The following is a 227,064-nucleotide window of genomic DNA, read 5'->3' as shown; positions in this document are numbered from 1 at the left end:
CGCGACTCGTTTTTGCTGCTTGTTTGCCCCTTGTTTATATCTTGAGTGGCCGTTTTAGAGGGGGGATAGCCGTTCGCTCCAGTGCCTGCCGCAGCCGATAGCCCTAACACTTTGCTCGGTTTTGCCTTATGGTAATGGCATGGTTTAATAGATCGACAATCTGAATTGGATGTATCTGATGAAAACAAAAGTTCTTGCAGGTGGACTAGTGTGCTTGGCATCGCTTTCCGGGTGCGCGTCTCACAATGTTATTTCCCGCGAAGTTGAAACGGCTCCCGGCGTTAACGTTGTAAGCACCGACAACGGTGTCTTTATTGGCTCCATTGCTGTTCGTCGCGCGCTCACCTCCAATGAGCCCGGGCAAGTACAGAGCTGTCTGTCGTCCAATATTGAGCGCAGTGCCAGCACGCAGAGCGCGGCTTCTGGCCCCGAGCAGCAGGCGGCAGCTGACACTGATGCGTCATCGAATTCTACCGAGCCGCTTACCGAGCACGTTAGTGGCTGGACCGAACTGGCAACGACCGACGAAACCGGAAGAACGCTTGCCTATCGTCTTGAGCTGCAGACCATCGGTAGCAGCAACTATTACTACTTCGATCAGTTGGGCGTAGCATCTTCGCGCAGCCACAACGTGCACGATTACTCGCCGATTGGGGCCTGGGACAGCGCCACGCCGAAGGCTGCCTATGCCGCACTTGGCAAGGTGACCGACAGCATCCAGAACTGCCTGTCTGGGCAGACTAATGGTGCGCAGCCCGCTAACGCCGCCGCATCACAGCAGCAGCCACAGCAAGCAGCTCAGCAACAGCCTCAGCAGGCGGCACCACAGCAAGCTGCTCAGCAGCAACAGTCGGCCAACACTAGCGTCGAGTAAGCGTGACGTTAGCTGGCAGCGGGGAGCCTTTTGGCTCCCTTTTTTTGGGCGAATAGCGCTCGTAGCGATAGGCAGGGGCGGTTAGCACAGTCCGTTGGCGGCTGCCCGAAGGTGCGGTAGGCAGGCGCTGGCATCGAACTTGGATTTGCTGGTTGTGTAGTTTACCGGGGCAGTATCATGTCGCTGGCGCGGTATCGATAATCGCGTCCAATACAGGCACCTGACTGCAGCTGTCGCGTAGCGATGTCTCCACCGCATCGGCCAGGCGGTCGATCTGCTGTTCTCGCACCGCGCGGTAATCGAAGGGAGCGGGGCTTTCGAGACCGGCCCAAGCGAGCAATGCCGCTAGCGCCTGCGGGTGATCGAAGATGCCGTGCAGATAGGTGCCCAGCACCTGACCATCCTGACTAAGTAAGCCTTCCGGTCGGCCTTCATCCAGCAGGAAGGGGGCGTTGTTTTCATCGCTTATAGCGCTGCTGCCAAGATGAATTTCGTAGCCCTCCAACTCGGCATCGGTCTCTCCTAGCAAACATTTTCCGTATACCCTGCGCAGCTGCTTTTCGGGCGTTAGGCGGGTAGTCATGGCCAGCAGTGAAAATCCTTCGCTGCTGCCGGCGTCGTCCTCGACACCTTCGCTATCGTCGATGGTGTTGCCGAGCATCTGAAAACCGCCGCAAATGCCCATTACCTTGCCGCCGTAGCGAAGGTGGCGGTTAAGCGCCTGCGCCCAGCCGCGCGCTTTCAGCCACTTAAGATCGGCACGGGTGTTTTTACTGCCGGGCAGAATAATCAGATCGGCGTGGGCGGCCTCACTGCCATCGCGCGCAAAGTGCAGCGACACATCGGCATGCAGCCGCAGTGGGTCGAGGTCGGTGTGGTTGCTGATGCGCGGTGGGCAAGCGACTACCACCTTGAAACTGCCCGCGTGCGTATCGCCGCCGCGCGATAGGCCATCTTCTGCCTCAAGGTGAAAATCGGCCAGATAGGGCACCACCGCGAGCACCGGTTTACCGGTGTGCTGCTCCAGCCACTCGATGCCTGGCTCGAGCAGCGCGGGATCACCGCGAAAACGGTTGATCACAAATCCTTGCACGCGCTGCTGCTCGGAGGGGGAAAGCAGCGCCAGGGTGCCCACCAGGTGCGCAAATACGCCGCCTCGATCGATATCAGCGATCAATACCACTGGGCAATCGATATCTTCGGCGAAGCCCATATTGGCGATATCGTTGGCGCGCAGGTTAATTTCGGCGGGGCTACCTGCGCCCTCAACCACCACGTAATCGAACTGTTGGCTGAGCGTATGGTGTTGCGTTATCACCTCGCGCAATAGCGAGGGCTTCAGAGCGTGATATTCACTGGCGGGGAAGTGCCCGATAGCGCGTCCGCGTACGATCACCTGAGCGCCAAGATCCGAGTTGGGCTTCAACAGCACCGGATTAAACGCCGTCAGCACCGGTACTCGGGCGGCCTGCGCCTGAACGGCCTGGGCGCGGCCTATTTCGCCGCCGTCTTCGGCGACAGCGCTGTTGAGCGCCATGTTTTGCGGCTTGAAGGGCGCTACCCGATACTGCCGACGTGCCAGTAGCCGGCACAGTGCAGTAACAAAGGCACTCTTGCCGGCATCAGAGGTGGTGCCTTGCACCATGAGAGTGGTGCTGGCATTGAAGTGGGAGATATTCATGCTGAATGTACAGCAGATAAACGGATTCCGAGCGGCAATCCCTTATGCATCAGGCGATACCCAATCGCTGTTTGCTGACTACCAGCACGTCGCAGGGCGCCGAGCGGGTAATCTTGCTGGTGCCAGCGCCTTTGAACAAACGCGCCAGCGAGGTACGTGATTCCGCGCCGATCATCAGTAAGTCGATGTCGCGTTGGCCGATTTCGTCAACGATGGTGGCGTCGATAGCGCCGCTACGCACGCTGAGCTGCTGCTCTTCAAGAGGGCTTTCAAGCTGGCTGTTCAGCTGTTGGTACCAGTGTTGCGCCGCGTGATGCGACGCAGCCTGGTCTTTTGCGGTCTCGTTGACGTAAAGCACCGCCAGCGAATCGCCCATCGCAGTGGCGAAGGCTTGTGCGTAGCGAATCAGCGTGACCGCAAAGCGGGCGTTAAGATCGACAGCGACCAATATATGGCGAGAAGGCATAGCGGTCTTCCTTCAGTGGTAATAGCGGTAGTCTAAATCAGTTGCGCCCTTGGCACAGCGTGCGTTGTCGAGAGCGTGTGAAGCCAATTGCCTTCATACACTAAAGGCTGTGGCTAACCAGCGCCTTCCTCGCGAGCATCGAGCGCCAACAGCAGCTCGCTCAACTCCTGACGCTGCACCTCATCGGCTTGCCACAGCCCGCGCTGGCTTGCTTCCAACAATCGCTCGGCAATATCGCGCTGAGCGCCCGGGTTGTGCGCGGCGAAGAAGTCAGCATTGATCGGATCATCCAGCAATGAGCGCTTTACGTCACGGTATTGGTAGTCATCGACAATTCCGGTGGTGGCGTCGAAGGCGAACAGATTATCGATACTGGCGGCCATTTCGAAGGCGCCCTTATAGCCGTGCTGGCGCATGGCATGCTGCCATTTGGGGTTAAGCAAGCGCGAGCGCAGCACCCGATTGAATTCTTCCTTGAGCGTATTGATGCGCGGGCTGGCGGGGTTCGAATGATCGCCGAAGTAAAGTGTTGGAGAGCGGCCTGAAAGTGCTTCGCTGGCGCTCGCCATGCCGCCCTGAAAGTGGCTGTAATCAGCGGAATCGAGAATGTCGTGCTCGCGGGTGTCCTGATTATGCAGCACCACCTCCAGCGCGCCCAAGCGCGCCTCGAACGCTGCAAATTCAGCTTGTCCCTGCTGGCTGCCGTCGAGATCCTGCCCGTACGCGTAGCCTCCCCACTGCACGTAGGCGGCTCCCAGATCGCGCTTGGATTGCCAGGCACCATTGTCCAAAACGCCCTGTACGCCAGCGCCGTAGGCGCCCGGTCGCGCGCCAAAAATGCGGTAGCTGGCGCGGCGCAGCGCTTGCTGCTCGTCAAGGCCCTGCCGCCGCCAGGCGGCCGCGTCGGCCTGAACCGCATCGCGAATCGGATTGCCGTCGCCGGGCTCATGATAATCAGCCAACTGGCGCACTGCCGCGTCGAGCAGCGCGATTACGTTGGGGAAGGCATCGCGGAACAGCCCCGATACGCGCAGGGTAACGTCAACGCGCGGTCGGCCAAGTTGGAAGGCGGGAATAATGCGGTAGTCGATCAAGCGCTGGCTACCTTCCGCCCATACTGGCGCAATGCCCATCAGCGCCATTGCCTGTGCGATGTCATCGCCGCCGGTGCGCATGGTGGCGGTGCCCCACACTGATAGGCCGAGAGTGCGCGGGAAATCGCCGTGCTCTTGCAGATAGCGCTCGATCATCTCCTCGGCGGCCTGCTGGCCCAGCGTCCACGCGGTTTTCGATGGAATAGCGCGACTATCGACGGCATAGAAATTACGTCCGGTCGGCAGTACATCCCAGCGCCCCCGTGTTGGGGCACCGCTAGGGCCGGCGCTAACGTAGCGACCGCGCAGTGCCGCCAGTAACGCCCCGCGCTCTTGCTCGGCGCTGCGGCGAAGGGCGGGCAGCAGCCACTGGCGGGCATTTTCGAGTACCGCTGAGGTGGCTGGGAAGGCAGGCATTGCGCTGGCGTTCGTCCGCAGTAGGGTATCGACCAACTGGCCGGCCAGCAGTTCGAGTCGCTCTCTGGTGTCGCCCTGACTTACCCAGGGCGCGTCGCTGGCGGCCGCAAGCGCCGATGGTTTGGGGCCATTCCAGGCGCCTTTGTTGAGCGCCAGCGGATCGTAGTCGTCGGGCAGCTCAAGGTCGCGGGCCAAGGCGTGCAAGATACCTGCCTGCTGGGCTTTGGCACCGCGTGGGAGGCGCAGCAGTGAGACCAGGGTGTCACTAAGCTGTGGCCCGTCAGGGCATTCTCCCAGCACGTGCAGCCCGTCCCTGATGGACGCCTCCTTGATATCGCACAGCCACGCATCGAGGCTATCGAGCAGGGTTTGTTCGTCGGCGTTGCTGGCGACGCCCAGTTCGTGAATCAGCTCGGTATCGCGCAGCTTGTCGGCAATCAGGGTGCGCAAGCGCCTCTCGCGTCGCGGATCAACCCCGAGTGCTTGATAGTATTCGTCGGCCAGCTCTTCCAGTGCGGCAAGATCACCGTAAAGCTCAGCGCGCGCCATCGGTGGCATTAGGTGATCGATAATCACCGCCTGCGCACGTCGTTTGGCCTGTGCGCCTTCGCCGGGGTCGTTGACGATGAAGGGATAGAGGTGCGGTAGCGGGCCAAGCAGCGCATCGGGCCAGCATTCACGCGATAGAGCGCTGCCTTTGCCGGGCAGCCACTCAAGATTGCCGTGTTTGCCAACGTCGACCACCGCATCGATGCCGATGTGATGGCGCAGCCACAGGTAAAACGCCAGATAGCCGTGCGGAGGCACCAGGTCAGGGTCGTGATAGAGCGCCTGCTGATCAATCTCGAAGCCGCGCGCGGGTTGAACGCCCATTATGATGTTGCCGAAGCGCAACGCACTGATGCGAAAAGCGCCGCGCTGGCGATCAAACAGTGGGTCGTGCTGCGGTGGCCCCCAGCGCTCAATCACGGCGTGTTGATTGGCGGTGGGCAGGGTGGCGAAGGCGGCAAGGTAGTCGCCTTCAGAGAGCCATTCGCTGGCGTTTGGCTGAGTGGGATTCAGCGCGGCGCGCAGTGCTTGCATGAGCTGGCCGCTGGAGTGAGGAAACGCACACTGCGGTGCATCGCTTAGGAAGTAGCCATCTGCTTTCAGCCAGTGAAGAATATTCAGTGCCGAGTGTGGGGTATCCAGCCCAACACCGTTACCGATGCGCGAATCGCTGGCGGGGTAATTGGCCAGCACTAGCGCAATACGTTTTTCGGCATTGTCGATGCGGGAAAGCCGAATCCACGCGCTCGCCAGTTTTGCCACAAAATCGGCGCGTTCTGGGTCGAGGCCAAAGCGCACGCTATCCATTTGGCTGCGCGTGTGGTGCTGGGCCTGCTGCTTGAAGGCTACCGCGCGGGTGATAATACGCCCGTCGATCTCGGGCAGGCTGATGTGCATCGCGATATCGCGTGCCATAAGCCCACGCGGCTGCGCAAGCCACTGTTCTCGCGTCGTACTGGCCAGAATTAGCTGCAGCACCGGTACCGCACGCGACAGCGGCGCTGGCGACTGCTCGGGAACCCCCGCATCGTTGTCGTTGACGCCTGCGCTGATGGCAAAACCGGTGGTGTTCAGCACAATGGCTGCGTCGCTGGCGTCCAGCAGCTGATTGAGGCGTTTGAGACAGCCGGGTTCCTTCAGTGAGGCGACCGCGAACGGTAATACGTTAAGCGACTGCTGTTCGATACGTTCGATCAGTTGCTCGAACATCGCGGTATCCGCCGCCTGCAAATGGCTCCGGTAAAGCGTTAGGATCGCGCAGGGGTAGTCGCTACGACCGCGCCGCTGCCACTCTCGCTGGTAGGCCGCCAACGTTAGCTCGCCGTGGCGAGGATGATAAAGCAGGCTCCTCGGTAGCACCTGCGGCTCGCGAGGCTGCGCGGCCAAGTCGCCGTTGAGCATTAGCTGCAGCCAATCAAACAGCGAATCAGCATTGTGCTGGCCGCCTTCGCGCAATAGCCGCCACACCAGCGTGGCCTGCTGTTCGCTCACGGTACCGGCGGTTAGCAGCGCGGGATCGGCGTAGTCTTCGCCGGGTACTACTACCAGCTGGCGATTGCTGCTGCGCGCCCATTGGGTAAGTTGCTCAAGGCCGTAGCGCCAATAGCTCTCGCCGCCCAGCAGTGACAGCACCACGATTTCCGCGCCGTTAGGGGCCTCACTACTGGTGCTATCGAGCACCTTGTGGGCATAAAGATCGAAGGCGGCCGGCTTGGTCAGGTTGAGCCAATTGGCCAGCCGCAGCGATGGGTAATGAGCCGGCAGGCCGTCGGCGCAGTGTGCCAACAGGCTTAGCACGCTGTCGGCGGCCGACAGTACGACAATACGCGCAGGCTGCTGATCGAGATCGATGATGCCTTCGTCGTTACTGAAGCCGCCGGGCTGAGCCGCAAAAAGATGCATGAAGCGCTAATCCTCGAGCTTAACGTTCAGCGCGCTTCAACGCGTCTTCAATCAGACCACGGTCGAGCGCGCGCCCGATAATCACTAATCGGGTGGCGGGTGTTTCCTGCGCTTGCCAGCGGCGATCGAAATAGTGATCAATGCGTGCACCAACAGCATGAATCACCTGACGCATGGGCTTGCCGCTATCGATGAAGCCCTTGACGCGATAAATCTGCTGCTCGCGAATGAGTTGTGCCAGTTGGCGGCTTAGGGTGTCGGGATCGACTTCCTTCAGGTGAACAACCAGGTTATCGAAATCATCGTGGGCGTGATGATGATCGCGGCCCTCCGCGTGATGGTCATCGTGGTGCGAATGAATGGCCTCAATGCGTGCTTCGGTTTCAAGCCCCAGCCCCGTTAGTGCTGCGGGGTCGCACTCTCCCTGCGAGACAAACATTACCTTGACGCTGTCGGCCAGGCGCGCTTCCAGCTGCGCTTCTACCTGCTGGCGCTGCGGCGCATCGAGCAAATCGCTTTTGGTAATGACCACCAGATCGGCGGCGCCCAACTGGTCGTCGAGCAACTCTTCCAGTGAAGGATCGTGGTCAAGCGAGGTGTCAGCGGCGCGCTGCGCGGCAATGCGCTCTTCGCTGGTTGCCACCTTGCCAGCCGCGAAGGCGGCGCCGTCGACCACGGTAATGACCGAATCGACGGTACAAAAGCGTTTGATTTCCGGCCAATTGAACGCTTGCACCAGCGGTTTGGGCAGCGCCAGGCCCGAGGTTTCGATCAGGATATGATCGATGCTGTCACGCCGCTGTACCAGCTCGAGCATAACGGGCAAAAACTCTTCTTCGACGGTGCAGCAGATGCAGCCGTTGGCAAGCTCGTAAATGCTGCCTTGTTCGGGCTGACCGGCTTCGCACTGCTCGTTTTGGCAGCAGCGCAGTAGCTCGGCGTCGACGTCCAGCTCACCAAATTCGTTAACGATCACAGCGATGCGCTTATCCGGCGACTGGCGAATCAGATGGGAGAGCAGGGTGGTTTTGCCGCTGCCCAGAAAACCGGTAACGACGGTGGCGGGTATGCGGGCGAGTGATGCTGGCGTGGTCATGATGAACTCCAAAGGTGTTATTAGGAGGTGTAATAGACACCTGCTCAACGAAGTGAATAAGCTGAATCAAAAGTGAAGCAGCCGGCCAATCTTGCCCGCTGCGATTTTTTCGGCGTAATCTGAGTTGTTTTCCGCTTCGCCCACCGCTGTGGTGAGCGTTCTTTCCCTTTTCCATGAGATGCGCAGTGAATCATCGTCGTTTAGCTCCCAACGCTTCCGCTTGCGGCACAGAACCCCAGCCTGATGCTGATGAATCGCCGGCATCGCAGCAGGATAATCGCACCAGCGTCGAAGCCGCTGCTGGAAGCATGCTTGAAGATGAAGTAGCCGCCCTGACAGGGTATGGCGGGCGCTATATCGAGAAGGGCTCCCGTGAGTACAGGTTCACGATGCTGGCGCTGTTCTCGGCGGGCTTCGCTACCTTCGCGCTGCTTTATTGCGTACAGCCGCTGATGCCACTGCTGTCTTCTGCTTTCGCTATCGATGCGGCGCAATCTAGCCTGGTGCTGTCGGTATCGACTGCCACTCTGGCATTGGGGCTGCTGGTAACCGGGTCGCTCTCCGATGCGCTGGGGCGCAAGAACATCATGTCGCTGGCGCTTTTGAGCGCCGCCTTGTTCACGCTGCTGACCGCGCTGATGCCCAATTGGTCGCTGATTCTGCTGTCGCGGGCGCTGGTGGGCTTGTCGCTGTCGGGGCTGGCCGCTGTCGCGATGACCTATCTGAGCGAAGAGCTGTCGCCGCGCGCGCTGGGGGTGTCGATGGGCATCTATATTGCGGGCAACGCCATCGGCGGCATGAGCGGTCGGGTGATTAGCGGGGTGCTGGTCGACGTGCTGCCCTGGCGCGCCGTGATGCTGATACTGGGCGGTCTGGCGCTGCTCGCGGCGTTGGCCTTCATGCGTTGGCTGCCTGCGTCGCGTAATTTCGAACCGCGCGCCTTCAGCCTGCAGGGGCTGCTGAGCGGCATCAGGCTGCACGTTAAAGACCCAGGCTTGCCTTGGCTGTTTGCCGAAGGTTTCCTGCTGATGGGTGCCTTCGTCACCCTGTTTAACTACATCGGCTATCGCCTGCTTGAGGCACCGTACTTCTACAGTCAGGCGCTGGTGGGGCTGATTTCGGTGGTCTATCTGAGCGGCATCTATAGCTCGACGTGGGGCGGAGCAATGGCGGATAAATACGGTCATCGCAATGTCTTTTGGGGCTTCGTGCTGCTGCTGATGGCAGGCGCACTGCTGACGCTGTTCCAGCCAATTGTGCTGGTTATCGCGGGAGTAACGCTGCTGACCTTTGGTTTCTTTGCCGCCCATGCCACCGCTTCCAGCTGGGTTGGACGACGCGCCAGCGTGGCGCGCGGTCAAGCTGCCTCGCTGTATCTGTTCTTTTACTATCTGGGCTCGTCGGTCGCCGGTACCAGCGGCGGCATTTTTTGGCATTTGGCGGGCTGGCCCGGGGTGGTGGGCTTTATCGTGGTGCTGTTGATTGCCGCGCTGGCAATTGCCTGGTTCCGACTGCATCGGCTGGTGCCGTTGCATCGCTAGCCAGCATCGCGCGCTGTCGCGGCCGACAGGCGTGGAGGTGGCCGCTATAAAGCGGCGTGCATGCGTTGGAAGGCTAGGTGCTAAGCGTTGGGGCAGCATGGTCAGGCCTCGGCAATGGCAAGCGTGGCATTAGCCGAACGCTGCTTGGCGAGCACTAAGCGGGCGCTGCGATAGCCGGCTTCGTGTAGTGCCGCCAGCGCGGCAGCTTCGGCGACGCTTGCGGTGCCTAATCGCTGCTCGACGGCGTGTGAAGGGCGAGTAACGCCATCCTGAGCAGCCAACTGCTGGCTATCGAAGGTGATGCGCTGGCAGCCAAACCGCTGGGCTGCTTCCGCTAATAGTGGATCGTCCCGTTTGGTGTGATGGCTGGCTATCCAGCTGACATCCGCACCCAGCAGTTGGCTGCGCTGCAGGGCGCTTTCGATCAGCGCCATCAGCTCATAGGCTGCGCACTGATGCCTGAAGCCAATCCCGATGGCGAGCTGTCGAGCGCTCACGAGGCGTCCACCTTGTCGGGAGTAAACAGCGCCGCCGTGGCAGTGGGGTTCGACGGGAAGAACAGATGAATATAGCTGGCGGTTAGCCGGCCCTGACGAAACACCGCCTCGCCGGGCGCGGGGTGGCTTGGGCGAATACCGTAAGCAATCGGCTCAGGTGTGCCGCTTGCCACCGAGCGATGGTGGGCATGACCGCGCAACTGACCTTCGGGAAGCGGGGCGCTTTGCATACCCTGACAGCCCGAGCGCTCGCGCATCGCAGCGCTGCCCGACATGAGGCCTGCCATTGGGTGGCACTGTCCTTCGATATCGATCAATTCCTCAAGCACATACAGAAGTCCGCCGCATTCGGCCAGGATAGGCCTGCCTGATTGATAATGATCGTTCAGCGCCGCCAGCATGGGGGCATTGTCGGCGAGTGTGCCAGCGTACAGCTCGGGATAGCCGCCGGGCAGCCACAGCGCATCGACGCGGGGCAACTGCTGGTCGTGCAGGGGTGAGAAAAAGTGCAGCTCAGCGCCCATTGCTTCAAGCAAGCGCAGATTGGCGGGATAGATAAAGCTAAAAGCTTGATCACGCGCAATGCCAATGCGAACGCCCGCTAACTGCTGCGGTAAAACATCAGCCTGCTGTGGAATTGGAAAGCTGACTGATCGCGGAAGCTGCGCAAGCGCAGTGCCTTCGAGCTCATCGGCAACGCGCTCAATAATCGCCTCCAGATCGTTGTGCTGATCGGGCGGAATCAGTCCCAGGTGGCGGCTGGGCAGTGCATTGCTGGGATTGCGCTTGATAGAGGCCAGCAGCGGCAGCTGGGCAGGCAATGCGGTCTCGATCAAATCGTGGTGGCGAGCGCTGCCGATCTGATTGGCAACAATGCCGGTCAGCGTCAAGCGAGGGTGGTAGCTCGCCAGGCCATGGGCAAGCGCGGCGATGCTCTGCGCCATGCCGCGCGCGTTAAATACCGCAACAACGTCGATGCCGAAGGCGATCGCAAGGTCAGCGCTGCTTGGGGTGCCGTCGTAAAGCCCCATTGCGCCTTCAATCAGAATAAGGTCCGCCTGTTGAGCTGCCAGCGCCAGCGCTTCTCGGCAGCCTGCTTCCCCGGTCATCCACAAATCCAACGGCTCGGCGATAGCGCCCGATGCCTGCTGTAACACCAGCGGATCGAGATAATCAGGGCCGGTCTTGAAGATGCGCACGGTTCTGCCGTGGCGCTGATGCAGGCGCGCCAGTGCAGCGGTGACGGTGGTCTTGCCTTGCCCTGAGGCGGGGGCCGAGATAAACAGCGCAGGGCAGTTGGGAGACGCCATTAGTATTCGATTCCCGGCTGTGCTTTTACCCCAAGGCGGAACGCGTGCTTTTCGTCATCGATGCGGCTAATGGTATCGGCAATCGCGACCAGGGCGTTGTCCATGGTGCGGCCGGTAATCATCACGTTTTGATGATGAGGTCGTGCGCTGAGCGCACCGGCGACCTGCTGCGGATCGAGATGGCCGTACTTCAGCATGTAAGAGAGCTCGTCGAGGATGACAATATGGTAGCGCTTGTCCTCCAGTAGCTGGCGCGCTTGTTGCCAGGCCGCCTGAGCTGCGTTGCGATCGCGCTCAAGATCCTGGGATTCCCAACTGAAGCCATGTCCCATGACGTGAAAGTCAACGCGTGGATGATCGGCGAAAAAAAGATGTTCGCCCGTCTCGCGGCGGCCCTTGATGAACTGAACCACTCCCGCGCGTTGCCCGTGACCAAGTGCGCGGGCCATGGTGCCGAACGCCGAACTGCTTTTGCCCTTGCCGTTGCCTTTTAACAGAATCAGCACGCCGCGCTCGGTTTGGGCATGGGCAATGCGCTCATCAACAACGCGTTTCTTTGCCGCCATGCGCTGCTGATGGCGCTGCTGGTCAGAATGACTCATGTGAGAAGGTTTCCCTGTGCTGCGAAAGGTGCGTGTAGCGACCGCCAAGCCGCTCGGCGATGGCGCTGGCGCGCCCCAGCCGCACGCGACCTGCTTCGGTATCGATCACCTGCAGTTGCCCAGGCCAGGGGTGTGGTTCTGGAAGCTGCGTTACGCGGCCATCGCTAAATAGCCAACTGGTGAGGCGAGCATCAGACGATTGGCGCTGTCGTTTAAGCAGTAGTTGGCGGCCCTTGTGCAGTGCCTCCAGCAACGGTGTGGCGCCTCCAATCTGCTGGGTCGCTAACCGTGCCTCGGGGCGGTTGGGGGCGCGGCGGCCCTGATGAATCCAGCCAATACCCTGTGCACCGAAGCCGAGTAGCGCGAAGCGCTGGCGCTGGCGGCGCGCCAGGCGGGCAAGTCTTACTACGTCGGCGGCAGCTGCATTGGCTGCGTTTCCGCGTAGGGTAGAAGCGGACAAATCGAGGATAATCAATTGCTGATGATCACAGCGCTGCTGGCGCGGCCGGCGCACCAGATGGTGCAGTGTCTGCTGACCAAGGTTGTCGCGATGGCACAAGGTACTGGCCCAATCGATCGCGCCGTGGCGGTCGCTCAACTGAGCCTGCTGGCGCTGACCGTCGCTTAGGTGGCGACGATATTCACGGCGCTGGTAATGAAATGCGCGCGGCAGTTCCTGAAAGTGCAGCTGGCTGCCACGCTCGCCGGCCGTTTGACTGCCTTCCTGCTGCGGCGACTCTATAGTTGTGGCACTGCCAAGCAACGAGCTTTGCGACGACGAATCACCATAGCGATTAGCGGCGGGCGAAGAGCCATCGCTGCTACCGCTACCGTTTGTCTGAGAGGGCGGCGGATTACTGGGAGGCGTAGCGGGGTTGGTCGCAGTGCGGTGTCCCAGCACCAGTGTTGCTACGGCGTCTATATCCGTCTGAATAACGGCATCGCGCTGTTCCAGCGCAGCATGCGCCAATGCTGCTCGACGCCAGGCCAGATCAGCGCGAATACCTTCAACGCCTGCATTCACGCAGCGCTCAGCGATGTTGATTTCGAGTGCTTCTGGGATGGTAATGCTGGGCAAGCGTTTACGTGCCGTTTCTAGCTTCTGTCGAAGTGCATCGGTTTGGCGCTGATGGCGCTGTATGAAGTGCTCGGGATCGCTATCGAAGGCACTGCGTGCACGCACCGCGGCGATGCGATCCCGTGCAGCGAGCTGCTCGGATAGCTGCACCCCAAGACCAAAGCGATCGGCAAGCTGCGGGCGCAAATCGCCTTCCTCGGGATTCATGGTACCGATGAGTAAAAAGCGCGCCGAATGGGCATGGCTGAGACCATCGCGCTCAACGCGATTGATACCGGATGCGGCCACATCGAGGAGAAGGTCGACCAGTGCGTCGTCGAGCAGATTGACTTCATCGCTATAAAGAATGCCTTGATCGGCCTTGGCGAATAGTCCGGCCTGGAAGCCGACATCGTGGTGCTTGAGCGCACGCTCAATGTCGAGCGAACCGGTCAGGCGATCGCTGGAGGCGCCCAGCGGCAGCTCAACGAAGCGTCCTGACTCGGGCAGAAAGTCGCTCAAGCCGCGGGCAAGCGTCGACTTGGCGACACCGCGCGGCCCCTCGATGAGCACCCCACCCAGTTTTGGCTCGATAAGCGCCAATAGTAGGGCGCGTTTCAATGCTGTTTGACCAATCACCGCGACAAAGGGGAAGGGAAACTGACTGGGGGAGCGCATGGTATCGCTCATTAGCGCGTCGCCTATAAAGTCGAAACGCCAGCGTAGGGAATTGCGCTCGCTGCTATCGTAACCAAATAATCGGCGGCAGTGCGCTGCCGCCCATGATAGCGAGGATGAGCGCTGCGTATCTCCCCGTACGCAGGCTGATAGTAGGTTGGCAAGGCCGGTCTCCGGGCTAACGAGGCGGCTCAAAGGCCCATCGCTACGCCTTCCCACCCAATCAGGCAGTGGCCTTGTAGCGTTACTCGATTACCGTTGCGGGGACAGCAGCGAATTTTCATCGCTTTCCCGATTATCCCAACTTTAAGAGTAAAGCAGGGCACCTTACCGCAGTGTTGCTATCCTATTTAACGTTCGTTACGCGCGTCAATGAATAGCGCTTTGCGCAGGCCGTGTTGAATTTTGACGTACAGCGCATATATACGCTTGAGCACCGCTGCGGCGGTTGCTATCTTTTAGCGCCGCCCTTCTTGCTGGATCCTCGACCATGCCTACTGCGACTTTTCTAAATACCTTATCTATCGATATTCCTTGGCTTGAACAAGTTGTGCCCAAGGATAAGCGCCAGGCCATTCAGCGCCGTATCGATCATCAGCTCAAACCTCCGGGTGCGTTGGGCGCACTGGAGACCATTATGCGGCAGTGGGCGAGCTGTGCTTACTTGCAAGGAAAGTCAGGGCCGCTGCAGGTTAGCTCGCCACGACTGATTATCTTTGCCGCTGATCACGGGGTTGCGGCGGAGCGGGTGTCGCTGGCTGGGAGCGAGGTCACTCCGGTGATGGTTGAGCGCTTTCTGGCCGGCGATGCGGCGGTAAGTGTCGCAGCGCGGCAGTCGGGCGTTGAGCTGGAAATTGTGGATTGCGGCGTTGAGCAGCCTATTCCCGCCCATCCGCGCGTGACAGCCTGTCGGCTGGGAGCGGGTACCGGTGCCATCCACAAAGAACCGGCAATGTCGCTCGAAACCGCAGCAGAGGGCATGAACAAAGGCATTGAGGTGGCGCGCGAGCGCTGTGCGGCAGGCATGGATCTAATGTGCGTGGGCGAAATGGGCATCGCTAATACCACCGCTGCCGCAGCACTGATGGCGGGCTTGACCGGCTATGCGCCAGCGGCCTGTACCGGCATCGGCACGGGCATAGACGCTGATACCCTGGCGCATAAGCGCACTTTGGTCGATAAAGCACTGGTGCTGCATCTTCCTTCAGCCAAGAACGATCCGCTGTCGCTGGCGGCGCGCTTGGGCGGCTTTGAAATTGTGGTGATGGCCGGGGCGCTACTGGGAGCGGCAGAGCAAGGTGTTATTAGCGTTATCGATGGTTTTGTGGCGGGCGTTGCCGCCTGTTTGGCATGCGCTCTGGTACCTTCGGTCAAGGACTACCTGATCTTCGCTCACAGCGGCGGCGAGCAGGGCCACTCAGCGCTGCTCGAGTACCTTGAGGTGAAAGCGCTAATGGGCCTGCGATTGCGCATTGGTGAAGGGGTAGGCAGTGCGCTACTGGTGCCCACTATCCGCACCGCGTTGGCCTGCTATAACGATATGGCCAGCATTACGGAAGTAGGTTTGTCTTCATGACCGATGTGCTCAAGCGCCAGCTGTATCTTATGCGGCTGGCGCTGGCATTTCTGACACGCATCCCCGTATCACCCAACGCTCCCAGTAACACCGATCTACAGCATTCGCGCCGCTATTTCAGCCTGATCGGGGCTGCAGTCGGCAGCTTTTGCGTTCTATTTTATACCGTTATCTCAATCTGGTTTCCGGCGATCTTGGCAGCGCCTCTAACCATCGCTCTAATGTTGGTCATCACCGGCGGTCTGCACGAAGACGGCCTGGCCGACACGCTAGACGCGATGGGGGGCGGAAGTACGCCAGAGCAGCGTCTGGCCATCATGAAGGATTCCCGAATCGGCAGTTTTGGGGCATTGGCGCTCATTGCATCATTGCTCATTAAAACCGCCGCTGTTGTGGCGCTCGATCAGCACCCCGGGCTGCTGATAGGTACGCTGATCGCAGCCGGCGCTATTAGTCGAGCCGCGGCGGTTATCATGATGACGCTGCTTCCCTATGCGCGTCTTCACGATAGCAAGGTGGTGACGCTTAGTGATTCTCCTCAAGCCACCGAGCTATGGCTTAACATCCTGGTTGCCGTGGCTATCAGTGTGGTGGCGTTAGGGAACTGGGCCACAATAGTGAGCCTAGTGGCTATTGCGTTGGTCGTGTGGTTGTTGCGAAGGTGGTTTTGGCGTCGCTTGGGCGGCTTCACCGGCGATTGCCTGGGAGCGGTACAGGTGATGGTTGAACTGGTGGTATATCTCATTGTGATCGCTAACGCTGGCTAGAAAAGAGGTGCAGGGTGCTGGAACTAGTGCTGGGCGGGGCCCGTTCGGGCAAGAGCCGTTACGCTGAACAACTTGCCAGCGATAGCGGGCGGGAGGTGCATTACCTCGCCACCGCCGAGGCGTGGGACGATGAAATGGCCGCGCGCATTGCGTCACACCGCCACCAGCGCCCTGCTAGCTGGACGACCCATGAGGTGCCGCGAGCGCTTGCAGAAGCCATCGGCATGCACGCACGTACTGATCGCGTGCTTTTAATCGATTGCCTGACGCTGTGGCTGACCAATCAACTGCTGGCCGAGCCCGATCAACTGTCTGAAAGCAGCGAAGCACTGGTAAATGCGCTGGGCGATGCTCCGGGCCGAGTGATCGCCGTGTCCAATGAAACCGGGCTAGGGGTGGTTCCCAATGATGCCTTGTCGCGACGCTTCGTCGACCATAGCGGGTGGCTACATCAGCGATTGGCGGCTCGTGCGGATCGAGTATGGTGGGTGGTGGCAGGGCTTCCTCAATGCCTGAAGGGTGCGGCTGATGGGGAATAGCCGAATCATTATCGATTGCTTGCGGCACGGCGCATGTGAGGGGCCTTCTAGTCTGCGCGGGCGCTCTGATGTGGCCCTCAATGAAAGCGGAGTGGCGCAGATGGAGCGCGCCTTTGAATATCTTCAGCGCCCCCAGCGGCTGATAACGTCACCACTGCGGCGCTGTCGTGATAGTGCTGCGCAGTTCGCGGCGGGCTGGCAGCTCTCGCTTGAGGAAGATCCGCGCGTAGCGGAAATGAATTTCGGCGACTGGGACGGCGTGGCGCTAGCCACTCTTCATCAGCGTTTCCCTGAACAACTCGCGCGTTTTTGGCAAGATCCTTACGCCAATCCTCCACCCAATGCAGAGTCAGTAGACTCCTTCAGCGCGCGCTGCCGTGACGCATGGCGTGGGCTAATCGATTTCGCGCATCCGCACACGTTAGTCGTCACTCATGGCGGTGTTATCAAACGTTGGATCGCGGATGTACTGGGCATCGATGCCTTGTCGAGCGCCTTTCTGGCAGCGCTAGGAGTTAATTACGCCGATCTGGTCAGGTTCGAAGTCAATCGCGACAGCGAAGGGCAACACTGGACACGGCTGGTTTATCTCGGCCCTCCGGGAGGCGCGCCATGATGTCGATGGCAGTGCCGCTGCTGCTGGGATGTTTATTGGATTGGTGGTGGGGTGAGCCGCGCCGTTTTCACCCATTGGTCGGCTGGGCTCGCTGGGCGCAGCGGCTAGAACAAGCGCTGCATGGCCAGCGTTTTGGCATCCTGCGGGGGGGTGTGGCCTGGGCGCTGGCGGTGCTGCCCGCTGTTGCGGTAGCCGCTGCATTGCAGCTATGGCTTGGGCATAGCTACTGGATGTGGCTGCCAGCGGCCTTGGGGGTGTATCTTTCGATCGGCTGGGAAAGCCTGACCGAGCACGGTCAGCGGGTGGCCACGCCGCTGTTGGCAGGTAATATCCACAGCGCCCGCGAAGCGCTTGGCATGATCGTCAGCCGCGACGTCGATGCGCTGGATGAGCAGGGCATTGCCAATGCTGCCTGCGAATCAATGCTTGAAAATGGCGCGGACGCCGTGTTCGCGGCGCTCTTCTGGTTTGCGCTGCTGGGGCTGCCTGGGGTGATGTTGTATCGCTTAAGCAACACGCTGGATGCGATGTGGGGCTACAAAAACGAGCGTTATCTCACCTTTGGCAGAGTGGCTGCGCGGGCTGACGACATCCTTAATTGGTTGCCAGCGCGCTTGACGGTGCTCGCTTATGCGGCGGTAAGCGGTAGTATAGCGTCTGGCCGTGCCAGCCTTCGCTGCGCACGCACTTACGGTGCGCGGTGGAAGAGCCCCAACGCCGGTCCGGTAATGGCCGCGGGGGCGGGGGCGCTGGGCTGTCAGCTAGGCGGATGGAGCAGCTATCACGGGGTACGCCAATGGCGTGGCCAATTGGGTGAAGGCGCGGTAGCCGCGCCAGCGGACATCATCCGAGCCATCGCGCTAGTCAACCGCGCCGGTGTGCTATGGGTCGCAGTAACGCTAGCCGTTATTGCTATTATCAGTGTATTTAGCTGAGTCTTTTATATTAACCACTTGGTGTGAGTAATGTTTATGGACTGGGCATTCCCTGCCGCCCAGAAAGAGGGCGTCTATCGCGCTATTTACGAAAGGCGCGACGTGCGGCATTTTGTGGCCGGCTCAATTCCTGAAGAGGTGTTGAGCGGAATTATCGACGCAGGGCTTGCCGCGCCCAGCGTTGGGTATATGCAGCCGTGGCGTTTCGTGCGCATTCAGAATCCTGCACTGCGCGAAAGTATCTTCCAATTGGCACAGCACGAGCGCCAGCAAACGGCGGCAGCTTTGGGCGAGCGCGACGAGGAATTTCTGCGCATCAAGACCGACGGTATTCGCGAATGTGCAGAAGTTATCGTGGTGTTGCTATGTAACCACCGTGAGCGCTATATCTTCGGCCGTCGCACCATGCCGCACATGGACCTCGCATCGGCAAGCTGCGCCATTCAAAACATGTGGCTGGCGGCGCGCGCCGAGGGAATCGGGCTCGGCTGGGTGTCACTGTTCGATCCCGACGAGCTGCGAGTGTTGCTGAATGCGCCCGACGACGCAGAGCCTATCGCGGTGCTTTGTCTTGGTCATGTAGAGCGTTTCAATGAACGTCCGTTGTTGGAAACGGCGGGCTGGGACTCGCCGCGCGAGAGATCCGATGTTCTAATGACAGATCAATGGAGTACCGCTGTGGCGAGTCATTCTGAAAAAGATTCGCTATAGTAAGGGCGGTGACTTGAAGCGTTGATCGTACGATCAGCGTAGAAATGACCGATTCACGTGCTCGAGCACGAATCATGCAGGAGGTTCAAAATGAAAATCAGTAATCTCATGATCGCGGCTACCATGGCCGGTTCTGTCGCACTTCTCGCTGGTTGCGGTGGCCCCGAGGTGGTTAACGATCCTACTGGTCAGGGAATCGATCAAACTCAAACCATTACCGCGTACAAAAATACCACCGAGGGTTATACGCTCAACTATCCCGACGTATGGCATAGCCACGTATCTCCTGAAGATACGCTCGACTGGGGGGGCAGCGATTTGCCAGCGGAAAACGTAGTAGTGTTCAACTACACTCCCGCCAAACCCGGTGCCAAGCCTGAGCCGTTGGTCGCTCTGGCAGTGTACGATCAAAGTCAGCTGAGCCAACTCGAGAAGAGCGGTGGCGACGGCTATCACAAGCCCGACGTGATCGCGACCAAGGATGGCAAAGCACTGGTAGCCTACAACCGTGGCGCTAACCCGTACGAGCTTACTTCCGAAGATGGTCAGCAGTTCTCCGCTCGCGCCATTTCCACTGATCAGCTGAAAAACGCTATCAGTTGGTAAGCAGTCGTCGCGAATGTGATGCAAGGCGCCCTGTGAATGCAGGGCGTTTTTTTATGGGCAGGAGTTACTTTTTGTGGGTAACAAGCACGTGATATCCCTAACAGAATGGACGTCCCGCTACTTCCATGAGCTGCCTAGGGAAACTCTGTATGCGCTGCTTAAGCTGCGCTGCGAAGTATTTGTGGTCGAACAGCAGTGTCCCTATGGCGACATCGATGGGATTGATTGCCGCGACGACGTTCTGCATTTGATCGGTGGCTCATCAGCGACTGAACTAGCCTGCTATGCGCGCCTGATGGGGCCAAGCACTACCGCCTATCTGTGCAATGAAGAGGCAGTATCCATCGGGCGCGTGGTGTGCAACCCGCGAGTTCGCGGCGCTGGAATGGGGCGACAGCTAATGAACCAAGCCATCGCGTTGTGTGAAGACGTTTGGCCTAACCACGCAATTCGGCTCTCGGCTCAGGCGCACCTAAGGGATTTTTACGCCTCGTTCGGGTTTGTTGAGCAGGGCGATGTGTTTCTTGAAGATGGAATCCCGCATATCGCGATGCGGCGCGCTGTCGGGTCGCGTTAGCATGCAGTGTGGCACCAGGGTGGTTCGGGCTGACGCGCATCCCCAACGCTGTAGTATGCTATTGATAACGCCCTCGAAATTAGCTCGCCGAGAAGGAAATCGCTATGGCTACTGATAGCAGTGATGATGTTCGCCCCGCCTATCAGCTTCTTACTTCCGTCAATAAGGATGAACTGAGCCGCAAGGTAAGCAAGGCGCTCGATGACGGCTACCGGCTGGCAGGCTCGCCGGTTATCAATCTATCCAGCAATAAAAACGTTTATTTCGCGCAGGCCGTCGTGCTGCCTGAGTTCGCTTGATTGCCCGAACACACAGCCTGAGTGATTGGTGATTTACTGAATTTGCTGACGGCTATGCTGTCCAACGTGCACGTATGCTCAGAAGCGCGCGGTTGCATTTTGAGTATTGCCACCCATATCGGCTATGTTGGTAAAGCGCTGCCCAAGGCGGCGCTATTTGCCGCACAGTCTCCCGAACATAATGCCCCTAAAGGAGCGTTACACATGACGAGTCGCAACCCCGATAACAGCCGTCCGCTCGATGAAGAAACACGGGTAACCGCCAACGTGGATGGCGGGCTGGATGAGCTTGATGGTGATATTCAGCCGGGCAGCTATTCCAGTGAGGCGGCGTCCGACATCGAGGACGAAAACGAGCTTTATTCAGACCTTGCCGAGTCCGGAGTCGAGGACGAACTGACCGACGAATTATCGCGGGACGAGCGTGTGCTGGAAAATAGCGCCGGCAGCACTGATCTCGATGAAGAAGCGCTTGAAAATGATGTGACATCGCTCGACTTCGACGACCAGCGCGACCTTGAGAAAGATCCCTAAGCGCTTGAGCGAGTGATCGCGTGCATCGCTATGGCTGGCTGGCGTCGATAGTGCCGTTAGCCCAGCAACATGCCAGCCACGATGATAATTACGCCACACAGCACCAAACCGGCCGCCTTCCATCCGCGATGCACTAATTCGTCGTCGCGGCGCTGGAGGGCATTTTTATTGACCTCTCGCACAATCCCAACACTTTCGATAGCGGCTCCTATGAAAAGGGCGAAGGCCAATAGGGCGCACACTAGCAAGATCATGTTGGATTCCTCATTGAAACAGGCGGCAGGTTATCATCGCGACGGTACGGATAGGACCGCGCGGGCAGAGACATTAGCGCTCGAGGACGCTGTCTGTCGAGCGACTTTTTTTCGCGCACTGTACCGAGAGGCGTACACCATCGGGCGGGCATCGTACCGAGCGCCGATGCCCCTGCTAAGCGACGACCCGACGAATTCCGTAAGCCTAGCGTCGGGCCCTGGGTATTAGCATCCGCTGGCGAGATAGGTATAGCCTTGCAAGCCTGCGGCGAGCGTTTCCATGAACTGTTCGCGCTCCTGATCGGTGAGATCGCTGTGTTGGTCCAATTGAGATTGGTAGCGCTGGTGGAATTCGGCGATATCGAAGTTCACGTATTCGAGCACACCAGCGACGCTATCGCCGCGAATTGGCGAACTGAGTTGCCAATGGCCGAGCGCATCGACGCTAACATCGACTGAATCGGTATCGCCAAACAGGTTGTGCAGATCACCGAGAATCTCCTGATAAGCACCGACCAAAAACATCCCCAGCAGGTGATCCTCACCCTCGGCCCATTCCGGCAGTGGCAGCGAAGTATCAACACTTTCGCCATCGATATAGTGATCGAAGCGGCCGTCGGAGTCGCAGGTGATGTCCTGAATAATCCCGCGTCGAGTAGCGGGGCGCTGCAAACCGCTTAGCGGCATGACGGGAAATACCTGGTCAATGCCCCAGGCATCGGGAAGCGATTGAAACAGCGAGAAGTTAACGAATAGCTTATCCGCCAGTTTTTCGGCGAGCTCATCGAGAATTTCGCGATGGGCGCGGTTGCGTGGATCAAGATGATGGCGCAGCGAATGGCACGCCGCGATATACACCGCCTCACCCTCGGCACGCTGCTCCAAAGAGATGTCGCCCAATACAAACCGGTACTGCAGGTCACTGAAGGATTGGGTCAGATCGTGGTAATACTCGGCCAGCATCAAAGGAGGCTGGCGTTGATTGAGCGCGTTATGGGTGTCCCACAGTGTCTCCAGCAGCGGCTCGCCTTGGCTACGCTTGGGCATGGTGGCGGGCAGCTGTTTCTCTTCATCAATAACGTTGGTGATCAATACGGCATGGTGAGCGGTGAGGGCGCGCCCTGATTCGGAAATGATGTCCGGATGCGGAAGCCCCTCCTGCTGACACAGCTGGTGGAAGGTGCCGACCACGTTATTGGCGTACTCGCCCAACGAGTAGTTGATTGAGCAATGGCTGCGTGAGCGGGTGCCCTCGTAGTCGATACCTAGTCCGCCGCCGACATCGACCACTTTGATAACGGCACCCTGGGCGTGCAGGCTATGGAAGAAGCGCGCGCACTCGGTCAGGCCGCGCTTGATATCGTGAATGTTGGCGATCTGAGAGCCGAGATGGAAATGGATAAGATCGAGGCAATCGAGCATTTGCTCGCTGCGCAGCCGCTCAATCACGTCGAGCACCTGCTGCGCAGTTAGCCCGAACTTGGATTTGGCACCGCCGGAGCTTTCCCACTTGCCTTTGCCCACCGACATCAAGCGTGCCCGCAGCCCGATGCGAGGTTTGACGCCCAGCGCACGGGCCTCTTCGATAATCAGCGACAGCTCGGATTCCTTCTCGACCACCAGATAGACGCGGTGCCCCAGCTTTTCGCCCATCAGTGCTAGCCTGATGTATTCGCGATCCTTGTAGCCGTTGCAGACAATGGTCGAGGCCCCTTCAGAAGAAAGCGCCAGCACTGCCAGCAGCTCCGGTTTACTGCCGGCTTCCAAACCCACTCTGCCAGCGCTGCGCTGTGGTGTTGCCAGCAGCTCTTCGACCACGCGGCGCTGTTGATTGACCTTGATCGGATAGACCGCGGTGTAGCCGCCCTGATAGCCATAGTCCTCAATGGCACTGTCGAACGCTTCGCACAGCAGAGCGACCCGCGAGTGAAGAATATTGCTGAAACGCATTAACAGCGGTAGTCGCAGTCCGCTTTGCTTGGCCTGCTGGAGTAGCTCGGTCAGTTTGATTTGCGACGCCTTGGCGCCATCACCCAGCGTCGGGGTGACCACTACATCTCCCTGTGCATCGAGGTCGTAATAGCCGCCGCCCCAATGATCGATATTGTAGACGCGCCGCGCATCGTTGATGGAGTAGGTGCTGTTATCGTTATTCATGGTCATCCTTGGTAGGCCGGCTGGCCGCGTAGTGCTTATTGGCGGGCAGCATTGTGCGCCTTGGCGGCGGGTATCTGCTGAGTAATGCAATGAATATTGCCGCCGCCAAGTAGAATTTCTCGACTCTGAATGGGCGTAATCACATAGTCGGGGTACATCTCGTGGAAGATGGCCAGCGCTTCAGCGTCGGTGCGTTCATCCAGCAGCGGTACGATAATCTGGCGATTGGTGATCAGGTAGTTAACGTAAGAGGCTGCCAATCGCTCCCCAACTGAGCGTTCCACCGCATCGCCGTGGTCTACACCTGCGCGCTCCTGCTCGGAGGCGTAAAGCGGTCCCGGCATCGGCAGTTTCCATATCTTCAACGGTCGTCCACGCGCATCGACGCTGTTATTAAGTGCTTCGAGCGCCGCCTGGGATCTCGGGTATTGCGGATCGCTGGTGTCGTCGGTCCAGCTCAGTGCCACTTCACCGGGACGAACAAAGCAGCACAGGTTGTCGATGTGGCCGTCGGTTTCATCGTTGTAGACCCCGAAAGGCAGCCACACTATCGTTTCGACGCCCAGCAGCGCACGCAATTGTGCTTCGATATCCGCTTGGGTAAGCGATGGATTGCGGTTGGGCGACAGCAGGCACTCGCGGGTGACCAGCAGAGTACCTTCGCCATCGGTGTGAATAGCGCCGCCTTCCATGACTAATCCAATAGCGTGACAGGGAAGGCCATGATAAGCGGCAATCTGTGAGGCGACCGCCTGGTCGCGCTCCCAACTGGGATAGAGGCCTCCCAACTCGCCACCCCAGGCATTGAAACGCCAGTCGATGGCACAGCGCTGGCCGTCCTGATCGAACACGATGGTGGGGCCTATATCACGCGCCCAGGCGTCGTCACTTTCGATCTCGACCAGGGTGACGTTATCGCCAAGCAGTGCCTCGGCTGCTGCTCGGTACTTTTTGCCAACTGCCATCATTACCGGCGTTGTAGTCGCGATTGCTGCGGCTACTTTGGCGAACACCTGTTGGGCAGGGCTGGCCTGATCGCGCCAGTTGTCGTGACGGTAGGGCCATACCATCCACACGGCCTGCTGAGCCGTCCATTCAGCAGGCATGTAAAAGTGGGGCGTTGCGCATTGGTGGGTCATTACTGCTTTCCTGCTTGCCCATCGAAGCCAGCGATCGCGCTGTAAAGCTCGGGGCGGCGGTCGCGGAACAGCCCCCAGGCGCTGCGCTCCTGTGCGATCTGGTCAAGATCAAAGGTGTGCACCAGCACGCCTTCATCAGTGCGGTTGGCTTGCTGCACCAGCGCCCCGGTATGGTCGGCAATAAAGCAGCTGCCGTAGAAGGTCATTTCCAGACCTTCGACATGTTCGCTGGCTTCGGTACCAATGCGATTGGCGGTAACCACCGGCGTTAGATTGGCGGCTGCGTGGCCTTGCTGAGTGCGGGTCCAGTGCGGTTGGCTGTCAATCTCGGGGAACGCCGGTTCGCTACCGATGGCTGAGGGATAGAACAGCAGCTCGGCACCCTGTAGCGCCATACAGCGCGCAGCTTCGGGAAACCACTGGTCCCAGCAAATTCCCACCCCGATGCGCGCATAGCGGGTGTTCCATACCTTGAAGCCGGTGTCGCCCGGGCTGAAAAACTGCTTCTCCTGATAGGCGGGGCCATTGGGGATATGTGACTTACGGTATTTGCCCAGTACGCTGCCGTCGGCATCAATGACGACCAGCGCATTGAAAAAAGCATTTTGCGCCTTCTCAAAAAAGCTGATGGGTAGTACTACCTCGAGTTCACGCGCGAGATCAGCAAAGTGCTTGATCAACCGACTGTTATCAGCGCTTTCGGCCAGCGCGAAGTGATCCGGGTGCTGATCGATACAGAAGTAGGGGCCAGCGAACAATTCCTGAATCAGAATGATGTGGGCGCCTTTCGCGTGGGCGCTGCGAATCAAGCGCTCAGCGGTGCGAATATTGGTGTCGATATCTTTGCTACAGGCCATTTGGGAGGTGGCAACGGTGACCTTTCTCATTGGCATTGTCCATTGGTAGGGGGCAGGCAGCGCCGTCGCGCGTTGTGCAGATTAGGGGGCTGATAGCACGCGCGCATGCTAGCACAAGGGTGTGGATACAAGCTTAAGCCCGCATACACAGGGTTATATCGTTATGGTCAATGTGCTCTTTCAATTGATAGCGGTTTCTCACCGAGCGATCAAGGTGTAGCATCAAGGAAAAGGCGTTACCGGTCGCTTATAAAGCGAGCGATTTTATTGTTAGCGGTAGTAAAAGGTTCACGTTAGGGCGGCACACTGAAAACCGTAAATCCTGCTGAGGCGGGCAACGCATTTACAGTGACTCACCAAAGGAGTAACGCCATGCTTGACGCACTGTTTACCTCCGACGTGCTTTATCACGCAGCCAGAGAGTGTGCCATCGAGGCCGTAGAAGAGGGCGCTGACGCCTACACCGCTGCGCTTAAATTGATTACTGAAGTGAGTGGCAACAGCAATTTGCCGATGACTTCAGGCGAAGTGGTCAGCCTTGCTGAAAAAGCGTCGCAAGGTGTTCAAGCCGAACTGCTTGATCTCGCTTCCTGATCGACAGGTTGTCCGCTCGCTGGCCGTCACTGTCAGAGCTCCAGCGCCGCTCTAGATAGCGGTGCTGCATACTAAAATGCCCGTCCTGATGTGTTCAGGCGGGCATTTTTTGTGCGACAGCGTTGGTTGCGTTAGCAAACAGCGGTTGCCACGTGTTCGAACAAGGCTAAGAAGATAGCGTCCCTGTGCGCTAGCTTCGCGAAAGAGCCAGAGTGTCGTCGCGCAATATCAAGGCTTCCAGCAGACTGGTCAAGAACGCCGCCACCAAGGAGCCCGACATGGTCAGGGTAATGCGCAGAGCGATGGAGCCTAGCGCTGCGTTGCTGAACAAAGAGCTCATTACCAGCGCGATCGTAACCGAGCAGGCAAATTGGTACACCATTGGAGCGTGCCGGCCTTCCATCATATTGTAGCCAAGGTAAAGCGCTGCCATCGCCATCAAAATCATCAGTATCAGCGGATGAGCGCAGAGGAAAAACAGCGCCAGAATGATGATCGTCATCACCGCTCCCACTACGGTGGCGTATGTTCTCTCGATGGCCTCGGAAAACAGCTTTTTGCGCGTAGGGAACACGGTCACGAACATCGCGGCCATAATTAGCATGATGTTGGATGGATCGAGCACTGAGTAAAGCCATAGCATCAGCATGACCATTACAACGCCGCGAATAATCGCACGGGTCCACAGTTGACCGCCGGGCGCTCTTCGGTAATCAGGCTTGTCCTGTTCGGTACTGCGGGCGGGAAACACCAGATAAAGTAGCGGAATGAGAATCGCACCAGCGATGCCCGTTTCGATGAAAGCGTCCTTCAGCACAGCGGCCGCGGCAAGCGAATTCATGCCCATCACCGACATCATCGAAGCGCCCATCAGAATGATCATACCGATCGGGTTGCCCGTGCCTAAAATCAGGTAGTAGGCAAGGGTGGAGATAACGCCAATCACGAGTACCAGCACGACGGGCATCGGGATCAGAAAGCTGACCAAGGTATAGAACAGCACCATGATGAGCGCCATGATCAGCGGTCCACCAATCGCCTTGCCTGGATTGAAGGCCTTGCGCATGCCTGCCAATAGCGAGAACACGATGGCAGGTAGCAAGGTGGGCATCGATGCCTTGATCATCAATGCCGTTAAAAGTGCGAGCGCGAGCCCTGCCGCCAACCTGACGGCAAACAGCGGATCGTCTTCAAGCTTAGGTCTAGGTGCGACATACATCAGCAGCGTTCCTGTGTTGGCGATGCGCTCTTAATAGAGGTACGAGACCCACGAGCTAAGTCGAATCAATCCAGCCGATAGCCATCCGATGGGGTGTTTACCTCCGCCAGCGTACACCACAACGTTGACACGACCGCCGACTCTAGCGGCTTCAGGCCAAGGCATTTCGCTTTCATCGAGCTCAATACGCACCGGCATCCGACGAGCCGGCTCAAACCAGTCCTGTTCCGGCTGTGACTGCATCAAACCGTTGGCGGTGGGGCGGGCAGCGTCAATGCCCCAGGCGATACTCTGCACGCGCCCTTTAAACACCTTGCCGGGTATCGAATCGAACAGAATATCTGCGCTATCACCCTGATTGATGTGTCCCAACTGATTCTCGCGTAGATCGGCGCTTACCCAATTGCCGCGCACATCGATAAAGGTCATCGCTGGCTGAGTGCTCGCCGCATAGCGCCCCTCGCCAAGCTTGAGGTTGGTTACAACGCCGTCGGTAGGCGCGCGCACCGTGGCATAGTTAAGGTTGAGCTGCGCGTTCTCCAACTGTGCCTGCGCACGCTTGACGTCAGGATTGTCCATGCCCTTGGGCCCCAACGCTTCTATGTTGCTACGCAATTGCGCACGCGCGCTGGAAAGATTGGCTTCGGCATCGCGCAAGTCAGCGCGCGCATCGTCGCCCTGCTGGCGTGACAGGGCGCCCCGGTCAACCAATACGAAGGTGCGCTGGGAGGTGATGCGGGTATTCTCAAGACGGCTTTCGGCCGAGACCACATTCGCCTGCGAAGCCGAAATATTAGCCACTGAAGAACTATTGGTCTGAAGTGCTGATTTCAGCTGCGATTCGGCTTCGCTGACCGCTATTTCATACGGGCGCGGATCAATCTGAAACAGCGGTTGTCCCGCTACTACATGTTGCCCATCCGCTACCATGATATCGACCACGTTGCCGTCGACACGCGGCGCTAGCTGGGTGATATACCCATCTACGGCACCACGAGAAGAATAGGGAGCCCAGCGATCGGACATCACGTACCAGCTAATAAGCAGCAACATGATGATGGTCAGGATGATCGTCACCTTCTTGGCCGGATTTTTCCGTGGTGGGGACTTCTCCTCGGCGCTATTTGCCTGCGAAGCATCTTCGCTATGAGGGGAGCTCTCCTCGCTCATGGTGTTTTCTCTGTTGGCGTTAAAAAGGAAGGCACTATATAGAGATAGCTTGCGGCAGACATTAAGGAATTATTCGTCGTTGTTTTGGCTGCTCGTAAGTGTCGGAGCGTCGGCGCGCTGCATTATTTGCCTGATGGAGGGAGTGAAAATGCTGTTTGCGACCCTTTCTGTCAAGTTTGCACGGTAAAACGGGTAAGGTTGCGTCGGCGCTTCCATTTCTACGCTGACGTATGCACAACTGTTCATGAAGTGTGGAGATTGGGAGAGAACGCATCTTGGCAACCTCACCTGATCATTATAGGCGATACCATGGTAGGGGTTGCGCTTGGCGATCAGTGGCAGGCCGGCATGCGAAAGAGTACCTCTTTGGCATTAGCTCGATACTGCCGGCAGGTGCTAATGAGAGGGAATGGTGAGGGTTACCAACAATTGGCGAAGAACATAACAACGACAACTCACAAGGAGTAAGTGGGTGTTTTCTACGATAATCGGTGCGCTCTTGCCCGTTGTTATTACGTTGGCGCTAGGCTTTGTTGCGGGATGGCATCAGGACTTCGACAGTAAACAGGCGGCCGTCCTTAACCGAATGGTAATGCTCTACGCGCTTCCTCTTAGTCTTTTCGCGGGAATGGTTCAAACCAGCCGAGCTGAACTGATGGCGAGCATGAGCCTGTTTGCCCTGATTGGCGTGGCGATGGTGGCGGGGTACATCGTGATGTATGGCATCTCTCGCTACCTGTTCAAGCGGAGCATGAGCTGTGCAGCTTTACAGGCCCTAGCAATCGCTGGCCCGGCAGTGCCCTTCATAGGTTCGTCAGTACTGGGCTTCATGTTTAACAATGAAAGCGCGATGCCGATTGCGGTAGGCGGAATCCTGATGAATATCTTTCAGGTACCGGTAACGCTAGTGTTGTTATCTCTGGATGCTCAGTCAAATGCTCAGCCTGACGGTGCGCCTTCCCAGCGCGCTACCGAGATTCTGCTACGTCACGTGCTAACGTCGTTGAAAGAGCCCGTTATCTGGGCACCGCTGTTGGCCTTGGCGTTCATATTGCTCGGCATCTCGCTACCCTCCGCCCTCAATAGCTCCTTCGAACTACTGGGAAGGGCCACCGGCGGTGTCGCTCTATTTGCTTCCGGTATCATTCTGTTTTCCCAGAAAGTCATGTTGAACGCTGCCGTTACGGTTTCCGTTGTCGCACGCAACCTGATTATTCCGCTGGGAATATGGCTATTGGCGCGTAGTGTGGGCGCGGACGCCACTACTATCTCGGAAGCCGTACTCACCGTTGCCATCCCAAGCGCCTCTATCTGCGTTATCCTGGCCGTTCAGTACCAGGTGGCGGAACGCGAAATGGCTTCGACGCTGTTTTTAAGCACGATCGGCTCGGTGGTCACCATGGGGGGATTTATCGTTGCGCTGCCGGGATAGCAGGTTAGGCAGGAGGCCGCCTGTTCGCTAATCCAGCAGGCTGGCGGGAAGGGTAGTTTGGTCGACATTCAGCGCCGTGAATTGTTTTCTCGCTTTAGCCTGAAAGGGCCTGCGGTCTGCACAATCAAACACAAAAAAGCCAGCTGGGCGTTAACCTAACTGGCTGATTTTTGTGCTATTTGGTCGGAGCGACAGGATTCGAACCTGCGACCTTTGCAACCCCATTGCAACGCGCTACCAAGCTGCGCCACGCTCCGAGCCGTTCAGGACATCTGTCCCGAGAACGCAGCGCATACTACACGCTTGTTCTGAAAAAGAAAAGTGCTTTGTTAGCGCTTGGCGATAATCCAGATGGCATGAATGATGCCGGGAATATAGCCGAAGAGCGTCAGCAGGATGTTGATCCAGAACTGCAGACCAAGACCCACCTGTAGAAATACGCCGACGGGCGGAAGAATAATCGCGAAGATGATCCGAATCAGGTCCATGAGGAGAATTCCTTTTCGAGCCTATGGCTATCGTTGGTTTTATGAGTGACACCCTGTACTCAGCAGTGCCTGCGCTCGGCTATAAATAGGGGAGAAGTGGCCATTATTCAAGGGAAATGAACAACTTGGTGGGTTTATACGGCGTTTTTTTGATGTTTTGTATCGAAAAGCAGTTTTTGATATTTTTATGATATCAATTTTTCTGCCATTCATACGCTATCAACTTGGAGAATACTGCACATGCCACTGCTCGTCGGGATGGCTATTTTGCTGGGGTGCCAACTGATCGGTGAGAGTGCCGCTCGTTTTTTCCATCTGCCCATACCGGGGCCCGTTATCGGCATGATCATCCTGTTGCTTGGCTTAATGCTGCTGGGGCGGGTACCCGAAGGGCTGCGCGTGACCACCAATGGCCTGACCAAGCATCTAGCCTTTTTGTTTGTTCCGGCGGGCGTCGGGGTGATGGCCAACTGGTCGGCGATCGAATCGCACCTTGTCAGCATTGCCATCATCGTGCTGCTGTCGACGGCGGGATTGCAGCTGTTCATGGTGTTATTCATGCGTCGCACGCTTGGCAGCGCGCTGAAGAATCACGACGAAGATCCCGTGCTCAAGGAGCAGCGGCGATGAAAGTAACGTCGATCGATTCGCTGTGGGTGTACCTGTCGGCGTCGCCATTGCTATCGCTGTTTTTAACGGCGGCGGCGTATCTCGGCAGCTACTACTTGATCAAACACTTCAAACTGCTAAGCAAACTTAATTTGCAGCCCGCAGTGCTGGCGATCGCTGCGCTGATTGCAGTGCTTGCTTTGACGCATACCTCCTATGACGACTATTTCGCTGGGGCCCAGTTCATTCACTTTCTATTGGGTCCTGCCACGGTCATGCTGGCGGTGCCGATCTACGACAATCTGGCGCGCATTCGCATGATGATGGCTCCCATGCTGCTGGGAATTGCAGGCGCCGTACTGGCTTCTGCGTTTCTGACGATTGGGCTGTCAATGCTGTTCCATTTGCCTGCCCAGATGGTGGCCTCGTTTGCGCCAAAATCGGTTACGACGCCGATTGCCATGGGCGTCTCTCAATCGATTGGCGGAATTCCCGCGCTAACGGCGGCTCTTAGCCTGATTACCGGCATTGTCGGTTGCTTTACCGGGCCGCTGGTATTCAAGCTGACAGGAGCGCATGATCATATTGTGAAAGGGTTCACCATGGGGTCGTCGTGTCACGGCTTCGGTACCGCGCAAAGTTTTGCCAGTATCAGTGTGCTGGCCGGCGCTTTTTCAGGATTGGCGATGGGCTGCGTAGGGCTTGCCACCGCACTGATTCTGCCGTTTTTACAGGTATTCATGCGTTAGCGTATTGCCCAGCAATAGCGCAACAGAAAGGATGTCGCTGTCATGTCAGAGCTTGTTGTTACGTTGGTTCAGGCTGATCTTCGCTGGGAAGCACCGCAGGCGAACCACCAGTTGTTTGATCGGTTGCTAGAGGGAGTGTCCGGCAGCGACCTGGTGGTATTGCCCGAGATGTTTGCCACTGGCTTCACCATGCAGGTAGAGGAAGCGGCAGAGCCCGCTGAAGGCAGCGATACTTTGGCCTGGATGAAACGCAAGGCGAGCGAGCTTGGCGCGGTAATCACCGGCAGTCTCTCGATCAATAGCGGCGGTCACTACGTTAACCGCATGTACTGGGTAACGCCGGAAGGTGAGGTTAGCTATTACGACAAGCGTCACCTGTTTCGCATGGGCGAAGAGGCGAATCACTACAGCGCTGGAGATCAGCGCGTGATTAAAGAGCTGAAGGGTGTGCGGGTGCTGCTGAGCGTTTGCTACGATTTGCGTTTTCCGGTGTGGCTGCGCAATCGTGCCAATGAATATGATCTGCTGGTGTGTGTTGCTAACTGGCCTTCCAGTCGTCGCAAGGTATGGCGCACGCTGTTGCAGGCGCGCGCTCTGGAGAATCAAAGCTACGTGGTCGGCGTTAACCGCTGCGGCAAGGACGGCAACGAATTGCACTATAGCGGCGACTCCATGCTGGTTGATTACCTCGGCGAAACATTAATCGATGAGCCTGAGAACGTGCCTTTTGTGCGTACGGGCGTGATTGGGCTTGAGAGCCTGAACCGCTTCCGCGAAAAATTCCCTGCCTGGAAAGATGCCGACGACTTCACCCTGACTCGCTAAGGGATATCGTTACCTCACTCTGGCAGCACTCAGTGCCTGTGGCTAGTGGCCATGGTGAGAGTTTCGGGGATGCAGTCTTGGGCGTACAATATTCGGGCAGGTAGCACCCTGTGGGGTCGATAGCAGAGGGCGACCGTGGCTAATAATGAATAACGCGTGGAGCGTTAACGTACCGTCTCGTCAGCACCCTATCGGCGGCGAGCCATTGCCAAAAGCGAGAGCGAATGTGTTTTTTTACTTCTGGGGAATAGCAGCACTGGCGTTGATTTCGACCATCGTCAATTTCTTTGTATTCAGTAACACCCGAAAACGTGGCTTCGCCAAGGCCAGCAAAATTTCACTGGTCATCACGGCTGTTAGTGCGGTGCTATCAGTCGCATCGATCTTTCTACATCTTTGAACGCAGGCTTACGTAAGGAAAAGCCGGCGCTGCGAATAGCAGCGCCGGCTTTGTTTTGGGCATGTACCAGCGTACAGGTGTGCGCAGCGGCAGTGGCTCAGTGTGAGCCAATCTGGCGGCTGCAGGTGCCGGCCAATTCCTTCTGAAGGCGCAGTCGGTTTTCCTTGTTGCCAAGCCGTTTACGCTGGCGGTAAGCAACGTCTGACGAATAATGCAGCGAGTTCAGCAGGAAGATCTTGCGCTGGTTAGACTGACCGGCCAGCAGGTCAGAGTTGAGCAAATGCTTCATGACATCGCGATAGAATCCGCTGAACCCGGCATTCTTGCCAGGTTTGTAGCGGTCCAGGCGCTCCATGACCAATAGCGTTTGCAGTACGCAGATATCGCCATTGCTATAGCGGGGCGCTGCCATCGCGCGCTGCGCAGCAGGTGGCGAAAGCAACGTTAGCGACGCTACCAGCACAGCAAATAGAGAATAGGAAAGACGCTGCAGCATAAAGGATTATATCGGGGCGTGGAAAAAGCACAGCATCCCGATCATTGACGAATAAATCAAGCGCCAGCCAATAGTAGCGTTTGGCCGATTTTTAGCGGCTTGTCCTTCAGCTTGTTATCACGCTGAATCTGATCGACGGGAATGCCGGAGTGGTGACTAATGACGCTGAGCGTGTCGCCCTGTGCCACCACGTACTCAAGCTGCTGGCTGCCGCTACGCAGTGTCGCGAGCTGCTGCTTGAAGTGCTGTTCGGCGTTACTTGGAATTAACAGCGACTTGTCTACCCAATTGCCCACGTAAGCAGGGTTCAGGCGTTTGATCTCGTCCAGCGAAACTCCCGCTAGCTTTGCTGCGGATGCAATATCGAGCGAGTGATCCAGACTGACTTCCACCACCGACGGAGCATCGTCGATATGGGGCAGCTCGATACCGTAGCGTTCAGGATTGGAAACGATGGTCGCCAATGCCAGCAGCTTGGGCACATAGTTACGCGTTTCCTGCGGTAGGCGGGTTTTCCAGAAATCCTTGGTACCGCTTTCCACACGAGCCAGATTCACTCGCCCGGGGCCCGCGTTGTAAGCTGCTAACGTGGACTCCCAATCACCGTGATACCACTGGCGATGGAGCAATTCCAGATAGTCGAGCGCAGCCGCGGTGGAGGCTTTCACGTCCTGCCGCGCCGCATAGCCGAGCGTATTACGCAGCCCTAGATCGTCCGCCGTTGCTGAGGCCAACTGCCAGATGCCGGTGGGGCCTTTGGGGCTGCGCGCCAGCGGGTTGTAGCCGCTTTCAACGAAGGGTAGCAGCGCTAATTCGCCGGGAAGATCACGCTTTTCGACTTCACGAGCGACGTAGTGCATCCAGGGAGCGGCCTGGGTGGCATAGTCGGTGAACATGGCGGGATGAGCCTGATACCACGAGATCCACTGCTGTACGCGTGGATCGTCGCTGTGGTGATCGAGGGTAAAGTCGGCGGAGACGCGCTGCCATGCGGAATCGTAGGAGGTAGCGTCTTCGACGCTAACACCATAGAAACTGACATTGCCCTGTTCAGAGAGCACTAGCCAACTACCGACACCCAGGGTGAGCGTTATTATCCCCCCGGCCAGCATGCCCTTGCGTCGCTTGATGCGATTTTCAATTAAGCCTGTTAAAGACACAGCACATTACCTTGCGAATTTGCCGCATCGCCCGGTGATCCTTCCTGGATCCCGGCGACCGAGAAGTAAACGCATACATAGGCCTTGTGTAGAGCAATCTTCATTGACGGCCTTCAAGCGTTATCTTTCCAACTGCGCAAGAGCGCGAATGCCTCGGTTTCATCGGCAGGAGTTTGTCCAGAATGAGCTTCCAATGCCTGGACGACTGCGGAATTCTGATACCGCATGAACGGATTTACGCGCTGCTCGAGCTCAATGCTGCTGGGCAACGACGGACGCTGCTGCTGACGGAGCTGCTCTACGCGCTCGATGTCAGCGGCAATGTCTGAGTTGTCAGGTTCGACCTGACGAGCAAATTCAAGATTCGCCTGCGTGTACTCGTGGGCTCCATAGACCAACGTATTGCCAGGGAGTTCCGCGAGCCGCGCGAAGTTTGCTTGCATCTGCGCGGCGCTGCCTTCGAATAAGCGCCCGCAGCCCGCATGAAACAGCGTATCGCCACAAAACAGCAGCGGTGTGGCGGTGTCTACTAGATAGACGATGTGATCGAGCGTGTGCCCCGGGGTTTCCCAGATATGGGTGGTAATACCAAAGAGCTCAATTGTGTCGCCTTCACGCAGCGGACGATCGACGCTAACGCTTTTGCAGTGGGCGGGAGCGCTTACGCGAGCGCCATAGCGCTCGACCAGTTCAGCCACGCCGCCCGTATGGTCATGATGATGATGAGTGATGAGAATATCGGTCAACTGATAGGCGCTGCCTTCATCGCTTTCAAGCCACTCGATGACCGGCGCCGCTTCGCCGGGATCGACCGCAATGACCTCGTGCTGTCCCGCGCGCCGGATCAACCAAATATAGTTATCCGAGAATGCGTTGAGTGCAGATACCTGCAGCTCCGCCGACGCTTTGGATGAATGGGACATGCAAAACTCCTGACAAATCTGGTGTAGCAACGCTTTAGCCAAGCCGCCCGTCAAACAGCGATTTACTGTATAGTCGATGCATTGAAAGAAGCAGGCGAACAACAGTAATTACGACGTTTAGCGAGCGCGAAAATGAGTGACGTCTGAAAAATTGAAAACACACCAATTAGCGTAATGTGCCAATGGCGTTGATCGGCTGGAAGCCACTCGGTTGCCCCTGATGACGCGTTGCATAGGGCGTTGGCTCAATGTGAGCTACAAAGTATAACACAAAGTGTGGAGATGTTATCCATGTGTGCAGCGGGCACCAATGGAGTGGCTTCATCGGCCCGATTACTCCAACAAGCACGTGCCTTTTGGCAGGGTGAGCGCGGCAAGGCGATGTGGCAATGTCAGCGTGCCTGCGTGGGGCCGCTTATCGACGTAGTGCGGGGCCAGCACGGGCTCGAGTTTACTGCGGCCGCGCCGCTGCTGCCGCTTAGCCGTCTGCGGCATCAGGTGCAATGGGTGCCCAGCGCCAGCTATGCCGAATCCGCCTCTTCACTGCTCTGCGACCCCGCTCAACTGCCGTTGCCCGACGAATCGATGTCGTTGGTGGTTATTCATCATTTGCTGGATATTTTGCACGAGCCTCACCATTTGCTGAGTGAAGCTGCGCGCGTTACCGATGATAACGGCAAACTGATCATTCTTGGCTGGCATCCAATGGGGCCGGGGCGGTTGAGCCGCATCGGGCCGAGCCGCCATAAGCGTTTTCCCCATCAGCTCAAGTGGCACTCAACGTCGCAATTACGTGATTGGCTGGCGTTTGTTGATTTCGAGATTGAGCGGGTAGACTACTGCGCTTATTCAGTGTCGCGCTATCGGCCGCGTTGGGAATCCTGCTGGCGCCGCTACAATGTGCCGTTTGCCCATGGTTATGTTGTTACTGCCAAGCGGCGTCTTGAGCGGGTTATCCCGGTGGGGCGGCGGCGTTGGCCGCCGCTGGCGCTGCCTGCTCGCCATGCGGGATTAAGCGCGTGCCGCAATAAGCTGCCAACAAACTCCCGGCGCTGATCGTGAGCAATCGCCGCGAGCGTGCCGGTAACCAGGTTGGAACGCTACCTGTACTGCCACGCGCCTTTATAATGTACCGCTTTGATGAATCATTCTGATCGAGTTGCCCATGTCTTCTGAAGCATCCGCACCACTCCCGACCGTGACGCTCTACACCGATGGCGGCTGTCGCGGCAATCCAGGCCCGGGCGGGTGGGGAGCGGTGTTGCAAAGCGGACCGCACGAAAAAGAGCTGAAAGGCGGCGAGCAGCAGACCACCAATAATCGCATGGAGCTAACGGCCGCGATTATGGGACTGCGTGCGTTAACGCGGCGTTGCGACGTGGCGCTTTATACCGATTCCGAATATGTCAGAAACGGCATTACCAAGTGGATTCACAACTGGCGTCGGCGGGGCTGGAAAACGGCCTCCAAGGCACCCGTGAAAAACGCGGAGCTGTGGCAGCAATTGCTGGTCGAAACCGAACGCCACCAGGTGGCCTGGCATTGGGTCAAGGGCCACGCAGGGCATCCCGGCAACGAGCGCGCAGATGCGCTTGCCAATCTCGCCATGGACGACATCATGGGCAAATAGCGCTGCCAATAGCGATCGCGGCCGCCCGCGCAGGCAAGCAGCGATTACATGCAGCGCTATCGACGACTTTTCCATAACGGGCGGTCAGGAGTACATGCAGCCTTTATGAATACTGCACATAACGAACGTCAGATTGTTCTGGATACCGAGACCACGGGTCTTGAAACCAGTGAAGGGCACCGCCTGATCGAAATTGGCGGGGTAGAGGTGATCAATCGCCGCCTCACGGGTCGCCACTATCATCAGTACATCAATCCCGAGCGCGCGATTGATCCTGAAGCGATGGAAATTCACGGCATTACCGACGAGCGCGTCGCCGAGGAGCCGGTATTCGCTCAGGTAGCCGATGAGTTCTGGGAATTCATCAAGGGCGCGGAGCTCGTCATCCATAATGCCTCGTTCGACGTGGGCTTCATCGATCACGAATTCAAGCTGCTCAATCAAGTTCGTCGTGAGCCAGTGCTGGGCCCGGTAGCGGCTGGCTGCGGCGTGCTCGATACGCTGGCGTTAGCGCGTGAGATGCATCCTGGGCAGCGCAATAATCTGGATGCGTTGTGCAAGCGCTACGGTATCGATAACGGCCATCGAACGCTGCACGGCGCCCTGTTGGATGCTGAAATTCTGGCCGAGGTCTATCTGGCGATGACCGGCGGCCAAACGGCGCTTTCGTTGGGTGGCGACAGCACTGCCAATGGCCAGCAGAAGGGCGGTCCTGCGGGTCGCCGTGCGGTTGCGATAGACCCCTCACTGCTGCGCGTGGTGAGCCCTAGCGCTGAGGAGCTGGAAGCTCATCAGGCCAAGCTTGAGCAGTTGCGTGGCAAGGCCGGCGGCGAATGCCTGTGGGATAAGCTGAATGGTTGATCAGCCACGGCTTGAACGCACACTCAAGCACGCTCGCCATCTGGAAAAAGCCCGTCATATTCGGGTGGATGCAGCGGGGGGCATTGTCGCGGGTGAGGTCGACGGCATTCTCGGCGAACTGCGCTATCCATTACCCCACGCCATCGCGTTAGGGCAGTGGCGGGGCGAACCAGTGCTGCTATCGCTGGATGAAGCCACTCACCCTGAGTGGCCTAGCGGCCGCGAGTGGCTGAATCAGCTTCCAGAGTATGCTTTTGAGCTGATTTCGACCGCGCTTCAGGTCAGTCACTGGCGTCGCGACCACCGCTTCTGCGGCCGCTGTGGCAAGCCAACCCAGCAGCATCGCAATGAATTGGCGATGGTGTGCAGCAACTGTCGGCTGCGTGCCTATCCCCGCCAATCGCCGTGCATCATTACCCTGGTTAGTCACGGCAGGCAGCTGCTGCTGGCGCGTAGCCCGCGCTTCAAGCAGGGGCGCTTTAGCACCCTGGCGGGCTTCATCGAGCCGGGCGAATCCGCCGAACAGGCGCTGCGCCGCGAGGTAATGGAAGAAGTGGGGGTAGAAATAGGACGAGTGCGTTATTTCAAGAGCCAGTCATGGCCGTTTCCGCATTCGTTCATGCTGGCATTCTTCGCCGAAGCCGTCAGTCGCGATATTCATATCGACGGCGTCGAGATCGAAGCGGCCGACTGGTTCGAACCGGAACAGCTGCCCGCGTTGCCCGCCGTCGGGGCGATTTCCCGTCAGTTGATCGACACCTTCGTCAACGGCATTGCGATACAAGACTAACGTCATCACGGTTTACCAAGGTTCGAGTTTTCAAGGAGAACGTCATGCTCGAATGGCTCTATCATTTTGGGCTTTTTGTCGCCGAAGCGGCCATCATTGTGGTGGCGATCGGCATTGTTATTGGCATGATCGCGCGCCAGAAAGCGCAGCGCGGCGAACGTGAAGCCACGCTGGTGATACGCGATCGCGGCGAGCACTTTCGTCAGCGTCAGCAGCGTTTGGCATTGGCACGTCTTTCTCCTGCTCAGGCAGGCAAGGCGCAGAAGTTATTGGGCAAGGAAGAGAAGAAGAAAGCCAAACAGCAGAAGAAACAGCCGCCCGAAGACCAAAAGGCGGTTTGGGTTGTCGACTTCAACGGTGATATGCGCGCCAGTGCAACACCCGAGCTAAGCGAGCAGATCAGCGCTCTTTTGCTAGCGGCCAAAGCCGGTGATGAGGTGGTCGTGCGGCTCGAATCCGGCGGCGGTCTAGTGCACGCCTACGGGCTTGCTTCTTCCCAGCTTGACCGTTTGCGCAACGCCGAGCTCAAGCTCACCGTGTGCGTCGATAAGGTAGCGGCAAGCGGCGGCTACATGATGGCGTGCTGCGCCGATCATTTGGTCGCAGCCCCCTTCGCCGTTGTCGGTTCGATTGGCGTGGTGGCACAGATTCCCAATGTGCATCGCCTGCTGAAGAAAAACGACGTCGATGTGGAAGTACTAACGGCGGGTAAGCACAAGCGCACCTTGACCATGCTGGGCGAAAATACCGAAGAGGGCCGTGACAAGTTCCTTGAGGATTTGGCAGATACCCATGGGCTGTTCAAGCGGTTCGTTAGCGACCGTCGCCCTCAACTTGCCATCGACGACATTGCCACGGGTGACACCTGGTACGGCAGCGAAGCCGTTAGCAATGGGCTGATCGACGAAGTGGGCACTAGCGAAGACTATCTTCAGCGGGCGGCCCAGCACGCCAAGGTGCTGGAAATTTCCCTGAAGAAACCGCGCAGCCTGGCGCAGCGTCTTGGCAAGCAATCAAGCGCGGCCGTTGAGCGCGGCGTTGATCGCGCGTTCGAACGGCTGGCACGCTTGAGCTGGGAGAAACACTAATGGGGGCGGCGGTTGATTCGAAAGCGACAGCGGCTAGCGATGCTGGCGGGCTGCGCCGATGAACCTTGCCCTCGAACACTCACGCCAGCGCGGCAGGGCGTTGGCGGTACTGGTCATACTGCACACGCTGATTATTTGCGTAAGTAACTACCTGGTTCAGCTTCCCATTCAGATCGCCGGTTTTCACACCACCTGGGGGGCGTTCAGTTTCCCGCTTATTTTTGTGACTACCGATCTGACCGTGCGGCTAATGGGCAAACGTTCGGCGCGCAAACTGATTGCGCAGGTAATGCTGCCAGCACTGGTTCTTTCCTACGTTATCTCGGTAGTGTGGCAGCAAGGTGAGTACCGCGGCGTTGCGGCTCTGCTGGAATGGAATACCTTCGTTGCGCGCATTGCATTGGCCAGCTTCTCTGCTTACGTACTCGGGCAGCTATTGGATATTCAGGTGTTTGATCGCCTGCGACGGCTGCCGCAGTGGTGGATTGCTCCCACCGCCTCGACCATTTTCGGGATGCTGATTGATACGCTGGCGTTTTTTGCGGTGGCCTTTTATCGCGGCCCGGATCCCTTTATGGCGGCTCACTGGCTGGAAATTGGCATCGTCGATTACGTGATCAAGCTGATTATTGGGCTGTTGCTGTTTGTGCCGTTGTACGGCGCACTGCTGAACCTGCTGCTGCGGGCGCTGGGGCGTTTGGATAATAGCTCTCAGCAACAACAAGGCTAACTCTGTGAAGGCGGCACCAGGCGAGTCGAGATAATTGGCCAGCCAGTGTGAGGAAGTGGGCATTACCGCATTAGTTCGGTGATGCCTTTTTTACAGGCAGTCAGTCACTTCTTTTTTCACCCGATGGCAAGTTTGATCAGCTTTCCCTCTAGGGTTAGCATTGTTCCGTTTGAAGGAGGACGGCCTCCCCCAATTCTGGGAAGTAACGATCAGGACGACCTGGCTCCGTTATATTCCGGAGAGGCCAATGCCTTGGATCTATCTTTTCATTGCCGGTGCACTCGAGATCTTGTGGGCTTACTCGATGAAGCTCTCGCGTGGCTTCAGCCTGCTTATTCCATCAACCATAACGATTTTAGCAGTGGTGGCCAGCTTCTGGTTGCTGTCTATTGCCATGCGTACTATCCCGCTCGGTACGGCTTACACGATCTGGACAGGGATAGGCGCGATAGGTGCTTTTGTTATCGGAATTGTATTTTTGGCTGAGCCGGTTAATACGGCAAGAATCATTGCAGCACTGCTGATTATTTCAGGACTGCTGCTGATGAAGCTGTCCAGCACCTGACATAGGGAGCTTAATGGTGGGGGCGTTAAATCTTCATTACATCGAGCAGGGCACGCCGAGCGATCACGAGCGACCGCTGGTGATTCTGCATGGGCTGCTCGGTAGCGCTGATAATTGGCGCAGCGCGCTCAAGGCCTTTGGTCGCGACCGCCGTGTGATGGCGCTCGACTTGCGCAACCACGGTGCTTCGCCGCACGCGCAAGACGTCGGCTATGAAGCGCTGGCAGAAGATGTGGTCGCTACCCTGGCATCCTTGAACATTCAGCGCTTCGACCTGCTGGGACACTCGATGGGCGGCAAGACCGCAATGCTGCTGGCGCAGCGCTATCCGCAGTGTGTGGCACGCTTGATCGTGGTCGATATTGCACCGGTTGCCTATCAGCATGGTCACCGTCGGGAGTTCGAGGCGATGCAGGCAGTGGCGAGCGTCGCCATCGAAAGCCGGCAGCAGGCCGACGAGATTATGCAGCGCCATATTGATGACCTGGCAACGCGCCAGTTCCTCGCGACCAACCTGAAACGCGATGGCGATAGCGGCCAGTTACGCTGGCGAGTTGGGCTTAACGAACTCATCGATGGCTATGCCGAGATTGCCGCTGCGCCGGAGGCGGGCGGTAATGCCGAGGTGCCGACGCTGCTGATTCGTGGGCGCGACTCAGACTATGTTTCGCCGCAGGGTGTTGAGGCAATGCGTGCGCTGTTCCCAAAACTGGAAGTTGTTGCGCTGAACACCGGACACTGGGTGCACGCGCAGGACTTCAAGGCGTTCAAAGCGACCGTGGATCAGTTTCTGGAAGGCGCCTGACCCAGGCAGGCAATCGCCGAGAAGGGCGTCGCTCGCGCAGGATGAGTCAAGCGATAAGGTGTTAGTGGGCAGGCGTTAATGGCGTTCGCTAGCAATAGCGGCTGGATGCGGCCCTCTTATTGAGGGCCGTATGGCTACTTGCCTTTCAGGAAGCGCTTCATGGCGGCAACGGTTTCGTCGCTGCAGTGATGCTCGATTCCTTCAGAGTCGGCGCGGGCGGTTTCCTCTGGTACGCCAAACTGTCGCAGCACTTCCAGCACGACTTCATGACGAGCGGCTACCTTTTCGGCCAGCGTTTCGCCTTCTTCGGTTAGGAAGATACCCCGATAAGGGCGTGCGTTGACCAGGCCGTCGCGCTTGAGCTTGCTAACAACCTTGGAAACAGCCGCAGGACTGACACCAAAGCGCTCGGCGAGGTCGCTAGCGCGCGCTTCCCCGAGCTGATGATGCAGATGGGCAATTTCCTCTACATAGTCTTCGACCAACTCGCGCTGGTGATCTTGGCGAACGCGGTCAAAGTGTTCGTGGTGAGGAAGCGATTCCATGAGGTTAGCAATTCTCTTCAATCATAAAGTGATGAAACTACCACAAGGACCTGTTCTTCGATAGGCAACGGGCCTAATCTGCGCAATAACATCAAATTTTCCATGGCAGGTGGGCCACTGGCTGTATCGCTGTTGGTTCACCACCACACCCGCACAGGATCCTTTGTCGTAATGACAGCACCTTCGTCGACACCCAGCAAAACCCGCACCAGCTTCTACCGCAGGCTATATGTTGCTTGGCTGATTGAGCAAGCGGTGGCCAGCGTGCCCGCCATTACGTCACATAGCGGCATGCCGCGTCGTACGGCTCAGGACACGATCAGTGCGCTGCACGAGCTGGATATCGAGTGCCGCTTCCAACAAACCGAGGGCGGACGTCAGAACCAGGGAACTTACGTGATAGAGAACTGGGGCGCGATTAATCGAGACTGGGTTCAGCAGCACATCAAGCAGATTGCCGCGCTGTTGGGCTATCCGCTACCAACATCACCCTAACGCATTCCCCAGCCGACGATGCAAACGGTGACACAGCAGTGCACCCAGTGCAGCAACGACCGCGGCCACCAAGTAGATCGAGCGATAGCCAGCGCCGTCGATTACCAGCCCCAGCAGCGGGCTTGATAGCGCAATGCCGAGATCCTGAAACAGTGAGAAGCTGCCAATCGCCAGCGCTCGATTGGCTGGGCCCGCACGCTCGACCGCCAAAGTGCCCAGCGCCGGGAAGATCAGCGAGAAGCCAGCACCGCATAGGGCCGCCCCGAGCATGGCGGCAAGCGGCGAATAGAACAGCACGATCAGTGCCATGCCTACCGCTTCCACAATCAACGAGACCAGCGTGACGGTGAAACCGCCGTAGCGATTGATCTGGTCGGAACCGAAAATTCTTACACCAATAAAGAATAGCCCGAACAGCAGCAGCGCAACAGGTGTTCCAGCCCAGCTATTGGCGGCAAACGCCAGTGCCATGAATGACCACACCGCAGAAAATCCTACCGAGCCGGTAATCAGCACATTACCGAACGGCAGCACCTGCTTAAACACCTCACGAAATCCTGAAGGAGCAGCGTTCTCATGCCGCTCAGGGCGCACGGGCGAATAGGTCTTGCACAAACACCAGCACGCCAGCGGCATTGCTAGCGATAGCAAACCGATAGTGGTCAGCCCGCCGAAAGCGCCCGGTAGGTGATACAGCATCAGCCCCACTGCAGCGCCAACAGCGATACCGCCATAAGAGCACACGCCATTCCAGGAGATCGCAAACGGCGTGTTGATAGCGCCGAGTCGATGAATGTTCCACGCAATAACGCCGGTGGTTCCCCAGCTCTCTGCCCAGCCCAGCGCCAGTCGTGATATTGCTAACACCGCCAATGCCAGCCAAGGAGCGGCACTGAAAACATCGGCAATAAACAAAAGCGCTCCTGATATCCCCGCCACCAGCAAGCCTCGTAACACCGACGTTCGAGGGCCGCGTCGATCAATACGGCGACCGGCGGAAGGTCGCGACGCGAAGGTCGCGATGTATTGCAGCGATACTGCAAACCCCGCAATTACGGCGCCGAACTTCAATTCGTGACTGACAAAGAGTGGGATCGCTGCCATGGGCAGCCCGATGTTGAGATAAAGCGCCAGATTAAAGATCAACACCGGGAATATGCGAGTAAAGGATGTTGCCTGAGTCAGTCGTTGCGAGGATTGCACCTTCGAGCTCCCGTGGTCGTCACGCTGTTGTGATTATGCCGGCAGCATATAACGTGACGCTGGTCAGGGGAAAACCCAACGCGAACGCGAAGCTGCTAAACCAGCCCTGAGGTTTGGCTGCCAAGCATCGATGGAGGATGAGCAAGGTTCATCTGTTGCAGGGTGTTCAAGCGCTCCCCGATAGCGGCTGAAACCTGCGCCGCAGCGCTAGTTCAGGGGCTTTTTCTGGCCGCACTGAGCTCAGTTTCGGTGAATCCATCTTCCCGTAGGCGAAGCCGTTAGCGCCATTGTGCGACGAAGTTTCGCCATATACCTGCTACGACACGCCATTAGTTTTAGAAACTAAAGTCCAGTTGTTAGTATTGATCACAAAGTCACAGAATTAATCAAATAAGTTGTTACTTTTTGATCGTCAACGATGTCGGTATGGGAGCGCGATGCAATGTCTCAGCCAAATTATCGGGTATTAGTCGTGGGCTTAGGTTCCATGGGGGCCGGAGTCGCCCAGTCTTGCGTGGCAGCTGGCCTTGATACCTATGGCCTCGATCTTGATCAGCAGCGCTGCGAGGCGTTAAAGGCGGCGGGAGCCGTTAGTGCGGGTCCCAAGATAAACGATGAAGCTGCCGCACAGCTCGATGCGGTGGTGATGCTGTTGGTGAACGCCGACCAGTGCCGTGCGGTGCTGTTTGGGGAAGGTGGATTAGCGGAGCGGCTCGCCGCTGGCGCCGCGGTAATGCTGTCGTCGACCATGGCAGCCGACGATGCGATGAGCATTGCGGCACAGCTTGAGCAGCGCGGCCTACGCGTACTGGATGCGCCGGTATCTGGCGGGGCAGTCAAGGCGGCAAGCGGCGATCTTTCCATCATGGCGGCGGGGCAGGCTCAGGTATTCGAGCAGCTTGCGCCGGTGCTAAACGCAGTCGCGGCTCACGTCCATCGCGTCGGCGACACCATTGGGCAGGGCGCTACGGTGAAGATTATCCACCAACTGCTGGCCGGGGTGCACATCGCGGCAGCGGCGGAAGCGATGGCTCTTGCTAGCCGCGCAAAGGTGTCGATGGAGGCGCTGTATCAAGTCGTCACCAGTTCAGCGGGCAATAGCTGGATGTTTGAAAATCGCATGCGTCATGTCCTTGACGGTGATTACACACCCCATTCGGCGGTAAATATCTTCGTCAAGGATTTGGGCCTGGTGAATGAAACCGGGCTAGGTCTGCGCTTTCCGCTGCCGCTGGCCAGTACCGCCTATGCGATGTTCGCCAATGCCGCTAATGCGGGCTTTGGTGAAGAAGACGACGCTGCCGTGATCAAGACCTTCGCTGGTATCTCGCTGCCCACCAAGGGAGGCGAGTCATCATGTATCTAGGGGTTATTGCCGACGACTTCACCGGAGCGACTGATGTTGCTGGCTTTCTGGTGAGTAACGGGTTGCGCACGCTACAGCTCAATGGCGTGCCCGATTCGCCTATCGAGGTCGACACCGACGCTGTCGTTATCAGTCTGAAAAGCCGCTCCTGTGCCGCTGAGTCTGCCATCAAGCAAAGCCTCGCGGCACTGAAGTGGCTGCAAGGCAACGGCTGTCAGCGCTTTTTCTTCAAGTATTGCTCTACCTTCGACAGTACCGCCGCCGGCAATATCGGGCCGGTCACCGATGCGCTGCTCGACGCGCTGGATGAGTCATTTACGGTGGTGTGTCCCGCACTGCCGGTCAACGGTCGCACTACCTATCAGGGCTATCTATTCGTTAACGGCGTGCCGCTTAATGAGTCGGGCATGCGCCATCATCCGGTGACGCCGATGACGGACGCCAATCTGATGCGGGTAATGGAAGCTCAGGCGCAAGGCACGGCAGGCAATGTCGCGGTAGCGCAGGTCGAGCAGGGCGTTGACGCGGTACGCGACCAGTTCGCCACGCTCCGTCAGCGGGGCAACCGCTATGCGGTATTGGATGCCCTGAACGATCAGCATTTGCAGGTGTTGGGCAAGGCGGTTGAGGGCCTCAAGCTGGTTACCGGCGGCTCTGGGCTTGCCGATGGCATGACGCGCCATTGGCAGGGGCGGTCTAACGCCGCACAGGCCGGTGCCCCAAGCGATGGCAGAACAGCCGTGCTGGCAGGCTCATGCTCCGAAATGACCAACCGACAGGTAGACGCGTATCGGCGTCAAGCGCCTGCGTTGGCAATCGCGCCCGAGCGCGCGATAGCGGGTGAGCTAGCGGACTACGTCACCGAGTTGGTCGACTGGTTCGCGATACAGCCCAATGCACCATATGCGCCGCTGATCTACGCCACCATGCCTCCTGCAGAGCTACAGCAGATACAAGCGCGCTACGGTGCCCAGCATGCCAGCGAGCGCATCGAGGCGCTGTTCAGTGCCTTGGCGGTAGCGCTATCCGATGCTGGTGTCAGCCGCTTTATTGTCGCGGGCGGTGAAACCTCAGGAGCGGTCACTCAGGCGCTCGGTATCGATGGCTTCATTATCGGGCCGCAAATAGCGCCCGGGGTGCCATGGGTCAAAGCGCTCGACCATAGTAAATCGCTCGCGCTGAAATCGGGAAATTTCGGCGCGGATACCTTCTTTTTCGATGCGCAGCGCATCGCCAATCAGGGAACGGATTGATATGCCACGTTTTGCTGCCAATCTCTCGATGATGTTTACCGACGTGCCCTTTATGGAGCGCTTCGAGCGTGCCGCTGCGGCCGGTTTTAGCGCTGTCGAGTACCTGTTTCCCTATGCCTACGAGGCCGAGGATATTGCTCGCGAGCTTGATCGCCACCAGTTGACGCAAGTGCTGTTCAACATGCCGCCGGGAGACTGGGACGCCGGCGAGCGCGGTATGGCGGCCATTCCCGGCCGAGAGCAGGAGTTCAGAGCGAACGTCGACAAGGCGCTACATTACGCACGTGCGCTGGGCTGCCAGCAGCTGCACGCCATGTCGGGCATTACCGGCGAGCTGCACGCGGCACAGTGCCAGCGTACCTTCATCGATAATTTCCGCTATGCCGCTGACAAGCTCGCGCCGCACGGGATCACGCTGCTGGTCGAGCCGATCAATCAGCGCGACATGCCTGGCTATTTCATTTCTCACCAGCGCGAAGCCGTACGCCTATTGGAAATGGTAGATCGCACTAATGTGGCGGTTCAGTTTGACCTTTATCACGCCCAGATCATGGAGGGTGACCTGACGCGCCTGATGGAGCAAATGCGCGGCGAATTCAGCCATGTGCAGGTGGCTTCAGTGCCCGATCGCCATGAGCCCGATGAAGGCGAACTGAATGTCGAATGGCTGTTCCAGCAGCTCGACCGGCAGGGCTATCGCGGCTGGATCGGCTGTGAATATCACCCGCGCGGTCGCACCGAAGACGGTCTGGGATGGTTTTCTGCTTATCGGGGGCAACCATCATGATTCCTGCCAAGCGCCAGACTGAAATCATCAACTTGCTGTTACAGCGCGGCATTGTGACCACGATTGAGCTAGCGTCACTGCTGGACGTGTCGCCGATGACCATTCGTCGCGATATTCGCGTGCTGGAAGAGCAGGGCCGAGTGGTCGCGGTAAGCGGCGGCGCGCAGTTGGCGGGGCGGTTATTCAAGGAGCCTTCTCACCTCGATAAAAGTGCCCTTCATACGCCAGAAAAGAGTGCCATTGGCGCGCTCGCGGCCAGCATGATCAGCCCGAACATGGTGGTGTATCTGGATGCGGGCACCACAGTGCTGGAAATTGCCCATCATCTGGTGAATCGCAGCGATCTGACCATTGTGACCAACGATTTTGTCACCGCAGCCTTCATCGCCAAGGAGACTCGTTGCCAGCTGTGGCACACCGGCGGCATGGTCGAACGCGAGAACCAGTCGTGCATTGGCAGCGCTGCCGCCGATATTATCCGCCGCTTTAATTTCGATCTTGCCTTTATCTCCACCTCATCCTTTGACCAGCGCGGTGTATCGACGCCTAGTGAATCCAAGGTAGCGGTCAAGCAGGCCATTGCTGACAGCGCACAGCGCCGCGTGCTGGTGTCCGACAGCAGCAAATACGGCATGTTTTCGACGTTCTGTGCGCTGCCGCTCGGTCGTTTGACCGATGTGGTTAGCGACAGCGCGCTTGCGCAAAACGCCCGCGATGTCATTACTCAGCAGGGTGTTCAGCTGCACCTCAGTACCAGTATCGAATCCAATGAACGTGAGGTATCCCCATGAATATCGTCGTGACCGGCGGGGCCGGATTTTTAGGCCGTCGACTCATCCAGGCGCTGCTCGAAGCAAGTGACAAGGACGTCATCCCGCCGCTTGATCGGATCGTGTCGGTCGATCTGGTGGCGTGTTCGCTCGACGATACGCGCGTGCAGTCGATTACCGGCGACATCGCCGATCCTGAATTTGCGCGTAGCGTTATTAGCCGCGACACCATCGCGGTCTATCACATGGCGGCGGCCTTGAGCGGTCAGTCCGAGGCCGAATTCGATACCGGCATGCGCATCAATCTCGACGGCACTCGGGCGCTGCTGGAAGCCGCTCGCGAAACGGGCACTTCACCTCGTTTCATCTTTACCTCATCGCTGGCGGTCTTTGGCGGCACCATGCCCGAAGTTGTGCCGGAAACGCTCGCGCTGATGCCGCAGTCGTCCTACGGCGCAGAAAAGGCGCTGGGTGAAATATTGGTCAACGATTACTCGCGCAAAGGGTTTATCGATGGCTTGGTGTGTCGCCTGCCTACTATTGTGGTACGCCCCGGCAAGCCCAACTCGGCGGCGTCATCGTTTGCCAGCGGCATTATTCGGGAGCCGGTGGCGGGGCAGCCGTCCAATGCCCCTGTGCCGCTTGATACCCGAATGTGGCTCTCTTCGCCCGATGCAGCGGTCGCTAATCTCGCCCACGCGATAACGCTAAAGGCTTCTTCACTCGGTATTTGGCGAGTGCTCAACCTGCCAGGCTTGTGCGTCACCGTTAACGAGATGCTGAACGGCCTTGAGCGGGTGGTCGGCCGTGAGGCTCGCGCATTGGTCAGCAACGATATCGAGCAGCGGGTGGTGGATATTGTCTGCTCCTGGCCGGGCGATTTCGATGTGGTTCGCCCGCTTGGATTGGGGTTCTCGGCGGATGCCCACATCGATGATGTGATTCGTCAGTACGTTAACGAATTTGGACCGGGAGCCTAAGCATGAGCGAAAACGAACAGCGCGAGATGTTGGTAGCACTTGGCAAAAGCTTGTTTGATCGCGGCTACTCGGTGGGTACCGCGGGCAATATCAGTGTGCGGCTTGAGGATGGCTTTCTGATGACGCCGACCAATTCGTCGCTGGGCCGGCTAAAAGCCGACAGAATCAGCAAGCTTGACCGCAATTGGCAGCACATTAGCGGCGACAAGCCGACCAAGGAAGTATTTCTGCATCGCGCCGTGCTGGAGGCCAGGCCGCAAGAGGGTGCGGTGGTGCACCTTCATTCCACCTACGCCACCGCGCTGAGCTGCCTTGCTCGCTCTGATGAGGGACAGGCGGCAATGCCAGCGCTCACGCCGTATTTCATTATGCGGGTAGGACGTGCGTTGCCGGTCGTACCCTATTTTCGCCCGGGCGATCCCGCGATGGAGGAGAGCATTCGTGGCGCGGCAAAGGAACACCGGGCCTTGCTGTTGGCCAATCACGGCCCGGTGATCGCCAGCGCGACGCTTGAAAGTGCGGTGAATGCCGCAGAGGAACTCGAGGAGAGTGCCAAGCTGGCACTGCTATTGAAAAATCTGCCCGTCAACGAGCTGTCCGAACACGATATCACCGACCTGCTTGATACGTTCGGCTAGCAACAGCCGCAGAGGATTACCATGAACGACTCAATGATACCGCCGAGCGCCGATGGCTCGGCGCGGGACAGTGTGTTCAAAAAAGTGGCTTGGCGCATTATGCCGATCCTGTTAATTGGCTACATTATTGCCTATTTGGATCGCGTTAATATCAGCTTTGCCAAACTGCAGATGAGCCACGATATTGGCCTGAGCGATACTGCTTATGGGCTAGGTGCGGGGCTCTTCTTTATTGGTTATTTCTTCTTCGAAGTGCCCAGTAACATGATGATGCACCGCATTGGCGCCAAGGCATGGATTGCTCGCATCATGATCAGCTGGGGCGTTATCTCGGCATTATTCGCCTTCGTACAGAACGATTGGCAGTTCTATACGCTGCGCTTCTTATTGGGTGTGGCCGAAGCCGGATTTTATCCGGGCATTATTCTTTATTTGACCTATTGGTTTCCTTCCCAGCATCGCGCCAAGATGTTTGCGCTGTTCCAGATTGGTAGCCCGATCGCCGGTATTATTGGTAATCCCATTTCCGGTGCCATCATGTATCAGTTTGCCGATTGGGGATCGTTTGCCAACTGGCAGTGGCTGTTTTTGATCGAAGCCGTGCCGGCCTTTGTATTGGGCGTCATTATTATTCGCGTGCTCGACAATTCGGTGAAAGATGCCAAGTGGTTGTCGGCTCAAGAACGCACCATTGTTGAAGAAGAAATCGAGCAGGATCGTCAGCATACCATTGGCCACAGCGGTTTCCTTAAACTTCTGAAAAATCCGGATATCTGGCTAATGTCGCTGATCTATTTCAGCTTCGTGATGGGGCAGTACGGGCTAACGCTGTGGATGCCCTCGCTGATTCAGCGCTCCGGCGTCGAAAGTAACCTGGCCATCGGGTTATTGAGCGCCATCCCCTTTATTTGCGCGGTGATCATGATGTATTTCACCGGCCGCAGCGCAGATAAGCATCGCGAGCGACGTTGGCATTTGATCGGTGCTGCAATGGTGGCAGCCGTTGGCTTTGTGGTAGCAGCGTCGGCCTCGAGTGTGGTTATCTCGATCATCGCACTATCGTTGGCAATGGCAGGTGTGCTCTCCTGCGCACCGATGTTCTGGTCACTGCCCACGGCGGTGCTGAGCAGTGCCAGTGCGGCGGCCGGTCTTGCGATGATCAACTCGCTCGCCAATCTGGCAGGATTTGTCAGCCCTTATATGATTGGCGCGTTGCAGGACTGGACGCAGTCTTCCGCCATCGGCATGTATATGCTGGCTGCCTTTATGGTGTTCGGTGCCATTCTGGTGTTCACCGTGCCGCCCCAAAAGGTCAACCGCTAGCACAGCAGCGGGGCGGTAGTGATGCGAGTAACGTCCAAACAGTAGCGGGGCGCCTAGACAGGTGGCCCCGCTTTTTGTTGGGGGGAAAACATCGCAATAGACCGCCGACGGGACTCTTGCCGCAAGATTATTCGCGTGCAGATATTATCCGCTATTGCGCTGTTCATTGGCGGACGGGGGCTGTCGGAGCGTCAGGCTGCGAATTCCGGCGCGATTGGTACACAGTAATAGAAGCGGGCGTGGCATCCAGCCATCCATCCAACGAAAACTTACCGGCATCCACGTAAGCAGTGCTGCCAAAGACCACCAGAATCAGCAGCACATATTCCCAGCCGCCATTTGGCGTGTTCCAACGGTAGCCGCTGCTCCATTCACCTCCAAACACCACCGTGGCAATCAGGAAATAGATGACGCCGAGCAATCCGCCTGCGCGGGTCAACAGCCTCAGCCCGACGCTGATCGCAAGCGAAAACTCGACGATACCCGCCGCGATCATCATAACGGCCGCCAGCGTTGGATCCATTATTCTCAAGCCCATGAATACCGACTGATGTGGTGGAATGAATCCAGACCGGCAAAAATTTTCTCATCGGCGTGACCAATCTCAGTAATTCCAAATACCAGCCGTACAAACGTCATTTGTCATCGCAGCGTTGTAAACCAGTCCAGTGATGACCTGGCGTTCTCCTTAGGATCGTTGATCACGCAGCTAATAAACTGCAATGTCTGCGCAATAGCGAAGAAAGCCGCTAATAGACAGAAGATCGGCGAGAGGTAAGCGTTCGAAGGAGAGGGATAAGGTGCAGAGGAACGTCACGATAACGATGTTGCGATCAATCGAGGGCCGTGAGCGTTCGTGTTCCACATATTGTATTTAACATAATATATATTATGCGAAGTGCGGATATGGCGCGTTTTAGCGAGATCAGCGAGCCATCCTTGGCGATATCGCCAGGATTGGTCTTCACCGTAAGCCAAAATCGTTTATCGACGATCCCTGTACCAACGCTCAGCGTTGCCAACCCACTGTGGACGTTAGCGTTGTGGATGATGCCAGCGCCACAGCATAGGCAGCACCATGAATACTACCAGCTGCACGGTTACCATCATCAGCACCGTAATGATCGGATGGCCCCAGTAATTGAACGTCACAGCGATCGCGATCATCACGAAGGGAAATATTCGCCCAGCGCGTTGCAAAAAACGCTGACGCGTCAGGTAATCAAGATCCAGATAGCGTGGTTTTTTTCCAGTTCGCATCGTCGGCATCCAGCCAGATAGCCAAGGTATCGTGGTTTGGCAGCTTGTCTTTGATGTTAGGCGCTGGCGTGTGCTGGTGTCGAAGAAAACCAGCACACGCCAGCGTTCCTATAGCGCCATTTTATGCATAAATTCACGCGAACAGCTGTAATTTAGCGTTCGACGCGAAAAAATGAATGATTGGAAAGATAACTGGGGCCACGATGCGCCGAGCGCTTCATAGCATCGATAAGCATCCATTGGCAGGCCCCAGCGCCCCGCTTTCTCTCAATCCAGCGGCTTACCTGCGGTTTCTTTCATAAATAACAGCGGCACCATTGAAATCAAACCGCACCCAATCAAATACCATGAAGGCGCGAAGTCGTTGCCGCTAATTTTAATCAGCAGTGTCGCGAAAAATGGTGCGAAGCCGCCGAATATCGAGGCGCCTATGCAGTAAACGACCGACATGCCGGTGACACGTACTTCGCGCGGGAAGAGCTCGGGCTGCATCACCAAGGCTGACACGCTGGTGAAGGTAACCAGCATCGCCAGCAGCGAACTAACGATAATAAGAACGCCGATCGTTGGTAGCGCGTTGATCAGTACGAAGGCGGGATAAATCCCGATAATCAGTAGAATTCTGGAGATGCCCATCACTGGCTTACGTCCGTAGCGATCGGCACAAATGCCCGCCAAAGGCGCGCTTAGTACCATCACCGCGGAGCTGACTACGGGGGCCCACAGCGATAGCGCGATGGGGAAATGCAGCACTTCGACCGCATAGCTCGATAGATAATAAAACACGATATACGTCGCCGAACTGCTGCCAATGGCGGTCAGGATGCCAATAACGAGGCTGCGGTAGTGCTGAGTAAACAGGCGTGCGATGGGTTTGCCCAAATCGCTGGTATGCGACGACTTGGTGGTGGTGAGCGTTTCGCGAAGGTTGCGGCGAATGTAGATGGCGATCGCGCCAACGACGGTGCCAATAATAAAGGGTGTTCGCCAGCCCCACGCTTCCAGTGCGTGTGTCGATAACCACGAGGTTAACGCGAGCCCTAATAGAGCGCCGCAGATCGAATTTAGTCCTTGGCTAAGAATTTGCAGACTGCAATAAAAGCCGCGTGAGTGGTTGCTGCCCATTTCGATCAACAGCGTGGTCGACGCTCCAACTTCGCCGCCCAGGGCAAATCCTTGCAGCATCCGTGCGGCAATCAGCAACATCGGCGCCCATATTCCCAACTGCGCATAGGTGGGCGTGCAGGCGATCACGGCCGAGCCGACGGCCATCATGAGTAGCGTCAGGCTCATCGCGGCCTTGCGCCCTGCTCTATCGGCGTAGGCGCCAAGAATCAGGCCGCCTAGAGGGCGCGTAATAAAGCCTATGGCGAATGACGCTGCTGCCAGCAGCCATTGGGTCATCGCATCGCCAGAAGGAAAAAATAGCTTGCCTATTATTGGTGCGAAAAAGGCGTAGCTGGTGAAGTCGAAAAACTCGAGGCCATTACCGATGGTAATCGCCGCAATCGACTTCGCTCTTCCTACGCGCGTGTTTTCGCGACCTGCGCTGCTGGCATCGTTAGCTGTCATACGTTGACCTTCTTCGTGGCTCGTTATTGTCATTGTGCCGCTGCAACGGTAAAGGTTAGACCAAAAAGCGCTCCGCAAGCTTTATCCAGTAATAAGCACCGTACGCCAGCCCCTCATCGTTGAAGTCGTAGTACGGGCTGTGTAGTGAAATCTTGCCATCACCGCCGTTCCCCATGAAAACATAAGCCCCCTCGCAGGCCTCGAGCATGAAGGCAAAATCTTCGCTGCCGGTCACCGGTGCCATCGGGTAATTAAGGTTCTCCTCTCCGAAGTGGTCGAATATTACGTCACGCGCAAATTCGGTGGATGCCGGGTCATTCACCAGCACCGGATAGCTGGAGCGGGTCTCAATCGTGGCAGTGCATCGATACGCCTGGGCCTCAGCCGTTACCAGTTCGCGGATTCGCTGCACTAACAGGTCCCGTACTTCCGGTTTAAGGGCGCGCACCGATAGCCGCAGCTCGGCGGTTCCCGGTATCACATTGGGCGCATCGCCCGCGTGGATGGCCCCCACCGTGATAATGGCGGTGTCGAGCGGTGCCACATTACGCGCAACGATCGACTGCAGCGCGACAACGATATGCGCGGCGGCAACGACTGGATCAGTGGTGGTATGCGGAAAGGCACCGTGCCCGCCCTTTCCGTGGATGGTAATAATGTAGGAGTCAGACGACGCCAGGAATGGCCCTTCACGCAGTGCGAAGCTGCCCACGGGAATGCCGGGCGCGTTGTGAAGGCCAAATACGCCGTCACAAGGGAACTGCTCAAACAGCCCTTCCTCGACCATGCGTTTAGCGCCCCCGAGCCCTTCTTCCGCAGGCTGAAAAATCACGTTGAGCGTGCCGTTGAAGCTGCCGTGTTCAGCCAGATAGTGTGCCGCCGCCAACAGCATGGCGGTATGGCCATCGTGACCACAGCCGTGCATCTTGCCGGGCACGCTGCTGGCATGAGGGAGCGCCGTCTCTTCGTTGATCGGCAGCGCATCCATGTCAGCGCGCAGACCGATGCTGCGTGAGCCAGTGCCCTTCTTCAATTGACCTACCACGCCGGTACCCGCCAGCCCGCGGTGCACCTCATAGCCCCATTCTTCGAGGCGCTGCGCAACCAAATCGCTAGTGGCGAATTCCTCGAAACCAAGCTCAGGGTGCTGATGCAGGTGGCGCCGCAGCTCGATCAGGCTGGGCAGCGATTGGTGTAAGAATTCAGGCATTATTATTGTCATTGAGAACTTCCTGCTGGTGGTCAATTTACAACCCAACGCTAGTGGGCCTACGTCTTATAGTTTACAAGTATGGCAGTTGTTACTCTGTTTTGCGTGGCGCTTTGCGCGCACGAACGATGATTAAAATGACGCGGAAAGATCCGTGGTCTTAGGCATTTCACCGTTGAATCAACGCTTGGGGAGTACGCGCTGGATGGTAACCAAACGAATACTTTGCTTTGGCGATTCTCTTACCTGGGGGCATGTACCCGATGAAGAAGGCAAGCCAGTCACCCGCTACCCATTCGGCGAGCGCTGGACCGGCGTGTTGGCGGCGCAGTTGGGCGCTGAGGTAGAGATTATCGAAGAAGGGCTGAGCTCGCGCACCACTAATATAGATGATCCTCTCGATAGTCGTTTGAATGGCGCTAATTATCTGCCAGCAACGCTGGGCAGCCATGCGCCGCTCGATCTGGTGATTATCATGCTGGGCACCAACGATACCAAGGGGTACCTCCAGCGCACTCCTTACGATATTGCCAGAGGCATGCAGCAGCTGGTTGGTCAGGTGAAGGACTCCCAGTACGCTGGCGGTACGGCCTATCCCGCGCCGCAGGTACTGGTCGTGTCTCCGCCTCCGCTGGGACCTCTTGATCAACCCTGGTTTGCCGATATGTTCGACGGCGGCACCGAGAAAAGCCAACAGCTTGCCTCACGCTACCGTACCCTTGCCAAGATCATGGGCGTAGCGTTTTTCGACGCGGGCAGCGTCATCTCAACGGATGGCGTCGATGGCATTCATTTCACCCGCGAAAACAACCGCGAGCTCGGCGAAGCACTAGCTGCGCAGGTGAAGCCTTTACTATCCGCTTAATCACCCTTCCTCGCGGTTTCTGGCACACAGTTGGCTGACTCTGGCCATCTGTGTGCCTTTACATTGGCTGCCACGTAAAACGGTATGTCCCTCGCGTTGTCCGACTGAAATTCAGGGTTAGAAGTCCCCCTTCTCAAAGCCCTGCTGGCAACGTTCGTCTTGCTGCTGCGCTTTGCCTCTGCCCACTCTTTCGAGCCTTTACCGCGACGCTAACCGACCGTCGTCCAAGCCCTATCGCGCCGCCCTGGCCGATCACTCATCCGAGCCCATGCCACGCCGTTACGCTGACCAATTGCTCGAGCTCCTGACATGCTAGCCCGCGCTCATTGCTGGCGGCCCCTTCTCACAGCCCTGCTGGTACCATTTTCCACGCCGCTGCGCTTTGCCACTAATCAATCCTCTGCGCCCTACCGCGCTGCCATAACTGAAATTCACTGTTTACCAGATAGCATTTTAATGCCGCGCAATAAGCCCAGAAGCCAATGATCTGGCGATGCGCGCGGTGTTGCGATCGGGTGCGGTGACGGCGATTAACGCCGCTGGTTGCGCAAAATAATCCATGCCGGTGGTTTTGCTTGCCAGCGATACTGCGCTTGAGGCATCTTCGCTTACGTATAACAACTCATAATAATGTTAGAGGTTTGCTACTCATGACCATCGATGCTTCCAATTCGGTGCCCCCAACTGCGCAAGCAGGTAACTCATCCAGCGCTGCCAACGAAACCCTTGAAGACTATACGCTGCGCTATGCGCCGCGAAGTTTCCGGCGCTGGAGCCCTGCGGTTGTATCAATTACTGCTCTCGGCGGTATTGCTTATCTGGCCGACTTTTCCATCGGCGCCACCATCGGCTTAACTAACGGCTCGTTGAATGCACTGATCGGCATCGCGGTGGCTGCGCTGGTTATCTTCCTGACCGGTCTGCCCATCGCCTTTTATTGCGCGCGCTATAACATCGATCTTGATCTGCTAACGCGCGGCGCAGGCTTCGGCTACTTCGGCTCGGTGCTTACCAGCATCATCTTTGCCACCTTTACCTTTATCTTCTTTGCCACCGAAGGCTCGATCATGGCCCAGGGGCTGCGGATAGGATTGGGTATACCGCTGTGGGCGGGTTATTTGCTTTCGACGCTGATCGTCATACCGCTGGTGATTTACGGCATGAAGGCGTTGAGCAAGCTGCAGGTGTGGACCACCCCCGTCTGGCTGGTGCTGATGGTAGGCCCGGTCGCCTATCTGATTTACTCGCAGCCAACGGTGGTAAGCGATTGGCTTCACTATGCCGGTAACAGCGACGGCGGTATTCATTTCGCCAATGTGATGATCGCTGCCGGTGTGGCTCTGTCGCTGATGGCTCAAATCGGAGAACAGGTCGACTACCTACGCTTTATGCCTACTCGTACCGCTGAAAATCGACGTAGCTGGTGGGTCGCGGTAATTGCTGCAGGTCCGGGCTGGGTTATTCTGGGCGCGCTCAAACAGGCCATTGGTGCCCTGCTGGCGGTTTATATTGTTGCTGAATCAGGCGTTGCCGGTGCCTCGGAGCCTATCCAGCAATTCATTTCGGCGTTTAGCCTGCTAATGCCGCCATGGCTGGCGCTCACCTTGGCGGTGATTCTGGTATTCATCAGCCAAATCAAGATCAACGTGACTAACGCCTATAGCGGCTCGTTGGCGTGGACCAGCGCCTTCACGCGTATTACCGGACACTATCCGGGACGTTTGGTGTTCGTGTTGATCAATCTGGCGATTGCGTTGGCGCTGATGGAAGCCAACATGTTCGAGATGCTTGGCAATATTCTTGGCTTCTATTCCAACTGTGCAGTGGCGTGGGTAGTTACAGTCGCCACCGATATCGTAATCAACAAATATCTGCTGAAGCTGTCGCCGCTGCGTCCTGAATATCGCCGCACCATGCTCTATAACATCAACCCGGTAGGGACGCTTTCGTTTGTGCTGTCGGCACTGCTGTCGATCATGGCGTTTTTCGGGCTATTGGGCGACACGCTGGCGCCCTACTCACCGCTGGTGGCGATTGTGATGGCACTGGTGGCAACACCGCTTCTGGCTATCCTGACACGCGGACGTTTCTATTTGAAACGCCAGGACGATGGCATTAGCGAACCCCGCTTCGAACCGGATGGCACCCCCGCCGCCGGTATTTATCGATGCGCCTGCTGCGGTGTCGATTACGAGCGTCCCGATGTGCTTCATTCACTGGCATTGGATAGCGTGGTGTGCTCGCTGTGCATGATTACCGATAGCCGCGCACGCCGTTAGCGCTAACAGCCCTGCCGTACACCTGGCCCCGCTGATGCGGGGCTTTTCGTGCTGTCGCTATGCGAAGCGTGAAACACCGCCGAACCGGCTCGCGCTATTGGCTGGTGGATATCAAGGGTCAATCAGCGCTACCAAGGCGGTAGCAACAGCGGCACTATCAGCTGATGCCGTGTCCCAAAATGTTGCACATTTGGCAACGCTGCCCGGCCCTTGAACGAATATCGATTCGCCGGCTCGAGTCGCGCTGTCGCATCCCGGCTCGGCTGCCGCTAACATCCTCCACCCCCTCTATGGTGGTGTCTTTCCAGCGGCTTATCACGCGCAGCCTGGCACATCTCGTTACGATCGGTAGTGGCGGAAAACTACCTTTGTGTGGCACGGTAGCGCTGAAATTGGTGCACAATTGCTAATTTCTTACTAACGTTGAGTTGATGCGTTAGTAACGCGTAAGTGCAAGGCGCGAATAAGCGTGCAAGCGCAATAATAACCGTTCAAGGAGAGCTCCACATGACGTCCACTTCGTCTAGACCCGTCCCACGTTGGGCGTGGTTGCTGTTTTCGCTGCTCGATCCCATTCCGTATGGCGCTTTTGTTGCTGCGCTGATCTTCGACGCGATCTATTACAACACCGCTGAAATCATGTATGTCAAAGGAGCTGCCTGGTTACTGGTATTTGGCCTGCTAGCGGCCATCATTCCACGGTTAATCAATCTGTTCCTGACGTGGATGCCCCGCTACGGTGCCTCAGGGGGTGTGCGTTTTGATTTCACCTTTACCGCACTGGCCATTATTGCGGCAATCTTCAATGCGTTCGTCCATAGCCGCGATGCGTTCGCTACCATGCCGACGGGGCTTTGGCTGTCGGTGCTGACGGTCGCATTGCTGGTGATTGGTCGCCTGGCCGGAAACGCAAGCGGACCCAAGGGGGGTAAATAATCATGCATAAGTCTACCCTGGCACTCGTGGGTGGTATCGCCGCAGTATTGGTGTTGAGCGGTTGTGAAAAAGCCGATCTAGGCGGCTCCAAGCAAACGGGCGATCAACCGCCGCTGCCGAAAGCCAAAAACTATCTGATGCCGCCCATTCACGTGCCCAAGCGCGCTGGCTGGCAGGACGACGAATCGCCCAAGGTGCCTGAAGGCCTGAAAATTACCAAGGTTGCCGATGGCTTCGAGCACTCGCGTCAGGTGCTGCCGCTGCCTAACGGCGACATTCTGGTGGTGGAAGGCAATAGTCCTGGCACTGAGAAGGTTACCTCGCCCAAGCAGTTGATTGCCGACAAGGTAATGGCGCGTTCGGGCAAAAGCGGTACAGGCGGTAACCGCGTTACGCTGCTACGCCCTCAGGACGATGGCAGCTACAAGAAGTACCCGTATATTGAAAACCTGAATTCACCCTTTGGTATTCAATTGGTGGGTAACGACCTCTACGTGGCTAACACTGACGGTCTGTTGCGCTATCACTACAACCCAAATGAAACCAAAATGTCCGCTGATGCTGAGCAGTTCGCTGATCTGCCCAGCACCATCAACCACCACTGGACCAAATCGCTGCTGGCAAGTCCCGACGGCAGCAAGCTCTATGTGGGGGTTGGTTCCAACAGTAACGTGGGCGAAAACGGTCTCGAAGTAGAATACCGTCGTGCCAACGTGCTTGAGATCGACGTTGCAACACGTGGCAGCCGCGTATTCGCTTCCGGCGTGCGTAACCCCACTTCGCTGGATTGGGAACCCACTTCCGGCAAACTGTGGGCCGTGGCCAACGAGCGTGACGAAATCGGCGGCGATCTGGTGCCCGACTACCTGACCTCGCTGAAGGATGGCGGCTTCTACGGCTGGCCCTACAGCTACTATGGTCAGCATGTCGATACTCGTGTTCAGCCGCAGCGTCCTGATCTGGTCGAGCGCGCTATTGCGCCTGACTACGCGCTAGGCTCTCACGTCGCGGCGCTGGGCGTGCACTTCTCGCGCGGCAATGGTTTGCCAGAGAAGTACCGCAACGGTGTATTCGTCAGCGAACACGGTAGTTGGAACCGCTCGCCGATGAGTGGCTATCAGGTCGTCTTCATTCCGTTCCACGACGGCAAGCCGGCTGGCTCGCCTCAGCCTGTGGTTACCGGCTTCTTGTCTGACGATGAGAGCAAACTGCACGGTGCTCCGGTGGGTCTTGCTCAAACTCAGGACGGCTCACTGCTGGTGGCTGACGATGTGGGCAACACGGTCTGGAAAGTGTCAGCTGATAATTAAGCGCCTCTTTCAGCCGTGGAAAGCACCCTCTTTTGAGGGTGCTTTTTTTTGCCTGAAGGAAAAGCGCTGCTGACCGTCGGTAGCTATCGTCGAGCGCTGTCGACCCCGTGATAGCGGCTGCCGCGCGAAGAATAGAGGTTTTATTCAATATGGTAATAAGAGAATCCTTTATTATTCTTTTTATATAGAACAAAACTGACGTTCAATATGACAAATACGCTTCACAGGGAATGGTGATGGGCATTCGGCATGGTTGCGCACACCGCTGGCATGAAATTATTGAACGATATTTCGGGGCAAGGTGAATCATGAAATTGCAACAGCTTCGCTACATTTGGGAAGTAGCCGCCAACAATCTCAACGTCTCACTTACGGCGAACAATTTGTTCACGTCACAGCCGGGCGTTTCCAAACAGATTCGTCAGCTTGAGGAAGAGCTGGGCATTGAGATATTTGCGCGACGCGGAAAGCATTTCAGTCACGTAACCGAAAGCGGCCAGCAGATTATCGATATTGCTGGTGAAATTCTGCGCAAGTCGGACAAGATCAAGCAGATTGCCCAGGAGCACAGCGATGAGCGCAAGGGCAGCCTGTCCATTGCCACCACTCATACTCAGGCCCGCTATGCCCTGCCGCCCATCATCAAAGCATTCCGCCAGCGCTATCCCGATGTCTCGCTGCATATTCATCAGGGTACGCCGCGCCAGATTGGCCAAATGGTCTCCGATGGTCAGGCGGATATTGCTATCTGCACCGAGCCGCTGGATATGTATGCCGATTTGGTATCGTTGCCGGCGTATCGCTGGAACCGCTGGCTGCTGGTGCCGGAAGGCCATCCGCTGGAGGGGCTCGATAAGCCAACGTTGGAGGATGTCGCCAATTACCCGCTGGTCACCTACACGTTTGGCTTTACCGGTCGCTCGCAATTGGATGACGCCTTCCAGACGGCCGGCCTAACGCCTGAAGTGGTGCTTACCGCGGTGGATGCCGACGTTATCAAAACGTATGTACGACTTGGCTTGGGCGTGGGCATCGTGGCGCACATGGCGGTAGAGGATGAGCGCGACAGCGACCTTACCGCCATCGACGCCAGCCACTTGTTTACCCCTTCCACCACGCGCTTGGCGCTGCGTCGCGGTACCTTCATGCGCCGCTACATGTTCGACTTCATCAACCGTTTTGCCGGCCATCTCGATGCTGCGACGGTTGAAGAAGCACTCACGACTCCCAGCGCCGATATTCCCGCGCTATTCGACGGCATCGAGATACCGGGCCGCTAGCCACCGCTGGGGCGCTCCCGCTGTAGCTCGCTATTGGGCGGCAAGGCGCGGGGCGCCGGTGATTGAAAGGCCGTGACTCTGCGTCGCCGCCTGCGCCTAAATCGCGCTAAGCAACTTCCCTGCCTGCGGGCGCTCGCCTGCGATGATCCAGCTCCCCGCCTCTCGACGCTTACTATCAGAGTGCAGAGTATAGAGTACCTGCTACCTGCTACCTGCTACCTGCTACCTGCTACCTGCTACCTGCTACCTGCTACCTGCCTTCGCTGATATCGCTGATATCGCTGACTTCGCGCTGCCATTGGTCTGCACCAAGTTCGTTAGTGCCCTTCCCCCGGCGACGGCTCATGGTAGTGGCCGACTCGTGATATACTTATCCTATTCTGAAAATCTGCCCGCCCACCGCACCGGCATGTATTGCGTGTCATTGCGATACATCGTTCCCTTGCTGTCACAACACAAGACGCAGCGGCGCCAAGCGTTCAGTGCGTGGCTTTTCAGGCACAGATAAACGTACCCTTGGTTGGTTCGGAGGTTTAATGCATTGCGATCATAACGCCAGTGCAGAGCAATTGATGCAGATAGCAGAGCAGCGCTGCCGTGATGAAAAAGTGCGCTTCACGCCGATTCGCCGTCGCGTGTTCGAGCTGATAAGCGCTACCCCTAGCGGTTTGAAAGCCTACGAATTGCTCGACAAGCTTTCGGTAGACCATGCGTCGGCCCGTCCGCCCACCGTTTACCGCGCACTGGAATTTCTAATGGAGCAGGGCCTGGTGCATCGCATTGAGTCACTGAATGCGTTTATCGCCTGCCCATGCCCCGAGCCCAACCCCACTCATCGCAGCGGCTTTCAGCTGGTGATCTGCCGACGCTGCGGCCGTGTAGAAGAGATGCACGAGCCGGAGGTAAACGAACTACTTGCCGAACTGGTGGGCCGCCACGGTTTCTCGCTGGAGCGTCAAACCATCGAGCTATCGGGCGTTTGCGGCGATTGCCGCGACCAGGCAGCCAGTTAGCAGCGCGTGCGCTGCAAGGAGCTTTTTGTGTCAACGACAACGTTCTTCTCCGCGCTTGAAGCGCAAGCATCCGGTGCGACGCTTGCTACGGATAACGTGCTGGATGCCATTCCGTGGAATGAGGCTGGCCTGATTCCCGCGATTGCGCAGCAGCATGACTCTGGCGAAGTGCTCATGATGGCGTGGATGAACCGCGCAGCACTCGAAGAAAGTTTGGCGACTGGCCGAGTGTGTTACTGGTCTCGCTCGCGGGGTAAACCATGGCGCAAGGGCGAGAGCTCGGGACAAGTACAGCTGCTTAAGGAAGCGCTGCTCGACTGCGACGGCGACACCTTGCTGTTGAAGGTAGACCAGACCGGCCCCGCGTGTCATAGCGGTAGGCGCAGCTGTTTTTATCTGCGCGTGGAACAGCAGCAGGTTGAGGTGTGTAGCGACCCGATCATCGATCCCGCCGAGCTTTACGCGAATTCGTGAGTAATGAGGTAGCACGCAAATGACATTCAACGCTCGTAGTGTGCGCTGTTGGCTGGTGCTACCGCTGGTGATCCCCATACGTTTTTATCAATGGGTGATTAGCCCGATGCTTGGGCCACGCTGCCGCTTCTATCCGAGTTGCTCGAACTACGCGTTAGAAGCACTGGCAACACACGGCCCTCTCAAGGGAAGCTGGCTGGCGCTGAAGCGCTTCGTCAAATGCCACCCTTGGCATCCTGGTGGGGTCGATATGGTGCCGCCCGAGGGTGAAAAAAAATGCCAGCATCGTTGATGCTGGCATTTTCCTATCGCCCACCTGCTGTGGTGCGGCTCTATCAACATCTAATGACGCCTAAGCATACTGCTGGGCAGTGGTATAAATATGATTCAGCATCGCGTGCAAGCCGTTGTTACGGGTGGGCGACAGATGCTGCTCCAGGCCCAGTTGCTTGAAGGTGTCGGTGGGTGTTGCAAGGATGTCGGTGGGCGTTTTGTCGTTATAAAGCCGCAGCACGATGGCAATAAGACCGGCCACAATCGCGGCATCTGACATGGCATCGAAATGCAGCACACCCTGCTCGATCTGATGATGAATCCATACATTGGACTGGCACCCTTCGATACGATACTCCGTGGTCACCCACTCGTCGGGCATGCTGGGCAACGCCTTGCCCATGTCGATGATGTACTGATAACGATCCATCCAATTATCAAAGAAGCTGAATTCTTCGAGTAATTCAGCGGTTGCCTGCTGCGCACTGCTCATGAAAGCTCCTTGTCACCTAAGACGCGCAGTATAGCGCGTGAGCCCTGTGATGTTCAGTACCTTATGATGCTCACGCCGTCGCCAGCGGATACCTGCCCCGCTGTGCGCTTACACTCCTTCACTTATGCAGGAACAGGCGTTTCATCCACCAGCACAATAACCGCTGCGCGCAATGGATTGTCGCTGCGTGCCGTGCGTGAGCGCCCGGTTGCCACCCATTCACTGCCGTTCCAATGCAGTGAAATACGGTTAGCAAACACCAGTGCCATGGTGGCAGTGACGTCATCAACGTAGTTTACTTGCGACTCACCGGTACGCTCGGCGAGAGCGGCATTCAGTTCTGCATTACTTAATAGCGTTGTGCCCATCGATGTTATCCCCTTCCCTTGCGATTAATCGTTGAAGCGCAATAGCTTAGCGTTGAAAGCGTTGGCACTTAGCATAGATGCTTTTCTTTTTTCTTGCTTATTCTGTTGTCGCACTATGCTTTGTACCAATGATCGACGAAAGTAAACAGGGAAGCGTGCAAAAAATTTTGTAACGTATGTTCATATTACGTATTACGCGTAATATGATATCGCCTTGCTGGTCGCTTGGGCGCGTTATTAATCGCGCTATGTGGCGTCCTCCTTGGCCTATGATAGCTTCTGCGCCGGCCTTAATAACAACAGCCCTGCTGCATCGGGCACTTAGCGAATGTGGAGACCACCATGGCTCGAAATGGCATTCAATATGAAGATGTGCAGCGTGCAATCGAAACGCTGATTCAGCGTGGAGATGCCCCCAGCGTGCAGCGTATTCGCGATGTGCTGGGTACCGGCAGCTTCACCACCATCAGCGATCACCTGCGCGAATGGCGCAATCGGCGGGAAGAAAACCGCGACACCCCGCTGCCGCAGAATATTCCTGAACGTTTGCAGGATGCGCTGTTGGGGCTGTGGCAACAGGCGCAGGAAGAAGCCTATGAAGGGCTCGCGTTTTATCGCCGCCAAGCAGATGACAGCATCAAGGAAGCGCGTGGCCACGCTGATCAGGCCAATCGTCGCTCCGAAGATACGCAGCAGCGCCTTGAGGCGTTGGGCGAACGGCTCGATGCCACGATCGCGCGACTCGAAGAAAAGAGCTCGCTGCTGGCGCATAGTGAAAGCGAGCTCACCCAACTGCGCGCTCAGTTGGAAGAGCGCGAGCATCGACTCAAGCTTCGCGATACCCAGATCGAGCAGCTTAGCCAGGAGCGCGATCGTCAGGAACGCGAGCATCAGCAAAGCCTTGAGGATAAGGAAACGGCTCACCGCAAGCGCTTGGCACAAGAGGAATCGCGCCATGAGGCAAGCGAAAACCGGCTGATGCAACTGCTTGATGGTGCACGCAGCGAAAAGGCTGATATCGAAAAACAGCTGCGTCGGCAAAATAGCCAGCTCGAGGAACGTTTGGAGCGCCTGAACAGCCAAATCGAGGAAAAGCGCCGCGCACTTCAGGAAGAAGAACGCCAGCATCGCGACCTTGCCCTGCGCGCCCAGCAGACCGAACAGCAGCTCAGCGAAACGCGTGCACGCAACGAGCGGCTGGAGCGAGACGCAGAGGAAGGTGGCAAAGAGCTGAATCGTGTCAAAATGGAGCTGCGCGTGCTGCAAGAACGCGTGTCGAGAACTCCGGTACCGCCGTTCATTTACTAACAGCGCTGCGACGTCCCGCTGCGCACGGGCGTCGTTGTGATGGCAACGCAATCCATGCTGTTGGCTAAAGCGCCACTATCCCACTAGCGTTGCCAGCGCGCGCACCAGTCCGATCACCAATGCGACTGCCCCGCCTACCAGCGCGCCGTTCACTCGAATCCACTGTAGATCCGGCCCCACCTTATCCTCAATGGTAGCGACCAGCTGCGCCGTGGGCATATTGGCCTCCGATAGCGACTCACTGACGATACTGCCCACTGCGCCGGGGTGCGCATCGATCAAATCACCCGCCCATCCCCTGACCCGCTCGTCAAAGCGCTGGCGCGCTTGAGGCTCAATCAGGTAGCGCTGCATCAGGTGATCGATCCCGCCATCAATCCAGCGATTAAGCAGCGATTGCTCGTCGTTAATGCGCGCTTCAGCCCAGCGTTTGCCGAAGGATAGCCAACCACCAATACCGCGCTGTTCGATGAAGGTGTTATATAGCTGCCACTTGCCGCGCTCCAGCACCTGATGCAGACGACTGCCTTGCTGATGGCGCAAATGCCGTGCGGTGACGATCAGCAGTGCACGCATACGCAAGCGCAGCGGATGCTGCTGGTCCTGCTCGATCTCTTCGAGATGCTCGCGCGCGGTGCCAAGCAGGCGACGCAGCAGACGCTCGGCTTTCTCGCGATCGTCCTCGCCTTCCAGGAACTGTTTGCCCAGCCATACCTTCACTGAGCTCCACTTGCCCTCGCTGGACAGTGCATCCAACTGATCGAGCAAGATATCGCTGAGTACGTTGAGCAGCTGCGGATCCGCCAGCACGCGCTCAAGAATTCGCAGCGCGCCCTGCCACAGTTGCTCATTCAGGGTGCGGTCGTACGCCAGCCGCTTGAGTAGCGGCGCAAGCTGCCTACCGCTGTCGATGCGCTCGACCATTCGGGTAAGGGCGGGTTCGAGCACTTCTTCAAGGCGTGGATCATCGAGCCATCCCAGCGCTTTGCGGCTTTGCTGACGGGTGAGTTGGCGCAATTGTTCGCGCCCTTCGCCGCGGTAAAAGCGCTGGGTAAGGAAATTGGCACAGGAGAACGTTGCCAATCGGGCCCGCAGCGCCGCTGGCGAAAGCCATTCACGCTCGGCCATATCGACAATGCCGCGGCTAAGCGCGGCGCGGCGTTTGGCAATCAGCCCTGTGTGGCGACGCAAGCCAGGAATCGGAAACTGCTTGAATAATGCGGTAACGGCAAACCAGTCGGCGACGCTGCCTACCAGCGCCCCCTCGAAGGCGGTGACTACCGCTGTTCCCCAGGGGGCGGGAAGCCAGCCGACTGTTGCGGCCAGTTCGCTGGCGGCAAAGCCGAACGCAGAAATACCCAGCGCCACCCCGCCACGATGACGGGCTAACCAGCCAGGCGTTGCTGAGTAATCACTTTCCGATGACGGTGACGCCATGCCCCGCTCCTTACGACGATGCAAAGGCGGTCACTATAGCGAAGCGAAGGTATCAATCAACAGCTTGATGTTAAGTGCCAAAATAATGATTGCAATCAGCCAGGTTACTGCTTTCACCTTGGCGCCAATCACGAAGCTGCCCATGGTCTTTTTATTCGATACCAGCAACAGCAGTGGGATCACCGCGAAAGGCAACTGCAGTGATAGCACTACCTGGCTAAGAATCAGCAGCCGGCCTACCCCTGCTTCACCGTAGGCGGTCACCACGTAGAGCACCGGCGCAATCGCCAGCACTCGCGTCAGCAGGCGTCGCACCCAGGCCGGCATACGCAGATTGAGGAAGCCTTCCATCACAATCTGCCCCGCTAGCGTTGCGGTCACGGTCGAGTTAAGCCCCGAAGCGAGCAGCGCAACGGCAAACAGCGTCGCGGCAATCCCCGCTCCTACCAGCGGTGCAATCAGCGCGTAAGCATCTTCGATTTCCGTGACGGTGTGACCTGAGGTGTGAAACACCGCGGCCGCCAGAATCAGGATGCCGGCGTTGACGAACAGCGCTAGACACAGCGACACCGTGCTATCGATCGTAGCAAAGCGAATCGCCTCTTTGCGCCCTGCGTCGGTGCGCTTGAAATTGCGCGTTTTGACCAGCGCCGAGTGCAGGTAAAGATTATGCGGCATTACCGTCGCGCCAATGATTCCGATTGCGATATACAGCATGGCTGGATCGGTCAGTACCTTGGGGCTAGGCGCAAAGAAGCCTTCGGCGATACCCGCCATGGAAGGATGAGCGAGCACCAGCTCTATAGCGAAGCAGACAAAGATGGTGGCCAGCAGCGTCATGACGAAGGCTTCGATCCAGCGGAAGCCCTTGCGCATAAGCGCCAGCAGCAGCAGCGTATCCAGTACCGTGATAATGGCGCCCCACATCAGCGGGATGCCAAACAGCAATTTAAGCGCCACCGCGGTACCAATTACCTCGGCCAGATCGCAAGCGATAATTGCCAGTTCGCACAGCAACCACAGCACGATATTAACGGGCATCGGGCAGTGATCGCGGCAGCCTTGCGCCAGGTCGCGACCGGTCACGATACCCAACCGAGCGCACAGCGCTTGCAGCACAATCGCCATCAGGTTCGACAACAGAATCACGCATAAAAGCGAGTAGCCGAAGCGCGAGCCCCCCTCCAGTGACGTGGCCCAATTACCCGGGTCCATATAGCCCACCGATACCAGTGCGCCAGGCCCGATAAAGGCAAACATGCGCGCCCACCAACGCCCTGATGTGGGAACGTCGACGCTGCCTGCTTCTTGATGGAAGGTGTTGTTTGATGTCGCCAACGAATGATCGGAATTGCTCATTTCACCGTTCTCACTCACTGCTTAGGTGCACCCGTCTGGCGGTGCCAATACATGTCAGGTCGTAGTCGCGACGTTGGGAAATGCCAATATTGGATAATGGTTATAAATGGCGTGTTCGTTCGCGACCTATCCATTGTTAGTAAGCAATGGTACATAAGATTAACCTAAGTTAAAACAGGCGAAGGTAAGATAAACCGTCGTCGCTGAGAAATCGGGGCAGGCAGTCGCCCCACCATCACATTGTCGATACGACACGTTAGCGCCCTCTCGAACGTCGAATAGCAGCGGTAAGCAGCGTCTCCAGACAAAAAAACGGCCTTCAAATGAAGGCCGTCTCAGTGCTACTGCGCCGCGCTGCATCAGTAGGCGTGGCGGATGGAGATCAATAGTAGGCGTTGGTGGTATCCGTGTGGTCGGTAACGTCACGAATGCCTTTTAGATCAGGAATGCGTTCGAGCAGCGTGCGTTCGACGCCATCCTTCAAGGTTAAATCGACCGCCGCGCAGCCTTGGCAGCCGCCGCCAAACTGGAGCACCGCGACATCGTCCTCGGTCAGCTGAATCAGGCGAATTTCGCCGCCATGGGAAGCCAGGCCCGGATTGATTTCGCTGTAGAGCACATAGTTAATCTGATCTTCCAGCGGGCTGGACGCGTCCACCTTCGGCATCTTGGCGTTGGGGGCCTTGATGGTGAGCTGGCCGCCCATACGGTCGGCGTTGAAGTCGACCACCGCATCCTCAAGGAAAGGCTCGCTGTGTGCTTCAATCAGCAGCGGGAAGTGCGCGAGCTCGACACGCACATCGGTGGGCTCTTCTTCGCCCGGGCGGCAATACGCCAGACAGGTTTCTGCGTAAGGCGTGCCCGGCTGAGTGATAAAGACGCGCACTCCAATGCCATCAACATCCTGCTTCGACAACAGCTCGGCAAGATATTCCTGTGCGCTGGTGGTAATTTCGAGAGGTGCGCCCTCGTTAACGTTGTCTGCTACGGTCTGTTCGCTCATGGGATATTCTCTGGAGACGGTGCGATGGCGCTTGAGAAAGAGTATGCTTTGCTGCCAAAGCGCCCTAATGAAGAACAGTTTACGCCATCGCCAGATAAGCGTAAAACCCGACCAATTAGATCAACCAAGATACGTTGGGTAGCCTCGCTAATAGTGCTTGATGCTGCGTCATGACATTTTCTTGTAATGAACTCACAAAACGTTCATTTCCAACCAGCGCGCCAATTCGCGATGCTGTCACTGCTGCGCTCGCCCCATGGCAGTCGCGTGTTATTCATTTAATGATCCGATAGAGAAGCACAGTTCATGAGTCATAGCCTCCCCGTTCGCGCCCCGTTAATGGAACAACTCAACGCGGCGCTCGCCCAGCGTATTCTGATTCTTGATGGCGCAATGGGGACGATGATTCAGCGCGAGCGTCTCAGCGAACACGACTTTCGTGGCGAACGCTTCAAGGAATGGCCGTCGGATCTGCAGGGCAACAATGACATGCTGGTACTGACCCAGCGTGATCTTATCAAACGCCTGCACCGCGATTACCTTGACGCGGGCGCTGATATTATCGAAACCAATACCTTTAACAGCACGCGGCTGTCGCAGTCGGATTACGGCATGCAGGAGTGGGTGCCGGAGCTGAATCTGGAAGCCGCGCGGCTGGCCCGTGAAGTGTGCGATGAAGTCGCCGCTGCCACCGGCGTACCGCGCTTTGTCGCGGGCGTGCTCGGCCCTACCAGCCGCACGGCGTCGCTCTCCCCCGATGTGAACGATCCTTCCAAGCGTAACGTTACCTTCGACGAACTCCGTGACAACTATTACGAAGCTGCGCAGGCGCTGATCGAAGGCGGTTGCGATCTGATCATGGTCGAAACCATTTTCGACACCCTCAATGCCAAAGCGGCGCTGTTTGCGCTGGACGAGGTGTTCGAAGCACGCGGTGAGCGGCTGCCGATCATGATTTCCGGTACCATTACCGACGCCTCGGGGCGCACTCTGTCGGGCCAAACCACCGAAGCATTCTGGAACTCGGTGCGCCATGCCAAGCCGTTTAGTATCGGCCTTAACTGTGCGCTGGGCGCAGAAGAGCTGCGTGCCTATATCGCCGAACTGTCACGAGTGGCCGATACCTGGGTATCCGCCCACCCCAACGCTGGCCTGCCCAACGAATTTGGCGAATACGATCAGGAAGCCGACGAAATGTCGGCGATTGTCGGTGAATTTGCCGAAAGCGGCCTGGTTAATATTCTTGGCGGCTGCTGCGGCTCGACTCCTGAACATATCGCGTTTATTGCTGACGTTGTGCGCGGCAAACCGCCGCGTCAGATTCCCGAGATAGCGCCGGCGTGCCGCCTGTCGGGGCTCGAGCCCTTCAATATCGAGGCTGATTCGCTGTTCGTTAACGTCGGCGAACGCACCAACGTCACCGGCTCGGCGCGCTTCAAGCGGTTGATCAAGGAAGAAGACTTTACCACCGCGCTTGAGGTTGCCCTGGAGCAGGTCGAAAACGGCGCTCAGGTCATCGACATCAACATGGATGAAGGCATGCTCGACTCCCAGGAGGCGATGGTGCACTTCCTCAATCTGGTGGCGGGCGAGCCGGATATCTCACGCGTGCCGATCATGCTGGACTCCTCCAAGTTCGAGATTATCGAAGCTGGCCTTAAATGCGTGCAGGGTAAAGCGGTGGTCAACTCGATCTCGCTCAAGGAAGGCGAGCAGGCGTTCCGCGAGCACGCCAAGCTGTGCCGTCGCTATGGGGCCGCCATCGTGGTGATGGCCTTCGATGAAGAAGGACAGGCCGACACCTTCCAGCGCAAAACCGAGATATGTTCTCGGGCCTACCATTTGCTGGTCGACGAACTCGACTTCCCCGCTGAAGAGATCATCTTCGACCCCAATATCTTCGCGATCGCGACCGGTATTGAGGAGCACAATAACTACGCCGTCGACTTCATCGAAGCGACCCAGTGGATCAAGCAGCATCTGCCCCATGCGATGATTTCTGGCGGGGTGTCCAACGTTTCGTTCTCGTTCCGCGGCAACAATCCGGTGCGCGAGGCCATCCATTCGGTATTTCTCTATCACGCAATCAAGGCCGGCATGAGTATGGGGATCGTTAATGCCGGCCAGTTGGCGGTATACGACGACCTTCCCGAGCAGCTGCGCACAGCGGTAGAAGACGTCGTGCTCAACCGCTCGCCCGATGCCACCGAACAGCTGTTGGAGATTGCCGAGCAGTATCGTGGCGACGGTAGCGCTGGTCAGAAGAAGGAAGACCTTGAGTGGCGCTCGTTTGAGGTGAACAAGCGTATCGAGCATGCGCTGGTCAAAGGCATTACCGCCTATATCGAAGAAGACGCCGAACTGGCGCGCCAGCAGGCCGAGCGCCCCATCGAGGTCATTGAAGGGCCGCTGATGGACGGCATGAATGTGGTCGGCGATCTGTTCGGTGCCGGCAAGATGTTCCTGCCGCAGGTGGTGAAGTCGGCGCGCGTAATGAAACAGGCGGTCGCCTACCTGATTCCCTATATCGAGGCGGAAAAAAGCGCTGACGCCCAGAGCAAGGGCAAGGTCGTGATGGCGACGGTCAAAGGCGACGTGCACGACATCGGTAAGAACATTGTCGGCGTGGTGCTGCAATGCAACAACTACGAAGTGATCGACCTTGGGGTAATGGTGCCGGCCGAGAAAATCCTCGCGACCGCCAAGGCCGAAAACGCCGACATTATTGGACTATCCGGGCTGATTACCCCTTCCCTTGACGAGATGGTCAATGTGGCCAAGGAGATGAAGCGGCAAGGCTTCGAACTACCGCTGCTGATCGGCGGTGCCACCACCTCGAAGGCGCATACGGCGGTCAAGATCGAGCCTAACTACGACTCACCGGTTATCTATGTGACCGACGCCTCGCGCGCGGTGGGTGTCGCCAGTCGACTTCTGTCACCAAGCCTGAAAGAAGACTACGTAACAGAAATTCGTGCCGAATATGAGCGCGTTCGCGAGCGCAACGCCAAGCGCCGCCCCAAGGCCGCTGATCTGACCTATGCGCAGGCGCGCGAGCGCAAGTTCAGCGCCGACTGGGAAAGCTATACGCCGCCCCGGCCCACCTTTATTGGTACCAAAACCTTCGTTAATTACGACGTGCATGAGTTGATCGAGCGGATCGACTGGACGCCGTTCTTTATGAGCTGGCAGTTGGTGGGCAAGTATCCGAAGATTCTCGACGACGAGGTGGTCGGCGAAGCGGCCCGCAGTCTGTTCGACGATGCCAAGGCGATGCTTGAAAAGCTGGTTAACGAAGCGCTGATTGAAGCGCGCGGCGTGATCGGCTTCTGGCCCGCGGCCACCGTCGATGATGATGTGATCGAGGTGTACGCCGATGAAAGCCGTCAGCAGGTTGTACAGCGGCTGCACCATATTCGCCAGCAAAGTGCCAAGGGGCGCGATGGTCTCTGCTACAGCCTGACCGATTTTGTCGCCCCGCGCGCTAGCGAGGTCGAGGATTGGATCGGCGGCTTCGCCGTGACCACTGGCCACGGTGTCGACAAGCTCGCCAAGGCCTATGAAGATGCCGGTGACGATTACAATTCGATCATGGTCAAGGCGTTGGCCGACCGCTTGGCGGAAGCCTTCGCCGAACGCATGCACGAGCGGGTGCGCAAGGAGTTCTGGGGCTACGACCAGCACGAGCAGCTCGATAACGAGGCGCTGATTGCCGAGAAATATCGCGGCATTCGCCCTGCTCCCGGCTACCCCGCCTGCCCCGATCACACCGAAAAGGCAACGCTTTTTACTCTGCTCGATGCCACCGCCGAAACCGGCATCTCGCTCACCGACAGCTTTGCCATGTGGCCTGCTGCCGCGGTGTCGGGCTGGTATTTCTCGCACCCTGAATCGCGCTACTTCGCCACCGGCAAGATTGGCAAGGATCAGGTGACCGAGCTGGCCGAGCGCAAGCAGATGCCAATGGAAACCATGGAACGCTGGCTCTCGCCGGTGCTCTCCTACAACCCCGACGAATAACCTTCACGCTCAGTAAAACCACAGCTCAGTAACACCACAACGGCGGTGTGCGGACTATTACGTTATCCGCGCACCGCCGATGTTTTTTGCGTGGCAACTATCGTTTTGCGCAGCAACTATCGGCCGGTTGACGATACACACGCCAGCGCACGATGAAGCCTGAACGAGTGGCTGATCAGCCTAGCGCTCAATGGCTGCGTGAACCAGTAGCCTCCCTCAAATAACTGCGCCTTTCGGTGAGCATCTCAGCTAATTTACCAGCAGGCACAACGCTTGCTGCCAACGAGGGCGATCGACGTTTAGGCGGAAATGAACCTTTTTCGCTCCGCGCTCCTAAAGATGCTTGAACATAAATAGGAATAATTATTATTGTTATCCATTGTTTATACGGCTTTGGAAACTAATCATGGCGGCCTCTAGCCCATACCAGCTATTCGACATGGTGGTGAAGCGACGCGAGCAGATCACTCCATCCATCGTGAACGTTACCTTCACTGGCGATAATCTCGATGAGGCGACCACCTTCGCGCCCGATCAGCGCGTCAAGCTATTCTTCGGTCAGGAACAGGCGGACGTGCCTGCCATGGCCTCACGTTTTGCGCCAGGCGAGGACTGGTACGCAGCGTACCGCAAGATGCCGGTGCAGGAGCGTCCATGCATGCGTACCTATACCATTCGCGCGGTTCGGCCAGAGCACAAGGAACTCGATATTGAATTCGCTCTGCATGGCGATATCGGCCCCGCCTCCCGATGGGCCTGCCGCGCGCAGCCGGGTGATGGCATCTCGATCTCAGCCCCCCACCGCGATTACCAAGGGGCGCCGGTTGGCTTTGAATGGAAGCCGCCTACTGACCCGCGCCATATGCTGCTGATAGGTGACGAAACCGCACTGCCAGCCATCATGGGCATCATTGAAGAACTGGATAAGCGCTATCGCCAGCGCGCTCGCCCTAGGGTGCAGGCGCTTATCGAGGTGCCGCTCAAGGCGGATTGCAGGCCGCTGCCCAACTGGATAGAAGCCGCTTGGCTGCCCCGTGAAGGACTCGACTGCCAGTATGGTGAGCGGCTGATACAGGCGTTGCGCATGCTGTCGCTTGAAAAGCAGTCGTATTGCCACACCGGGGCGGCGGAGCTGGCGATCGATATCGATCAGGACATTCTGTGGGACGTTTCTGAACTTACCCCGACCGATCATTTTTATGCGTGGATTGCGTCCGAATCCAAGGCCTGCCTCGATATGCGCCGCTATCTGATCGACGATCGCTGCATTCCCAAACATCAAGTATCGGCCATGGGCTACTGGCGCAAGGGCAAGGTACACCAGTAGTCGCAATAACGTCCCTCGGCCATTTGATAAGTAGTAGCACGTTAGTGCCGCGCTAGGTTACGCCCTGGAGCCCACACAGTGTGACGAATTTTGCTGTCACTTTGCCGCTACCAAGCGCTTCTTAATCCACGAATCTGCCCTCTTCAATGGGCAAATTACGGCTAGACAATGGCGCCACTAAAATGTAAATCTAAATGATAATAATAGTCGTTTATAGGGATAAGGCTGCTCCACCATCCCTGCTTTCACTCACTCATAGGCAATTGGAGATGTCTGATGGGCATCAGTCAGGAATTTCAACTATCCGAGCCATCCAAGCCGCTTACCGGGTACTTGAAAAATACCGCCGCTACCTTTTTTGGTATCGACGACTTCGACCACTACCGCACCTTAAAAGCCCATGTCGATCAGTCGTTAGCGCAGACGCTTAGCGAACGCGAACACCCTACCAGCGGAATACTGCCCGGCGAGCTGTTGAAAGCCTTCCAGCCTCTTGATCTGGACGTTCCCCTCAATGATTTTGTGGCAGCCCTCGAAGAACTGAAGCCCCTTTACCTCGACCACGCGATTTTATTCCACCATCAGGATTACGTCGCTCATTTGAATTGCCCCATCCTCGATGTGTCTCTAGCGGCGGAGCATTTGGCCAGCGCACTGAATACGGCCGTTGAAACCTGGGACCAAAGCGCTGGTGGTACCTGGATCGAGCAGCACCTGATTAACTGGCTGGCGAAGCGTGCCGGCCTTCCCGAAGACGCCGATGGCGTGTTCACCTCAGGCGGTTCGCAGTCGAACCTGATGGCGATGCTGTTGGCGCGTGAACAGGCGTTTGCACGTGCGGACAGTGAAACACCTCATCAGCGCCTGGCCCGCTACCGCGTGCTGTGCTCGGAGGATAGTCATTTCAGCATCCAGCAGGCCTGCATGCTGCTGGGCATGGGCAAGCAAGCAGCCATTCAGGTGCCCTGTACCGACCAGCGCTGCATGGATGTAAGTGCGCTCGAAGCATCATTGGCCGCCATGTTAAGCAACGGCGAGATTCCCATCGCCATTGTGGCGACCGCAGGAACCACGGATTTTGGCGCCATCGATCCGCTGGTGGATATCGCCAGACTAAGTCGCCAATACCAGTGCCACTTCCATGTGGATGCCGCCTATGGCGGCGGCCTACTGCTCTCCAAACAGCAGCGACAGCGGTTGGCAGGTATTGAGGCGGCCGACAGCGTTACGCTCGATTTTCACAAGTTTGCCTTCCAGCCGGTTGCGTGTTCGGCGCTGTTGGTTCGCGATACCGCTATGATGGCACCGCTGGCCCACCATGCGGATTACCTGAACCCGCTAGAACAGGCGTTGGCCGGCACTCCTGATCTGGTCAACAAGAGCCTGCAAACCACCCGCCGTTTCGATGCGCTAAAACTGTGGGTCACCTTGCGAACGCTGGGCCCTGATGCGCTCGGCGAGATGATCGACACGCTGGTTAGCAAGACGGCGCAGTTGGGCGAGTGGATGGTCAACCAGGCGAATATCGAACTGCTGGCCGCGCCCTCCATCAGCACCCTGGTATTCCGTTTCCATGCGCCCCGCCTTGACGATGACACGTTGGATGAAGTGAACCGCCAGATTCGCTCGCGGCTCGCCCGCAGCAAGCGCGCCATGGTGGCGGCGACACGCTGTCAGGGGCGTCAGTATCTGAAATTCACGCTGCTGAATCCCCGTGGTGATGTTGATCACCTTGCCAGGCTTGTGGCGGATGTCGTGGCGATGGGCCATGAGGTGCTGCAGCAAATGCAGTCATCTCGCTAAGGAACCAGGAATAAACTCATGTCTTCTTCTGTTTACGACATCGTGGGCGTTGGTATTGGCCCCTTTAACCTAAGCCTTGCCGCCCTTGCTGAGCCGCTGGAGGACGTCACCACCCTGTTCGTTGATGCACGCGAAGGGTTCGACTGGCACCCCGGCATGATGCTGGAAAGCGCGCACCTGCAAACGCCCTTCATGTCGGATTTGGTGACCTTGGCCGATCCCACCAGCCGCTACAGCTTCTTGAATTTTGCCAAGATGACCGGGCGTCTTTATCCGTTTTATATCCGCGAAAATTTCTTCATTTTGCGCAAGGAGTATAACCAGTACTGTCAGTGGGTGGTCAGCCAGCTTTCCAACCTGCGCTGGGGTTTCAAGGTCGTCGATATACGCTACGACCAAGAGCGCGACATCTACTTGCTGACCGGCCAAGATGCCAGCAATGGTGAGCGCACCACTATCGCTGCTCGCCACCTGGTGCTGGGCACCGGCACCCAGCCATGGACTCCCTTTGATACTGCGGACTCTGCTCGGATTCAGCACAGCAGCCACTACCTGGATAACAAGCAGAGGCTAACCGAATCGAATGACATCACGGTGATCGGCAGCGGTCAGAGCGCAGCGGAAATCTTTTATGACCTGCTGGCAGAAATTGACCAGCACCACTATGCCTTGCGCTGGATTACCCGCTCGCCACGCTACTTCCCGCTGGAATATACCAAGCTCACGCTTGAAATGACCTCGCCCGAATACATCGACTACTTCTTTTCGCTTCCTGCTGATGTACGGGAGCCGCTGATCAAGTCGCAGGCGAATCTTTTCAAAGGCATAGATTCCGAGCTGATTAACGCCATCTACGATCTTTTATATCAAAAACGCTTGGATGGGCCGCTGGATGTCACGCTGCTAACCAACAGCCAGTTGGATCAGATTGAAAATACCGGCACAGGACTGACGCTCGACTTCACCCAACATGAACAGCAAACAAGGTTCAGCATCGATACCGAACAATTGATATTGGCGACCGGCTATCGTTATCAGCGCCCGGGCTTTATCTCCTCTTTGCAGCCCGAGCTCAATCTGGATCAGCGCGGGCTGCCGGTGCTTGATCGCCATTACCGAATCGATAAGCGCCAGCGCATTTTCATTCAAAACTACGGCCTCGAAACCCACAGCCTGACCATTCCCGATCTGGGCATGGGCTGTTATCGCAACAGTGTCATTCTGGCGGCCATTCTTGGCCGCGAGCCCTATCGGGTCGAACGCTCGATTGCGTTCCAAACCTTCGGCGCACCCCATGCACAAGGCCGCTTAAATACCGCCCGCCAACTCGAGGACGTTGCGCAATGAGCCAGTTGTCGTCCTTTACTGAACGCTACGCGCCTGCTCATGGCACTCGGCTTGAGATCAATGGATTCACGCTGGAGCGTTATCGCCCTGAGCAGCATTTCGAGCTGCTGAATGAGTGGCTGGCCGCTCCCTATGCCAGCTTCTGGGGCATGAATGGGCTAAGTCGTGATGATCGCTTCAAGGAGCTGGCTGACACCGACGCCAAGTTTGGCATGGTGGGTCAGGATGAGCGTGGCGGTATCTTCTATACCGAGCTTTACGACCCGCTCTTTGACGAGATTGGTCAGCATTACTCCCCTCGCCCCGACGACTGCGGCATGCACCTGCTGCTGGGCCCTGTCACGACCCCACGCCATGGGTTCAGCCGCCAGGTCATGATCGCCGTGATGACGCTGATTCTGGAGCGACTCGCGCTGGCGCGCGTGGTGGTCGAGCCCGACAGTCGCAACGACAAAATCCATCGCCTTAATCATGCCGTGGGCATTCGCTACCAGGGTGAGCGCACGCTTGCCCACAAGACCGCCTGTCTGGGTTTTGCGACCCGGCAAGATTTTCTCAGCGCGTTAAATGAAGAAGTGACCTCATGAATACTGATATCCACGTTGCCGACGTCCACCACGCCTTGACGCCACAACGCTGGCAGCAAGCCAACCAGCACCTGGTCGCCAAGATACTGGCCGAATTCAGCCATGAAAGGATTATCGCGCCCACCGCCGTTGCGTCAGTTGAGGGCAATAGCACCACTCGCTGGCAGTTGATCATTGAGCAGCACGATGAGCGTTGGGAATATGGCTTCGATGCGCGTCAGTTCATGCTTGAGCACTTGCTGGTAGATCCCGCCTCCATCACCTGCACGCTTAACGGGCAGCCCAAGCCGGTGGATGCCCTGATGCTGGTAATTGCGTTAAAGGACAAGCTGGGTATTTCCGAGCAACTATTGCCTACGTACATGGAAGAAATTACCAGCACCCTGTATGGCAAGGCCTTCAAGCTAGCCTTCCGTGATACGCCAGTAGCCGCGCTAATCGATGCCGATTATCAGGAAATGGAAGCCTCCATGACCGAAGGGCACCCCATTTTCATCGCCAATAATGGGCGCATTGGCTTCGATGAAGCGGACTACCTCAACTACACGCCGGAAAGCGCGCGCCCCATGCGCGTGCGCTGGTTGGCAGGCCATCGCAACCGCACCAACTTCCATGCCCTGGCTGATATTCACTACGATAACTTTATCGAAGGCGAGCTGGGCCAGGCGCAGTGGCAGCATTTTCGCCAGCAGCTGAAAGATCGTCAGCTCAACCCGGATGATTATGTATTGATACCGGTTCACCCCTGGCAATGGCGTGAAAAAATTGCACGCGTGTTCACCGCAGACATCGCCAACCAATGGTTAATCGATCTCGGGGAAGGCAGCGACCACTATCAGGTCCAGCAATCGATACGGACCTTTTTCAATCTGGATGCCCCAGCGCGCTGCTATGTGAAAACGTCGCTATCGATCCTCAATATGGGCTTCATGCGGGGGCTTTCTCCCTACTATATGGCGCGCACCCCCGCCATCAATGCCTTTGCGGCAAAACTGCTGGCGAGTGATCGCTTCTTTGCCGAGCACCACTTCCATATGCTGCGTGAAGTCGCCACGGTGGGCTACCACCACCGCTATTATGAAATGGCGACCAGCAAGAGTTCGCCCTACCACAAGATGCTGTCAGGGTTATGGCGTGAAAGCCCTTATGCCCTTGAGGACCCGGCCCAGCCCGGCCAGCCACTCATCAAGCCGAACCAGACCCTGATGACGATGGCGGCTTTACTCCATCAGGACAGCAGTGGCGATGCGCTAGTGGCCGCGCTGATAAAGGCTTCTTCTCTAAGCCCCAGTCAATGGCTGCAGCGCCTCCTCGACCTTTACTACATACCGTTATTGCACGCGTTCTTCGCCCATGACTTGGCCTTTATGCCCCATGGGGAAAACCTGATTCTGGTGATGGAAGACTACGTGCCCGTGGCCATTTTCATGAAAGATATCGGTGAAGAGATTGCGCTGGTAAACCCTCGCGAGGAGCCGCCGGAAGAGGTTGAGGGCATCCGTTTCAGCATTGCCGATGGACGTGCGGTCGACGTGGTATTTACTGATCTGTTCGATTGCATCTTCCGCTTTATCGCACCGCTGATGGCGAGCTGCGAGAACTTCACCGAAACGGCCTTCTGGCAACTGGTCACCCAGAAGACCCGCGACTACCAGCGCGCCCATCCGGAAAATGCGCAGCAATATCAGCGCTACGATCTGTTTGCGCCGGAATTCGTGCGTACCTGCCTCAACAGAATTCAGCTACGTAACAACCAGCAAATGATCAATCTGGATGAACGCGATGAAGAGCTGCCTTCCGCAGGCACGCTGGCGAATCCGCTCTATTTGCCAGAGCACGGATGGAAGGCATCCACGGATGCAGAAGACGCGACAATCCATACGACGACTCACATGGTGTGAGTTGTTCACGGCAGTACGCTGCCAGAGGCTATAAAAAGATAACATTTGAGCAATGTTTCCCGGTGCATACGCTGATATGCCCGGGTTTTCATGCAAGGGAGATACATCAATGACAATAGTTTTCAGACCTTCCCGCGTTGGTTCTCAACGATCGAGGGCATATTTCATCCCCCCCTTGATGCTGGGGCTGGCGTTTACGTCACTGGCAGCGCAGGCGCAAAGCTCAGCAGATGACGCTGATGACGGCGAGCGACTGAATACAGTGGTGGTGCAGGGCCAGGCACCAACGGGCGACGGTCCTCTCGATGGCTATTCCGCCGTTAACAGCAATGCCGCGACCAAAACGGCAACGCCGCTGATCAATACCGCGCGGACGGTCAATGTCGTGGGTCGTCAGCAAATGGAAGACCAGGGGGCGACCAACGTCAACGATGCGCTGCTGTATACCCCGGGCGTTTTCACTCAATTGGCAGGCGCCTCCAAGCGTTCCGACACCATTTCCCTGCGCGGCTTTCACGGTGGCGATGTCGATAACACCTACCTTGATGGGATGCGGCTGCAGTCGGACCCCGCCACCTACTCGGCGATGCAGATTGATTCATTCTTCCTCGAACGCATTGACGTTGTAAAAGGCCCCTCTTCTTCGCTTTACGGGCGCAGCATGCCGGGCGGTATCGTTAACTTCACCACTAAGAAACCGCAACAGCAGCAGCAAGGGCTGTTCCGCATCTTTGCCGGTAGCCATGGCAATCGCGGCGCTGGCGTGGACGTGACCGGGGCACTGCCTGATAGCAGCCTGGGCGAATATCGCCTGACCGCTATCGCGGACCAAACCGACACCCAGTACGACGCGGTAGAAAGCAAACGCTACGCCATTATGCCGCAGGTCAATTTCCACCTGGGCGACGATACCGAGCTGCTGCTGTCGGCCATCTTCCAGAAAGACCCCTCCGCGGGCTATCACGGCTCAGTCCCTTATGATGTCGCTCATCACGTCAAAGCGAGTTGGTCAGATGCCGACAGGGACAACAACGATTTCGAGCGCATCGAGCGAATTTTTTCCTACAACCTGACCCACCGCTTCAATGACCAACTGAAGTTCAATTCGCGGGCTCGCTATACCGACATGGATGTCACCATGAGCCAGATTGCCCAGACGGGCATTGAGAGCGAAAACCCACTGCGGCTGGGCATGACGTACTACGGCTCGCGTGAGAATCTGCACGCCTTCAGCACGGACAATAACCTGCAATGGAACTTCGACACTGGCCCCATTGAGCATGAAGTGCTGTTGGGTGCTGACTTCCAGCGCATGAAGAACTCGCTTCGCTTCGCTGGCGCCTCCGTCGGTTCCATTGATCCCTATCATTTCTCACATAACATCGGGCGGACATCCCCCATTACCTGGGCGCCTCACCAAACCGATCGCATTCAGCAGGGTGGTGTTTACCTGCAGGACCAAATGACCTGGGACAAGGTGCATCTATCCTTGGGAGGACGGGAAGACTGGCTGGATCGCAAGTATCATCAGGATGGGGTGGGTACGGATAGCCGCAACGATCATAAATTCTCGGCCAATGCGTCGCTGCTGTATGCGTTCGACAATGGCATTTCGCCTTACTACTCGTATAGCCAGGCCACTGATCCTAGCCCTGATACTCAGATTGATGGCGCGGTGCCACCGCCCACCGATAGTGAACAGCATGAAGTTGGCGTGAAATACCAGCCCAATGGCACCGATGACCTTTATCAAATCGCCGCCTATAACCTGGTGCAGAAAAACGTACAGCAGCGCACCGGGGTAAATCATATCGCTTATAGCAGCGTTGGCGATATCCGCTCTCGCGGTATCGAACTTTCCGCCAATACGCATATCACCGATAAACTGCGCGCGCTGGCCAGCTACAGCTACAACAAGCAGAGCTATCGCAGTGATAGCGATGGCTTCCAGAAGGGCCAGACGCCTTATCTGTCACCCAAACAGATGGCGTCGCTGTGGCTTCAGTATGACTTCCCGAAAGGCGTGCGTGGCGGTATCGGCGAGCGCTATGTTGAAGGTGCCGACTTCAACGACAGCAGTAGCCAAGTAAACTCTGCTACCCATCACAAGAGCGCCAGCTATGCGCTAACCGATGCCTTTGTCAGCACCGACCTTGGACAGTGGACCAGCGCCCTGCAAGGCGCCAGCCTGCAGCTGAATGTGTCCAACCTGTTTAACCGCAAGTACCTTTCTTGCCTCGACTCGACCTACTGCTACTTCGGCGACCAACGCAATATCATGGCCACCATGAACTACCATTTCTGAGGCATTATCCTCGGATGCACAAACGCCATACGGGTGATCTATATGGCGTTTTTTATAAAATCACAGCGGCGGTGTGCGGACATTTACCCATCCGCGCACCGCCGTTGTTTTTCTGCGCTCGCGGCCGCTCCCTATTCGGTGACGAAAGAGCGAACCATCGTTAGTCCAGTGTCGGGCCGTTCCAGCCTTCGCTGTATTTCACCAGCGTATCGTTAACATCGACGATTCGCTGCGTATAGAAGATATGCATCTCAGGCGTTAAATGTGCGGGTAAAACGCCCTGATGTGATCGGGCGATCATTTGGTTCGGCACAACGTTCATACCAAGCCGATTGGTACCAAACAGGATGTCGCCGCAGCTGGCGCAATAGGTGCGTGTTAGACGTTTAGTGGGATGCGAGAAATCTCTGCAGTTGCTGGCAGAAAGCGTTAACTGACTCGGCTGCCAAGCGGTAGCAGAGAGAAAGCTGCCTCCGTAAACATCTCGACACGACGCACAGTGGCAATTCGCCCGAGCCAACGGCTCCCCGGTCATTACTAACCGGTTTTCTCCACACAGACACTGTCCTTCAAGCATCGCTATTTATCCTTAGATGTAGAAGTAAGCCATCTGCCTACGTTGCTTTCCTTCCAGCAGAATACATTACGGTGTACATATGCCCTTAATCACTAGATGCTGAATAAGAATAATGGTTTTAGCATCAATAATGAGCCCTTGGTCAATCATGTCGAGCGCTTGGGCGATGGGGAGATCCAATACTCTGATATCTTCGCCCTCTTCTATAACGCCACCACCGTCGTTAACGCGCATCCCCCGATGAATAGGCGCAATGAAGAAATGTAGGCGCTCGGTGACCGAGCCTGGGCTCATGAAAATTTCACCAATTTTAATAACTTCACTTACTGCATAACCCGTTTCTTCTTCGGCTTCCTTGCGGATAGCCTCTAAAGGATGCCTTTCATCGAGCAAGCCGGCACAGGCTTCGATAAGCTCAAAATGATGCCCTAGCAAAAAAGCGGGAAGGCGAAATTGGCTGGTGAGGACGACCGTCTTTCGCTCTGGGTCGTAAAGTAAAATGGTGGCGCCGTGACCGCGGTCATAGGCTTCACGCGTGTAGTGCTGCTGCGAACCATCGCGTCGGGTATGGGTAATATCGTATTTAATCAACGTGCCCCAGTCGTCCGCTAATACATGTTGGCCGTTGATTGATGCAGTCGTATCGGCAGGAATATAGCGCGTGTCGGTCATTGTAGATTCCCATCAGTGGTCATAGCGCTGAACGGTGCCCATCATCTGACCGTTGCGCTGGTATCTACAGTGAAACAGCAGTGCTCAGGGGATGCTAGCAGTACTTTAGTGATGGCGAGTGCGCCAGCGGGCGGTATCCTTCGGGCCTTTCCGATAAAAGAGCTTGTTGATCCGCTTGCTCGTTTCATATCCCCTATGACACCCCGGGCGGTAAGGTGAAGCAGCTCAGTTCGGGCGGATTGCCTTGCAAGGCGACCACTTCCACGAGTGTGCTCATGGCGCTGGTGCCTTGGGTTAACGAAGAGCTGGGCCGGTCGGCGGTAACAACATTGGGATTGCCGTGGCGCTCCAGCCCTGACGGCGTCGCTTCGCTAAAATCGAGGCCGGGATCGAACCAGGCGCCGGTGGCCAGTTTGACGACGCCGGGCTTGATGCCTGCGTCGATCGATACGGCGGCTACGCAGGCGCCGCGTTCGTTGAACACCTTCACCAGTTGGCCTTCGCTGAGGCCGCGCTGAGCGGCGTCGCTGGGCGAGAGCGTAATGGGCTCGCGACCGTGCGGGCGCGTACCTTGACTGAGCGACGAGTGGTCCAATTGGCTGTGCAGCTTGTTGGCGGGCTGACTAGAAATCAAATGCAGTGGAAAGCGCTTGGCCCGCGCACCGCCGAGCCATTCAATGGGCTCCTTCCACTCGGGATGCCCGGCTAGCTGATTGGCGCTAAAGTCTGCGATGGTGGGATGAAATAGCATGATCTTGCCCGACGGCGTATCCAGCGGCGCTCCTTCGGGGTCTTCTCGAAAGCGCGCCCAGCGCCCGGCTGGCCGTGGGCTGGCATCGGGCTCGCGACCGAACTCAACTACCCCCGCTGCTTTCAGCGCGGCGAAATCGGTGGGCAGCTTAATGCCCCGCTGCTCGGCGCGCTGGCGTGCTTCACTGTACAGAGTGTCCAGCCAGCCTTGCTCGTCGTGTCCTTCATTGAAGATGTCATTGATATCCAAGCGCTGCGCCAGTGCGCTGAAGATGGCGTGATCACTCAAGGCCTCATGCGGGGCATCGGCGAGCTTGTGCATTGCCAGGATATAGCCATCGTTCGATGCATAACCGATGTCTTCTCGCTCAAGGGTGGTGGTGGCAGGCAACACAATATCGGCCATGCGAGCGTTGGCGGTCCAGAACTGTTCATTGGCGATGATGGTGTCCGGGCGCTGCCAGGCTTGGCATAGCCGGTTGAGGTCCTGATGATGGTGAAACGGATTGCCGCCCGCCCAATGCATTAGCCGAATATGCGGGTATTTACGCCATTGGTTTTCGAACGGATAGCGCTCACCTGGGTGCAGCAGCATGTCGGCGATACGTGCCACTGGGATGAACTGTTCCACGCCGTTGCTACCGCGCTCAAGACGCGGTCCGGCGATGCGCTGGCCGCCGTAGCCCATCGAATTGGTCGAGCCATAGCCAAACGCAAAGCCGCCGCCCGGCAACCCCAACTGGCCCAGCAGTGCCGCCAGCGCTAGCGCTGCCCACAAGGGCTGTTCGCCATTTTCAGCGCGCTGGATACCCCAGGCCAGATTGATCAACACCCGCCGCTGCTGGCGCTGGCAGTCGATTAATAGCTCGCCCAGCTCGGCGATGCGGGCGGCATCGATATCGGTAATGGTAGCGGCCCACTCGGCATCTTTAGCAATGCCATCCTGCGTGCCCAGCAGATAATCGGCGAACTGCTGATAGCCGCTAGTGCAGCGCTCGATAAAGCGATGATCATAGGCATTATTAACGATCAACTGGTGCGCCAGCGCCAGCAGCAGCGCGGTATCGGTGGCTGGCCTGATCGGCAGCCAGTGGCAGCGCTGGTCGAGCTCGGGGGCTTCCAGCACTTGGTGGTGAATCGGACTGATGTTGTAGAGCGCAGCGCCGTTATCGAGCAGTTGGCGAATGCCGTTAGCGGCCAAATGCCGCCCCGCTCCGGACGACTCAATTTGGCTGTTCTTGGTCGGCAGGCCCCCAAAACAGAGCATCACCGCGGTGTGATCTGCCAGCGTCTGCCAGCCGTCGGCTTCCGCCATTAGCGTATAGATCGATTCAGCAATCATCGGCATCACCGATTCTGCGGTACCGAAGCTGTAGGTATGACGGCTGGCGACAAAACCGCCTAGCGCGTTGTAAAAACGCCGCGCCTGGGTTTGCGAATGATGAAACCGGCCTGCGCTCGACCAGCCGTAAGGCGCTGCGTAGATGGCCTGATTGCCGTGCTCGCTGATTACCCGCTTGATCTCGTTAGCGACCAGCTCGAGCGCCTGCGGCCACTCGACTTCAACAAACTCATCGCTGCCGCGCCGCCCTTCGGCAGGGCCAGGGCCACTTTCCAGCCATCCTTTACGCACCGCCGGTCGCTTGACGCGCAGCGGGCTGGTGCTGGCCTGCCACTGATAGCGACCAATCGCAGATGGCGCGGGGTCGCAGCGCCACGGCACCAGCCGTTCAGCGCGCTGATCGTCGAACTGGTAAATGCCCCAGTGGCTAAGAGTAAAACGCTGCATAAGAGCCTTGGGTAGTGAAGAAGTGAGTGGCGGTGAATACCGAGCCCGTAAGCGAAGCGGCTGGTAATGGCAGTGACGCACGCCGCATACAGGCGGTGCCGGAAGCGTGTAAACTCTGCCCCGATACCTTTTTGAACACCACCTTGATCATCTAACTATGCCCTACCGTTGCCCGCTTTGCCGACTTTCGCTGCACCCGCTCTCCGCTGGCTGGGGGTGTCAAAATGGCCACCGCTTTGACCGCGCCAAGGAAGGCTATGTGCATCTGCTACCGGCCAATCGCAAGCATTCACGCGCTCCGGGGGATGAAAAAGGCATGGTACAGGCGCGGCGGCGCTTTTTGGAAGCAGGACATTATCAGCCGCTCGCCGCTTATTTGCGTGAGCAGAGTGCTGATCTTGCCCCGCAGCGGCTGCTCGATATTGGCTGTGGTGAAGGTTACTTTACCGCCGCCTTGGCCGCTGGATTTCCTGAGGCGGCCAGCTATGGCGTCGATATCAGCAAGAATGCCGTGCAGAAGGCTGCCAAAAAATACCCAGCGGTCAGTTTTTGCGTGGCATCCAACCACGATCTGCCGTTTGAGGATCACGCCTTCGATCTGATTGTGCGCACCTACGCGCCCAGCAGCGACGCCGAGCTAACGCGTCTGATCAGCGCTAACGGGCAGCTCATCATCGTAACGCCCGGCCCTGACCATCTGCGTGAGCTGCGAGAGCGCATCTACCAGCAGGTCAACGACCATGCCGAAACGCCCAGCGTGCCAACGGGCTTTACCCTACTCGACAGCCAGCGTATCGAGCACCAGATAGCCGCGAGCGGCGCCGAAGCGCTCGACCTTCTCACCATGACGCCGTTCGGCTGGCACGCATCGGACGAATTGAAAAGCGCATTGGCAAGCGAAACGCAGGTAGCGCTGAGCGCCGATTTTATTATTCAGCGCTATCAGGTGAGCCGCTAATCCAGCGTTGACCGCATTAAGGCCGAAGAAGCTGCCAAGCGTTCTACGGCGGCACTGCTCAGCGCCGCGCGGGATGCCCAGGTTAGCTTTCACGCTAACGTCGAGGCGTATAAACGCCGCCCAACGATTATTTCCTGGAAGCTAACGAGCGCGTCGCGCTAAATGCCGCTCGCGGGTGTGGTGTCGGGCAGCTTCCGACTTGCTGAGCACTATCTGAGTAGCGCCCAATCCGCCCAGCCGTGGAGCGGCTGAACAAAACGCCTGCACGCACTCAAACTGGGCCAGCCATTTGGCCATATAGCTGCGCACGATGGTGGCGTGACTGTCATCACGTCTGCCGCGTCCGTGAATGATTAACAGCGAACGCAGCTGATGCGCCTGCGCATCACGGATGAAGCCAAACAGCTCGCGACGCACATCGCTTAGCGGCCGCCGTTGGACGTTTAGTTGTGACTCGACCAGATAGCCGCCGTGGGCCAATTTATCGAGCAGTCCGCGCTGAATGCCATCTCGACGATAGCGGAGCGGTTCATCAGCAGCCACTAGCTCGACGAATTCGTCGCTAAGGAAGTTGTCGTCGGTGTTGCCTGCGGTGGCGTGCTGGCGGCGCGCAAGCTGTGCTTCGCTGGGCGCTTTGGGTGTATGGTGACGAACGTTTGAGCGCTGGGCGATCGGCTCGACGCCGCTCATTTCGCGCTCAAACAAACGCCGCTCGCGTTCATCCAAACAATCATCGAAGGCTCTGTCGAGCATACTGAACCCCCTCATTTACGGCTGGTTTATGGCGTTGCTTCCTCGTGCTGCTCAAACAGTGCAGCCACTGGCGTGGCGAGAATATCGCGTCGCTGCTGGCGTGCTTCGGTCAGCGCGCGATTAAGCGTGTCGATATCCACGCACTGCGCCAAGGCTTCTGGCGCTTGCTGCTCCGGCACGTCCCACGGTAGCTGATCGATCAACTGCCACAGCGGCAGCGTTTCCATGGCGCGCGCCAGCACCCACTGCTGTTCATCTGACTCTACCAGCCAGCCGTTTTCGATCAATGGTTCGAGCACCCGCCGGAAGCCACCACCCAGCCGCTCTGAAATATCCGCTGTCGCTACCAACTGACCTTCGCGCTGGCTGTGATACAGCCACGCCAGCACCTGCAGTGCCTGCCATAGCGGCGGCTGCTGGGCGTATTCGCCGCTGCGCGTTTCACCTAGCCAGGAAATGATTTCAGCGCCTAGCAACACGATCAGCCAGGTCACATATATCCATAGCAGGAACAGCGGCACGGCAGCAAAGGCGCCGTAAATCAGCTGATAGGACGGGAAATTGGCGACGTACAAGCCAAAGCCGAACTTGGCCAGCTCAATCAGCAGCGCGGTGATGGCCGCCCCCACTGCCGCGTAGGCCAGCCGCACTCGCGCGTTGGGAATAACCATGTAGATAAACAGCAGCGCCAGAAAGCTCAAGACTGGCGATAGGAGGCGCAGTAAGCGCTCGTAGCCAACGCCTTCCACCGCGTTGTTGACCAGATTGAGTGAGGTAATGTACGAGGAAAGCGCGAACCCAGCACCGATGAGAATCGGCCCCAGCGTCAGAATGGCCCAGTAGCGTAGGAAGCTCGACACGCCGCGGCGATGGCCCGACACCTGCCAAATCGAATTGAACGCACCCTCGATACTGACCATCATCATTACCGCCGTCACAAACAGAAAGCCTGCGCCGACCAAGGTCAGGTTGCGCGCCTGATTCGAGAAGTTATTGAGCTGCTCGCGCACTACCTCTCCGGTAGCGGGCACAAACTGGTCGAACAAGAACTGCTGCGCCTTGTCACCCACGCCCTGAAATTCAGGCACCGCCGACAGAATGCTGTACACCACCGCCGTCAGCGGTACCACTGCAAACAGCGTGGTGTAGGTCAAGGAAGCCGCCGTTTTCATCACATCGTGACGCATGAAACGGTTATATAGCTCGTGCAGCGCCGGCCACAGGTGGCGACGCTCGTTATGGTTATCCAGCGGCAGTGAGGCTAACCGCTTCAGCCAGTTCCATCGCATCCGTGCGTATCCCAGCAAGTCGTTAAAAAATGTGCCGCTTGGCTGCTGCTGTTGGCCCCCGCAGCGGCGCTAGCATGAGTATAATGGCAGCCGTCGTATTTTCCTCTACTCAAGGTCAAAAAGGAGCGCTTATGCAGCCCTATGTTCTGGTGCTGTTTTATTCTCGCAGCGGCAGCACTCGCCAGTTGGCAGAGGCCATTGCGCAAGGTATCGAGCGTCAGCGCGGTATTAGCGCCAGAATGCGCACGGTGCCGCCGGTATCGGCTGAAAGCGAGCAAGTGGGCCCCGACATTCCCGATGAAGGCGTTCCCTACGCCACCCTCGACGATCTGCGCGATTGCGCGGCGCTAGCGCTGGGCAGCCCCACCCGTTTTGGCGCGATGGCTGCCCCGCTGAAGTACTTCCTTGAGCAGACTACCTCGCTATGGCTAAGCGGCGCGCTGATCGACAAGCCCGCCACTGCCTTTACCTCAACCGCGAGTGCGCACGGCGGTCAGGAAGCTACGCTACTGAACATGCTGGTGCCACTGCTGCATCACGGCATGATCTACGCCGGTATTCCCTACAGCGAAGCAGGCTTGCAGAGCACTGACGGCGGCGGTACTCCTTATGGAGCGAGCCATGTCGCAGGTGCCGACAACCAGCGACGTGTATCGGAAGTCGAACGCGAGCTGGCCCGCGCGCAGGGCGAACGCATCGCACGTTTGGCGCTAACGCTGGGCCGATCGCAAAACGCTGAAGAGCCATCGTCATGAATCGCGATATCTCCGACGTGCGCCACGATTACCACGGTGACACCTTGTGCTGTGAAGATGCGCCGTCAACACCCTTCCCGCTGTTTTCACGCTGGCTTGAGCAAGCGCTCGAAAGCGACCCCGAGCATGCTAACGCGATGACGCTGGCCAGCGTTGATGAGCGCGGCTTCCCGCATGCGCGGGTGGTGCTGCTAAAAGGCTTCGATGAGCAAGGCATGGTGTTTTACACCAACTACAAGAGTCACAAGGGCATCGAGCTGACCACCACCGGACACGCAGCGCTGGTGTTCTGGTGGCCTCAGTTGGCGCGTCAGGTACGGGTGGAAGGAGATGTCGAGAAAGTCGATAGCGCTCAGTCGGATCGTTACTTCGCTGCGCGCCCCAAAGAGAGCCAGTTGGCCGCGTGGGCATCGTCGCAAAGCACCGTTATCAGCGGACGTGAGGAGCTAACGGTGCGCTTGTCGAAATTGCGCCAACGCTTTGCCGAGCAGCCTATCGAGCGTCCTGCGCATTGGGGCGGATTTCGCTTGCGCCCTACCATGATTGAATTCTGGCAAGGCCAGCCCAGCCGTCTGCACGATCGGCTGCGCTACACCCAACGTGCTGATTCCGATAACAGCGGCAACGCCTGGCAGTGCGCCCAGTTGGCTCCCTAACCCGCTTTTACGGCAATGTTTTCTGGCAGCGTGGCGACGGCCCTAGTCCAACCGCAAACGCTGCCAATCCTCGGTCGCCTCGTTAACCTGCAAGGTGGCAATGTAAAGCTGCGCTTGCGGATCTTCGTGAAGGTTAAACTCAAGCCCCTCAAGCAGCGCATACATGGCGTGATTGTCCCACATGATCTCGCCATACAATTCAATAATGCCGGTATTGCGCGCATAAGCAATCGCCTTCTCCATCAGCCTGAGTCCAAGCCCCTGACGCTGATGGTCGTCGCGCACGATCAGTGAAAACTCGCTGCGCAGGTTGTCGCTGTCCGTTTTCAAGCGCACCACGCCGAGAAGTTCGCCGCTTTCGTGTTCCGGAAGTACCAGATCCTCAGGCGATCCTGCCATTCGGCCGGCCATCTGCAGCGGCGAGAAGTGCTCGACCACAAACGCCATTTCGCGGTCGTAATCGATGGCGGCGAACTGTGCCAGCTCACGCTGGCTGAGCGTAGCTTTGGTTTGGAAATAGCGGAAGCGCTGGCTGCGAGCACTGAGGTGGGTATGGAACTCCTCAATCAGCGTCGCGTCTTCAGCACGCACCGGACGCAGCACCTCGACGCCACCGTCAGTGTGCGTGGTCACTTCCTTCAGCCCCTCGGGATACGGGCGAATTGCCTGACGGGCGGCAGGCCCAAGCGATGCGGCATAATCGAGCACGCTCAATTCGCCAGCCCCTAGTGCCACGGGATGCAGCTCGAGTGCGGCAAGATAGGGTAAGTCGGCGCACATCTGCGATAGCGTTACCAGCAACCGCGATAGCTGCCCCATCGCCGCTTCCAGACGCTCACTGTCGTCGTTCATGCGCTCGCTCAGCAGCGCGTAAATGGAACTGCGCTGGATCATCTGCACGGCCAGCGCGGTGTTCAAGGGCGGCAGCGCCACCTGACGGTCCTTGTGAATGTCGCTACTGTAGCCAGCACGTCCAAATACGATCACCGGCCCGAATATCGCATCGCGGGTGATGCCCGCCGACATGGTCAGATCACTGCGTGCACCGCGCATGCCCTGAATGGCAAAGCCACACGGCTGGTCTTCGGTCTGCCGCTCACTGACGGTTTCGCTGATGCGCTCGATAGCGTCGCGCATGGCGGAAGGCGTTACGACATCCTGAATCAAGGTGTGCTGGCGCGGCGAAATACCCCTGACATCGAAGTGATCATGCCCATTAAAGGGGAAGCTATAGGCGCTATGGAGCGCCTTGACCGCGTGTGCGCCGAATAATCCTTGGGCCAGCTCCTCACCTTCAGCGGCAGATTCAACGTATTCGGTTTGCGCCACATTAACGCCGTAACCGCGCAGCAATTGGTCGATCTGCTGGCGATGCAGCGTGGCCTGGCCCTCGCGATAAGCGCTTTCGACCATCTGCGCTACCCGCTCGCGCTGTTCGCTGGAGGTGAGGTAGCCACTCAAGCGCGGGCGCTGCCACAGCAGCTCCTGCACGCGCTGGTAGCGATTCAGTGCGATGAAGGCAGTGATCGCGCGTTCAGGCGTGGCAAAGCAGGCGATATTGGCGCGCGAAAAGTAGTGTCGCGCACTGCTGGAATATTGGGTGCCCATCCAGGCCGCCAACAGCGGACGATTGAGCGTTTCAGCAATCTTGATCACGGCCCGCGCGGTGGCATCGGGAGGTGCCATGCGGGTGGGCCCGTGCAGAATCAAAAACGCATCAATGCCGGGGTCATCCGCTAGAATGTTCAGCGCATCGGTAAAGTCCTGAACGGAAGCGGTACTGCCCAAATCGAGTGGCGCCAGAGGGTGCCCGGTACGCAGCAAGCCGCGCTCAATCAGTGCCTGACGGCAATCTTCGCTGGGTACTGCCTGCGTGCCCCCTGCGCTCAAGGCTTCGCTGGCGAGCAGTGAAGGTGCCGAACCGTTGGCGATAATCATCAGCCGCGGGCCGCGGTAGCGTCGGCGAATGCGCGAGATCACTTCGAGTACATCGTAAAGCTCGTCGATGGAGTCGATGCGCAGGGTGCCAGCGCGCCGCAGCGCCGCATCCACAATGTCGCTGCGCCGCGACACCCCGGGCACCGGAGGCAGCTCTCGCTGCGCTGAAGAGGCCGGACTCGTGCCGCCGATGGCCAGCACTACGCAACGTCGTGCCGCTTCCCGCAGCGCGGAAATAAAGTGGCGCGCATCGTCAATGCGATCAACGTTAAGGACGATCGCCTGAGTACGTGTGCGCTGCGCAATAAAATCGAGCATGTCTGAAAGCCGCACGTCTACGCTATCGCCAAGCGAGATCAGATGCGACATACCGATGCCGTGCAGCCGTGACCAGCTCGCCATTACCGCGCCCAACATGCCGGATTGGCCGAGATAGGCAAGGTGTCCGCGCAGCGGTGCATGTGCAGCAAAGGTGGCATTCAAACGTGTGTCGGGTACCGCAATGCCCACGCAGTCGGGGCCAATCACGCGCATGCGATGGCGCAATGCGATCTCGCTCAACTGAGCGCGCAGCGCGCTGGGATCGACGCGTGAATGATGCCCTGCTTCGTCATCGCGCAGCACAATCACCGCTTTGATTCCCAGGCTGCCTAGCTGCTCGAGCAGTTCAGCGATGCGCGTAATGGGCACACAGGTGATCGCGAGATCGACGCTTTTGCCGAGTTCGGCTAGCTGGGTAACGTTAACGCAGCCTGTGCGCGGTGCCAGCCCCACGCTGTAGAGCACACCACCAAAACCTCCTTCCACCAGATTATCCAGCACGGCTTCAGCGAGTGCCGGCGCTTCGGGATCGGCCACCAGCAGCAGCGAACCCGGTGAGAAGAAACGACGCAGAAAACGAGTACCGCCCACATGGCGTGGCAGAGCGTCGGTTTCAGGGTGGACGTGTGACAAGAGTAACCTCGCGATCAGCGCAGCAGCAGCTACCCGACAGCGTCGGATGATTGGCCGCTTGGCCTAAGTAGTAGTGCGGCGACGCCCAACAAGGCAATGGCTATTTTTATAAGGCCCTTGGCGCACCGTGAAAGAAGAAATTCGTGCCAACGCTGCTACCTGATGGTGGTAACACACAGCGTAGTGACGATGACCTTCTCTTCATTCAGATAGTCTATATAGTGCCCCAATTCAACGGTATTTGGCTGTACAACCAACGTATACGACCAAAGTATCGGCGCCGTCGCCCGTTCGGCGATCGGTGGTTGATTGCCCCGCAATGGTTTCGGTCAACCGCCTTCGCGGCTAAGCTGGAGCCAATCAATCGCCGCCTGGCAGTCGTTTCGCTGCCATGGCGTTTTAGCTACCCATCCAAGGAAGTCTTATGCACCGTCTTGCTCCCGCACAACGTACCGAACTGGAAGCCGCAGCGTTTCGGCGTTTGCTTGATCATCTCGATCAACACAAGGAAGTGCAGAACATCGATCTAATGATTCTTGCCGATTTTTGCCGCAACTGCCTGTCGAAATGGCTGGTTGCTGCCGCTGATGAGCGCGGTATCGAAATGGCCGACGATGAGGCACGTGAGTACGTCTACAAAATGCCTTACGCGCAGTGGAAGGAGCAGTTTCAGCAGCCTGCTACCCAACAGCAGCTTGATGCGTTGGCGCAGCGCAGCCAAAAGGACAATGCGTCATGAGCACCTCCGACGCACTGTCGATTGCGCTACTGACCATTTCCGATAGCCGCGATGAGGCAAGCGACCGCTCTGGCCACTGGCTGGCAGAGCAGCTTCAGCGCGCTGGGCATCACCTTTATGAAAAGCGCATTGTGGTGGACGACAAATACCGCATTCGTGCGCAGGTGGCAGCGTGGATTGCCGACAGCGCGGTGCAGGTCGTCATCACTACGGGCGGCACCGGCTTTACCGGACGCGATGCCACGCCGGAAGCCGTCAGCGTGCTGTTTGATAGCCATATCGAAGGGTTCGGAGAGGCCTTCCGCTACTATTCGCTGCAAGAGATTGGCAGCTCTACCATTCAAAGCCGCGCCTTGGCGGGGCTGTCGAATAACACCGCGGTGTTCTGCCTGCCCGGCTCTACTGGCGCTTGCCGCACCGCCTGGGACAAGCTGATTGGCGAACAGCTCGACGCCCAGCATAGGCCCTGCAACTTCGCCAGTTTGCTGCTGACAGGGCATCATCCTCATGGCTGACATGCATACCTTGGAAGACGCTCGCGCAATGCTGTTAGCGGAAGTGAACGCACTCGACGCCGAGCAGATCGCTGTGTGGGAAGCGCATGGGCGTATCCTTGCAGAGCCGATTGTGGCGCTGTCGGATAGCCCACGTTTTGATGTGAGCGCGATGGATGGTTACGCCTTGCGCGCCCAGGATCAAGGCAAACGCCTGGCGGTGTCGCAGCGCATCGCGGCGGGCCAGCAGCCTATAGCGCTGGCGGCCAATAGCTGCGCACGTATTTTTACCGGTGCGCCCTTGCCTGCCGAGGCCGACTGCGTGGTGATGCAGGAGCGTGTTAGCGAGCACGATGGCTTTATCGACGCCCCCAACGCACTACCGATTGGCGACAATGTGCGCCTGCGTGGGCGCGAGGTGCTAAAAGGCACCGAACTGCTGCCAGCAGGCGCGCGGATAACGCCGGCGGCATTGGGGCTTATTGCCTCTCAGGGCATTGCACAGGTGAAGGTCCGTCGGCGTCCGCGGGTGGTCATTTTGGCGACCGGCGATGAGCTGGTGGCACCGGGTAAGCCGCTGGCGGCTGGGCAAATCCATGACTCCAATCGCGTGATGCTGGCAGCGCTGCTGCGCGATATGGGCGCAGACATTATTGCCACGCAGCACGTCAGGGATAGCCTCGATGAAACCCGCGCGGCGTTGCGCCACGCCGCTGAGCACGCCGACCTCGTACTGACCAGCGGTGGCGTATCGGTGGGCGAAGAAGATCACGTTAAGCAAGCGGTGACTGCCGAAGGCGAGCTGTCGTTATGGCGCCTCGATATTCGTCCAGGCAAGCCGTTAGCGCTTGGCAGGCTGCCACGCGGTGATGGCAGCGCTGCACACTTTATCGGGCTGGCGGGCAACCCCGTGTCGAGCTTCGTTGGTGCGCTGCTGCTGGTGCGTCCGCTGCTGGGGGCGTTGCTAAAGGCCCCTGCCCTCGACGCCTTGCCTACGCTGACCGCTCGCGCGCAATTTACTACTCACACCGCGGCGCGCTGGCACTATATGCGCGTTACCCTTGATTACCGCGCCAGTGCAGATGGTTGTTACGCCCATGCCTACGGCGATCAGGATTCCTCGCTGCTGCGCTCCTGTGTTGGCGCTGATGCGCTGGCGGTTATTCCGCCCAATAGCCGTGTCAGCCCGGGGGATGTAATCGATTGCCTGCTGATTCCAGAATAAGACGCTCGGCTAATTCGATTCCGTTGCGTAAGCAACGTTAAGCTGAGCGTCGAGCAGCGGCCATAGCTGTTGGTAGGTGTGTTCTAGCAGGCAGTAATGGTCGCGAATCCATGGTAGCAGGCGCTCAAGGCGGTTGGGGCCGCTGAGGCGACGCCCCACCCCGGCAATAGCGTTCAGGGTGAAGTCGAGCTCAGCATAGCGCTCAAGCCAGCGGCCGCGCACTAGATGCTCAAGCATCGCTGCATTAGTGGTCGGCAGTGGTTGGCTGGCGAGCACTCGATAGCAGCGTTCGGCCAATGCGGCGCTTAGCTCATCCCGCGATAGAAAGTGATCCCACACGATATCCAGCGCAATGCCCGCGACGCGTCGCTCGGGCATGCGGCGCACCAAATCGGTCACCAGTGGTTGCTTGTCGATCACAGCATCGACACGGCGATGCCAGCGCACGCCCTGCTCTACCTGGTTAGGCAGTGATTCCAGACGAGTGCCCTTAATACCATCAGCCACCAGATTGCCCAACAGAAACGCATCACTCCCGCCAGCGGCGAGCAGCGCGTGGCCAATAAAATTCATTGTACCGGCTGCCACAGCGTGGCGGAAATGGCGTCCGTAGGGGCGACACCCCTTACTCTGCCGGCGACGGCAGCGAGCGGCGCTGTTGCATGAATGTGCATCGAGAGGCCCATCGCGCTAGTGGCAGTTGGTCGGTTTGGGGAGTCCAGCCAAACGAGCAGCAATGCGGGCCGGACTTTCGGAATGAGCACCTTCCGGGAACAGCGTCATCAGATACAGCGATGAACCTTTGGCGTCACCGAGCTGCTGCTTGATGGCCTTGATCAATGGGCGCATCGCCGGCGATAGCTCATAACGCGCGTAAAAATCACGCAGCAGTGCCAGTATCTCCCAATGGCGCTCGTCCAATTGCCGCTGCTCCCGCTGCGCCAGCGCTTCGGCGACGGGTTCGCTCCACTGCTCCAACGACACCAGATAGCCCTCTGGGTCCAGCGCAATCTGGGTGTCGTCTACCGTTAAGAAGGATGTATCGGTCATGGTGATCAAGGTGCCAAAAAGTAGCCAACGCTTGCGAGTGGCGTGAAAGGTGTTGAGCAGCCGGCGTTAGGTGCTGCGCTTATCCGCTCAGTACCAGCTGAGTGATGCAGGATAGCGCGCGGTCAGTTCGACGAAGGCGCTCATGTCGATGAGGTTCAGCGCCTCATGACAGTGCTCCAGCAGCCCACGCGCCGCCAAATCCTCACGCAGTACGCAGCAACGTGCAGCGGATTGTGCCAAACGTTCAGCACAGCGGCCGCTCGCCCCGAGCACGCCATCTTCGATAAGCAGCACGGTGGCTTCAGCATCGAGGGTATCGAGCAAGCGCTCGAACAACGCTGGGTCTGCATAGGGAGAACGGCACACTAGATGCAGCATAACGGCTCTCGCAATCGGAACATTAAACGCACGCGACCTCCTTGAAACGCCATTTTAGAATACCAGTGAACGCTGATAGCGCTTCAGCAGCGCTGGCAGTAGCGCGGGGGTGACTTGCTGGACCAGATGCTGCGGTTCGAGGCCGCGCTCGGACAGCGATGCGGCGTCGACATAAAGTGTGTCGATATCGTACATCTCGAGCGCCTTGATGGTATTTAGGGTGCCCTTCTGATCGAGTGCGCCGCGCGTTTGACTATCCAGCAGCGCGGTGACGCCATCGTCGCAAAAATAGAGCGCCGTATCGCCGCCAAACGAGGCGTTCAGCAGTGCCACGTCGAGCGCTTCCGCCACCCAGTGAGTGCCTTGCGGCGCATGGCGCACAATAATCAGTAGTGAAGGTAGCGATGACATAGCGAGCCTCTGTTCCCTGATTCACCAGGATCATGCGAAGGTGATCAGGCGATCACTGGTGGCGCTGGCGTGCAATAACTGCCCTAGCCCGGTGAGTTCGAAGCCTTCCGCCAGTGAGCTGCCCACAAGGCCGTGGCGTTTGGCTTCCGCTTCATCGACGATGCCGCGCCGCAAACTGGCGGCAACACACACCTGCAGCCGTGCACCGGTACTTTCAGCGAGCGAACGCCATGCTTGGCCCAAATGCGGTTCGTCCTGCGGCGGTGCCATCAAGCGCGAGCCGTTAATCACGCCATCGTGATAGAAGAACACGCTGTCCAGAGAATGCCCCTGGGCGTGCAGGGCCTGCGCGAAACGCAGCGCGGAATGAGAAGCCTGGCGGCTATAAGGAGCGCCCATTACCAAAAGCGCATAGTGTAACGCTGCTGACGACATGATGAGCCCCACTAACAATAAGGCGGAAGTTTAGCATCTCGCTGTCGCGGCGTCAGACCAGCCAATAAAAAACCCGAGCCTTGAAGGCTCGGGCCATACGGCGCGAGTTGCGTTACACCGGATCCTTGCAGGAGTACCACTGATTTTGCATCGCCCAGCGGGTTTTGGCGAAGCCGCGCTGGGTAATCTTGGGCTGTCCTTTAAGCTGCACGCGCAGCAGGTCGACGCGCATCAGGTAGTCTTCACCAATGGCCCCTACCTTGCCCACCATCACGAAATCACCCCAGAGCTTGTTCTTGAAGTCACGGCAAACCTGCTCGCCCACCTTTTTGGGCGATTCAGCGGCCGCCTGGCGCGCTTTCTCTGAGGTATCAATTTGCATGCTCTGCTTGGTGTATTCCTGCGGTGCGGGCTTGCTGTCGCCCAGGCCCAAAAAGGAGCAGCCAGAAAGCGAAGAGAGCAATAACGAAGCGCCAACACATTTAACCAAAGTGGCTCGGTGAGTACTGAATGAAGAAATAAACGCGCGCAAAGGAAAGAGCCTCTTGATTCATTAAGTCAGGTGCAAACAAGCGTTTGCACTCAGTTATCTATTTAACGTTCAAACATCTCGTTTGAGCGTTGAAGCCTGCGCAGGCAGCTTAGTCGCATTCCCTGCGCTTTGCGAGCGTGGCCGCGATTAATGCCCTACGCCCGCTGATGGCAGTAGCGACATAATAATAGCCAACATGATCGGTAAATACACCAGCGACATAACGGTAGAAATAAAAACACGACTTGCGGCAAGTTCCGGCGAGCGCTTCGCCTTCTGCGCAAACATATAGGTATAGACCGCTACCGGCATGCTCATTTGCAGCATCAGCTGTGACGACAAGGTGCCTGACAGCCCCGCCAGCCAGCCCACGCCAAGGCTGATCGGAATCACCATGGCCAGTCGCAGCAGCCCAAACACCGCACCGGCCAGCAGATTGTTCGGCTTAATGCTCGCCAGCGCCACGCCCAGCGTAATTAACATCAGCGGGATGGTCATATCGCCCAGCAGATGCGTGGAATTTTCGATCCAGGTAGGCAGCGGAATTTGGAAGAACATAAACACCAGCGATATCCACACGGCGTGAATGGTCGGTGTTTTCAAAAGCGCCATAAGCGGTCGCTCGGCATCCATCATGGCGCTCAGGCCAAACTGCACGATAGAGACAGCAACATTGATCGCCACGGCATAGCCGAAACCGGCTTGCCCAAAGGCGAACAAGGAAATGGGAAGCCCCATATTGCCGGTGTTGGGAAACATCAGTGCGGGTACGAAGCTACGCCAATCGATACGCTTCACTTTGCAAAAGGCGATACCAATAATGCCTAGTGCGAGAATGGTGCCGAAGGTACCGATGGCCATTTTCATGAATAGCTGAATCGAGAGATGGGTTTGCGCCAGCGACGACAAAATTAGACAAGGCGTACCGATGTTTAAACACAGCGTCGACACAAAATTGGTCGGAAATTGCTGGCCGCTGCGTACCCATCCATAACCAATTGCAACCGATACCAACACCGGCGCCATTACCGCTAAGAGCTGTTCGAACATAGGCCTTCTCACTGGTGCTGGATAAAGCACCACCTCGTCGTTTACGTCGTCGTGACAGTCGGCGGTCCGCCTGTCTGCTTATTAAGAGTCATTCAAGGGATGACTGATTTCGCCTTCACTCTAGAAGCTATCGCGGTCAAAAGAATGTAAAGAGTGTTCAATGTCGTTGATATAATCGTGTAGGCCGATTAGCGCCGTTAATCAATAGCGGCGAAGTTATCTTTAAAGCAGCCGGCAATGCTGACCACTACCGTTAATACACGAAACAGGGTGGACGTGCGTTGACCAAGAGTGTCGTTAACGGCAACCAGGTTAGGAAGGCGTATAGGCTACCGGTAATACATCGCAGCTAACCGCCACTAGGGCTATTCGCACGCAAAGGCACCCATCCAAATGCGTGCCCGCTGACGGCATCTAGTGGCTTGAATGGTCAGTCGTCCCTAGCGATGTCTGCTGGCGAGCTTCACGCCAATAACTGCTCCAACGAATGAAAACGTTAGCCAGTGAGGACCCAGCACTAACGCGATGGCTATGGCGGCGGCGATCGCCAGCCAGCAAAGCCTGCGCCCACACTTGCACCATACCGTTTGGCTGTTGGTTAACTTTGTCATTTCCGCCTTGATGTCAGGTTGGCCGTGGTAGTTAAAGCCCGCCAGCCCGTCGCCATCATAGCAATGGCGGGTGGCGCCTGCTGCACGACCAATGGCTAGCGCTAGTAATAAAAAAAACCGGAGCGCAGATCGCTCTGCACTCCGGAATGCCACTCTACTCGTTATTTACTGTCAATGCCGTTATTGAGTTAATTAAAGGGGCATCAGTAGTTGTAGCGTGCGTAAATTCCCGTTGAAGGATGCCGTTCAGCAATGTGCATACCGTCGCTGCCCTTGTCCTTGTACCACATGTGATCAACGGCAAGGATCAGTCGCTCATGCCACATGATCGCGCCTAGACCAACAATATGGCGCTCAAGCTTGGCGTCTGAGCGCTGATCGGTGCGCAGGTTGTAGTCATAGTAAGGCTGCAAATCGCCCCACTCGCCCAAGCCGCCAACAAACGTATAGCCCGCGAATGCGCCATAATGGTTGTAGCTGGTGTTGGCGGCGATGGCATTGCGGCTTTTACCGCCCACCGCGCCCAAAAACCAGTTGCCCGGCGCCCAGTTGACGCCAAGGTTCCACGCATTGGCATTGGGTTCGTCATAGCCGAGGTCGCTGCCTGCATCAACGCGTGCATGGTGATAAGCGGCCGCCAGCGTAACGTCATACCCTGGGCGATACTGAACGCCAACTTCCCAAAAGTTTTTGCGTTCGAGGCCGTGGCTCGAATGATTCTCTACCCAGTCGCCATCGACCTGCGTATAGCGTTGGTCGTGCTTGATGTCACCGCGCGACCAGCCGTACATGGCACCCAGCGTCCAATCTCCCAGGTTGACCACGTATTTAAGCGTGTCTGAAGGTCGCTGGATCACCCCATTGATATCGCTTCCGCCGTAGCTGGCTTCGCTGTAATCGGCGTACCACCATGGTTGGTCGGTGAAGACATCGACAAAGTCGTAAAGAATGGTGTTTTGGCGACCGGCGGTCAGCGCACCATACTGCGGATGACTGACGCCAAAATAGAGATAGCGATTGTAGTGATTATCGCCTTCCGATGTGGAGAAGAAGGGATCGAACGCCTCTTCCCATCGAGCGGCCAGTGTCCATTCGTTGGCGACCAGACGCTCGTAAGCGACATTGATACGACTGCCGGCGTTGCCATGCTCGTCACTGCTGCTGCCACCGCTGTTCACATCGTAGGCGTATGCGATACGGCCGCTAATCACCAGTTTATTGGCCTCGTCTTCAAACGCGGTAAATGCATTGGCATCGCTGGCAAGCGCTAATAACGTGACACCAGCAAACGAGGTGATCAGGTGTCGCGATCGTATAGAAGGGGTACGTGCTGCTGTCATTGGTATGCGTGTTCCCGCTGGTTGTAAGAGTCGTTAGCGGGAAAAAGCCTGACGCATTTTTGTTACAGGTTCAGGACATTAAGGGGCGTTCGCCGATATTTAAGATTGACGTAATAAATTCCCGAGGACAAAAAATGGCATCGAAACGGTGAGTTCCGATGCCAGACTCCGCGTGGGAGATATCACCAACAGGCTATTTCTTGGCAGCACAGTTCAGGGTGGCGCTGTCATCCATGCCGTTGCGCAGCGTGGCATCGTCGCCCTTCGACCACCATTCGTAGATACCGCCTGTGTAGCGTTCTCCCGATCCCGAGATCACGTTATTCATCAGAACCTTGTTATCCTGACTAGGCAATGTCACCAGTGCGACGGCCGTATCATCATTATGGGTGTACTCCACCCTCACTTCGCCCGCGGCATCGCCCGTCTTATCGTTAGTGCACTGATACTGAGCGGTTGTTTTCTCAATCGTGCCGCTGCCGGGAAGCGCGATGGCATTATCCGGTAGCGATTTTCCACCACACCCCGCCAGCAACAGCACCGCTGCGCCCATCGTCCATGAAATACGCATCGCCATAACGCTCTCTCCTTATAGGTATATGCCACTAGACCATGAACCATCTGGCCCGGATTGAGCAATAGACTAAAAGTCTTAAGGTTATATTATTAAACCTCGGTGATATTACCGCCCCGCTGTGCTGAGCGGCCAATGGGGACGCTGCCGAAATGCCAACAACAGCGTTCGCTGTGGGGGATGGTTCCGAGGTGGATGGCGGTGTTTGACCACAAAAAAACCAGCCGCCCGAAAGCGACTGGTTTTTGAAATAAGTGGCGGAGGGACAGGGATTCGAACCCTGGAAAGGCTATTAACCTTTGCCGGTTTTCAAGACCGGTGCATTCAACCGCTCTGCCATCCCTCCGGACACGGGGCGCATCTTACCAGCTTTTTGCGTCCCGTCAATAGATGCTTCCGATTCAGTTGGTTAGCGGAACCTAAAGCATCATTGGATGGCAATTTCTAGCCTACTTGCGCACTTTGATCACCGTACTTGCGTGCGACCCGGTTTAGGGTGCTGGTCAGCTGTACGGTCAGCATCAAATCGGCCAGTTCAGTGCCGGTGAAGTTTTCAATCGCTTCACGGCGAATCCGGTCGTCTTCGCTGGAGCGATGAATGAAGTTTTCACACCAGGCAAGGGCTGCCCGCTCGCGCGCGCTAAAGGTAGCGGAGCTCGACCAGTTGGCTAGCTGCTCTACCTTCTCTTTCAGTCCGAGCGATTCCGCTTCGACTAGCTGCGAGTGCGTGCAATTCTCACAGCCGTTCAACTGACAGGTGCGCAACTCTGCCAAACAGCGAATGGAGGGATCCAGCGTACACTGCCTGATTTTACGGCTGGTATGATAAATATCGGTCACATCAATGAGCGTGCGGGCCATCATTAACCCCAGAAAATAGCGTGAATCGAAGCCATGACAGCGCTTTTGCTGCCCTTCCGTCGGCGTTCCGCTCGAAGCGGCATAGACGGCATGCCATCCAATACTGCTATTGAATACCGATTTGGTACTCTTTTCTACAGCCTCGATTGATAGTTTTCACCCAGGTTACATTTATGTGTCTGGACAACATAGGCTGGCCTTGGTAACGTATGCGCGCTCAATCGGGGCCTACCCCGACTTCGGAAGGCTGGCAGAGTGGCCGAATGCAGTTGTTTCGAAAACAACCGGGTGTAATAGCCCCGTAGGTTCGAATCCTACGCCTTCCGCCAAATACCAAGCCCGAACCCTAATTATCGCGAGGGTTCGGGTTTTTTTGTGCCTAGCGCTCTCCCCCGAGCAGTTAGCCATTGGGTATCTTTAATTGGAATTGCCCTACTGCAAGCACTCACCCACGTGGCGCTAGCCAGCAGTCGTAACGGTCGAGCGCTTCGAGACTCATCTCTCCCCATAGCCCCATTGCTACAAATAGAGCGCGGCAGGCGTGTCGCCATTGGATGAGTTGCTGAACCTTTGGCTGCTCGCCGTAGCCTGCCAAAAAAGCCTCGCGATAATCGGCGGGTACCAGTATTTCGATAAGCGCCCACGCGAATTCGGTCGGTGCCCACACCATCGCTTCCCAATCGAGCCAGCAATAGCCGTCACTTGTACGCATGAATTGGTCTTCGCGCAGGTCGAGCAGTAGCGGTATGGCGCTTTTCGGCGGCGCTGGCAGTGATGCAAGCAGGGTTGCCGTGTCGCCCAGGTTCGAGTTGGGTGAAACACTGTTCAGATAGCGAGTGACGCGGGCGTTCCAGCTGTCCAAGGCGAAGGTGGGCGCGGGAAAGCGCCCGAACTGAACACTGTGGCGTCGCCCTAGCAGCGCGCACTGTCGTCCTAGGCTATGAGCAAAGTCGTTTGTCCATCCTGCGACCTCGCCACTGACCCATGATTGCGACCACCAGGGCGCGCCATCCAGGCGGCCTTCGTAACGCATCGGCTCGGCGGGCATTGGCAGGTTGCTCGGTAAATGATCGCTAATCGCGGGTAAGCGCGTCGCATCGCGCCAGCGATCTATCCCGAACAGCTGGTTGGCGCCGTTCCAGAAAGGCGCCTTGCGCTGGGACTGCCGTGCCAGTTTGTAGACGCGCCCGTGACCTCGCCATAGCCAGTTGGCAGCATCGTCGAATCTTAATGCGATAGGCGTAACGCTGTGTCCAAGCCGCGCAGCCAAGCGTAGACTTTTCGAATTCTGGATGCCCTTGAGGCGATGTGCTTTACTATCGCTCATGCAGTGGTGGGCCTATAACGATGGCGACTCTGCGCATACAGTAACCTTGATAGAAAAATAGCCGGATCGATATCGCGACCTGAACCGTCACTAAGTTGATCATAATGGTACATTAGCACTTGTATCACCTGGTTCGGTGCGAGTGAGAAGAGGTGCCTGGCACGTCTTCTTCTACATTAAAAGGAGTCATTGCAATGAAAAAGTGTTTAGCGGTAGCGCTGCTGTCCTCTGCTGCGGTTATCTCCACTCAGGCATATGCCAGCTGTGACAGCCTGATCAATCGGCTATCCCAGAAGATCGAAAGCAATGGCGTGCCTGCGGGTAGTTACAGTATCGAGGCAGTCCCCAATGCCGAAGCTCAGCAGGCCGGCGGGAAAGTCATTGGCTCTTGCGAGGGGCAAACTCGCAAAGTGGTGTATGACCGTAACGGCGGCGGCCACAGCAGCTCAAGCAGCAGTCAGGCTTCCGGCAGTGATCACAGCCCTAGCGACGACCAGGCTGCTCCTGTATCCGGCAGCAAGCCCGGTTCCTTCAAGGGCGGCGTACAGCGTCCTGGTTCAGTAAGCGGCTCTTCCGAAACGCCGGTATCGGGTGAAGCGCCTAACGAAGCTGAGCAGAGCGCCCACTCTGACTAACAAACGGCGCTGTATCGACGTTGAATCGTTGATCTAGTCACCGTACAGCGCTTGTTGTATTGAGCGCGTTGAAAGAAAGCCCCGAGCCTCAGATGGTCTGATACTCGGGGCATTTTTTTGCCCGCAACGCGGTGGATGGTGGGGAGTAAGCGCTGACACGTTAACGCTGTCGTCGATCGATAAAGTGCCCTACTACCGCTGCCAGTGTTTCCTTCAGCCAATCGCCCCCTAGAAAAGCGACTACGGCGCCAATCGCTACCGCAAGATAAGGATTCAGGCTCAGGTGCTGCAGCAGCGGAAAGCTCGCTAGACTCAAACAACCGCACAGCAGGCCCTCAAGCAGCGCGCGTCCTGGCGCCGCATCCCCGAGCCGAGAGCGCACATAGGCGATACAAAAGCTAAGCATCATGGCGTAGCTGCCGAGTACCAGGTATCCCAGTGAAGGTAACTCAAGCGCTATAGCGACGATGTAATCATGCGCCATGATGACTGACCTCCACGTGCGTATTGGAACAGTACCTCGCAGCAACGCGTTGCTCGTGCACGTGGCAGTCGCCGCACCGCCGATCGACGTGTGCGGAACACTCCGCCATAAGAGATATTGCAGAATATCCGGTTGGTAGCAGAGTCGACCGGCGGCAATGCGCTGAGACGATCCGGGTGGTTGCGTGAGCCATGGCCTGACTTCCTCAAACGTGATGACGTAGATAGGGTCGTAAGCAGGCGCTACCAACGCACACTGCATCTCGTTGCCCTGTCTGTATCGGCACGCGGGCTGTGGGGCGGAGGGAATGAGGCTTAAGTCTTTCCGTGGATAAAGGCTCGCAAGCAAAAACGCTACACCACCCGGTGTAGCGTTTTACTGGCCTGCTTTAACAACGCTTGCTAACGCATTAACGGCGCGTCACTTCACGCATGGTCACAATCTCTTCCGCGCTGGTGGGATGGATGCCAATGGTGGCGTCGTACTGCTGCTTGGTAATGCCTGCCTGCACCCCGATGGCAAGTCCTTGCACCAATTCCCCCGCATCGGCTCCCGCCACATGCACGCCCACGACCCTATCGCTGGCATCGTCCACGATCAGTTTCATGAAGCAGCGTGCGTCGTCTTTCGCCAGCGTATGCATCAAGGGCCGGAACGATGACACATAAATGCGCAGCCCGTCGTAACGCTGACGCGCCTGCTCCTCGGTAAGACCAACGGTAGCCGCATTAGGCGAGCAGAACACCGCCGTGGCAACCGCGTCATAATTAATCGGTGCGGGACGACGCTGCTCGAAATGGATAGCGACCATCCGAATGGCCTCGGCAATGGCGACCGGCGTCAGCTGAGGGGTATCGATAACGTCGCCGAGCGCCAGGATGGACGGTGTTGAGGTTCGGTAGGCGTCATCCACCTCGATAAAGCCGCTTTCATCGAGCGCTACATCGACGCTATCGAGCCCTAACCCGTCGAAGTTGGGGTCGCGGCCAACGGCGCTAAGCACCAGTTCGGCCTCGAGAGTGCTACCGTCGTCAAGCGAGACCTGATGCACGCCTTCGCTTTCCTCAATGCCGACAATATTGGCGTTGAAATGCAGCTTCACGCCCTTGGCGCTAATTTCGTCGCGTAAAAATTCGCGCAGTTCCTGATCGAAGCCCTTCAGGAATAGCTCGCCGCGATAGACCAGCGTGGTATCCACGCCTAGTCCATTGAGAATACTGGCAAACTCCACCGCAATATAGCCGCCACCATATACCACTAGCCGTTTGGGAAGGGTGTCCAGCGAGAACATCTCGTTGGAGCTAACCATCTTGCTTGCGCCGTCGAAATCGAGCTGGCGCGGCTTGCCTCCGACCGCTATCAGAATACGTTCGGTGGTCAAACGCTTGCCGTTAACGCTTACCTCGTGTGGCCCCTCAATGCGAGCGTGCCATGGCAGCAGCTCGACGCCGGCCTTATCAAGCAGCGACTGATAAATTCCGTTCAAGCGCTCAATCTCGCTGGCGGTGTTATCACGCAGCGTTGGCCAATCGAAGTGATGCTCACTTTGGAAGCCGTAGCCGCGGCTTTGCTCGAAGCCTTCAGCAAAATGCGCTGCATAAGAGAAGAACTTTTTCGGCACACAGCCTACGTTGACGCAGGTGCCACCTAACCGCGACTGCTCGGCCAGCGCCACTCGTGCGCCGCCAATGGCAGCTACCCGCGCCGCCCTAACACCCCCCGAGCCACCGCCAATAACAATCAAATCATACTGGTAATCAGACATTTACTACCTCTTTATAGGCTTGGACGACGTCAGGCGAAATGCTGTCGCCGAACGGCTATTACTTAACGATGAGGCTAACATAATAGGCCGCGTTGAACGCAGCGAAGATGCTGGCAAAGCGCCGAGGACAAACGGTTAATATTTGACCCGCTGTGCCAGTCACGGTAAAAGGTGCTCCACACCAATTGGCTGAAGAGTAGATATCCTTCATGGGCGAAAAACCCGCTTCGCAATCATTCAGTATTTCCGACCTGATCAATAACAATCGCGATTGGTCACGCCGCATGCACGAGCGCGACCCCGAGTTTTTCACACGCTTGGTGGACGGACAGCGTCCCGGTTATTTGTGGATCGGCTGTGGCGACAGTCGCGTGCCGGCAGAAACCGTGCTGGACGTACCGCCCGGCACCGTGTTCGTGCACAGAAGCGTGGCCAACATCATTTACAACAATGATGTAAACACCATGGCGGCGGTAGAGTTCGCGGTGGATTCGCTGAAGGTACGCGATATTCTGGTGGTTGGGCATTATGGCTGCGGCGGTGTTAACGCCTCGATGAACGCGCCGGGCAATGGCGGTATTCTCGACGACTGGCTGCACCCCATTCGCCAGGAATATGTGCGTCGTCGTGAAGAATTGGCGCATTTGCCCAACAAGGAGCAGCACGACCGCATGTGCGAGATCAACGTGCGTATGCAGGTACGCAATCTTGCCAGCACGCGTATTGTGCAGCGCGCTTGGCTGCGTGGACAGCCGCTGACCATTCATGGCTGGTGCCACAGTCTCAAGGACGGCTTGATCAATAACCTTGAGTGCACGGTATCCGGTTTCGACAAGGTACCGCAGCTGTACCGCTTGGATTAACGTCAGGTACTGCGATTCTGCTGCGGCCTATTGCCGATGAGATTCGGTGGCGCGGCAGAATCGTTGGCAACGGATAGAACTCTCGCCCCCCTTTGCGGTCTTAAGCTGAAGTCACCTCGACTTCACGGTAGCTGCCCTACCTTACAGGACACGTACGCCGCTTATGGCTAGAACGCTCTTCAATGCTGATTTTATTGCGCCGCGCTGGCTGAAGCATCGTCAGCTGCAAACGCTGGCTCCCCATCTGCTATGGCGCAGCATTCCGCGATTCGATACCGAGCTTCTGGAACTTCCCGATGGCGATGTGCTCGAGTTGGGATGGAGTGTTCCGACTACCGCAGCTGCCAATACGCCGATGTTGGTCATCCTTACCGAAGAAGAATCCTCACTGTTGCGTTCGCCTTCTACTCGCGCCTTACTGGCATCAGTGGCGCGCAAAGGTTGGCGCGCGGTGGTAATGCATTTCAGGGGCTGCGGGCAAGTGCAGAATCGCTCCTCTCGCGGCTATCACGCCGGCGATACCGCCGATGCCTACTGGCTGATGAGCGTGCTAGCCCGCCGCTTTCCCCATGCCCCAAAGGTCGCGGTAGGCTTTTCAATCGGTGGCAACGTATTGCTGAAGCTGGCCGCCGAGCAAGGCGGTGACGGCCTGGATATCGCCGGTGCGATTTCGGTAAGTGCGCCGCTCGATCTCGCAAGTCGCTCCGATGCGCTTAATCTCGGTCAGGCTCGGCACTACCAGCGGAATTTGCTGCGACGCATGCGGCGACGCATCGAACGCAAACGTGAAGAAAAGCTGCTGCCGCTTGAGATCAGCGCGCAGCAGCTGCAGCGCATCGATACCCTGTGGGCGTTCGACAACGAAGTGACCGCGCCGCTGTATGGGTTCAGTTCAGCGACCGACTACTATCGCCGCGCATCCGCCGGTGCCCTGCTCGATCGTCTGGAGCTGCCGACATTGATTTTGCACGCTCAGGATGACCCCTACGTGCCCGGCGATATTTTCATGCGCCTGCCCTTGCCTTCCGCTAACGTGCGGATCGAGCTAGCGCGTCACGGCGGTCATTTGGGCTTTGTTGAGCAACACAAAGGCCTGCCGCACTCTTGGATGATCGAACGCATTGTCACGCAGGTGGAACGCTGGGTAGAAATGCCTGAGCTAAGCGTGGTCTACCCTTAAGCGAAAACGGTTCGCGGGCAGTGTTGTCTGCCTGAAACGAATGAAGCGCTTTATTTTTCGCCCAACGAAGACGGCTGCATCGATGGATGCAGCCGTTTTCATTTGAATCAACGCAGTATTCAGGCTGTCTTAGATGGCACAGGCCACGCCGGTGCCTTTCAGGCCGCAGTACCCTGCGGGATTCTTGGCCAGATACTGCTGGTGATATTCTTCGGCGTAATAGAAACGCGCCAGCGGCGCTATCTCGGTGGTCACCTCTCCCTTGCCTGCCTCACTCAGTGCGGCACTGTATTGGGCACGTGAGGCCAGCGCGGCCTGGCGCTGAGCTTCACTGGTGTAGTAGATGGCAGAGCGGTACTGGGAACCGATGTCGTTGCCCTGCCGCATTCCCTGTGTGGGGTCATGGGCTTCCCAGAAATGCTTGAGCAGCGTATCGAGCGATAGCTGCTGCGGGTCGAACACCACTCTCACTACCTCGGCATGGCCGGTCTGGCCGCTGCACACTTCTTCGTAGCTAGGGTTGGGCGTTATGCCGCCGGCATACCCCGCTGCCGTTACCAGCACCCCGGGCAATTGCCAGAACAACCGCTCGGCACCCCAAAAGCACCCGAGTCCGAGCACGATCTGCTCTGCGCCCGTCACCCAGGGCGGCAGCATCGAGTGACCATTGACCATGTGTACGCCACTGATCCGAGTGGGCTCGCTTCTGCCCGCGAGCGCTTGGTCGGGGTCTGGCAGTGAAACTGAACGTGCCATGCCGCGTCTCCTAGAAAAGATGGTCGTCGACTTACTGATCGCTTTGAGGATCAGGCGTGCGGCCAAAGCTGAATGAATAAAGCAGATCGAGGGCCTGATTGCCGCCCGACACTGCCTGCACATAAAGGTTTTGCAACAATCGATAGCGCAGCGTTAGTTCCGCAATCGAGGAAAATACGCCAACGCCGTAGCTGACTTTAAGATTGGGGTTGAGATAGCCGCTTACAACCACCTGACTGCTATCGCCGGTGCCAGCGGTATCCAAGGCCAGATCCTGAATGCCGAAGGCTTCACCCAAAGCTCCCACCGCTCGCCCACTTTGCGACACTGACAAACCAATCAGCGCAGACGTTAGCGCGTTATCGTCGCCGTCGGCATCAGGAGCACGCCCGCGCAGCAGATACGACAGCGCGGTGGTTTCGTTCATGGCCGGATCCGAGAAGATTTTCAGCTGCGGCGCCATCGCTGAGCCGGTGACCCGAATGCCCGCTGTCACGTCATCTTCGATAGTGTCGGGGTTACGGATGGCTTCGAAGTCCAGCATCGGTGTTGACGGTGGCCCGTTGAAGGTGATTTTGCCGCGATTGATCGTTAACTTCTGCCCAAACGACGAGAAGCGACCGTCTTCGAGGCTGATATCACCGAACATCTGCAGCGCGCCCGCTCCCTGATTGTTCTCACGTATATTCACCTGGCCGGCCAGGCGGGTATTCAGCCCGTAAGCAGCCAAGCGCACATCGTCGCCCATGCGCAGCGCCACGTTGAGATCGAGCGCCATGCCAGCCTTGCTGAGTTCCTGAGTGGTCGCCCATACCGCTTTAGCGCTGTCTTCGCTGCCCGCGGCCTGTCCGGGAGCAAGCCGCTGGCGCGCTTCATCCAATTGCGCCGCCTGCTGCTGGGTCAGCACCACTTCATCGGTGGAAGGCGCTTGCGCGAACTCAGGCAACTGGGCTACTTCGATACGCGCCCACGGAATGCCTACCGCGCCGGTAATCGCCAGCCGTGCGGGCGTTGCATCGACGTGGATGTCAGGCGCAATGCGCACGCGGCCGTATTCGAGCGCCTGCGCTTCGAGCGGTGAATGTTTGCCATCAAGCGCCAGTGTGGCATGCCAATCACCGCTACTCGGCCAGTCTGCCCGGCCGTTCAGGCCCCAGCGCGCGTCGCCCGATTTCAGGTAGCCATCAATAACGCCGCTGTTGCCATTAAGCGCTACGCCAAGACGCGCATCGTTTAGCTCCAGCGGTAGCTGCTCGCCCTGGGCGCTTACCTTGTCGAGTACGATCTGGCCGTTTAACAGCGGTTGCTCGGCGCTGCCCGCCAGCCGCACATCACCGTTCAGTTCTCCGGTCAGCTTGCGCATTCCCGGCACCAGCGGTTGATAAGGACCAAGCTGCAGCGATGCGAGCTGTAGCCGTCCCGATAGACTGCGCTGCCCCAGCGGATCGCGCACGTTGGCATCGAGGGTGAGGCTGCCCGCCTGCTCAAGCTGCGTGGTCAGGGCCAAATGGGCATTGCGGTCGTTTGCATCGAAACGCGTATCCAGCGCGATTGCGGGGACCTGGAAGGCGTTGCCCGCGGTATCTTCACCGCGCACCAGCAGCTTGCCGTTAATGGCTCCCGTGGCGTTGAAGTTCTGGCCGCCGTTCGACCAACGCGCTTCGAGGTTACCGGCGGCGCTGCCCGACAGCTGCCACGGCGGTGGCAGAAATTCATTTACCATCTCGACGGGCAGGCGATTTAGCGCTAGCGCCGCGGTGCCATTGTCCGCCGATGCCTTCATCTGGCGGGTTAGACACAGGCCGCCGCCCTGCTGGCGGTTAAGACAGAAAGGCTGGACCGTTGCCGAGCTATCGTTGACGTTGGCGTCAAAACGCAGCGGCGAATCGAGGGCTAGCGTTCCGGCCTGCCCAAGATCGCTGGTGAGTGAGCCGATGGTGCCGCGGTAGTGACCGGCATTCATGTCGTAGCCGCCATCGAGCCGCGTGGCCAGGCTGACCAGCGGCCCTTTGGAATTGCCAGCAACATCGAGACTCAGACGATGCTTGCTCAACCGGCCATCCAGATTGGCACTCACCTTGGCGAGCTGTTGGCCGCCTGCCACGATGTCGGCCGCGTTCAGCATTAACTGCATGCTGGGATCGTCGATTCCTTCACTGTGGGCACTGAGATCAAGCGAGCCAAGATGATTGTCACCATATTTGACGCTGCGCCCGTTAAGCGTGATATCGCCGCGTGGCTGTTTGAGCGAGCCCGCGAGGCGCAACTTACCGTTCACCGCGCCGCCGAGCTGCGGAAGCAAAGAGCCGAGCGCAGGTGCGTTGATGTCCGCATTGAGATCAAGCTGCTGGTCGACCTTGCCCTTGGCCTGCACGCTATTGGCGCCTTGGCGTACGTCCAAACGTTCGATCTGTAGTGCTAAATCACTGTTGGCTGCAAAGCGTGCATCGGCAGTCAGCGGTTTTCCGGCTAGCTGGCCTGTCAGTTTCAGCGTCGGCACATTGACGTTCCAGCCGTTATTATTCTGTAGGTTGAAGGCCGCCTCGCCAGCGCCGCTGATATCGCCCTGTACCGCAGGCGTGAAGGTTTGTGGCTTGAGATGTTGCAGCTTCAGCGAAGCCTTCAGCCACAGCCCGGTAGCCCAATTGACGGTACCCGCGCTTTCCACGCTACCGCCCTTGCCCGCATCGATCTTCAGCGGCTGCCAATCAAAATGCTGGTAATCACCGCTGCCGGTGACGGCGAGTGCGAGCGGCTTAAGCTGCGAGCCTGATGCATTTCCGGACAGCGATAGCGCATACCGATTGAGATTGCCGTTCGCTTCAAGCGCCAGATCATCGACGCGGTATTGAGCAATGGCCTGCCCCTGCGCGTCCTTTTCAGGCATTCCGGGCAACGGCCATTGCACGTGCGGCGAGCGCACGCTCGCCTTGAACGGTAGACGCTGATCGAGTGCGTTTAGCTGTGCCTTGATAGTAGCCTGCTGCGGGCCGCTGGCGGCTATCGCTAGATCAAGCGCTGCCAGTGAGCCACTGGCATCTATGCTCAACTGCTCGCCCTTGAGCGGCTCCAGTTGCGAGGTGCCGTGCAGATGCAGCGCAATGGGGTACTGGTCTTTAAGAGCGATATCTGCCGTCAGCTCGGCGTTAAGATCAGGTCCGGTCAGGCTGAGTTTTTGCACTTCTACGCGCGAATTCTCTGCCTTGAGCGCAAGCGCAATGCGATCAAGTGTGAACGGCTGCTCACCGTCAAGCACGAAATCGCTGACCTCAAGCGAAGGTGCATCGATATCGATGGGCAGTTCGATAGCGGGAAGTTCGATTTGCTGATGGGCATCGGTGAGATCGTTGCTGGCGAATGCGGCCAGCGGGTTAGCAATAGCGCTGCCGTCGCCGCGAGTGGGACGGGTCGTTGCGCTGGCCACCTTAGTGGCGGCGGCAACATTAATGTCGCTGTCGAGTGATGCGGAAGTGGCACTCTGGGACGCAGCCGCGTCGTCGCTCTTCTCAGGCTCGGCCGCCTTCGCCAGCGAGATATGGGGCGAGTCGAGATGCGTTTCTCCCAACCGCAATTGGCTGTTGGAAAAAGCCACTGCGCTGGCAAAATGCTGCCAATGAATGCGCGTAGCGTTTTGTGCAGTGGGGTCTGATTCGGTATCAGTTGCGGCGGGCAGGATCAGGCTTACATCGTTCAGCACCAGCTGTTGCACATCGACACTGACCGGCAGCGAGATGCGTCCCGGCAGGCCCTGGTCACTCTCTTGCTGAGGCTGATTCGGATCAGACGGTGCCAGCGTAATGGCCACCTGGTCGGCACTCAGGTTGGAAAGCCCCACGCTTCCCTTGATCAGGGCGTTGTTTAGCCAATCGAGACGCAGCGCTCGCGCGCTAACCTGCGTACCCGCCACCTCAAGGTGCAGATCATCCAGCTCGAAGTGCTCCAAAGGCGCGCCTTTTACCCGCGAGAAGTCGATCAAGCCACGTGATTTGGCCTGATGCAGTGCCCAACTGGTGCCCCATGGCGATAATAAAATGCCAATCACTACCAGCAGCACGCCAAACAGAGCCACCACCGACCAAAGGGAATATCGCAGTAATCGCATTAGAACTCCGGCCCAATGGCAAAGTGAACGCGCCAAGACGAACGATCATCGTCAAACGGATGCGCGAGATCGAGCCGGATCGGCCCCACCGGCGAAATCCAGCGAATACCCACGCCAGCGGCGCGCTTCAGCGATTGATCCGACCAGCTAGTAAACGCGTTACCTACATCGTAGAAAGCGGCCCCCCACCAGGCTCCAGTGATACGCCGTTGATACTCGAAGGTGCCGGTGAGCATATTCTTGCCGCCCAGCAAATCGTCCTTGTGATCGCGCGGTGCCAGAGTTTCGTAGGAGTAGCCGCGTACGCTTGAATCGCCGCCCGCAAAGAAGCGCAAGCTGGGCGGCATTTTCGAGAACGAGTCGGTTTGCGTGGCAGCAATATTGCCGCGCAGGAAAAACCGATTGTCGTTGCCGATGCTTTCTATCCAGCGCGTGGTAGCAACGGCACGCAAAAACGAAATATCGGAACCAAACTGCTTGGTCGTGCCTTCTACGGTAAGATCCTGGCGGTTCCCATGCATTGGGAACTGCTCGTTATCTACCGCAGTGCGATCCCAGGCGATTCCCGGAGTAATAAGGAAGACATCGGCGCTGTCGCTGGCCTGAGTGAAATCTTCCTGACTGAAGCGCACATAGAGCCGCTGATTCCAACCGTTGGCGAAGTGCCAGACGCGCGTGGGCGTGAACCACAGTTTGCGGCTGCGCGTATCGTTGTCGTCAACGTAGTCGAAGCCATAATTGAATTCATAGGCATCGTTCAGCGGCTGTTCGAGCGGTATTCGGTACTGCCCCGCTAACGACTGACGGCGTTGAGAGAAGTAAAGACTATTGGTCAGCGAATCGCCGCGATCATTCATCCACGGACGCGTCCAGCCGAACTGAACGTGCGGGCCGTCGTCGGTGGAGTAGCCGATGCCGGTCTTGAATTGATCACGATCAGCGGCAACCACATTGACGCTTACCGGGGCGACCGCGCGCTGGGCGGCGGCATTCTGCTGTGCGGAGGTCACCGTCGAATCATCATTCGAGGGCCGCGTCATTTGCTCATTGTGGTTGTGCTGTTGGTCGAGCTGCGGTCGCACTGACACGCTGCGGAACCAGTTGGTACGCCCCAGGCGGTTGTTGAATTCCGCGATATCGCTGGTTTGGTACGGGTCGCCTTTCTTAAACGGTTGCAGGGCATCGATACTGGAACGGCGAATCTGGCTGCCTTCCACATCGATATCGCCATAGCGGTAGCGCTTGCCCGACACGTAAACCAGATAGATATCCGCGCGCTGCTCCCACGGCCGCACCTCAATACGATGCAGCGGATAGCTGGCATCGAAATAACCACGGCTCAGCGCCAGCGTATCAAGCTGCTTTTTCAGGTATTCGTAATGTTCGTGGGACAGCGGCTTGCCCTTGTCTTTCATCAGGGCGCTATTGGCCAGCAACTTTTTGACTTCAGGGTCTTCGCTTGCTTCTCCCACAATCTGTACATCCAGCACCTTGACGTGGGTTTGTGGCCCCTTGTCGATATGAACGTCGACGTGCTGACGATCGCGGAATTTCACCTCGATAGTGGGCGTATAGTAGCCATACGCCTTTAGCGCGCTGACCACATCGCTGTGCACGCTATTGCCGTAGAGCTCGGGACGTGAGTTGGCAGGAATCTTGAGCGGGGCCAGATACGCGACAACGTTACTGCGCACCTCACCACCTACGCCATGCACATCGGCTTCCAGTGCCGATGCGTGAAGCGGCCATAGCGCACACGCCGAAAGTGTTCCTACGCAACCCACCATTCGCTTGAGCGGAAGAAAGGTTCGCTGATGATTCAACGCAAGGGGTAGCATCATAGTCAGTGAGAAGCGTTACCTGATTCCAAGGACGAAACACGCTCGTTCAGCGAGTGCAGCTGATCCTCCAGCGCTGCTAAACGAAAGCCCAGGGAGTGCTGCTGGTCATTCGGCGCTTGCTGCGTGTCAGCGGCGTTTGCATCGCTGCTCTGCTGCTGTAGCGCGCGCAACGCCACCCCCAGAGCACCTAGCTGCACGTCCATCGCGTCGAGCCGCTGCGGCTCGATATTAGGCAGCGCATCCAGCCGATGCTGGTGATCGTTAAGTTTGTCAGCCAGCGCGGCTTGCTGGTGTTGTAATGCTTCGATGTCGCGCGTTGCCTGCTGCAGCTGCTGTTGATAGCGACCATTGCTCGACAGCAGTTGCTGGCGATCGTTGGCATAAAACGCGGCCAGCGCAATAACTCCCGCGAGCGCCAACAGCGCCAGCAATACGCCCGGCCAACTCACCCGTTTAACGGGACGCTGCCCGGGGCGCGGACGCGCTAGCAATTCGTCCTCGCCCGGTACAATCGCATAAGGGTCTCGGGAGCCGATATCGGGCTCAGGCATGCTGTTTCTCCATCTGTGCATTACGGCAACGCTGTGCAGGTAACGCGTTAATACTGCACCTGTCGCTGACCGGCGGCTATGAACACTAGACCATTGTGGTGGAAATACGCGAGTGATGATAACGGGTTGTCACATTCAAGCGAATAGCAGGATGAAACTAACCGCCTTCGGGGGGTAAACTTAGCGTCAATTGTTTTCCGACGTACATTCTCGCTGGTTCGTTACTGGCGGTCTTATTATCTGGAGCAGGTTATGACCCTCAACGCTTCCCAAGCTGAGCAAGGCGCGCAGCGCACCAGCAACAACTTCGACCAGGCCGAACTTGACAAGTTTGGTGCACTGGCCCAGCAATGGTGGGATCGTGACGGCAATTTCAAACCGCTTCACGACATCAACCCGCTGCGCCTTGGCTATATCGAAGAGCACAGCGGTTCGCTGGCCGACAAGAAAGTACTCGATGTGGGCTGCGGAGGCGGCATTCTCAGCGAATCAATGGCCCGCCGCGGTGCGCAGGTAACGGCCATCGATCTTAGCGAAGCACCGCTCGCGGTGGCAAAGCTGCATCTCGCTGAAAGCGGTCTTGAGGTCGACTACCAGCTGATCAGCGTTGAAGATCTTGCAGAGCAGCAGCCAGGCAGCTTCGACGTGGTGACCTGCATGGAAATGCTCGAGCATGTACCCGACCCTGCTGCCATTATTGCGGCCTGCAAGAAGCTGGTAAAACCGGGCGGACAAGTCTTCTTCAGTACCATCAACCGTAATCCAAAATCCTACTTGTTCGCGATTATCGGTGCCGAACGCATCCTCAAACTGTTGCCGGTAGGAACGCACGAGTATCAGCGCTTCATCCGTCCTTCGGAGCTGGCCAATTGGACGCGTCATGCGGGGCTGAATACACGCGATCAGCGCGGCCTTCACTACAACCCGCTGACCCGCCGCTATTGGCTGAGCAGCAATATCGATGTGAACTACATGGTGCACTGCCAGCGTCCGCAGGATAACGCATGACCGGTAGTATTCCGTGTGCGGCAGTGCTGTTTGATCTCGACGGTACGCTCGTCGATACCGCTCCTGACCTGATTCATGCCACTAACCTGCTGCGCGAACGCTATGGGCTGCCAGCGCTGCCCGACGACCAAGTGCGCGCTGAGGTGTCGATGGGCGGCCGGGCGCTAACGCGTTTGGCGCTCGGAGAAGCTGCCGACGATCTGGCGCTGGAGCAGTTGCTTGCCGATTATGCGGCCTGTCTTGGCGAACACAGCCAGATATTCGCGGGCCTGGAGCCGCTGTTAGCGCAATTGCGCTTGCATCATCAGCCCTGGGGAATAGTGACTAACAAGGAGCGGCGTTTCGCTGAACCGCTGCTGGCAGCGCTATCGCTGGAACCGCCGACGCTGGTATGCGGTGATGACGTGGCTAAGGCCAAGCCTCATCCCGAAGCGCTGATCGCCGCCGCCGCTGAGCTAGAAGTTACTCCCGAGCAGTGTTGCTATATTGGCGATCATCGGCGCGATATGGATGCTGCGCACGCTAGTGGCATGTGCGCCATTGCGGTGGGCTACGGCTATCTGTCTCCTACCGACGATATTCGCGATTGGAACGCCGATCGGCGCTGCGATACCCCTGCTCAGTTGAGCGCGCTGCTAACCACTCAGCTCAAACAGCGCTATTCCGGCAATGCCTCGGTAAATGCCTCAGCCTGTTGGGCTGAAAGCTCTACCTAGCGACAGCATCGATAGCGCTATTCGTTAGCGCTGTGAGCAGCTATTAACCAACAACGCCACGCATAACGCGTGGCGTTGTTGTCTTCAGGCGGTGCATTAGCGCCAGTGCAGCCACACGGAGCTGTCACCGCCCTATCACCGTGCTTAACTCAGCACCCGTCCCAGCGTGTGGCAGATATCGGTGGGCATCATGGCAGCAAAGGTCCAGAAACAAATACCGGCAACGCCCGCCGCCGGCTGATTTACCAAAAACAGCAGAATGAGTGCTGCAGTCGCCAGGCCCCACAGCCAACTCGCCAACAGCGATAGCCCAGTATCGTGAATACGCGGCACCAGTGTGATCACAAACAGCGGCGTAAGTATCAGCCACGCGGCGGTGTTGTGCATGAAGGCGTCGAGTGATTGAAAGCCGATCACCAGCGCCAAAGCAACAACAATATTCATGATAGTGAAAGGCAACAGGCCAAGTTTGAAGTGCCTTAGTGACGTCATGCGAAGGTCTCCTTATCAGTAGTAGAGATAAATGTGGTGTCGTTATGTCAGCGCACACTGCGGCTGATACAACGGCGCCTAAATAACCACTGCCCCATTGGCAGGATCTTCAGTGAGCGTCGCCGCGATATCGGTCAGTGCGGTGTCCAGTGCGGCGCGAGAAATAGCCCCACCCAGCGACAATCGCACCGCTTCGGGCGGTGGCTCGGTAACAGCAAAGCTATCGCTTGGCACCACCGATACCCCTCGGCGGGTCAGATGGTGCGCGAAAGCTGCGCGTGTCCAATGGGCCGGCAGCTTGAGCCATAAGTGGAAAGCGCTGTTTTCCCCCGACAGCGCAGTGCCGGGCAGCAGACTTTCTGCAATCTCACGTCGATAACGGGTTTCGGTACGAATAGCCTCCAGCAAACGCGCGGCGGTGCCGCGAGTCATCCACTGGCTGGCAAGAGCGGTGGTCAATGGTGATGCCATCACCGAGGTGGCACGCAACACGCTGATTAACTGCTGCGCTTCGATGGCTGAAGGTGCAACGGCATAGGCAAGCCGCAGCCCTGCGCCAAGGCATTTCGATAAGCCGGCGATGTACCAGGTATTGTGCGGTGCGAAACTGGCGATTGACGGTTCGGGATGGCGAGGCAGCATGCCGTAGGCGTCGTCTTCGATAATCGGCACTCCGTAACGAAGCGCCAGCTCGGCAATGTGCTGACGGCGTTTGAGCGACATCGACAGCGCCGTCGGGTTATGCAACACGGGATTCAGGTAGAGCGCCCCCACCTGCTGCTGCTGACAGGCGTGTTCGAAGGCATCGGGATCGATACCTTCCTTATCAAACGGCAAACCGCAAAGAGGAATGTTGAGCTGGGAGGCGGCCCGTTTGACGCCTGGATAGGTGAGCTCGGCACAGCACAGCGGCTTAACGGGCGATAGCTTCAGCAGCATGAAAATGGCCAGCAGCGTTGCCTGCACCCCCGGTAAAATGACGGTGTGATCCTGCTGGCAGCGAATACGCGGAGCTAGCCAGTCGCAGGCAATCTCGCGGTCGGTCAGCGTGCCCCCCGCCTGCTGATAGCGCATTAGTTCAGGCAACTGCCGTCCAAGTGCGTCGAAATCGTCACGCAAGCGCTGTTGCAGCGCAACGTCATCAGGTTCAGGCGGAAGATTCATGCTCATATCGATCGCCGCGTGATCCGTTCCCAAAGGGCGCTGATGCTGCGCACTCCTGGCGGCTTCGATGTGCTGCGCGGCCTTGGTGGAGACGAAACTGCCCGCACCAACCCGCGCAATAATCAGTCCACGCGTAAGCGCTTCTCGATAGGCGCGCGTAACCGTAGTGAAGTGAATGCCGAGCTCTTCGGCCAGCGCACGTTGAGCAGGCAACTTTTGCAGCGGCACTAGCGCGCCGCTGGCAATATCGGTTTCCAGCGCGTTCACGATCGCCAGATATTTGGGCCCATGTGAGTCGTGAATGACGGGCCGCCATTGTGAGGTTGCCATGCTTCTCTCCTTCTGCTGGATCGACTCCACCTGCAAAAGCTGCTGCTAGCGTTTCAAACGGGGTAATACGTCCGCCTGAACAGAAATGCATACAATATAAGGCATTTATGCATACATTGTTGGCTGTAGACCAACCAAAGTGCATGCAATCATACTCCTAAAACGACAAAAAACGCTATAGCTGCGTCATTTCGCCACAAAGCTGCATGACAGGGGATAATTGTATGTATATATGCATACAATTCACTCGTCCCGGGACGTCAGTGAAACCGTGGTGTTGCGCGCGCGAGTAAGAAGAAGGCCGATTCACGGGGCTCGACACTTGCCACAAAGGCGGAGGGATGGGGGAGAAATGAGACTGGCGCAGATGGTACGCCAGTACACCGATGCTGTTGGCAGCGGGAAAACCACTGCCAACAGTCGGTAAAGAAAACATACGCTGACTCGTTAGCCGTTAACCTTGGCGAGAAATGCCTTGGCTTTTTTGCCGGCATCGGAGTCGGGATGTTGCTTGACCAGATCATCCAGCAGTTTTTGAGCGCCGGTGTCGTCGCCCTGCTGCGCTTTGATCATTGCAAGCGCGTAAGCAGAATCCGGTGCTTTACCACTGTCTGGATACTTTTTCAGCACCGCTTCGAAGGCATGCGCGGCACCATCGTTCTGCGACTTGTTGCTATAGATTTGCCCCAGCCAATAGTAGGAATTGGCCAACAGCGGTGAATCAGGGTAGTTCTGATTAAACGCCTTGAACGCTTTTTCGGCTTCGTCGTAATGCTTGTCACGAATCTGGTCGAAAGCGTCGTTGTATGCCTGACGATCACTAACGTTAGCACCGTCTGAATCATCAGAATTTCCTGACTGGCTGGCCGCCGCGCCTGCTGCAGCCCCGGCGCCCGCACCCGCTGCGCCCGCGTCATCGGAGTTATCACCATCCGCTGGCGCATCGCTATTGGATGCCCCGCTACCGCTACCGCCATCGCCGTCACCTTCGAGATCGGCTAAGCGCGTATCAAGATCGAGGTAGCGTTTCTGGCCTTGATCCTGAGATTGCTGGATCTGGTGCTGTAGCTCTTCGATTTGGCCACGCAGGTCGTTAATCGCCTGCTGCTGATCCTGAAGCTGATTGAAAAGCGCCAGATTGCCGGACGCGGTTTGCTGCTGACCGCCGGCCTGATCGCTGGAAATACTAGCATCCTGGGCCCATACGGAAAGCGGGAGCAACAAGGCTCCCGCACCGCACAGTTTTTTCAAACTGTGTTTCATGACTTACCTCTGGTTTCAGTAGTCAAATACTACACGACGGTCCTGAGCGTAGGCCTCCTGGCTGCGACCAGTGGACGCCGGACGTTCTTCACCGTAGCTGACAACTTCTACCTGAGAACCGTTCACGCCCTGAACTGCCAGGTACTGACGAACAGAGTTGGCACGACGCTCACCCAGACCCAGGTTGTACTCACGAGTACCCTGCGGGTCAGTGTGGCCCTGCAGCACTACGTGTGCGTCAGGGTGCGACTGCAGGTAAGCAGCATGCTGGTTGAGGACAGATTCGAACTCAGGACGGATGGTGTCGTGGTCAAAATCGAAGTAGATAGTGCGAACAGACGGAATTTCGTTCTGTGCGCTGGCATCCCCTGCTCCTGAACCATTGCCGTAGCCAGTAGCGCCGCCTGTAGTGGCAGTGCCTTGCTGACCAGAGCTCATACCACCGTCGGTGCCCTCCTGGGTACCGCCGCCGCTGGAGCAGCCAGCGATAACGACCACCGAAAGAGCTGCTGCCAAGGTTTTGGCGTAAGTGGAAAACTGCATGGTTTTCTCCTTGCTTTTTAAGAACACTGATGACTGATTTATTCTAGTCATTTATTTGGTGAACGGCGACCAGGAAGGTTCCTGAACATTTCCATCGGGGACCGGAATCTCGAAAGACGCACGGCCATCCGCTGAAGTCGCTCCCAGAATACCACGACCTCCCTTCTCTGTGGCATATACCACCATTGTTCCATTAGGAGCAACAGTAGGCGCCTCATCGAAACGAGTTTTACTCAACACCGTCAGGCGACCACTGGCAAGATCCTGCTTGGCTGCCTGGAAGCCCTGATTGGTGCGCGTTACAAAGAATATAGTAGAGCCATCTGGAGCGAAATGCCCGCCCGCATTGTATCTATTGGTGAACGTAACGCGCTGCGACTGGCCGCTACCAAAGTTGTAACGATAAATCTGCGGCTGACCCGACTGATCGGAGGTGTATATCAGGCTGCCACCGTCAGGCGCGTAGTTGGGCTCGGTATTGATGGAGCTGCCGTGGGTAATCTGGTTGAGCTGACGCGAACCAAGGTCCATCACGTAAATGTCAGGAGAACCGCCTTTCGACAGTGACATGGCAATCTTGCGACCATCGGGAGACCAGGCCGGCGCACCGTTGATGCCCTTGAACGAGGTCAGCTTGATACGGTTGCCAGTGGCAAGCTGCTGAACATAGATCGAAGGACGCTTGCCTTCGAACGACACATACGCCAGCTTGCTGCCATCGGGCGACCACGCGGGCGATAGAATCGGCTCGTTGGAGTTAAGGACACGGCGCGGATTGTAGCCATCCTGATCGGCCACGTAGAGCGAGAAGCTCATGTTGGGGTCGATGCCAGTAGAGATAACGTAGGCAATTTTAGTGCGGAAAGCGCCGCGAATGCCGGTAATTTTCTCGAAGATCTGATCGGCAACATAATGGGCGCTTTGGCGCAGCTGCGCTTCGCTACCCGACACGTTGGCGCTGATTTCACGCTTGTTACCGAACACGTCGTGTAGCTCATAGGTAATCTTGTAGCCATTGCCTGCGGCTTCGACGCGGCCATCGACCAGATAGCTGGCGCGAGTATTTTGCCACGCCGAGTAGTCAATCTGATCGCCCGGTGCAGGTGTGCCAATCAGGCTACTGCTGTCCAGCGGCGCGAATTTACCGCTGTTACGCAGATCGTTGGTGATGATATTGCTTACATTTTGCGGTAGCTGCTGACCATTGGCGTTAAACGATGTGATCGCAATCGGAATGGCGTCGTTACTGCCGCGGGTAATCTGAATATCTAGATCAGCGCGGGCTACCGCACTTATCGCAAGCATCAAAAACAGGCCAGTAAAGGCCGCTAAACGTCTCATCAGCGTACGTCCTCTGGGTTGAAGGTCAGGGTGAAGCTACGGAACTGGCGCTGTGTGCCGCTTGGCGCATTGCCCAGCTCATTAAAAGGTGCGGCACGCTGAACGGCCTGCACCGCGGATTGATCGAACGAACTATCACCGCTGCTACTGGATACGCTGACGTTGATCAGTTCACCGGTGGCAGGTATGAGGCGCACTCGCAGGGTGGTTTTAATACCCGATGGCAAATTATCCGGTTTGTTCCAGTTCTGCTCTACCGCATGGCGAATCACATTCATCATGCTATTAGCGGCTTGGGCGCCCTGCGCTGCGTTAGACGAATTCTTCTCACCACTGCCCGATGCTGAAGCGAGCGCTGAGCTGTCGCTGGAAGCAGCGGCGGCCATGCGTTTTTTACGCGCATCGGCGGCGGCTTTTTCCTTCGCTGCCTTATCTTTGGCGGCTTTTTCCTTCGCTGCCTTATCTTTGGCGGCTTTTTCCTTCGCGGCCTTTTCCTTGGCCGCTTTTTCCTTCGCTGCCTTTTCTTTGGCGGCTTTCTGTTTCGCTTCCTTGTCAGCCTGAGCTTTCTCGGCAGCAGCCTTTTCCTTCGCAGCCTTCTCTTTGGCAGCCTTATCGGCTTCGGCTTTCTGTTCGGCTTCCTTGGCGGCCTGTTCACGCGCCTGGCGCGCGTTTTCAGCCTGTTGGCGCTGCTGCTGTTCCTGCTTGGCTGCCGCCGCTGCTGCGGCGGCAGCTTGTTGTTCCTGCTGCTCGGCAGCGGCCTGCTGTTGCTGTTGTTCAGTGGCCTGCTCGGCGGCTTCTTGCTGCTGTTCCTGTTCTTGCTGCTGCTCTTGTTGCTCCTGCTCCTGAGCCTGACGCGCCTCGCCCTTCGCCGTGTCGTTTTCAGGACTCGGTGAAGGTGTGCGCGTCTGCGAAGAAATCAGCGTGGCCTGAACGTAGGAGTTGTCCTGAGGGGGCTGCTCAGCGCTTGGCCAATCCACCAGCAGCGCCACAATAAGAATGACGTGAAGCACCACCGCACAGATGATCGGTGTCTTGAAGCGAATTTCCTGGGGCTTGTCGGCCATTAAAATCCTCCTGACCGGCACGGTAGCGTCAATTCGATATACATCTGCATGCCCTTATTGCCCCCGTTTGGCTGCGCTTGAGGCGGGTGACAGCAGGCTACGGTATAAAAGCGTATGGAGTTCTTCTGCGAAATCACGGTAGCCCAGCACCAGACGTTCGGTAGTGGCGGTAAAACGGTTGTATGCGATAACGGCGGGAATTGCAGCAAACAGCCCCATGGCCGTCGCGACCAGCGCCTCAGCCACCCAAGGAGCCACCGTTGAGAGATCGGCGCGAGTGGTGGCTGATAGGGTCAGGAAGGAGCCCATAATCCCCCACACCGTGCCGAACAGCCCAATATAAGGACTGGCAGAACTGATGGTGGCCAACACCGGCAGATAGCGATTAAGACGCCCTTCTTCCTCGGCAACGGCAACCCGCATCGAGCGCTCGACATCGACCAGCACCGCCGATGCCTGTTTGGGCGTTAACGCGCCGGTGCCATTGCCAATGCTGCCGCGCAGCCGCTTGAACGATGCCATGCCAGCCTGAAACACCGCCGCTATTCCTTCATGGCTATCACCTAACGTTTGTTCTAGCTGACGCACATCGATGCCCGACCAAAAGGTTGCCTCGAATTCGCGAAAACCCGCATCAGCGCGCTTCAGGCTGACCGCGCGCTGGAAAATAACCATCCATGACACCAGCGAGAAGCACAGCAGTAATAGCAGTACCAATTTCACGACGATGCCGGCATGGGCGACCAGCGAGACGATTGACATCGAATCTTCCACAGCTACCTCTCGTTTCTTCACTCAGGCGCTACCAGCGACACTATGGTGCGTTAGGAGGCCCGGTGACGGCTGTTCCTTATGGGGTAATCTCACGCTTTAACACGTCACGCATTGCGCCAGGCCAGCGCTGCGGACGTTGTGATGACGCACCAATACACGCTATATCGACACTTGCATCGCACAGCAGTTCGCTGCCGCGCGTGACTTGCTGGTGAAATGTCATGCTGCACGCGCCTAATGCGCTGACATTCACGACAATATCGAGGGCGTCGTCAAGCACCGCTGGGCGCACATAGCGACAGCTTAGACGGCTGACGACTAACTGTACGTCGCGCTCCAGCAGCGCTTGTTGTTCGAACTGATGGTAGCGCAACCACTCGGTGCGTGCCCGCTCCATGAAGTTCAGATACTGGGCGTGATAAACGATACCGCCCGCATCGGTGTCTTCGAAGTAGACCCGAACCGGCCATACAAATTCACTCATTCGATTCTCCGGGAGCGCTGCCCTGATCGTTGGGTTCGACGCCGAAGTGGCGATACGCCGTAGGCGTCACCATGCGTCCCCGTGCGGTGCGCAGAATAAAACCCTGTTGAATCAGATAGGGCTCGAGCACGTCCTCGATGGTATCGCGCTCTTCTCCTATGGCTGCCGCCAGGCTATCGACCCCGACCGGACCGCCTTCGAACTTCTCGATCATCATCAGTAGCAAACGCCGATCCATGTGATCAAGCCCGTGCTGATCGACATGCAGCATATCCAGCGCACGCGATGCGATATCACTGCTGACCTTACCGTCGCCTTTTACCTGAGCAAAATCACGCACACGGCGCAGCAAACGATTGGCAATTCGCGGCGTACCGCGCGCACGACGTGCAATTTCCTGCGCGCCTGCAGTGTCGGCATCGAGCCCCAACAGCGCCGCTGAGCGTGCGACGATGCTGGTCAAATCTTCCACCGAGTAAAATTCGAGCCGTTGGACAATGCCGAAGCGATCGCGCAAAGGGGAAGTCAGAAGGCCCGCACGGGTGGTTGCCCCCACCAGCGTGAAGCGCGGTAGATCGACCTTGATGGAACGTGCCGCTGGGCCTTCTCCGATCATGATATCGAGCTGGAAATCTTCCATGGCGGGATACAGCACTTCTTCCACCGTGGAAGAGAGACGATGGATTTCATCGATAAAGAGCACATCGCCGGGTTCGAGGCTGGTCAGCATCGCGGCGAGATCGCCCGGACGCTCGAGCACGGGGCCAGAGGTCGATTTGATATCGACCTGCATTTCTTCGGCGATAATATTGGCGAGCGTGGTCTTGCCTAGCCCGGGCGGGCCGAAGACCAGGGTGTGGTCGAGGCTTTCACTGCGTCCGCGTGCGGCATCGATGAAAATGCTCAGCTGCTCACGCACCGCGGGCTGGCCGACGTAGTCCGCTAGCTTACGCGGACGAATCGCGTAGTCGACCCGCGACTCGCTGCTATTTTTGCTATCGGAAGAGATCAGTCGATCCGACTCGATCATCGCTTGCCTCCGCGCTCACCGCTAAGCCGCGAGCTCAGAGCGGTTTTGATCAACTGCTCGGTGGCCAGGCTGGTATCGAGTCCGTTAAGCATCTTGGCGGCTTCCGTAGGACGATAGCCCAGCGCAATCAGTGCCGACTCGGCGTCGGCATAATTGTCTTCCGCAGCAGGCGCCGGCGCGGCACCGCCATCGAAAAGCTGCTCGACCGCAGCAAGGTCGTCGGCGTTAGTGTCGCGCGCCAGCTCAGGCCACTTCGACAAGCGATCGCTCATCTCAATGATTAAACGTTCGGCGGTTTTCTTACCGACACCGGGCAGCCGCGTTAGCGCCCCGGCATTCTGCTCCTTCAGGCAGCGCACAAACTGGATGCGATCCATGCCCGACAGGATTGCCAGCGCCATGCGCGGGCCAACCCCAGAAATACGGATCAGTTCACGAAACAGGCGACGCTCCAGCTCATCGCCAAAACCATACAGCAGATGAGCATCCTCGCGGACCACAAGATGAGTGTGCAAACGCACTTCCTCGCCAGTGGGCGGTAAACCAACGATGGTATTCATCGATGCTTCCAGCTCATAGCCAACGCCATTCACATCAATCACAATCCACGGGGGTTGTTTTTCGATCAGCGTGCCGCGTAGACGTCCTATCATGGTGCTGGGTATTCCTTGGGGCTGAAACAATGCCGTAAGCGGCGGATGTTATTGGAGAATCATAACAACGGACGCGCAATTAATCGAAAACAATAGTGTGAGGGAATGTATGTGCAGGTGACCGCCCCTTGTGCGACCTAGAGACGAATAAGCGCGAGTTATGGCAGTGCACTGCTCCCGGCTGCAACGTCTATTGCGGAAACACTACTGCTTGGGTGTGAAAGACCGCCAACTGCTGCTGCGACTTTTGCGACTGCGCGCGCTGGACGCACCGCCTCGGGAGACCAGGCCGCGCTGGCTAAAGCAGTGAGTCAGCGCAATCCCCAAGGCATCGGCGGCATCGGCCTGCGGTAAGCCGTCGAGTTTCAGCGTGGTGGCGACCATGTGCTGCATGGTGGCCTTATCAGCGCCGCCATGCCCGGTAACGGTCTGTTTGATCAAGGTGGCGGCATACTCAAACACCGGCAGGCCATGATTAGCGGCACATACAATCGCACTGCCGCGCGCCTGTCCCAGTTTGAGCGCTGAATCGGCGTTCTTGGCCACGAACACGCGCTCGATGGCCATTTCTGCTGGCCGGTATTCGCCAATCAGTTCGCTGATGCCGGCATACACTTGCGCCAGCCGCTGAGCAAGATCTTCAGCCGTAATACGAATAAAGCCACTGGCGATATAGCGTGGCACCCGCCCCGACGCATCGATCACGCCGTAGCCAGTGCGCCGTGAGCCGGGGTCGATGCCAAGCAGAATCACGCCAGTGCCTCGAGGACGTCGTCGCTGAAATCAGCATTGGTGTAGACGTTCTGGACATCGTCGAGCTCTTCCAGCCAGTCGATCAATTTCACGACGCGCGTCGCTAGCTCGATATCGGTGATTGGCGTGTAGTTAGCGGGATACTTGCCTACTTCGCTGAATTCAGGCTCAAGCCCCGCCGTGTCAAAGGCGTCGCGTACCGCGCCGAAGGCCGCTGGCGACGTCACTACAATGTGCTCGCCGTCGTCGCCTTCTTCTACATCTTCAGCGCCGGCTTCCAGCGCTAGCTCAAGTAGCTGCTCCTCGTCGCTGTCGCTGGCAAAGCCAATTCGGCCTTGCTGCGAGAACAGGAACGCCACCGAGTTGGCAGTGCCCAAATTTCCGCCGAACTTGCTGAAGGCGTGGCGTACATCGGAGGCAGTGCGATTACGATTGTCGGTCATGCATTCGACTAGAATCGCGACACCCTCAGGCCCGTAGCCTTCGTAAGTCAGCTCTTCGACGTTGTCGTTTTCGGTGTCACCGGCACCGCGATCAATCGCTCGCTGTACGGTGTCCTTGGTCATGTTGGCGCCCAGTGCTTTATCGACGGCCGCACGCAAGCGTGGATTAGCATCAGGATCACCGCCGCCCTGTCGCGCCGCTACGGTCAGTTCGCGAATCAGCTTGGTAAACACCTTGCCGCGCTTGGCATCCTGCGCCGCTTTGCGGTGTTTGGTGTTGGCCCATTTGCTATGACCTGCCATAAAGACCTCCGCTTATTACTGCTGGATGAATACGCCGAAGCGATACACCCTTCTGGTAGTCGCTTAAAACAGAACAGGCCGCCGACACTGTGAAGCGTCGTCGGCCTGTCAATAGGTATGGGCCTTGTTACGGCCCACTACCCGTGGCCGCTTGCAAGAGCAAACGACCGCGATGCCTTATTCGGCGTTTTTCTGCCGCAGGCGCAAACCGAGCTCGCGCAGTGACTGGGCAGGAACATCTCCCGGCGCTTCGGTAAGCGGATCGGAAGCGTTTTGGGTTTTGGGGAAAGCGATCACGTCGCGAATGCTCTTCGCGCCAGCCATCAGCATCACCAAACGGTCAAGCCCGAACGCCAAACCGCCGTGGGGCGGCGCACCGTAGCGCAGCGCGTTAAGCAGGAAGCCGAACTTCTCTTCTGCTTCCTCTGCACCAATGCCCAGAATGTCGAATACTGCGCTCTGCATGTCCTGATGATGGATACGTATCGAGCCACCGCCGACTTCGTAGCCGTTCAGCACCATGTCGTAGGCGCGTGACAGCGCATTGGCCGGGTCCTTGCGTACGTCGTCGACACTGCCGGACGGCGCAGTGAACGGGTGGTGAATGGCCGACAGCTTGCCTGCGTCGTCGACTTCGAACATCGGGAAATCAACCACCCACAGCGGCGCCCACTCACAGGTATACAGGTTGAGGTCTTCACCCAGCTTGGAACGCAGCGCACCAAGCGCATCGTTAACGATGCTGGTCTTGTCGGCGCCGAAGAAGATGATATCGCCGTCCTGGGCATCGACGCGATCAAGCAGCGTTTCGATGATGCCATCCATGAACTTGACAATGGGTGACTGCAGCCCTTCGAGGCCTTTGGCACGTTCATTGACCTTGATCCAAGCCAGTCCCTTGGCACCGTAAACACTGACGAACTGGGTATAGTCGTCGATCTGCTTGCGTGACAGGCTGGCACCGCCGCTCACCTTCAGTGCGGCGACACGACCGTTGTCAGCGTTGGCTGGCGCTGAGAATACCTTGAAGTCGACATCGGCCATCAGGTCTGAAACGTCGACCAGCTCGAGCGGAATACGCAGGTCGGGCTTGTCAGAGCCGTAGCGGGACATCGCTTCCGAGTATGGCATGTGCGGGAACTCGGGAAGCTCGACGTCGATCACGTCCTTGAACAGCGTGCGCGTCATCTGCTCGGTAATCGACATGATGTGCGTTTCATCGATAAACGAGGCTTCGATGTCGATCTGAGTGAACTCAGGCTGACGATCCGCGCGCAGGTCTTCGTCACGGAAACATTTGACGATCTGGTAGTAGCGATCGATACCGCCAACCATCAGCAGCTGCTTGAACAGCTGCGGCGACTGCGGCAAGGCATAGAAGCTACCGGGATAGACGCGGCTGGGCACCAGGTAATCACGAGCGCCTTCTGGCGTAGCACGCGTTAGCGTGGGTGTTTCGATATCGAGGAAGCCGTTGTCTTCAAGGAAGGCTCGCACGCTGTGAGTAGCGCGAGAGCGCAGCCGCAGACGTTCAATCATTTCAGGGCGACGCAGATCGATATAGCGATACTTCAGGCGTACGTCCTCGCCCACTTTGACGTGTTCATCGAGGGGGAACGGCGGCGTCTGAGCGGTATTGAGCACTTCTACCTGCTTGGCGAGCACTTCCACCATACCGGTAGGCTTGTCGGGATTCTGCGTACCTTCAGGACGCATCCGCACGCGGCCTTCAATTTTCAGCACGTATTCACTGCGCGCGCGATCAGCGTTGGCAAATGCGTCGGGGGTGTCGGGATCAACGACCACCTGAGCCACACCGTCACGATCCCGCAAATCGAGGAAGATGACGCCGCCGTGATCACGACGACGGTGGACCCACCCACACAGGGTCACGTGCTGGTCGACCAGACCTTCGTTCAACTGGCCGCAATAGTGGCTGCGCATGTTATTTCCTATTACCGAGACATTGATCGAGGCTGCCCGCCTCTTATACGTATATGTTACCAGATATAGCGATGCAGGAGTGGCTGCTTCCTGCGAAGCGGCTTGCGCTAAGCGTTGAACGTGTCGCTGCTTCGCGACCTGTCCCGCTTGGTGTGCAAGACGCCATTTGAATCAGATTAGCGCCGGCCACCAGCACCGGCGCTGTGTATAAGCTAGTCGTTACTCTTGCCAGTCGCGGGCGCCCCGCTGTCGCTGGCCAGATTGTGCTTGCCCGAGGTTTTGAAGTCGGTCTCGTACCAGCCACTACCGGCAAGGCGGAAACCGGGCGCCGACACCATGCGCTGCAGTGCAGAATGGTGGCACTCGGGGCATTCACTTAGCGGAGCAGCGTTCATGCGCTGCAGTTTTTCTACATGATGACCGCAATCGCGGCATTCATATTCATAAATAGGCATGATCTTGTACCTGAACACTGATTAACGATCGCGTCGTTCAGCCATCCGGCGATTCCACGCGTGTGCGGGGGACATCACTGCGCCTCGCACGCCGAGCACTTATATAAGGGCGATCAGTCGAGATTCTACCCCTTGCCCGTGTCAGACGCAGTAGCCTGGCCGGCACGTCGCAATGTGCACTGGTTCGGCGCATGAAGGGTTAGCCTGACCACTCACGCGGCGCCGGGCGCACCTTTACCCCGCAGATGCCCTGGCATGGCAAGGCAGGTGGCGAAAGCAGTTGCATCGTTCAAGCCGTGCATTATAGCGTGTTGCGACCAGTGACGGGCAAGCCTAAACAGAGGGAAGCAGTAATGAGAGCGGTGATTCTGGATCTCGATACCATGGGCGAAGGCATCAGCCTGGAACCATTGAAAGCGTGTGGCATAGAGCTGAGCCAATGGCCCGCGACCTCGCCAGACCAAGTGAAAGAGCGCATCGCCGATGCCGAGATCATCATCACTAACAAGGTGGTGATCAGCGCCGAGGCCATCAACGACGCCAATAAACTGTCGCTGATTTGTGTATTGGCAACGGGCACCAACAACATTGACATGCAGGCCGCAGAGACGGCAGGAGTAGCGGTCAAAAATGTTACCGCTTACGGCACGCCAAGCATTTCGCAGCACACCTTCGGATTGATTATTGCGCTTGCCAATCGCCTTAAACAGGTAGACCGCGACATGACCGACGGCGCATGGCAGCGCAGCACGACCATTTCGGCGTTCCTCCACCCCATGACGCAACTGGCGGGCAAGCAACTGACGATTGTCGGCAGTGGCGAGCTTGGCCGCGCCGTGGCGAGATTGGCCGAGGCCTTTGGCATGCAGGTAGTGTTTGCGGCGCGCCCGGGCAACAGCAATGATTCAAGGCCATCGTTACATGAGGTCTTGCCCAACACCGATGTGCTGAGCCTGCACTGCCCGTTAACCGAAGCTACCAAAGGGCTGATTAATGCTGACAACCTGCCGCTGCTGAAACCAGGTGCCCTGCTCGTCAACTGCGCGCGCGGCGGCGTTATCAATGAAGTCGATGCGCTTGAAGCGTTGCGCAGCGGCCAACTGGGGGGACTAGCCGTCGACGTGCTGCCGGAAGAGCCGCCTCATGGTGGTCATCCGCTGCTGGACGCACTCAGTGAAAACCTGAATCTGCTGGTCACCCCCCATATCGCCTGGGGAACGCTGGAAGCGCGTCAGCGCGTGATCGAACTGACCGCCGAAAACATTAATCACCACTTAAATTGATCGGGTATTAACGGTAAGCCCATGGGGGAAAACAGCGGCGTAACTGTAGCGATTGGGCTTCCCATAAGGGATTTCCAGCTGTTTTAGAGATAAATGCGCCGCTGCATAATTGTGTTGACGTAAAAGGTCTATACGACTAATGTTCGACCGCCTTCTCTACGGGCGAAACAAGAGACTTTTCTCAATGGACCCTCATAGGCGTAGCCCCGACTTCGCGGTCATTTGCTGCTCCCCCAGACATATCGCTACCACGCCGTAGCCACTCCGCACTGCGAGTGGGTTGATCGAAACGATCCTGCCCTCCCGCAATCGAGTGCCTGTGCGCAGTGGCAGCGCGCAGGAGAACACTCACCATGAACTTCAAAGAACTCCTCCCTGACGTACGCGACGCCATCGAGCATGGCGACGACGCGCGTCTTGATGCCTTGTTCAGCGAAGCACGCAGCGCTGATATTGCGGAGGTCATTTCTCATGAGGATGACGACACCGCGCTACGCGTTCTCGAAAGGCTACCGCTTGAGCGTCGCGGCAAGGTATTTTCGTACCTGCCCGAAGGCTATCAGCGCGACATCGCCAGTGAGTTGGACGACGCTAAACTAGCCCAACTGTTCGTGCAGATGGAGCCCGACGATATCGCTGACGTACTGAACTTCTTCCCGCCGGCACGTCGCGAAACCATCCTGCGTCGTGTGGCCAGCAGCGAACGTGCCGAAATTCGCCATCTCGCCAGCTATGACGAAGGCACCGCGGGCGCGATGATGACCACCGATTACGTGGCAGTATCGCAGCACCTAACGGTATCGGAAGCCCTTTCCAAGGTACGTCAGACGGCGCCGGACGCAGAAACCATCTATCAGATTTACTTCCTCGATGACGCGCTGCGCTTAACCGGCACCATGTCGTTGCGGCAGCTGATTCTGGCCGACCCTCAGGCGACGCTAGAGTCGGTGATGATTTCCGATGTCATCTCGGTGGAGGTTGAAACTCCGCAGGAAGAAGTTGCCAAGGCGATTTCCCGCTACGATTTGCTGGCGTTGCCGGTGGTTAACCCCGAGCGAGTGCTGGTGGGCATTGTGACTTACGATGACGCGATGGACGTGGTAGAGCGGGAAACCACCGACGACTTCCACAAGTCGGGGAGTGTTGGCTCGCTGGTACGCGGTATCGGTCGCTCCAGCCTCTTCCACCTCTATAAAAGCCGCGTGTTCTGGCTGGTACTGCTGGTGTTCGGCAACCTCTTTTCAGGGGCCGGCATCGCGCACTTCGAAGACACCATCTCTGCACACGTAGCGTTGGTATTCTTCCTGCCGCTATTGATAGGCAGTGGCGGTAACGCTGGCTCTCAGGCAGCAACGCTGATGGTGCGCGGGCTTGGCACCGGCGAAGTTAACATTCGTGACTGGACGCGCTTGCTGGGTCGCGAAGTGCTGGTATCGGCGCTGCTGGGTATCACCATGGCGATCGCCATCTCACCGATCAGTGCGTTTCGCGGTGGCTTCGGCGTTTCGGAAGTAGTCGCCATTAGCATGGTGGTGATCGTGGTGTGCGGTAGCCTGTTGGGCATGTCGCTGCCGTTCCTGCTGGATCGCCTCAAGGTCGACCCCGCTACCGCCAGTGCGCCGCTAGTGGCTACGCTGTGCGACTGCTGTGGCGTGCTGATTTACTTCTCCATCGCCTCGATGATGCTAAGTCTGTAACGCTGCTCGGCCTGCCAAAGTGATCAGTGCGCGATGCAATAAATGCGTCTATTGTTACTCAACAATGACAATTTTAATGGCATCAATGAAGTAAACTGATCACTTTTGGTGTCTCTTAAACATCACCCTTGATGTGACAAACGACAGGCCGTGAATGGAAGCGCTCAACCTTTACCTCTTTTCTCTTATTAACGCGACGCCGCAAAGTCCACACTGGCTGCTTGGCCTTGCCAACGTATTAGCGGTATACGCCATCTTTCTGGTGCCAGTGGTGCTGGTGATCGGCTGGCTGCGCCGCGACGAAGCCAGACACCGCCTGATGCTGGCAGCACTGATCGCATGTGGAGTGGCGCTTGCCATCAACGGGGTTATTGGTCTGCTGTGGTTCCATCCGCGGCCGTTCGTAATGCCGGTTGGCCACACCTTCCTGCATCACTCTGCAGATGCTTCCTTCCCAAGCGACCACATGACCATTGCCATGACAGTCGCGCTCAGCCTGCTAATGGCCCGCGAAACGCGCGCCATGGGGGCGATCATGTTCGCCATTGCGCTGGCAGTCGGCTGGTCACGCATTTATCTGGGCGTGCACTTCCCCATCGATATGATCGGCGGTGCGCTAGTCGCGCTGTTTGGGGCGAGCGTCGCTCATCTTACCAAGCGTCTTTATATCAGGCCGCTTTACCGGCTTTTGCGCGGCTTTCACCGCCGCCTGTTTGCGGTGCTTATTCGACGGGGCTGGATGTCGCGCTAAAAAACGCTATCCGCCATATCAACCGCCCGACTGCCTACGCAGCGGGCGGTTTTATTTGTGTGAAGCATTGCTAATGGCCCGCGAATGTCCACTATGCGTGCCACCTATCTCCTCGTTGTTCTGACCTTTACTACCTTCACGGCTTAACTAATCGTTTGGGAGCGTACCGAAGATGACCGCCACCGTGGTACTCTTCGCGAAGATTTCCTGAAGCGGAACGACGCAAGATGATTTACAACTTCGGCTCGATCAACATCGACAACGTGTATCGCGTGCCCCACCTGGTAACGCCGGGCGAAACCCTTGCCAGCCTCTCCTATTCTCAGGTCTTGGGCGGCAAGGGATCGAACCAAAGCCTGGCGCTGGCTCGCGCCGGCGCACAGGTCAGCCATATAGGTGCCATCGCGCGCGGCGATGGCTGGATTAGCGAGCTCCTAACAGAGTCCGGTGTCGATACCAGCTATTTGGCGCAACTGGATGATGTTGCCAGTGGTCACGCCGTTATCCAGATCGACAATAACGCCGAAAATTGCATCGTGCTGTATGCCGGTGCCAATCACGCGGTGCCGTCGCAGGTGATTGATGATGCGCTCAGCGCAGCCAAGCCCGGCGACTGGCTGCTGGCGCAAAATGAGTGCGGTGATCTATCCGCCCTGCTCGACAAGGCGCTGGATAAAAATCTCAGCATTGCGCTCAACCCTGCGCCCATGAGCGAGGCGATTGCGACCCTGCCACTCAACCGATTGGCCGTGCTGTGCGTCAATCGTGGTGAGGCGGTAGCGCTGCTCGACGCTCTGAACGCGCGCCCGAACACCGATGCCAGTGATGCCTTGCTAACCGCGTTAATGGCGCAATTCCCTGAGCCTGAAATCATTCTTACCCTAGGCAGCGAAGGCGTCCTTTATGGTCATCGCGACGACCGCATTGAACAATCGGTCTTCAGCGTAGATGCACAGGACACAACTGCCGCTGGCGATACCTTTGTCGGCTACTATCTGGCGGCACGGGTTGCGGGGCTTGGCGCAGCGGAGGCACTAACGCGCGCGCGCGCAGCATCGGCGCTATGTGTGCAGGCGTCCGGCGCTTCGAGCAGCATTCCAACGTACGATAAAGTGGATCGCTTCCTTGAGCAGCACGGCTAGCGCATTCGGCAGCACCACGTCACTGGCAAGGCTAGATTCGCCAACGAGATTCTAACTGCTTCGCCCATGAAGCATGTTTCTATGGGAGCTTTAATGTCCATTCCGATTATTTTTGATACCGACCCTGGCGTCGATGACGCGCAAGCAATCGCCATTATCATGGCTGATCCCGACATCGAGGTGGTCGGTCTAACCACCACCTTCGGTAATGTGCATGTCGAGACCGCAACCCGCAATGCGCTACTGCTAACCGAGCTGGCCGGGCAGACGATTCCAGTGGCGCAAGGCGCTGCTGCACCGCTGGTGAAGAAGCCGTTCCCGGTGCCCGACTGGATTCATGGGGCCGATGGTTTGGGCAATCAGCAGTTGCCTAGCGTTACTGGCCATGCCGTTGATACCACCGCTGCTGAATTCATTATCGAAGAAACCCGCAAACGCCCCGGTGAAATTACCCTGGTAGCGGTGGGCCCACTGGGTAATCTGGCGACTGCCCTGCAGTTGGACCCGAGCGTGAAGGATCGCGTAAAACGCGTGGTGGTGATGGGCGGCTCGATAGCCAAAGGCGGCAACGTTACTCCGGTAGCCGAAGCGAACATATTCTCGGACCCCCACGCGGCGGCGCGCGTGCTAACGGCGGGCTGGTCGCTAACGATGGTGGGGCTCGATGTCACCCTTAACACCGTGATCGAACCCGAGCGGATGCAGCGCATTGCCGCTAAACAGGGCGAGCTTGGCCCGGTATTGCAGCGCAGCTACGACTTCTACGCCGAGTTTTATCGCAATGCCATTCAGCTCGATGGCTGCTGCCCTCACGATAGCGTGGCCGTAACCTGGTTGCGCCACCCAGAGCTATTTACCACCCAACGCGGCTATTTGAGCGTGGTGACCGAGGGCCCCGCCGAAGGTCAAACCATCTTTGCTGCCGAAGATCGTGAAACTCCCGACCAACGTTGGCAGCAAGGCGGACTGGTGGATGTCTGCGTTGATGTCGATGGGCGTGCGGCCGTTGATTGGATGGAAAGCGTGCTAGTACGATAACTAGCGTCGCAATATAGCGATACGCCCAAAAAAGCCGTGACGCCCAGCGATGGGTATCACGGCTTTTTGATGCAGAGGCAACGCATCAGGCCTTCAGCATATCCCTCGGCAGTTTCTGCAAGCGACGCCACAGCTGCTCTACGCCAGGCTTGTGTACCAGTGAGCAGCGATAAAGCCGCACTTCCAACGGGATATCCCACTGACCGTCGCCCGCGCGCACTAGACGCCCTGCCTGCATGTCGTCGCGGGCGCTGAAATCGGGAATCCACGCTACGCCGCTGCCCTGCACCGCCATTGCCTTTAGCCCTTCCGCCATCGCCGTTTCGTAAACGGTGCGGAGTCGGCGGCGCACAGGGTTATTCTTGAGCATGGTGTTCACGCTTCGCCCCAGCAGCGCATCGCTGGTGTAGGCGAGATAAGGCACATCGCCGCTGTCGCTGTCGAGCCGGTAAAGCGGCGCGCCTTCTTCGTTTGGCACCGAAACCGGAATCATTCGCGCATGCCCGATCGAGAACGAGGGAAAAACCTCGCTGTCGAGCTGCATATTGGCGTCAGGATCGTAATACGCCAGCATCAGATCGCAGTTGCCTTCGCGCAGCAGGCGAATCGCATCACCCACGTTCATTGCCAGTAGCCGAGTAGGTAATTCCCCTACGCCCTTCTGCAAGCGCGAAATCCACTTGGGATAGAAAGCGAGTGCCAACGAGTGCGCAGCCGCCACGTCGAGCTTTTCATTGGCGCTCTCAAGGCCGCGCAGGTGATGAATGCACTCATTGAGCTGCCCGACCAAATTTCGCGCCGTAATCAAGAACAGCTGGCCTTCAGCGGTCAGGCTAACCGGCGTGGTCGAGCGATCGACCAGTTGCGCCCCTACCGCCTGTTCCAGCGAACGAATGCGGCGGCTGAACGCGGGCTGAGTGACATAGCGCTTGCGCGCGGCTGCGGAAAAACTACGCGCAGCAGCGAGCGCTACTAAATCTTCCAGCCACTTGGTTTCCAAATTCATTTATTCACTCGCTCACCGCTGCTTCCAAAAAATACTGTCGCTGCTAACAATAAGCGTATTAAGGACAGATCGGTACCGTTTGCGATGGGTATTTAGGCCAAATGCCTTGCTAGTAGACATCGAATGAAGCCCTGCCCGTTTCGCGCGAACGGTTGTGTGACCGGCGGATGCGCTGTGCTGGCTGGCCCAGAAGCACGGCATCCGTGATAAGCGCAAACGGGACTTAAAGACAACCGGCCACACTGTGTGACTTCCCTTGCCGCTGCCTTTGCTACTGTATCGGTGCCAGCAAATAGGCCGCTCGCGACATTAATTTACGCCAGATCGGACGATCGGTAATTTCACTGATATCGACGCAGCGGCTATTGGCAAAGTCGTTGCTAAGCATCGCTTCTACTTCGGCAGCAAAGCGATGATCGATCACATAGCCGGTAATCTCGAAGTTTAGCCGGAACGAGCGGTTATCGAGGTTTACCGTGCCCACCGCTGCGGTGTGGTCGTCAATCAGCATCACCTTCTGATGCAAGAATCCTGGTTGGTAGCGATAAATTCCTACACCCGCGCGAATCATCTCGCCGAGGAACGAAAACGCGGACAGGTAGACCAGCAAATGATCGGGGCGCTCGGGAATCATGATGCGCACTTCCACCCCACGCAGCGCCGCCAGCTTAAGTGCATCCTGAACGCTTTGGTCTGGCACGAAATAGGGGCTGGTGATCCAGATACGGCGCTTGGCGGTATGGATGGCGTTCTGCACCAATAGGCTGGCGGTATCGATACGATCTGCCGGTCCAGAGGGAACGATAATCACGTGCTGATCGTCTTGAGGTGCCTGCTGCGGCTGCCATTCAAGCGCTAGAACATCGCCGGTGGCCCAATACCAGTCTTCCCAGAAGGCCGCCTGAAGCCCCAGCACCGAAGGTCCAATCAGCGACATATGGGTGTCGCGCCACGCTCCGACACTGCGCTTTTCTCCCAGATATTCATCGCCAACGTTAAGACCGCCCACCCAGCCTTGACGACCATCCACCACCATCAGCTTACGATGATTGCGGAAGTTAACCTGAAAGCGATGCCGCCAGCCCCGCGATGAGCCAAACGGGGTGACTTCGACGCCCGCCGAGCGCAGCTCGGTGAAAAAGCGCTCTGGCATTTGATGGCTGCCGATTTCATCGTAGATAAAGCAGACGCGCACGCCACGTGCCGCGCAGGCTTTCATTTGCTGCTGCAATGCTCGCCCGAGGCGGTCGTGGCGAATAATGAAGAACTGGATCAGCACATATTCCTCGGCATCTACCATGCCCTGAAACATGCTGTCGAAGGCGGAGGTGCCGTCGATTAATAGCTCAACCTGATTGCCGCTGGTCAGCGGCATCATTGCCAACCGCTCTACCGCCCTTACACGGCCGTTATGAGTATGCAGATGAGGTAGAAATGGCGTAAAGCGCTCTGCCACACCTTCCAGAGCATCGCGCAATTCGTTCTCACGCTCTTCACGCGCACTGACATAACCGTAAAAGCGCGGCCGTCCAAGAATCCAGAATGCCGGAAGCGCCACATAGGGGAAGGTAATCAGCGAGATAATCCACGCGATGGCCCCCTGCGAGGTGCGGCTCGACATAAGTGCGCGCATGGCCGAGGCAAAGCCCAGAACATGCACCACTAGGATGAATAACCCGCCGATAATTGCCGTCATGCACTTCCAGCCGCTGTAAATCGTGCTGCACTGACAGCAGCCGAACAAATATGCCTAGAGGATAACCGAGCTGCTGGCTGGAATCATCCTGATTCGCTGGACGGCATGGCGATTGTTGCTGCCAGCCCCTGGCGCTGCGCGCGCATAGACGCTATGCCAAGGCAAGTGAGCAATCAGGATGAGGGCCACTGAGCGCGAATAAGGCGACGCCTTACTCGCAGCGTTCAGCCGCTGCGGCGGTATCTTCTAAGGAAAATTATCCAGCGCCGCTACAGCACACTCTACCGTTCAGTGTCGATCAGGCTTGGCAGCTCGGGCAATAATAGAGTCGCCGCGTGGCAATGTTGCATCGCTGAATAAGCGTACCGCAGGCGTGGCAAGGTTCTCCGGCACGATTGAACACCGCATGACGCCAGCGACGTCGCGGCTGGCCGGCAGCGATCATTGGAGCACGCCACGCCTGCGCATTGGTCACGCCAGCATGATGATAGGCGCGTCGGCAAATGGTCAGGATGGTGTCTGCCAAGTAACGCTGCTGATACGGCGAAAGCGCCTTGATCCGATGGTCAGGTAGCAACCCAGCGAAGAACAGTATTTCGGAGCGTAGGTAGTTGCCAATGCCCGCGACGAAACGCTGCTCCAGTAGCAGCGGACCGAGTTGACGCGAGGCAAAACGCGGCTGGGTAATGTGCGCGAGCAATTGCTCGGTATCGGTATCCGCGGCTAACGGATCCGGACCAAGCGCGGCAATGAAGCGATGCTGCGAAAGCTCTCGCTCATCGAGCAGTTCGATATCCGAAGCACTGAGCAACCACGCATCGTGGCGCTGAGTCGACAGCAGCAGGCGCGGTGAACGCTTGCCAGCAAGTTCGCTGCCGTGGGACACCACGCGCCATACCCCGTAAAGCTGGTTATGGCTGTAGATCACCGAACCTTCGTCAAAGTGCGTGAGTAGCGCCTTACCGCGGCTTTCCACGCGCAGAATACGATGTGCCTGAAGATGCGCGGCGCGCTTTTGAATACTCTCGAACGCACACCACACGCTCTCCAACGGGCGATCCGCCAGCACCTTGTCGAGACGATCAGCGACGCGCCGAATTTCGGGTCCTTCCGGCATCAGGGAGCCACGCCTTCCGCGAGCATGCGCTCGTTAAGCTGATGCAGGCGATCGCGTAGCTGGGCCGCCCGTTCGAACTCCAGCTGCTGGGCAGCCTTGCGCATGGCGTCTTCTATCCGACTGCGCTCGCGCTCAAGCTGCTGCCGCGACATTGCTTCAAGCGGCTGCTGTTCGGCGCTATCGCTACCGCTATCAGCGCGTTTCTTGCCTCTACGGGTACCATGCGCGCGGGCGCCCTCCATGATATCGGCAACGCTTTTATGCACCGTTTTGGGCACAATGCCGTGTTCTTCGTTGAAGGCAATCTGCTTGGCGCGACGTCGCTCGGTCTCATCCATCGCACGGCGCATCGAATCGGTAATCCGGTCGCCATAAAGGATCGCCTTGCCGTGGGCGTTACGCGCGGCGCGTCCGATGGTCTGAATCAGCGAGCGTGTTGCACGCAGGAAGCCTTCCTTATCGGCGTCGAGGATGGCAACTAACGAGACTTCAGGAATATCCAGCCCCTCACGCAGCAGGTTGATCCCCACCAGCACGTCGAATTTACCAAGACGCAGATCGCGAATAATCTCGACACGTTCGACGGTATCGATGTCGGAGTGCAGATAGCGAACGCGAATATCGTGCTCGTCGAGGTATTCGGTGAGGTCTTCGGCCATACGCTTGGTCAGGGTGGTGACCAGTACGCGCTCTCCCACCTCGATGCGTGCCCGCGCTTCGGACAGCAAATCATCGACCTGAGTAGTTGCTGGGCGCACTTCCACCTCAGGATCGAGCAGTCCCGTCGGGCGCACCACCTGCTCGACCACCTGCCCTGCATGCTCTTCTTCGTAGGGCCCAGGCGTTGCTGATACGAACACGGTTTGCGGAATAATGCCTTCCCACTCCTCGAACTTCATCGGCCGGTTGTCCAGCGCTGAAGGCAGGCGGAAGCCATATTCGACCAGCGTTTCCTTGCGCGAACGGTCGCCGCGGTACATGCCGCCCACCTGCGGCACACTGACGTGGGATTCGTCGATAAACAGCAGCGCATCGCTTGGCAGATAGTCGAAGAACGTTGGCGGCGCTTCACCGGGCTGACGGCCCGATAGATAGCGTGAGTAGTTTTCGATGCCGTTGCAGTAGCCCAGCTCCAGCATCATTTCGATATCGTAGAGCGAGCGCTGCTCAAGGCGCTGTGCTTCGACCAGCTTGTTGCTGTCGCGAAGCTGCTCGAGACGCTCTTTCAATTCGCCCTTGATGTGATCGATGGCGCCCAGAATGGTTTCGCGCGGCGTCACATAGTGCGATTTCGGATAGACCGTCATGCGCGGCACCTTGCTGCGAATCTCGCCAGTCAGCGGATCGAACAGACTGATGGTGTCGATTTCATCGTCGAACAGCTCGACGCGCACCGCTTCATCCTCGGCATCGGCCGGGAAGATGTCGATAACATCGCCACGCACACGGTAGGTACCGCGGCTGAAATCGGTATCGTTGCGGGTGTACTGTAGCTCGGCCAAGCGGCGCAGAAAGGTGCGCTGATCGATCTGCTCGCCGCGATTGAAGTGCAGGCGCATCTGCTTGTACTGGTCGGGATCGCCCAAGCCATAGATCGCCGATACCGACACCACAATCAGTGCGTCGCGACGTTCCAGCAGCGCCTTGGTAGCCGACAGCCGCATCTGCTCGATATGGTCGTTGATCGAGGCATCCTTCTCAATGAAAGTATCCGACGATGGCACGTAGGCTTCCGGCTGGTAGTAGTCGTAATAGGAAACGAAGTACTCCACCGCGTTGTCGGGGAAAAACGACTTGAACTCGCCATACAGCTGCGCCGCCAGCGTTTTATTGGGTGCCAGCACAATGGTAGGACGCTGCAAGCGCTCCACCACGTTGGCCATGGTGAAGGTTTTACCTGAGCCGGTAACCCCCAGCAGCGTTTGGTGCGCCAGGCCTGCTTCAAGGCCGTTCACGAGAGCGTCGATGGCCGCAGGCTGGTCACCGGCCGGCTGATAACGCGACTGGATGCTGAAGGGCTTGTTCATCGCTCTCTCCTGATTGATACGGTGCGGTTTGGGTGCCACCAGGTACGTGCAGGGTGAGGGCTCGCCGGACGACTCGGTCCTGTGCTGCGCTCAAACCACCCAATAGACGGAAGGACTCTCTACATATAGGCCGAATCTCCCGATTACAACCCATCGACGAGGTCCGTGATTACTTCGCCTTAAAGCCCGCCTTGTGCACTGCCTTTACCAATACGTCGCGACGCGCTTGGCCTTCTACCTGTGCCCATTCGCGTGCTACCTCAACGTTATCGACGCCATCCTGCTCGATAAGCGCTGCGGTTACCTTGTTTACATCTGCTACTGAAGCCAGCCCTTCCAGAGTGAGGGTTGTTGCCATGCCGTTTTCCTCTTTGCCAATGATGTTACCGCCCAGGCACTGGGCGCCTGCCCATTTTAGCGCCCCTACCCGTTAAGAGCGATTGAAATACCCGACCACCGCCCTGATAGTGGTACGCAATCTTTCTTTTCAATTTCAAGGAGTGCGTAGCGCCATGAGCGACGCCACTGCTACCGCTAACACCAAAGAAATCGCCGCGCTGCCAGGCCTGAGTATTGTCGAAGTAGCTGGCAAGGATGCCGAACGCTTTCTGCAAGGCCAGGTCAGTGCCAACCTTACCCACGCCGACGGGCGCTATGCTCCGCTTGGGGTATTTTGCACGCCGAAGGGGCGTGTTATCGCTAACGTACAGGTGATTCGGCCTGAGCCAGAGCGCTATTGGCTGCTGTGCGATGCCAGCATTGCCGACACGATCAATGCACATCTCACCAAGTATGGCGTGTTTTTCAAGGCCACCCTTAGTGTACGCGACGATCTGCACATTGCCGGTGCCAGCGGTGATTCTGCGCAGTTGCAGAGTGCCTTGGAATTGACAGCCCTTCCCACCCTAAGCGGTGCGATGGTGGCTGAACCGCAGTGCCTCGCCGTGGCGGCATTGGGAGAGCAGCGCTGGTTGATTGTGAGTACGCCCCCCATCGAGGCGACGGCTGACCAAGCCCATTGGTGGTTCGAAGATATCCGAGCGGGCTTTGTATGGATCGGCGCGAGCCAATCCGACGCTTGGCTGCCGCAAATGATCAATTGGGAGGCGCTGGGAGGCATTAGCTTCAAAAAAGGCTGCTACACCGGTCAGGAAGTGGTCGCCCGCGCCCATTACCGCGGCCAGGTCAAGAAGCGTTTGGCGCGGTTCAGCGCCGCCAGCGATGCGATTGAGCGTGATGCTGCGGTGATCGATAGTGCCAAAGAACGATCCATCGGCAGCGTGGTCGCCGCGCAATACTATCAGGGCACGACTGAGCTTTTGGCGGTGGTATCGCTTAGTGACGAGCCGCGCGAGCTATACGTCAATGGTGTGCTGCTGACCGAGCAACCGCTGCCCTATGCGATTGAACGCCTCGATCCTGAAACTCAGGTGGCCGCGCTCGACAACGCCTGACCACAGCGCTGCGCCCCTTAGGCTGAAGCCGCCACAGCGTCACTACCAGTGGCCAAATACCCGCCGCACGTTGGTGGTGGTACTGTCGGCCAACTGCGCTAACGAAACGTTGCGCAGTGCCGCTACTTGCTGGGCGACAATGCGCAGGTTTGCAGGCTCGTTGTATTCGGCCTCCCCGCGCAACGACGCTGGCAGCATATCGGGCGCATCGGTTTCCAGCACAAAACCGTGTTCAGGCAACGCCTTCACCACTCGCTGCAGCTTTTGCGCGCGATCGAAGGTTACCGCCCCACCAATGCCCACCAGATAGCCTTGGTCGACAAAGCGCTGCGCTTGTACGGTACTCCCGCTGAAGCCATGGATTAGCCCGCCTACCAGCCGGGGATGCGCGCGCAGCAACTTGGCGACTTGGTCATTTAGCCGAACGCAGTGCATCACCACCGGCAAACCATACTGTTCGGCCAGCCCTAGCTGAGCATCGAACAACTGCCACTGGGCATCACTCTCGAAACGTTGATCTACCCCGCATTCCCCCACCGCGATCAGCGACGGCGGCGGATCGCTCAGCAGTGTTTCCAGCGCATCGAGGTCGTGATCGACTCCTTCCAAGCGATGCTCAAACCACGGATGCAAGCCAAACGAAACAGCGATATCGGAGTGGTGCTCTCGCAATGCTAAAAGCCACCGCCAACTGCCTCTATCGGTGGCCGCAGAGATGAACGCCGAGACGCCCGCTGCCCGCGCCGCGTCTATTATTTGCGCGCGACGCTCAGCAAAGGCGAAAGCGGTCAGGTGACAGTGAGCATCTATAAACATGGCGTCGTTACTCGAATACCGAAAAAACAGCGGGCGATAACAACGATCGCCGCTATCGAAGGGGAGGCGAAACTGCAGGGTATGCCACTCCGACCTTGTTTGGCTATCAACCAGGCGCAAGCGATGGCCGGCGCGCGATAGAGGAGGCGTTACGGCGAGCCCATCACTGCTGGGCGAGCGGCCCGGATGCGACAAGCATGCCGGTACTTCGATAAATACAAAAGCCGCAGAGACGTAAATCTCTGCGGCTTTTAATGGTAACGCATTTGCCAGCGAGTCCTACGCTCGCACAGGCGGCAGCTAAGACTAAGCGGCAGCGTTAAGCTCGGAGGTGCAGTGCGGGCAGCGAGTGGCTTTCACCGGTACTTCAGTGAAGCAGTAGCCGCAGTCCTTGGTGCTTGGCTCTTCCGCAGCTTCTTCCGCTGCTTTCTCGCGATGAAGCTTGGCAATGCCGCGCACCAGCAGGAAGCAGACGAACGCCACAATCACGAAGGAGATGATGGAGTTAATGAACAGCCCCAGGTTCATGGTCACTGCACCGGCTTTTTGCGCAGCTTCGAGCGTCGGATAAGGGCCTGCTGTAGCACCTTCTTTCAAGGTGACAAACAGGTTAGTGAAGTCGATGCCACCGGTTAGAAGGCCAATGAAAGGTGTCAGAATATTCTGCACCAGATTATTAACGATGGCCGTGAAGGCTGCACCAATCACGATACCAATCGCCATATCAATGACGTTACCCTTGACCGCAAATTCGCGGAAGTCTTTCAAAAAGCCTTTCATGGCCACTCCTCGAGATAATGTATAAGGCGCTACTTCGTTTTAGCTGTTAACGCAATCGTTCACCAGTTCTCTCTCGCTAAAGCGAATCTTCACGTAGCCGCAAGGCGCACATAAGCGCGCAACGCAGCTGCGCTATCTGCTAGCGAAGGAGCACCGCTGATGATCGAAGTTTACACATTATTTCAGTGAATCTTAACCTAGATGCGCAAACAGCATTTTCGCGGTATTGCACACCCTGAGCGAGCCGGTCGTCATTGTTCGACTATTGGCGCAGCTCAAGGTGTCAAAATTCCGGTGCGGGAGCGTAATCACTGCTCCCACCGGCCGCTCAATGCTCGCGAGTAGCGCGGAAATTAACGTCGGGCCAGCGCTCTTCCATCAACTGAAGGTTGACCCGCGTGGGAGCCAGATAGGTTAGGAAGCCACCGCCGTCGATGGCAAGGTTTTCACTCGATTTACGTTTCAGCTCATCAAGCTGGCGGCTATCGGCCTGAAGCCAGCGCGCTGTGTGCACGTTAACTGGCTCGTAGATGCACTCCACCTTATATTCGTTCAGCAGCCGGTGCGCTACCACATCGAACTGCAGCATGCCCACGGCCCCCACAATCAGGTCATTATTGTTAAGCGGCATGAACATCTGGGTCGCCCCTTCTTCCGACAGCTGCTGCAATCCCTTGTGCAGCGCCTTGGTCTTCAGCGGGTCCTTCAAGCGCACGCGACGGAACAGCTCTGGAGCAAAGTGCGGAATGCCGGTGAAGCGCATTTCTTCACCATCGCTGAAGGTGTCACCAATCTGGATAGTGCCGTGGTTGTGCAAGCCAATAATATCGCCCGGCCAGGCTTCTTCGACATGCGAGCGATCAGACGCCATGAAGGTAAGCGCGTCGGCGATTTTGACATCCTTGCCTATGCGTACGTGGCGCATCTTCATATTGCGGGTGTAGCGACCGGAACACACCCGCAAGAAGGCAACACGGTCGCGGTGGCGCGGATCCATGTTGGCCTGAATCTTGAACACGAAACCGCTGAAACGCTCGTCCTCTGAGGCTACATCACGCGTATCGGTGTGATAGACCTGCGGTGCTGGCGCATATTCAACGAAGCCATTAAGCATTTCGCGAACACCGAAATTGCCCATCGCGGTGCCGAAGAACACCGGCGTTAGCGCGCCGCGACGATAGGCATCGAGATCGAACTCGTTGGAAGCGCCGCGCACCAGCTCGATTTCATCGCGCAGCTCGGCGGCACCGTGGCTGCCCAATACCTCATCAAGCTCGCTGCTATCAATCCCCTCGATGAATTTCTCATCGGGAATGCGGTTACCCTGCCCCTGGGTGTAAAGATAGACGCGGTCTTCAAGCAAGTGATAAACGCCCTTGAATGCCTTGCCCATGCCCACCGGCCAGGTAACCGGAGCGCACTGAATCGACAGCACCGTCTCGATTTCGTCCATCACCTCGATGGGATCACGGGTTTCGCGATCCATCTTGTTGATGAAGGTAAGGATGGGGGTGTCGCGCAGCCGACATACTTCCATCAGCTTGATGGTGCGGTCCTCAACGCCTTTGGCGGCGTCGACCACCATCAACGCTGAATCGACCGCGGTCAGCGTACGATAGGTATCTTCCGAGAAGTCCTCGTGACCAGGCGTGTCCAACAGATTGACGATACGGTCGCGGTAAGGGAACTGCATCACCGAGGTAGTTACCGAGATGCCGCGCTCCTGCTCCATTTTCATCCAGTCAGAGGTCGCGTGGCGGTCTTCCTTTTTGCTTTTGACCGCCCCTGCTACCTGAATGGCATTACCGAACAGCAGCAGCTTTTCGGTGAGTGTGGTTTTACCGGCATCGGGGTGAGAAATGATCGCGAACGTTCGCCGAATCGACGCTTCGTGCGCTTGAGTTGAATCAGCCATGAATAATGTACGTACCGTGCGTATACCAAAACAGAAATAGCCTAGCGACAGGAATGCCGTGGCGAGCAATGGCGGTAATTGTACAGCAAGGCGATGCGCTAGGCACGATGAGCGTGGCGCCCACCGCCGCAGCATGTGCCACGGGTGATTATCCGAATGGGGGGCAGCGCGAGTGGGCTTTAGCATAACTGCGTTACCCATGCTCCAAAACGCCCAGAAGCCCGCGACTGCCCTAGCCGTTTAGGCACCTTTCCGGCAGCGCGACATTTTGCCGCGAAATAAAATTACGTAGTAAATTTACAACGACGCGACCTTAGTCTAATATGGTCAATGCAATCACACACCACCACGTCGAGGCTGTCTAACATGAGATGCGCTCACGAAGTAATGCTCAAAGAAGATCAGCGTATGCGCCAACGGCGTGCGGCTGAAAAAGCGGCACGACAAGCGCTGACTGCGACGAAAGCTGCCTAATTACCAGGCGCTGATCCGAAGCGATAGGCGCAGCGCGATTGCACCGCATTTGTCGCTACGCAATTAATTATCAGGAAGCCGGCCCTATGATGGGCCGGCTTTTTTTAGCCTGTAGGTTGTTACGGGGAGAGCTGAGGGAGATACGTAGCGCGAGCCAGCCCTCCGATTATTGTTGTTTTATTACTATAATATGACCGTTTGAATGTCTCGCCGTGCACGCGAGTGTTTTGCGGTGGCGCTTCATCTTCGCGGCGTAGCCGTCGCCGAGGATAGCCTCTACACTACCTCCTTGATTATCCGAGGCTTAGCCCCGCTCGCTTCGCTGAGTATGCTGAGCCTGCGCTTTCTGCGTTCCCTTCGTCAGTATTGAGATCACCATGCCGCATACGTCTCCGCCGATCGCCCTTTCAACGCCCAATCAAAACCTGGTGCGCTTGACCATGATGCGCGGCATCACCTGGACAGGCTTTCTGCTGGTGATCATCTTTGGCATCAACGTGCTGCAATTTCATCTCAATGTGCTGTGGGTGATTGCCTGCATCATGGCCATGGGCCTTATCAATTTGCTGACCTGGTGGCGGCTTGGCAGGCGCAGTGCGGTTAGCGATCAGGAATATGTACTGCACCTGCTGCTTGATATCGCGGGCCTGACGCTGCTGTTCTGCCTGACCGGTGGCGCAACCAATCCGGCCATCAGCTATCTGCTACTGCCAGTGACCATCGCCGCCGCAACGCTGCGTTGGCGCAGCACCCTGCTGATCGCCAGCGTGGCAATTCTTAGCTATCTGATGCTGATGTTCTGCTATATACCGGTGCCCGAGCTGTCACGTCAGCTGCCTAACCTTCCCTTTAGCCTGCACGTGATCGGGATGGGCATTACCTTCCTGCTGAGTGTGGTGCTGTTGATCTTTTTCGTCTCGAAAATGGCACTGGCGCTGCGCATTCGCGATCGTACGCTGGCACGTACGAGAGAAGCTGCGTTACGCAGCGAACAGATTCTTGCCGTTGCCAGTCAAGCAGCCGGTACCGCCCATGAGCTGGGCACCCCGCTCTCTACTATCTCGGTGATTGTTAGCGATATGCTGGAAGACGCCGATGGACAACCGCAGCTGCAAGAAGATTTGCAGCTCGTCAAACAGCAGGTGGATACCTGCAAGGCCCACCTGCGCACGCTTGCGGACAGCGCACGGCGGCAAGCAGGCAGCGTCGAGGAAATTGGCGCTGAAGAGTGGTTTAAACGCGTTATCAATCGCTGGACGGTCATGCGCCACGATATGGACTTTCAGCTTGACGTGGCCAGGGGCCGCCCTCCGCTTATCGAGGTGGATGCGACACTTGAGCAAGCGATGATGAATCTGCTCAACAACGCTGCCGACGCCGACCCTAATAACATCGAAATACAGCTTTATTGGGAGAATCAGCAGGTCGTTTTCGATATCCGCGATCACGGCGACGGGGTGCCGTTAGAGATCGCCGATCAGTTGGGTGACACTTTTATCTCTACCCATTCGAAGGGCATGGGAATTGGCCTCTTTCTGACCCACTCCACCCTCGACCGCTTCGGCGGCAGTGTCAGACTTTATAATCATGAAGGCGGCGGTACGCTGACCGAAGTCAGACTGCCGATCGCCTACTCGGCACAGTAAGCGTCGAACAAGCGTATAATTGTGATGCATGGTCACACCGCACCCGCTTATGGGCAGTTCCTGCGTTATCGGAGGCCGCTTAAGCGCCTGCGGTAATATTGCTACGCTAAAGTATGATTTAACCGCGGCGCCGCAAGCGCCAATGTCACTGCGGCAGGCTATTGGCAAGCACCCGCTAGCGCTATCCTTGCCGTCTGCGTCAAAGGTAGGTTTCCAGCGTGCTGAAGGGTAAGGCGCCAAGGCGAACAACCGCTGCAAGCCGTGCATCGGCACCGTGAACGGGCTGGCAAGACAAGGACGATTGTAATGACATCTGCAAATACCTTTTTGATCATCGACGACGATGAACTGTTCTGCCGTGTGCTCGAGCGCTCCATCAAGCGGCGAGGCTATGACGTCGAAGTCGCGCACACTGCCGAAGACGCCCTGCTTCTAGCCAATCGGCATGCCCCCGCCTATGCCACCGTCGACCTTAAATTGGAGCGTAGCTCTGGGCTCAAGCTATTGCCTGAGCTATTGCGCATCAGCCCGCACTGCAAGGCGGTCATTTTGACCGGATACTCGAGCATTTCGACGGCCGTCGAAGCGATCAAGCTGGGCGCGGTCAATTACCTGTGCAAGCCGGTGGATGCCGAAGACGTGCTGAATTCACTGCTACAAACCGCGCCTGACCCCGACGCGGAAATTGCCAGCCATCCCCCCTCGGTCAATCGTTTAACGTGGGAGCACATCCAGCGCGTGCTTCAGGAAAACGACGGTAATATTTCCGCTGCCGCGCGTAGCCTGGGCATGCACCGCCGCACCCTGCAGCGAAAACTGCAAAAACGTCCGGTCAAGCGCTAATCCTATAGGCTGTGCAGTCCCCAACTGGCTGCGCTCACGCGGTCCGTTACGCAGCTTACTGACGTTGATTAATGCAGCCAAACCAAAGGCTCGCGGGCCCGAGCAGCAGCGATTACAAGCGCGCGTACGCTATCGGCTTGCCGATACGCGCTATTGGGTAATGAAGGAAGCCGCTGATTATGCGACAATTATCGGCTATTCTGGGATTGCCCAACGCTCAGGCTGGCGAGTAAAAGCACGGACGCTATGCCAACCTGACGTGGCATTCATTTATTACTACGTTACGTCTATAAAAGCGCGCAGCGAGCGTTGGCACTACACTCAGTCGGCGAGCACGGCGTTCCACGTACGCCGTCATTTATCCGTTTTCAGCGCAACCTCCACGCTATTGCGTACCGCTCGCCCGTGCGCCTACTACATCAAGGATTGACGTTACCGCATGAACTACGCACCGCCTCGCCACCGTACTGCTTTGCCGGGTAATGCCTTGACCAGCATCCTGAAGCGATTCGCTCGTCCTTCAGCAGGTGCCGTAGCGCTCGCCGCCATGTTGACGCTAGGCGCTTGTGCCACATCGGGTGGCGGTGAAGGTGCCGGCGGTTGGTACAGCGTCGAGCGTGGCGACACCATGGGTACCATCGCCCGCCGCAACAATATTCCGGCGCTGCGCTTGATGCGTATGAACCCCAGTGTTCACCCTGATCGGCTCGAGGTGGGTCAGCGTATCCGCTTGCCCGACAGCGAAGAGCGTACCCCTGGTAGCGGCGCCTACCGCTATCGCGTTCGCCAGGGCGACACGCTCGCGGCACTTGGCCAACAGTTTTCGTCGTCGGCCTCTGCCATTCAAAGCGCCAACTCAGGGCTTAGCGCCAACAATCTCAGCGTTGGGCGCCTGATCTGGATTCCTCAGCACGGAGTTCGCAGCGGTGCCGGAGCCTCCGCTAGCCGCCAGCGTCAGATCGCAGCATCGCGAGCCGCCCCCGCAGCGCCTATTCCGGCAGCGGTGAAAAACTGGCAATGGCCATTAACCAACGCCAAGGTCATGCGTGAATTCGGCGCGAACGGCAGCGGCACGTTAGAACCAATGCTGTTGAGCGCTACCTCGGATCACGCGGTTAAAGCCGCTGAGACAGGCACCGTTAAATTTGCGGAAAACATGCGCCAGCTTGGCAACGTGGTCATCCTTCACCACGCCAATAACATGCAGAGTGTTTACGCGCAGTGCGATACCTTGCAGGTATCGGTCGGCCAAAAAGTATCGCAAGGTTCGCCCGTATGCAGCGTCGGCAGCAGCGGCAGTTACGCAGGTCAGCTGCTGTTCGATGTGCGCCATGCGGGCAAACCCGTCGATCCACGTAGAGTGCTTAAAAAGTAATGTCGCTTCGTCGTGGTGATAAACAGCCGTCTGCGGTAGCGGACGCAGCGCCAGCCGTGCGAAAGGTGTGTTTCGTTAGCGAAACCTGGCACCCGGAAATCAACGGGGTTACGCATACCCTGTCGCACCTGGTCGATCATCTGCACCAGCGTGGCTATCCGCTGCAGCTGGTACGTCCTACGCCCGACGAAGGCGGTACCGATCCACGCATGGATGAGGAACTTCAGGTTCGCGCCCTGCCAGTGCTGGATTACGATGGAGTGCACATGGGCGGGGTTATGCCCGCGCGGCTAAAGGCATTTTGGCAGGCGCAGCGCCCCGATGTGCTCTACATCGCCACCGAAGGCCCGCTCGGCATGGTAGCGGTGCGTGTGGCGCGCCAACTGGGCATTCCGATGGTTAGCGGCTTTCACACCAACTTTGACTTTTACAGCCAGCATTACATTCTGCTGCGCGTGGTGCGCCCTTTCGTGCGCAGTTTTTTACGTCGCTTCCACAACAAGACCGCCATTACGCTGGTGCCAACCCGTGCGCAGGCCGATCTGATGGCCGACCAAGGTTTCAAGCGCGTGGAGGTGATGGGTCGAGGCCTCGATACCGCGTCCTTCTCGCCTGAATTTCGCTCGCCCGAATTACGAGAAGAATGGTGCGCCGGCAGCGACCAAAGCGTTGCCTTGCACGTTGGCCGTTTGGCCGCCGAGAAAAACGTCGGCCTACTGATCGAAACCCTGGAAGCCTTGAGAGCGGCTAATCCGCGGCAGATTGCCGTGATCGTCGGTGATGGCCCGCTTCGGGCAGAAATGGAGAAACGCCTGCCCTGGGCGCATTTCGCCGGCTTCCAGCGTGGCGAAGCGCTGGCTCGCTACTATGCTAGCGCTGACATGTTCCTGTTTCCTTCGCGCTCGGAAACCTATGGCAATGTGGTCATCGAAGCGATGGCCAGCGGGTTGGCTACCGTCGCGTTTGATTATGCGGCTGCCAGCGAACTTATTCGTGACGGTCATAATGGCGTCACGATAACACTTGACAATAACGCTGACTTCATTGAGAAGTCTAAGCAACTCGCTGCGGATCCAGCGGCCGTGTGCTTACAAGGCGAGAAAGCACGCGAACGAGTGCTGGAACTCAGTTGGGAAAAAATAGGTGTATTATTTACGCACTACTTACATGAGGCACAGGAGGTGAAGGATGCGTGAAAAGATGTATCCCTTATTCAAGCGCCTTGACATGCTTGAGTGGCGAGCCTGTAACCGCATAGCGCGCCTCGGTGCATACAAGCCTTTGCTATGGATACTGCGCAAGGCCAGCTGGCTGGGCGACTATCCTGCATGGATTGTGCTGTGCGTGAGCCTGCCGGTGCTTTATGGCATGCGTTATTGGGCACTCGCCATTAGCTGGGGGTTGTGCGCCGCCTTTGGTGGGCTGGTGTATCGCTTCCTGAAAAACAAGCTGGCGCGCGAACGTCCTTATATTTCATATAACGTCATCCCGTGCACCATGCCACCGCTTGATCGCTACAGTTTCCCCAGCGGTCATACCTTGCATGCGGTGATGTTTCTCACCCTCACCTACTACTATGTGCCACAGCTGCTGCCGATTGTGGTTCCGTTCGCCATCGTGGTAATGGCTTCGCGGGTCATTCTTGGGCTGCACTACCTCACCGACGTTGCCGCCGGTGCACTGCTGGGCTTCGCCATTGCCCATCTTGGCATCTATGCCATTAACTCAGCATTTGTGGGCTGGTTCTAAGCGATCAACGCCACCCAATGAGCTCGCCCAGGCAAGACGCAACTGCGTTAATCAGTCACACGGCCTCTTCTCCATGGCCGTTGTGGCTGCTTTCTGACTGGCTTCCTGCTGCACAAGCAAACCAGCTGCTCGAACAGCTTGATAGTGAGCTTGAATGGCAGCAGCCCAGCATTACCCTGTTCGGCAAACGGCACACCATTCCACGCAGTCAGGTGTGGATGGGGGATGCGAACAGCCGCTATCGGTACTCGGGCCGCGATTTCGAGCCCACTCCCTGGACGCCATTGTTGCTTACGCTATGTCAGCGCCTTAACGCGATTCAGCATGAAGCAGCCCTCCAATTAGGCTGGCATCAGCCACCGCCGCTTAATAGCGTATTGTTAAATCGCTATCAGGACGGCCAACAAAAAATGGGCTTTCACAGTGATAACGAGCCAGAGCTCGGCCCCAATCCCATCATCTGGTCGATTAGTCTGGGTGAGCCTCGCGATATGCGCTTCAAACCAGCCTCGGGGGTATCAGGAGATGCGTTTAATCTGCGCCTTCCGCATGGCAGCCTGCTGGTGATGGGGCCGGATTCGCAGCGACTGCTTCAGCATGGCATTCCCGCCCGCAGTCGAGGTGGCTTGCGTATTAATCTGACCTTCCGATCGATTGTCGCGGCAGGTTGATTATCACGCTGCCAGGCAGCACGGGGGCTGGTTTTCCGCTTCATCGAAGGCTCACGAAGGCGCTCGCTGTTTCGATCCAGGCCGCGACCAAACGTCAAAAGCACACGTAAAAACGCCCGCTATTTCCAGCGGGCGTTGTGCTTTCTACTTCCTGAACCGCTTAACCACGATAATAATTTGCGGGAACGAACGGCATCTTGCTAACCACCACCGGCAGCCGTTTGCCACGCACCTCGGCGAAAAGCTGCGTTCCCAGCGCCGCTTGATCGGACTCAACGTACGCCATCATGATCGGTTTTCCCAAGGATGGGCCAAAGGTGCCGGAAGTTACCTTGCCCACTTCGCGATCATCGGCGCTAAACAATAGCGCGCCCTCACGCACAGGAGCACGCCCTTCCGCCACCAGCCCAACCCGACGGCGTGCGTCATCACGCTCAATCAGCCGCGATACAATCACGTTAGCCCCCGGGAACCCTGCTTCGCGCTCACCGCCCTGACGGCGCGCCTTACCAATGGCCCAGATCAAACCGGCCGCCACCGGATCAGTCGATTGGTCGATGTCATGACCATACAGGCATAGCCCCGCTTCGAGACGCAGCGAGTCGCGTGCACCCAGCCCGATGGCCCCTACTTCAGGATGTTCCAACAGCGTGCGGGTGAAGCGCTCGGCGTAAGCATTGGGCAGTGATATTTCGAAGCCATCTTCGCCGGTATAGCCCGATCGGCTTACCCATATATCCTGGCCTTCGTGCTGGTATCGCCCATGCTGCATGAATAGCAATTGCGTTGCTTCGGGCAGCACGGTCTGCATCACCGCATGTGCAGAGGGGCCCTGTAGCGCGAGTAGTGCGCGATCGTCCCGCAGAGTAACCTCGACGTCACTGCCCAAACCGGTACGCAGCAGCGCCAGATCCTGCTCCTTGCAGGCAGCGTTTACCACCAGATAGAGATGATCGCCCGCGTTAACGGTCATGAAGTCGTCGTAGATACCGCCGTCTTCGGTGGTAAATAACCCATAGCGCTGCTGACCTTCACCCAGCCCGATGAAATTCGCTGGCGCTAGCGTTTCGAGACGCTCTGCTACCTGTGAGCCGCGAAGCTCAATCTGCCCCATGTGCGATACATCAAACAGACCGCATTTGGCACGCGTATGAAGATGTTCCCCCTTCACGCCCAGCGGATACTGCACCGGCATTTCGTAGCCGGCAAAGGGCACTAGTTTGGCACCTAGCTCACAATGGAGATCGTATAGAGCAGTACGCTTCAAACCACACATAGCCATACCTTTTGTTGTCATTGCTGGGTTGAGAAGCGCGCAGAGGCAGTGCTATACGGGAACCGTCAAACAGCCAGGGGGCGTGTTGGGCAGTTCGATCACCCTGCGTCAGCGTCGCCGCTCTTTTTTAAGCATCGCGCTCGAACGGTAAGCGCCAGTTGAAATAGTTTCTTAAGGGAAAGTTAATAAACGCCGCGTATATGCCTCGTCAGCCTGCCGAAACACGCCCGACAATCACCCGGCCAAAGCGCACTCTACCAGCAGCATCCCTAGAGCCAAGCGCCGCGGAGCGCCCAGTGTAGCACTCTTGCGCCGAGGTAGTGGCCCTTGACTGCCTGGTACTTTCGGCCAGCATGAGTGTAGTCAACAGCGTTAACGAGCCGCTGTCTGCTGCCACGCAGAGGACTTTACAGAGTAACCATAAAAAGACATGCTACTGGTCTTCGATTTTCGATAGATATTCAGTAGTGCTTGTTACAAGAATGACAACAACGAGCCTTTGCTGTCTCAACTTACTTTACCGCGCGATGCAGTCGTAACCAGTGCTGGGCCTACCTCGGCTAAAGGGAGCACGCTTCCCCGCCCACTGATGCTGAGGCATAATCGACTCCATCCGACTTTTTCATTTTTTGTATTGGACTCTCATCATGAGCGAAATCCCGCAGCAGCTCCGTTACTCCGATAGTCACGAATGGGTACTCGATCACGGCGACGGCACCGTCACCATCGGGATCACCGATCACGCTCAGCAGGCCTTGGGTGATGTAGTGTTTGTTGAGTTGCCGGAAGCAGGCAGCCATCTAAGCATTGGAGAGGAGTTTGGCGTGGTCGAATCGGTAAAGGCCGCTTCGGATTTATATGCGCCGCTGTCTGGGGAAGTAGTGGATATCAATACGACACTTGAAGATCAGCCTGAGCAGCTCAATGATAGTCCTTATGGCGACGCTTGGCTGTTGAAGCTGCGAGTGGAAGACACCAGCGCTATTGGCGACCTGCTCGATGCAGCCGCGTACGCCGAGTTGATCGAGAACGAGTAAACGTTTCAGCCGCACTGGCTCTATATCTTCATAGCGGCAGTCAGTCACGCCGCGTCTCCCGTATGTTGGCCTGCGTCGATCGGCGCAGGCGGCGGATTTCACCGTAGCAGGTAGTCAACGCCAATGCCTCTCGACACTCGAGCGCTGTCCGAGCTTATTGCTCAGGACGATTTCATCTCCCGTCATAACGGGCCGAGTTCCACTGATAACGCCATTATGCTCGACACCATTGGCGAGCCCTCCGTTGAGGCGTTACTGGATCACACCATCCCTGCTGATATCCGGCTGCAGCAGCCTCTCGCGTTGAAGACTCCGTTCAGTGAGCGCGACACACTGCGCTATCTGAAGGAAATAGCTCGCCGCAATCAGGTGCACAAAAGCTACATTGGAATGGGCTATTACGGTACGACGCTGCCGCCGGTTATCGCACGCAATGTACTGGAAAACCCCGGCTGGTATACCGCTTATACCCCCTATCAGCCTGAAATCAGCCAGGGCCGGCTGGAGGCACTGCTCAACTTTCAGCAAGTCATTATCGACCTTACCGGCATGCCGCTGGCCAACGCGTCGTTGCTCGATGAAGCCACCGCCGCCGCAGAGGCGATGGCGCTATGCGCGCGCGGCAACAAAAAAGCCAAGCAGTGCAACGCCTTCTTCGCCGCCGCTGATTTGTTTCCGCAAACCCTCGATGTATTGCGCACGCGCGCCAGGTATCTAGGCTTCACGCTGATTGTAGACAGCACCGATCAACTGGATCGTTACGACGTGTTCGGTGCGTTGTTTGCCTACCCGGGGGAAAGTGGCGAAGTTGTCGAGCTGGAAGAGCTGATTAATGCGGCGCACCGGCAAGGCGCGATGGCCTGTGTTGCTGCTGATCTTTTAAGTTTGGCGCTATTGGAAGCCCCTGGTGAGCGAGGCGCCGATGTGGTGCTCGGATCAGCACAGCGTTTCGGCGTACCGATGGGGTTCGGTGGCCCTCATGCAGCCTTTCTCGCCGTGACTGACTCGCTTAAGCGCGCCATGCCGGGCCGCGTTATCGGCGTTTCGCGCGATGCTCACGGCCAACCGGCATTACGCATGGCGATGCAAACCCGTGAGCAGCATATTCGCCGTGAAAAGGCGACGTCCAATATCTGCACCGCTCAGGCGCTGCTGGCTAACATCGCCAGCTTTTATGCTGTTTATCATGGCGCTGAAGGCATCGCGGAGATCGCCAACCGTGTTTATCGCCTCGCCCACATGCTCGGCCATGGGGTAGCTTCTCACGGAGTCCTGTTACGTCACTCACGCTATTTTGACACCCTGACGCTGGATGGCCTCGACGTTGATTCGATCAGGCCGCGCGCCGAGAAGGCCCAGATTAACCTGCGCTACCGTGCTGATGGCGGCGTAGGAATAAGCATTGATGAAACTACCTCGGGCCCGGACATCAGGCTTCTGTTTGATGTATTGCTTGGAGAAGGACACGGTCTCAGTATCGCGGTGCTCGATCAGCAGGTTCGTCAGCAGGTCGCGCTACCCGACAGCGAGCTTCGCAAAACGCCCTACCTAACGCAGCAGGTCTTCCAGCGCTATCGCTCAGAAACCGAAATGCTGCGCTATCTGAAGCGGCTTGAGAATAAGGATCTGTCGCTGGCCCATGCGATGATTCCGCTGGGCTCATGCACCATGAAGCTTAATGCGACCAGCGAGATGCTGCCTATCAGCTGGCCTGAGTTTGCCCATATACATCCGTTCGCGCCGAGCTCTCAGGTAGAGGGTTACTACCAACTGATCGACGAGCTCTCCTGCGCACTGCTCGAAATCACCGGTTACGACGCGCTATCGATGCAGCCCAATTCTGGTGCTCAAGGAGAGTATGCAGGTTTGCTGGCGATTCGCCGCTTCCAGCAGGCGCAAGGCGAAGGACAGCGCGATATCTGCCTGATTCCCAGCTCAGCGCACGGCACCAATCCAGCCTCTGCGGCGATGGCGCAGCTCAAGGTGGTGGTCGTTGAATGCGATGATCAAGGCAACGTCGATCTTGATGACCTGCGCACCAAGGCCGAGCAGCACGCCTGCCATCTCTCCGCGATCATGATCACCTACCCATCCACCCACGGCGTGTTTGAAGCCAACGTGCGCGAAGCGTGCGACATCGTGCACCGCTGCGGTGGTCAGGTGTATATCGATGGTGCCAACATGAACGCTCAGGTGGGCGTCTGTCGTCCCGGTGATTACGGTGGCGATGTCTCTCACCTTAACCTGCACAAAACCTTCTGTATCCCCCACGGTGGCGGTGGTCCCGGGATGGGCCCCATCGGCGTCAAAGCGCATCTCGCCCCTTGGCTGCCCAATCATCCGGTCACCCCGATCAATGGTGTCGACGAACGCAGTCTCGCAGTGTCGGCAGCCGCCTTCGGCAGCGCGTCGATTCTGCCAATCAGTTGGGCCTATATCACCATGATGGGCGGTGAAGGGCTGCGCAAGGCCACCGAGCAGGCATTGATTAACGCCAATTACATCGCGGAGCGCCTCAAGCAGCACTATCCGGTGCTCTATCGCGGCAGCGGCGGTCACGTTGGCCACGAATGCATCATCGATATTCGCCCGCTCAAGGCCGCCAGCGGCATTTCCGAAGAGGATATCGCCAAGCGCTTGATGGACTATGGCTTCCACGCCCCCACCATGTCGTTTCCGGTGGCAGGTACGCTGATGATCGAGCCGACCGAATCGGAAGCATTGGTTGAGCTCGATCGTTTTTGCGATGCCATGCTGGCCATCCATGCCGAGATCAAACGCATTGAATCCGGCGAGTGGCCGGCCGACGACAATCCGTTGATTAACGCGCCCCATACTCAGCGTGATCTGGTCTCGGATTGGCAACATCCCTATTCGCGCGAACTCGCCTGCTTCCCTACCGAAGCAACGCGGATCGCCAAGTTCTGGCCATCAGTAAACCGCGTCGATAACGTCTTTGGTGATCGTCATCTTGTCTGTAGCTGCGCTCCCATCGAAGCATACCGCGATGCCTGACCCAACGACTGAGCGCTTGCGCGACAACCGTTAGCGCGCCCAAGGATACGAGTCGACCACATAAACGAACAATCACAGGAGAGCACCATGACTGACAGCGCCCCTTGGCAGCAATCGCTGCCCGACGAGCAGTTCGAGTTGATCAAGGAAATTCTGGCCGCGCCAAGCCCGGTAGGTTTGGAAGGTGCAATGACGTACGGCGTACTAAAGCCACGTCTGGAAAGCATCAAGCTCGATGATTGGCATATTCACCAGTTCAAGGGCAATGCGGGGATCGTGCTCGACACTCATCCCGGGCGCGATGACCTGTTCTCGATCATGCTGATCGGACATGCCGACAAGATTCGCATGCAGGTTCGCTCGATTGGCGAAGATGGCAAGATTTGGGTCAATACTGATTCGATGCTTCCCAATGTGCTGGTTGGTCACGAAGTGTCTCTGTTCAGCGAAGATCCCGAACAGCCCGGTCAGTATCGTCGTATCGACGGCGGCACCGTTGAAGCGCTGGGCGCCATTCATTTTGCTGATGCGCCAACCCGCAGCGGCGAGCGCGGTATTCGCAAGGAACAGATCTACGTCGATCTACAGATTTGGGGCGAGAACAAGAAGCAGCAGGTGCTGAACCTGGGCATTCGCCCCGGTGATTCGATTATCTTCAACCGTCCTGTTCGCCGTGGTTTCAGTCCTGACACCTTCTACGGTGCCTACCTCGATAACGGGCTCGGTTGCTATGTGACTGCCGAGGTAGCACGCCTGATCGCTGAAGCAGGCGGTACCGAGAAGGTACGCGTGCTGTTTGCGATGGCCACTCACGAAGAAATCGGCCGCTTTGGCAGCCGCGTACTGGCCGGAAGCTTCAAGCCCGATGCCGTGGTAGGTGTCGACGTCAACCACGACTATGTGGCGGCTCCCGGCATCGGCGACAAGCGCGTACAGCCGCTGGAGATGGGCAAGGGCTTCACTCTGGCGGTAGGCGCGGTAACCAGCGCCACGCTTAACCATTTCATTCAGAAAGCAGCACAGCAGAACGACATTCCGATTCAGCTTGACGTTACCGGTCGCGATACCGGCACCGACGGCATGGCCGCCGCGTTGGCCTCGGTCGATAGCGCTGCTACTTCGGTGGGCTTCCCGATTCGCAACATGCACACCATTTCGGAAACCGGCAACACCCGTGATTTAGTCGCCGCCATCCATGCGCTAACGCACACTATCCAACTGCTGGATACGCTGCCCGATGCGCGCGCAGCCTTTACCGATGGGCACGTACGCCTCGATGAAGTGACCACCCTTTCTCATCAGGGTGGCGACAAGGCCTAACCGCCTGCTGCATTGCACCATCGCTCAACGCTCTGCCGAGCCATCGGCAGAGCGTTTTTTATGTCCGAGCAGTCAGCGTCGCATCACCGCGCGCGCTGTTGGCTATTATGGATGGCGGATGCCATTTCGGCATGAACACGTCTCACCAGTCGAAAGGATTCACTATGCTACCTGACCACTATAGCGAGCTGCCGCGCTGGTCGTTCGGCGATTCTCCGCAGCAGGCCGATCAACTGTTGGCACTGGTGTTGAGCGGCACCAAAACAGCGACCTGCTCAGCGCTGCAGGGCTATGTCAATGACCAAGAGCCGCTGCCCCAGCAAGGCTCCCGCGCTATCATCGAAGATGGACAAGGCGTACCAGCCTGCGTTATCGAACTGATATCCGTTACGCAGCGACGCTTTCACGACATCGATGCCGCCTTCGCGCGCGCCGAGGGAGAAGGCGATCTATCGCTGATGTATTGGCAGCGCGAGCACCAAGCATTTTTCGAGCGTCTTGGCCTGTTTGCTAAGGATATGCTGCTGGTATGCGAGCACTTCAGAGTGATTGAGGTGCTGTCGCGGGAGCGCTAACGGTATTAGGGCTATGCGTTCTCATCCGGTGAAGGCGCAGCAGCTAACGGCAGACGCTGTTCCATCCATGCCGCTATCTCCTCGCTGGCGATGCCTTGCTGAGCATTGAAGGTACTCTCCTTGGTCCACGCCCCGCCCCACTCCTGCGAATACCGCGCGGTATGTCGTCGAGGGCCTGCTCGAGCGTTGCAGGATGCTAACCAGAACGCTCAGACAGCTGGAACGAGATAATTTGATTACGCGGCATGACCGCGCAGAGGTTCCACCCCACGTGGAGTATTCGCTTAACGCATTGGGAGAAGAGTTTCTGGTGAAGCTCATTCCTGTGTGGCTATGGATTTTTGAGAATGCTGAAGCCTTTCGTCCACCGGAGCCTGCTTCTAGGGGCGAATGAACCCTCGGAACCTGCCACCCGACAGCCACAAAAAAAGCCCGAGAATAATTCCCGGGCTTGATGGTGTTGGCTACCAAAATGCTGCCAGCATCACCAGATTTCGACGCGCTGGTCGCCGCTGCGCACCATTTTATCGCCTGGCTTGCATTGGAAGGTCTTGGCAAAGCTTTGCATGTTGGACGGCGCGCCGATCGCACGTAGCGACGTCGGGGCGTGCGGATCAACGGTTAGCAGCATGCGCTGATACTGCGGCAGCGCCTTGAAGCGCCATACGGTCGCGAAGTTGAAGAAGAAGTTCTCGTCGCGACTGTGGCCGCCCACCATTGGGTCCTGCTGCCCCGCTTTGGCCTTTTGCAGCGCATCGTAGGCAGTGTTTAGTCCGCCTAGATCAGCAATGTTTTCGCCGAGCGTCAAATGACCATTCACCGGCTGACCATTCACCTTGTAGTGGTCAAACTGATCTACCAGCCCCTGCGCCAGCTCATCGAAGCGTTTCTTGTCGGCAGGCGTCCACCAGTTTTCAAAGTTGCCGTGCGGCCCAAAGCGCGCGCCCTGATCGTCGAAACCGTGCGTCATTTCATGCCCGATCACCGCGCCGATGCCGCCATAGTTAAAGGCGATATCGGCATTGGGATCGAAGAACGGCGGCTGCAGGATGGCGGCCGGGAAGACCACTTCATTGGCTGACGGATTGTAGTAGGCATTGACCGTTTGCGGCGTCATGCCCCAATCGTTCGGGTCTACCGGCTGACCTACCTTGGCCAGATCCCATTTGAAGTTGAAGCGCTGCGCGGCGCGAATATTGGCCAGATAATCGTTGTCTGATGTGCTCAAGCCAGACCAATCACGCCATTTGTCGGGATAACCAACGCGCGGGGTAAATGCTTTCCATTTCTCGATAGCGCGGGCCTTGGTTTCATCGCTCATCCAGTCGACGGCTTCGATACGCGCCTTCAACGCCTGAGAGAGATTTTCCACTAGCGTCTGAATCTTGGCCTTGGCATCGCCGGAGAAGGCAACGTCGACATAGCGCTGCCCCATCGCCTGTCCGACCGAATCGTTGAGCTGGCCCAACACACGTTTCCAACGCGGCGTAATTTGCTTCTGGCCGCTCAGCTCCTTGCCGTAGAAATCGAAACGCGCATTGGCGAAATCATCGCTCAGATAGGAGGAAGCGTCGTTCAGGGTGTGTGCTTTCAGATAGGCCTTCCACACAGACACCGGCGTTGATGCAAGTTCGTGATCAAGCGTTTTGAAAAACTCGGGATTGACCAACGACACCTTGTCCTGGGTATTGATACCCAGCCGCTGCAGCAAACTGCTCCAATCAATGTGCGGGGTTAGCTTATCGGCTTCGCTCACCTGAACCGGGTTGTAGGCCAGCGATGCATCGCGGGACTGCTGCTCCTGCGAGTACGACACCTTGGCAAGCCGGCCTTCCAGCGCCACCACCTGCTCTGCCTGCAAAGCCGCCTCGCGCGCTTCAGTGCCAGACAGCCTTAGCAGCTTGGCCAGATACGCCTGATACGCGTGCAGGTCATCGGCGTGCTGGGCGTCGGTGTAATAGTTCTTATCCGGTAGCCCCAGCCCGCTGGTATCGATGTAGAGAATATTGCGCTTGGGGTTCTTGAAGTCGGAGCTTGCGCCCATACCGAACACCAGCTCGTCGCCTTGCTCGAGACGATCTTCAATCAAATGCACCACATCGCTGGAAGAAGAGAGACCATCGATGGCGCTTAACTCGCCTTTGATGGGCGTAATCCCCAGCTGGTTGATACGTGTTTCATTCATGCCCGAGCGCCAGAAATCGTGCAGCAGTTTATCAACGCTTGTGGCGCTGTCAGACTGCCCGGCCTGCTCAGCGATCTGCCGCTGAATGCCCAGCGAGCGCTCGGCCAACGAATCAAACGCGCCCCAACGCGGACGGTCCGGTGGAATATCTGCCTTGTCGATCCACTTCTGATTAACGTAGGCGTTCAGGTCGGTGCACGCATTCAGCCGCTCATCCAGATCGTCGGGGGAGAACTTGATCAGCGCCGGCAGCTTATCCTGATCGATGTGATAATCGACCGAGCTTTTCGAGATCGACTGATCGGCGGCGCCGTTGTGCTCAGCATGGCTTTGACACCCCGCCATGGTAAGCGCAATGGCAGCACTCAACGCGGTACGTCTGATTGAAAAAACGCTCATGGAACAGTAATTCCTTTTGTTTTGGATAAAACAGTAAAACCGTAGTTGGTTGCGCCTACCCACCTGCGCCAGGCCAGCGGCTGATATTCATCGCCCTGCTATCTGTTATAAAACACCCTGCCAGCATACGCCATTGCGTCTTAAGTGCATCACCAGCCGCGTCGGCAAGCAGTAACGCCAAGAGGCCCGAATACTCTCTCAACTTCCCTCCGCAACTTCAACGCGGCGGCACTCAGCGTTAAAAAAACCGCTGTTACCTCGGCAACAGCGGTTAGATGGACTGACTACTTTTTTGCTACTTAGGGCTTGATAGCGGCGCTTTCGAGATCGGCCGCATTCACCCAACTCGGGTACTTATCGCGGCGACTCCACACCACATAGTGCAGTCGAGATAGCATTACCGGATCGTCAAGCACAGCCACCTTGAGCGGCGCGGGAAAACGCTCGGGACCGGCTGCCAGCGCCTGGCGCACGATCTCCTGACGCCGCGCGTCCAGTAGCTCCGACTCGCGGTGACGAGCAAAGCCCATCGCGCATGCTACTGCGTTTGCCACTGGCGCCACCACGCTATCAACGAAGCTCGGACCAAGCCCGCGTTCGCGACCAATATGATTGAATTTCCAGGTACGGCGCAGCACGCGCGCAGGATGTGCTTCATCGGGGGTCAGGAACAGACGACGCTTGCGTGCTCCGATACCCAGATTCACTCGGCTGGAGATAACCGATACCGGAATCGACAGCACCAGCGCCCCAACAATCGGCGACAGCCACATCAGAAAGCGCGGATCGAGCCACAGCACCACCAGAATCCACACAATACCAAGGATGGTCTGGCCCATATGGCGTTTCGCGGCATCGCCCCAGCTGGTTTCACCACCGGCACGGTCGGGCGATTTCCACTTCGCCTTGATGCCCAGCAATGCGCCGAACACAAACTTGGTGTGGAACAGCATGCGCACTGGCGCCAGTAGCATCGAGAACAGCGACTCGATCACCATACTCACGAACAGCCGCAGCCGCCCGCCGTATTGTTCGGCACCCTTGCAGGCGATCAACAGCACGCTGAGAATTTTCGGCAAGAACAGCAGCGTTAGCGTGGTACTGAAGAGCCCCACCGCGCGCCATGGATGCCATTCTGGCCAGCTTGGGAAAAGCTGCATCGGCTGAGTGAAATACTGCGGCGCCGAGAAGCTCGACACTGCCAGCATCGCGGTGGATAGCAGTAGGAAGATAAACCACAGCGGCGCCGACAGGTACGACATCACGCCAGTCACGAACACCGCGCGGTGTACCGGATGCATGCCTTTCACGAACAGCAGCCGCACGTTCATCAGGTTACCGTGGCACCAGCGCTGATCTCGCTGTAACTCTTCGAGCAGGTTGGGCGGCAGTTCTTCATAGGAACCCGGCAAATCGTATGCGATCCACACGCCATACCCGGCACGCCGCATCAAGGCCGCTTCAACGAAGTCGTGAGAGAGGATTTCGCCCGACAGCGAGCCCTTGCCCGGCAGCGGTGCCAGCGAGCAATAGCGCATGAAGGGATCGACGCGAATGATCGCGTTGTGGCCCCAATAATGCGATTCGCCCAACTGCCAGAAGTGCAGGCCAGCGGTGAACAGCGGCCCGTAAACCTTGGAAGCGAACTGCTGAAGGCGTGCGTAAAGGTTGGTCGCCCCTGCGGCTACTGGAGCACTTTGGATCAACCCCGCATTGGGGTTGGCTTCCATCAGTTGGACCAGGCGCGTCAAACAGGCACTGGTCATTACGCTGTCAGCGTCGAGTACCAGCATGTAGCGATAGTCGGCACCGTAACGACGCAACCAGTCATCGAGGTTACCGCTCTTGCGCTTGACCCTGCGGCGGCGGCGGCGATAGAAGATATTATCGAAACCATCGACTTCGCGGCACAGCCTCAGCCACGCGGTCTGCTCGGCCACACAGGTATCGGGATCAGCGGAATCGCTGCAAATATAGATGTCGAAATGATCGAGCTGGCCGGCATCCTTGAGCGACAGATAGGTGGCTTTCAGCCCTGCGAAAACGCGATTGACGTCCTCATTGAAGATGGGCATCAGCAGTGCGGTTTTTGCCTCTGCGGCAATGGGCGCGTCGTCGGGAATCGATTTGGCGTTGATCGAATACCGATCGCGACCAGTCAGCAGTTGATAGAAGCCCATCAACGCTGTCCAGAAGCCCGACGATACCCACGCAAACAGCACCGCAAAGAACACCATGTTGGTCATTTCCAGCACGGTGCTGCCGTGATTGGGCAGGATGGTGGCCATATAGGTGACCGCCAGCGCGCTTTGCGCAATCACCAGCAGTAGCAGAATCCAGCGACGAATACTGCCGACGATGCGCCAGCGCGGACGCGCCGGCCGTTCGGAGGATTCTCGCTTACTGCGCCAGGGGCTCACCTTGCCACGGCGCAGCTGAACGCCTTTCACCATCCGCGCAAACAGACCGGTAGTCCAGGGCTTGGGCCCCATCGGCAAGCGATTGATCGGCGGCAGCGTGAGTAGCTGAACACGTCCAGCCGGGTCCTTGCGGAACACGCTCGACGGCGCCAGCGGCGTGCTGCCGTAGGCAATTTCGATACGCTTGAGCACTGAAGTGCTGGCCGGATCGGCGCTGTTGCGCTGCCCTTCCGCCAGCGCGTCCTGAACCTGATCGAACGACTCGACCGACGCCGCCTCGCGGCGCAGCCGTTCGGCTTCAGCACTATCCTTTGCTTGCTGCGCCAGCCGCTGCAAATAGAGCGCAGCGGCGTTTTCACCAGATGCGGATATATCAGTCATTGGGCTGCTGCACCATGCTCCAGGTTTCCGACAACCGCTGACCGGTTCCATCCTTGATGAAGGCGTTCATTTCTACCGGTTTCGACGCGTCTTTCGCCTTCACTTTCAAAATCACGCGGAAGCCATCGCTAACCGGATTGCGAACAACCTGACGATCGACGATATCGCCGTTGTCACCTGCGCTTGCCTCAAGGCTTACGCCGCTGTTGGCATCCAGATCCTTCAGATTGGGGCCCTTGAAATCAACGATGTAGGCGTTAGAGCCATCCGGCTTGCGCACCAGATTGTCTTGGGTGGTTTCGCCCAGCGAGCGACGCGTTTGATCGACCCATGCCAGATCGGGGTTTTTCAAACGCTGCTCATCCTTGGTAACCACCATGCGGTAATTGAAATTGATCGGCTCGCCCACCGGCAATTTTGCCTCGGGTTTCCAGTACGCAACGATATTGTCGTTGGTTTCGTCAGGCGTGGGAATTTCGACGAGCTCAACATCCCCCTTGCCCCAATTTTCCAGTGGCTTGATCCACAGGCTGGGACGCAGGTCGTAGCGATCGTTAAGGTCCTGGTAGTTATCGAAGTTGTGGCTGTTTTGCAGCAATCCGAATCCACGCAACTTCTCAACCGGAATGTCGGAAATATTGAGACGTTGCGGATTCGCCAACTGCCGCCACTGCCACTGATCTTCGCCCCGATCGTTGGCGGTCTGAATAGCCAGTCCGTTAGCGTCGTGGATGGCCGGGCGGTAGTTCACCTCAGAACTCGGCTGGGCCGGGCTGAACAGGTACATGCTGGTAAGCGGCGCGATACCAATCTTATCGACGCTGGTGCGCAGGAATAGCTCAGAGCGTACATCGACGACGGTGTCAGCGCCGGGGCGCACGACAAATCGATAGGCACCAGTCAGGCTCTTGGAGTCGAGCAGTGCGTAAATCACCAGATAGGGATCGTCCTTCTTCGGCTTGGCAATCCAGAATTCCTTGAACAGCGGGAACTCTTCGCCAGAAGACAATGCAGTATTGATCGCAACACCACGACCAGAGCTACCGTAGCGCTGATTACCGCCGATCGCGCGGAAATAGCTGGCGCCCAGGAACACCATCATCTCCTGCTTGCTGCTGCCATCGAGCTTGTGGTTAACGCGAAACCCTGCGTACCCGTTAACGTCCTGCAAGCTAGCGGGATCGATGCCGCTGTCGCCGAAGTTGAACTGATCAGGACTATAGGTGAGTGGTTTCACCTCACCTTCATCGACCTGATTAATTTTGACCGGCATGTCATAGCGCATGCCCTGATGGAAAAAGCCAATATCGAAGGGTAGATCTTCGCTGCGCCAAAGCGACGCATCGGGCTTGAACTGAATATCGGAGTAATGCTTGAAATCGAGCTGTTTAAGGCTATCGGGAAGATTGCTGGAAGGAGCTGAATAACTTTCCTGCGATAGGCTGCGCGCCTGATCGGCGACATCTTCGAAATTGAAGGCGAACGCCAGATGGGCGCTAAAAAACCCCGCAAGGCCGATGGAAAGTACTGCAATTCGTTTTTGCAGCCGACCCTGGGGGCCGACCCGATGTGATTGAGAGTGCACTGGCACGCAAAACTCCTTAAATGAACACCATGGCGTAGACCATGTAATGCAACCTATTGTAGCGGATCAGCCCACTAAATTCAGTGGCTCTGAACTAACATAAAAGGCTGGAAATACCTTCCAGCGATAACCACACCCCAACGAAAATAGTGACTATCAGGAAGTAAAAGCCCACTTCCCTCATCAGTTTCTTTTACGGTGCAACGTATCAACTTCGCCAGTAGCAAGTTGTTATGCACGACACTACATTGACCCGTGATCTCGCTATAAATTCGCTGGGCATGAGCAAGATAGCCAATTCAAAACGTTAACCATCATGACGCGCCCCCTATATAAATACTAGCGACAACAACGTTAGCTTACATAGTGATACAGGCTGCAAAGACGCTACGGCGACATTTTTACTCTTAAGGCATTGCTCAATTACCGTAGCGACCGCGCCCTCTCGCTTGGGTTATCTTGCACTATTCGCGGTTGTTTCCGGCATCGTTCGCTGGGTGCAACGCGGACCAAAACCCCATGTGGTGGTCGCACCATAGCTTTTGCTAAACTGAACGCATTTTCAACCACTTATCACGCGACAGGATGTCACCGGCATGAACTATACGGGAGCCCACGTGAGCGCTGCAGGCGGGGTCGCCAATACGATCGAACGCGCCGTTGAGATAGGCGCCAGTGCCTTTGCACTGTTTACCAAGAATCAGCGCCAGTGGCGGGCCAAGCCGCTCGATCCGGCACAGATTGAGGCGTTCAAGCAAGGCTGCGAGCAGCACGGATTTGGTCCGCAGCAGATTCTTCCGCACGCCAGCTACCTGATTAATCTGGGGCATCCTGATAGCGCTGCGTTGGAAAAGTCGCGTGCAGCGTTTCTCGATGAGCTACAGCGTGCCGAGCAGTTGGGCATCCATCTCGTGAACTTCCACCCAGGCAGCCACCTGCGCAAGATATCCCCTAGCGAATCGCTAGCGCTGATTGCCGAGTCGATTAACCAAGCGCTGGAGCGTACCGCTTTCACCACCGCAGTGATCGAAAATACCGCTGGTCAGGGCAGCAACCTTGGCTATAGTTTTGAGCAGTTGGCCGAGATTATCGATCAGGTGGAAGACAAGCAGCGCGTTGGCGTGTGCATCGATAGCTGCCATGCCTTTGCCGCTGGCTACGACCTCACCTCAGCCGCTGGCGCAGCGCAGGTGTGGGACGAGTTCGAGCGTATTGTCGGCCTGCAATTCCTGAAAGCCCTGCATGTTAACGATGCCAAAAGCGCCTTGGGCAGCCGCGTTGATCGCCACGATAGTCTGGGCGAAGGCAATATTGGTCTGGAAGGCATTGGCGCCTTTATTGGCGACAGCCGCCTCGATCGGTTGCCAATGATCCTGGAAACCGTCGAGCCGCAACGCTGGGCCGATGAAATTCGCTGGATGAATACGCAAATGGCGACCCAGCACTAACCGTTGGTCGTTACGATTACAATTTACTGCAGCTGAAACGGACACCCTATGCACGACTTTTTTGCCCAAGTGGGCGCGGCCATCGGTGCCGTTTTGCGTACGCTTATTGAGTGGGTTAATACCTTCTTCTCGTCTTTTGGCGATAGTTTCAAAGGATTTGCCGGCGGCTTGGGCGACGAATTGGGCATCGGCCATTCGCTCTTCAGCATTGTGATTGCCGTTATTGGCATCGCGCTTATCGTTAAAGGTATTCGCCGCCTAATGGCCAAGGCATTTATTAGTGGCCTTATCTGGCTGGTGATTGGGCTAAGCCTGCTTGGATTTATTATCCAATAGTGCTGTCGCTGAGCAGGTGCTAAATAGTCCTCCACCGCGACGACGCCGTTTGCAATATCCGCCTTGCCGAGGCTATCGAATGTTGCGTCAACCCAGTTTCAATGGCTAAATGCGCAGTAGTTTATTGCACAATAAAAACAAAATACGAAATAAGATTTCAGGAGAGCAGAATGAATTCGGCCGAACCCGCTTTTTCGCTAGACAGATACGACCGTAAAATCCTAGAAGTACTGCAGCGCGATGGGCGCATTAGCAACCAGGAGCTTGCCGACCGCATTGGTCTTTCTCCTTCCCCTTGTTTGAGGCGAGTTCGAGCGCTCGAGGAAAGCGGCCTGATTAGCGGCTACCGTGCTGAAGTAAGCGCCAAGCAGTTGGGCTTGAAGTTAATGGCGCTGCTTTATATCTCAATGGACGCCCACACCCCCGAGCGCTTTGCTCAGTTTGAGAAAAAGCTTGCCGATCTGCCACAAATCGTCGAGGCGTTACTGGTGACTGGGCAAGAAGCCGACTACCAGCTCAAGGTGACGGTGCGCGATATGGACGATTACCACGATCTACTGCTAAACCATATTACCCGCATCGAAGGCGTTACCGGCGTGCAATCAAGCTTCGTACTGCGCAAGGTATTCGATAACCCGCTGCCGTTGGAATAGTAACAAAAAGCCCCGAATAACCGCCGACCCTCGGTGTATTATTCGGGGCTAGTTATTTAGCAAGAGACGCTGCTGATTAGCCTTCCAACTCCTGCCTGACCAAATCAGCTCCCGCACTCAATGCTGCAAGCTTCCCTCTCGCTACTTTTCTCGGCAGCGGCGCCATGCCGCAGTTAGTGCACGGATACAGCTTGTCAGCATCAACAAACTGCAACGCCTTGCGTAGCGTGTCAGCGACCTGCTGAGGCGTTTCGATGGTGTCGGTGGCCACATCAATCGCCCCTACCATCACCTTCTTGCCGCGAATCAGCTCGATCAGCTCCATCGGCACGTGGGAGTTCTGACACTCCAGCGATACCATGTCGATGTTCGAGCGCTGTAGTTTCGGGAAGACATCTTCGTACTGGCGCCATTCGTTTCCGAGCGTTTTCTTCCAGTCGGTGTTGGCCTTGATACCGTAGCCGTAGCAAATATGAACGGCGGTTTCGCAGTTCAGCCCTTCAATCGCACGTTCGAGGGTTTCAATTCCCCAATCGTTCACTTCGTCGAAAAAGACATTGAAGGCAGGCTCATCGAACTGAATGATATCGACGCCTGCAGCCTCAAGCTCTTTCGCTTCCTGATTGAGAATGGTAGCGAACTCCCAGGCCAGTTTCTGGCGGCTCTTGTAGTGGCCGTCGTAAAGCGTGTCGATCATTGTCATGGGGCCAGGCAGCGCCCACTTGATCGGCCGCTCGGTCAATTGGCGCAGGTATTTGGCATCTTCCACAAACACCGGCTTTTGACGCGAGACCTCACCCACTACGCTGGGAACGCTGGCATCGTAGCGATTGCGAATTCGCACGGTTTCGCGTTTTTCGAAATCCACCCCGTTCAGATGCTCAATGAAGGTGGTCACGAAATGCTGACGCGTTTGCTCGCCATCGCTCACGATATCAATGCCCGCCAGCTCCTGCTCTTGCAGTACCAGCCGCAAGGCATCGTGCTTGCCTTCGGTGAGCACATCGTCCTGCAGCTTCCAGGGCGACCAGAGCTTCTCTGGTTCGGCTAGCCATGAAGGTTTAGGCAGACTGCCTGCCGTTGCTGTGGGTAATAACTTTTTCACGCTACGTCGTCCTGTCGTTGTTGCCTGATCAAATCGTGTAATGCTCGGCCCACTGATCCAGTACACCTTGGTATGGCTTAATGAAGTTCTCTTCGGTGAACCTGGCCTGTTTCACCGCCAGTTGGCTACGCTCCTCGCGATCGTAAACGATGCGGGTCAGAGAGAAGTCTTCATGCTCAAGGCGCGGTTGGAAGCATTGACTAGCAGCCGCATTGGCGTTGTATATCTCGGGGCGATAAATCCGCTGGAAGGTTTCCATGGTGCTAATGGCGCTGATGAGCTCGAGGTTAGAGTAATCATTCAGCAAATCGCCACGGAAATAGAACACCAGCGGTGCCACGGCATTGGGCGGCATGAAATAGCGAATCTTCATGCCCATTTTCGCGAAGTACTGGTCGGTTAGCGAAAACTCATCCTGGCGATATTCAACGCCTAGTATGGGGTGATAATTTTCAGTGCGATAATAGGTTTTTGTACTCGACACGCTAATACAGATAACCGGCGGCTTGCTGAACTGTTCGCGGTAGGTCGAGGAGTTTATAAAACAGTCAAACAGTTTTCCGTGCAGGTCACCAAACTTATCGGGAATGCTGAACTGCTCACTGTCCTTATTATGTTCCAGTAGCCGCACACTGAAGTCGTAATCGCGTACGTAGGAAGAGAAGTTATTTCCCACCATTCCCTCGATACGCCGATCATCCTGGTGATCCACAATGGTGGTTTTCAGGGTTTCAATGATGGGAAAGTTATTTCCATTACCTTCAATATCAGCGTCTACCGAGAGGATATCGAGCTCGACCGAATAGCGATCGCCCTTCGGGTTATCCCAGTGCGCTAATGCATTGAATCGATTATTCACCATCGTGAGAGTATTACGCAGATTAGCCTGACGGCTTTCTCCCCGTGCGAGATTAGCGAAATTGGTAGTAATGCGCGTGCGTTCGGCGGGCACATAATGCTCGTCGAATCTAATACTGTTAATACTAAATGTTATGTCGTTATTCATGTTTGCAACATGCCCCTATCCGTTAATTAAGAAGTGCCAACGGCTTAGAACGCAATGACGTTAACGCGATAAGCAATTAGCCAACTAAGCATTGACTCGCAGCGGTGAGTCGATCTTTATACACACGTTCTTTCATGAATAGAAATGACTTATACTCAAATAAACATGAGAAATTCTCATGAACACCGCCAAGCGGCGGCTGCGCCCGCTATTAATCGTGCCCGTGGCTATCAGCACCGCCCAGGCTCGGCAGCAACACCCAGGGTTAATCAATAAAAAAGTGCCATATCGAACAAATCGACATGGCACTTTTCTTTTATCTCGCCCGCTAGCATTAGCGCAGGCGAACATACTTCCTCGCCATGGTGCAGTGCCTTTGGGATATCGCGCGAGCCGCTGGCCCGTTACCCCGGCGCTTACGCCCTTATCGCGCTAGCCAGCCGCTAACGCTTTCTCGACTATTTCGAACAGATTACGTGACAGCGGCTCACGGCGAATCCTCTCCAGCTGTTCACGCATCAGCTGCTGACGCTGTTCGTCGAAGCGCTGATAGCGCGTTAGCGGCACAATCATGCGCGCGGCGATTTCGGGGTTAAGGCGATTGAGCTCGATCACTACGTCGGCCAGCAGCCGGTAGCCCTCGCCATCAATGCGATGGAAGTTAACCCGATTGGTCGCGAATGCCCCTACCAGCGCCCTCACCTTATTGGGGTTTTTCAGCGAGAATGCCGGATGCTGCATCAGGAATTTCACCCTTTCGAGCACATCGGGCTGCGGACGGGTTACCTGAATACCGAACCAGGCATCCATCACCAGCGAGTCGTGCCCCCACTGCTCGCCGAAGCGTTTCACTGCGTGATCGGCCAACTCGCTGTTATCGCTGTGTACCAGCAGTGTCATGGCCGCGCGCACATCGGTCATATTGGCGTCTGCATCGAACTGCTGCTTCGCCAGCGCGAGGCCTTCATCGCGCCCGCTGGCACACAGATAGCTCAGCGCCACGTTTTTGATCGCACGCTGCGCAATCTGCTTGAATTCGGGCACGTAAGGCGCATCGCTTTGCTGCTGACGGTAAAGCGCGAGGAATTCAGCGTAGAAGGTATCGCCTAGCGCCTGACGCACGAAATTGCGCGCCTGATGAATGGCATCGACATCGATCTGCTGCTGGAAGCCCGCAACGTATTGCTCGCTCGGCAAGGTGAGCATTTCCGCCAGAACGGCGTAGTCGTCGCTGGGCGTTGATACCAGCGTACCGACCACATCGGCCAACAGCGGATCGAGCTCCGGCGCCTGCTGCTGCTGAATGGCACGCATGGCTGACTCAATCGCGCGTCGCATCAGCTGCTGCCCAGCATCCCAACGGTTGAAGCCATCTTCGTCGTGCTTCATCAGCAGCGCCAAGGCGGCAGGCGAGTGGTCGTATTGCAGCTGCACAGGCGCTGAAAACCCGCGTAGCAATGAAGGCACCGGCCGGCTGGCAACGTTTTCGAAGACGAAGCTACGCTCGGCATCGCGTAGTTCTACCACGGTATCGGTACCCAGTGCTTTGCCCTCTATGACCAGCGACAGCGCCTCGCCCTGCTCACTCAGAAGCCCTAACCGCAGCGGAATATGCAGCGGTTGCTTCGACTCGGCGGGCTGTCCGGGGGTAGCAGGCGTGTGCTGGCGCACCGTCAAACGGTAGCGCTGCGCCCCTTCATCGTACTCATCGCTAACCTCCAGCACGGGCGTACCGGCCTGTGAGTACCAGCGCATGAACTGAGTGAGGTCGCGATTGCCCGCTTCCGCCAGCGAATCGATAAAGTCCTCTACGCGTACCGCCTGGCCATCGAAGCGAGAAAAGTACAGATCGGTACCCTTGCGATAATCGCCTGGCCCCAATAGGTGCTTGAGCATACGCACTAGCTCAGCACCCTTTTCATAAATGGTCAGGGTGTAGAAATTCGATATTTCGATGAAGCTTTCGGGCCTGACCGGATGAGCGGTAGGACCGGCGTCTTCGGCAAACTGGTGGGTACGCAGGAAATTGACATCCTGAATGCGCTTGACCGGTGCTGAGTTAATATCCGCTGAGAATGACTGATCGCGGAATACCGTCAGCCCTTCCTTCAGCGCAAGCTGGAACCAGTCGCGACAGGTCACGCGATCGCCAGACCAGTTATGGAAATATTCGTGGGCAATGATGCCTTCGATGCGCTGAAATGCGGCGTCGGTGGCCGTTTCAGGGTTCGCCAGCACCGCCGCGCTGTTGAAGATATTGAGGCCCTTGTTTTCCATCGCCCCCATGTTGAAATCGCTGACCGCGACAATCATGAACAGGTCGAGATCGTACTCACGGCCGTAGGTATCTTCATCCCAGCGCATCGCCCGCTTGAGCGCGCCCATGGCGAATTCAGTCTTGTTGAGATCCTGCTTTTCAACCCAGATTTGCAGCGTTACCTTGCGTCCGCTCTGGGTAATGAAATGGTCCTCACGCTTCTCAAGATTGCCCGCCACCAGCGCAAAGAGATAGCTAGGCTTGGGAAATGGATCCTGCCAGGTCACGTAGTGCCGATTGTTGGGCAAATCGCCGGATTCAATCGGGTTACCGTTGGAGAGCAGTACCGGCAATGAAGCGCGATCGCCGACCACCGTGACGGTATAAGCGGCCATCACGTCAGGGTGATCGGGGTACCAGGTAATGCGGCGGAAGCCTTCAGGTTCGCACTGGGTGCAGAACATCGAACTGGAGCGATATAGCCCTTCCAGCGCGGTATTGGCAGCAGGATCGATACTGACTTCAGTGGTCAGCTCGAACTGCTCCGACACGCTTAGCACGTCGAGGGTTTCGCCCTCTATACGATAATCGCGCCCTTCTTCCAGCGGCTGGCCATCCAGCGCGATGGCTTTCAGGGTCAGATCGACACCGTACAAGCGCAGCGGCAGCCCCACTTCACGCGCCGTATTGTGACGCACCGACAGGGTAGCCTGTACGCGGGTATCGTGGTCATCGAGCACAAATTTAAGGCTAACCGTATCAATCCAGTAGGCCGGTGGCTGGTAATCCTTCAGATAGATGGTGCGCGGTTCGGACATCCAAGCCTCCCTTGAGAAACGCAGCAATGAACAGTATTGCCGCCATCATAAGGGATTCAGCGGCTGAACGCAGGTGTTGTAAGTAGGCGGTCTGGCTTACCGTCGCCGCTGAGCCCTACCCACCGGCGCAGTACGCGAATAGCGGCAAGAGCATACCGCGGGCGATACCGCCAAAAGGTCTGCTCAGGCAATCGACCGGCGTTGAAAAAAGCTCGCTATCGGCGGGTTGATATCCACGCTAATTGCGCTGGCGCGCGAAGGAAGGACCGAGGGATCAGCGCAGCAGTAAGACACTGCGCTCGCCCTGCGAAGGAAGCGCAGCGCTGCGTGTTAGCGGGAGCTTAACGGCTTGATCATGCGCCACGCCGCACAACCATCGCTGTAATAGTTGTCTATCCAGCCTTGCGGCAGCCAACCCAAGCGCCGATAGAGCGCAAGTGCTGCACGATTGTCGGCGCGCACCTCCAGCATGGCGCTACTGCAGCCCCGCGCTATGGCCGCATTTTCGGCGTTGCCAAGCAGTCGCCGTGCCAGCCCTTGGCGCTGCACCCTGGGCTCGACGCACAGCGAATAGAGACGCGCCTTGCGGCTATTGCGCCGCATTAACAGCATCGCATAGCCCCACAAATACTGGCCCGAGGGCGCTTGGCGATCGGCGCTTTCGATTACTAGCGTGAGGGCATTGGCGCGCGTCAGCAGATGCCGCCACTGGCAGCGCGAAAACGCGACATCGTCATCGAAGCAGTCGAATTCGAGCTCTTCTAACTCGTCGATATCACTGATGCGCGCGGGCCGGATCATCATGTGGGAAAGATCGCTGCCGCGCCGCGCAGGTGTTAAGGGAGATTCAGCCATTACGCCGCGTCGAATTCGAGCAGATAGCCTTGGAAGCGGCGCACATTAATAACGCCGCTATCGAGAATCAGGTATTGCCCCTTCAGGCCCAATAAGGTGCCTTCGAGCTCAGGGGTGCGCTCAAGATCAATCGACTTGACCTTGCTCGGTGCCTCGAGCACAGGGTAATGAAAATGCCATGCCTGCGGATCAGGGTAAGGAGTGATCGCGCCCTCTCCAAACCGCTCGCTTAAGGCCTGAAGGCCGTCGCGAAAACGCTCGCGTAGTTGCACTGCGGTAGCCGCAAGATCAACCTCCAGCTGCTCGCCCTTCAGCATGCGTTGCCACGGCGTGCGGTCGGAAACAGCGCTGCGCAGCAGATCCTCAACCATGCCTGACTGCTGACGTGAGGCGACGGAAAAAATGGGCAGCGCCTGGCTGGCCCCTTGATCAAGCCAGCGCACCGGCATCTGCGACGGTTTGGTAATACCCACCTTGAGTGATGCGCTAGCGGCCAAATACACGATATGAGGAGCGAAGCAGTGGCGTTCGCCCCACTCGGGTTCGCGACAGGTGCCTTCGAAATAATGGCAACGCTCAGGTGCCATGATGCAGCGATCGCAGCGCGCCAAATGGGTGAAGCAGTACCAGCAATGCCCCTGCGAAAAGCTTTTTTTGGTGCGCTTGCCGCACGCAACGCAGCGAATCTCGCCCAACTGGCGCAGGCTGATGCGCTGTCCGAGCAGCCCATTCAGATCCACCGAATGCCCCCCCAGGGGCAGTCGATATTGCGCGACGCTATGGTTGTCTGCCGCAGAGATGTCTAACTTGCGAGCATGGCCCTGTAGCGTCACTCCTTCACCCATTTGATATCGTCGCCGTCATCGCTGTCATCGACATGAAGCTGCTCCTGCTGCCGATGGCGACTACGATCGATATAGCCAGTACGCGACTGTTCGTCGAACTGGTGGGTATTTTCGTATTTGATGATCGCTTCAAGGCATAGCTCCAACTGCGCCTGGCTCAGCTTTCGACCATCCGGCCACTTGCGCAACTCCACCGCCTGCTTCAGCGCCAAGTGAATCTCTGGCGTCATTTGGCCGGCCAATTCATCGAAGGTCATATCACTCATCGGAACTCCTTGATTGAGAACCGCTACCGTCCAACGGCGCTATTCTCAATGTAAAATGCGTGACCAGCGCAGCAAAAATACCCGCACAAAGTCCTGCCACATGTGCCCCGTTTGCCATCGTACCTAGCCCCAGCAACGCGGGCAGCGAAGTGAAACCAAATGCAAGCCACCCCAGCATAAACACCACCAACGGGGTCGGCACAAAAAACTGCCACGCTGGGCGCAGCCAGTTCAGCAACCACAGATAGCCCACATAGCCGAACACTACGCCTGACATGCCGCCAAACAGCGGTCCATTGGCGACGTACTGAGCCAGATTCGATATCAGCGCCACCACAATGCTGAACATCAACAGATGAAAGCGCCCCGCCCGCAGCTCAAGCTGCCGACCAAACACCCACACCCAGAGCAGATTATTCAGCAGATGCATCAGCGAAAAATGCATCAAGGCAGGCGTTACCAAGCGCCACCAAGCGCCACTGCCAAGCGTTTGGCTCAGCGTCGCCTGAGGTTCGCCGGCACTATTAAGCGGCACTATCGAAAGCGCTTGAAAGACGCGATTACTGGGCAATTGCAGCACACCATACACCACCAGACAGGCGGCGATCAGCAGCGAAGTGACCAGCGCCGCCTGTACTGCCCGACGCCATGGAGATGACTCAGCAATAGCGCGTGGCGGGCGCTCTACTCGCAGCGGTTCACCCGCCTGCCAGCGCTCAATCAGGGCGATGGTTTCCTGATAGCGATCGGGATCAGCAAGCGCAATCACCTGCCACTCGCGAGAGGCGCGATAATCATGGGTAATACGCGACTGCCACAGCGCTTGCCTAAGCGGCGCTAAATCAACATCAGGCGCAAAGCGCAATACCGGCGTTTGCATGAAAGCTCCTTGGCCGCCTTATTGGTGCACCGGATTACGCTGTATATCAGCGTGGCTGGCACCAATATCCGCGGGATCATCGACCGTTACCCATACCAGCTTGTCAGCACTCAAACGTCTTTCGCCGTCAAAACGGTAGGCCACCAGATGGCCGCCTTTTACGCCGCTGTAATCGAGACACGCAAGATTATCGCCAATCAGCTCCGGATGCCCCTGACGCCAATAATGGCCGAAGAACAGCGGCGGCTGATCAGGACCATAAAAGACTAATCGACGCTTGCTGGCATCATCCAGCGGCCGCTGTGCGATATCCTCCGGCAGCGGATCGGGCTGGAATACCACATCTTGGTAGCAGCGTGGCGCGATGGCCCAAAAACTGGTGCGGAAGGTGCGCCGCGTAACGCCATCCCGCGAGGTCATCGAGCGACCGTCGGGCAGCGCCAGTTGCGGCCCCCGCGTCAGCCGGCCAAACAGCATATGCGAAAAGCTTTGCGGATCGCAGGCACGCATCAGCATATAGCGATCAATGCGCCCGTCCGGATGATGATCAAGAAAAGGCGCCGCCAGCGCTTCATCCCAGCATGCGTGCACGGCGCGGTAACTTCCCGCATCGATACACAGCGGACACTCCAGCAGCCATTTCAGGGTATCCCGCCAGCGCTCGGGGCAGCTTCGATATTGCTCAATGGTTTCCTTGTGAATCCGTGGCACGCGTCGTTCGTCGCGCAGGAAGAAGGCAGTCAACGCACTGATCTCGTGGTTGCCCAGCAGCACGGTGGCAAAACCGCGCTCCGCCATGGCACGCGCGATCTCCACGGTTTCAACGATTTCTGGCCCGCGATCAATCAGATCACCCAAAAACAGCACGCGCCGCTGCGGATGCTGCCACACCCCATCGCGGTTGCGCCGATAGCCCAGCCGGTCGAGCAGTCGCTTGAGCAACGTGGCACAGCCGTGAACGTCGCCGATCACATCAATGGCGTCAGCAGAAGGCTGCATAGTCACCGGCCGTGCTGGGTCCAGCCAAGCTTACTGCGACAGCTTTCGTAGAAACTATGGCCTTTGGGATGCAAGAGTTCGAGATAGCCTGGATTGCGTGTGATATGCAGCGAATCCCCCACTTGCGCTGTGCGTACCGACTGGCCGTCGCAGGCGATTGAGGGCTGCTGCTCGATATTGGCGCAGATATCGAGCCTGATGCGACTAGCGGCAGACACTACCAGCGGTCGACTCGACAGCGTGTGCGGACACATCGGCACCAGTGCCAAGGCATCCAGAGAAGGATGCAGAATCGGACCTCCTGCAGACAAGCCATAGGCGGTTGAGCCGGTGGGCGTGGCGACGATCAAGCCATCAGAGCGCTGACGATAGACAAACTGATCGTCGATATAGAGATCGAACTCGATCAGCCTGGCAACGTGCCCTGCATGCACCACAACGTCGTTGAGCGCCAATCCGTAAGAGACCTCTTTGCCGTCGCGCACGATGCGGCTATCGAGCAGCAAGCGCTGCTCGCGGTCGTAATCGCCGTTGAGTATTTCGGTCAGGCGCGGCTCCATCTCATCGGCGGGAATGTCGGTCAGAAACCCAACGCGGCCACCGTTAATGCCAACCACTGGCGTGTGGGTAGCGCACAACGCCCGCCCTGCGCCTAGCAGGCTGCCGTCACCGCCCAGCACAATGGCCAGATCACAATGCTGGCCCAGCGCATCGAGTGGCGCATCGGCAATGTCTTTTACATTATCGCTAGGATTGTCCCGCAACAGCGTTGCTACGCCGCTTTCAAGTACTACCTGATGGCCCCGTTCACGCAAAAAGCTAACCAACCACCGCAGCGAGGCCTCTATGTGCTGACTACCGGGTCGTCCGATAATCCCGACAGTAGGAAATTGCATCATGCTGGAAGTTCGCTCATCAAAACGGTCATGGCGTCCATTATGCCGATCACGCACCATTGCGCCAACGCCTCAGCGTTACGCTTGTGCACTTCGCTGACGATGACCACCCCACAAATTGAGCGCCAGCGCGCCGCAAATCACCACGCTACACAGCGTTAATCGCCATGGGTCGGCGTCGTGATTCCAGATCACTACATTGACCGCCAGCCCTGCAGGCTTCAACGCTTCATTCATAATGGCCAACGTACCCGCGTCCACTCGGCGCGCGCCCTGATTCCAGAAGTAATAGCCCACGCCTGAAGCGATCAGCCCCAACCATGCCAATACGCCCCATTGAACGGGGGTAGTCGGCAAACGCGACCAGTCCCCTAGCAGCAGCCATGCGGGCACCAGCAACACCGCCGCACCAACATAAAACCAGCCAAACTGCTGCAACGCATCACGATGCCCATGACGGCTATCCGCCAAGCCCGGCAACCGCCGGTAGGCCACCTGACCAACGGCGAAGCAGAGATTCGACAGCTGGACCACGACGAAACCGTTCCAGAACCCAGGTTTGACATCGAAGGAGGCGATTAGCAGTGCGCCTACCACTGCTATCGCGGCGGTCGCCAAGTGGAAGCCAGAAAAACGTCGCGCTAATGCATCATCGAACAAGGTCACGTACAGCGGCGTTAGCACGGTAAAGAGCAGCACCTCGGGTACGCTAAGCAATGAAAAAGCTTGATAGACGAAAATGCTCATCGCGCCAATCTGAATGGCGCCAACGCCCATCAGCCCTAGCGCTGTCTTAAGCGGCGTGCGACGCGGCCTCAGCAGTGGCAAAAACAGTACCAGTGCGAGCAAAATGCGAACCATTACCGCAAAATAGCTGTCCACACTCGACGACAGGTATACGTTGATTAAACTAAACGAAAACGACCACAGGATCGTTACGGCTATCAGATACGCCATTCCTGGTTAACCCATTAGAGACTAGAAAGTTGACTGCAATTATACGCTTGGGCATTGAGATCAACAGCATCTCGCAATTGGAATTTTCCGCACGCACGCTTAGTGGTTCACGTACAGGGTGGGATGGGCACGGCAGCGGACGCGTTACCGTGCATTCGACATTGGAAGAAGAACGTCGCGTAGTACGCTTGGAAGAACAAGGTGAGTTCGCCCTACAGGAACAGCCGCCGGTGCCCTTCACCAACCGCTACCGGCTAACCTGGTACAGCGACTTCATTCGTTTGCATCACGAGCGACGCGGTCAGGACAACGCGGTATGGCTGTTCGATCTAATCGAGGACCCCAGCGACAGTGAGCGCTTGATCAGTCGCCATCCGCATCCTTGCGGCGACGACACTTACGCAGCGCGGCTGGTGCTTACCCAGCCAGGGTTCACGCTGTGCTGGAAAATCGAAGGACCGCGCAAGAACGAATTCCTCGAGTACCACTACCGCTGAGGCCACCTTTGCTGGCTCGTGCGACGCGCTCAACCATGTAGAAACGACGCTCCCAAGCGACATAGCAGTATCCCGAGCCTTTCGGCATCATCATCGCCTCGGCCAGCACGCATTATGCTGGCTGAGGGTTCTCTCGCCCTACCGTGGTCCAATCGCCTTTCCTTCCGCATTCCGCAGCCAATGCTCAACGGCCTAGTGTGCAGCAACGGCCAACCCGCTCTGCCCACCAGAGGATTTCATCCGCTCGGTTAGACCATTTGCTGGTAACAGGTCGTCTATCGCTGCGCTTATTCTTTAATCAAAACTGAAATAACGTTATAATGATAGCGTGTTAATTAATAGCGGAATTACTATGCTGAAATGTGTATTGATTGGTGTATGTATTGGAGGCGTTACTGGCGCCATGATGGAAAACGTGCTGGTTGGCATGTTCCTCGGCGCAATGATGTCATTTGTTTTTTATTGCACGCGCCCCACTGCTTAAGCGGATCCAAGGCTATTATCAGAAGCCGCTAACGCTTTAAACGAACGCGGCCCTCCCTAAATCGCGGCATTTCCCCGTTCAGGCTAAATGACTCCCAGCTTAAGCTATCGCCTCATGCCCCGATTATCCCGTCGGCTGTCGTGCTTCTGCAGAGCGCTGTTATTTAAAAATTGCTTAAGCAGCATACTTACATTTTTGTGCGTACTTATTTTTGTTCTCGCTGTGTGGCTATATGCGTTTACTTGGAAATGGCAACCGCTACCCATCTGATGGTTTGCCCTTCCAAGCCCCCCTTTAGCCAACATGGACGTGGAGATTACGCATGAAGACACTTGCTTCTCTCGCAGCGGCAGCCACTTTGACGGTATCGTCACTGGCCAATGCAGCCCCTCTCGAAGTATCGACTTTCAACCCTACTGGCGACGGCATCTTTCCGGTCACCTCAACGCTGATCAGCGGCGATCACGACGCCATTCTGGTAGATGCGCAATTCCAGAACCAGTACGCGGATAAAGTGATCGAGCAGATTAAGCAGTCGGGCAAACATCTGAAGTATATTTTTATTTCGTACAGCGACCCCGATTACTATTTCGGTGCTGACCGCATCGTTAAAGCATTCCCGGATGCCAAGGTAATTTCTACCGCCCAAACCGCATGGGTTATCTCCACATCTAAAGACGCCAAGCTAGCGGTGTGGAAAGATCAGCTCGGCAAGGATGCCCCGCAGCAGCTCATTACGCCCACCGCCTATAATGAAGACACCCTGAAGCTTGATGGCGAAACCATCGAGATCAAGAAGGATAAGCAGGACCCGCTGCATAGCTACCTATGGATTCCTTCCAACAAGACCGTTATTGGCGGCGGCTCCACTGCGCAGGGCGCGCATATCTGGATGGCCGACACCCAGGGCGTGAAAGGCATCGATGCCTGGATTGCCAAGCTGGACGAGATCGCCAAACTCAAGCCGGCCAAGGTTATTCCGCCTCACTATCTGAAAGACGATTTCAACCCGGCCATTCTTGCCAATAACCGTAAGTACCTAGAAAACTTCAAGCATGCCGTGGTTAACAACCCCGATGCGGCGGGCGTTATCGATGAAATGAAGAAAAAATACCCTGATCTGCCTGATGTTTCGGCACTCGAGATGGGCGCCAAGGTGTTCAAGGGCGAAACCGACTGGAAGGTATACAGCGCCTACCCGCCTATTGGCTACACCGCACATGTCGATCTGGGCCAGGCCAAGTTTGATCTGCACTTCCTTGATAACCAGCGCATGACCTTCACCGATGTGTCCGGTAGTGGCTCAGGTGATTCCGAAACCGTCGATTACACCGCTGTAGAAGTAAGCCCTAACGTGTTCATGGTGTACTGGCACGAGAACGGTAGCGGCGATAACGTGGTACACGTGCAAAACTGGAACGACGGTACCGTGTGGAGCAACATTGTTGAGAAAAACGGCAATACGCTTCACCTGAACGGCACGATCAAGCTGAAGTAAAGCAAAACAATACGCACATACAAGAAAGGCTCCGCCAGCAATGGCGGAGCCTTTTTTAGTAGTGCCGAGCAACGCTATGCGTTACCCGCCTAATCGGCCATTAGTTGCCTTTCTTGGCCGCGAGCACTTTTTCCTTGATGCGATTACCGATGGTTTCATCGACGCTGATCCAGTATTGGAACACGCGCTCGAGAATATCAGGGTCTTCAACGCCGCCAAGAATATGGCCGCTGGCGTTGTCGACTAGACGATCACGCTGGGCGTCGTCCATTACCTTGTTCACCAGCACGTTAGCCTGGTTGAAGTCGCCATCGTCCTCACGCAGCGTATAGGCTTCGCGCACGAATTCGCCATCGGTGGCCCACACGGCGTCTTCCGGGAATTTCTGAGCGTCGGCTGCGGGGCCGCCTTTAGAGTTGGGCGAATAAACCGGGTCGCTGACTTCATTGATGCGCATTGCGCCGCCTTTGCTATAGCTGTGCACGGGGCACTTCGGCGCGTTAACCGGAATCTGCTTGTAGTTAACGCCAAGACGCGCACGGTGCGCATCTGCATAGGCGAACGAACGACCCAGCAGCATCTTGTCGGGAGACAGACCCGTGCCCGGGATGAAGTTGTTAGGCTCAAACGCCAACTGCTCGATCTGGGTATGGAAGTCGGTTGGGTTGGTATCAAGCACCATTTTACCCACTTCGATCAGCGGATATTCACCCTGCGGCCATACCTTGGTCAGATCAAACGGGTTGATGTGATAGGTTTTGGCATCTTCGTACGGCATGATCTGAACTTTCAGCGTCCAGCTCGGGAATTCACCGCGCTCGATTGCCATACGCAGATCACGACGGTGGTAGTCAGCGTCGGAACCGGCCATCTGGTCCGCTTCATCCTGCGTCATGCACTGGATGCCCTGATCAGTCTTGAAGTGATACTTGACCCAAAAGCGCTCGCCCTCAGCGTTCACCCACATATAGGTGTGGCTGGAGAAGCCATCCATATGGCGCCACGTTGCGGGAATACCGCGATCACCCATCAACCAGGTAACCTGATGCGCTGATTCTGGGCACTGAGTCCAGAAATCCCACTGCATTTCGTTGTCACGCAGGCCGCTGTCAGCGCGACGTTTCTGCGAGTGGATGAAATGCTGGAACTTCATCGGATCGCGAATAAAGAAGATTGGCGTGTTGTTCCCCACCATGTCGAAGTTGCCTTCTTCGGTGTAGAACTTCAGCGCGAAGCCGCGCGGATCACGCCATGTGTCAGGGCTGCCCGCCTCCCCCGCCACGGTAGAGAAGCGCGCCGCCATCTCGGTTTTCTTGCCCGGCTGCAGGAAGCTGGCTTTAGTGTACTTACTGACGTCATGCGTTACTTCGAAATGGCCAAAAGCACCGCTGCCCTTCGCGTGCGGCTGACGATCGGCAATCATCTCGCGGTTGAACGCGGCCATCTGTTCAATCAGATAGGCATCGTGCAGCAAAATCGGGCCGTTTGGGCCAACGGTGAGCGAATCCTCGGTACTCGCGACTGGAATGCCCGCATCGTTGGTTGCTGTAGGTTTGTTGCTAGTCACGGATTACTACTCCCTTTGGTCAGTAAGGGTAAAACGACCACGCTGCAATGCCTCACCGCGTTTTTCATGCTTTCGCGGCGTGTGCGTAGAGACACAGCGACGGTCAAAGAATCGTTATCAGATGATAGTTATAGAGGGTGAATTCCACCCTGTCCATGGTCGGGGGCGCATCGAATTGATAGGTGGTGGCTATCTGCATTGGGAGGTTTGTTAGCTGATGAAAATCACGTTTTTGTTTATTTAGTCAACCTTTATATAAAAATGATGTTGACAGACATAAAGGCCACTAACCTTATTTATGCAAGCTTGTCGAATAATCTTAAGCTATAATTAACTACAAATTTCCCTATGTTACAATTAATAAAATCGCGATTGAAGGAATAAGGATAGACGATTCGACCCCCTTCGATTTTAAAGCTGATTTAAGAAAAATCGTTTACGGTATTAATACGGATAAATCTGCTAGCGTTCATCAGCACATCGCGCTCCACTCGCAATTGCATGGGCTGATTAGAATGCTAATAATCAGTAATTTTTTGTGTTCGACGTTCATTGTTCTAATAGTTAATAAACTTGAATGATATACGAAAACACAAAATTAGCGACGAGAGGTTATCTTTGTTAAATTCCACTGCTCCAACGACAGTGCCCAACACACCACAGCGAGAAGATGACTTCATTATTAAAACAGGGCAAGATATATTTGGCACTGTTGACAATGTTTATTATCGATATCATATTTTCTCGCCCGATTCACCTATCGTGTTTTTCTTTACTTATCGATCTCATGACCATTACCCGTCAAGAGAAGAAGCCGAACGTGGAGAGAAAATACACCCGACATATAGATACTTCAGAAGGCGCGGTATAAACATCATGTCTTTTGTGTGTATAGAACGTCACAACTGGTATATATCACCGGAGTTCCGAGAGTTTACCAAGCTCTTGGGAAAGCATTTTGCTGGGTTCAAAAGAAGAATCGTGATCGGTTCGAGTATGGGGGCATATGGCGCTGGCCTTCATGGAGATAATTTGAAGGCTGACCTGGCAGTTTTATTCAGCCCAATTTCCACTCTAGATCCGGCAGTAGTACCTTTTGATCTAAGGTTTTATGAGCGTTCTTATAAAGGGTGGGCCGATAGCGCCATTGACCTAGCAAACTCGAAATGCAAAAAACTCGTGGTATATGACCCCACCTTCCATATTGATTCTCTTCACGCCAAGCGTATTGCAAATGCTGAAACCCTTCATGTACCAGGGGGAGGGCATGAAACTAGCCAGATGGTATCGAAAATCCAGCAGCTGGAGTGGCTTCAGGATGCCGTACTTGCGGAAAATTTCACCCGTAGCGAATTCTATTACCGAGTCAGAAGAAAAAGAACGCTTGAGCAATTCTACGACCGACTCATGTCCGATAAAAAAACTAACGACCATCTTACCGAAAAAAGAGGACGTGTAATTGAAGAATATAAGCGTATGGCGGAAGCATTGTGGGAGCACAAGATCCACGGGTGTTTTTTCGATATCGTTAACTCTGGGCCACATAATATTAAAATAGCCATTGCCACCTTTAATAGTAAGCAGCTGTTCTACAGCGTAGAGACCAAGCAGCTCCATGTTGACGAAATGTACTCATCGGGGAGCCTTACTCCCGTTTTGGTTGAAGCCAAAACAGGTAAGTTAATGGCCAAAGGCATCGGCTACCTCTCCTTTTCACGCCGCGGATGTGCAGTCGTAAAATCCAGAAGTGCATGCAAGGTAGGAAAACTGTTCGGTGAAAACAGGCATTATATTCAAACAGGTAACAGGAAGTACTACCTATGCGTTACAAATAAATGTGAGGTTGAGCTTCGCGAAGGTGTATGTCTTTGGGAAAAGTTCACACTTTTCGCGAGTTAAGCATTCTGTCAACAATGGCCAATGGCGACATTACACTAGATAAAAAGCGAATACCCATATCTCAGAAAAGAGATCGTTAAAACCAATCAAGTTCAAGGAGACGATATGCCCTTAGTAGTTTCTTATCGTCTCGGGGCGAAGTGAGGAAACCGCTGAAGATCGCAACAAACTGGAGCGGGCAAAGGGACTCGAATTATCGATATAAATCAACCATCTTTACCCGATATTTGGAATTGGCATACATGCTGGCATACAAGCCTCCTACCGCTGCAATATTGAACAGACCGCGCCTGCAATGCGGCATACAGCGTAACCACGGTATTTGTCCCATCCGATTGAGTCTACAGAGCTAGGTACAACCGGATGAGTCAGCAACCAAATGGCAACCACTCGTTCGACTAAGCACGGGATGCGCACTCGGATGAATGCCCGGCACATGGCCGGACATAGCACGTCATAAACCCAGCATCATTTTACCAGCGGTAACCAGGTCATCATCTGATAGTTTTGTATTCCAAAACGCAAACGAGCTAGATTCCGGGAGATCGTCGTATGCCAGGTTGCCGCCCCATTCAATGTGTCCGGTAGTTCTCGAATCTGAGCCAGTAGAATCTGATTTCGTTGATACATCGCCGGATTTAGAGATGGTGATGTATGTATAACCAACTCCGCGCTTGAATGAGTATCCGATCACCATCGTTTCACCGACATTAATTCCCAAACCAGAACGTATGAGGATGCCGGTTTTGTTCTGCACCGTCATTTCGTAGTCGAATTTTCCGTTCAGTTCAGAGCTACTTGGGATGCCGGTGCATGCTAATTCTCGGATGTTTATATCATCGGCATCAGGATCACGATCAACGTAGCCGCCCAGCGCACCATGTCCTAGATTCTGAGAATACGCTAAAACGGTGTAGCCATTAGATAGATCGACGCTGCCATCGTTACCGAATTTAATGTAACTGGTTTTATTTTTAGAAACTATACGTCCCTTTGAAATATCAACATCACCAATAACAGTACCATCACCAATAGACCCAGCATTGGGAACAACTCCATTATCGGAAAATGCTTTAGCATATACCAGCAACGAATCCTGTTCAGGCATCTCTTTTTGGAGTATGGGATTAGTAAACACTCCGGGCACAGTAATTCTCAAACATTTAGCCATTATTAGTTAACCTCTTTGTCAAATTGTACGCATGGGAAATTAAATTCAAACTCGAATCCCATAATTGTCATTTTGTCGCGCTTTCCGTTGCTGTCGAATAGTTGACCGCGCTGGCCACCTTCACGGCCTTGATAATTACCGCCCTTGTCTGATACTGCATATTGGATACGATCAGTTTCAGACCATTTACCGCTCTGGCGAGATACGCAAACTGTGTTGCCGGCAACGATAGACACATTGGAAATAGCAATATCATTGCCATCGCGATCTACTGCGGTAAACCCATAGTTTTCGATGTCAGCGATCGGGAAATCGTCGGAACCATTTGACCATTGGAGGGGGCCGTGCACGGTAGCGAATTCCAGTAACAATAGCTTACCCTGTTTACGAATATTTATAGGCCTAACTCCTGTTACGTCACGCCCCTTAATTATCTTTTCGCGCAGTGCTATTGCTCTATAAACACCAACTCTGCGATAAGTGATATTGTCGTGGTGCACGTTATCAACGTGGTTTGTAGTCGCAAAATAATCCGGGAATACGAAGCAGCCGTGATTCTCTGCCATTGTAAGATGCGCCCTGCCTACAGCTCCCACGCTACCGGAATATTTGTGGAAATTGACAGTCTGCACGATGCACATAGGCATTTTAGATTCGTCTAGTGACTCACCTGTGATGCTTCCGACTTTGTCCCTCACGCCTGCCCACAGATTGGTTATTGAGGACAAATAATCGTCATAGCTGGTTCCTGCGCTCTCATCGCTGCCACCCTGCCAGAAAAACAGCATCGGCATGCTATACGGTAGATTCCGTGATTGTGCGTAATTGTAAACTCGCTCAATCATATTCATCAGGTTATCGTAAGGCCCAGTGCCCTCTGAGATTTCGGCGATTGTCGCATCAGGGAGGGCAGAGTTCGTTGCAAAAACTGATAGACCATAGTTCCTAGATTCGATGTAGTCAGCGCCCAATTTATCGGCGAATCCGCTAGCGGTAGTTTCTGCTGGGCCGTTATAACGTGATGTGTTAGCGCCTTTTTTCTCGACTAGCGGGACTACATTGTAGCGATTATTATCATTAACGTTTGGGTCTGTGTCTTTGTAATCGCGCGGACCTTCGTTGAACATAACCGCGTATTTGTTATTACTCGTACTGATTGGGTTAATGTAGGCATCAGGTATGCCGCCCTTGCGGCCCGTGGCCCCGGTTTCTTGCGATTGCCCGATAGTGCCAAAGTGAATTAATCCGAAGATGTCATTAACGCTGTCTGAATCTGAGGACGGTAGCTCTATAGGATTACCGTTAACAGTAAACCCAGTTGCATCTACAGGTCCGTACGATTTTATTCCTCGGATATGGAAAACACCGCCTCGGTCTATAGCAGCGGCAAGTTTTTCGTCATTACCAGCTACCTCAAAGGCGTTCTCCGAATTAACCTCGGCAACTAAAGAGGTGCCGGTTTCAAATCCTGTTTTTGCTGAGAATTTGGATGCTGATAGTACGCTGTCCCAACCCAACGATGCCGCTACATTACCGAACATATCGCGAATAATCAGCGCATATTCATCATCTGAAAAATCAAAGTGATTCGACAATTCAATAAGTTTAGAAGTCTCTTCCGCGCTTGGTATTCTCCCAAGCTCAGTGGCTTGTCCATCTTTTACGACATATCCAACTTGATATGCTTCATCCTGACCGGCAACGGCGAAAAATCCGTTATCTCCGGTTGCTTTCAGCCCCTCATCGTAGCTCGTATAAACATTGGCATTGCCGAGAAACTGTTGGAGCACCATCGCGAGATTAGGGCGACGTGTGCCATCCTCGATCGTTACCCAGCCTGGCTCGGTGTCATAAAACAGTTCGCTATTTATATCTAGCCGTTTTTCCCAGGCATCGTTCAGCCCTTGGAATCTGCTAACTTCATTTGCCATTATTTTTCTCCGGCCACAAAAAAGCCCGCTCAAAGGCGGGCATTAAAAAATCGATTTGTTTAAACGTGCGATGCCGCCACTATGGCGGCAGTGCCGAAAAGTGCTACTCCGGCGATAACTGCTACAGCAATCATGACGCCAGCGATATCAGCAGCTTTCTGTGACATTCGGCCTCCTATTCTCAGTCGCGCTAAACGACGAAACCCCGGAGCGTTTGCGGCGCTGCCGGGGTTTCGTCGTTTCGGAAATAGGCTTACGCGTTGTCAGGCAACGGCGCGTCGTCGTATTGATATATTCGCGTGTCGTAGTTGTAGGCTCTTACCGAGCACTGTGGCTCTGATTCGTCCTGTGGCGTTCCCTGCGGCTTAACTGAGTCGATAAGGACGCTCCACCACGGTAGCTCGCGTGAGCCAAACAGCAGCCGCGTGGCGTCCACCTCAAGGCCATTTGATAACGGGAAGTCAGGCGCGGTAATAATGATCTGTGAGTCGTTATCCCCCCGAGTGGCACCGTAGGTATCTGACAGCTTGCCGTTAGGGCGCTGTAAGCCGACGACCTTCTCGCCACCGCTCCAATCGAACACTTGATCGGTATCGATAGTGGCCTTGCTGCCATTCACTTGATAGTCAATGACCTGCGCAGACTGGCCGTAGTGATCGTAATCGCCGTTGACCGCCACGTAGTCGAGATACGGGCTATTGAGGGCGTCCATACCGGTAGAGAATGACAACTGCTTAATACGGTACTTCTCCCGCGCTATCTGACGCATACCGTAGCGCCATGCCCGCTGTCGGTCATTGATGCCCTCAGCGGTCACTTTCAGCACCTTAATGCCCTCTTGCCCCGGCAACCGGCACTTCACCGTCTCTTTCTGACCTGTGCTGAAATCCACGTACTCAACATCTGCGCCGTCGTGCTGATCGGCATCGCCTTCGAACGGCAGTTTCGTCGAGATTTTCAGCTCGCTGGTCATGTTGTGCAGTGAGTACGCCTGGCCATACGTCGAGCGCGGCTCATCACGCACCGGCACGATGTAGCCACGATCGATGACAAGCTCAGCAAAGCCGACGCCAAGGCAGGTATTCAGCGCATCTTTCAGCGACTTTTCTTCGAGAAACTGCATATCGAAATAGTCGCCGCGCTGCTGCCAGATATCGTGCAGCCTGCCCAGTTCAGCCATATCAATATCGGAATCGCTATAACCCATCGCACGCAGCATGTACATAAATGCCGGCGCTATATCCCGCGTGGCAACTGGGTCGCCAACGGCGTTATTCCAAGGCGGCAACATACGCGTGCAGCGCACCTTGATCTTGTTCTCAGCTTGCGCCCCCAATCGCTCTCCCGTGCGAATCTGTATAGCCACTGAGGTGATGCCGGGATAGCTGCTCGGACGGTCTAGCTTGGCCTTGAGCGCATACCACTTGATGGTGTCATACAGCTGCCCTAGCTCATCTTCGTTGTAGTCGCTGCCGGTTTTGCGCAGTCGAACCTCGGGACGCATCTTGTAGGGCAATCCAACCGAAACAGTTGCGCCGAATTGATCTAGGCTATCTCCATGCACGCTGCTGGGCACTGCCTGCCACTCACCGCCGGCCATGTCGCGGTACTCAATGTCAAAATTGACGGTAACGCCTAATTCGTGGCCCTTGGGATTGACCACGGCCAGACCCTGCGGCGCGAAAATATCGATCTCGATGGAGTCAGTGGTTTCGCCATGCGGGCAGGCAGCAATAGATGCGGTGTAGCCTCCTCGCGGCTTGTTGTCGGACAACCAAATCTGCCCATCGTTAACGGTGCGGCTGGCGAATCCTGTCCAATCCGCCTGAATCTCACCATTAACAAGGCGCTCTACTTCAATCTGAGTCGCCCAGTTTTTATTAGCGTCATCATCAGTCGATGCATTCGTGGACGTTATTCGGTAGGTGCCGCCTGAGGCGTTGAACGTTACGTGGTATGAAGCTGGCTCTATCCAACTGACGTTAGCGCCACCGTTCCTATCGGCCAGGTAATATCTAGTCTGTCCATCCTCAGTAGTAACGACATCAGCGATGCGAAGCTGCGCATCAAGTCCCTGCTTGAACAGTACATTTGTGTTTCGTGATAGCGGAATATTGTCTGGCTCGCCAACAAAATAGTTACCCGTACCGTCGCGTTCGATACGGATATCAAGTGGCATTTCAAGGCGCACATCCATACCGGCTGCCCATCCATCGGGAAATGAGCCGGAGCCGCTGGGCACACTGATTACGCCGCGAGAGTTATTGCTGCCCAATACATAGGTACTAGGGTCTGCTCGCGTTTGTACATCGAACGTTTCGGTGATCTCAAGACCGGGGCTGGCCGATGAAGTGCCGCCGACCTCTTTTGCCGTGAACCAGTTCTCTGTCGCGCGGAAGCCATCGTGGTTCTCGTCAGGGCCATAGGTGCGGTATTGAGCATCGCTGCCGAAGGAACCAATGGGGGTGTTGCCAATCAGGATGTCTTCAACGCGGTACTGGCCCACTCCCAGTGACAAGTGCATGTAGCTGACCTGAATGTTGCCTTCGAATCGCTGATGCGTCTGTACAAGCAGGTCAGGAACGCGCCAGTTGAGGCCGAAACACTCCGGTATGACCTTGTTCAGCTTCGCTTGGTTGGTGTCAAACGTGGCTTGATCTAGCTCATCGCCCTGCTGTCTCCCACTGACAGAATTGGGCATCGATGGCTGACGGAAGAACAGGCCGAAAACCGAACTAACCACATTGCCGACGAAGCCGAATATGTCGCCAACAACGCCGCCTTTTGGCTCGAACGTTAGCGCCACGGCATCATCATGGCGTAGCTCACGCGAAGCCCATGCAGTTTGTGGTAGCACTACGCCGTTAACCTGCGCGGTGAAGCGCTGCGGCTCATCAAGAGCAATATCGCTATCGCTGAATACCAACCACTCCCACACATTCGAGCGTACGTTATGCAGCCAGTGGTAGAGCGTAATCGGCTTGCTGATGCTAAACGTCTGCATCGGCAGACCGCCGAGATTACTGGGATAAATCGCGATCATCGTAATACCTGACTGAATGGTAAATGCGTTCAAATTTGGCGATGGGGAGGATGCGCGGACCTTGGCGCGGGATGGTTTCGAGCACTGATCGACCTCGGTCGGCGTCGACCACACAGCCCACGTGCAGGAGTGTTTCTCCACGGAACACGCAAGCGATGCAACCGGGCACCGGCGAAGACTCGACAAGCTCCGGCACGGCCTCACCCCACGCATCCGTCACCTGCCCCTTATCCATCGGGTCAACGCGTCCCCACAATTGGAGCAGAGAGCGCCCGTACAGCTCGTGGCGAGCTGATCGGCATATTCCCCAGCAGTCGTATTCATCAGGCCCCCTTCCGCCGTCCCGGTACGTTGTGAACACGTAGTCATTGAGCGTCATTGATAGCGTGCTCCGGGGTACTGATGGCCGCGATAGTATTTGCGCCAGACGTTAGTGTTAATGATGTCGAAATGACCGCATTTGATCGTTGCCTGCGCCCCCTCAACTTCGAATTGCTGCGCGATCATCCGGATGGGCCGACTCGCGACCGCATCGAGATTATTCGACAACCATTCGCGGTAGATGACCTCGATTTCGTCGCCTGCCTCGACCGCCGCATCGGCGAATCGTATCGCTTCGGTGGTGACGTTCTGTAGCCCAAACGTCAGCGTTTGATTGCCGGTGTTCGAAGTTTCAGGAATAGCGACTTTCAGCGGTGACGGCTGGAACGTGAACGATTGACCGCCATCCTTTGCTGTCACCTCATCAAATCCAGCGCACAAAAAAAGCGGCTCCTGAGAGTCGCTTCGTATTTCCAAGGTGCTGATAAGATATGCCTCGCCGCCTTGGCTGCGCCATCGCATTAACTCGCTATCCATCGCCTACTCCTGCTACTTGTCTACCCGATGGCGGCATAACGTAGTAATCGCTATCAGGGCCATAGGGCACCCAGTGCGTGTTGATGTTCTGAATCTCAGCCAGCGCCTCTTCCACCGTTAATCCTCCAAGCAATGCCGCCTCTGCATATTGTTCTTCGCTAGGTATAGGCGCAGCCATTACATAGGCGCTGAAAGTGAATGAATAAAGCCCAGATACCGCATCGATATTCGGACCATCGTAGTAGTTAGGAAGCACGACACGCATCCACTCCACACCCTCAGTTCGCGGCGTTTCCATCGGAGCTAGGAACCATGCAGCACCGGCATTGGCTTCGTACTCAATAAATCCCTCAAACGCTACGGCCTGATCTCTGGTCAGATACCGCAGCGAGCACTGGGCCTCACTGGGAGTACGGCCAAAGCGACGCCTGCCACGCTGTCTCCCGGATTGCATGGTGGTAAATTGGGTGGGCTGGGTGTGCGACCAGCCGTAGCTGTCGATAACAGGCCTTGGCAGATCAGCAGGCCATTGTGGTGTAGCCATTACCTGCCCCTTCTAGTCATCCCATAATTGCGTTGAATAGCTTCATCAAGCTCATTGCCGCCACGATTTACGGCATCTGCTGCACGGGCAATTACATCAACCCCACCATCATCTCTACGCCTAGTCTCTATACTTGTATTGCCAGAATTGTAGTTATAAACGTTGACTGAGGGAGCCTGAATGGGTGATCCCTGGTTGCTAGCGGATGAATTGCCAACATACCCACCGCGTGCATAGCCGCGATTAAGCCCATCAAGGAAGGACCTCATACCAGGCTGTTGGGTAACGGACTGCTTCACTACGTATTCACCTGCATGCACAATGCCTGCCGGTTGGTATTTACTACCGGGGCCGGTATAACCACCGTCGGCGAATATTCCGCCTGTTAATGCTTTAGCAGCTCCGCTTAGACCCGATGTGATATCCAAGCCGCCAGAAACAGACCCGAAATTGGAAACAGCCGCTGCACCAATAGGCCCACCGAAACCGAATCCAGTCAGACCAAGCAGATAGCTCAATCCCTTCTGTGCGGCGATTTGAGTAAGACCCTTGATCACCGTATCGGTTAGATCGTAGAAGTTGAGCTTACCGGTACGTACAAAGCGCGCCAAAGAATCAGTGGCATTGTCGAAAGCACTGCTGAATAGATTCTGCGTTAGAGCGGCATTATTGCTAGCATTTGTGGCATAGTTCTGCCATGCAGCATTGGCACCATTTTGCCAGTCGGCACGCATAGCATCCATTTGCGCGTACATCTGCCGCTGCTGCTCAACGCGCTGATTAGCCGCCGCCTGTTCCAGTGAAATCTCTTTATTGATCGCATCAGCCTGCCTCGGATCAAGATTTGGCTGGTTGAGCTGGTCGTTGAGCTGCTGGATACGCTGCGCTGATTGCTGGCGAATCTGTAACAACTGCTGCTCTCTCTGGAGCTGCTCGCTGCCCATGCCAATGCCCGCTACCTGCAAATCATTCTGTTGCTGTTGTAGCGAAATCTGGAATTGAAGATTTTTGTTATAGCCTTCGAGCTGTGCATTATATCTGCCTGCTGCTTCAGCCGCTTTGTTGTAATCTGCTGCGGCTTTGACACGAGCAACGGTGGCTTCTACATCAGTTATATTTCCCTTCTTCAAAGCCTCATCGATTTGGGTTAAGCGGCCTTGATATTTTGTCTGAGCCCTGTCTACATCTCCCAGTGGCTGAATTAAATCAGATAGCGCTTTTCGCTGTTGAGATAGTAACGAAATTTGGCGTCTTTGCTCACGATGACTTTCCTTTGGTGCTTTTGGCTGCTTCCCTGCTTTATCTCTAATGTAGTTATTAATGAAACTCTCTCGATCATCATCTGTTTTTATGCTCCCTGCGCGCTGCAACGCGGGAACTAATTCTTCGGCCTCTTTACGCGCTTTAGCCGCCTTTTCAGCCCATGTGTCTGCTTTCTCGTTGACCTTGTTGAATATATCAATGGCCTTGACGCCATAGTCTTCTATCGCCTGCTTGTTTTGATTTAGCGCATCATAGCCACCGGTTGTGGCATCAATTACGCTTTGGATGCCATTAACTACCGACTGAAATCTATCAACGTCCTGCTGGGCCGGTCCGATAAACCCATTGTTTTGTTTTGCCTCCGCTAACCTTTTTTGAGCGGCAGCTAGGTTTTCTTGAGCCTTTGCTAATTGGCCTGCAATCCCTTCATCTCGACCTATACCTTTCAGGTAATTGTAAGTATCACCAATCGCTCCTTTAACACCAAGCCAAGCACGCTCTAAATACCCCGCCTGTTGCTGCATCTGCAATGTGCGTTGCTCATGAACACGTGCCAGTGCTTCAGTGGCCTTCTGAGTAGCAGCCATGGTATTGCCTGACTGTTCAAGTGCGCTTATCTCTTGGTATTCAGCAGTGGTAAGGAAATGGAGCCGTTCGTTTAGTTTCTCGATTGATTGAGTGGGTGTGCCTTGCAATGAGGCGTACTGCTCAACAATTTCAGATAGTGACTGGCCGGATGAACGGCTGTAATCAAGGGCTGCTTGGGCAACTCTACCGTACTGGTCTTGGGCAATCTTGCCGTTATTAACGACCTCAGTTAGCGCGCTGATAGCCTGACCGCGAGTGACGTTAGATGCATTAGCGATTTGGTTCGCCATCACCGACAGCTTGCCTGATGCAGAATCGCTAAATTGACCTGTGTCGATCAGCGCTTTGTTAAGATCGTTTAGCTCATTTGCCCCTTGATACGCTGCCACACCTGCTGCACCGATGACAGTCGCCCCGATGGTGAAGGGATTAATCATGCCGCGCAGGGCGATGCCTACACCGCGCGCAGCATTGCCAAGTCCGCCAAATACATCGCGCAACTGGCCGCCCTGTTGAATAGCTACAAGATAAGCTGGTTGGCCGCTGACTAGACTAGTCACAATATCGGTGATCTGGGGTGCGGCGAGCTGTGCTTCTCTACCCACTGACCAATGCGCCTTAGCCACTCCATCAGCGTTAGCGGTATAGCTCGTCAAAGCCGTGCGAGAATCGTCTAGCGTCTTCTTGAAACGGTCAAATTCCCCTTGAGGAAGAATCCCCTGCTTTAAGTGACGGCGAAGCTGCTCTTCTTGCTTATCGAGACGGTCAAGACGGCCAATAACGGGGTCAATCTGCCCCACTAACTGCGCTAGTGCAGCCTTTTGATTATCCAACTCGCCATTGGTGGATTTGAAACCCTTGGTGACTCGGTTGCCCTGCTTTTCAAGGCTCTGCATCTCTTTGTCGAGACGCTTGGCATTCGCCTCCGCTTGGCGACTGTCGATAGAAATTTGAAGACGTGATTCCTGAGTCGCCATGTTTCCTCCGGGCATAAAAAAACCGGCTCAAGGCCGGCAAATTATTGACTAAATCTTTATAAGATAGAGAAATAGGAGTCTTATTCTCCGTGATGCTCTCTCATCAGCTCTTCATATCTATCTTTGGTTATCCTGCCATGCTTTAAAAGATACTTAAGATTTTTTTTGCTGTTAGCAGGGTCTTCTTCCTTAATATCGTTATTATCTACTATTTTAGTACTGTTAAATCTATTATCTAATTCTGATTTCTTATTTTTAAATTCATCTTCTGATAGAGCGCCTAGGCTTTTAAGCTGAGCAAGTTTCGTTAGAGTATCTAGATATTCAGATTCCTCGTCCTTAATAGACTTTTCCTCCTGCCCCTCTTTTTTACCAGAAAAGGACCAGATAAGAGTGATAATCCATGCAATGGTTGTCCATCCTAAGAAAACATTGATTAACATCAATGTTCCTTTATCTTTGATATCTCTTTTATAAGAAATTATTGTAGGTAAAACATAAATTGCGATCCCCAATATGATAGACAAAAATTCCAATATCTTATCCCCTTGTGGTTTAAATCGTGTTGATTAAAACTAAGAAAGCAGCTTTGCTTTCTCCCTATCAAACTCTTCTTGTGTGAGCGCGCCCCTCTCTTTGAGGGCTGAGAGACGCTCTAACTCTGCATACCTAGATTTTTGAGTATTTTTCACTGCTGATCTTGTAGCAACGGGTGATGGGCTTTCCGGTTCTTCATTAATATTGATAAAAGACCAGGCTAATGCCCCAACCCACCCAATTAGTGTCCATCCCAGGAAGATGTTTATTAGGAATATGGGGACTAGGTTCGGATGTCGTCTGTAGCTAGCCACAAGAAAGGGAAGTAGGTATATGATTAAAAGTACAACAAACATGATTACGGATAAAAATGCACTACCTACATCATAACTATCGTTCATGCTGCCCCCTTATCAGTTAGTCGCCCAATGGTAGCAGGGTTGGGGATGGGCGGCTATTACACCCTGTCGTTGTCATCTATCTGCTTATGCGTACCAACACGTCTCATTACAGCCGTTTTCCCACGTATCTCAAAACTGGCCTTGTGGGAATGATTGCGAGTCAGGTGAATGGTATAGATGTCTGGATTCTTTAGACCCTTTAGCTTTTCAAGCCGGAGACGCGCAGGTTGAGGAAACACGGTTAAGTCTTCAATTGCTTTGGCTGCCTCAGATTTTATGGCTGGCGAAAGCTTCTTAAACTCACGAAGAAAAGAGGGATATTCGTCGAAGATAATTCTATTGATATCCCTAACCATTAGATGGAACCGAGATAACCTGAGATATCGTCACCACGCGACATAACTATCCGACCGTCTCCTTTGGGCTCTTTTGACAGCCGCTGTTCTTCAACTAACCAACGAAGGCTTTCAATTCTTTGGGAAGTAACCCGCATGCGACTAAGCAACGCCTGGAAGGATTCTCGAACCTGAATATGATCTTCAAAAAGGGCAACCAGCTCAGGTTTATTAGACTGCTCTATAAGCCATTGATAGCGATCTAATATACCGTCTTCCCACTTCTCAAAATTGGCTATGTCCTGATCATCGAAGTCTATACCAGAGCGTTTCGCCGCTTTGAAGATAAAGTCAACGGTCGCCTTTATGTCGTCAAACTTCGAGCTTGCGTCATCTGCGAAGGCAATGCCCTCGTCTATACCGCGCTGTAAAGCAGCGGGAAGTTGCAATGACATGCTAACTACCTGCTCCATTTCTCTTTCAGCGACTTGCATGATGACTCCATTTGCTACCGTTGGTAGCGGCATGTGCGTGGTAACGCAGTATCGTACCCCGAGTGTCGGGATGCAAGGTTAGTCTTAATAGTCTGGCAAAGATAACCCATGGCCTGACAAGATATCTTCAATGTGAGAAATGCGGTGTTCCAAATCCTCGAAACGCCCGTCAACATCATCATTTTCCAATGACGTCATTAGCCTTTCGACTAGCTCCGCTGTCATAGAGCGCCGATTTATCTCTGCTGCTGTTTTCAGCTTATCCCGAAGGATGGCTGGAACCTTTAGGTTCATCTGCACGGTATCGTTTTCCATGAAGCAAATATGTAGCACTAGGCTATTGCGGTCAATAAAGCACTAGTGTAGATTATTGCTTGGTATCACATTGCTTCATTTTAGCTACATGGAGGATTTTTCGTGGCAACCCAAAAGAATCAATTCAATCTGCGTCTGAAGCCAGGGCTTAGCGAATGGCTTGCCGGTCAAGCAGAAAAGCAAGACAGGAGTAAGACGTGGGTTGTCAACCATCTGATAGAGCAGGCAATGCAGAATGAGCAACAGCAGGCATAGAAATGAAGAAGCCCCAGTAGCAGCAACTACCGAGGCTTCGAATCAGACCCAAACCATCACGAAAGGAACTGACATGACTAATTCTATCACCGTTTCACCTATCAGCAACGTCCAACCATCGACACTTCCCGTTATTGCGGGTCATGAGATCGCTATTGATGAGCATGGCAGGTTCAATCTGAATGCGATCCATAAAGCTTCTGGCTCTGAAAATCGTAAGCGCCCTTCAATGTGGCTGCAAAACAAGCAAGCAAAAGAGCTTGTATCCGAGCTGAATTCTAATAGCCCGAATTCGGGCTTTAAAGAATATGAAAGCAGGAATTCCTGCTTTGATGTCATCTCAACTCGCCGCGGTGGTAACGGCGGCACCTTTGCCCACGAACTCCTAGCCGTTTCCTACGCCGGCTGGATCAGTCCGAAATTTCAGTTGCAGGTGAATCAGGTATTCCTCGACTACCGAATGGGTAAGCTGAACCATCACCAAAATGGTGATGCTTTACCCGCTCCTCTGACCCCTGCCCACCAGCATGGTATCCAGAAAGAGGTCGCTATTCGCGTTTTCTCTAACGTCAAAGACAAGGCTAACCATCCCAAGGCTTACAAGGCTATCTATCGTTACCTGAAAAGCCGATTCGAAGTGGGTAGCTACAAGGACATTCCTGATTCCAAATATACCCAAGCGCTTGCGGCCGTTGAATCGGCACCGCTTGAGGGAGAATGGATTGAGGCCACGTCTCCCAAGCTTGAAATTCACTATCCAGTATCACAATGGCGCAGGGAAAACCCTCAGTTTGAGAAATTCCAAAGCAACCTGCCGAGCAATCAATTGCGCGTGAATCACGACATGTTGCTACGTAAGGACGCGCCGGTTCAGTCATCGTCACCTACTGTTGCTCTTCTCAACCAGTTGCAGGGCAATGGCTACAACGTTGATGCTTGCGTTGCAGAGGTGAATGGCCTGTTCAATGCAACTGCTGATATGGACACTTTCTTGCGCGGATTTCAGCGCGGCATTGGAAGCGTATTGAGCGACACCGCAACCATTACCTACCACAGCTAACCACACAGCCCCGCTTCGGCGGGGTTTTCAATGCCCCAGCAAGGTCTGTATCAAACCAGAGCTAAGCCAAACCATCCCTCCAAACGACAGCATTATCACCGCTATCCCAACTGAGAAGTTGATGAATGGTGAAGATTGCATTCTGACCTCCATCCAGTCTTTGATCTTTATCAGTATCGGTTTATCATTCACGTATGTTCTGCCTTGGTCGTGCAAGGTGGATACAAGAAGCCCCCGAGTGTTTGCAGCACTGCGGGGGCTTCGCTATTTGTTGGCTTTCTCTCTCGCCTTCCTTTCCTTCTCTTGCCTTTCCTGATCTTCCTCATACCTACGCATGAATATCTCGTCATAGGCGTAGATTGCGGCTTGAAACTCATCGAGGGGGACAGGGCAAGTATTTAAGGCAAGGTAGGCCTCTATCTGGCTTGAGCTGATCGGCGCTGGATAGGCACCCATGCCGGTAGAGATGTACTGACGACCCCGCGCGATGATTCCGTAAGCGTCGCAGATGATTCCCGCTATAGCGTCGTGTGCCGGCGGATCGTCATCTTCTATCGGTAACCCCATCTGCTCGCGCTGCCAGCGTTTCTTTTCGCTTAACTTTGGTTTTTGCTGCCATTCTGCGAGTTGCCGGACTTCCCCACGGTTTCTTCCCGCTGCTGATCGAGTTTTACGGCGATCTGAGAGGCTTTCTGCCATACCATGGTGGAAACATAGGGATAGGCTTCAAACAGTGCCATGACGTTATCTGGCGTTGCTTTTGCTTCTTGCCCTTTATCGTCCTTAACGCCCTTCCATGATTTGACCAGGTGGCGGGCAATCAGCTTCTGCAACTCAACTGTACGATCAAACGTCAGCGCTGGTGATTCAGGATCAAATGTTTCCGTGCCAAGCCCAGCTTTCGAACCAAGCTCGTCTGTGTGACGGTTTAGGTATCCTAGTCGCGCCTGAAACTCAGGGAGTGCAGCAGACAGCACTAGGATTGATGTTTCATCGTCAATGTCGAGCCATTCTTCAGCGTCGGGGATAAATGCGCTTGAGGATAGTGTTAGTGCCATTTTTGATGCTCCAGAAACAAAAAAACCGCCAGAAGGCGGTGTATTTTCTTGCAAATTGATTTAGTGAACTGATTGAAGCCCTCGGCGTTCCATGATCAAGCGAGCGCGGGACTGATCAAAGTCTTCGCCTGTCTCTAGGGATTTGGCAAATACTTCCATCATGGAGTGTCCATTAGCTTGCTCGTACGCCTTTGAAGCTGCCTTTGAAACCTTAACAGCAACGTTGGCCATGGCCTTTACAACAGTGTGCGTGCAAGGGTTGCTATCGGTCCATTCAGGCTGAATGTCGCAATCGTTGATCTGCCCCAACAAGATACCAATGCGATCCACCCAGTCGGCATAGTGCATGTAAACGACTGTCGGAATCTGATACCGAACATCCCCGCCGATGGAAAAATCTATACCATCATTCTCAATTGACGGTCTGATGACTTCATTCCATATGTAAAGCTCAGTGATCTCGTGACCATCCAATACCATGGCACGAGAAATCATTTCAGCTAGAGATGGCAGGCTTACCCACGATGACATAATGTCGTCACCAAAGCAGAAACGCTCAACTATTTGCTCTTTTGTAAGCCAATTCATCATGCCACCACCTCCAGTGGAAGCTTGCCCTGCACTTTGTCAAAGAGTAAAAGCACTCGGCGCTCAAGTGGCGGCTTCCTTTGCTTATGCATTGCAAGCTCGCGTCCGGCTCGACTGCCACGCTCTTTTTGGTGCTCAAGCGCATCGATTGCATCCTCAAGTTGCATTCGAAGTGATGTGCCACTCTCAAGAATGTTTTCAATCTGAATGTCGCACCAAATCTCGAAATCCACCGATAGCCATCGAGCAAATTTAACGGCCATTTTGGGATGTAGCCAAGTGCCGCCATTACGCCCAGCTACCACTCTAAGCATCCCTGATTTTTTAGCTATCGAGAGAAGCTTGCTCCTAGAGGAACTTGATATCCTTTCTAAGCTATTGATTATTCTCAATTGTGGCTCAGGACCACAATTTAATCCGAGGGCTGATCCTCTCTTTACCATGTATTCGACAGTCTCCGGCTGCCGCAGCCAATCAACCGGGCGTTTCCCGAACTCTTTGGCTATATCGGCCGCATTCATCCAGCCATTTAGGTCGAAGTGGACAGACTTGCCTTCAAATTTCATTGGAATCACGTTGCTCATTGCGTATTACCTTTGAGTAAAGAGCCTTGTCGCCCAGAAATGCCAGCCCCTAGAGAGTCCGCCGACTATTACCGGCATTTCTCCAAGACTCTTTCTGAAAGGCTCTAGGGTTGTCGCGCCGGGCATGGCGCATGAAAAAGCCCGCACTAGGCGGGCTTAGTAGTTACGCTGCTTCTTGATCAGCGCTTGTGTTATTTGGCGCGGTAATCAGCTGCCCATCTCCATCTAACTTCTGGATAGTGGGCGACTGCTCAAACGCTGAAATATCTAGCGATACCTGGATAATGTCCTCACCCCCTGCATCAGGCCAATCACCGGAAACATCAACCATTGGGAAGTAGAATCGATAACCGCCATCTTGGTTGTAGACATCGAACTGGAAGCTGATTGACTCCTGATCTTTATTTTTACGCCACAGGTTGTAGGCGTAAGCTGACCAAGAGATAACGATGGTTCCGGTCGCTTGGAAGCGGGTAAAGATTACTGCCCCGGGGTTGCCTGTACCTGTTCCGATACAGCGCTGCGTCTGCGCATTGTTGTCGAAGGTGATATTGAAGTTATCTACGCACGCCTTTCGCGTGCCGTCTTCGTTTTCTAGCGCTTCGTCGTCAATACGCAGATTACGCACGTTTTTGAAGCTAAACTGAGGGCCGTCTGGCGCATCGATAACGTCATCTTCGCTGTAGAATGGATCGCCTCCAGCGTTATCGACTGAACCAAGCCCCATCATCGAAACGGTAGCAGTAATGTCTCCATCATTGGGAATGGTGAGCTGCAACTGATTGACGCGCTCGCCTTTCCACAGCTTGTGTACGCCAACGTCTGAATCGTTGTCATATATCGAGAAAGTGATGCGTTCGTCACCTACTTCCAGCAGGCCGTTGTCGCTCCACTCCTTACCGAATACTGATGCAAGGAAATCATCTAGGTTCCCTTTGCGGAACAGGGTGCCAATATCGCCGTTAAAATCGGCAGTGCCATAGCTTTGACGCTGAGCCATGCGGCCTCGGCCGATTTCATCACTATCATTTCGCGCAATGGATTCATTAAGGCCAAAGCTGGTGCGCTTTAGCTCGATGGGTTTTGCATTGGTCGGGCTAACGCCTGGCACATCTTCTTTTACGTATAGCGTTTCTCTTTGAATACCGCTCGACATGATAGTTTCTCCTGAATTTCAGACATAAAAAAACCGCCATGCGGCGGCATCTATTCATTTGTTGTTTATTGGCTGCAGCACATGGTTCGCCATGGCACCCATACTTGGCAGTGAAACCAATCATTGCTCGCACCAACGCGGGTAACTTCTGGTGACAGCGTTTCGAATCCCCACGGGTACCAGTATTGCCAGTGCCAAGAGAGGCTATCTGCGAGCTTTGCCGCTTGAGCGGTACCGGTTAGATCAGGGGTAAATATTTGAATCAGCACAGCGCCCCTGCGGCGCGTATAAGGACGGTTTCCAAGCGACATAACACTGCTGTCGGTGTGCTCGATCTGAAAACGACACCATGGCATACGATTTCGAATAGCATCTGCTACCTCGCTCACACCCTCTGGCGTGTTATCAAGGTGATTGATGACCATGAAATCAGACGTGCCATCGTATGCCGTTGGGCAAATCACCCTATCAGGCCAATCATCCTGCCGCATCTCGCATAGCTGGCGAATTTCTTCATAGCCCATAGTCAATCACCCGATATTTTATTGAAGGCGTCCCTGAACGTTGGCCGTGCATCCATTTTTTCAGTGCCAAACTCAAGATACTTCCCGTAAGGCGTCACGTTAGTGATATAGAAAATATCGCCGGATTTGAAGGCAGCCATAGCACTTCTAGCGTTGGCCAGCGTCAGGCTTCGAGTAACGTCTCGACTATTTTCATCGAAGCTCTCATTCGGCTCATTCACACTGAAATTCATGTTGGATAAAAACCGGCTGGTATCCATCGGCGCTTTATAGATAACGTCTCGCGCCGCCTGATCGGCCTTGCTTACCGCAAACGCTTCAACATCGGCTCTGACCGTACCAACAAACGCCGTAGGCTTTTTACTCCATCCAGCCATTAGTTTTCCCTCAACTGAACCGTCCACGATGCCTTAAAGCCATCTTGCCACGCTTGGATCACGCGATAGCTTCCCACTCTATCGTTAATCCTCGGATGCCAATCAGATTCATTCTGAAGGATAACGCGCTTGATATCCGTGCCTTGAATATCGAGCGTTTCACGATCTTTCAGACTGAATGACGTTCGCGCCCACCTTCCAGTGAACTCTTCATTGCTAGGTGACACGTTGCCTGTAACGGGGTCATAAGTACCATTCGTCGTCCTGATCGCAACAAAATCTTCCACCGCGTCTTGCAGCAGGTTTGATCGATCGAATGCGCGACCGAGCAATGACTGCACGCGATCACGCGAGCCCGTTTTAACAGCCACAGCGACGACCTCCCCCATATCCAACAGTGATAGAGCCGGTAGTTCCTTTGAATTGCCCAAGCAGCGCCTGCACGATCTGCTCCCATTGCGGTAGCTGTCGGCTGGCATCAAGAAGCGTTGATGGCGCAGCGTAATTTAACTCGGCCATCACATCGCCCGCCTCGGCACGCTCATGGATAAGCGCTCCCTCAGTAGTTTGAGCATACAGATCGCCACTAGATGCCGCTTTAGCCAGCACCACCGCAGCTTGAACCACCACTTCGGGGGTAGGCGACGGAATGTTCAGATGCTGATTAGAGATATAAGCGTTGACCAGCGCGACGAATAAGGGCTTGTCGCTATCGTTCGCCCATTCATCTCCAAGCGCCTTATCAACATCAGCAACAGATACATACTCAGTCATGGCGACCTCTGAAAATAGGACGGGGCACAGTGGCCCCGTTGGTTATTGCTTTACGCGCCCGTCAACCTTCTTCAGCACTTCTCGCTTCAGGAGACGATTAATCCCAGGCGCTTTATCGTCAAGCTCAACTGGATTGCGCGGGGGTACTACGACTCCCGACACTACGACGACGCTTGCCGTTTGGTTAATGTATTTCGCCATATCACACCCCTACCGCTTTGGTGATGGATAGCGGGCGATATACGACAACACCGGAACACTTGGCGAGACAATCAATCACCATTTCAAGGTTGCGCTTTTCAGCGGGCAACTGCTCAAACGGGCGCGGAATCTCGATAGACATGTTGTCTACGTTGCGCTCGTACATGATCGCCACTGATTCGCGATCACCGTCTGGCTCAAGCTCGGTAGCCGCCACCAAGGTAACGCCCGGATATTGCGAAGAGAACCGCGACCATACGCTTTCAAATGTACCAGTCGCGGGATTGACGCTCTTGCGGTAAAGCGCTGATCGCCGGGTAGGCGCTATTGCCAGCGTATTGGGCACGTGATTATCGTATGATTGGATTGTCACGGCATCGTACAGGTTGAACAGATCGTCAAGAATCTGCTGGCCGGTCGTACCCTCTGCTGTCCAATCACCATTCACGGCTGTCTCACCGATGTTCGGATGATTGGTGATGCCGTAAAATCCATAGGCAGAATCGCCCACCAGTGCCACGCGATTAATCTTCTGATCAATGGCACGGCGCGCAACGCGACCTTTCATTGCAGGAAGATCGGTTCCCATTGCCTGAGCAAGCCGCAATTCATCGATGCTGTAGCCGTAAGAGTCACCCAGAGATTTCAGCGTTTGGGTAGTTTCTTTACCCGCCACGTCAACGCGGGGAAGATCATCGGCATAATTCGAGATGAATTTAGCGATACCCACTTCATCGTAAGTGCGCGAAGTGAAAGAATCGGCCCACGCTGGCACTTCTGTTGATACCGGTACAAGCTGCAAGCCGGTCAGTTGCGGCGTGAGCGTTTCATAGATGCGCGACTTGACGTAATCAAGCTGGCGGGCAAGGAAGATGCCTTCGTCTTCACGCATGATGCCTAGCCCATGACGGGCCGTCATCACCGCTTCGAGATCGCGCTCATCGTAGTGCATGTGTTGTGTGGGCATCGTTATTCTCCGTTGCTGCCAGTTTGTGTATCAGTGCCACCAGAGGCGGAAGGTGTTGCGGTCGGCGCGTGAAGCTCGACTTCAACGATCACATCGCCATCAGGAGTCGTATACGCATCGCCTTTGAAGAGCGCATTGGGATAAGCGGTACCGGCTGAATCGCCAACTTCGCCCGCATCGTTGAACTGAATTGGGCCGCCCTTGGTAACGTTCTGACCTTCCGCCACCTTTGCCCACGCCCAGCCACGGGTTAGCGTGGAAATACAGTCATACTGCTTGTAGGCATTGGGACGAGTATGTGTGTGCAGAGATACACCAATAATGCGACCACTTCCGCCAGCACTGGCGATGTCATCATTATCAGCAGTCAGCACAACGCCAAATGGCACGTCGCCACCAGCAGGGTAAGATTCGACGCGATCAAAGCCCGCATCCGCTTTGAGACCAGCGAAGGCCCGTTGCATTTGATAGATAGCCATTGATTAAGCCTCCAGTTTTTCGCCGCGCAGACGCGCGATCATTGTTTCGCGTGAAGATTGAGCAGTTTTTTCAGGCGCCACCGAATCATTGCGGGGCTGATTGACCGTGATACGCTGATCTGCGGCATCGCTACGCTGCTTTGCGCTGTTTTCGATAGCAAAGTCAAAGGCGGCGGAAACGTAGTCGTCTGATTTGCCAGACATATCGACTGAGTCGCCACGGATGGCCTTAATGACACCCTCTTTGATGGCGCGGTCAGTGCTGTCTTGCTTGATTTCTACCTTGTGTTCTTTCGCCGTTGCTTCTAGCTCAATACGGGCACGGGCTTCTTCTCGTGCGTCTTGTTTGAGCTTTTCTCGCTCGTCTTCCAGCTTTTTCTTATCAGCCTCAGCGGCATCGGCGCGCGCTTTCTCTACTTCTAGCGCTTTAACGGTTTCTGCATGGTCCGAGCGCAATTTTTCGTGCGCCTGCACCACTTCCTCTGCGGCGTCATAACTGATGCCGTTATCGAGACGAATTTGTGGCATTGATTTGCCTCCTTCTTTGTCGTCTTCTTGAAATTCCACGGCATCTGCCGCATCGAGATTTAGGCGGGAGTTTCCCGCCCGCCCTTCTGGCACAACCGCTACATGGTTGACGCGGATGTTAGTTTGGCGAGAGTCGTACTTCTCACCGTTGTATTCGCCCGATTCGGGAATAAGGTCTACCGAATATCCGACCGACAGCTCTTTCCATCCGTCCTGCTTAATAACCCGAGGATCGTGAATCACGGAGTCGGCAACTATGTTGTCCCCGTCCTGCCTGCCTACTGACGTTATCGTTCCGATGTGGTGGGATTTAAGGTTATCGGCATTGACCTTGCCTGGATGGCCTTTAGTAATCGGCTTGTTCTTATAGCTGGCGAGGGAGTCAGCCTTGAACACGTCGTCAGGATGTCGAAGCTCACGCCGGATGCCGCCCTTCCCATCCCTGTAAACGAAAACGCCCGTGCGAGTAAGCACAGGCGAGTCTTCTAAATATCCATCCTCGGTAAATTTGGCTTTCACCGGAGAACGGTCGTAGCGTGTGACGCTCATACGCGCCTCCAATAACAGAAAACCGCCCAGAAGGCGGTTAGTTAAGTTTTACGTTGTCACGGTCAGGCCACACAGGTTCTGCCCAGCAACGGCAGCGAATTGGTTGCCCGGGGTGACCATCGTAGGGTGGCTCTTTCCACTTGAATGTTCGGCCCTCGCGCTCTTTGTGAACATACCGTTCGCGGTTGTCGAGCACTCCACGCCACTTGTACTCCCTAACTCCAGCTTTCTGTTGGCGGTAGCGCGTTAAATTGGCGTTGAGTTTACCGATCTGATCTTCCGCAATAAGCTGGGCGCGATGATCGGGCTGATCGTAGGTAGACTTAATCAGGTCGCGAAGCTCCCTTACATCCATGCCTTGGTTGACGGCGCGAGTAATCGAGCCTTGCAGCCTCGTTACATAGTCATCGGGTATTGATCGAATCAGCGATAGATTCTCGCGCTCCCATGCCTTCAGCAAGCCTGCCAAGGATTCCCTTTGCGCATATTCCTCATCATTGCCGTATTCTGCTTTGATGGCGCGCTTCATTTGCCGAAGGTTAAAGACATTCACTCGGTCAGCATATTCCGCTATGGAATCTCCGGCTCGCCCGTTGGAAGGTGTATTACCCAGGATTGATTCGACACTCTTAGGCGTAGTATTTCCACCCATCGCCTCATTGCTGGCCGCCGGAATACCTATCACCACAATATAAGACGGGCTGCGCTTGACGCTACCGAGTATCGCCAGCAGTATGGCTGCGAGAATGCCCGACCACGAAGTGTCATCCTGATCGCCCTCTTCTACGGCATCATCTCGCCCCTTCGCCATGTCATGAATTCGGCTTATCTCAGGAATAAGCTGCTCATTAACCTGATGGCGTAGCTCGCGGGCAATCTTTCGAAGTGAGCGAACATACTCACTTTCAATCGCTCGTGGATGTCGCCATTTGTTCATTGGTCAGTCCATACTTTCCTTGCGATACAAGATAATCTTGTGCCTGACGTTCAGATAATGCGCCGGTATCGATTAGCGTATTGATAGCCGTGGCCTCCGCCTGATTGGCTTGCTGTTCTTTAAGCTCGGTAGCGGCTTTCTCATCATCCGTTGGCGTCCAAAGCGACGGCCACTTGATTTCCAGCTTATCGGGCAAGTTTACTGACCGTTGACGCCCGATAATATTAATCAACCGTTCAAGCGCGGGTTGTACTGAATTACGTTGCAAGCCCTCGCACAGGTCGTAATAACTCTCTAAATCGTGCTGACCTGTGCTGTTGAGACCGGCAACGGAACGTCCGAAAAGCACTGTAACTGGAATGCCCGTTGCAGCTGACACAGCGACTTGGAATTCACCAATAACGTCTTTCAATCCTGAAACGTTGAGGTCGTAGACGTTGTAATCGTCTTCTGCATCGATGGCGACGCCATTCATCAACGAGCGCACTTCGTCCACTAGGTCTACTCGTTGCCTTACCGCCGCTTCCTGACCGCTCTCGATCAACTGAGCAAGGCCGGCCATTTTATGCACTGCCTGCTGCTTACGTTTTAGGGTCTCAAGGGACAGCATCAGCGAACGCTCGTATTGCTCTACGGTGCGAAAAGCATCATTCGCCGCTGATCTACCCATCCATGGTGTATTTAGCGTCGATCGCTGTGCTCCAGGCAGCGGTAAACCGTATACAGGTAAAAGGCGCGATTCATGAACGTAGAATGAGGGGCGAATGCCAGTGCCGGTACCGCTTAAGGTGATCTGATAGGTTTCAGGTTGACCGAAATTACCTTGATTGGGGTCGCTGTAGTAGCCGCCTGGAGCCACGGAAAGCTGATATCGTTCAATGACCTTGAGTTCTGTAATTTCACCAATATTTTCCGGCATTTCTTCTGAAAGTTGACCTGTATCGGTCAAAACCAGAAGTGCCGAGCCGCCATCAAGGCGCGACCACCGGAGCGCATCGGCCACACGCGAGCAAAATTTAAGACGCTCAAGCTCATTGCTTACGGCATTGTCCTCATCCCCATCAAGAATAATACCTCGCCCCATCGCATCGTCAGCAGGCTTATCGATGATACGTGCGGCAATACCGCCGCGTGCATATACGGCACTATGATTATAAATGAAACGGTTATCTCGCCGTTCACCGAGCACGGCGGAGCGATACCCGTCCTGATTGTAAGTAGGCATATCTACTCCTAGCTCGATAATAAGGCGAAGCGTTTTGCGTAATCTTCAGTGGCGACCTTGGTGAACGCGCCACCGGCGGCGTCGATCTGGTCTTTATACTTCCCGACGGGGAATGTTTTCATCTCATCAATGAATGCCTGATTCCATTCGGCGCGGACAAGAAATACATTCCCGGATTCTACCTGCACAGATAATGGCTCGGCGCGCACAGCCTTATCGCCTGTGGGCCGCTCGGCTTTTATTGAGAATCCTGCGAGGTTGCGAATGGTAGCCTCGGCTGACTCCTTCCCGCCTGAACCTGGCTCTTGTTCAATCCAGTGGCTAACAAGGCGGCCATCACCCTCAGCGGTCGCTCTGATTGTCTTTTCACGCATCGCCGCTGACCACTGGCCGCGCACAACGTCGAGAATGTAGAAATTACCGTCTACGCCTGCACCTATTTTCACGCCAGCGGTGTAAGCACCGCCGCCATCGGTGCCTGCTTTATCCCAAAAACGAACAACCTTGGTTAGTTTCGGCGCAGCATCCACATATCCCACGCTTTGCCATTCGAAGAAAGCTCCGCCGCGAGGCGCTGGACGCTGTTGAAACTGTCCTGCCGTTGCCAGCGCGCCCATCACTTTCTTATCACGCTCGACAGTTTCGCGTGAGAAACGATCAGGGAATAGCAACTCGCCATCTTCCTTACGCGGGTCAGTAAAACCAAGTGATGTTGAGCAGCGTCGCTCTGGTTCAAACTCCATCGGCAAGCACAAATGCTCATACCCCAGATCGTTCTCTAGGATGTACCCGCTCACGTCATTCTCATGCAGGCGCTGCATGACAATCACGATGGCTGATCGATCAGGATTATTCAGGCGAGTTGGAAGTGTCTCTTGAAACACGCGCAGTGCCGTTTCACGGTGAGCGTCAGATAAAGCAGCCTCAACAGAGTGCGGGTCATCCCACACTACGCGATCACCACGGCGCCCAGTCATTGATGCAACTGCACACGCCTGCCTGAATCCAGTGCTATCGTTTTCGTAGAAGGTTTTCTGGTTCTGATCGCTGGTGAACGTGATAGGCCAGAGTCGTTGATACCACTCTGACTTGACCAGGTTGCGCATCTTGCGCGTGTCACGAATAGCCAGCCCCTGCTCGTGAGATGCACCAATCATTTTTGTATGCGGAAGCCCTTTCGCCCCCCACTCCCACGCGGGCCAAAAAACGCTTGTTAGCGTGGATTTCATCGTTCCTGGCGGGATGTTGATCAGAAGGCGATTTATCTCACCGCGTGTAATCGCCTCAAGATGCTCGCATATAGCGTCAACATGCCAACCGTGGATGTAAGGCTGACCAGGCTCAAGAACCGGCCATGCTCTTCTCACGAATGCCGATAACGATCGGCTACACAGCTCTCTTTCAGCGCTTAGCAGGTCTTCATGCGTGATCGTCGGAGCCTTGCGCATTCAAAAGCTCCTCCAATGCCGAGGTTGAGAGTTTAGATACATCGAGAGCAGGTTTAGGCGTCATGCTGCCGTCGCTAGATTTGTTATCGACTTCGGCCTTTTCGCTGTAGCCATGTTTGCCTAGCATGAGCTTTACGATAGTGGCGTTCATGGCGTTGGTGAGCCCACCGGAAAGAAGTAAACGCTCTTGTGTCGCCTGAATCGTGTCTAATATGTGTAAAAATGACTCATCTTCATTCCCCCAGTTGTAAACCGTCTTCCGGGATACGCCCAGGTAGCAAGCAAGACCAGCTGCCGACGGGACGGCATCACCTTGGTCCTGATAGCCGCCCGCCAAGTATTCTTTTGCCTTGGTTGTGCGTTTAGGCACTACCACCTTGGTTGGGCGACCTTTCTTCGTCGTAGTCGCCATTGTTTATTCCTTAACTATGTTCGTAGATCGCCATCGCCGCCACAGCTTTTCAGCTACCTCTCGCTGCTGCTTCTCGCGCTTTTGCTTGCGTTGGTGATACGGCATGGGGGGTATGGGGTGCTTTGCTCTGTGGCAATGCGCAATTTCCTGTAAGTTCTTATGCAACTCTATAATCGATGCAATCTCGATGGCTTTTCCCTCGGTTACACATCCTGCACAAAATCTGAAGGTTGTTGATATCAAGCTTTAACTCTGGATACTTTTTGACTGGCTTGATGTGATCAACCTCAATAGCAACGCCTTGTTCGGGCCCAAGGCCGCAGCATGCACATTTTCTTTCATACTTTTGCAACGCTTGATAGCGTAGCTCAGCCCATTCTTTTGACTGATGAAACCTTTTCTTGCTCATCTTGAAAGGTGGGCCAGGTTTTATCGATTCCTCTTTTATTCTTCGATTGCAATCGAACGATAAGAAATCAACCTTCCCTTCTTCAATTTTGTCGATAATGACTTCTCTATTACTAATCCTTTCCTCTATTCCGGACCTTTCATGAGAAGTAAGTTGCGCATATCTGAGCTTAAGTAGATCGTTAAAATTTTCGTCAGCGAGAGAATCTATAGCTCTTTGCTTGGGAGTTATCTTTTTATTCATAGATACCCCCAATAACTACCATGTTAATTTTTAAGCGCGATTGGTAGGCAGATTATTGCTCAATATCCCCAGTCTTCGTGATAAAGCACATCGTCTTCATCGCGCATCATTGCTTATCCGCAGATTCGTTCTCGGCTATCGCCTTACAAAGCCCAGTGATTGCTATAACGGCTCCATATAGGCAGAGATAAGCCGCGCCTAACACTGGATGGCCGATGCTCGCGATAGCGATACCAGGGGAGCAATCAACAATCGTGCTAATCCATCTCAGCACTACATTACGACGGGGAATTGATTGGATAGCGTCGTATCGCTTTACACCTATGGCTGCGGTGAACAGCAGTGCAGCGGCGATAAGGATCGCGACGATAAGGATAGTGCTGGCTACGGCAATGTTGAATGCAGGATCGTCCATTAGGAGTCCGACGCTAGTCAGAGCAATCCACAATGTTGAGATTATGTAAGTCATTGCCTCTCCAATATACGTCTGATTGCCGCTCTGTCAGCTTCAGCACGCTCGATAACTCCCGCCTGCTGCAATATGCAGTCGCCTAGATTAGCGTTTGAGTGAAACAGGCAGTTGGGCCGCTCGAGCGGCTGCGTTAACTCAGCGGGAATCTGTACCAGCGGCGCTGGCACTGTCTTGTACACCGGTTGCGGTGCGCAGGCTGCGAGCGACAGCATCAGGTACAGGCTCAGAAGCCCAATCACGATTGCCAGCCAGTGCCTTCCGGTAAGCTGATCTGTTCGCGTCGGCACGCCTCTGCTGGGCTGCCAGTTCGTTGCTGCGTGCATTGAGTGATTCCACTAGAGAGTTGTTACGGGCGTTGAGAGTGGCGTTTACTGTGGCCAGGGTGTCGTTGGCAGATTCGGCTGTCTCGGCCCGGTGTTGCTGTTGCTTGGATGCGGTCTGCCATTCTGCTGCCGCACCCCGGTAGTGCCAACAGCCGTATGCGAGTGTCGCGATCAGCACGATCAGTGGGACGTAGATGTATCTGCTCATTGCGCCACCGGATAGTGCGAGCACCATTCGAGCGGTACGTTGCCAACGCGGTTATCTGTCCAGCCCGGAAGATAGGTGTCTGACGTGTTAAGACTTGCGTAATACCCGGCCTGCTGTGCGTCCAGTAGCTTAATCGTCATCTCGCACGCCTTAACGTCGCCTCTTCGCTTTGCGAGAGACTGGTATGCGCCGATAGTTGCTGGTCCTACTTTCCCGTCTACGCTAATGTTGGCGTAATCCTTGCCGCCTCGGTTCAGCGCGTTTAACGAGCGCTGTAGCCAGCGCGATGCATTAGCAGGCCCAGTGTTGACGCCGGCATCGATTAGCTTGTGTGCGACGGCAGGCTGGATGTCGAGGAACGGCCCGAAACCGGGTTTCTCGATGTAATCCTGATAGTAGATTTTATCCGCTTGGCTAACGGTCAGATCGCGCATATTGCCCTGATAGCCATGCTGGCGAGCTACTTTCTCGGTAATACCATGATTGGTCTTGCCACCGGGATCGCTTGGATCGTCTACGTAGCCGCCTTCAACCCCCACCACCGACGCGATGATTGCCGCAGCAACGGCCGCCGTCTTCTTAACGTGCTTCAAGGCAGGCTCCTTATTTCGGTGGCGTGATAACGCCTTTCTGCAAGGCGTCTATATAGGCCTGAGTGCGCTTACGCTGATTGCGCTTATTTACCCAAAACGTAGCGAGGCCTATCAGGATGCCAGCGATAGCTGACACCGTACCCCAGTCGATGTACTGCTCTACTGTGTGAAATACGTTACTTAGAATGCCGCCGCACGCCAGCACGCCTGACGTGCAATAGCTCGCGGCCGTCGAGGCTTTGTGTGGCATAACAATCATTAGGCTGGCTCTCCCAGCGGATTCTGTTTTGATCTAGTATGGTTGTATACGTATGCAGATGACGTGGAGAATCAATTGCAAACAATCTTGGAAGCGGCGGCCAATGTCTTGGCGTTTATCTTTATATACGGTGTGATGCTATACGGAATCTATACCGTTCCATTGGCCATCATTCTGAGCATTGTGGGGATACTCAAGAGATGGTGGTGGATAACAGGTATATGCGTAGCTTTTCTTGCCTTAGCGTTCATCGAGGCTGAATACTTTGTGCGCGCAATGAACTCGTAAAAAAGCCCCGCACTAGGCGAGGCTTTGAATAGGTGGCTGCAACATGCGGGGATAGGGACCGATATTGCAGCCTGTCCACTGAGTTTGGGGCAATGCGGAACTGTTGAGGAGAACCAGTGCGCCTACTGTCAGATGAACTTTGCGCTGGCTCAGTATGTAACTCACGCCAGCATAGAAATATATTACCACCTTGGGTTATTTTTTCAAACACTAAGAGCCAGCAATATTTCAGCCCTTGCTTGTCTTGCTGAATTTTTTAATGCTTCCACATCTTTAAACGACACCTTCGCAATCTTCTCCGGCTTCATTCCTAGCAAGCGGCAATATTGATTCACCCAAGGCAGAATTTCTTCATACTCACGGCACCAAACGTCCCTGATCGAATCGTTAGCCGCGTCATACCGATTGGGAAGCCGCTTCCTACGAGAAATCAATAGTGCAGCCATGCGCCGTGGCGGCAGAGATTCCAATATTCTATGCGCCCAATCGTGATCGCTCTCGGAGCGGATGCCCTTTTCGTATGCGGTCGCCATCTGATCGCCCTTCACTCCCCCGCCAATCGGCTGCCCGATCAGCTCCGTGGGTGAAATACTAGACCATCCGCGCCCGCGCTCCATACCATCTTCTCGGTATTGAAGATCAAGGTCGATAATCCTCTCGACAAGCTGAGAGCGCGCCTCATCTGCGTATCTAGTTTCGCCGTACGCATACCGCTTTACCTCATGAAGAGGCATGCGCGAAAAGTCGAGCACTTCCAGCTCTTTAGGAATAGCGCTCATGCCTGAACCTCCATCACTTCATAGTAAAACGCGTCCATCGCTTCTTCACTTATGCGATCAATCCGACCTTCAATGCTTGCTCTGATTGGGGGGCGATTAGTTAAAGCAATTCTTTCTTCAATTTCGTTGAATTTCTTCCGCTTTAATTTGTTCATGGATTTCGCGGCACCAAGCATGGTTAGGTGAATACTCACCGTTTCAAACGCAGATTCATAAATACAGTCACAATACTTAACGGCGTAGACTTTCATGCGGCTGCCTCCTGAATCTCAATTTGAATGATCATTCCCGTTGTATTGCCGCGTACCGGCGTTGTTGTACATGTCGCTACTACGTATTGATTTGTGTCATCGATGAGCACACCGGCCCGCACAAGCCCATCTTCAAGCAGCTTTACCGCGTAGCCGTAGTTGGAACAATCCAGAGCCCTCTTACCCTTTCCCAGCACTGGCGTGAATGACAGTCCAACGGGGCTATCAATACGTGGCAATCCAGCATCAACCACCGCCTCTTTCACCGCCCAATGAGCTGCGTCAGCGTGTTTCTTCCGTTTAGCCCAATGGATGCCTGCGTAGATCGAGTTGAGGCTTGGGCCTAGCCAGGGGACGAATAGCTGGATCATGGGGTAATGCCCCTCAATGTCCTGTCATGCATCACAACTGAACGCGCTCGCGCATAGGTAGCATCACGTAAAGGGATAAGGTGGCCGTCTTTCCCCTGCTTCATTTCCCATACAAAATGGATGTCTTGAGTAACTCCCCATGCGACGTGTTCAGTAATAGCCTGATCGACCATCACGCCACCCCCTTGATCTTCATCAGCCCTTCTTCAATCCACTGTTGCTGTGTTTCTGCCAGTGCCCTAGTGATGTCTCGCCAATCAATCTCTGCGCCTTTTGTGCGTGAGTCGAGCCGGTCATGGCATGACCAGCAGGCATAGACAGCAAGATTATCTGGGCTCTTCATCCCCATTCCGCCCACACCTGTCGGTAAATGCGCCAGCACGGTTGTCTCGGGATTGTGATTGCAGCCTGGCAGTCGCAGCGTGCAGTTTTTGCCGCGGGCAGAGTTGCGCAGGGCTTTGCTGATAACCCTCATCGCTCGGTCCTCAATTGCTTGCCGTCAGCATCAACGCGCGGAGTAATCCCGCCACCGGACGTGCGCAGATACTGCATTCCGGTTTTCGCGTCGGTGACTATCTTCACACCGCTACGGGAACCCAATTCATCAGTGCTGTCATGATGGTTAAACAGCGATGCAACGATCAGCACCAAAGCCGCAAATGTTGATGCTCCACCCATAAAACTGAAGCCATTAATAAACCAGTTATCCATTACGCCGCCCTCTCCTGCACCATTGCCTGTGCCATGTCCTCGACCTGTTCACCCGTCATAGTCGGCCAATAGGTTCGGGCGATGTACTGGCACAATTCGGTTATCATCGTGAAAAATTCTGTCTGGTCCATCGCATCGAATGCCATCGACTTCGGCTGCCTGCTTTCAAGAATCCCAAAACCTGGAATCTCGGTTATGGTGACATCGCACTGAATGCCAGAATCCTGCTGTAGCTTCTTCAGTGCCTTGTGATGAGTCATTCCTTCGAATGCCTCAATGTGCTGGACACATAACCCGCCGATGGCATGTGCGAGCCGGTGGAACTCAATGTTTCGGTTCTTAGTAAGATCTGCTCGAACCACAGCACCAATACTCACGCCACGTTCACGAATGGTGTTAGCGTCAGTAGCGCTGGCCGGCACAAAAGCCGAGATGAAATTTCCATCAGCGTCACGAACTTTCACCGCACGGAAATAGACTGGCTGACGCTTACTCATACAATCGCCCTCTTCAGCCATTCAGAAGATGCGCGTTCGATGTCGCTAGTCAGATTCGATCTGTACGCCGCATTAGCCACCTTCTCTTTCTTACGCCCAGAAATATCTAAATTGATGATTTTCTGATGAACGGAATTAACCGAGCGGTCTAGCACCTCGGCAATCTCTTTGCGCTGGATGCCCGCATCACGCAAACGAATCAGCGTATTAACCTCATCATCAGTCCACTGTTTTTTATTACGCGCGTTCACACCAGCCTCCTAACGAACAATTGACCGCCCATCCTTTTAATCTCTACGCCTAATCCTCTCTCGCGCACCTTATGTACAGCGTCGATAATTAGGCTATCGCTAGGGCGTTTTTCCGTAATAGGGGCGAGCTGTTCCCTGATTGACTCAGCTGATATAGGCATTCCGCTCATCGGCATGAGGTGCGGTAGACGGGCAGCGATTTCCGTTGCATTGCAGTAGTCGTATTTCATGCCGCTGCCCTCACTAGCCACACGTAGCTATCCTCAGTAGCCACAAGATTCGCAAACACCAGCCCCATCAGCTCAGAAATGATTTCGTCGTTCGTGTGGTGGCGATACGTGTTGGCGTTTACGACCGATGCCAGCTCGTTGATATGGGCTGATTCGTAGGTGCCTAAGTGTCTGAGGATGATGTTTTGGATGATGGTCATGTCTACACCCTCCCCACTCGTTCATCGAGCGCCGCTTTTGTGAATCTGTAGCTCTCTCCCATAACGGTTTGAGCTACAACTTCATGTCTAAAAACAGCGATCACGTTAAACCCGTTATCAGAAAGCCAGCGCTTATGTTCTCTTGTAATTTTCATTGTTAAATCTCCGCCATCGCTGAACGGCCTTTGGGGCGATCATTGCTGTAGTCGTGAAGCTGCTGTAGCTTTTGATAATCAAGGTCATTGAACTGCATCTTCGCTAGTTCCGTACCTACGACCACGCTTCCCGTGGCGCCTTCTCGCTGCTTACCGATGATGATCTCCGCAATTCCCTTGAGACGCTGATCGTCTTTCTGGTAAACCTCTTCTCGGAACGGGAACAGAATCAGGTCGGCGTCTTGCTCAATGGCACCTGACTCGCGGAGGTCCGACATCATCGGTCGCTTGTTGCTACGGTTTTCAAGCCCTCTGTTGAGTTGGGATAACAGAATTACTGGGCACTGCATTTCTTTAGCCAGCTCTTTCATTGCACGGCTCATGCTGGCGACTTGCTGCTCCCGATTGTCGCTTTTGATGTCTGGACGCATCAGTTGCAGGTAGTCAATGGTGATAAGCGATAGGCCGCCCATTTTTTGTTTCCACCGCTTGCATGCGCCGCGAATCTGGGCAGGCGTGAGTGCGGCTCTGTCATCAATGACGATGCTTGAGCTCTTTAGCAGAGCGACTGCTGCACCGATTTTGTCCCAGCCGCCATTACTCAAATAATGCTCATAGGCTTGCGGGTCTTTGATGGCCTGCATGAAAACGTCGCCAACGGCAGCCGTCATACGATCACGCAGAGCCTCTTTGCTCATTTCCATAGAAAACGTCAGGGTTGGTAGACCACTCTTTAGCGCGGAACGGATGATGTTAAGCATGAACGCCGTCTTACCCATCGCAGGGCGACCCGCAATAACAATAAGTTCGCCAGGCTTCGCCCCCATCGTCATCTTGTCTAACTCGGAGAGGCCAAAAGAAACACCCATCGGAGATTCCTCGCCATTGAATCTGCGATCCAACATATCGATCATGTCGCCCAGAATTTCGCCAATAGCGACAGCACCTTGCGAATCATTCCGATCGATGATTCCCAGCAGTCGAGATTGCGCGGTATCGACCAGATTGGCCGCGGTATCGTTAGACTCGACCACCTCGGAATGCAGTTGATCAAGCGAAGCCATCAAGCGGCGAAGGCGAGCTTTCTCAGCCACTACGCTTGCATAGGCTTCCGCATTGGATGCGGTCGGCGTGTTGCGGGAAATTTCGGCGATATATGCCAGCCCGCCGCAATCCTTAGCCTGCCCCCGGTCCTCCAGCAGGTCGTTTAGCGTTATCACATCAACGCGCTTTCCTGACGTTGAAAGCTCGACGATGGCCGACCAGATGACCGCGTTTTCCAGATGGTAAAAATCTGCGTGGCTGATAATCCCGATCAGAGAGTCGATCACTTTACTGTTCAGCAGCGCAGCACCGATTACGGACTGTTCAGCTTCGGTTGAATAGAGTTGGCGAGTCATTAGCGAGCGTCCCCGTGATATTTCAGCTCCATGATTTTTTCGAAGTTTTCACGCTTGCAAACCCACTCGAGGTCAAACCAATTGTTGTCCGCCATGAGAAACGTCGATTTGCGCAGGAACTTGAAGAATCGTCCCCACCATTCAACGCCGGTCTCGGCATCGGTGTAGAGATATTGGCCGGTGGCGTCGTGCTTGATCTTGAAACCCTGTTTCCAGCGAGACGCCAACGCCTTGGCACGCTTACTGCCAGACCACATGCCGCGAGCATGCTGTCGCTTGTCGGTCATGATGTCGGCCCATAGGTCTAGAATTTTGTCGTGTGGGCAGTCGGGGTATTTCGGTGATTGTTTTTCAGGCTCGGCTTGCTCGCTGATTTCGGACGAAATCGGCTCTTCTCCGTTAGGAGAAGTATTTATATCTTTCTTATCTTTATATGCTTCTCCATTTTGGATAGGTTCAACGTATCCATCTTGGATTGACTCACTCCATTTTGTTTTTGATTTACAGTTTGGAGTAACTCGGCTTTTTTGAGCGGAGAAATCCCACTGGTCGACTTGTTTATTGATCTTCACCGGCGAACGACTTCCGCCAATTCGAATAACGACACACTTACGGATAAGTGAGTTGAGCGCCGCCGACGCATTGGTCTCGCTTAAACCTGTACGTTCCGCAATTGTTTCGGCAGAGATGCGTGCGTCCGGCTTCTGCCAGCCGTATGTAAGTCTTTCTATGGTCCGGATGACCCTTGCTTCACGACTAGTCAGCGGAGCACGTTCTAAGGCCTCCACAATCGCCGTAGCTGTTCTTACATAGCCATCTTCCAACTTGGCCACCTTGGGTGACTCGCCCTTTCTATCGGGAAACTTGTAAATCTCAGCGGTATTGCTCATACTTAACTCGCTCTGTTGTAAAGCCTCGGCCCGACCTTCCCAGTCATTTGCCGGGGCTTTGGTTTATGTAGGGTGCCGACCTATGCCCTGTGCTATCGTTTTGTTTCCACACTCAACGACCACAGGAGGTCGGCATGACAATTTCATTGTCTTCAGAAGACGAACAGTTCTCGAAAGAGCTTCTCCTTGCTCTAGTTAGCTCGCCACAATCAAAAGAGATAATTGATGGTCGAGTCGATATAGAGCCAATCGTCAGAGGAGCCATGCTCACTCATGAGCTAATACGTGAATTTGTTCACAAATGGCGCATCGACAACAAATCCTGATCAAATTCGATAAATTCCCCTTTTGATGCCGTCTAGGATTTTCTCCACGGCATCAATTGCCTCTTTCCTGCTTAGATGTTTGATCCCGATAACCGCTGGCTTACCCTCTTCTTTGAGCTGAAGAACAGCGGCTTTGTAGGCTTCCACACCCTCAGGGCTTGGATTACTCGTTAGAATTTCCTTCGCCAGAACGTCAGCTGCCTTCGCAATTTCGGATAGACTTAGCGCTGATTTTGATATTTCGCTCATCTCGCCTCCTATTGAATGGTCTTTCCCAGCACTTCTTTACTCACCAGCATTCCGCTTGCCGCCAGAGCAGCAGCAGCACGCTTAAGGTGATCGAAATATTCAGCAGCCAATGGCGCATCGTTAGCATCCAGCACGCCGTCATCCATCATCTTCGCCATGGTCTTCACAACGTCGCCCATCGCACCGCCGACAATTCCTAACGACGTGAAGCCGGAGCTATGAACGCATTCAGCGCATGGGACCTGAACACCGATCATGTTGTGGCGGTTGACCAGCGCCTGACGTGTAGACGTATCGCCTAGCTCTTCAAGCGCCATTACCCACGGCTCTTCAAGCCATGCGGGAAATTCCACAGCGCCAGTGCTCCACCTTTGAACACGCTTATTCCAGCTCATCAGCGCGTTGTCATACTCATCGTTAACGACCGTGAAAGATGCTAGACAAGGCATGTCGGCGGTCTTAGACGGGCACAGCGAGTGAGACAAGCCGTTCAGTAATCGACCAAACTTCTCAAGACTGACGTTCCGCTGCTCGCGAAGCTGATTAAGCGCATCACGTAGGCAAGCATCTCTGCTGGGGTGTCTATCCTCGGACATAGGCATGCGTTCTTTTCTCTCTTAATCTGGTCGTGTTAGGCGGCGTAGGGCTCGTCACCGAATACGCGGGGACAGAGTTCAGCAGCGGTAAAATCGCCATTTGTTAAGCGTTCTACTCGACGAGCTATTTCAGGAGCCATGCCTTGCTTACCCCTCACCCACTTGGAAACATTCGGCTGACTAACCCCGATGGCTTCCGCCAAGCGCTCTTGAGTTTCGAAACGTTCAACAAGGCGGGTAAAAACGTTCATACCCATTCTCCTTATGCGTTTTGGCATACTATATTACATGCGAATAGTCATTTGCAACAATATGCCGCTACGCATATAAAACGCTCTATGGAATATTCAGAAAGATTGAAAGCGGCAAGGTCACATGCCGGATTGACTCAAGGCCAACTGGCAGAAAGGTCAAACATCGACCAATCCGTTATCTCAAAGCTAGAGAGAGGTAAGCACGCCGGATCGGTGTACACTGTCACGTTTGCTCGAATCACAGGCGTACGTCCAGAATGGCTGGCAGAAGAGATAGGCTCAATGCTTGGTGATACTGCCCAAGTAGCCGATCACATGCAAAATGACGAATACGCCTTCATCCCTGTGCTGTCTGCCAAAGCTGCTGCCGGTGTAGGTTACGAAAACTCCCATGTTGAAGAGCAAAGCACTCTCGCTTTCCGTCGGGAATGGATGCAGCGGTTCAGACTAAAGGAACACAACCTTCGCCTGATTCGTGCGGATGGTGAGAGCATGATGCCCAGCATCGCTGATGGCGACATGCTGCTGATCGATATCCATGACAAAGAGCCTGCCAGCGGGCGTATCTATGCTATCCAAAGGCCAGACTTCAGTATCAGCGTAAAACGCCTTGTGCAGCGGTTCTCCGGCGAATGGGAGATCGTTAGCGACAACGCCAGCTTCGAAAATGAGCGAGTAGAAAATTTGAATTCGTTACAGGCTCCAATATTGGGCAAGGTCTGTTGGCGAGGGGGGATTTTGTAAATGGAGATGCGTAATGACACAATGGATTAGCTTCACGCCGCCAAATAAACAGTTGCAAAGCTACTTTGCTGCTTCTCCGGATAGTTTCAACTGTATTGCAACAGCAGATTCTATCATAATTTGCTTTTCAATTGATTCGGCAATGCCTAAGCCAGAAGGTATGGATTTAGAAGTCACTCACATACCAGTAAAAATGGATATTGGCACAGTAAAAATCACGAAAGAGTCCGCTAGAAGCCTCGGTCAATTCCTGATAAATCTTGTTGATGAAAGCGCCAAGAGAGAGAACGTTGGTGAATGACAGCAACGTGGTCAAGCTTCCTATCGCAAGGAACTTCAATGTTGACGAACCGATAAAAAAAGAATTTCATAGTGAAAATTTCAATTTTTCTCATTCAACTCTCGTTGATTTTCGGGAAATTGAAATTTCTAAAAATCTATCGGGTGAGAAATTGAATCGAAATATTGAGGATGTGGGCTCATCTATCGAGAACTCGCTTGACCGTCGCCTATCGGATTTTCAGCGGTGGAATGAGCAAGCTGATGCCCGTTACGAGCGCAGACAGTCTGAATCAGAAGAACGCTATGCAAGGCGTACTGCTGAGGCTGAGGCGCGCATGGATAAACAGCGCCAAGAAGCTGAATCCCGTATGGAGCGTCAGTGCAAAGAGGCAGATGAACGCTTCTCAGCTCAACGCAAAGAAGATAAAGATCATCTCGATTCAGCATTGTCAGAGATGCGTGCCGACAACAAGAGCACTCGTTCAACAGTTATTACAACTGCTATTACTTCATCGCTTGCCATCATTTTCGGTGTGGCTGGTTTAGTTGGCGTAGCCGTGAGCTCTTTCCAATCAACCGTTTCTGAGCAAGGAAGCTGGATGCGTCAGAGCATAGACCGCCAAGATGCTCGGCAAGAAAAAATAGATGACCGAATGAGTAGTATTGAAACGTCCATCCACGCTATCCAGCAGCACCTAAATCAGCAAGATAGTAAGAAATAGCCCAACCATACAGCTATCTCGACCCGCCCAACGTGGCGGGTTTTCTTTTGCCTGCGCCCTGCCGCTCTGATTGATCCCACCTGAAGCTGCCCTACCCGTGGTCAATATTTTTCCCTCGAGAAAAAATATGCCATATCGCATTGACATATATATGCGCATTGGCATACAGTTAACCCATCGCGGCAACACAGCGACGCAACACCAGCTCTCTAACAATACGGATTAGCACCACCGGCTATAACAGGTGGCGGACGCATCCATATGATGCGGACGAGCGCATGTAGCCTAGCAGGCACATAAATGATTGATTCCGGTCGTAACCAGCGGGCGGAGCGGCAGAGAGCGATGCCGGCATGCGTGTAAAAGAATACCCGCCCATTGGTTATCCAGTGGGCATCGAGATGGGCCGAATACGTAGCTAGGGCACGTCACTCAGGGATTAGCGCTGAGCGGTCTATCTCGATGATAAAAGGAGGTGTGAGATGGAAATGGGAAAAGGCGGAATGACGCCAAGAGCAACAGTGCTAACCATAGAGATATTGGAAAATCTAGGAGAGTACAGAAGAAACAAAAAAGCCGCTGAAGAAAATATGCGACTCGCTTACAAGGCTTTAGGTAAAGCGATGGAGGGCTATGAAGAGATTATTTCTTCCTCGGAAGATACCAAGCAACATCTTTAGCCTGAGTAACCAATAAGCTGTTGTTTGGATAAACAAAATTATCCGCCCCATCAGGGCGTTATCTGGTGGGAATCGGGATAAGCAGAACCGGTTACGTCGCTATGACTGATAGATATTTATTAGTCTGTGATTAGCAAGTTCGACTCTTGGCTG

The 227,064-nt window shown here is 56.1% G+C and carries 224 protein-coding genes, 3 tRNA genes and 1 riboswitch; of the genes, 93 read left to right on the top strand and 134 right to left on the bottom strand.

Annotation, left to right across the window (positions count from 1 at the left end; genetic code table 11):
• Positions 1-178: 178 nt before the first annotated feature.
• Positions 179-874, top strand: a complete 696-nt coding sequence (locus R84865_RS01135) for a hypothetical protein (protein WP_435638616.1) — start codon at positions 179-181, stop codon at positions 872-874.
• A gap of 175 nt (positions 875-1,049) precedes the next feature.
• Here the strand turns inward: R84865_RS01135 and R84865_RS01130 are convergent, their stop codons facing one another.
• From R84865_RS01130 to cobW, 4 genes are all read right to left on the bottom strand, one after another.
• Complete coding sequence (locus tag R84865_RS01130) at positions 1,050-2,555, bottom strand: cobyric acid synthase (RefSeq protein ID WP_435638615.1); 1,506 nt, start codon at positions 2,553-2,555, stop codon at positions 1,050-1,052.
• 49 nt (positions 2,556-2,604) lie between these two features.
• The gene (locus R84865_RS01125; RefSeq protein WP_435638614.1) at positions 2,605-3,021 is read right to left on the bottom strand and encodes a universal stress protein; all 417 of its coding nucleotides are present in this window, start codon (positions 3,019-3,021) and stop codon (positions 2,605-2,607) included.
• A 113-nt stretch (positions 3,022-3,134) separates the two neighbouring features.
• Positions 3,135-6,983 (bottom strand): cobaltochelatase subunit CobN, encoded by a 3,849-nt coding sequence (cobN, locus tag R84865_RS01120; RefSeq protein ID WP_435638613.1) that lies wholly within the window; start codon positions 6,981-6,983, stop codon positions 3,135-3,137.
• 19 nt (positions 6,984-7,002) lie between these two features.
• Entirely contained in the window at positions 7,003-8,079 is a 1,077-nt protein-coding gene (cobW, locus tag R84865_RS01115; RefSeq protein WP_435638612.1) for a cobalamin biosynthesis protein CobW, read from the bottom strand.
• A gap of 185 nt (positions 8,080-8,264) precedes the next feature.
• On the opposite strand from cobW, the gene R84865_RS01110 reads away from it, so the two are divergent.
• Entirely contained in the window at positions 8,265-9,620 is a 1,356-nt protein-coding gene (locus R84865_RS01110) for an MFS transporter (protein ID WP_435636991.1), read from the top strand.
• 101 nt (positions 9,621-9,721) lie between these two features.
• Here the strand turns inward: R84865_RS01110 and R84865_RS01105 are convergent, their stop codons facing one another.
• From R84865_RS01105 to R84865_RS01090, 4 genes are read right to left on the bottom strand one after another with little or no spacing between them, the layout of a single operon-like run.
• Entirely contained in the window at positions 9,722-10,117 is a 396-nt protein-coding gene (locus R84865_RS01105; RefSeq protein WP_435636992.1) for a cobalamin biosynthesis protein, read from the bottom strand.
• Complete coding sequence (locus R84865_RS01100; protein ID WP_435638611.1) at positions 10,114-11,427, bottom strand: cobyrinic acid a,c-diamide synthase CobB; 1,314 nt, start codon at positions 11,425-11,427, stop codon at positions 10,114-10,116. Before R84865_RS01100 ends, R84865_RS01105 begins: the two co-directional genes overlap by 4 nt.
• Positions 11,427-12,029, bottom strand: coding sequence for a cob(I)yrinic acid a,c-diamide adenosyltransferase (gene cobO, locus R84865_RS01095; RefSeq protein WP_435638610.1), 603 nt, complete (start codon positions 12,027-12,029; stop codon positions 11,427-11,429). Before cobO ends, R84865_RS01100 begins: the two co-directional genes overlap by 1 nt.
• Positions 12,016-13,776, bottom strand: a complete 1,761-nt coding sequence (locus R84865_RS01090) for an AAA family ATPase (RefSeq protein ID WP_435638609.1) — start codon at positions 13,774-13,776, stop codon at positions 12,016-12,018. The genes cobO and R84865_RS01090 overlap by 14 nt, the downstream gene beginning before the upstream one ends.
• A 135-nt stretch (positions 13,777-13,911) precedes the next feature.
• Positions 13,912-14,109, bottom strand: a riboswitch (cobalamin riboswitch).
• A gap of 145 nt (positions 14,110-14,254) precedes the next feature.
• Between R84865_RS01090 and cobT the strand changes: the two genes are divergently transcribed.
• The 10 genes from cobT to R84865_RS01040 all read left to right on the top strand — a co-directional run bounded on the left by cobT (position 14,255) and on the right by R84865_RS01040 (position 20,924).
• Positions 14,255-15,340: a nicotinate-nucleotide--dimethylbenzimidazole phosphoribosyltransferase gene (gene cobT, locus R84865_RS01085; RefSeq protein WP_435636995.1), complete on the top strand. Its 1,086-nt coding sequence runs from the start codon at positions 14,255-14,257 to the stop codon at positions 15,338-15,340.
• Positions 15,337-16,107, top strand: coding sequence for an adenosylcobinamide-GDP ribazoletransferase (cobS, locus tag R84865_RS01080; protein ID WP_435638608.1), 771 nt, complete (start codon positions 15,337-15,339; stop codon positions 16,105-16,107). The genes cobT and cobS overlap by 4 nt, the downstream gene beginning before the upstream one ends.
• A gap of 14 nt (positions 16,108-16,121) precedes the next feature.
• Positions 16,122-16,646 carry a bifunctional adenosylcobinamide kinase/adenosylcobinamide-phosphate guanylyltransferase gene (cobU, locus tag R84865_RS01075; RefSeq protein ID WP_435638607.1) on the top strand — a complete coding sequence of 175 codons (525 nt, stop codon included), beginning with the start codon at positions 16,122-16,124 and terminating at the stop codon, positions 16,644-16,646.
• A complete protein-coding gene (locus tag R84865_RS01070; RefSeq protein WP_435638606.1) occupies positions 16,636-17,262 on the top strand; it encodes a histidine phosphatase family protein in 627 nt (208 codons plus the stop codon). Before cobU ends, R84865_RS01070 begins: the two co-directional genes overlap by 11 nt.
• Positions 17,259-18,197 carry an adenosylcobinamide-phosphate synthase CbiB gene (gene cbiB / locus R84865_RS01065; protein ID WP_435638605.1) on the top strand — a complete coding sequence of 313 codons (939 nt, stop codon included), beginning with the start codon at positions 17,259-17,261 and terminating at the stop codon, positions 18,195-18,197. The genes R84865_RS01070 and cbiB overlap by 4 nt, the downstream gene beginning before the upstream one ends.
• A gap of 30 nt (positions 18,198-18,227) precedes the next feature.
• Positions 18,228-18,908, top strand: coding sequence for a 5,6-dimethylbenzimidazole synthase (gene bluB / locus R84865_RS01060; RefSeq protein WP_435638604.1), 681 nt, complete (start codon positions 18,228-18,230; stop codon positions 18,906-18,908).
• A 90-nt stretch (positions 18,909-18,998) separates the two neighbouring features.
• A complete protein-coding gene (locus R84865_RS01055) occupies positions 18,999-19,514 on the top strand; it encodes a hypothetical protein (protein ID WP_435631599.1) in 516 nt (171 codons plus the stop codon).
• Positions 19,515-19,587: 73 nt separating this feature from the next.
• Positions 19,588-20,091 carry a GNAT family N-acetyltransferase gene (locus R84865_RS01050; protein WP_435638603.1) on the top strand — a complete coding sequence of 168 codons (504 nt, stop codon included), beginning with the start codon at positions 19,588-19,590 and terminating at the stop codon, positions 20,089-20,091.
• A gap of 104 nt (positions 20,092-20,195) precedes the next feature.
• Entirely contained in the window at positions 20,196-20,390 is a 195-nt protein-coding gene (locus tag R84865_RS01045) for a DUF1737 domain-containing protein (RefSeq protein ID WP_435631597.1), read from the top strand.
• A gap of 204 nt (positions 20,391-20,594) precedes the next feature.
• Positions 20,595-20,924, top strand: a complete 330-nt coding sequence (locus R84865_RS01040; RefSeq protein ID WP_435631596.1) for a hypothetical protein — start codon at positions 20,595-20,597, stop codon at positions 20,922-20,924.
• A 56-nt stretch (positions 20,925-20,980) separates the two neighbouring features.
• Here R84865_RS01040 and R84865_RS01035 read toward each other — a convergent pair whose 3' ends face one another.
• The 4 genes from R84865_RS01035 to aguB form a co-directional block, all read right to left on the bottom strand.
• A complete protein-coding gene (locus tag R84865_RS01035) occupies positions 20,981-21,178 on the bottom strand; it encodes a hypothetical protein (RefSeq protein ID WP_435631595.1) in 198 nt (65 codons plus the stop codon).
• Positions 21,179-21,403: 225 nt separating this feature from the next.
• A complete protein-coding gene (gene speA / locus R84865_RS01030; RefSeq protein ID WP_435631594.1) occupies positions 21,404-23,335 on the bottom strand; it encodes a biosynthetic arginine decarboxylase in 1,932 nt (643 codons plus the stop codon).
• 35 nt (positions 23,336-23,370) lie between these two features.
• Complete coding sequence (gene aguA, locus R84865_RS01025) at positions 23,371-24,474, bottom strand: agmatine deiminase (RefSeq protein WP_435631593.1); 1,104 nt, start codon at positions 24,472-24,474, stop codon at positions 23,371-23,373.
• Positions 24,474-25,361, bottom strand: coding sequence for an N-carbamoylputrescine amidase (gene aguB, locus R84865_RS01020; protein WP_435638602.1), 888 nt, complete (start codon positions 25,359-25,361; stop codon positions 24,474-24,476). Before aguB ends, aguA begins: the two co-directional genes overlap by 1 nt.
• A 342-nt stretch (positions 25,362-25,703) precedes the next feature.
• On the opposite strand from aguB, the gene R84865_RS01015 reads away from it, so the two are divergent.
• Positions 25,704-25,925 carry a PDZ domain-containing protein gene (locus tag R84865_RS01015; RefSeq protein WP_435631591.1) on the top strand — a complete coding sequence of 74 codons (222 nt, stop codon included), beginning with the start codon at positions 25,704-25,706 and terminating at the stop codon, positions 25,923-25,925.
• Positions 25,926-26,115: 190 nt separating this feature from the next.
• On the opposite strand, the gene R84865_RS01010 is transcribed toward R84865_RS01015, so the two are convergent.
• Positions 26,116-27,144: an FUSC family protein gene (locus tag R84865_RS01010; RefSeq protein ID WP_435638601.1), complete on the bottom strand. Its 1,029-nt coding sequence runs from the start codon at positions 27,142-27,144 to the stop codon at positions 26,116-26,118.
• Positions 27,145-27,174: 30 nt separating this feature from the next.
• Positions 27,175-28,314 carry an HlyD family secretion protein gene (locus tag R84865_RS01005; protein WP_435638600.1) on the bottom strand — a complete coding sequence of 380 codons (1,140 nt, stop codon included), beginning with the start codon at positions 28,312-28,314 and terminating at the stop codon, positions 27,175-27,177.
• Between the two features lie 472 nt (positions 28,315-28,786).
• Between R84865_RS01005 and R84865_RS01000 the strand changes: the two genes are divergently transcribed.
• Positions 28,787-29,746 (top strand): AEC family transporter, encoded by a 960-nt coding sequence (locus R84865_RS01000; protein WP_435638599.1) that lies wholly within the window; start codon positions 28,787-28,789, stop codon positions 29,744-29,746.
• 180 nt (positions 29,747-29,926) lie between these two features.
• Here the strand turns inward: R84865_RS01000 and R84865_RS00995 are convergent.
• A tRNA-Pro gene (locus R84865_RS00995) sits at positions 29,927-30,003 on the bottom strand.
• A 72-nt stretch (positions 30,004-30,075) separates the two neighbouring features.
• A complete protein-coding gene (locus R84865_RS00990; RefSeq protein ID WP_435631587.1) occupies positions 30,076-30,234 on the bottom strand; it encodes a YqaE/Pmp3 family membrane protein in 159 nt (52 codons plus the stop codon).
• A 240-nt stretch (positions 30,235-30,474) separates the two neighbouring features.
• Between R84865_RS00990 and R84865_RS00985 the strand changes: the two genes are divergently transcribed.
• From R84865_RS00985 to R84865_RS00970, 4 genes are all read left to right on the top strand, one after another.
• The gene (locus R84865_RS00985; protein WP_435631586.1) at positions 30,475-30,864 is read left to right on the top strand and encodes a CidA/LrgA family protein; all 390 of its coding nucleotides are present in this window, start codon (positions 30,475-30,477) and stop codon (positions 30,862-30,864) included.
• Complete coding sequence (locus R84865_RS00980) at positions 30,861-31,592, top strand: LrgB family protein (protein ID WP_435631585.1); 732 nt, start codon at positions 30,861-30,863, stop codon at positions 31,590-31,592. The genes R84865_RS00985 and R84865_RS00980 overlap by 4 nt, the downstream gene beginning before the upstream one ends.
• A 42-nt stretch (positions 31,593-31,634) precedes the next feature.
• Positions 31,635-32,417 (top strand): amidohydrolase, encoded by a 783-nt coding sequence (locus tag R84865_RS00975; protein WP_435631584.1) that lies wholly within the window; start codon positions 31,635-31,637, stop codon positions 32,415-32,417.
• Between the two features lie 145 nt (positions 32,418-32,562).
• Positions 32,563-32,817, top strand: a complete 255-nt coding sequence (locus tag R84865_RS00970; RefSeq protein WP_435631583.1) for a hypothetical protein — start codon at positions 32,563-32,565, stop codon at positions 32,815-32,817.
• 97 nt (positions 32,818-32,914) lie between these two features.
• Here the strand turns inward: R84865_RS00970 and R84865_RS00965 are convergent, their stop codons facing one another.
• The 3 genes from R84865_RS00965 to gloB all read right to left on the bottom strand — a co-directional run bounded on the left by R84865_RS00965 (position 32,915) and on the right by gloB (position 35,396).
• Positions 32,915-33,313 carry a hypothetical protein gene (locus R84865_RS00965; RefSeq protein WP_435638598.1) on the bottom strand — a complete coding sequence of 133 codons (399 nt, stop codon included), beginning with the start codon at positions 33,311-33,313 and terminating at the stop codon, positions 32,915-32,917.
• Between the two features lie 56 nt (positions 33,314-33,369).
• Entirely contained in the window at positions 33,370-34,473 is a 1,104-nt protein-coding gene (locus R84865_RS00960) for a transglycosylase SLT domain-containing protein (protein ID WP_435637051.1), read from the bottom strand.
• Between the two features lie 113 nt (positions 34,474-34,586).
• Positions 34,587-35,396 (bottom strand): hydroxyacylglutathione hydrolase, encoded by an 810-nt coding sequence (gene gloB / locus R84865_RS00955; RefSeq protein WP_435638597.1) that lies wholly within the window; start codon positions 35,394-35,396, stop codon positions 34,587-34,589.
• Positions 35,397-35,687: 291 nt separating this feature from the next.
• Between gloB and R84865_RS00950 the strand changes: the two genes are divergently transcribed.
• From R84865_RS00950 to R84865_RS00915, 8 genes are all read left to right on the top strand, one after another.
• On the top strand, positions 35,688-36,452 hold the full coding sequence (locus R84865_RS00950) for a methyltransferase domain-containing protein (RefSeq protein ID WP_435638596.1): 765 nt from the start codon (positions 35,688-35,690) through the stop codon (positions 36,450-36,452).
• Positions 36,453-36,561: 109 nt separating this feature from the next.
• Positions 36,562-37,026 carry a ribonuclease HI gene (gene rnhA / locus R84865_RS00945; RefSeq protein ID WP_435637054.1) on the top strand — a complete coding sequence of 155 codons (465 nt, stop codon included), beginning with the start codon at positions 36,562-36,564 and terminating at the stop codon, positions 37,024-37,026.
• Between the two features lie 105 nt (positions 37,027-37,131).
• Positions 37,132-37,887 carry a DNA polymerase III subunit epsilon gene (gene dnaQ, locus R84865_RS00940; RefSeq protein ID WP_435637055.1) on the top strand — a complete coding sequence of 252 codons (756 nt, stop codon included), beginning with the start codon at positions 37,132-37,134 and terminating at the stop codon, positions 37,885-37,887.
• Positions 37,880-38,677 (top strand): NAD(+) diphosphatase, encoded by a 798-nt coding sequence (gene nudC, locus R84865_RS00935; RefSeq protein ID WP_435638595.1) that lies wholly within the window; start codon positions 37,880-37,882, stop codon positions 38,675-38,677. Before dnaQ ends, nudC begins: the two co-directional genes overlap by 8 nt.
• Before the next feature lie 44 nt (positions 38,678-38,721).
• Positions 38,722-39,765 carry a protease SohB gene (gene sohB, locus R84865_RS00930; RefSeq protein WP_435638594.1) on the top strand — a complete coding sequence of 348 codons (1,044 nt, stop codon included), beginning with the start codon at positions 38,722-38,724 and terminating at the stop codon, positions 39,763-39,765.
• Between the two features lie 58 nt (positions 39,766-39,823).
• The gene (locus R84865_RS00925; RefSeq protein WP_435631574.1) at positions 39,824-40,495 is read left to right on the top strand and encodes a 7-cyano-7-deazaguanine/7-aminomethyl-7-deazaguanine transporter; all 672 of its coding nucleotides are present in this window, start codon (positions 39,824-39,826) and stop codon (positions 40,493-40,495) included.
• 247 nt (positions 40,496-40,742) lie between these two features.
• Positions 40,743-41,060 carry a DMT family transporter gene (locus R84865_RS00920; protein ID WP_435638593.1) on the top strand — a complete coding sequence of 106 codons (318 nt, stop codon included), beginning with the start codon at positions 40,743-40,745 and terminating at the stop codon, positions 41,058-41,060.
• A 13-nt stretch (positions 41,061-41,073) separates the two neighbouring features.
• Positions 41,074-41,865, top strand: coding sequence for an alpha/beta fold hydrolase (locus R84865_RS00915; protein WP_435638592.1), 792 nt, complete (start codon positions 41,074-41,076; stop codon positions 41,863-41,865).
• 134 nt (positions 41,866-41,999) lie between these two features.
• Here R84865_RS00915 and mntR read toward each other — a convergent pair whose 3' ends face one another.
• On the bottom strand, positions 42,000-42,410 hold the full coding sequence (gene mntR, locus R84865_RS00910; protein ID WP_435631571.1) for a manganese-binding transcriptional regulator MntR: 411 nt from the start codon (positions 42,408-42,410) through the stop codon (positions 42,000-42,002).
• Positions 42,411-42,581: 171 nt separating this feature from the next.
• Here mntR and R84865_RS00905 point away from each other — a divergent pair, with 171 nt between their 5' ends.
• Positions 42,582-42,905, top strand: coding sequence for a winged helix-turn-helix domain-containing protein (locus R84865_RS00905; RefSeq protein WP_435637060.1), 324 nt, complete (start codon positions 42,582-42,584; stop codon positions 42,903-42,905).
• Here R84865_RS00905 and R84865_RS00900 read toward each other — a convergent pair.
• Positions 42,897-44,108: an MFS transporter gene (locus R84865_RS00900; RefSeq protein ID WP_435638591.1), complete on the bottom strand. Its 1,212-nt coding sequence runs from the start codon at positions 44,106-44,108 to the stop codon at positions 42,897-42,899. The genes R84865_RS00905 and R84865_RS00900 overlap by 9 nt on opposite strands.
• A 442-nt stretch (positions 44,109-44,550) precedes the next feature.
• Between R84865_RS00900 and ltnD the strand changes: the two genes are divergently transcribed.
• The 7 genes from ltnD to R84865_RS00865 are packed head-to-tail and all read left to right on the top strand — an operon-like array spanning position 44,551 to position 51,225.
• Entirely contained in the window at positions 44,551-45,474 is a 924-nt protein-coding gene (gene ltnD, locus R84865_RS00895; RefSeq protein ID WP_435637062.1) for an L-threonate dehydrogenase, read from the top strand.
• Positions 45,465-46,727: a 3-oxo-tetronate kinase gene (gene otnK, locus R84865_RS00890; RefSeq protein ID WP_435638590.1), complete on the top strand. Its 1,263-nt coding sequence runs from the start codon at positions 45,465-45,467 to the stop codon at positions 46,725-46,727. The genes ltnD and otnK overlap by 10 nt, the downstream gene beginning before the upstream one ends.
• 1 nt (position 46,728) lies before the next feature.
• A complete protein-coding gene (otnI, locus tag R84865_RS00885) occupies positions 46,729-47,514 on the top strand; it encodes a 2-oxo-tetronate isomerase (RefSeq protein ID WP_435638589.1) in 786 nt (261 codons plus the stop codon).
• Positions 47,511-48,305 carry a DeoR/GlpR family DNA-binding transcription regulator gene (locus R84865_RS00880; protein ID WP_435638588.1) on the top strand — a complete coding sequence of 265 codons (795 nt, stop codon included), beginning with the start codon at positions 47,511-47,513 and terminating at the stop codon, positions 48,303-48,305. Before otnI ends, R84865_RS00880 begins: the two co-directional genes overlap by 4 nt.
• Positions 48,302-49,264 carry a D-erythronate dehydrogenase gene (denD, locus tag R84865_RS00875; RefSeq protein ID WP_435638587.1) on the top strand — a complete coding sequence of 321 codons (963 nt, stop codon included), beginning with the start codon at positions 48,302-48,304 and terminating at the stop codon, positions 49,262-49,264. The genes R84865_RS00880 and denD overlap by 4 nt, the downstream gene beginning before the upstream one ends.
• Positions 49,265-49,266: 2 nt before the next feature.
• Positions 49,267-49,902: a 3-oxo-tetronate 4-phosphate decarboxylase gene (gene otnC, locus R84865_RS00870; protein WP_435631563.1), complete on the top strand. Its 636-nt coding sequence runs from the start codon at positions 49,267-49,269 to the stop codon at positions 49,900-49,902.
• Between the two features lie 21 nt (positions 49,903-49,923).
• Positions 49,924-51,225, top strand: coding sequence for an MFS transporter (locus tag R84865_RS00865; protein WP_435638586.1), 1,302 nt, complete (start codon positions 49,924-49,926; stop codon positions 51,223-51,225).
• Between the two features lie 163 nt (positions 51,226-51,388).
• Here the strand turns inward: R84865_RS00865 and R84865_RS00860 are convergent, their stop codons facing one another.
• The 4 genes from R84865_RS00860 to R84865_RS00845 form a co-directional block, all read right to left on the bottom strand.
• Positions 51,389-51,748 carry a DoxX family protein gene (locus R84865_RS00860; protein WP_435638585.1) on the bottom strand — a complete coding sequence of 120 codons (360 nt, stop codon included), beginning with the start codon at positions 51,746-51,748 and terminating at the stop codon, positions 51,389-51,391.
• A gap of 512 nt (positions 51,749-52,260) precedes the next feature.
• The gene (locus R84865_RS00855) at positions 52,261-52,485 is read right to left on the bottom strand and encodes a hypothetical protein (protein ID WP_435631560.1); all 225 of its coding nucleotides are present in this window, start codon (positions 52,483-52,485) and stop codon (positions 52,261-52,263) included.
• Positions 52,486-52,752: 267 nt separating this feature from the next.
• Complete coding sequence (locus tag R84865_RS00850; RefSeq protein WP_435638584.1) at positions 52,753-54,057, bottom strand: MFS transporter; 1,305 nt, start codon at positions 54,055-54,057, stop codon at positions 52,753-52,755.
• Between the two features lie 55 nt (positions 54,058-54,112).
• Positions 54,113-55,279, bottom strand: coding sequence for a M20 aminoacylase family protein (locus tag R84865_RS00845; RefSeq protein WP_435638583.1), 1,167 nt, complete (start codon positions 55,277-55,279; stop codon positions 54,113-54,115).
• A gap of 193 nt (positions 55,280-55,472) precedes the next feature.
• Here R84865_RS00845 and R84865_RS00840 point away from each other — a divergent pair, with 193 nt between their 5' ends.
• The 8 genes from R84865_RS00840 to yidD all read left to right on the top strand — a co-directional run bounded on the left by R84865_RS00840 (position 55,473) and on the right by yidD (position 63,716).
• Positions 55,473-56,132 carry an SGNH/GDSL hydrolase family protein gene (locus tag R84865_RS00840; protein ID WP_435638582.1) on the top strand — a complete coding sequence of 220 codons (660 nt, stop codon included), beginning with the start codon at positions 55,473-55,475 and terminating at the stop codon, positions 56,130-56,132.
• Positions 56,133-56,782: 650 nt separating this feature from the next.
• Complete coding sequence (locus R84865_RS00835; protein ID WP_435638581.1) at positions 56,783-58,411, top strand: purine-cytosine permease family protein; 1,629 nt, start codon at positions 56,783-56,785, stop codon at positions 58,409-58,411.
• Between the two features lie 507 nt (positions 58,412-58,918).
• A complete protein-coding gene (locus R84865_RS00830) occupies positions 58,919-59,347 on the top strand; it encodes a DUF2231 domain-containing protein (protein WP_435637074.1) in 429 nt (142 codons plus the stop codon).
• A gap of 2 nt (positions 59,348-59,349) precedes the next feature.
• Positions 59,350-60,657, top strand: coding sequence for a PQQ-dependent sugar dehydrogenase (locus R84865_RS00825; protein ID WP_435631554.1), 1,308 nt, complete (start codon positions 59,350-59,352; stop codon positions 60,655-60,657).
• A gap of 308 nt (positions 60,658-60,965) precedes the next feature.
• Positions 60,966-61,937: an HTH-type transcriptional regulator CysB gene (cysB, locus tag R84865_RS00820; RefSeq protein ID WP_435631553.1), complete on the top strand. Its 972-nt coding sequence runs from the start codon at positions 60,966-60,968 to the stop codon at positions 61,935-61,937.
• A gap of 536 nt (positions 61,938-62,473) precedes the next feature.
• Positions 62,474-62,950, top strand: a complete 477-nt coding sequence (locus tag R84865_RS00815; protein WP_435631552.1) for a transcriptional repressor — start codon at positions 62,474-62,476, stop codon at positions 62,948-62,950.
• Positions 62,951-62,977: 27 nt separating this feature from the next.
• The gene (hisI, locus tag R84865_RS00810; RefSeq protein ID WP_435631551.1) at positions 62,978-63,424 is read left to right on the top strand and encodes a phosphoribosyl-AMP cyclohydrolase; all 447 of its coding nucleotides are present in this window, start codon (positions 62,978-62,980) and stop codon (positions 63,422-63,424) included.
• Between the two features lie 19 nt (positions 63,425-63,443).
• Positions 63,444-63,716 (top strand): membrane protein insertion efficiency factor YidD, encoded by a 273-nt coding sequence (gene yidD, locus R84865_RS00805; RefSeq protein ID WP_435637078.1) that lies wholly within the window; start codon positions 63,444-63,446, stop codon positions 63,714-63,716.
• A 60-nt stretch (positions 63,717-63,776) separates the two neighbouring features.
• Here the strand turns inward: yidD and R84865_RS00800 are convergent, their stop codons facing one another.
• Together R84865_RS00800 and R84865_RS00795 are read right to left on the bottom strand one after the other, a co-directional pair.
• Positions 63,777-64,190, bottom strand: coding sequence for a SufE family protein (locus R84865_RS00800; protein ID WP_435638580.1), 414 nt, complete (start codon positions 64,188-64,190; stop codon positions 63,777-63,779).
• Between the two features lie 122 nt (positions 64,191-64,312).
• Complete coding sequence (locus R84865_RS00795; RefSeq protein ID WP_435638579.1) at positions 64,313-64,558, bottom strand: hypothetical protein; 246 nt, start codon at positions 64,556-64,558, stop codon at positions 64,313-64,315.
• Between the two features lie 342 nt (positions 64,559-64,900).
• Between R84865_RS00795 and R84865_RS00790 the strand changes: the two genes are divergently transcribed.
• The gene (locus R84865_RS00790) at positions 64,901-65,866 is read left to right on the top strand and encodes a DNA-binding protein (RefSeq protein ID WP_435638578.1); all 966 of its coding nucleotides are present in this window, start codon (positions 64,901-64,903) and stop codon (positions 65,864-65,866) included.
• Between the two features lie 75 nt (positions 65,867-65,941).
• Here the strand turns inward: R84865_RS00790 and R84865_RS00785 are convergent, their stop codons facing one another.
• The 3 genes from R84865_RS00785 to nfuA all read right to left on the bottom strand — a co-directional run bounded on the left by R84865_RS00785 (position 65,942) and on the right by nfuA (position 69,665).
• Entirely contained in the window at positions 65,942-67,303 is a 1,362-nt protein-coding gene (locus tag R84865_RS00785) for a DUF445 domain-containing protein (protein ID WP_435638577.1), read from the bottom strand.
• Positions 67,304-67,336: 33 nt separating this feature from the next.
• Positions 67,337-68,662: an Nramp family divalent metal transporter gene (locus R84865_RS00780; RefSeq protein WP_435631545.1), complete on the bottom strand. Its 1,326-nt coding sequence runs from the start codon at positions 68,660-68,662 to the stop codon at positions 67,337-67,339.
• A gap of 382 nt (positions 68,663-69,044) precedes the next feature.
• Positions 69,045-69,665 (bottom strand): Fe-S biogenesis protein NfuA, encoded by a 621-nt coding sequence (gene nfuA / locus R84865_RS00775; protein WP_435631544.1) that lies wholly within the window; start codon positions 69,663-69,665, stop codon positions 69,045-69,047.
• 306 nt (positions 69,666-69,971) lie between these two features.
• Between nfuA and metH the strand changes: the two genes are divergently transcribed.
• The 7 genes from metH (at position 69,972) to R84865_RS00740 (ending at position 82,955) form a co-directional block, all read left to right on the top strand.
• Positions 69,972-73,685 carry a methionine synthase gene (metH, locus tag R84865_RS00770; protein ID WP_435638576.1) on the top strand — a complete coding sequence of 1,238 codons (3,714 nt, stop codon included), beginning with the start codon at positions 69,972-69,974 and terminating at the stop codon, positions 73,683-73,685.
• A 406-nt stretch (positions 73,686-74,091) separates the two neighbouring features.
• Positions 74,092-75,012 (top strand): siderophore-interacting protein, encoded by a 921-nt coding sequence (locus R84865_RS00765; RefSeq protein WP_435638575.1) that lies wholly within the window; start codon positions 74,092-74,094, stop codon positions 75,010-75,012.
• Between the two features lie 276 nt (positions 75,013-75,288).
• The gene (locus R84865_RS00760; RefSeq protein WP_435638574.1) at positions 75,289-76,815 is read left to right on the top strand and encodes a pyridoxal phosphate-dependent decarboxylase family protein; all 1,527 of its coding nucleotides are present in this window, start codon (positions 75,289-75,291) and stop codon (positions 76,813-76,815) included.
• Between the two features lie 18 nt (positions 76,816-76,833).
• The gene (locus tag R84865_RS00755) at positions 76,834-78,162 is read left to right on the top strand and encodes a lysine N(6)-hydroxylase/L-ornithine N(5)-oxygenase family protein (protein ID WP_435638573.1); all 1,329 of its coding nucleotides are present in this window, start codon (positions 76,834-76,836) and stop codon (positions 78,160-78,162) included.
• On the top strand, positions 78,159-78,749 hold the full coding sequence (locus R84865_RS00750; RefSeq protein WP_435638572.1) for a GNAT family N-acetyltransferase: 591 nt from the start codon (positions 78,159-78,161) through the stop codon (positions 78,747-78,749). The genes R84865_RS00755 and R84865_RS00750 overlap by 4 nt, the downstream gene beginning before the upstream one ends.
• Positions 78,746-80,650, top strand: a complete 1,905-nt coding sequence (locus tag R84865_RS00745) for an IucA/IucC family protein (protein WP_435638571.1) — start codon at positions 78,746-78,748, stop codon at positions 80,648-80,650. The genes R84865_RS00750 and R84865_RS00745 overlap by 4 nt, the downstream gene beginning before the upstream one ends.
• 109 nt (positions 80,651-80,759) lie before the next feature.
• Positions 80,760-82,955 carry a TonB-dependent siderophore receptor gene (locus tag R84865_RS00740; RefSeq protein ID WP_435638570.1) on the top strand — a complete coding sequence of 732 codons (2,196 nt, stop codon included), beginning with the start codon at positions 80,760-80,762 and terminating at the stop codon, positions 82,953-82,955.
• Positions 82,956-83,115: 160 nt separating this feature from the next.
• Here the strand turns inward: R84865_RS00740 and R84865_RS00735 are convergent, their stop codons facing one another.
• The 3 genes from R84865_RS00735 to R84865_RS00725 form a co-directional block, all read right to left on the bottom strand.
• A complete protein-coding gene (locus tag R84865_RS00735) occupies positions 83,116-83,532 on the bottom strand; it encodes a GFA family protein (RefSeq protein WP_435638569.1) in 417 nt (138 codons plus the stop codon).
• A 66-nt stretch (positions 83,533-83,598) separates the two neighbouring features.
• Positions 83,599-84,204, bottom strand: coding sequence for an NUDIX domain-containing protein (locus R84865_RS00730; protein ID WP_435638568.1), 606 nt, complete (start codon positions 84,202-84,204; stop codon positions 83,599-83,601).
• 193 nt (positions 84,205-84,397) lie between these two features.
• The gene (locus R84865_RS00725) at positions 84,398-86,743 is read right to left on the bottom strand and encodes a molybdopterin-dependent oxidoreductase (protein ID WP_435638567.1); all 2,346 of its coding nucleotides are present in this window, start codon (positions 86,741-86,743) and stop codon (positions 84,398-84,400) included.
• Between the two features lie 157 nt (positions 86,744-86,900).
• On the opposite strand from R84865_RS00725, the gene rlmA reads away from it, so the two are divergent.
• A complete protein-coding gene (gene rlmA, locus R84865_RS00720; protein ID WP_435638566.1) occupies positions 86,901-87,701 on the top strand; it encodes a 23S rRNA (guanine(745)-N(1))-methyltransferase in 801 nt (266 codons plus the stop codon).
• A 141-nt stretch (positions 87,702-87,842) separates the two neighbouring features.
• Here the strand turns inward: rlmA and smrA are convergent, their stop codons facing one another.
• Complete coding sequence (gene smrA / locus R84865_RS00715; RefSeq protein WP_435631531.1) at positions 87,843-88,454, bottom strand: DNA endonuclease SmrA; 612 nt, start codon at positions 88,452-88,454, stop codon at positions 87,843-87,845.
• Positions 88,455-88,480: 26 nt separating this feature from the next.
• Positions 88,481-89,743 (bottom strand): YihY family inner membrane protein, encoded by a 1,263-nt coding sequence (locus R84865_RS00710; protein ID WP_435638565.1) that lies wholly within the window; start codon positions 89,741-89,743, stop codon positions 88,481-88,483.
• A 131-nt stretch (positions 89,744-89,874) separates the two neighbouring features.
• Between R84865_RS00710 and wrbA the strand changes: the two genes are divergently transcribed.
• Both wrbA and pdxH read left to right on the top strand, forming a co-directional pair.
• Positions 89,875-90,498 (top strand): NAD(P)H:quinone oxidoreductase, encoded by a 624-nt coding sequence (wrbA, locus tag R84865_RS00705; RefSeq protein WP_435631529.1) that lies wholly within the window; start codon positions 89,875-89,877, stop codon positions 90,496-90,498.
• Positions 90,495-91,154: a pyridoxamine 5'-phosphate oxidase gene (pdxH, locus tag R84865_RS00700; protein ID WP_435637091.1), complete on the top strand. Its 660-nt coding sequence runs from the start codon at positions 90,495-90,497 to the stop codon at positions 91,152-91,154. Before wrbA ends, pdxH begins: the two co-directional genes overlap by 4 nt.
• A 42-nt stretch (positions 91,155-91,196) precedes the next feature.
• On the opposite strand, the gene R84865_RS00695 is transcribed toward pdxH, so the two are convergent.
• Positions 91,197-94,046 (bottom strand): bifunctional acetate--CoA ligase family protein/GNAT family N-acetyltransferase, encoded by a 2,850-nt coding sequence (locus R84865_RS00695; RefSeq protein WP_435637092.1) that lies wholly within the window; start codon positions 94,044-94,046, stop codon positions 91,197-91,199.
• Positions 94,047-94,470: 424 nt separating this feature from the next.
• On the opposite strand from R84865_RS00695, the gene R84865_RS00690 reads away from it, so the two are divergent.
• The 3 genes from R84865_RS00690 to R84865_RS00680 are packed head-to-tail and all read left to right on the top strand — an operon-like array spanning position 94,471 to position 96,504.
• The gene (locus R84865_RS00690) at positions 94,471-94,785 is read left to right on the top strand and encodes a DUF1244 domain-containing protein (RefSeq protein WP_435631526.1); all 315 of its coding nucleotides are present in this window, start codon (positions 94,471-94,473) and stop codon (positions 94,783-94,785) included.
• Positions 94,782-95,300 carry a molybdenum cofactor biosynthesis protein B gene (moaB, locus tag R84865_RS00685; protein WP_435631525.1) on the top strand — a complete coding sequence of 173 codons (519 nt, stop codon included), beginning with the start codon at positions 94,782-94,784 and terminating at the stop codon, positions 95,298-95,300. The genes R84865_RS00690 and moaB overlap by 4 nt, the downstream gene beginning before the upstream one ends.
• The gene (locus R84865_RS00680; protein WP_435638564.1) at positions 95,293-96,504 is read left to right on the top strand and encodes a molybdopterin molybdotransferase MoeA; all 1,212 of its coding nucleotides are present in this window, start codon (positions 95,293-95,295) and stop codon (positions 96,502-96,504) included. Before moaB ends, R84865_RS00680 begins: the two co-directional genes overlap by 8 nt.
• Positions 96,505-96,513: 9 nt before the next feature.
• On the opposite strand, the gene R84865_RS00675 is transcribed toward R84865_RS00680, so the two are convergent.
• The 11 genes from R84865_RS00675 to R84865_RS00625 all read right to left on the bottom strand — a co-directional run bounded on the left by R84865_RS00675 (position 96,514) and on the right by R84865_RS00625 (position 103,746).
• The gene (locus R84865_RS00675) at positions 96,514-97,077 is read right to left on the bottom strand and encodes an acyl carrier protein phosphodiesterase (RefSeq protein ID WP_435638563.1); all 564 of its coding nucleotides are present in this window, start codon (positions 97,075-97,077) and stop codon (positions 96,514-96,516) included.
• A 117-nt stretch (positions 97,078-97,194) separates the two neighbouring features.
• Positions 97,195-97,554: a TusE/DsrC/DsvC family sulfur relay protein gene (locus R84865_RS00670; protein ID WP_435631522.1), complete on the bottom strand. Its 360-nt coding sequence runs from the start codon at positions 97,552-97,554 to the stop codon at positions 97,195-97,197.
• 87 nt (positions 97,555-97,641) lie between these two features.
• On the bottom strand, positions 97,642-97,932 hold the full coding sequence (gene tusB / locus R84865_RS00665; RefSeq protein WP_435638562.1) for a sulfurtransferase complex subunit TusB: 291 nt from the start codon (positions 97,930-97,932) through the stop codon (positions 97,642-97,644).
• 54 nt (positions 97,933-97,986) lie between these two features.
• Positions 97,987-98,343 carry a DsrE family protein gene (locus R84865_RS00660; protein WP_435631520.1) on the bottom strand — a complete coding sequence of 119 codons (357 nt, stop codon included), beginning with the start codon at positions 98,341-98,343 and terminating at the stop codon, positions 97,987-97,989.
• A 30-nt stretch (positions 98,344-98,373) separates the two neighbouring features.
• On the bottom strand, positions 98,374-98,778 hold the full coding sequence (gene tusD / locus R84865_RS00655; protein WP_435631519.1) for a sulfurtransferase complex subunit TusD: 405 nt from the start codon (positions 98,776-98,778) through the stop codon (positions 98,374-98,376).
• Between the two features lie 112 nt (positions 98,779-98,890).
• The gene (locus R84865_RS00650) at positions 98,891-99,241 is read right to left on the bottom strand and encodes a hypothetical protein (RefSeq protein ID WP_435631518.1); all 351 of its coding nucleotides are present in this window, start codon (positions 99,239-99,241) and stop codon (positions 98,891-98,893) included.
• A gap of 216 nt (positions 99,242-99,457) precedes the next feature.
• On the bottom strand, positions 99,458-100,360 hold the full coding sequence (locus R84865_RS00645; RefSeq protein ID WP_435638561.1) for an AEC family transporter: 903 nt from the start codon (positions 100,358-100,360) through the stop codon (positions 99,458-99,460).
• Between the two features lie 814 nt (positions 100,361-101,174).
• Positions 101,175-102,311: a porin gene (locus tag R84865_RS00640; RefSeq protein WP_435631516.1), complete on the bottom strand. Its 1,137-nt coding sequence runs from the start codon at positions 102,309-102,311 to the stop codon at positions 101,175-101,177.
• A gap of 193 nt (positions 102,312-102,504) precedes the next feature.
• Entirely contained in the window at positions 102,505-102,888 is a 384-nt protein-coding gene (locus R84865_RS00635) for an MliC family protein (protein ID WP_435637097.1), read from the bottom strand.
• Positions 102,889-103,140: 252 nt separating this feature from the next.
• Positions 103,141-103,231 (bottom strand) — tRNA-Ser (locus tag R84865_RS00630).
• Between the two features lie 98 nt (positions 103,232-103,329).
• Entirely contained in the window at positions 103,330-103,746 is a 417-nt protein-coding gene (locus R84865_RS00625; protein WP_435637748.1) for a carboxymuconolactone decarboxylase family protein, read from the bottom strand.
• Between the two features lie 241 nt (positions 103,747-103,987).
• On the opposite strand from R84865_RS00625, the gene R84865_RS00620 reads away from it, so the two are divergent.
• Positions 103,988-104,075: transfer RNA gene (locus R84865_RS00620), tRNA-Ser, on the top strand.
• A gap of 116 nt (positions 104,076-104,191) precedes the next feature.
• On the opposite strand, the gene R84865_RS00615 is transcribed toward R84865_RS00620, so the two are convergent.
• Positions 104,192-105,073, bottom strand: coding sequence for a phosphotransferase family protein (locus R84865_RS00615; protein ID WP_435638560.1), 882 nt, complete (start codon positions 105,071-105,073; stop codon positions 104,192-104,194).
• Between the two features lie 194 nt (positions 105,074-105,267).
• On the opposite strand from R84865_RS00615, the gene R84865_RS00610 reads away from it, so the two are divergent.
• The gene (locus R84865_RS00610; RefSeq protein WP_435637746.1) at positions 105,268-105,708 is read left to right on the top strand and encodes a DUF1161 domain-containing protein; all 441 of its coding nucleotides are present in this window, start codon (positions 105,268-105,270) and stop codon (positions 105,706-105,708) included.
• A 160-nt stretch (positions 105,709-105,868) separates the two neighbouring features.
• On the opposite strand, the gene R84865_RS00605 is transcribed toward R84865_RS00610, so the two are convergent.
• Positions 105,869-106,192: a phage holin family protein gene (locus R84865_RS00605; RefSeq protein WP_435632464.1), complete on the bottom strand. Its 324-nt coding sequence runs from the start codon at positions 106,190-106,192 to the stop codon at positions 105,869-105,871.
• 409 nt (positions 106,193-106,601) lie between these two features.
• Positions 106,602-107,957, bottom strand: a complete 1,356-nt coding sequence (gorA, locus tag R84865_RS00600; RefSeq protein WP_435638559.1) for a glutathione-disulfide reductase — start codon at positions 107,955-107,957, stop codon at positions 106,602-106,604.
• A gap of 209 nt (positions 107,958-108,166) precedes the next feature.
• On the opposite strand from gorA, the gene R84865_RS00595 reads away from it, so the two are divergent.
• Together R84865_RS00595 and R84865_RS00590 are read left to right on the top strand one after the other, a co-directional pair.
• Positions 108,167-108,820: a carbonic anhydrase gene (locus R84865_RS00595; protein ID WP_435632462.1), complete on the top strand. Its 654-nt coding sequence runs from the start codon at positions 108,167-108,169 to the stop codon at positions 108,818-108,820.
• Positions 108,821-108,983: 163 nt separating this feature from the next.
• Positions 108,984-110,000: a hydrolase gene (locus R84865_RS00590; RefSeq protein WP_435638558.1), complete on the top strand. Its 1,017-nt coding sequence runs from the start codon at positions 108,984-108,986 to the stop codon at positions 109,998-110,000.
• A 129-nt stretch (positions 110,001-110,129) separates the two neighbouring features.
• Here R84865_RS00590 and msrA read toward each other — a convergent pair whose 3' ends face one another.
• Genes msrA through R84865_RS00570 form a run of 4 tightly spaced genes read right to left on the bottom strand, consistent with a single transcriptional unit; the run spans position 110,130 to position 117,250 of the window.
• Positions 110,130-110,756: a peptide-methionine (S)-S-oxide reductase MsrA gene (gene msrA / locus R84865_RS00585; RefSeq protein ID WP_435637743.1), complete on the bottom strand. Its 627-nt coding sequence runs from the start codon at positions 110,754-110,756 to the stop codon at positions 110,130-110,132.
• Between the two features lie 31 nt (positions 110,757-110,787).
• Entirely contained in the window at positions 110,788-114,858 is a 4,071-nt protein-coding gene (gene tamB, locus R84865_RS00580) for an autotransporter assembly complex protein TamB (RefSeq protein ID WP_435638557.1), read from the bottom strand.
• Positions 114,858-116,699, bottom strand: coding sequence for an autotransporter assembly complex protein TamA (gene tamA, locus R84865_RS00575; protein ID WP_435632458.1), 1,842 nt, complete (start codon positions 116,697-116,699; stop codon positions 114,858-114,860). The genes tamB and tamA overlap by 1 nt, the downstream gene beginning before the upstream one ends.
• A 2-nt stretch (positions 116,700-116,701) precedes the next feature.
• A complete protein-coding gene (locus R84865_RS00570) occupies positions 116,702-117,250 on the bottom strand; it encodes a hypothetical protein (protein WP_435632457.1) in 549 nt (182 codons plus the stop codon).
• A 252-nt stretch (positions 117,251-117,502) separates the two neighbouring features.
• Between R84865_RS00570 and ubiG the strand changes: the two genes are divergently transcribed.
• Positions 117,503-118,258, top strand: a complete 756-nt coding sequence (ubiG, locus tag R84865_RS00565; RefSeq protein WP_435638556.1) for a bifunctional 2-polyprenyl-6-hydroxyphenol methylase/3-demethylubiquinol 3-O-methyltransferase UbiG — start codon at positions 117,503-117,505, stop codon at positions 118,256-118,258.
• A complete protein-coding gene (locus R84865_RS00560; RefSeq protein ID WP_435638555.1) occupies positions 118,255-118,974 on the top strand; it encodes an HAD family hydrolase in 720 nt (239 codons plus the stop codon). Before ubiG ends, R84865_RS00560 begins: the two co-directional genes overlap by 4 nt.
• 144 nt (positions 118,975-119,118) lie before the next feature.
• Here R84865_RS00560 and R84865_RS00555 read toward each other — a convergent pair whose 3' ends face one another.
• From R84865_RS00555 to R84865_RS00490, 14 genes are all read right to left on the bottom strand, one after another.
• The gene (locus tag R84865_RS00555; RefSeq protein ID WP_435632454.1) at positions 119,119-119,466 is read right to left on the bottom strand and encodes a hypothetical protein; all 348 of its coding nucleotides are present in this window, start codon (positions 119,464-119,466) and stop codon (positions 119,119-119,121) included.
• Between the two features lie 78 nt (positions 119,467-119,544).
• Positions 119,545-120,960 carry an aminotransferase-like domain-containing protein gene (locus R84865_RS00550; protein ID WP_435638554.1) on the bottom strand — a complete coding sequence of 472 codons (1,416 nt, stop codon included), beginning with the start codon at positions 120,958-120,960 and terminating at the stop codon, positions 119,545-119,547.
• Positions 120,961-121,407: 447 nt separating this feature from the next.
• Positions 121,408-122,223, bottom strand: coding sequence for a tol-pal system protein YbgF (ybgF, locus tag R84865_RS00545; protein ID WP_435638553.1), 816 nt, complete (start codon positions 122,221-122,223; stop codon positions 121,408-121,410).
• Positions 122,224-122,238: 15 nt separating this feature from the next.
• Positions 122,239-122,766, bottom strand: a complete 528-nt coding sequence (gene pal / locus R84865_RS00540; protein WP_435632451.1) for a peptidoglycan-associated lipoprotein Pal — start codon at positions 122,764-122,766, stop codon at positions 122,239-122,241.
• Between the two features lie 51 nt (positions 122,767-122,817).
• Complete coding sequence (tolB, locus tag R84865_RS00535) at positions 122,818-124,107, bottom strand: Tol-Pal system beta propeller repeat protein TolB (protein ID WP_435637737.1); 1,290 nt, start codon at positions 124,105-124,107, stop codon at positions 122,818-122,820.
• Positions 124,107-125,171, bottom strand: a complete 1,065-nt coding sequence (gene tolA, locus R84865_RS00530; protein WP_435638552.1) for a cell envelope integrity protein TolA — start codon at positions 125,169-125,171, stop codon at positions 124,107-124,109. The genes tolB and tolA overlap by 1 nt, the downstream gene beginning before the upstream one ends.
• Positions 125,172-125,225: 54 nt before the next feature.
• On the bottom strand, positions 125,226-125,933 hold the full coding sequence (gene tolQ, locus R84865_RS00525) for a protein TolQ (RefSeq protein WP_435638551.1): 708 nt from the start codon (positions 125,931-125,933) through the stop codon (positions 125,226-125,228).
• An 88-nt stretch (positions 125,934-126,021) separates the two neighbouring features.
• A complete protein-coding gene (gene ybgC, locus R84865_RS00520) occupies positions 126,022-126,429 on the bottom strand; it encodes a tol-pal system-associated acyl-CoA thioesterase (protein WP_435638550.1) in 408 nt (135 codons plus the stop codon).
• Positions 126,422-127,459 carry a Holliday junction branch migration DNA helicase RuvB gene (gene ruvB, locus R84865_RS00515; protein WP_435632446.1) on the bottom strand — a complete coding sequence of 346 codons (1,038 nt, stop codon included), beginning with the start codon at positions 127,457-127,459 and terminating at the stop codon, positions 126,422-126,424. The genes ybgC and ruvB overlap by 8 nt, the downstream gene beginning before the upstream one ends.
• The gene (ruvA, locus tag R84865_RS00510) at positions 127,456-128,112 is read right to left on the bottom strand and encodes a Holliday junction branch migration protein RuvA (RefSeq protein WP_435632445.1); all 657 of its coding nucleotides are present in this window, start codon (positions 128,110-128,112) and stop codon (positions 127,456-127,458) included. Before ruvA ends, ruvB begins: the two co-directional genes overlap by 4 nt.
• A 204-nt stretch (positions 128,113-128,316) precedes the next feature.
• A complete protein-coding gene (gene ruvC, locus R84865_RS00505; RefSeq protein ID WP_435632444.1) occupies positions 128,317-128,865 on the bottom strand; it encodes a crossover junction endodeoxyribonuclease RuvC in 549 nt (182 codons plus the stop codon).
• Positions 128,862-129,611 (bottom strand): YebC/PmpR family DNA-binding transcriptional regulator, encoded by a 750-nt coding sequence (locus R84865_RS00500; RefSeq protein ID WP_435638549.1) that lies wholly within the window; start codon positions 129,609-129,611, stop codon positions 128,862-128,864. Before R84865_RS00500 ends, ruvC begins: the two co-directional genes overlap by 4 nt.
• Positions 129,612-129,788: 177 nt before the next feature.
• Positions 129,789-131,555 (bottom strand): aspartate--tRNA ligase, encoded by a 1,767-nt coding sequence (gene aspS, locus R84865_RS00495; protein WP_435638548.1) that lies wholly within the window; start codon positions 131,553-131,555, stop codon positions 129,789-129,791.
• A gap of 212 nt (positions 131,556-131,767) precedes the next feature.
• Complete coding sequence (locus R84865_RS00490; RefSeq protein WP_435632441.1) at positions 131,768-132,010, bottom strand: FmdB family zinc ribbon protein; 243 nt, start codon at positions 132,008-132,010, stop codon at positions 131,768-131,770.
• 353 nt (positions 132,011-132,363) lie between these two features.
• Between R84865_RS00490 and R84865_RS00485 the strand changes: the two genes are divergently transcribed.
• From R84865_RS00485 to R84865_RS00465, 5 genes are all read left to right on the top strand, one after another.
• Positions 132,364-133,293, top strand: a complete 930-nt coding sequence (locus R84865_RS00485) for a D-2-hydroxyacid dehydrogenase (RefSeq protein ID WP_435638547.1) — start codon at positions 132,364-132,366, stop codon at positions 133,291-133,293.
• A gap of 353 nt (positions 133,294-133,646) precedes the next feature.
• Entirely contained in the window at positions 133,647-134,990 is a 1,344-nt protein-coding gene (gene mgtE / locus R84865_RS00480; RefSeq protein WP_435632439.1) for a magnesium transporter, read from the top strand.
• A gap of 154 nt (positions 134,991-135,144) precedes the next feature.
• Positions 135,145-135,741: a phosphatase PAP2 family protein gene (locus R84865_RS00475; protein WP_435632438.1), complete on the top strand. Its 597-nt coding sequence runs from the start codon at positions 135,145-135,147 to the stop codon at positions 135,739-135,741.
• Positions 135,742-135,968: 227 nt separating this feature from the next.
• Complete coding sequence (locus R84865_RS00470; RefSeq protein ID WP_435638546.1) at positions 135,969-136,883, top strand: ribokinase; 915 nt, start codon at positions 135,969-135,971, stop codon at positions 136,881-136,883.
• A 93-nt stretch (positions 136,884-136,976) separates the two neighbouring features.
• The gene (locus tag R84865_RS00465; protein ID WP_435638545.1) at positions 136,977-137,921 is read left to right on the top strand and encodes a nucleoside hydrolase; all 945 of its coding nucleotides are present in this window, start codon (positions 136,977-136,979) and stop codon (positions 137,919-137,921) included.
• Positions 137,922-138,006: 85 nt separating this feature from the next.
• Here R84865_RS00465 and R84865_RS00460 read toward each other — a convergent pair whose 3' ends face one another.
• From R84865_RS00460 to R84865_RS00440, 5 genes are all read right to left on the bottom strand, one after another.
• Complete coding sequence (locus R84865_RS00460) at positions 138,007-138,927, bottom strand: LysR substrate-binding domain-containing protein (RefSeq protein WP_435638544.1); 921 nt, start codon at positions 138,925-138,927, stop codon at positions 138,007-138,009.
• 271 nt (positions 138,928-139,198) lie between these two features.
• Complete coding sequence (gene cls, locus R84865_RS00455; protein WP_435632434.1) at positions 139,199-140,623, bottom strand: cardiolipin synthase; 1,425 nt, start codon at positions 140,621-140,623, stop codon at positions 139,199-139,201.
• 298 nt (positions 140,624-140,921) lie between these two features.
• Positions 140,922-141,740, bottom strand: a complete 819-nt coding sequence (gene nei / locus R84865_RS00450) for an endonuclease VIII (RefSeq protein WP_435638543.1) — start codon at positions 141,738-141,740, stop codon at positions 140,922-140,924.
• Positions 141,740-143,767, bottom strand: coding sequence for an excinuclease ABC subunit UvrB (uvrB, locus tag R84865_RS00445; protein ID WP_435638542.1), 2,028 nt, complete (start codon positions 143,765-143,767; stop codon positions 141,740-141,742). The genes nei and uvrB overlap by 1 nt, the downstream gene beginning before the upstream one ends.
• 169 nt (positions 143,768-143,936) lie before the next feature.
• A complete protein-coding gene (locus R84865_RS00440; RefSeq protein ID WP_435632431.1) occupies positions 143,937-144,125 on the bottom strand; it encodes a cation transporter in 189 nt (62 codons plus the stop codon).
• A 154-nt stretch (positions 144,126-144,279) separates the two neighbouring features.
• Here R84865_RS00440 and ygfZ point away from each other — a divergent pair, with 154 nt between their 5' ends.
• Positions 144,280-145,221 (top strand): CAF17-like 4Fe-4S cluster assembly/insertion protein YgfZ, encoded by a 942-nt coding sequence (gene ygfZ / locus R84865_RS00435; protein ID WP_435638541.1) that lies wholly within the window; start codon positions 144,280-144,282, stop codon positions 145,219-145,221.
• A gap of 42 nt (positions 145,222-145,263) precedes the next feature.
• On the opposite strand, the gene R84865_RS00430 is transcribed toward ygfZ, so the two are convergent.
• From R84865_RS00430 to R84865_RS00420, 3 genes are all read right to left on the bottom strand, one after another.
• A complete protein-coding gene (locus R84865_RS00430) occupies positions 145,264-146,037 on the bottom strand; it encodes a TatD family hydrolase (protein WP_435638540.1) in 774 nt (257 codons plus the stop codon).
• Between the two features lie 306 nt (positions 146,038-146,343).
• Positions 146,344-146,817 (bottom strand): large conductance mechanosensitive channel protein MscL, encoded by a 474-nt coding sequence (gene mscL, locus R84865_RS00425; protein ID WP_435632428.1) that lies wholly within the window; start codon positions 146,815-146,817, stop codon positions 146,344-146,346.
• A gap of 328 nt (positions 146,818-147,145) precedes the next feature.
• Positions 147,146-148,732, bottom strand: coding sequence for a peptide chain release factor 3 (locus R84865_RS00420; protein WP_435638539.1), 1,587 nt, complete (start codon positions 148,730-148,732; stop codon positions 147,146-147,148).
• 851 nt (positions 148,733-149,583) lie between these two features.
• Here R84865_RS00420 and R84865_RS00415 point away from each other — a divergent pair.
• The 7 genes from R84865_RS00415 to R84865_RS00385 all read left to right on the top strand — a co-directional run bounded on the left by R84865_RS00415 (position 149,584) and on the right by R84865_RS00385 (position 155,490).
• Positions 149,584-150,852, top strand: a complete 1,269-nt coding sequence (locus R84865_RS00415) for an ATP-binding protein (protein ID WP_435638538.1) — start codon at positions 149,584-149,586, stop codon at positions 150,850-150,852.
• 306 nt (positions 150,853-151,158) lie between these two features.
• Positions 151,159-151,695, top strand: a complete 537-nt coding sequence (locus R84865_RS00410) for a response regulator transcription factor (protein ID WP_435632425.1) — start codon at positions 151,159-151,161, stop codon at positions 151,693-151,695.
• A gap of 64 nt (positions 151,696-151,759) precedes the next feature.
• Positions 151,760-152,125 carry a hypothetical protein gene (locus R84865_RS00405; RefSeq protein ID WP_435632424.1) on the top strand — a complete coding sequence of 122 codons (366 nt, stop codon included), beginning with the start codon at positions 151,760-151,762 and terminating at the stop codon, positions 152,123-152,125.
• Positions 152,126-152,134: 9 nt separating this feature from the next.
• Complete coding sequence (locus tag R84865_RS00400) at positions 152,135-153,070, top strand: LysM peptidoglycan-binding domain-containing protein (protein ID WP_435638537.1); 936 nt, start codon at positions 152,135-152,137, stop codon at positions 153,068-153,070.
• A complete protein-coding gene (locus R84865_RS00395) occupies positions 153,070-154,266 on the top strand; it encodes a glycosyltransferase family 4 protein (RefSeq protein ID WP_435638536.1) in 1,197 nt (398 codons plus the stop codon). Before R84865_RS00400 ends, R84865_RS00395 begins: the two co-directional genes overlap by 1 nt.
• On the top strand, positions 154,259-154,819 hold the full coding sequence (locus R84865_RS00390) for a phosphatase PAP2 family protein (RefSeq protein ID WP_435632421.1): 561 nt from the start codon (positions 154,259-154,261) through the stop codon (positions 154,817-154,819). Before R84865_RS00395 ends, R84865_RS00390 begins: the two co-directional genes overlap by 8 nt.
• A gap of 17 nt (positions 154,820-154,836) precedes the next feature.
• The gene (locus R84865_RS00385; protein ID WP_435638535.1) at positions 154,837-155,490 is read left to right on the top strand and encodes an alpha-ketoglutarate-dependent dioxygenase AlkB family protein; all 654 of its coding nucleotides are present in this window, start codon (positions 154,837-154,839) and stop codon (positions 155,488-155,490) included.
• A gap of 160 nt (positions 155,491-155,650) precedes the next feature.
• Here R84865_RS00385 and gcvT read toward each other — a convergent pair whose 3' ends face one another.
• The gene (gene gcvT / locus R84865_RS00380) at positions 155,651-156,766 is read right to left on the bottom strand and encodes a glycine cleavage system aminomethyltransferase GcvT (protein ID WP_435637719.1); all 1,116 of its coding nucleotides are present in this window, start codon (positions 156,764-156,766) and stop codon (positions 155,651-155,653) included.
• Positions 156,767-157,413: 647 nt separating this feature from the next.
• Between gcvT and gcvH the strand changes: the two genes are divergently transcribed.
• From gcvH to R84865_RS00355, 5 genes are all read left to right on the top strand, one after another.
• Positions 157,414-157,803 carry a glycine cleavage system protein GcvH gene (gene gcvH / locus R84865_RS00375; RefSeq protein ID WP_435632418.1) on the top strand — a complete coding sequence of 130 codons (390 nt, stop codon included), beginning with the start codon at positions 157,414-157,416 and terminating at the stop codon, positions 157,801-157,803.
• Between the two features lie 123 nt (positions 157,804-157,926).
• Positions 157,927-160,818: an aminomethyl-transferring glycine dehydrogenase gene (gcvP, locus tag R84865_RS00370; RefSeq protein WP_435638534.1), complete on the top strand. Its 2,892-nt coding sequence runs from the start codon at positions 157,927-157,929 to the stop codon at positions 160,816-160,818.
• An 87-nt stretch (positions 160,819-160,905) separates the two neighbouring features.
• Positions 160,906-162,138 carry a M20/M25/M40 family metallo-hydrolase gene (locus R84865_RS00365; protein ID WP_435638533.1) on the top strand — a complete coding sequence of 411 codons (1,233 nt, stop codon included), beginning with the start codon at positions 160,906-160,908 and terminating at the stop codon, positions 162,136-162,138.
• 164 nt (positions 162,139-162,302) lie between these two features.
• Complete coding sequence (locus R84865_RS00360) at positions 162,303-162,713, top strand: ASCH domain-containing protein (RefSeq protein WP_435638532.1); 411 nt, start codon at positions 162,303-162,305, stop codon at positions 162,711-162,713.
• 193 nt (positions 162,714-162,906) lie between these two features.
• Positions 162,907-163,107, top strand: coding sequence for a winged helix-turn-helix transcriptional regulator (locus R84865_RS00355; protein WP_435638531.1), 201 nt, complete (start codon positions 162,907-162,909; stop codon positions 163,105-163,107).
• Positions 163,108-163,197: 90 nt separating this feature from the next.
• Here R84865_RS00355 and R84865_RS00350 read toward each other — a convergent pair whose 3' ends face one another.
• From R84865_RS00350 to R84865_RS00340, 3 genes are all read right to left on the bottom strand, one after another.
• A complete protein-coding gene (locus tag R84865_RS00350; protein ID WP_435638530.1) occupies positions 163,198-165,297 on the bottom strand; it encodes a M13 family metallopeptidase in 2,100 nt (699 codons plus the stop codon).
• Between the two features lie 299 nt (positions 165,298-165,596).
• Positions 165,597-168,098: a glucans biosynthesis glucosyltransferase MdoH gene (mdoH, locus tag R84865_RS00345; protein ID WP_435638529.1), complete on the bottom strand. Its 2,502-nt coding sequence runs from the start codon at positions 168,096-168,098 to the stop codon at positions 165,597-165,599.
• Positions 168,091-169,689 carry a glucan biosynthesis protein G gene (locus tag R84865_RS00340; RefSeq protein WP_435632412.1) on the bottom strand — a complete coding sequence of 533 codons (1,599 nt, stop codon included), beginning with the start codon at positions 169,687-169,689 and terminating at the stop codon, positions 168,091-168,093. Before R84865_RS00340 ends, mdoH begins: the two co-directional genes overlap by 8 nt.
• Before the next feature lie 590 nt (positions 169,690-170,279).
• Between R84865_RS00340 and nfo the strand changes: the two genes are divergently transcribed.
• From nfo to R84865_RS00325, 3 genes are all read left to right on the top strand, one after another.
• Complete coding sequence (gene nfo, locus R84865_RS00335; protein ID WP_435638528.1) at positions 170,280-171,131, top strand: deoxyribonuclease IV; 852 nt, start codon at positions 170,280-170,282, stop codon at positions 171,129-171,131.
• A 48-nt stretch (positions 171,132-171,179) separates the two neighbouring features.
• Positions 171,180-171,467 (top strand): hypothetical protein, encoded by a 288-nt coding sequence (locus R84865_RS00330; protein WP_435638527.1) that lies wholly within the window; start codon positions 171,180-171,182, stop codon positions 171,465-171,467.
• A 170-nt stretch (positions 171,468-171,637) separates the two neighbouring features.
• Positions 171,638-172,120: an Lrp/AsnC family transcriptional regulator gene (locus tag R84865_RS00325; RefSeq protein ID WP_435632409.1), complete on the top strand. Its 483-nt coding sequence runs from the start codon at positions 171,638-171,640 to the stop codon at positions 172,118-172,120.
• A 76-nt stretch (positions 172,121-172,196) separates the two neighbouring features.
• Here the strand turns inward: R84865_RS00325 and R84865_RS00320 are convergent, their stop codons facing one another.
• From R84865_RS00320 to R84865_RS00275, 10 genes are all read right to left on the bottom strand, one after another.
• Positions 172,197-173,225: a methionine synthase gene (locus R84865_RS00320; RefSeq protein WP_435632408.1), complete on the bottom strand. Its 1,029-nt coding sequence runs from the start codon at positions 173,223-173,225 to the stop codon at positions 172,197-172,199.
• Between the two features lie 28 nt (positions 173,226-173,253).
• The gene (locus tag R84865_RS00315; RefSeq protein ID WP_435632407.1) at positions 173,254-174,231 is read right to left on the bottom strand and encodes a DUF1852 domain-containing protein; all 978 of its coding nucleotides are present in this window, start codon (positions 174,229-174,231) and stop codon (positions 173,254-173,256) included.
• 432 nt (positions 174,232-174,663) lie between these two features.
• On the bottom strand, positions 174,664-177,306 hold the full coding sequence (pepN, locus tag R84865_RS00310) for an aminopeptidase N (protein WP_435638526.1): 2,643 nt from the start codon (positions 177,304-177,306) through the stop codon (positions 174,664-174,666).
• Positions 177,307-177,636: 330 nt separating this feature from the next.
• On the bottom strand, positions 177,637-178,161 hold the full coding sequence (locus tag R84865_RS00305; protein WP_435638525.1) for a GNAT family N-acetyltransferase: 525 nt from the start codon (positions 178,159-178,161) through the stop codon (positions 177,637-177,639).
• A complete protein-coding gene (locus R84865_RS00300) occupies positions 178,161-179,006 on the bottom strand; it encodes a DUF2797 domain-containing protein (protein WP_435638524.1) in 846 nt (281 codons plus the stop codon). Before R84865_RS00300 ends, R84865_RS00305 begins: the two co-directional genes overlap by 1 nt.
• On the bottom strand, positions 178,991-179,272 hold the full coding sequence (locus tag R84865_RS00295) for a DUF1315 family protein (RefSeq protein WP_435638523.1): 282 nt from the start codon (positions 179,270-179,272) through the stop codon (positions 178,991-178,993). The genes R84865_RS00300 and R84865_RS00295 overlap by 16 nt, the downstream gene beginning before the upstream one ends.
• Positions 179,265-180,152, bottom strand: a complete 888-nt coding sequence (locus R84865_RS00290) for a rhomboid family intramembrane serine protease (RefSeq protein WP_435632402.1) — start codon at positions 180,150-180,152, stop codon at positions 179,265-179,267. The genes R84865_RS00295 and R84865_RS00290 overlap by 8 nt, the downstream gene beginning before the upstream one ends.
• An 18-nt stretch (positions 180,153-180,170) precedes the next feature.
• Positions 180,171-181,151 (bottom strand): metallophosphoesterase, encoded by a 981-nt coding sequence (locus R84865_RS00285; protein WP_435637707.1) that lies wholly within the window; start codon positions 181,149-181,151, stop codon positions 180,171-180,173.
• A gap of 2 nt (positions 181,152-181,153) precedes the next feature.
• Complete coding sequence (locus tag R84865_RS00280) at positions 181,154-182,050, bottom strand: NAD(+) kinase (protein WP_435632400.1); 897 nt, start codon at positions 182,048-182,050, stop codon at positions 181,154-181,156.
• 75 nt (positions 182,051-182,125) lie between these two features.
• Positions 182,126-183,004: an EamA family transporter gene (locus R84865_RS00275; RefSeq protein WP_435632399.1), complete on the bottom strand. Its 879-nt coding sequence runs from the start codon at positions 183,002-183,004 to the stop codon at positions 182,126-182,128.
• A 29-nt stretch (positions 183,005-183,033) separates the two neighbouring features.
• On the opposite strand from R84865_RS00275, the gene R84865_RS00270 reads away from it, so the two are divergent.
• Together R84865_RS00270 and R84865_RS00265 are read left to right on the top strand one after the other, a co-directional pair.
• Positions 183,034-183,501: a DUF6314 family protein gene (locus R84865_RS00270; protein WP_435632398.1), complete on the top strand. Its 468-nt coding sequence runs from the start codon at positions 183,034-183,036 to the stop codon at positions 183,499-183,501.
• A gap of 806 nt (positions 183,502-184,307) precedes the next feature.
• Positions 184,308-185,483 (top strand): MoaF-related domain-containing protein, encoded by a 1,176-nt coding sequence (locus R84865_RS00265; protein ID WP_435637706.1) that lies wholly within the window; start codon positions 184,308-184,310, stop codon positions 185,481-185,483.
• 100 nt (positions 185,484-185,583) lie between these two features.
• Here the strand turns inward: R84865_RS00265 and R84865_RS00260 are convergent, their stop codons facing one another.
• Entirely contained in the window at positions 185,584-187,050 is a 1,467-nt protein-coding gene (locus R84865_RS00260; RefSeq protein ID WP_435638522.1) for a catalase, read from the bottom strand.
• Between the two features lie 618 nt (positions 187,051-187,668).
• On the opposite strand from R84865_RS00260, the gene R84865_RS00255 reads away from it, so the two are divergent.
• On the top strand, positions 187,669-188,949 hold the full coding sequence (locus tag R84865_RS00255) for an alpha/beta hydrolase family protein (RefSeq protein ID WP_435638521.1): 1,281 nt from the start codon (positions 187,669-187,671) through the stop codon (positions 188,947-188,949).
• A 454-nt stretch (positions 188,950-189,403) separates the two neighbouring features.
• Here R84865_RS00255 and R84865_RS00250 read toward each other — a convergent pair whose 3' ends face one another.
• The 10 genes from R84865_RS00250 to R84865_RS00205 form a co-directional block, all read right to left on the bottom strand.
• Complete coding sequence (locus R84865_RS00250) at positions 189,404-190,120, bottom strand: hypothetical protein (protein ID WP_435638520.1); 717 nt, start codon at positions 190,118-190,120, stop codon at positions 189,404-189,406.
• Positions 190,121-190,122: 2 nt separating this feature from the next.
• A complete protein-coding gene (locus R84865_RS00245; RefSeq protein WP_435638519.1) occupies positions 190,123-192,051 on the bottom strand; it encodes a hypothetical protein in 1,929 nt (642 codons plus the stop codon).
• A gap of 253 nt (positions 192,052-192,304) precedes the next feature.
• Positions 192,305-195,094, bottom strand: coding sequence for a host specificity factor TipJ family phage tail protein (locus tag R84865_RS00240; protein WP_435638518.1), 2,790 nt, complete (start codon positions 195,092-195,094; stop codon positions 192,305-192,307).
• Positions 195,095-195,469: 375 nt separating this feature from the next.
• On the bottom strand, positions 195,470-195,952 hold the full coding sequence (locus tag R84865_RS00235) for a DUF1833 family protein (RefSeq protein ID WP_435638517.1): 483 nt from the start codon (positions 195,950-195,952) through the stop codon (positions 195,470-195,472).
• Complete coding sequence (locus R84865_RS00230) at positions 195,945-196,496, bottom strand: hypothetical protein (RefSeq protein WP_435638516.1); 552 nt, start codon at positions 196,494-196,496, stop codon at positions 195,945-195,947. Before R84865_RS00230 ends, R84865_RS00235 begins: the two co-directional genes overlap by 8 nt.
• Positions 196,496-199,324 (bottom strand): phage tail tape measure protein, encoded by a 2,829-nt coding sequence (locus R84865_RS00225; protein WP_435638515.1) that lies wholly within the window; start codon positions 199,322-199,324, stop codon positions 196,496-196,498. The genes R84865_RS00230 and R84865_RS00225 overlap by 1 nt, the downstream gene beginning before the upstream one ends.
• Before the next feature lie 80 nt (positions 199,325-199,404).
• On the bottom strand, positions 199,405-199,860 hold the full coding sequence (locus tag R84865_RS00220; protein ID WP_435638514.1) for a superinfection immunity protein: 456 nt from the start codon (positions 199,858-199,860) through the stop codon (positions 199,405-199,407).
• A 39-nt stretch (positions 199,861-199,899) separates the two neighbouring features.
• Complete coding sequence (locus R84865_RS00215) at positions 199,900-200,262, bottom strand: superinfection immunity protein (RefSeq protein ID WP_435638513.1); 363 nt, start codon at positions 200,260-200,262, stop codon at positions 199,900-199,902.
• 355 nt (positions 200,263-200,617) lie between these two features.
• On the bottom strand, positions 200,618-201,091 hold the full coding sequence (locus tag R84865_RS00210; RefSeq protein ID WP_435638185.1) for a hypothetical protein: 474 nt from the start codon (positions 201,089-201,091) through the stop codon (positions 200,618-200,620).
• Positions 201,092-201,175: 84 nt separating this feature from the next.
• A complete protein-coding gene (locus R84865_RS00205; protein ID WP_435638186.1) occupies positions 201,176-201,406 on the bottom strand; it encodes an Arc family DNA-binding protein in 231 nt (76 codons plus the stop codon).
• 102 nt (positions 201,407-201,508) lie between these two features.
• Here R84865_RS00205 and R84865_RS00200 point away from each other — a divergent pair, with 102 nt between their 5' ends.
• Together R84865_RS00200 and R84865_RS00195 are read left to right on the top strand one after the other, a co-directional pair.
• Positions 201,509-201,661: a hypothetical protein gene (locus R84865_RS00200; protein ID WP_435638187.1), complete on the top strand. Its 153-nt coding sequence runs from the start codon at positions 201,509-201,511 to the stop codon at positions 201,659-201,661.
• A gap of 73 nt (positions 201,662-201,734) precedes the next feature.
• The gene (locus tag R84865_RS00195; RefSeq protein WP_435638188.1) at positions 201,735-202,721 is read left to right on the top strand and encodes a KilA-N domain-containing protein; all 987 of its coding nucleotides are present in this window, start codon (positions 201,735-201,737) and stop codon (positions 202,719-202,721) included.
• A gap of 596 nt (positions 202,722-203,317) precedes the next feature.
• On the opposite strand, the gene R84865_RS00190 is transcribed toward R84865_RS00195, so the two are convergent.
• The 30 genes from R84865_RS00190 to R84865_RS00045 form a co-directional block, all read right to left on the bottom strand.
• Positions 203,318-203,779 (bottom strand): phage-derived protein YdaY family protein, encoded by a 462-nt coding sequence (locus tag R84865_RS00190; protein ID WP_435638189.1) that lies wholly within the window; start codon positions 203,777-203,779, stop codon positions 203,318-203,320.
• Positions 203,780-203,839: 60 nt separating this feature from the next.
• Positions 203,840-204,370, bottom strand: coding sequence for a hypothetical protein (locus tag R84865_RS00185; protein ID WP_435638190.1), 531 nt, complete (start codon positions 204,368-204,370; stop codon positions 203,840-203,842).
• Positions 204,367-204,951, bottom strand: coding sequence for a KilA-N domain-containing protein (locus R84865_RS00180; RefSeq protein ID WP_435638191.1), 585 nt, complete (start codon positions 204,949-204,951; stop codon positions 204,367-204,369). Before R84865_RS00180 ends, R84865_RS00185 begins: the two co-directional genes overlap by 4 nt.
• Before the next feature lie 163 nt (positions 204,952-205,114).
• A complete protein-coding gene (locus R84865_RS00175; protein ID WP_435638192.1) occupies positions 205,115-206,107 on the bottom strand; it encodes a phage tail tube protein in 993 nt (330 codons plus the stop codon).
• Between the two features lie 65 nt (positions 206,108-206,172).
• Positions 206,173-206,631 carry a hypothetical protein gene (locus tag R84865_RS00170; RefSeq protein ID WP_435638193.1) on the bottom strand — a complete coding sequence of 153 codons (459 nt, stop codon included), beginning with the start codon at positions 206,629-206,631 and terminating at the stop codon, positions 206,173-206,175.
• 2 nt (positions 206,632-206,633) lie between these two features.
• Positions 206,634-207,035, bottom strand: a complete 402-nt coding sequence (locus tag R84865_RS00165; protein WP_435638512.1) for an HK97-gp10 family putative phage morphogenesis protein — start codon at positions 207,033-207,035, stop codon at positions 206,634-206,636.
• Positions 207,008-207,379: a hypothetical protein gene (locus R84865_RS00160; RefSeq protein WP_435638195.1), complete on the bottom strand. Its 372-nt coding sequence runs from the start codon at positions 207,377-207,379 to the stop codon at positions 207,008-207,010. Before R84865_RS00160 ends, R84865_RS00165 begins: the two co-directional genes overlap by 28 nt.
• A complete protein-coding gene (locus R84865_RS00155) occupies positions 207,369-207,782 on the bottom strand; it encodes a hypothetical protein (RefSeq protein WP_435638196.1) in 414 nt (137 codons plus the stop codon). Before R84865_RS00155 ends, R84865_RS00160 begins: the two co-directional genes overlap by 11 nt.
• Before the next feature lie 202 nt (positions 207,783-207,984).
• Entirely contained in the window at positions 207,985-208,950 is a 966-nt protein-coding gene (locus R84865_RS00150) for a DUF2184 domain-containing protein (RefSeq protein WP_435638197.1), read from the bottom strand.
• 2 nt (positions 208,951-208,952) lie between these two features.
• Complete coding sequence (locus R84865_RS00145) at positions 208,953-209,429, bottom strand: structural cement protein Gp24 (RefSeq protein ID WP_435638198.1); 477 nt, start codon at positions 209,427-209,429, stop codon at positions 208,953-208,955.
• A gap of 3 nt (positions 209,430-209,432) precedes the next feature.
• On the bottom strand, positions 209,433-210,506 hold the full coding sequence (locus R84865_RS00140) for a DUF2213 domain-containing protein (protein ID WP_435638199.1): 1,074 nt from the start codon (positions 210,504-210,506) through the stop codon (positions 209,433-209,435).
• Between the two features lie 37 nt (positions 210,507-210,543).
• Positions 210,544-211,443, bottom strand: coding sequence for a phage head morphogenesis protein (locus tag R84865_RS00135; RefSeq protein ID WP_435638200.1), 900 nt, complete (start codon positions 211,441-211,443; stop codon positions 210,544-210,546).
• Positions 211,412-212,668 carry a phage portal protein gene (locus tag R84865_RS00130; RefSeq protein ID WP_435638201.1) on the bottom strand — a complete coding sequence of 419 codons (1,257 nt, stop codon included), beginning with the start codon at positions 212,666-212,668 and terminating at the stop codon, positions 211,412-211,414. The genes R84865_RS00135 and R84865_RS00130 overlap by 32 nt, the downstream gene beginning before the upstream one ends.
• Positions 212,669-212,676: 8 nt before the next feature.
• A complete protein-coding gene (gene terL / locus R84865_RS00125; protein WP_435638511.1) occupies positions 212,677-214,116 on the bottom strand; it encodes a phage terminase large subunit in 1,440 nt (479 codons plus the stop codon).
• The gene (locus tag R84865_RS00120; protein WP_435638510.1) at positions 214,088-214,528 is read right to left on the bottom strand and encodes a DNA-packaging protein; all 441 of its coding nucleotides are present in this window, start codon (positions 214,526-214,528) and stop codon (positions 214,088-214,090) included. The genes terL and R84865_RS00120 overlap by 29 nt, the downstream gene beginning before the upstream one ends.
• A gap of 157 nt (positions 214,529-214,685) precedes the next feature.
• On the bottom strand, positions 214,686-215,180 hold the full coding sequence (locus R84865_RS00115) for an HNH endonuclease (RefSeq protein WP_435638204.1): 495 nt from the start codon (positions 215,178-215,180) through the stop codon (positions 214,686-214,688).
• Between the two features lie 106 nt (positions 215,181-215,286).
• A complete protein-coding gene (locus R84865_RS00110) occupies positions 215,287-215,649 on the bottom strand; it encodes a hypothetical protein (RefSeq protein WP_435638509.1) in 363 nt (120 codons plus the stop codon).
• A gap of 138 nt (positions 215,650-215,787) precedes the next feature.
• On the bottom strand, positions 215,788-216,183 hold the full coding sequence (locus tag R84865_RS00105; RefSeq protein WP_435638508.1) for a hypothetical protein: 396 nt from the start codon (positions 216,181-216,183) through the stop codon (positions 215,788-215,790).
• Positions 216,180-216,776 carry a glycoside hydrolase family 108 protein gene (locus R84865_RS00100; RefSeq protein ID WP_435638507.1) on the bottom strand — a complete coding sequence of 199 codons (597 nt, stop codon included), beginning with the start codon at positions 216,774-216,776 and terminating at the stop codon, positions 216,180-216,182. Before R84865_RS00100 ends, R84865_RS00105 begins: the two co-directional genes overlap by 4 nt.
• Positions 216,777-216,786: 10 nt before the next feature.
• Entirely contained in the window at positions 216,787-217,035 is a 249-nt protein-coding gene (locus tag R84865_RS00095; RefSeq protein WP_435638255.1) for a phage holin, read from the bottom strand.
• Between the two features lie 491 nt (positions 217,036-217,526).
• The gene (locus R84865_RS00090; protein ID WP_435638506.1) at positions 217,527-218,102 is read right to left on the bottom strand and encodes a hypothetical protein; all 576 of its coding nucleotides are present in this window, start codon (positions 218,100-218,102) and stop codon (positions 217,527-217,529) included.
• Complete coding sequence (locus tag R84865_RS00085) at positions 218,099-218,353, bottom strand: hypothetical protein (protein WP_435638505.1); 255 nt, start codon at positions 218,351-218,353, stop codon at positions 218,099-218,101. Before R84865_RS00085 ends, R84865_RS00090 begins: the two co-directional genes overlap by 4 nt.
• Positions 218,350-218,724 (bottom strand): RusA family crossover junction endodeoxyribonuclease, encoded by a 375-nt coding sequence (locus tag R84865_RS00080; protein WP_435638504.1) that lies wholly within the window; start codon positions 218,722-218,724, stop codon positions 218,350-218,352. The genes R84865_RS00085 and R84865_RS00080 overlap by 4 nt, the downstream gene beginning before the upstream one ends.
• 172 nt (positions 218,725-218,896) lie before the next feature.
• On the bottom strand, positions 218,897-219,199 hold the full coding sequence (locus tag R84865_RS00075) for a nuclease domain-containing protein (RefSeq protein WP_435638503.1): 303 nt from the start codon (positions 219,197-219,199) through the stop codon (positions 218,897-218,899).
• On the bottom strand, positions 219,196-219,435 hold the full coding sequence (locus R84865_RS00070; protein ID WP_435638502.1) for a DUF6440 family protein: 240 nt from the start codon (positions 219,433-219,435) through the stop codon (positions 219,196-219,198). Before R84865_RS00070 ends, R84865_RS00075 begins: the two co-directional genes overlap by 4 nt.
• Positions 219,435-219,932 carry a hypothetical protein gene (locus tag R84865_RS00065; protein ID WP_435638501.1) on the bottom strand — a complete coding sequence of 166 codons (498 nt, stop codon included), beginning with the start codon at positions 219,930-219,932 and terminating at the stop codon, positions 219,435-219,437. Before R84865_RS00065 ends, R84865_RS00070 begins: the two co-directional genes overlap by 1 nt.
• Positions 219,929-220,183 (bottom strand): hypothetical protein, encoded by a 255-nt coding sequence (locus R84865_RS00060; RefSeq protein ID WP_435638500.1) that lies wholly within the window; start codon positions 220,181-220,183, stop codon positions 219,929-219,931. The genes R84865_RS00065 and R84865_RS00060 overlap by 4 nt, the downstream gene beginning before the upstream one ends.
• Before the next feature lie 226 nt (positions 220,184-220,409).
• Positions 220,410-220,613, bottom strand: coding sequence for a hypothetical protein (locus R84865_RS00055; RefSeq protein WP_435638499.1), 204 nt, complete (start codon positions 220,611-220,613; stop codon positions 220,410-220,412).
• 157 nt (positions 220,614-220,770) lie between these two features.
• On the bottom strand, positions 220,771-222,168 hold the full coding sequence (gene dnaB / locus R84865_RS00050) for a replicative DNA helicase (protein WP_435638282.1): 1,398 nt from the start codon (positions 222,166-222,168) through the stop codon (positions 220,771-220,773).
• A complete protein-coding gene (locus tag R84865_RS00045) occupies positions 222,168-223,058 on the bottom strand; it encodes a replication protein (protein ID WP_435638498.1) in 891 nt (296 codons plus the stop codon). Before R84865_RS00045 ends, dnaB begins: the two co-directional genes overlap by 1 nt.
• Positions 223,059-223,192: 134 nt before the next feature.
• Between R84865_RS00045 and R84865_RS00040 the strand changes: the two genes are divergently transcribed.
• The gene (locus tag R84865_RS00040; protein ID WP_435638497.1) at positions 223,193-223,384 is read left to right on the top strand and encodes a hypothetical protein; all 192 of its coding nucleotides are present in this window, start codon (positions 223,193-223,195) and stop codon (positions 223,382-223,384) included.
• Here the strand turns inward: R84865_RS00040 and R84865_RS00035 are convergent, their stop codons facing one another.
• Genes R84865_RS00035 through R84865_RS00025 form a run of 3 tightly spaced genes read right to left on the bottom strand, consistent with a single transcriptional unit; the run spans position 223,385 to position 224,480 of the window.
• The gene (locus R84865_RS00035; RefSeq protein WP_435638496.1) at positions 223,385-223,633 is read right to left on the bottom strand and encodes a hypothetical protein; all 249 of its coding nucleotides are present in this window, start codon (positions 223,631-223,633) and stop codon (positions 223,385-223,387) included.
• Positions 223,634-223,641: 8 nt separating this feature from the next.
• Entirely contained in the window at positions 223,642-224,229 is a 588-nt protein-coding gene (locus R84865_RS00030; RefSeq protein ID WP_494337622.1) for a DUF8585 domain-containing protein, read from the bottom strand.
• 35 nt (positions 224,230-224,264) lie between these two features.
• Positions 224,265-224,480, bottom strand: coding sequence for a YdaS family helix-turn-helix protein (locus tag R84865_RS00025; protein ID WP_435638221.1), 216 nt, complete (start codon positions 224,478-224,480; stop codon positions 224,265-224,267).
• Positions 224,481-224,567: 87 nt separating this feature from the next.
• Here R84865_RS00025 and R84865_RS00020 point away from each other — a divergent pair, with 87 nt between their 5' ends.
• The 4 genes from R84865_RS00020 to R84865_RS00005 all read left to right on the top strand — a co-directional run bounded on the left by R84865_RS00020 (position 224,568) and on the right by R84865_RS00005 (position 226,911).
• On the top strand, positions 224,568-225,227 hold the full coding sequence (locus R84865_RS00020) for an XRE family transcriptional regulator (protein WP_435638222.1): 660 nt from the start codon (positions 224,568-224,570) through the stop codon (positions 225,225-225,227).
• Positions 225,228-225,240: 13 nt separating this feature from the next.
• On the top strand, positions 225,241-225,528 hold the full coding sequence (locus tag R84865_RS00015) for a hypothetical protein (protein ID WP_435638223.1): 288 nt from the start codon (positions 225,241-225,243) through the stop codon (positions 225,526-225,528).
• On the top strand, positions 225,521-226,231 hold the full coding sequence (locus R84865_RS00010; protein ID WP_435638224.1) for a hypothetical protein: 711 nt from the start codon (positions 225,521-225,523) through the stop codon (positions 226,229-226,231). The genes R84865_RS00015 and R84865_RS00010 overlap by 8 nt, the downstream gene beginning before the upstream one ends.
• Positions 226,232-226,713: 482 nt before the next feature.
• Positions 226,714-226,911 carry a hypothetical protein gene (locus R84865_RS00005; RefSeq protein ID WP_435638494.1) on the top strand — a complete coding sequence of 66 codons (198 nt, stop codon included), beginning with the start codon at positions 226,714-226,716 and terminating at the stop codon, positions 226,909-226,911.
• Positions 226,912-227,064: the final 153 nt, after the last annotated feature.

The organism is Carnimonas bestiolae, from assembly GCF_051251145.1.
Lineage (GTDB): Bacteria > Pseudomonadota > Gammaproteobacteria > Pseudomonadales > Halomonadaceae > Carnimonas > Carnimonas bestiolae.
This window is presented reverse-complemented; position numbering and strand designations above follow the sequence as displayed.

What these genes read in the sequence shown, in the direction of transcription:
- R84865_RS01135 (WP_435638616.1), top strand. Translation starts at nt 179, where the DNA reads ATGAAAACAAAAGTTCTTGCAGGTGGACTAGTGTGCTTGGCATCGCTT.
- R84865_RS01130 (WP_435638615.1), bottom strand. Translation starts at nt 2,555, where the DNA reads ATGAATATCTCCCACTTCAATGCCAGCACCACTCTCATGGTGCAAGGC.
- R84865_RS01125 (WP_435638614.1), bottom strand. Translation starts at nt 3,021, where the DNA reads ATGCCTTCTCGCCATATATTGGTCGCTGTCGATCTTAACGCCCGCTTT.
- cobN (WP_435638613.1), bottom strand. Translation starts at nt 6,983, where the DNA reads ATGCATCTTTTTGCGGCTCAGCCCGGCGGCTTCAGTAACGACGAAGGC.
- cobW (WP_435638612.1), bottom strand. Translation starts at nt 8,079, where the DNA reads ATGACCACGCCAGCATCACTCGCCCGCATACCCGCCACCGTCGTTACC.
- R84865_RS01100 (WP_435638611.1), bottom strand. Translation starts at nt 11,427, where the DNA reads ATGGCGTCTCCCAACTGCCCTGCGCTGTTTATCTCGGCCCCCGCCTCA.
- cobO (WP_435638610.1), bottom strand. Translation starts at nt 12,029, where the DNA reads ATGAGTCATTCTGACCAGCAGCGCCATCAGCAGCGCATGGCGGCAAAG.
- R84865_RS01090 (WP_435638609.1), bottom strand. Translation starts at nt 13,776, where the DNA reads ATGAGCGATACCATGCGCTCCCCCAGTCAGTTTCCCTTCCCCTTTGTC.
- cobT (WP_435636995.1), top strand. Translation starts at nt 14,255, where the DNA reads ATGCCTACTGCGACTTTTCTAAATACCTTATCTATCGATATTCCTTGG.
- cobS (WP_435638608.1), top strand. Translation starts at nt 15,337, where the DNA reads ATGACCGATGTGCTCAAGCGCCAGCTGTATCTTATGCGGCTGGCGCTG.
- R84865_RS01070 (WP_435638606.1), top strand. Translation starts at nt 16,636, where the DNA reads ATGGGGAATAGCCGAATCATTATCGATTGCTTGCGGCACGGCGCATGT.
- cbiB (WP_435638605.1), top strand. Translation starts at nt 17,259, where the DNA reads ATGATGTCGATGGCAGTGCCGCTGCTGCTGGGATGTTTATTGGATTGG.
- bluB (WP_435638604.1), top strand. Translation starts at nt 18,228, where the DNA reads ATGTTTATGGACTGGGCATTCCCTGCCGCCCAGAAAGAGGGCGTCTAT.
- R84865_RS01055 (WP_435631599.1), top strand. Translation starts at nt 18,999, where the DNA reads ATGAAAATCAGTAATCTCATGATCGCGGCTACCATGGCCGGTTCTGTC.
- R84865_RS01045 (WP_435631597.1), top strand. Translation starts at nt 20,196, where the DNA reads ATGGCTACTGATAGCAGTGATGATGTTCGCCCCGCCTATCAGCTTCTT.
- R84865_RS01040 (WP_435631596.1), top strand. Translation starts at nt 20,595, where the DNA reads ATGACGAGTCGCAACCCCGATAACAGCCGTCCGCTCGATGAAGAAACA.
- R84865_RS01035 (WP_435631595.1), bottom strand. Translation starts at nt 21,178, where the DNA reads ATGATCTTGCTAGTGTGCGCCCTATTGGCCTTCGCCCTTTTCATAGGA.
- speA (WP_435631594.1), bottom strand. Translation starts at nt 23,335, where the DNA reads ATGAATAACGATAACAGCACCTACTCCATCAACGATGCGCGGCGCGTC.
- aguA (WP_435631593.1), bottom strand. Translation starts at nt 24,474, where the DNA reads ATGACCCACCAATGCGCAACGCCCCACTTTTACATGCCTGCTGAATGG.
- aguB (WP_435638602.1), bottom strand. Translation starts at nt 25,361, where the DNA reads ATGAGAAAGGTCACCGTTGCCACCTCCCAAATGGCCTGTAGCAAAGAT.
- R84865_RS01015 (WP_435631591.1), top strand. Translation starts at nt 25,704, where the DNA reads ATGCTTGACGCACTGTTTACCTCCGACGTGCTTTATCACGCAGCCAGA.
- R84865_RS01010 (WP_435638601.1), bottom strand. Translation starts at nt 27,144, where the DNA reads ATGTATGTCGCACCTAGACCTAAGCTTGAAGACGATCCGCTGTTTGCC.
- R84865_RS01005 (WP_435638600.1), bottom strand. Translation starts at nt 28,314, where the DNA reads ATGAGCGAGGAGAGCTCCCCTCATAGCGAAGATGCTTCGCAGGCAAAT.
- R84865_RS00990 (WP_435631587.1), bottom strand. Translation starts at nt 30,234, where the DNA reads ATGGACCTGATTCGGATCATCTTCGCGATTATTCTTCCGCCCGTCGGC.
- R84865_RS00985 (WP_435631586.1), top strand. Translation starts at nt 30,475, where the DNA reads ATGCCACTGCTCGTCGGGATGGCTATTTTGCTGGGGTGCCAACTGATC.
- R84865_RS00980 (WP_435631585.1), top strand. Translation starts at nt 30,861, where the DNA reads ATGAAAGTAACGTCGATCGATTCGCTGTGGGTGTACCTGTCGGCGTCG.
- R84865_RS00975 (WP_435631584.1), top strand. Translation starts at nt 31,635, where the DNA reads ATGTCAGAGCTTGTTGTTACGTTGGTTCAGGCTGATCTTCGCTGGGAA.
- R84865_RS00970 (WP_435631583.1), top strand. Translation starts at nt 32,563, where the DNA reads ATGAATAACGCGTGGAGCGTTAACGTACCGTCTCGTCAGCACCCTATC.
- R84865_RS00965 (WP_435638598.1), bottom strand. Translation starts at nt 33,313, where the DNA reads ATGCTGCAGCGTCTTTCCTATTCTCTATTTGCTGTGCTGGTAGCGTCG.
- gloB (WP_435638597.1), bottom strand. Translation starts at nt 35,396, where the DNA reads ATGTCCCATTCATCCAAAGCGTCGGCGGAGCTGCAGGTATCTGCACTC.
- R84865_RS00950 (WP_435638596.1), top strand. Translation starts at nt 35,688, where the DNA reads ATGTGTGCAGCGGGCACCAATGGAGTGGCTTCATCGGCCCGATTACTC.
- rnhA (WP_435637054.1), top strand. Translation starts at nt 36,562, where the DNA reads ATGTCTTCTGAAGCATCCGCACCACTCCCGACCGTGACGCTCTACACC.
- dnaQ (WP_435637055.1), top strand. Translation starts at nt 37,132, where the DNA reads ATGAATACTGCACATAACGAACGTCAGATTGTTCTGGATACCGAGACC.
- nudC (WP_435638595.1), top strand. Translation starts at nt 37,880, where the DNA reads ATGGTTGATCAGCCACGGCTTGAACGCACACTCAAGCACGCTCGCCAT.
- sohB (WP_435638594.1), top strand. Translation starts at nt 38,722, where the DNA reads ATGCTCGAATGGCTCTATCATTTTGGGCTTTTTGTCGCCGAAGCGGCC.
- R84865_RS00925 (WP_435631574.1), top strand. Translation starts at nt 39,824, where the DNA reads ATGAACCTTGCCCTCGAACACTCACGCCAGCGCGGCAGGGCGTTGGCG.
- R84865_RS00920 (WP_435638593.1), top strand. Translation starts at nt 40,743, where the DNA reads ATGCCTTGGATCTATCTTTTCATTGCCGGTGCACTCGAGATCTTGTGG.
- R84865_RS00915 (WP_435638592.1), top strand. Translation starts at nt 41,074, where the DNA reads ATGGTGGGGGCGTTAAATCTTCATTACATCGAGCAGGGCACGCCGAGC.
- mntR (WP_435631571.1), bottom strand. Translation starts at nt 42,410, where the DNA reads ATGGAATCGCTTCCTCACCACGAACACTTTGACCGCGTTCGCCAAGAT.
- R84865_RS00905 (WP_435637060.1), top strand. Translation starts at nt 42,582, where the DNA reads ATGACAGCACCTTCGTCGACACCCAGCAAAACCCGCACCAGCTTCTAC.
- ltnD (WP_435637062.1), top strand. Translation starts at nt 44,551, where the DNA reads ATGTCTCAGCCAAATTATCGGGTATTAGTCGTGGGCTTAGGTTCCATG.
- otnK (WP_435638590.1), top strand. Translation starts at nt 45,465, where the DNA reads ATGTATCTAGGGGTTATTGCCGACGACTTCACCGGAGCGACTGATGTT.
- otnI (WP_435638589.1), top strand. Translation starts at nt 46,729, where the DNA reads ATGCCACGTTTTGCTGCCAATCTCTCGATGATGTTTACCGACGTGCCC.
- R84865_RS00880 (WP_435638588.1), top strand. Translation starts at nt 47,511, where the DNA reads ATGATTCCTGCCAAGCGCCAGACTGAAATCATCAACTTGCTGTTACAG.
- denD (WP_435638587.1), top strand. Translation starts at nt 48,302, where the DNA reads ATGAATATCGTCGTGACCGGCGGGGCCGGATTTTTAGGCCGTCGACTC.
- otnC (WP_435631563.1), top strand. Translation starts at nt 49,267, where the DNA reads ATGAGCGAAAACGAACAGCGCGAGATGTTGGTAGCACTTGGCAAAAGC.
- R84865_RS00865 (WP_435638586.1), top strand. Translation starts at nt 49,924, where the DNA reads ATGAACGACTCAATGATACCGCCGAGCGCCGATGGCTCGGCGCGGGAC.
- R84865_RS00860 (WP_435638585.1), bottom strand. Translation starts at nt 51,748, where the DNA reads ATGGATCCAACGCTGGCGGCCGTTATGATGATCGCGGCGGGTATCGTC.
- R84865_RS00855 (WP_435631560.1), bottom strand. Translation starts at nt 52,485, where the DNA reads ATGCGAACTGGAAAAAAACCACGCTATCTGGATCTTGATTACCTGACG.
- R84865_RS00850 (WP_435638584.1), bottom strand. Translation starts at nt 54,057, where the DNA reads ATGACAGCTAACGATGCCAGCAGCGCAGGTCGCGAAAACACGCGCGTA.
- R84865_RS00845 (WP_435638583.1), bottom strand. Translation starts at nt 55,279, where the DNA reads ATGACAATAATAATGCCTGAATTCTTACACCAATCGCTGCCCAGCCTG.
- R84865_RS00840 (WP_435638582.1), top strand. Translation starts at nt 55,473, where the DNA reads ATGGTAACCAAACGAATACTTTGCTTTGGCGATTCTCTTACCTGGGGG.
- R84865_RS00835 (WP_435638581.1), top strand. Translation starts at nt 56,783, where the DNA reads ATGACCATCGATGCTTCCAATTCGGTGCCCCCAACTGCGCAAGCAGGT.
- R84865_RS00830 (WP_435637074.1), top strand. Translation starts at nt 58,919, where the DNA reads ATGACGTCCACTTCGTCTAGACCCGTCCCACGTTGGGCGTGGTTGCTG.
- R84865_RS00825 (WP_435631554.1), top strand. Translation starts at nt 59,350, where the DNA reads ATGCATAAGTCTACCCTGGCACTCGTGGGTGGTATCGCCGCAGTATTG.
- cysB (WP_435631553.1), top strand. Translation starts at nt 60,966, where the DNA reads ATGAAATTGCAACAGCTTCGCTACATTTGGGAAGTAGCCGCCAACAAT.
- R84865_RS00815 (WP_435631552.1), top strand. Translation starts at nt 62,474, where the DNA reads ATGCATTGCGATCATAACGCCAGTGCAGAGCAATTGATGCAGATAGCA.
- yidD (WP_435637078.1), top strand. Translation starts at nt 63,444, where the DNA reads ATGACATTCAACGCTCGTAGTGTGCGCTGTTGGCTGGTGCTACCGCTG.
- R84865_RS00800 (WP_435638580.1), bottom strand. Translation starts at nt 64,190, where the DNA reads ATGAGCAGTGCGCAGCAGGCAACCGCTGAATTACTCGAAGAATTCAGC.
- R84865_RS00795 (WP_435638579.1), bottom strand. Translation starts at nt 64,558, where the DNA reads ATGGGCACAACGCTATTAAGTAATGCAGAACTGAATGCCGCTCTCGCC.
- R84865_RS00790 (WP_435638578.1), top strand. Translation starts at nt 64,901, where the DNA reads ATGGCTCGAAATGGCATTCAATATGAAGATGTGCAGCGTGCAATCGAA.
- R84865_RS00785 (WP_435638577.1), bottom strand. Translation starts at nt 67,303, where the DNA reads ATGGCGTCACCGTCATCGGAAAGTGATTACTCAGCAACGCCTGGCTGG.
- R84865_RS00780 (WP_435631545.1), bottom strand. Translation starts at nt 68,662, where the DNA reads ATGAGCAATTCCGATCATTCGTTGGCGACATCAAACAACACCTTCCAT.
- nfuA (WP_435631544.1), bottom strand. Translation starts at nt 69,665, where the DNA reads ATGAGCGAACAGACCGTAGCAGACAACGTTAACGAGGGCGCACCTCTC.
- metH (WP_435638576.1), top strand. Translation starts at nt 69,972, where the DNA reads ATGAGTCATAGCCTCCCCGTTCGCGCCCCGTTAATGGAACAACTCAAC.
- R84865_RS00765 (WP_435638575.1), top strand. Translation starts at nt 74,092, where the DNA reads ATGGCGGCCTCTAGCCCATACCAGCTATTCGACATGGTGGTGAAGCGA.
- R84865_RS00760 (WP_435638574.1), top strand. Translation starts at nt 75,289, where the DNA reads ATGGGCATCAGTCAGGAATTTCAACTATCCGAGCCATCCAAGCCGCTT.
- R84865_RS00755 (WP_435638573.1), top strand. Translation starts at nt 76,834, where the DNA reads ATGTCTTCTTCTGTTTACGACATCGTGGGCGTTGGTATTGGCCCCTTT.
- R84865_RS00750 (WP_435638572.1), top strand. Translation starts at nt 78,159, where the DNA reads ATGAGCCAGTTGTCGTCCTTTACTGAACGCTACGCGCCTGCTCATGGC.
- R84865_RS00745 (WP_435638571.1), top strand. Translation starts at nt 78,746, where the DNA reads ATGAATACTGATATCCACGTTGCCGACGTCCACCACGCCTTGACGCCA.
- R84865_RS00740 (WP_435638570.1), top strand. Translation starts at nt 80,760, where the DNA reads ATGACAATAGTTTTCAGACCTTCCCGCGTTGGTTCTCAACGATCGAGG.
- R84865_RS00735 (WP_435638569.1), bottom strand. Translation starts at nt 83,532, where the DNA reads ATGCTTGAAGGACAGTGTCTGTGTGGAGAAAACCGGTTAGTAATGACC.
- R84865_RS00730 (WP_435638568.1), bottom strand. Translation starts at nt 84,204, where the DNA reads ATGACCGACACGCGCTATATTCCTGCCGATACGACTGCATCAATCAAC.
- R84865_RS00725 (WP_435638567.1), bottom strand. Translation starts at nt 86,743, where the DNA reads ATGCAGCGTTTTACTCTTAGCCACTGGGGCATTTACCAGTTCGACGAT.
- rlmA (WP_435638566.1), top strand. Translation starts at nt 86,901, where the DNA reads ATGCCCTACCGTTGCCCGCTTTGCCGACTTTCGCTGCACCCGCTCTCC.
- smrA (WP_435631531.1), bottom strand. Translation starts at nt 88,454, where the DNA reads ATGCTCGACAGAGCCTTCGATGATTGTTTGGATGAACGCGAGCGGCGT.
- R84865_RS00710 (WP_435638565.1), bottom strand. Translation starts at nt 89,743, where the DNA reads ATGCGATGGAACTGGCTGAAGCGGTTAGCCTCACTGCCGCTGGATAAC.
- wrbA (WP_435631529.1), top strand. Translation starts at nt 89,875, where the DNA reads ATGCAGCCCTATGTTCTGGTGCTGTTTTATTCTCGCAGCGGCAGCACT.
- pdxH (WP_435637091.1), top strand. Translation starts at nt 90,495, where the DNA reads ATGAATCGCGATATCTCCGACGTGCGCCACGATTACCACGGTGACACC.
- R84865_RS00690 (WP_435631526.1), top strand. Translation starts at nt 94,471, where the DNA reads ATGCACCGTCTTGCTCCCGCACAACGTACCGAACTGGAAGCCGCAGCG.
- moaB (WP_435631525.1), top strand. Translation starts at nt 94,782, where the DNA reads ATGAGCACCTCCGACGCACTGTCGATTGCGCTACTGACCATTTCCGAT.
- R84865_RS00680 (WP_435638564.1), top strand. Translation starts at nt 95,293, where the DNA reads ATGGCTGACATGCATACCTTGGAAGACGCTCGCGCAATGCTGTTAGCG.
- R84865_RS00675 (WP_435638563.1), bottom strand. Translation starts at nt 97,077, where the DNA reads ATGAATTTTATTGGCCACGCGCTGCTCGCCGCTGGCGGGAGTGATGCG.
- R84865_RS00670 (WP_435631522.1), bottom strand. Translation starts at nt 97,554, where the DNA reads ATGACCGATACATCCTTCTTAACGGTAGACGACACCCAGATTGCGCTG.
- tusB (WP_435638562.1), bottom strand. Translation starts at nt 97,932, where the DNA reads ATGCTGCATCTAGTGTGCCGTTCTCCCTATGCAGACCCAGCGTTGTTC.
- R84865_RS00660 (WP_435631520.1), bottom strand. Translation starts at nt 98,343, where the DNA reads ATGTCATCGCTACCTTCACTACTGATTATTGTGCGCCATGCGCCGCAA.
- tusD (WP_435631519.1), bottom strand. Translation starts at nt 98,778, where the DNA reads ATGTCGTCAGCAGCGTTACACTATGCGCTTTTGGTAATGGGCGCTCCT.
- R84865_RS00645 (WP_435638561.1), bottom strand. Translation starts at nt 100,360, where the DNA reads ATGTTCGAACAGCTCTTAGCGGTAATGGCGCCGGTGTTGGTATCGGTT.
- R84865_RS00640 (WP_435631516.1), bottom strand. Translation starts at nt 102,311, where the DNA reads ATGACAGCAGCACGTACCCCTTCTATACGATCGCGACACCTGATCACC.
- R84865_RS00635 (WP_435637097.1), bottom strand. Translation starts at nt 102,888, where the DNA reads ATGGCGATGCGTATTTCATGGACGATGGGCGCAGCGGTGCTGTTGCTG.
- R84865_RS00625 (WP_435637748.1), bottom strand. Translation starts at nt 103,746, where the DNA reads ATGGCCCGCACGCTCATTGATGTGACCGATATTTATCATACCAGCCGT.
- R84865_RS00615 (WP_435638560.1), bottom strand. Translation starts at nt 105,073, where the DNA reads ATGAGCGATAGTAAAGCACATCGCCTCAAGGGCATCCAGAATTCGAAA.
- R84865_RS00610 (WP_435637746.1), top strand. Translation starts at nt 105,268, where the DNA reads ATGAAAAAGTGTTTAGCGGTAGCGCTGCTGTCCTCTGCTGCGGTTATC.
- R84865_RS00605 (WP_435632464.1), bottom strand. Translation starts at nt 106,192, where the DNA reads ATGGCGCATGATTACATCGTCGCTATAGCGCTTGAGTTACCTTCACTG.
- gorA (WP_435638559.1), bottom strand. Translation starts at nt 107,957, where the DNA reads ATGTCTGATTACCAGTATGATTTGATTGTTATTGGCGGTGGCTCGGGG.
- R84865_RS00595 (WP_435632462.1), top strand. Translation starts at nt 108,167, where the DNA reads ATGGGCGAAAAACCCGCTTCGCAATCATTCAGTATTTCCGACCTGATC.
- R84865_RS00590 (WP_435638558.1), top strand. Translation starts at nt 108,984, where the DNA reads ATGGCTAGAACGCTCTTCAATGCTGATTTTATTGCGCCGCGCTGGCTG.
- msrA (WP_435637743.1), bottom strand. Translation starts at nt 110,756, where the DNA reads ATGGCACGTTCAGTTTCACTGCCAGACCCCGACCAAGCGCTCGCGGGC.
- tamB (WP_435638557.1), bottom strand. Translation starts at nt 114,858, where the DNA reads ATGCGATTACTGCGATATTCCCTTTGGTCGGTGGTGGCTCTGTTTGGC.
- tamA (WP_435632458.1), bottom strand. Translation starts at nt 116,699, where the DNA reads ATGATGCTACCCCTTGCGTTGAATCATCAGCGAACCTTTCTTCCGCTC.
- R84865_RS00570 (WP_435632457.1), bottom strand. Translation starts at nt 117,250, where the DNA reads ATGCCTGAGCCCGATATCGGCTCCCGAGACCCTTATGCGATTGTACCG.
- ubiG (WP_435638556.1), top strand. Translation starts at nt 117,503, where the DNA reads ATGACCCTCAACGCTTCCCAAGCTGAGCAAGGCGCGCAGCGCACCAGC.
- R84865_RS00560 (WP_435638555.1), top strand. Translation starts at nt 118,255, where the DNA reads ATGACCGGTAGTATTCCGTGTGCGGCAGTGCTGTTTGATCTCGACGGT.
- R84865_RS00555 (WP_435632454.1), bottom strand. Translation starts at nt 119,466, where the DNA reads ATGACGTCACTAAGGCACTTCAAACTTGGCCTGTTGCCTTTCACTATC.
- R84865_RS00550 (WP_435638554.1), bottom strand. Translation starts at nt 120,960, where the DNA reads ATGGCAACCTCACAATGGCGGCCCGTCATTCACGACTCACATGGGCCC.
- ybgF (WP_435638553.1), bottom strand. Translation starts at nt 122,223, where the DNA reads ATGAAACACAGTTTGAAAAAACTGTGCGGTGCGGGAGCCTTGTTGCTC.
- pal (WP_435632451.1), bottom strand. Translation starts at nt 122,766, where the DNA reads ATGCAGTTTTCCACTTACGCCAAAACCTTGGCAGCAGCTCTTTCGGTG.
- tolB (WP_435637737.1), bottom strand. Translation starts at nt 124,107, where the DNA reads ATGAGACGTTTAGCGGCCTTTACTGGCCTGTTTTTGATGCTTGCGATA.
- tolA (WP_435638552.1), bottom strand. Translation starts at nt 125,171, where the DNA reads ATGGCCGACAAGCCCCAGGAAATTCGCTTCAAGACACCGATCATCTGT.
- tolQ (WP_435638551.1), bottom strand. Translation starts at nt 125,933, where the DNA reads ATGTCAATCGTCTCGCTGGTCGCCCATGCCGGCATCGTCGTGAAATTG.
- ybgC (WP_435638550.1), bottom strand. Translation starts at nt 126,429, where the DNA reads ATGAGTGAATTTGTATGGCCGGTTCGGGTCTACTTCGAAGACACCGAT.
- ruvB (WP_435632446.1), bottom strand. Translation starts at nt 127,459, where the DNA reads ATGATCGAGTCGGATCGACTGATCTCTTCCGATAGCAAAAATAGCAGC.
- ruvA (WP_435632445.1), bottom strand. Translation starts at nt 128,112, where the DNA reads ATGATAGGACGTCTACGCGGCACGCTGATCGAAAAACAACCCCCGTGG.
- R84865_RS00500 (WP_435638549.1), bottom strand. Translation starts at nt 129,611, where the DNA reads ATGGCAGGTCATAGCAAATGGGCCAACACCAAACACCGCAAAGCGGCG.
- aspS (WP_435638548.1), bottom strand. Translation starts at nt 131,555, where the DNA reads ATGCGCAGCCACTATTGCGGCCAGTTGAACGAAGGTCTGGTCGACCAG.
- R84865_RS00490 (WP_435632441.1), bottom strand. Translation starts at nt 132,010, where the DNA reads ATGCCTATTTATGAATATGAATGCCGCGATTGCGGTCATCATGTAGAA.
- R84865_RS00485 (WP_435638547.1), top strand. Translation starts at nt 132,364, where the DNA reads ATGAGAGCGGTGATTCTGGATCTCGATACCATGGGCGAAGGCATCAGC.
- mgtE (WP_435632439.1), top strand. Translation starts at nt 133,647, where the DNA reads ATGAACTTCAAAGAACTCCTCCCTGACGTACGCGACGCCATCGAGCAT.
- R84865_RS00475 (WP_435632438.1), top strand. Translation starts at nt 135,145, where the DNA reads ATGGAAGCGCTCAACCTTTACCTCTTTTCTCTTATTAACGCGACGCCG.
- R84865_RS00470 (WP_435638546.1), top strand. Translation starts at nt 135,969, where the DNA reads ATGATTTACAACTTCGGCTCGATCAACATCGACAACGTGTATCGCGTG.
- R84865_RS00465 (WP_435638545.1), top strand. Translation starts at nt 136,977, where the DNA reads ATGTCCATTCCGATTATTTTTGATACCGACCCTGGCGTCGATGACGCG.
- R84865_RS00460 (WP_435638544.1), bottom strand. Translation starts at nt 138,927, where the DNA reads ATGAATTTGGAAACCAAGTGGCTGGAAGATTTAGTAGCGCTCGCTGCT.
- cls (WP_435632434.1), bottom strand. Translation starts at nt 140,623, where the DNA reads ATGACGGCAATTATCGGCGGGTTATTCATCCTAGTGGTGCATGTTCTG.
- nei (WP_435638543.1), bottom strand. Translation starts at nt 141,740, where the DNA reads ATGCCGGAAGGACCCGAAATTCGGCGCGTCGCTGATCGTCTCGACAAG.
- uvrB (WP_435638542.1), bottom strand. Translation starts at nt 143,767, where the DNA reads ATGAACAAGCCCTTCAGCATCCAGTCGCGTTATCAGCCGGCCGGTGAC.
- R84865_RS00440 (WP_435632431.1), bottom strand. Translation starts at nt 144,125, where the DNA reads ATGGCAACAACCCTCACTCTGGAAGGGCTGGCTTCAGTAGCAGATGTA.
- ygfZ (WP_435638541.1), top strand. Translation starts at nt 144,280, where the DNA reads ATGAGCGACGCCACTGCTACCGCTAACACCAAAGAAATCGCCGCGCTG.
- R84865_RS00430 (WP_435638540.1), bottom strand. Translation starts at nt 146,037, where the DNA reads ATGTTTATAGATGCTCACTGTCACCTGACCGCTTTCGCCTTTGCTGAG.
- mscL (WP_435632428.1), bottom strand. Translation starts at nt 146,817, where the DNA reads ATGAAAGGCTTTTTGAAAGACTTCCGCGAATTTGCGGTCAAGGGTAAC.
- R84865_RS00420 (WP_435638539.1), bottom strand. Translation starts at nt 148,732, where the DNA reads ATGGCTGATTCAACTCAAGCGCACGAAGCGTCGATTCGGCGAACGTTC.
- R84865_RS00415 (WP_435638538.1), top strand. Translation starts at nt 149,584, where the DNA reads ATGCCGCATACGTCTCCGCCGATCGCCCTTTCAACGCCCAATCAAAAC.
- R84865_RS00410 (WP_435632425.1), top strand. Translation starts at nt 151,159, where the DNA reads ATGACATCTGCAAATACCTTTTTGATCATCGACGACGATGAACTGTTC.
- R84865_RS00400 (WP_435638537.1), top strand. Translation starts at nt 152,135, where the DNA reads ATGAACTACGCACCGCCTCGCCACCGTACTGCTTTGCCGGGTAATGCC.
- R84865_RS00395 (WP_435638536.1), top strand. Translation starts at nt 153,070, where the DNA reads ATGTCGCTTCGTCGTGGTGATAAACAGCCGTCTGCGGTAGCGGACGCA.
- R84865_RS00390 (WP_435632421.1), top strand. Translation starts at nt 154,259, where the DNA reads ATGCGTGAAAAGATGTATCCCTTATTCAAGCGCCTTGACATGCTTGAG.
- R84865_RS00385 (WP_435638535.1), top strand. Translation starts at nt 154,837, where the DNA reads ATGAGCTCGCCCAGGCAAGACGCAACTGCGTTAATCAGTCACACGGCC.
- gcvT (WP_435637719.1), bottom strand. Translation starts at nt 156,766, where the DNA reads ATGTGTGGTTTGAAGCGTACTGCTCTATACGATCTCCATTGTGAGCTA.
- gcvH (WP_435632418.1), top strand. Translation starts at nt 157,414, where the DNA reads ATGAGCGAAATCCCGCAGCAGCTCCGTTACTCCGATAGTCACGAATGG.
- gcvP (WP_435638534.1), top strand. Translation starts at nt 157,927, where the DNA reads ATGCCTCTCGACACTCGAGCGCTGTCCGAGCTTATTGCTCAGGACGAT.
- R84865_RS00365 (WP_435638533.1), top strand. Translation starts at nt 160,906, where the DNA reads ATGACTGACAGCGCCCCTTGGCAGCAATCGCTGCCCGACGAGCAGTTC.
- R84865_RS00360 (WP_435638532.1), top strand. Translation starts at nt 162,303, where the DNA reads ATGCTACCTGACCACTATAGCGAGCTGCCGCGCTGGTCGTTCGGCGAT.
- R84865_RS00355 (WP_435638531.1), top strand. Translation starts at nt 162,907, where the DNA reads ATGCTAACCAGAACGCTCAGACAGCTGGAACGAGATAATTTGATTACG.
- R84865_RS00350 (WP_435638530.1), bottom strand. Translation starts at nt 165,297, where the DNA reads ATGAGCGTTTTTTCAATCAGACGTACCGCGTTGAGTGCTGCCATTGCG.
- mdoH (WP_435638529.1), bottom strand. Translation starts at nt 168,098, where the DNA reads ATGACTGATATATCCGCATCTGGTGAAAACGCCGCTGCGCTCTATTTG.
- nfo (WP_435638528.1), top strand. Translation starts at nt 170,280, where the DNA reads ATGAACTATACGGGAGCCCACGTGAGCGCTGCAGGCGGGGTCGCCAAT.
- R84865_RS00330 (WP_435638527.1), top strand. Translation starts at nt 171,180, where the DNA reads ATGCACGACTTTTTTGCCCAAGTGGGCGCGGCCATCGGTGCCGTTTTG.
- R84865_RS00325 (WP_435632409.1), top strand. Translation starts at nt 171,638, where the DNA reads ATGAATTCGGCCGAACCCGCTTTTTCGCTAGACAGATACGACCGTAAA.
- R84865_RS00315 (WP_435632407.1), bottom strand. Translation starts at nt 174,231, where the DNA reads ATGAATAACGACATAACATTTAGTATTAACAGTATTAGATTCGACGAG.
- pepN (WP_435638526.1), bottom strand. Translation starts at nt 177,306, where the DNA reads ATGTCCGAACCGCGCACCATCTATCTGAAGGATTACCAGCCACCGGCC.
- R84865_RS00305 (WP_435638525.1), bottom strand. Translation starts at nt 178,161, where the DNA reads ATGGCTGAATCTCCCTTAACACCTGCGCGGCGCGGCAGCGATCTTTCC.
- R84865_RS00300 (WP_435638524.1), bottom strand. Translation starts at nt 179,006, where the DNA reads ATGGGTGAAGGAGTGACGCTACAGGGCCATGCTCGCAAGTTAGACATC.
- R84865_RS00295 (WP_435638523.1), bottom strand. Translation starts at nt 179,272, where the DNA reads ATGAGTGATATGACCTTCGATGAATTGGCCGGCCAAATGACGCCAGAG.
- R84865_RS00290 (WP_435632402.1), bottom strand. Translation starts at nt 180,152, where the DNA reads ATGCAAACGCCGGTATTGCGCTTTGCGCCTGATGTTGATTTAGCGCCG.
- R84865_RS00285 (WP_435637707.1), bottom strand. Translation starts at nt 181,151, where the DNA reads ATGCAGCCTTCTGCTGACGCCATTGATGTGATCGGCGACGTTCACGGC.
- R84865_RS00280 (WP_435632400.1), bottom strand. Translation starts at nt 182,050, where the DNA reads ATGATGCAATTTCCTACTGTCGGGATTATCGGACGACCCGGTAGTCAG.
- R84865_RS00275 (WP_435632399.1), bottom strand. Translation starts at nt 183,004, where the DNA reads ATGGCGTATCTGATAGCCGTAACGATCCTGTGGTCGTTTTCGTTTAGT.
- R84865_RS00265 (WP_435637706.1), top strand. Translation starts at nt 184,308, where the DNA reads ATGAAGACACTTGCTTCTCTCGCAGCGGCAGCCACTTTGACGGTATCG.
- R84865_RS00250 (WP_435638520.1), bottom strand. Translation starts at nt 190,120, where the DNA reads ATGGCTAAATGTTTGAGAATTACTGTGCCCGGAGTGTTTACTAATCCC.
- R84865_RS00245 (WP_435638519.1), bottom strand. Translation starts at nt 192,051, where the DNA reads ATGGCAAATGAAGTTAGCAGATTCCAAGGGCTGAACGATGCCTGGGAA.
- R84865_RS00240 (WP_435638518.1), bottom strand. Translation starts at nt 195,094, where the DNA reads ATGATCGCGATTTATCCCAGTAATCTCGGCGGTCTGCCGATGCAGACG.
- R84865_RS00235 (WP_435638517.1), bottom strand. Translation starts at nt 195,952, where the DNA reads ATGGATAGCGAGTTAATGCGATGGCGCAGCCAAGGCGGCGAGGCATAT.
- R84865_RS00230 (WP_435638516.1), bottom strand. Translation starts at nt 196,496, where the DNA reads ATGGCTACACCACAATGGCCTGCTGATCTGCCAAGGCCTGTTATCGAC.
- R84865_RS00225 (WP_435638515.1), bottom strand. Translation starts at nt 199,324, where the DNA reads ATGGCGACTCAGGAATCACGTCTTCAAATTTCTATCGACAGTCGCCAA.
- R84865_RS00215 (WP_435638513.1), bottom strand. Translation starts at nt 200,262, where the DNA reads ATGAACGATAGTTATGATGTAGGTAGTGCATTTTTATCCGTAATCATG.
- R84865_RS00210 (WP_435638185.1), bottom strand. Translation starts at nt 201,091, where the DNA reads ATGCAAGTCGCTGAAAGAGAAATGGAGCAGGTAGTTAGCATGTCATTG.
- R84865_RS00205 (WP_435638186.1), bottom strand. Translation starts at nt 201,406, where the DNA reads ATGGAAAACGATACCGTGCAGATGAACCTAAAGGTTCCAGCCATCCTT.
- R84865_RS00195 (WP_435638188.1), top strand. Translation starts at nt 201,735, where the DNA reads ATGACTAATTCTATCACCGTTTCACCTATCAGCAACGTCCAACCATCG.
- R84865_RS00190 (WP_435638189.1), bottom strand. Translation starts at nt 203,779, where the DNA reads ATGGCACTAACACTATCCTCAAGCGCATTTATCCCCGACGCTGAAGAA.
- R84865_RS00185 (WP_435638190.1), bottom strand. Translation starts at nt 204,370, where the DNA reads ATGATGAATTGGCTTACAAAAGAGCAAATAGTTGAGCGTTTCTGCTTT.
- R84865_RS00180 (WP_435638191.1), bottom strand. Translation starts at nt 204,951, where the DNA reads ATGAGCAACGTGATTCCAATGAAATTTGAAGGCAAGTCTGTCCACTTC.
- R84865_RS00175 (WP_435638192.1), bottom strand. Translation starts at nt 206,107, where the DNA reads ATGTCGAGCGGTATTCAAAGAGAAACGCTATACGTAAAAGAAGATGTG.
- R84865_RS00170 (WP_435638193.1), bottom strand. Translation starts at nt 206,631, where the DNA reads ATGGGCTATGAAGAAATTCGCCAGCTATGCGAGATGCGGCAGGATGAT.
- R84865_RS00155 (WP_435638196.1), bottom strand. Translation starts at nt 207,782, where the DNA reads ATGACTGAGTATGTATCTGTTGCTGATGTTGATAAGGCGCTTGGAGAT.
- R84865_RS00150 (WP_435638197.1), bottom strand. Translation starts at nt 208,950, where the DNA reads ATGCCCACACAACACATGCACTACGATGAGCGCGATCTCGAAGCGGTG.
- R84865_RS00145 (WP_435638198.1), bottom strand. Translation starts at nt 209,429, where the DNA reads ATGGCTATCTATCAAATGCAACGGGCCTTCGCTGGTCTCAAAGCGGAT.
- R84865_RS00140 (WP_435638199.1), bottom strand. Translation starts at nt 210,506, where the DNA reads ATGAGCGTCACACGCTACGACCGTTCTCCGGTGAAAGCCAAATTTACC.
- R84865_RS00135 (WP_435638200.1), bottom strand. Translation starts at nt 211,443, where the DNA reads ATGAACAAATGGCGACATCCACGAGCGATTGAAAGTGAGTATGTTCGC.
- R84865_RS00130 (WP_435638201.1), bottom strand. Translation starts at nt 212,668, where the DNA reads ATGCCTACTTACAATCAGGACGGGTATCGCTCCGCCGTGCTCGGTGAA.
- terL (WP_435638511.1), bottom strand. Translation starts at nt 214,116, where the DNA reads ATGCGCAAGGCTCCGACGATCACGCATGAAGACCTGCTAAGCGCTGAA.
- R84865_RS00120 (WP_435638510.1), bottom strand. Translation starts at nt 214,528, where the DNA reads ATGGCGACTACGACGAAGAAAGGTCGCCCAACCAAGGTGGTAGTGCCT.
- R84865_RS00115 (WP_435638204.1), bottom strand. Translation starts at nt 215,180, where the DNA reads ATGAATAAAAAGATAACTCCCAAGCAAAGAGCTATAGATTCTCTCGCT.
- R84865_RS00110 (WP_435638509.1), bottom strand. Translation starts at nt 215,649, where the DNA reads ATGACTTACATAATCTCAACATTGTGGATTGCTCTGACTAGCGTCGGA.
- R84865_RS00105 (WP_435638508.1), bottom strand. Translation starts at nt 216,183, where the DNA reads ATGAGCAGATACATCTACGTCCCACTGATCGTGCTGATCGCGACACTC.
- R84865_RS00095 (WP_435638255.1), bottom strand. Translation starts at nt 217,035, where the DNA reads ATGATTGTTATGCCACACAAAGCCTCGACGGCCGCGAGCTATTGCACG.
- R84865_RS00090 (WP_435638506.1), bottom strand. Translation starts at nt 218,102, where the DNA reads ATGAGCGCTATTCCTAAAGAGCTGGAAGTGCTCGACTTTTCGCGCATG.
- R84865_RS00085 (WP_435638505.1), bottom strand. Translation starts at nt 218,353, where the DNA reads ATGAAAGTCTACGCCGTTAAGTATTGTGACTGTATTTATGAATCTGCG.
- R84865_RS00080 (WP_435638504.1), bottom strand. Translation starts at nt 218,724, where the DNA reads ATGATCCAGCTATTCGTCCCCTGGCTAGGCCCAAGCCTCAACTCGATC.
- R84865_RS00075 (WP_435638503.1), bottom strand. Translation starts at nt 219,199, where the DNA reads ATGAGGGTTATCAGCAAAGCCCTGCGCAACTCTGCCCGCGGCAAAAAC.
- R84865_RS00070 (WP_435638502.1), bottom strand. Translation starts at nt 219,435, where the DNA reads ATGGATAACTGGTTTATTAATGGCTTCAGTTTTATGGGTGGAGCATCA.
- R84865_RS00065 (WP_435638501.1), bottom strand. Translation starts at nt 219,932, where the DNA reads ATGAGTAAGCGTCAGCCAGTCTATTTCCGTGCGGTGAAAGTTCGTGAC.
- R84865_RS00055 (WP_435638499.1), bottom strand. Translation starts at nt 220,613, where the DNA reads ATGACCATCATCCAAAACATCATCCTCAGACACTTAGGCACCTACGAA.
- dnaB (WP_435638282.1), bottom strand. Translation starts at nt 222,168, where the DNA reads ATGACTCGCCAACTCTATTCAACCGAAGCTGAACAGTCCGTAATCGGT.
- R84865_RS00045 (WP_435638498.1), bottom strand. Translation starts at nt 223,058, where the DNA reads ATGAGCAATACCGCTGAGATTTACAAGTTTCCCGATAGAAAGGGCGAG.
- R84865_RS00040 (WP_435638497.1), top strand. Translation starts at nt 223,193, where the DNA reads ATGACAATTTCATTGTCTTCAGAAGACGAACAGTTCTCGAAAGAGCTT.
- R84865_RS00035 (WP_435638496.1), bottom strand. Translation starts at nt 223,633, where the DNA reads ATGAGCGAAATATCAAAATCAGCGCTAAGTCTATCCGAAATTGCGAAG.
- R84865_RS00030 (WP_494337622.1), bottom strand. Translation starts at nt 224,229, where the DNA reads ATGTCCGAGGATAGACACCCCAGCAGAGATGCTTGCCTACGTGATGCG.
- R84865_RS00025 (WP_435638221.1), bottom strand. Translation starts at nt 224,480, where the DNA reads ATGAACGTTTTTACCCGCCTTGTTGAACGTTTCGAAACTCAAGAGCGC.
- R84865_RS00020 (WP_435638222.1), top strand. Translation starts at nt 224,568, where the DNA reads ATGGAATATTCAGAAAGATTGAAAGCGGCAAGGTCACATGCCGGATTG.
- R84865_RS00015 (WP_435638223.1), top strand. Translation starts at nt 225,241, where the DNA reads ATGACACAATGGATTAGCTTCACGCCGCCAAATAAACAGTTGCAAAGC.
- R84865_RS00005 (WP_435638494.1), top strand. Translation starts at nt 226,714, where the DNA reads ATGGAAATGGGAAAAGGCGGAATGACGCCAAGAGCAACAGTGCTAACC.